Origin of the sequence: Chryseobacterium sp. SIMBA_038, from assembly GCF_046535115.1 — a bacterium.
In the GTDB taxonomy this organism is placed as follows: domain Bacteria; phylum Bacteroidota; class Bacteroidia; order Flavobacteriales; family Weeksellaceae; genus Chryseobacterium.
The window spans coordinates 922,743-1,153,428 of record NZ_JAWRXH010000001.1 but is presented as its reverse complement, the minus strand read 5'-3'; the positions used below and the strand labels follow the sequence as shown (position 1 = coordinate 1,153,428).

Annotated in this window: 213 protein-coding genes and 2 tRNA genes (2 of these 215 only partly in view); 123 read left to right on the top strand and 92 right to left on the bottom strand. The window is 33.8% G+C overall.

What is annotated here, in order from left to right:
- The 12 genes from SB689_RS05230 to SB689_RS05175 all read right to left on the bottom strand — a co-directional run.
- A protein-coding gene (locus SB689_RS05230) for a DarT ssDNA thymidine ADP-ribosyltransferase family protein (RefSeq protein WP_410691107.1) crosses the window boundary here: on the bottom strand, positions 1–753 show its 5' portion. It extends 4,389 nt beyond the left edge of the window; the window shows 753 of its 5,142 coding nt (coding positions 1–753); the start codon lies at positions 751–753; its stop codon lies off the left edge, out of view.
- An 854-nt stretch (positions 754–1,607) separates the two neighbouring features.
- Positions 1,608–2,708, bottom strand: a complete 1,101-nt coding sequence (locus tag SB689_RS05225) for a hypothetical protein (protein ID WP_410691106.1) — start codon at positions 2,706–2,708, stop codon at positions 1,608–1,610.
- An 8-nt stretch (positions 2,709–2,716) separates the two neighbouring features.
- Positions 2,717–3,997, bottom strand: coding sequence for a hypothetical protein (locus SB689_RS05220; RefSeq protein WP_410691105.1), 1,281 nt, complete (start codon positions 3,995–3,997; stop codon positions 2,717–2,719).
- Positions 3,994–4,995: a hypothetical protein gene (locus SB689_RS05215; RefSeq protein ID WP_410691104.1), complete on the bottom strand. Its 1,002-nt coding sequence runs from the start codon at positions 4,993–4,995 to the stop codon at positions 3,994–3,996. The genes SB689_RS05220 and SB689_RS05215 overlap by 4 nt, the downstream gene beginning before the upstream one ends.
- Positions 4,988–6,241: a methyltransferase gene (locus SB689_RS05210; protein ID WP_410691103.1), complete on the bottom strand. Its 1,254-nt coding sequence runs from the start codon at positions 6,239–6,241 to the stop codon at positions 4,988–4,990. Before SB689_RS05210 ends, SB689_RS05215 begins: the two co-directional genes overlap by 8 nt.
- A gap of 41 nt (positions 6,242–6,282) precedes the next feature.
- A complete protein-coding gene (locus SB689_RS05205; protein WP_410691102.1) occupies positions 6,283–7,161 on the bottom strand; it encodes a hypothetical protein in 879 nt (292 codons plus the stop codon).
- Positions 7,158–9,089 (bottom strand): AAA family ATPase, encoded by a 1,932-nt coding sequence (locus SB689_RS05200; RefSeq protein WP_410691101.1) that lies wholly within the window; start codon positions 9,087–9,089, stop codon positions 7,158–7,160. Before SB689_RS05200 ends, SB689_RS05205 begins: the two co-directional genes overlap by 4 nt.
- A gap of 394 nt (positions 9,090–9,483) precedes the next feature.
- Positions 9,484–9,615, bottom strand: a complete 132-nt coding sequence (locus SB689_RS05195; protein WP_410691100.1) for a hypothetical protein — start codon at positions 9,613–9,615, stop codon at positions 9,484–9,486.
- Between the two features lie 67 nt (positions 9,616–9,682).
- Positions 9,683–10,021, bottom strand: coding sequence for a hypothetical protein (locus SB689_RS05190; protein WP_410691099.1), 339 nt, complete (start codon positions 10,019–10,021; stop codon positions 9,683–9,685).
- Positions 10,022–10,118: 97 nt separating this feature from the next.
- Complete coding sequence (locus tag SB689_RS05185) at positions 10,119–10,484, bottom strand: HIT family protein (protein ID WP_410691098.1); 366 nt, start codon at positions 10,482–10,484, stop codon at positions 10,119–10,121.
- Entirely contained in the window at positions 10,484–11,512 is a 1,029-nt protein-coding gene (locus tag SB689_RS05180) for an HNH endonuclease (RefSeq protein ID WP_410691097.1), read from the bottom strand. Before SB689_RS05180 ends, SB689_RS05185 begins: the two co-directional genes overlap by 1 nt.
- A 40-nt stretch (positions 11,513–11,552) precedes the next feature.
- Entirely contained in the window at positions 11,553–11,861 is a 309-nt protein-coding gene (locus SB689_RS05175; RefSeq protein WP_410691096.1) for a helix-turn-helix domain-containing protein, read from the bottom strand.
- Between the two features lie 654 nt (positions 11,862–12,515).
- On the opposite strand from SB689_RS05175, the gene SB689_RS05170 reads away from it, so the two are divergent.
- The 3 genes from SB689_RS05170 to SB689_RS05160 are packed head-to-tail and all read left to right on the top strand — an operon-like array spanning position 12,516 to position 19,467.
- Positions 12,516–15,575, top strand: coding sequence for a SusC/RagA family TonB-linked outer membrane protein (locus SB689_RS05170; protein WP_410691094.1), 3,060 nt, complete (start codon positions 12,516–12,518; stop codon positions 15,573–15,575).
- Between the two features lie 3 nt (positions 15,576–15,578).
- Positions 15,579–16,946 (top strand): RagB/SusD family nutrient uptake outer membrane protein, encoded by a 1,368-nt coding sequence (locus tag SB689_RS05165; RefSeq protein WP_410691093.1) that lies wholly within the window; start codon positions 15,579–15,581, stop codon positions 16,944–16,946.
- A complete protein-coding gene (locus SB689_RS05160; protein WP_410691092.1) occupies positions 16,936–19,467 on the top strand; it encodes an alpha/beta hydrolase family protein in 2,532 nt (843 codons plus the stop codon). The genes SB689_RS05165 and SB689_RS05160 overlap by 11 nt, the downstream gene beginning before the upstream one ends.
- Positions 19,468–19,501: 34 nt before the next feature.
- On the opposite strand, the gene SB689_RS05155 is transcribed toward SB689_RS05160, so the two are convergent.
- From SB689_RS05155 to SB689_RS05140, 4 genes are all read right to left on the bottom strand, one after another.
- Positions 19,502–19,786, bottom strand: a complete 285-nt coding sequence (locus SB689_RS05155) for a hypothetical protein (protein WP_410691091.1) — start codon at positions 19,784–19,786, stop codon at positions 19,502–19,504.
- A gap of 63 nt (positions 19,787–19,849) precedes the next feature.
- The gene (locus tag SB689_RS05150) at positions 19,850–21,319 is read right to left on the bottom strand and encodes a DoxX family protein (protein WP_410691090.1); all 1,470 of its coding nucleotides are present in this window, start codon (positions 21,317–21,319) and stop codon (positions 19,850–19,852) included.
- Positions 21,320–21,324: 5 nt separating this feature from the next.
- Positions 21,325–21,492, bottom strand: coding sequence for a hypothetical protein (locus tag SB689_RS05145; RefSeq protein WP_410691089.1), 168 nt, complete (start codon positions 21,490–21,492; stop codon positions 21,325–21,327).
- Positions 21,493–21,498: 6 nt separating this feature from the next.
- Entirely contained in the window at positions 21,499–21,723 is a 225-nt protein-coding gene (locus SB689_RS05140) for a hypothetical protein (protein ID WP_410691088.1), read from the bottom strand.
- Positions 21,724–22,009: 286 nt separating this feature from the next.
- Between SB689_RS05140 and SB689_RS05135 the strand changes: the two genes are divergently transcribed.
- The 3 genes from SB689_RS05135 (at position 22,010) to SB689_RS05125 (ending at position 25,024) form a co-directional block, all read left to right on the top strand.
- Positions 22,010–23,680, top strand: coding sequence for a helix-turn-helix domain-containing protein (locus tag SB689_RS05135; RefSeq protein WP_410691087.1), 1,671 nt, complete (start codon positions 22,010–22,012; stop codon positions 23,678–23,680).
- A gap of 38 nt (positions 23,681–23,718) precedes the next feature.
- Positions 23,719–24,567: an RteC domain-containing protein gene (locus SB689_RS05130; protein ID WP_410691086.1), complete on the top strand. Its 849-nt coding sequence runs from the start codon at positions 23,719–23,721 to the stop codon at positions 24,565–24,567.
- 163 nt (positions 24,568–24,730) lie between these two features.
- Positions 24,731–25,024, top strand: coding sequence for a helix-turn-helix domain-containing protein (locus SB689_RS05125; protein WP_410691085.1), 294 nt, complete (start codon positions 24,731–24,733; stop codon positions 25,022–25,024).
- 25 nt (positions 25,025–25,049) lie between these two features.
- On the opposite strand, the gene SB689_RS05120 is transcribed toward SB689_RS05125, so the two are convergent.
- Complete coding sequence (locus SB689_RS05120) at positions 25,050–26,045, bottom strand: PDDEXK nuclease domain-containing protein (RefSeq protein ID WP_410691084.1); 996 nt, start codon at positions 26,043–26,045, stop codon at positions 25,050–25,052.
- A gap of 159 nt (positions 26,046–26,204) precedes the next feature.
- Between SB689_RS05120 and SB689_RS05115 the strand changes: the two genes are divergently transcribed.
- Together SB689_RS05115 and SB689_RS05110 are read left to right on the top strand one after the other, a co-directional pair.
- Positions 26,205–26,426 carry a hypothetical protein gene (locus tag SB689_RS05115; protein ID WP_410691083.1) on the top strand — a complete coding sequence of 74 codons (222 nt, stop codon included), beginning with the start codon at positions 26,205–26,207 and terminating at the stop codon, positions 26,424–26,426.
- Between the two features lie 121 nt (positions 26,427–26,547).
- Positions 26,548–28,110, top strand: coding sequence for a recombinase family protein (locus SB689_RS05110; RefSeq protein ID WP_410691082.1), 1,563 nt, complete (start codon positions 26,548–26,550; stop codon positions 28,108–28,110).
- Here SB689_RS05110 and SB689_RS05105 read toward each other — a convergent pair.
- A tRNA-Arg gene (locus SB689_RS05105) sits at positions 28,076–28,149 on the bottom strand. The two genes, SB689_RS05110 and SB689_RS05105, sit on opposite strands and share 35 nt — an antisense overlap.
- Before the next feature lie 59 nt (positions 28,150–28,208).
- On the opposite strand from SB689_RS05105, the gene SB689_RS05100 reads away from it, so the two are divergent.
- From SB689_RS05100 to SB689_RS05090, 3 genes are read left to right on the top strand one after another with little or no spacing between them, the layout of a single operon-like run.
- A complete protein-coding gene (locus SB689_RS05100) occupies positions 28,209–29,255 on the top strand; it encodes an ABC transporter substrate-binding protein (RefSeq protein ID WP_410691081.1) in 1,047 nt (348 codons plus the stop codon).
- A 43-nt stretch (positions 29,256–29,298) separates the two neighbouring features.
- Positions 29,299–29,943, top strand: a complete 645-nt coding sequence (mtgA, locus tag SB689_RS05095) for a monofunctional biosynthetic peptidoglycan transglycosylase (protein ID WP_410691080.1) — start codon at positions 29,299–29,301, stop codon at positions 29,941–29,943.
- A gap of 13 nt (positions 29,944–29,956) precedes the next feature.
- Positions 29,957–31,987 carry a recombinase gene (locus SB689_RS05090; RefSeq protein ID WP_410691079.1) on the top strand — a complete coding sequence of 677 codons (2,031 nt, stop codon included), beginning with the start codon at positions 29,957–29,959 and terminating at the stop codon, positions 31,985–31,987.
- Here the strand turns inward: SB689_RS05090 and SB689_RS05085 are convergent.
- The 3 genes from SB689_RS05085 to SB689_RS05075 all read right to left on the bottom strand — a co-directional run bounded on the left by SB689_RS05085 (position 31,965) and on the right by SB689_RS05075 (position 34,352).
- Positions 31,965–32,258 carry a hypothetical protein gene (locus SB689_RS05085; protein ID WP_410691077.1) on the bottom strand — a complete coding sequence of 98 codons (294 nt, stop codon included), beginning with the start codon at positions 32,256–32,258 and terminating at the stop codon, positions 31,965–31,967. The two genes, SB689_RS05090 and SB689_RS05085, sit on opposite strands and share 23 nt — an antisense overlap.
- 255 nt (positions 32,259–32,513) lie before the next feature.
- A complete protein-coding gene (gene recF, locus SB689_RS05080; RefSeq protein WP_410691076.1) occupies positions 32,514–33,593 on the bottom strand; it encodes a DNA replication/repair protein RecF in 1,080 nt (359 codons plus the stop codon).
- A 3-nt stretch (positions 33,594–33,596) separates the two neighbouring features.
- Positions 33,597–34,352, bottom strand: a complete 756-nt coding sequence (locus SB689_RS05075) for a hypothetical protein (RefSeq protein WP_410691075.1) — start codon at positions 34,350–34,352, stop codon at positions 33,597–33,599.
- Positions 34,353–34,371: 19 nt separating this feature from the next.
- Here SB689_RS05075 and SB689_RS05070 point away from each other — a divergent pair, with 19 nt between their 5' ends.
- The 18 genes from SB689_RS05070 (at position 34,372) to SB689_RS04985 (ending at position 53,402) form a co-directional block, all read left to right on the top strand.
- On the top strand, positions 34,372–40,269 hold the full coding sequence (locus SB689_RS05070; protein ID WP_410691074.1) for an alpha-2-macroglobulin family protein: 5,898 nt from the start codon (positions 34,372–34,374) through the stop codon (positions 40,267–40,269).
- Positions 40,270–40,313: 44 nt separating this feature from the next.
- Positions 40,314–40,802, top strand: a complete 489-nt coding sequence (gene eco / locus SB689_RS05065) for a serine protease inhibitor ecotin (protein WP_410691073.1) — start codon at positions 40,314–40,316, stop codon at positions 40,800–40,802.
- Between the two features lie 250 nt (positions 40,803–41,052).
- Complete coding sequence (locus SB689_RS05060; protein ID WP_410691072.1) at positions 41,053–41,508, top strand: DUF1569 domain-containing protein; 456 nt, start codon at positions 41,053–41,055, stop codon at positions 41,506–41,508.
- Positions 41,509–41,528: 20 nt separating this feature from the next.
- Entirely contained in the window at positions 41,529–41,999 is a 471-nt protein-coding gene (locus SB689_RS05055; RefSeq protein WP_410691071.1) for a hypothetical protein, read from the top strand.
- Positions 42,000–42,001: 2 nt separating this feature from the next.
- On the top strand, positions 42,002–42,403 hold the full coding sequence (locus SB689_RS05050; protein ID WP_410691070.1) for a hypothetical protein: 402 nt from the start codon (positions 42,002–42,004) through the stop codon (positions 42,401–42,403).
- Between the two features lies 1 nt (position 42,404).
- Complete coding sequence (locus SB689_RS05045) at positions 42,405–42,776, top strand: VOC family protein (protein ID WP_410691069.1); 372 nt, start codon at positions 42,405–42,407, stop codon at positions 42,774–42,776.
- An 18-nt stretch (positions 42,777–42,794) separates the two neighbouring features.
- Complete coding sequence (locus tag SB689_RS05040; protein ID WP_410691068.1) at positions 42,795–43,337, top strand: SRPBCC family protein; 543 nt, start codon at positions 42,795–42,797, stop codon at positions 43,335–43,337.
- Between the two features lie 189 nt (positions 43,338–43,526).
- Positions 43,527–43,976 carry a VOC family protein gene (locus SB689_RS05035; protein ID WP_410691067.1) on the top strand — a complete coding sequence of 150 codons (450 nt, stop codon included), beginning with the start codon at positions 43,527–43,529 and terminating at the stop codon, positions 43,974–43,976.
- 277 nt (positions 43,977–44,253) lie between these two features.
- The gene (locus SB689_RS05030) at positions 44,254–44,649 is read left to right on the top strand and encodes a DUF1398 domain-containing protein (protein ID WP_410691066.1); all 396 of its coding nucleotides are present in this window, start codon (positions 44,254–44,256) and stop codon (positions 44,647–44,649) included.
- Positions 44,650–45,003: 354 nt separating this feature from the next.
- Complete coding sequence (locus SB689_RS05025) at positions 45,004–45,678, top strand: DUF2490 domain-containing protein (protein ID WP_410691065.1); 675 nt, start codon at positions 45,004–45,006, stop codon at positions 45,676–45,678.
- A gap of 16 nt (positions 45,679–45,694) precedes the next feature.
- Entirely contained in the window at positions 45,695–46,699 is a 1,005-nt protein-coding gene (locus SB689_RS05020) for a bestrophin family protein (RefSeq protein WP_410691064.1), read from the top strand.
- 160 nt (positions 46,700–46,859) lie between these two features.
- Positions 46,860–48,470: a Na+/H+ antiporter gene (locus SB689_RS05015; protein WP_072410956.1), complete on the top strand. Its 1,611-nt coding sequence runs from the start codon at positions 46,860–46,862 to the stop codon at positions 48,468–48,470.
- Between the two features lie 18 nt (positions 48,471–48,488).
- Positions 48,489–48,914 (top strand): SRPBCC family protein, encoded by a 426-nt coding sequence (locus SB689_RS05010; RefSeq protein ID WP_410691063.1) that lies wholly within the window; start codon positions 48,489–48,491, stop codon positions 48,912–48,914.
- A 187-nt stretch (positions 48,915–49,101) separates the two neighbouring features.
- Positions 49,102–50,124 carry a glutaminyl-peptide cyclotransferase gene (locus SB689_RS05005; protein WP_410691062.1) on the top strand — a complete coding sequence of 341 codons (1,023 nt, stop codon included), beginning with the start codon at positions 49,102–49,104 and terminating at the stop codon, positions 50,122–50,124.
- A gap of 145 nt (positions 50,125–50,269) precedes the next feature.
- Positions 50,270–51,295 carry a glutaminyl-peptide cyclotransferase gene (locus tag SB689_RS05000; RefSeq protein WP_410691061.1) on the top strand — a complete coding sequence of 342 codons (1,026 nt, stop codon included), beginning with the start codon at positions 50,270–50,272 and terminating at the stop codon, positions 51,293–51,295.
- A 78-nt stretch (positions 51,296–51,373) separates the two neighbouring features.
- Positions 51,374–52,309, top strand: coding sequence for a hypothetical protein (locus SB689_RS04995; RefSeq protein WP_410691060.1), 936 nt, complete (start codon positions 51,374–51,376; stop codon positions 52,307–52,309).
- A 39-nt stretch (positions 52,310–52,348) separates the two neighbouring features.
- On the top strand, positions 52,349–52,963 hold the full coding sequence (locus tag SB689_RS04990; protein ID WP_410691059.1) for a deoxynucleoside kinase: 615 nt from the start codon (positions 52,349–52,351) through the stop codon (positions 52,961–52,963).
- Positions 52,964–53,051: 88 nt separating this feature from the next.
- Entirely contained in the window at positions 53,052–53,402 is a 351-nt protein-coding gene (locus SB689_RS04985; RefSeq protein ID WP_410691058.1) for an ArsC/Spx/MgsR family protein, read from the top strand.
- 58 nt (positions 53,403–53,460) lie between these two features.
- Here SB689_RS04985 and SB689_RS04980 read toward each other — a convergent pair whose 3' ends face one another.
- Together SB689_RS04980 and SB689_RS04975 are read right to left on the bottom strand one after the other, a co-directional pair.
- Positions 53,461–53,766: a DUF493 family protein gene (locus SB689_RS04980; RefSeq protein ID WP_410691057.1), complete on the bottom strand. Its 306-nt coding sequence runs from the start codon at positions 53,764–53,766 to the stop codon at positions 53,461–53,463.
- A 42-nt stretch (positions 53,767–53,808) separates the two neighbouring features.
- Positions 53,809–54,480, bottom strand: a complete 672-nt coding sequence (locus SB689_RS04975; protein WP_410691056.1) for a DUF4197 family protein — start codon at positions 54,478–54,480, stop codon at positions 53,809–53,811.
- 376 nt (positions 54,481–54,856) lie between these two features.
- Here SB689_RS04975 and SB689_RS04970 point away from each other — a divergent pair, with 376 nt between their 5' ends.
- From SB689_RS04970 to SB689_RS04945, 6 genes are all read left to right on the top strand, one after another.
- A complete protein-coding gene (locus SB689_RS04970) occupies positions 54,857–57,679 on the top strand; it encodes a SusC/RagA family TonB-linked outer membrane protein (protein ID WP_410691055.1) in 2,823 nt (940 codons plus the stop codon).
- Between the two features lie 10 nt (positions 57,680–57,689).
- Positions 57,690–59,111, top strand: coding sequence for a RagB/SusD family nutrient uptake outer membrane protein (locus SB689_RS04965; RefSeq protein ID WP_410691054.1), 1,422 nt, complete (start codon positions 57,690–57,692; stop codon positions 59,109–59,111).
- A 72-nt stretch (positions 59,112–59,183) separates the two neighbouring features.
- Positions 59,184–60,572: a glucoamylase family protein gene (locus tag SB689_RS04960; RefSeq protein ID WP_410691053.1), complete on the top strand. Its 1,389-nt coding sequence runs from the start codon at positions 59,184–59,186 to the stop codon at positions 60,570–60,572.
- 246 nt (positions 60,573–60,818) lie between these two features.
- A complete protein-coding gene (locus tag SB689_RS04955; protein ID WP_410691052.1) occupies positions 60,819–61,526 on the top strand; it encodes a prolyl oligopeptidase family serine peptidase in 708 nt (235 codons plus the stop codon).
- Between the two features lie 306 nt (positions 61,527–61,832).
- Positions 61,833–64,160 carry a beta-glucosidase BglX gene (bglX, locus tag SB689_RS04950; protein ID WP_410691051.1) on the top strand — a complete coding sequence of 776 codons (2,328 nt, stop codon included), beginning with the start codon at positions 61,833–61,835 and terminating at the stop codon, positions 64,158–64,160.
- A gap of 112 nt (positions 64,161–64,272) precedes the next feature.
- Positions 64,273–64,674 carry a hypothetical protein gene (locus SB689_RS04945; protein WP_410691050.1) on the top strand — a complete coding sequence of 134 codons (402 nt, stop codon included), beginning with the start codon at positions 64,273–64,275 and terminating at the stop codon, positions 64,672–64,674.
- Between the two features lie 65 nt (positions 64,675–64,739).
- On the opposite strand, the gene SB689_RS04940 is transcribed toward SB689_RS04945, so the two are convergent.
- Both SB689_RS04940 and SB689_RS04935 read right to left on the bottom strand, forming a co-directional pair.
- Entirely contained in the window at positions 64,740–65,909 is a 1,170-nt protein-coding gene (locus SB689_RS04940) for an iron-containing alcohol dehydrogenase (protein ID WP_410691049.1), read from the bottom strand.
- Between the two features lie 66 nt (positions 65,910–65,975).
- Positions 65,976–66,860, bottom strand: a complete 885-nt coding sequence (locus tag SB689_RS04935) for an AraC family transcriptional regulator (protein ID WP_410691048.1) — start codon at positions 66,858–66,860, stop codon at positions 65,976–65,978.
- Positions 66,861–67,128: 268 nt separating this feature from the next.
- Between SB689_RS04935 and purB the strand changes: the two genes are divergently transcribed.
- From purB to SB689_RS04905, 6 genes are all read left to right on the top strand, one after another.
- Positions 67,129–68,556, top strand: coding sequence for an adenylosuccinate lyase (gene purB, locus SB689_RS04930; protein WP_410691047.1), 1,428 nt, complete (start codon positions 67,129–67,131; stop codon positions 68,554–68,556).
- Positions 68,557–68,603: 47 nt separating this feature from the next.
- The gene (locus tag SB689_RS04925) at positions 68,604–69,563 is read left to right on the top strand and encodes a WG repeat-containing protein (protein ID WP_410691046.1); all 960 of its coding nucleotides are present in this window, start codon (positions 68,604–68,606) and stop codon (positions 69,561–69,563) included.
- Between the two features lie 88 nt (positions 69,564–69,651).
- On the top strand, positions 69,652–70,668 hold the full coding sequence (locus tag SB689_RS04920) for a PDDEXK nuclease domain-containing protein (RefSeq protein ID WP_410691045.1): 1,017 nt from the start codon (positions 69,652–69,654) through the stop codon (positions 70,666–70,668).
- 14 nt (positions 70,669–70,682) lie between these two features.
- Positions 70,683–74,378 carry a phosphoribosylformylglycinamidine synthase gene (locus SB689_RS04915; protein ID WP_410691044.1) on the top strand — a complete coding sequence of 1,232 codons (3,696 nt, stop codon included), beginning with the start codon at positions 70,683–70,685 and terminating at the stop codon, positions 74,376–74,378.
- Positions 74,356–74,772, top strand: coding sequence for a ribonuclease inhibitor (locus SB689_RS04910; RefSeq protein WP_410691043.1), 417 nt, complete (start codon positions 74,356–74,358; stop codon positions 74,770–74,772). The genes SB689_RS04915 and SB689_RS04910 overlap by 23 nt, the downstream gene beginning before the upstream one ends.
- 60 nt (positions 74,773–74,832) lie before the next feature.
- A complete protein-coding gene (locus SB689_RS04905) occupies positions 74,833–75,459 on the top strand; it encodes an SGNH/GDSL hydrolase family protein (protein WP_410691042.1) in 627 nt (208 codons plus the stop codon).
- Between the two features lie 117 nt (positions 75,460–75,576).
- Here the strand turns inward: SB689_RS04905 and SB689_RS04900 are convergent, their stop codons facing one another.
- Positions 75,577–75,933, bottom strand: a complete 357-nt coding sequence (locus tag SB689_RS04900; protein ID WP_410691041.1) for a diacylglycerol kinase family protein — start codon at positions 75,931–75,933, stop codon at positions 75,577–75,579.
- A gap of 195 nt (positions 75,934–76,128) precedes the next feature.
- Here SB689_RS04900 and dnaN point away from each other — a divergent pair, with 195 nt between their 5' ends.
- The 3 genes from dnaN (at position 76,129) to SB689_RS04885 (ending at position 80,898) form a co-directional block, all read left to right on the top strand.
- Positions 76,129–77,259 (top strand): DNA polymerase III subunit beta, encoded by a 1,131-nt coding sequence (dnaN, locus tag SB689_RS04895; protein ID WP_066757286.1) that lies wholly within the window; start codon positions 76,129–76,131, stop codon positions 77,257–77,259.
- Between the two features lie 515 nt (positions 77,260–77,774).
- Complete coding sequence (gene pheT / locus SB689_RS04890) at positions 77,775–80,177, top strand: phenylalanine--tRNA ligase subunit beta (RefSeq protein WP_410691040.1); 2,403 nt, start codon at positions 77,775–77,777, stop codon at positions 80,175–80,177.
- Positions 80,178–80,487: 310 nt separating this feature from the next.
- The gene (locus SB689_RS04885) at positions 80,488–80,898 is read left to right on the top strand and encodes an META domain-containing protein (RefSeq protein ID WP_123984867.1); all 411 of its coding nucleotides are present in this window, start codon (positions 80,488–80,490) and stop codon (positions 80,896–80,898) included.
- A gap of 49 nt (positions 80,899–80,947) precedes the next feature.
- Here SB689_RS04885 and SB689_RS04880 read toward each other — a convergent pair whose 3' ends face one another.
- The 8 genes from SB689_RS04880 to SB689_RS04845 form a co-directional block, all read right to left on the bottom strand.
- Positions 80,948–81,187, bottom strand: a complete 240-nt coding sequence (locus SB689_RS04880; RefSeq protein WP_007845674.1) for a hypothetical protein — start codon at positions 81,185–81,187, stop codon at positions 80,948–80,950.
- 37 nt (positions 81,188–81,224) lie between these two features.
- Entirely contained in the window at positions 81,225–82,541 is a 1,317-nt protein-coding gene (locus tag SB689_RS04875; RefSeq protein WP_410691039.1) for a hypothetical protein, read from the bottom strand.
- Between the two features lie 76 nt (positions 82,542–82,617).
- Positions 82,618–83,508: a 3-hydroxybutyryl-CoA dehydrogenase gene (locus SB689_RS04870; protein WP_410691289.1), complete on the bottom strand. Its 891-nt coding sequence runs from the start codon at positions 83,506–83,508 to the stop codon at positions 82,618–82,620.
- 13 nt (positions 83,509–83,521) lie between these two features.
- The gene (locus tag SB689_RS04865) at positions 83,522–83,932 is read right to left on the bottom strand and encodes a hypothetical protein (RefSeq protein ID WP_410691038.1); all 411 of its coding nucleotides are present in this window, start codon (positions 83,930–83,932) and stop codon (positions 83,522–83,524) included.
- 126 nt (positions 83,933–84,058) lie between these two features.
- On the bottom strand, positions 84,059–84,937 hold the full coding sequence (bla-A, locus tag SB689_RS04860) for a CGA/CIA family class A beta-lactamase (RefSeq protein WP_410691037.1): 879 nt from the start codon (positions 84,935–84,937) through the stop codon (positions 84,059–84,061).
- 62 nt (positions 84,938–84,999) lie between these two features.
- Positions 85,000–86,730: a cellulase family glycosylhydrolase gene (locus SB689_RS04855; RefSeq protein ID WP_410691036.1), complete on the bottom strand. Its 1,731-nt coding sequence runs from the start codon at positions 86,728–86,730 to the stop codon at positions 85,000–85,002.
- 204 nt (positions 86,731–86,934) lie between these two features.
- On the bottom strand, positions 86,935–87,462 hold the full coding sequence (locus SB689_RS04850) for a hypothetical protein (RefSeq protein WP_410691035.1): 528 nt from the start codon (positions 87,460–87,462) through the stop codon (positions 86,935–86,937).
- Positions 87,463–87,696: 234 nt separating this feature from the next.
- The gene (locus SB689_RS04845) at positions 87,697–88,659 is read right to left on the bottom strand and encodes a Gfo/Idh/MocA family protein (protein ID WP_410691034.1); all 963 of its coding nucleotides are present in this window, start codon (positions 88,657–88,659) and stop codon (positions 87,697–87,699) included.
- Between the two features lie 134 nt (positions 88,660–88,793).
- Between SB689_RS04845 and SB689_RS04840 the strand changes: the two genes are divergently transcribed.
- A complete protein-coding gene (locus SB689_RS04840; RefSeq protein ID WP_410691033.1) occupies positions 88,794–89,447 on the top strand; it encodes a protein-L-isoaspartate(D-aspartate) O-methyltransferase in 654 nt (217 codons plus the stop codon).
- Positions 89,448–89,639: 192 nt separating this feature from the next.
- Here SB689_RS04840 and SB689_RS04835 read toward each other — a convergent pair whose 3' ends face one another.
- Positions 89,640–90,464: an SDR family oxidoreductase gene (locus tag SB689_RS04835; RefSeq protein WP_410691032.1), complete on the bottom strand. Its 825-nt coding sequence runs from the start codon at positions 90,462–90,464 to the stop codon at positions 89,640–89,642.
- A 35-nt stretch (positions 90,465–90,499) separates the two neighbouring features.
- On the bottom strand, positions 90,500–91,480 hold the full coding sequence (locus tag SB689_RS04830) for a 3-oxoacyl-ACP synthase III family protein (protein WP_410691031.1): 981 nt from the start codon (positions 91,478–91,480) through the stop codon (positions 90,500–90,502).
- Between the two features lie 414 nt (positions 91,481–91,894).
- Between SB689_RS04830 and SB689_RS04825 the strand changes: the two genes are divergently transcribed.
- The 9 genes from SB689_RS04825 (at position 91,895) to SB689_RS04785 (ending at position 103,426) form a co-directional block, all read left to right on the top strand.
- Entirely contained in the window at positions 91,895–92,869 is a 975-nt protein-coding gene (locus SB689_RS04825; RefSeq protein WP_410691030.1) for a 2-hydroxyacid dehydrogenase, read from the top strand.
- A 96-nt stretch (positions 92,870–92,965) separates the two neighbouring features.
- The gene (locus tag SB689_RS04820) at positions 92,966–93,259 is read left to right on the top strand and encodes a hypothetical protein (protein ID WP_410691029.1); all 294 of its coding nucleotides are present in this window, start codon (positions 92,966–92,968) and stop codon (positions 93,257–93,259) included.
- 183 nt (positions 93,260–93,442) lie between these two features.
- Positions 93,443–97,642: a T9SS type B sorting domain-containing protein gene (locus SB689_RS04815; protein ID WP_410691028.1), complete on the top strand. Its 4,200-nt coding sequence runs from the start codon at positions 93,443–93,445 to the stop codon at positions 97,640–97,642.
- 232 nt (positions 97,643–97,874) lie between these two features.
- Positions 97,875–98,345 carry a hypothetical protein gene (locus tag SB689_RS04810; protein ID WP_410691027.1) on the top strand — a complete coding sequence of 157 codons (471 nt, stop codon included), beginning with the start codon at positions 97,875–97,877 and terminating at the stop codon, positions 98,343–98,345.
- A 113-nt stretch (positions 98,346–98,458) separates the two neighbouring features.
- Positions 98,459–100,444 carry a urocanate hydratase gene (locus tag SB689_RS04805; RefSeq protein WP_410691026.1) on the top strand — a complete coding sequence of 662 codons (1,986 nt, stop codon included), beginning with the start codon at positions 98,459–98,461 and terminating at the stop codon, positions 100,442–100,444.
- 134 nt (positions 100,445–100,578) lie between these two features.
- Positions 100,579–101,058, top strand: a complete 480-nt coding sequence (locus tag SB689_RS04800; RefSeq protein ID WP_410691025.1) for a DUF3997 domain-containing protein — start codon at positions 100,579–100,581, stop codon at positions 101,056–101,058.
- A gap of 120 nt (positions 101,059–101,178) precedes the next feature.
- On the top strand, positions 101,179–101,520 hold the full coding sequence (locus SB689_RS04795) for a hypothetical protein (protein WP_410691024.1): 342 nt from the start codon (positions 101,179–101,181) through the stop codon (positions 101,518–101,520).
- A gap of 14 nt (positions 101,521–101,534) precedes the next feature.
- Positions 101,535–102,563, top strand: a complete 1,029-nt coding sequence (locus SB689_RS04790; protein ID WP_410691023.1) for a cytochrome-c peroxidase — start codon at positions 101,535–101,537, stop codon at positions 102,561–102,563.
- Between the two features lie 104 nt (positions 102,564–102,667).
- Entirely contained in the window at positions 102,668–103,426 is a 759-nt protein-coding gene (locus SB689_RS04785; protein WP_410691022.1) for a hypothetical protein, read from the top strand.
- 35 nt (positions 103,427–103,461) lie between these two features.
- Here SB689_RS04785 and SB689_RS04780 read toward each other — a convergent pair whose 3' ends face one another.
- Complete coding sequence (locus SB689_RS04780) at positions 103,462–104,913, bottom strand: hypothetical protein (protein ID WP_410691021.1); 1,452 nt, start codon at positions 104,911–104,913, stop codon at positions 103,462–103,464.
- A 386-nt stretch (positions 104,914–105,299) separates the two neighbouring features.
- Here SB689_RS04780 and SB689_RS04775 point away from each other — a divergent pair, with 386 nt between their 5' ends.
- Positions 105,300–105,974 (top strand): DUF6261 family protein, encoded by a 675-nt coding sequence (locus tag SB689_RS04775; RefSeq protein ID WP_410691020.1) that lies wholly within the window; start codon positions 105,300–105,302, stop codon positions 105,972–105,974.
- Positions 105,975–106,100: 126 nt separating this feature from the next.
- On the top strand, positions 106,101–106,706 hold the full coding sequence (locus tag SB689_RS04770; RefSeq protein ID WP_410691019.1) for a TonB-dependent receptor plug domain-containing protein: 606 nt from the start codon (positions 106,101–106,103) through the stop codon (positions 106,704–106,706).
- A 67-nt stretch (positions 106,707–106,773) separates the two neighbouring features.
- Here SB689_RS04770 and tpx (SB689_RS04765) read toward each other — a convergent pair whose 3' ends face one another.
- Complete coding sequence (gene tpx / locus SB689_RS04765) at positions 106,774–107,343, bottom strand: thiol peroxidase (RefSeq protein ID WP_410691018.1); 570 nt, start codon at positions 107,341–107,343, stop codon at positions 106,774–106,776.
- 386 nt (positions 107,344–107,729) lie between these two features.
- Between tpx (SB689_RS04765) and SB689_RS04760 the strand changes: the two genes are divergently transcribed.
- From SB689_RS04760 to SB689_RS04750, 3 genes are all read left to right on the top strand, one after another.
- The gene (locus SB689_RS04760) at positions 107,730–109,358 is read left to right on the top strand and encodes an NADP-dependent glyceraldehyde-3-phosphate dehydrogenase (RefSeq protein WP_410691017.1); all 1,629 of its coding nucleotides are present in this window, start codon (positions 107,730–107,732) and stop codon (positions 109,356–109,358) included.
- A gap of 160 nt (positions 109,359–109,518) precedes the next feature.
- Positions 109,519–110,013, top strand: coding sequence for an RNA polymerase sigma factor (locus SB689_RS04755; protein ID WP_410691016.1), 495 nt, complete (start codon positions 109,519–109,521; stop codon positions 110,011–110,013).
- 85 nt (positions 110,014–110,098) lie between these two features.
- The gene (locus SB689_RS04750) at positions 110,099–110,701 is read left to right on the top strand and encodes a hypothetical protein (RefSeq protein WP_410691015.1); all 603 of its coding nucleotides are present in this window, start codon (positions 110,099–110,101) and stop codon (positions 110,699–110,701) included.
- 43 nt (positions 110,702–110,744) lie between these two features.
- Here SB689_RS04750 and SB689_RS04745 read toward each other — a convergent pair whose 3' ends face one another.
- Positions 110,745–112,241: a S41 family peptidase gene (locus SB689_RS04745; RefSeq protein WP_410691014.1), complete on the bottom strand. Its 1,497-nt coding sequence runs from the start codon at positions 112,239–112,241 to the stop codon at positions 110,745–110,747.
- 174 nt (positions 112,242–112,415) lie between these two features.
- Here SB689_RS04745 and SB689_RS04740 point away from each other — a divergent pair, with 174 nt between their 5' ends.
- Positions 112,416–113,513 carry an MBL fold metallo-hydrolase gene (locus SB689_RS04740; RefSeq protein ID WP_410691013.1) on the top strand — a complete coding sequence of 366 codons (1,098 nt, stop codon included), beginning with the start codon at positions 112,416–112,418 and terminating at the stop codon, positions 113,511–113,513.
- 1 nt (position 113,514) lies between these two features.
- Here the strand turns inward: SB689_RS04740 and SB689_RS04735 are convergent, their stop codons facing one another.
- Positions 113,515–113,802, bottom strand: a complete 288-nt coding sequence (locus SB689_RS04735; RefSeq protein ID WP_410691012.1) for a GNAT family N-acetyltransferase — start codon at positions 113,800–113,802, stop codon at positions 113,515–113,517.
- Positions 113,803–114,159: 357 nt separating this feature from the next.
- On the opposite strand from SB689_RS04735, the gene SB689_RS04730 reads away from it, so the two are divergent.
- The 4 genes from SB689_RS04730 to SB689_RS04715 all read left to right on the top strand — a co-directional run bounded on the left by SB689_RS04730 (position 114,160) and on the right by SB689_RS04715 (position 117,725).
- On the top strand, positions 114,160–114,585 hold the full coding sequence (locus SB689_RS04730; protein WP_066757367.1) for a hypothetical protein: 426 nt from the start codon (positions 114,160–114,162) through the stop codon (positions 114,583–114,585).
- A gap of 108 nt (positions 114,586–114,693) precedes the next feature.
- On the top strand, positions 114,694–115,599 hold the full coding sequence (locus SB689_RS04725; RefSeq protein WP_410691011.1) for a helix-turn-helix domain-containing protein: 906 nt from the start codon (positions 114,694–114,696) through the stop codon (positions 115,597–115,599).
- Between the two features lie 88 nt (positions 115,600–115,687).
- Complete coding sequence (locus SB689_RS04720; protein WP_410691010.1) at positions 115,688–116,689, top strand: aldo/keto reductase; 1,002 nt, start codon at positions 115,688–115,690, stop codon at positions 116,687–116,689.
- A gap of 43 nt (positions 116,690–116,732) precedes the next feature.
- Positions 116,733–117,725, top strand: coding sequence for an MBL fold metallo-hydrolase (locus tag SB689_RS04715; RefSeq protein WP_410691009.1), 993 nt, complete (start codon positions 116,733–116,735; stop codon positions 117,723–117,725).
- A 284-nt stretch (positions 117,726–118,009) separates the two neighbouring features.
- Here the strand turns inward: SB689_RS04715 and SB689_RS04710 are convergent, their stop codons facing one another.
- From SB689_RS04710 to SB689_RS04680, 7 genes are all read right to left on the bottom strand, one after another.
- On the bottom strand, positions 118,010–118,402 hold the full coding sequence (locus SB689_RS04710) for a DoxX family protein (RefSeq protein WP_410691008.1): 393 nt from the start codon (positions 118,400–118,402) through the stop codon (positions 118,010–118,012).
- Positions 118,403–118,630: 228 nt separating this feature from the next.
- Entirely contained in the window at positions 118,631–119,404 is a 774-nt protein-coding gene (locus SB689_RS04705) for a DUF1223 domain-containing protein (protein WP_410691007.1), read from the bottom strand.
- Positions 119,405–119,521: 117 nt separating this feature from the next.
- On the bottom strand, positions 119,522–120,289 hold the full coding sequence (locus SB689_RS04700) for a LytR/AlgR family response regulator transcription factor (RefSeq protein WP_410691006.1): 768 nt from the start codon (positions 120,287–120,289) through the stop codon (positions 119,522–119,524).
- Complete coding sequence (locus tag SB689_RS04695) at positions 120,270–121,286, bottom strand: sensor histidine kinase (protein ID WP_410691005.1); 1,017 nt, start codon at positions 121,284–121,286, stop codon at positions 120,270–120,272. The genes SB689_RS04700 and SB689_RS04695 overlap by 20 nt, the downstream gene beginning before the upstream one ends.
- Positions 121,287–121,439: 153 nt before the next feature.
- Entirely contained in the window at positions 121,440–121,880 is a 441-nt protein-coding gene (locus SB689_RS04690; protein ID WP_410691004.1) for a hypothetical protein, read from the bottom strand.
- Complete coding sequence (locus tag SB689_RS04685; RefSeq protein ID WP_410691003.1) at positions 121,880–122,863, bottom strand: heme-binding domain-containing protein; 984 nt, start codon at positions 122,861–122,863, stop codon at positions 121,880–121,882. The genes SB689_RS04690 and SB689_RS04685 overlap by 1 nt, the downstream gene beginning before the upstream one ends.
- 190 nt (positions 122,864–123,053) lie before the next feature.
- Positions 123,054–123,800 carry an SDR family oxidoreductase gene (locus SB689_RS04680; RefSeq protein WP_410691002.1) on the bottom strand — a complete coding sequence of 249 codons (747 nt, stop codon included), beginning with the start codon at positions 123,798–123,800 and terminating at the stop codon, positions 123,054–123,056.
- 105 nt (positions 123,801–123,905) lie between these two features.
- On the opposite strand from SB689_RS04680, the gene SB689_RS04675 reads away from it, so the two are divergent.
- Entirely contained in the window at positions 123,906–124,244 is a 339-nt protein-coding gene (locus tag SB689_RS04675) for a winged helix-turn-helix transcriptional regulator (RefSeq protein WP_410691001.1), read from the top strand.
- Positions 124,245–124,516: 272 nt separating this feature from the next.
- Here the strand turns inward: SB689_RS04675 and SB689_RS04670 are convergent, their stop codons facing one another.
- Complete coding sequence (locus SB689_RS04670; protein ID WP_410691000.1) at positions 124,517–126,736, bottom strand: NADP-dependent isocitrate dehydrogenase; 2,220 nt, start codon at positions 126,734–126,736, stop codon at positions 124,517–124,519.
- Positions 126,737–126,904: 168 nt separating this feature from the next.
- Between SB689_RS04670 and tpx (SB689_RS04665) the strand changes: the two genes are divergently transcribed.
- From tpx (SB689_RS04665) to SB689_RS04555, 23 genes are all read left to right on the top strand, one after another.
- Positions 126,905–127,402, top strand: coding sequence for a thiol peroxidase (tpx, locus tag SB689_RS04665; protein ID WP_410690999.1), 498 nt, complete (start codon positions 126,905–126,907; stop codon positions 127,400–127,402).
- Positions 127,403–127,574: 172 nt separating this feature from the next.
- On the top strand, positions 127,575–129,086 hold the full coding sequence (locus tag SB689_RS04660) for a T9SS type A sorting domain-containing protein (RefSeq protein ID WP_410690998.1): 1,512 nt from the start codon (positions 127,575–127,577) through the stop codon (positions 129,084–129,086).
- Between the two features lie 60 nt (positions 129,087–129,146).
- A complete protein-coding gene (locus SB689_RS04655; RefSeq protein WP_410690997.1) occupies positions 129,147–129,551 on the top strand; it encodes a glyoxalase superfamily protein in 405 nt (134 codons plus the stop codon).
- Between the two features lie 161 nt (positions 129,552–129,712).
- Entirely contained in the window at positions 129,713–130,924 is a 1,212-nt protein-coding gene (locus tag SB689_RS04650; RefSeq protein ID WP_410690996.1) for a DUF763 domain-containing protein, read from the top strand.
- Positions 130,925–131,225: 301 nt separating this feature from the next.
- Positions 131,226–131,816 (top strand): Crp/Fnr family transcriptional regulator, encoded by a 591-nt coding sequence (locus SB689_RS04645; RefSeq protein ID WP_066757414.1) that lies wholly within the window; start codon positions 131,226–131,228, stop codon positions 131,814–131,816.
- Positions 131,817–131,894: 78 nt separating this feature from the next.
- Positions 131,895–132,305, top strand: coding sequence for a VOC family protein (locus tag SB689_RS04640; protein WP_410690995.1), 411 nt, complete (start codon positions 131,895–131,897; stop codon positions 132,303–132,305).
- Positions 132,306–132,344: 39 nt separating this feature from the next.
- The gene (locus SB689_RS04635) at positions 132,345–132,752 is read left to right on the top strand and encodes a VOC family protein (protein ID WP_410690994.1); all 408 of its coding nucleotides are present in this window, start codon (positions 132,345–132,347) and stop codon (positions 132,750–132,752) included.
- 140 nt (positions 132,753–132,892) lie between these two features.
- A complete protein-coding gene (locus SB689_RS04630) occupies positions 132,893–133,417 on the top strand; it encodes a DinB family protein (RefSeq protein ID WP_410690993.1) in 525 nt (174 codons plus the stop codon).
- Positions 133,418–133,419: 2 nt separating this feature from the next.
- Positions 133,420–134,196, top strand: coding sequence for an alpha/beta fold hydrolase (locus SB689_RS04625; RefSeq protein ID WP_410690992.1), 777 nt, complete (start codon positions 133,420–133,422; stop codon positions 134,194–134,196).
- Positions 134,197–134,459: 263 nt separating this feature from the next.
- A complete protein-coding gene (locus tag SB689_RS04620; protein ID WP_410690991.1) occupies positions 134,460–134,891 on the top strand; it encodes a VOC family protein in 432 nt (143 codons plus the stop codon).
- 78 nt (positions 134,892–134,969) lie between these two features.
- Positions 134,970–135,383: an SRPBCC family protein gene (locus tag SB689_RS04615; RefSeq protein ID WP_410690990.1), complete on the top strand. Its 414-nt coding sequence runs from the start codon at positions 134,970–134,972 to the stop codon at positions 135,381–135,383.
- Positions 135,384–135,417: 34 nt separating this feature from the next.
- Positions 135,418–135,654, top strand: a complete 237-nt coding sequence (locus SB689_RS04610) for a hypothetical protein (RefSeq protein ID WP_410690988.1) — start codon at positions 135,418–135,420, stop codon at positions 135,652–135,654.
- A gap of 124 nt (positions 135,655–135,778) precedes the next feature.
- Positions 135,779–136,645: a VOC family protein gene (locus SB689_RS04605; RefSeq protein WP_410690986.1), complete on the top strand. Its 867-nt coding sequence runs from the start codon at positions 135,779–135,781 to the stop codon at positions 136,643–136,645.
- A 46-nt stretch (positions 136,646–136,691) separates the two neighbouring features.
- Entirely contained in the window at positions 136,692–137,546 is an 855-nt protein-coding gene (locus SB689_RS04600; RefSeq protein ID WP_410690984.1) for a VOC family protein, read from the top strand.
- Between the two features lie 49 nt (positions 137,547–137,595).
- On the top strand, positions 137,596–138,429 hold the full coding sequence (locus tag SB689_RS04595; RefSeq protein WP_410690982.1) for an SDR family oxidoreductase: 834 nt from the start codon (positions 137,596–137,598) through the stop codon (positions 138,427–138,429).
- 65 nt (positions 138,430–138,494) lie between these two features.
- Positions 138,495–138,923 carry an SRPBCC domain-containing protein gene (locus SB689_RS04590; protein ID WP_410690980.1) on the top strand — a complete coding sequence of 143 codons (429 nt, stop codon included), beginning with the start codon at positions 138,495–138,497 and terminating at the stop codon, positions 138,921–138,923.
- Between the two features lie 117 nt (positions 138,924–139,040).
- Positions 139,041–139,490 carry an SRPBCC family protein gene (locus tag SB689_RS04585; RefSeq protein WP_410690978.1) on the top strand — a complete coding sequence of 150 codons (450 nt, stop codon included), beginning with the start codon at positions 139,041–139,043 and terminating at the stop codon, positions 139,488–139,490.
- Between the two features lie 134 nt (positions 139,491–139,624).
- Positions 139,625–140,083 (top strand): hypothetical protein, encoded by a 459-nt coding sequence (locus SB689_RS04580; RefSeq protein WP_410690976.1) that lies wholly within the window; start codon positions 139,625–139,627, stop codon positions 140,081–140,083.
- 175 nt (positions 140,084–140,258) lie between these two features.
- A complete protein-coding gene (locus SB689_RS04575; RefSeq protein ID WP_410690974.1) occupies positions 140,259–142,262 on the top strand; it encodes a prolyl oligopeptidase family serine peptidase in 2,004 nt (667 codons plus the stop codon).
- Between the two features lie 296 nt (positions 142,263–142,558).
- A complete protein-coding gene (locus tag SB689_RS04570) occupies positions 142,559–143,113 on the top strand; it encodes an RNA polymerase sigma factor (RefSeq protein ID WP_228394307.1) in 555 nt (184 codons plus the stop codon).
- A gap of 13 nt (positions 143,114–143,126) precedes the next feature.
- Positions 143,127–143,474 (top strand): hypothetical protein, encoded by a 348-nt coding sequence (locus SB689_RS04565; protein WP_410690972.1) that lies wholly within the window; start codon positions 143,127–143,129, stop codon positions 143,472–143,474.
- A gap of 87 nt (positions 143,475–143,561) precedes the next feature.
- Positions 143,562–143,834: a hypothetical protein gene (locus SB689_RS04560; protein WP_410690971.1), complete on the top strand. Its 273-nt coding sequence runs from the start codon at positions 143,562–143,564 to the stop codon at positions 143,832–143,834.
- A 553-nt stretch (positions 143,835–144,387) separates the two neighbouring features.
- On the top strand, positions 144,388–145,035 hold the full coding sequence (locus tag SB689_RS04555; RefSeq protein WP_410690970.1) for a DnaJ domain-containing protein: 648 nt from the start codon (positions 144,388–144,390) through the stop codon (positions 145,033–145,035).
- A 258-nt stretch (positions 145,036–145,293) separates the two neighbouring features.
- Here SB689_RS04555 and SB689_RS04550 read toward each other — a convergent pair whose 3' ends face one another.
- A complete protein-coding gene (locus SB689_RS04550) occupies positions 145,294–146,475 on the bottom strand; it encodes a DcaP family trimeric outer membrane transporter (RefSeq protein ID WP_410690969.1) in 1,182 nt (393 codons plus the stop codon).
- A gap of 501 nt (positions 146,476–146,976) precedes the next feature.
- Between SB689_RS04550 and gcvP the strand changes: the two genes are divergently transcribed.
- A complete protein-coding gene (gene gcvP, locus SB689_RS04545) occupies positions 146,977–149,835 on the top strand; it encodes an aminomethyl-transferring glycine dehydrogenase (RefSeq protein WP_410690968.1) in 2,859 nt (952 codons plus the stop codon).
- A gap of 70 nt (positions 149,836–149,905) precedes the next feature.
- Here gcvP and SB689_RS04540 read toward each other — a convergent pair whose 3' ends face one another.
- The 5 genes from SB689_RS04540 to SB689_RS04520 all read right to left on the bottom strand — a co-directional run bounded on the left by SB689_RS04540 (position 149,906) and on the right by SB689_RS04520 (position 153,062).
- A complete protein-coding gene (locus tag SB689_RS04540) occupies positions 149,906–150,688 on the bottom strand; it encodes a hypothetical protein (RefSeq protein ID WP_410690967.1) in 783 nt (260 codons plus the stop codon).
- Positions 150,689–150,698: 10 nt separating this feature from the next.
- Complete coding sequence (locus SB689_RS04535) at positions 150,699–151,412, bottom strand: ankyrin repeat domain-containing protein (protein ID WP_410690966.1); 714 nt, start codon at positions 151,410–151,412, stop codon at positions 150,699–150,701.
- A gap of 61 nt (positions 151,413–151,473) precedes the next feature.
- Entirely contained in the window at positions 151,474–151,836 is a 363-nt protein-coding gene (locus SB689_RS04530; RefSeq protein ID WP_410690965.1) for a hypothetical protein, read from the bottom strand.
- 66 nt (positions 151,837–151,902) lie between these two features.
- Positions 151,903–152,328 (bottom strand): hypothetical protein, encoded by a 426-nt coding sequence (locus SB689_RS04525; protein ID WP_410690964.1) that lies wholly within the window; start codon positions 152,326–152,328, stop codon positions 151,903–151,905.
- A gap of 20 nt (positions 152,329–152,348) precedes the next feature.
- Positions 152,349–153,062 (bottom strand): AAA family ATPase, encoded by a 714-nt coding sequence (locus tag SB689_RS04520; protein WP_410690963.1) that lies wholly within the window; start codon positions 153,060–153,062, stop codon positions 152,349–152,351.
- An 835-nt stretch (positions 153,063–153,897) separates the two neighbouring features.
- Here SB689_RS04520 and SB689_RS04515 point away from each other — a divergent pair.
- Positions 153,898–154,233, top strand: coding sequence for a DMT family transporter (locus SB689_RS04515; RefSeq protein ID WP_410690962.1), 336 nt, complete (start codon positions 153,898–153,900; stop codon positions 154,231–154,233).
- A gap of 2 nt (positions 154,234–154,235) precedes the next feature.
- Here the strand turns inward: SB689_RS04515 and SB689_RS04510 are convergent, their stop codons facing one another.
- From SB689_RS04510 to SB689_RS04490, 5 genes are all read right to left on the bottom strand, one after another.
- The gene (locus SB689_RS04510; RefSeq protein WP_410690961.1) at positions 154,236–154,640 is read right to left on the bottom strand and encodes a hypothetical protein; all 405 of its coding nucleotides are present in this window, start codon (positions 154,638–154,640) and stop codon (positions 154,236–154,238) included.
- Positions 154,640–155,248 carry a DapH/DapD/GlmU-related protein gene (locus tag SB689_RS04505; RefSeq protein ID WP_410690960.1) on the bottom strand — a complete coding sequence of 203 codons (609 nt, stop codon included), beginning with the start codon at positions 155,246–155,248 and terminating at the stop codon, positions 154,640–154,642. The genes SB689_RS04510 and SB689_RS04505 overlap by 1 nt, the downstream gene beginning before the upstream one ends.
- A 36-nt stretch (positions 155,249–155,284) precedes the next feature.
- On the bottom strand, positions 155,285–155,941 hold the full coding sequence (locus SB689_RS04500; protein WP_410690959.1) for a glycosyltransferase family 32 protein: 657 nt from the start codon (positions 155,939–155,941) through the stop codon (positions 155,285–155,287).
- 194 nt (positions 155,942–156,135) lie between these two features.
- Positions 156,136–157,116 (bottom strand): DUF6268 family outer membrane beta-barrel protein, encoded by a 981-nt coding sequence (locus tag SB689_RS04495; protein ID WP_410690958.1) that lies wholly within the window; start codon positions 157,114–157,116, stop codon positions 156,136–156,138.
- A gap of 2 nt (positions 157,117–157,118) precedes the next feature.
- Positions 157,119–157,547, bottom strand: a complete 429-nt coding sequence (locus tag SB689_RS04490; protein ID WP_410690957.1) for a hypothetical protein — start codon at positions 157,545–157,547, stop codon at positions 157,119–157,121.
- Positions 157,548–157,746: 199 nt separating this feature from the next.
- Between SB689_RS04490 and SB689_RS04485 the strand changes: the two genes are divergently transcribed.
- Entirely contained in the window at positions 157,747–158,823 is a 1,077-nt protein-coding gene (locus tag SB689_RS04485) for a sensor histidine kinase (RefSeq protein WP_410690955.1), read from the top strand.
- Entirely contained in the window at positions 158,820–159,548 is a 729-nt protein-coding gene (locus tag SB689_RS04480) for a LytR/AlgR family response regulator transcription factor (RefSeq protein WP_066757467.1), read from the top strand. Before SB689_RS04485 ends, SB689_RS04480 begins: the two co-directional genes overlap by 4 nt.
- A gap of 105 nt (positions 159,549–159,653) precedes the next feature.
- On the opposite strand, the gene SB689_RS04475 is transcribed toward SB689_RS04480, so the two are convergent.
- The 3 genes from SB689_RS04475 to SB689_RS04465 all read right to left on the bottom strand — a co-directional run bounded on the left by SB689_RS04475 (position 159,654) and on the right by SB689_RS04465 (position 161,694).
- Positions 159,654–160,280 (bottom strand): class I SAM-dependent methyltransferase, encoded by a 627-nt coding sequence (locus SB689_RS04475; RefSeq protein ID WP_410691288.1) that lies wholly within the window; start codon positions 160,278–160,280, stop codon positions 159,654–159,656.
- A 59-nt stretch (positions 160,281–160,339) separates the two neighbouring features.
- Positions 160,340–161,074 carry a DNA-formamidopyrimidine glycosylase family protein gene (locus SB689_RS04470; RefSeq protein WP_410690953.1) on the bottom strand — a complete coding sequence of 245 codons (735 nt, stop codon included), beginning with the start codon at positions 161,072–161,074 and terminating at the stop codon, positions 160,340–160,342.
- A gap of 77 nt (positions 161,075–161,151) precedes the next feature.
- A complete protein-coding gene (locus SB689_RS04465; protein ID WP_410690952.1) occupies positions 161,152–161,694 on the bottom strand; it encodes a hypothetical protein in 543 nt (180 codons plus the stop codon).
- A gap of 167 nt (positions 161,695–161,861) precedes the next feature.
- On the opposite strand from SB689_RS04465, the gene SB689_RS04460 reads away from it, so the two are divergent.
- Complete coding sequence (locus SB689_RS04460) at positions 161,862–163,217, top strand: deoxyguanosinetriphosphate triphosphohydrolase (RefSeq protein ID WP_066757480.1); 1,356 nt, start codon at positions 161,862–161,864, stop codon at positions 163,215–163,217.
- A gap of 90 nt (positions 163,218–163,307) precedes the next feature.
- Here the strand turns inward: SB689_RS04460 and SB689_RS04455 are convergent, their stop codons facing one another.
- From SB689_RS04455 to SB689_RS04430, 6 genes are all read right to left on the bottom strand, one after another.
- Positions 163,308–164,381 carry an NAD(P)H-dependent flavin oxidoreductase gene (locus SB689_RS04455; protein WP_410690950.1) on the bottom strand — a complete coding sequence of 358 codons (1,074 nt, stop codon included), beginning with the start codon at positions 164,379–164,381 and terminating at the stop codon, positions 163,308–163,310.
- A 31-nt stretch (positions 164,382–164,412) separates the two neighbouring features.
- The gene (locus tag SB689_RS04450) at positions 164,413–164,793 is read right to left on the bottom strand and encodes a nuclear transport factor 2 family protein (RefSeq protein ID WP_410690949.1); all 381 of its coding nucleotides are present in this window, start codon (positions 164,791–164,793) and stop codon (positions 164,413–164,415) included.
- Between the two features lie 74 nt (positions 164,794–164,867).
- Positions 164,868–165,599: an SDR family NAD(P)-dependent oxidoreductase gene (locus SB689_RS04445; protein ID WP_410690947.1), complete on the bottom strand. Its 732-nt coding sequence runs from the start codon at positions 165,597–165,599 to the stop codon at positions 164,868–164,870.
- Positions 165,600–165,606: 7 nt separating this feature from the next.
- Positions 165,607–165,825: a tautomerase family protein gene (locus SB689_RS04440; RefSeq protein WP_066757493.1), complete on the bottom strand. Its 219-nt coding sequence runs from the start codon at positions 165,823–165,825 to the stop codon at positions 165,607–165,609.
- 244 nt (positions 165,826–166,069) lie between these two features.
- A complete protein-coding gene (locus SB689_RS04435; RefSeq protein ID WP_410690946.1) occupies positions 166,070–166,603 on the bottom strand; it encodes a YceI family protein in 534 nt (177 codons plus the stop codon).
- A gap of 224 nt (positions 166,604–166,827) precedes the next feature.
- Entirely contained in the window at positions 166,828–167,307 is a 480-nt protein-coding gene (locus tag SB689_RS04430; RefSeq protein ID WP_410690945.1) for a Crp/Fnr family transcriptional regulator, read from the bottom strand.
- A gap of 305 nt (positions 167,308–167,612) precedes the next feature.
- On the opposite strand from SB689_RS04430, the gene SB689_RS04425 reads away from it, so the two are divergent.
- On the top strand, positions 167,613–168,545 hold the full coding sequence (locus tag SB689_RS04425; RefSeq protein ID WP_066757502.1) for an SPFH domain-containing protein: 933 nt from the start codon (positions 167,613–167,615) through the stop codon (positions 168,543–168,545).
- Between the two features lie 55 nt (positions 168,546–168,600).
- Here SB689_RS04425 and SB689_RS04420 read toward each other — a convergent pair whose 3' ends face one another.
- From SB689_RS04420 to SB689_RS04410, 3 genes are all read right to left on the bottom strand, one after another.
- Positions 168,601–168,948, bottom strand: a complete 348-nt coding sequence (locus tag SB689_RS04420; RefSeq protein WP_410690944.1) for a DUF4377 domain-containing protein — start codon at positions 168,946–168,948, stop codon at positions 168,601–168,603.
- Positions 168,949–169,016: 68 nt separating this feature from the next.
- Positions 169,017–169,355, bottom strand: a complete 339-nt coding sequence (locus SB689_RS04415) for an Mpo1-like protein (protein ID WP_410690943.1) — start codon at positions 169,353–169,355, stop codon at positions 169,017–169,019.
- A gap of 139 nt (positions 169,356–169,494) precedes the next feature.
- Positions 169,495–171,165 carry an APC family permease gene (locus SB689_RS04410; protein WP_410690942.1) on the bottom strand — a complete coding sequence of 557 codons (1,671 nt, stop codon included), beginning with the start codon at positions 171,163–171,165 and terminating at the stop codon, positions 169,495–169,497.
- Between the two features lie 250 nt (positions 171,166–171,415).
- Between SB689_RS04410 and SB689_RS04405 the strand changes: the two genes are divergently transcribed.
- From SB689_RS04405 to SB689_RS04380, 6 genes are all read left to right on the top strand, one after another.
- Entirely contained in the window at positions 171,416–174,379 is a 2,964-nt protein-coding gene (locus SB689_RS04405; protein WP_066757517.1) for a tetratricopeptide repeat protein, read from the top strand.
- Positions 174,380–174,446: 67 nt separating this feature from the next.
- Positions 174,447–176,204: a TonB-dependent receptor gene (locus SB689_RS04400; protein ID WP_410690941.1), complete on the top strand. Its 1,758-nt coding sequence runs from the start codon at positions 174,447–174,449 to the stop codon at positions 176,202–176,204.
- A 67-nt stretch (positions 176,205–176,271) separates the two neighbouring features.
- Positions 176,272–176,345: transfer RNA gene (locus SB689_RS04395), tRNA-Arg, on the top strand.
- 852 nt (positions 176,346–177,197) lie between these two features.
- A complete protein-coding gene (locus SB689_RS04390; RefSeq protein WP_410690940.1) occupies positions 177,198–177,764 on the top strand; it encodes a helix-turn-helix domain-containing protein in 567 nt (188 codons plus the stop codon).
- Positions 177,765–177,875: 111 nt separating this feature from the next.
- Positions 177,876–178,991 (top strand): nuclear transport factor 2 family protein, encoded by a 1,116-nt coding sequence (locus SB689_RS04385; RefSeq protein WP_410690939.1) that lies wholly within the window; start codon positions 177,876–177,878, stop codon positions 178,989–178,991.
- A gap of 123 nt (positions 178,992–179,114) precedes the next feature.
- Entirely contained in the window at positions 179,115–180,548 is a 1,434-nt protein-coding gene (locus tag SB689_RS04380; protein ID WP_410690938.1) for a serine hydrolase domain-containing protein, read from the top strand.
- A 173-nt stretch (positions 180,549–180,721) separates the two neighbouring features.
- Here the strand turns inward: SB689_RS04380 and SB689_RS04375 are convergent, their stop codons facing one another.
- The 10 genes from SB689_RS04375 to SB689_RS04330 all read right to left on the bottom strand — a co-directional run bounded on the left by SB689_RS04375 (position 180,722) and on the right by SB689_RS04330 (position 194,147).
- The gene (locus SB689_RS04375; protein WP_410690937.1) at positions 180,722–181,630 is read right to left on the bottom strand and encodes a hypothetical protein; all 909 of its coding nucleotides are present in this window, start codon (positions 181,628–181,630) and stop codon (positions 180,722–180,724) included.
- An 11-nt stretch (positions 181,631–181,641) separates the two neighbouring features.
- Positions 181,642–182,592, bottom strand: coding sequence for a hypothetical protein (locus SB689_RS04370; protein WP_410690936.1), 951 nt, complete (start codon positions 182,590–182,592; stop codon positions 181,642–181,644).
- Between the two features lie 503 nt (positions 182,593–183,095).
- Positions 183,096–184,199 carry a metallophosphoesterase gene (locus tag SB689_RS04365; protein ID WP_410690934.1) on the bottom strand — a complete coding sequence of 368 codons (1,104 nt, stop codon included), beginning with the start codon at positions 184,197–184,199 and terminating at the stop codon, positions 183,096–183,098.
- Positions 184,200–184,215: 16 nt separating this feature from the next.
- The gene (locus SB689_RS04360) at positions 184,216–185,949 is read right to left on the bottom strand and encodes a RagB/SusD family nutrient uptake outer membrane protein (protein WP_410690933.1); all 1,734 of its coding nucleotides are present in this window, start codon (positions 185,947–185,949) and stop codon (positions 184,216–184,218) included.
- A gap of 10 nt (positions 185,950–185,959) precedes the next feature.
- Positions 185,960–189,082: a SusC/RagA family TonB-linked outer membrane protein gene (locus tag SB689_RS04355; protein WP_410690931.1), complete on the bottom strand. Its 3,123-nt coding sequence runs from the start codon at positions 189,080–189,082 to the stop codon at positions 185,960–185,962.
- Positions 189,083–189,169: 87 nt separating this feature from the next.
- Positions 189,170–190,000: a FecR family protein gene (locus SB689_RS04350; RefSeq protein ID WP_410690930.1), complete on the bottom strand. Its 831-nt coding sequence runs from the start codon at positions 189,998–190,000 to the stop codon at positions 189,170–189,172.
- Between the two features lie 83 nt (positions 190,001–190,083).
- The gene (locus tag SB689_RS04345; protein ID WP_410690929.1) at positions 190,084–190,572 is read right to left on the bottom strand and encodes an RNA polymerase sigma factor; all 489 of its coding nucleotides are present in this window, start codon (positions 190,570–190,572) and stop codon (positions 190,084–190,086) included.
- Positions 190,573–190,779: 207 nt separating this feature from the next.
- A complete protein-coding gene (locus tag SB689_RS04340; protein WP_410690928.1) occupies positions 190,780–191,265 on the bottom strand; it encodes a hypothetical protein in 486 nt (161 codons plus the stop codon).
- Between the two features lie 95 nt (positions 191,266–191,360).
- Positions 191,361–192,677, bottom strand: a complete 1,317-nt coding sequence (locus SB689_RS04335; RefSeq protein WP_410690927.1) for a sensor histidine kinase — start codon at positions 192,675–192,677, stop codon at positions 191,361–191,363.
- A 126-nt stretch (positions 192,678–192,803) separates the two neighbouring features.
- Positions 192,804–194,147 (bottom strand): sigma-54-dependent transcriptional regulator, encoded by a 1,344-nt coding sequence (locus SB689_RS04330; protein WP_410690926.1) that lies wholly within the window; start codon positions 194,145–194,147, stop codon positions 192,804–192,806.
- A 267-nt stretch (positions 194,148–194,414) separates the two neighbouring features.
- Between SB689_RS04330 and SB689_RS04325 the strand changes: the two genes are divergently transcribed.
- The 5 genes from SB689_RS04325 (at position 194,415) to SB689_RS04305 (ending at position 201,310) form a co-directional block, all read left to right on the top strand.
- A complete protein-coding gene (locus tag SB689_RS04325; RefSeq protein ID WP_410690925.1) occupies positions 194,415–195,656 on the top strand; it encodes an efflux RND transporter periplasmic adaptor subunit in 1,242 nt (413 codons plus the stop codon).
- Positions 195,657–195,702: 46 nt separating this feature from the next.
- Positions 195,703–196,425: an ABC transporter ATP-binding protein gene (locus tag SB689_RS04320; RefSeq protein ID WP_410690924.1), complete on the top strand. Its 723-nt coding sequence runs from the start codon at positions 195,703–195,705 to the stop codon at positions 196,423–196,425.
- A 105-nt stretch (positions 196,426–196,530) separates the two neighbouring features.
- Positions 196,531–198,945, top strand: coding sequence for an ABC transporter permease (locus tag SB689_RS04315; RefSeq protein WP_410690923.1), 2,415 nt, complete (start codon positions 196,531–196,533; stop codon positions 198,943–198,945).
- Between the two features lie 58 nt (positions 198,946–199,003).
- A complete protein-coding gene (locus SB689_RS04310; RefSeq protein WP_410690922.1) occupies positions 199,004–200,290 on the top strand; it encodes a TolC family protein in 1,287 nt (428 codons plus the stop codon).
- A gap of 264 nt (positions 200,291–200,554) precedes the next feature.
- Entirely contained in the window at positions 200,555–201,310 is a 756-nt protein-coding gene (locus SB689_RS04305) for an SDR family oxidoreductase (protein ID WP_410690921.1), read from the top strand.
- A gap of 48 nt (positions 201,311–201,358) precedes the next feature.
- Here SB689_RS04305 and SB689_RS04300 read toward each other — a convergent pair whose 3' ends face one another.
- The gene (locus tag SB689_RS04300; protein ID WP_410690920.1) at positions 201,359–202,993 is read right to left on the bottom strand and encodes a helix-turn-helix domain-containing protein; all 1,635 of its coding nucleotides are present in this window, start codon (positions 202,991–202,993) and stop codon (positions 201,359–201,361) included.
- Between the two features lie 506 nt (positions 202,994–203,499).
- On the opposite strand from SB689_RS04300, the gene SB689_RS04295 reads away from it, so the two are divergent.
- The 12 genes from SB689_RS04295 (at position 203,500) to SB689_RS04240 (ending at position 211,359) form a co-directional block, all read left to right on the top strand.
- Positions 203,500–204,315, top strand: a complete 816-nt coding sequence (locus SB689_RS04295; protein WP_410690919.1) for a hypothetical protein — start codon at positions 203,500–203,502, stop codon at positions 204,313–204,315.
- 18 nt (positions 204,316–204,333) lie between these two features.
- Positions 204,334–205,239, top strand: coding sequence for a hypothetical protein (locus SB689_RS04290; RefSeq protein ID WP_410690918.1), 906 nt, complete (start codon positions 204,334–204,336; stop codon positions 205,237–205,239).
- Positions 205,240–205,258: 19 nt separating this feature from the next.
- Complete coding sequence (locus SB689_RS04285; RefSeq protein ID WP_410690916.1) at positions 205,259–206,059, top strand: hypothetical protein; 801 nt, start codon at positions 205,259–205,261, stop codon at positions 206,057–206,059.
- A gap of 65 nt (positions 206,060–206,124) precedes the next feature.
- Positions 206,125–206,343 (top strand): hypothetical protein, encoded by a 219-nt coding sequence (locus SB689_RS04280; protein ID WP_410690915.1) that lies wholly within the window; start codon positions 206,125–206,127, stop codon positions 206,341–206,343.
- A gap of 28 nt (positions 206,344–206,371) precedes the next feature.
- Complete coding sequence (locus tag SB689_RS04275) at positions 206,372–206,818, top strand: transposase (RefSeq protein WP_410690914.1); 447 nt, start codon at positions 206,372–206,374, stop codon at positions 206,816–206,818.
- A gap of 2 nt (positions 206,819–206,820) precedes the next feature.
- Positions 206,821–207,150 carry a helix-turn-helix domain-containing protein gene (locus SB689_RS04270; protein ID WP_410690913.1) on the top strand — a complete coding sequence of 110 codons (330 nt, stop codon included), beginning with the start codon at positions 206,821–206,823 and terminating at the stop codon, positions 207,148–207,150.
- Between the two features lie 80 nt (positions 207,151–207,230).
- Positions 207,231–207,401, top strand: a complete 171-nt coding sequence (locus tag SB689_RS04265) for a hypothetical protein (protein ID WP_410690912.1) — start codon at positions 207,231–207,233, stop codon at positions 207,399–207,401.
- A gap of 7 nt (positions 207,402–207,408) precedes the next feature.
- Positions 207,409–208,314 carry a hypothetical protein gene (locus SB689_RS04260; protein WP_410690911.1) on the top strand — a complete coding sequence of 302 codons (906 nt, stop codon included), beginning with the start codon at positions 207,409–207,411 and terminating at the stop codon, positions 208,312–208,314.
- A gap of 42 nt (positions 208,315–208,356) precedes the next feature.
- Entirely contained in the window at positions 208,357–209,157 is an 801-nt protein-coding gene (locus tag SB689_RS04255) for a hypothetical protein (RefSeq protein WP_410690909.1), read from the top strand.
- 12 nt (positions 209,158–209,169) lie between these two features.
- Positions 209,170–210,081: a hypothetical protein gene (locus tag SB689_RS04250; protein ID WP_410690908.1), complete on the top strand. Its 912-nt coding sequence runs from the start codon at positions 209,170–209,172 to the stop codon at positions 210,079–210,081.
- Positions 210,082–210,228: 147 nt separating this feature from the next.
- Entirely contained in the window at positions 210,229–210,465 is a 237-nt protein-coding gene (locus SB689_RS04245; RefSeq protein ID WP_410690907.1) for a hypothetical protein, read from the top strand.
- A gap of 18 nt (positions 210,466–210,483) precedes the next feature.
- Positions 210,484–211,359 carry an alpha/beta hydrolase-fold protein gene (locus SB689_RS04240; protein ID WP_410690906.1) on the top strand — a complete coding sequence of 292 codons (876 nt, stop codon included), beginning with the start codon at positions 210,484–210,486 and terminating at the stop codon, positions 211,357–211,359.
- A gap of 204 nt (positions 211,360–211,563) precedes the next feature.
- On the opposite strand, the gene SB689_RS04235 is transcribed toward SB689_RS04240, so the two are convergent.
- The 9 genes from SB689_RS04235 to SB689_RS04195 all read right to left on the bottom strand — a co-directional run bounded on the left by SB689_RS04235 (position 211,564) and on the right by SB689_RS04195 (position 221,086).
- Positions 211,564–211,725 carry an SDR family NAD(P)-dependent oxidoreductase gene (locus tag SB689_RS04235; RefSeq protein ID WP_410690904.1) on the bottom strand — a complete coding sequence of 54 codons (162 nt, stop codon included), beginning with the start codon at positions 211,723–211,725 and terminating at the stop codon, positions 211,564–211,566.
- A 25-nt stretch (positions 211,726–211,750) separates the two neighbouring features.
- On the bottom strand, positions 211,751–212,539 hold the full coding sequence (locus SB689_RS04230) for an alpha/beta hydrolase (protein ID WP_410690902.1): 789 nt from the start codon (positions 212,537–212,539) through the stop codon (positions 211,751–211,753).
- Between the two features lie 59 nt (positions 212,540–212,598).
- Positions 212,599–213,555, bottom strand: a complete 957-nt coding sequence (locus SB689_RS04225) for a polysaccharide deacetylase family protein (protein WP_410690901.1) — start codon at positions 213,553–213,555, stop codon at positions 212,599–212,601.
- Between the two features lie 66 nt (positions 213,556–213,621).
- Positions 213,622–214,101, bottom strand: coding sequence for a nuclear transport factor 2 family protein (locus SB689_RS04220; RefSeq protein ID WP_410690900.1), 480 nt, complete (start codon positions 214,099–214,101; stop codon positions 213,622–213,624).
- A gap of 39 nt (positions 214,102–214,140) precedes the next feature.
- On the bottom strand, positions 214,141–215,514 hold the full coding sequence (locus SB689_RS04215) for an alginate export family protein (protein ID WP_410690899.1): 1,374 nt from the start codon (positions 215,512–215,514) through the stop codon (positions 214,141–214,143).
- 246 nt (positions 215,515–215,760) lie between these two features.
- The gene (locus SB689_RS04210; protein ID WP_410690898.1) at positions 215,761–216,768 is read right to left on the bottom strand and encodes an MBL fold metallo-hydrolase; all 1,008 of its coding nucleotides are present in this window, start codon (positions 216,766–216,768) and stop codon (positions 215,761–215,763) included.
- Positions 216,769–217,226: 458 nt separating this feature from the next.
- Positions 217,227–218,990 carry an amidohydrolase gene (locus tag SB689_RS04205; RefSeq protein WP_410690897.1) on the bottom strand — a complete coding sequence of 588 codons (1,764 nt, stop codon included), beginning with the start codon at positions 218,988–218,990 and terminating at the stop codon, positions 217,227–217,229.
- Between the two features lie 274 nt (positions 218,991–219,264).
- On the bottom strand, positions 219,265–220,263 hold the full coding sequence (locus SB689_RS04200) for an alpha/beta fold hydrolase (protein ID WP_410690895.1): 999 nt from the start codon (positions 220,261–220,263) through the stop codon (positions 219,265–219,267).
- A 34-nt stretch (positions 220,264–220,297) separates the two neighbouring features.
- A complete protein-coding gene (locus tag SB689_RS04195; protein ID WP_410690893.1) occupies positions 220,298–221,086 on the bottom strand; it encodes an alpha/beta hydrolase in 789 nt (262 codons plus the stop codon).
- 235 nt (positions 221,087–221,321) lie between these two features.
- On the opposite strand from SB689_RS04195, the gene SB689_RS04190 reads away from it, so the two are divergent.
- The 4 genes from SB689_RS04190 (at position 221,322) to SB689_RS04175 (ending at position 227,427) form a co-directional block, all read left to right on the top strand.
- Positions 221,322–223,574 carry a histidine kinase dimerization/phosphoacceptor domain -containing protein gene (locus SB689_RS04190; protein WP_410690890.1) on the top strand — a complete coding sequence of 751 codons (2,253 nt, stop codon included), beginning with the start codon at positions 221,322–221,324 and terminating at the stop codon, positions 223,572–223,574.
- A 4-nt stretch (positions 223,575–223,578) separates the two neighbouring features.
- Positions 223,579–225,510 (top strand): sigma-54 dependent transcriptional regulator, encoded by a 1,932-nt coding sequence (locus tag SB689_RS04185; RefSeq protein ID WP_410690888.1) that lies wholly within the window; start codon positions 223,579–223,581, stop codon positions 225,508–225,510.
- Positions 225,511–226,017: 507 nt separating this feature from the next.
- Positions 226,018–226,770, top strand: a complete 753-nt coding sequence (locus tag SB689_RS04180; RefSeq protein ID WP_410690886.1) for an SDR family oxidoreductase — start codon at positions 226,018–226,020, stop codon at positions 226,768–226,770.
- Between the two features lie 75 nt (positions 226,771–226,845).
- Complete coding sequence (locus SB689_RS04175) at positions 226,846–227,427, top strand: TetR/AcrR family transcriptional regulator (RefSeq protein ID WP_410690884.1); 582 nt, start codon at positions 226,846–226,848, stop codon at positions 227,425–227,427.
- Between the two features lie 145 nt (positions 227,428–227,572).
- Here SB689_RS04175 and SB689_RS04170 read toward each other — a convergent pair whose 3' ends face one another.
- Positions 227,573–228,517: an MBL fold metallo-hydrolase gene (locus SB689_RS04170; protein ID WP_410690883.1), complete on the bottom strand. Its 945-nt coding sequence runs from the start codon at positions 228,515–228,517 to the stop codon at positions 227,573–227,575.
- A 546-nt stretch (positions 228,518–229,063) separates the two neighbouring features.
- Between SB689_RS04170 and SB689_RS04165 the strand changes: the two genes are divergently transcribed.
- Positions 229,064–230,443 (top strand): glycoside hydrolase family 28 protein, encoded by a 1,380-nt coding sequence (locus SB689_RS04165; protein ID WP_410690882.1) that lies wholly within the window; start codon positions 229,064–229,066, stop codon positions 230,441–230,443.
- Positions 230,443–230,686, top strand: the start of a protein-coding gene (locus tag SB689_RS04160; RefSeq protein ID WP_410690881.1) for a glycoside hydrolase family 2 TIM barrel-domain containing protein. 2,612 nt of this gene lie beyond the right edge of the window; the window shows 244 of its 2,856 coding nt (coding positions 1–244); it begins with the start codon at positions 230,443–230,445; its stop codon lies beyond the right edge, outside the window. The genes SB689_RS04165 and SB689_RS04160 overlap by 1 nt, the downstream gene beginning before the upstream one ends.

The following is a 230,686-nucleotide window of genomic DNA, read 5'->3' as shown; positions in this document are numbered from 1 at the left end:
GTTGACCTTAATTACAGTATTTCCTTCTTCTTTATCAATAATTTCAATGCTTGTGGTTGCATCACTCTGAAATGATAGCGCAGCAATATTTTTTAGGAATAAATACATGTTGGCGTTTGATGCTAACTGTGCAATTCCTTTTTTTATTTCTGTTATGTTCTTAAGCTTTATGATAGTTGCTACCGTCCAATCACCCGCGCTTAGAAATTCATTAATAGTAGTGTCAACTTCGCTGACTTCTGTATAAATAGGAATAATTTGCCACGGCATTTCGAAACTCTGTCCTGTTTGGACCTCCCAACTTTGTTGACTTTCTCCCCATTTTTCATTCCAATTATGTATGTAATTTGCATCAAAACGGAAATATTCACCGTCGGAATATACAGTTACATACTCAGATTGCCCAAAGACCGATTTAAAGCCTATACCTTTAAAACCTGTCTTGTCTAGTGCATTTTTTTTTGTTCCGTCGTCGATGCCGGTAATTCCACGTACGTCACGCTCATCGAATTGTTTGCCAGTATGAGCAACGACAAGTGTGTCACCGAACATTTTTATCATTAGACTTACCTTATTTCCATCAATGGAGGAATCATCGGCATTTTGGATTAGCTCATAGATAAAACGTGTTGTTCCACTATAAAGATCTGAGGATAAATATTTGAGTGACCTTGCTTGATTTACGACCTGATGGGGTTTTTCATAATCTGTATTTCCTTCAAATGTATTGTGAATTACTGTTCGTAGCGACATATATTAATCGATTATTAGTTGATGGCTTTATTATCTAAATTACTTAAAATTAGTTTTAGACAATTACGTATTTCCGTAAAATGATTGTAAAAAACTTTTCAGCGAAATTTCGTGAAAATATATGTTTTAAATTACCGTATATATACGGTATCTCTTATTACGAGTTAGGCTTTAAGCAAATTTGATAGTTTTGATAAATTATTAATCTTTTCTGGGAATACATTCATATATTTTGAGAAACATAAACATACACGAACAAAATATCTTTCGACAAGTAAATGTAATTCTCTATTATTTGTATTATGGTAAGATGTGTACGTACCAATTTAGCGTCTAGTTAAAATTAAGTATAAAACTGCAAATGTATTTTGGAAGAAGCGATGAAATACTCTGGGAAAGAGGGAAAATAGAAGAAAAAAATACTTCTGCTCAGAAATAGAATTACTTTAAAGAAAAAGGACTACGCTGAGAAAAAGTTTTTTGGAGAATTTTTATGCGCTTAAAGCTCAGGAAAATTTTACGGAAACCAACTTTTATTATAACAATAAACTAACAAACACCCAATAAAAGAAAGTCCATTTTCTTTTAATGAAATACAATATACTGATAATATTTTAGTTTCCCATTTTAATCTAAAATGAGAATTTAAGGTTAAAAAAATCTACAAATCTCGAAAAGAAAATAGAAATTAGAAGAGAAAAATGATTTATTAGTAGAGAGGGTAAATTTGACGATTAAAGTAAATTTTCCTGTCTACATTTATTATTTCATCTATATATTCCTTAGTCAATATTTATAGATACGTCTGACAAGATATTCAAAATTCATTGCATCAGACGTAATTATTTTTACTATTATATTATAAAACTATCTGGATGAATGAAAACAAAACTTCCGACTTTTGAAATCTTATTATAATCTTCCGTATCTAAATCAACGTCTTCCTCTTCGTTTTTATAAACTTTAACTGAGATGTTTCTTGAGTTTTCCTTAGTCTCATCAGGTATATATGGATATTTATCAATTTGATTAACATTTACATTCCAGAAATTTTTCAATTTATTATTATAATTGTAAACACCATTCAAATCATCAGATAAAACTGTTATATAAATATTGTCAACTAATTTGTCTGTCTGCAATTCAAAACACATCAATTTTCCTCTTAAAGGTGTTGGACAGGAGACTATTTTACCTAAATAATAATTCTTGTTTTTTTCTTTGATATGCTCAAAAATAAATTTTTTCGTGAATGTTTCTAATCGTTCATCAGTAATATCATTTTCGGTTAAATTAATAGTTTCATCATTTCCTAATTTAATTTTTTTTAAATGATAAAGATGAGGTCTTTCTAAACTGTTTTCTGTAAAGATTTTATTACTTAGTTCTATTTCTTTTTCTCCTCCACATAATGACTGATGGAATTGATTATCATTTGTAAGTAAAACAATATGTTTTTCCCTTTGTAAAACATCTGGAAAAATGCAAGAAAGCATCAATAAACTATCTTCCTTGGAAATTTTTGTTGAAAGAACTAAATCTTGATGAGGTTTCCATAAATTATTATGAATATTAACTTTCTCGTATTCTACACCGAAATCATCATATATAGAAACTAACTCTTTTTCAACTTTTTCCTTGACCTTTTCATATGCTTCAAAATACTTAAGTTCATTCGCATCAAATTCACTTTTATATTTAATAGCAGAGCTGAGATTAAGATTACCATTATTCTTAGTTGTATGCTCAACTAAGCATCTTAAATAATGTTCCAGTTTCCTGATGCCTATGAATTCATAAATAGCAAATCGAGAACAAACTAAATCGACATAAGGACTTTCAGATAGTTTTTTGATGAATTTGGTAATGCTAGGATATGTGTTATCAACTAAATATGCTAATATTTGAGTATCTAAAGCAACTTTTATTCTTAAATAGTCGGCTGGTTTTTCCATATTTGAAATTAGTTATCAATATGTTGCTTCACGAAATCTAAAGAAATTGTTTCTCCATCTCCTAAATCTTCAACCGCCCTCTCTAATATGAAAAAAGAATATCTTAGAAATAACCTTGGTAACTCTCCTGAAATTAAGTTTAAATGATTAATTGCATCTTCATCAAAGGGTATAAAGCTATCATCATCTTCATTCTCTCTTGCTAAATTTAAATAATTTTTAATTAAAATCTGTGCTTTCTCATTAGAAAGCCTTTCAATTGTAATTACCCTGTCAGTCAATCTATCGTATAACGGTGGCGATAATGCCTCTATGTCTTTTAATGCAGTTCCTGTCATTGCAATCAATAAACACCATTTTCTTTGTTTGTCAATTAAAGTTCTAAGATTATAAGTATAATTATCCTGTTCTTTCTTTGAAAGTCTACCCGAAGTAATATCTTCAAATTCGTCAACTAACAAATAAAATCTTTCAAAACCTTGCTCCTCAACAATTGTAATAATTGCATTAAGTAACTTAACTACTTTGTTATCTAAAAAGTTACCATCTCCAGAAATTAGGGTTTCCCAAGTTTTGCTAACCCCGAAATCCTCTGAAATAAGATCATAGAAATAATTTGCAATAACTGTATCATCTTCATTCTTCCTACTTAGGATTTCAATTATTATTCCTTTTAAAACTTCATTAAATTCTTTTTCCTTTTGCTTATTAGTAATCTGTATTTTAAATGCTTCAAAAAATAATTTATGATTTGCTTGATTCTCTACTGCAAAAGGGTCAGAATTAGGAAATAACAGTGATACATTCTTAAACGCTGTTAATCTATTTTTATAGTTATGTTCTGAATTTATTGTTTCTATAATTTGATTCCATAGAAATTTTTTAAAATCCTCCTGTCCAATATTTTCAATAATAGAACCTATTAGTTTTGATAGTTTTGTTCCTGGATTATTTATATATAAAACATAAGCTTTTTTCGGTTCATTTAATAACAAGGACTTTGCAAATAATAACAGTTGAGTTTTACCAGTTCCATAGTCTCCCGTAATAGTTCCAATCAATTTATAATCGTCTGAATCATCGTTGGAATATAAAGAATCTCCAATATAATTAATAATTCTATTTAAGACATCTTCATCAATTGGTGCAAGAAATTCAGTCGTTTCCGAGGATTCGTTAATATTAGCAGTCCCTGATTTTGGAAAAGGATTAAATTTTAGTCCAAATTTTTTATATTTGGTTTCTGGGTTCTGTTCTCTTTTTTGTTTTAGTATTTCGTTATAATTCATCTTCGTAGTATTATATGAGATATATAGGCATTATTTACTTTAGGGAATAAGTAGGTTGCGGATTCAATATTTTTTTTGCTGGTTTTTCCCTTTATTAAGAAGATTTCAGAAGTTCTTTCATATGTTAATTTTGAATTATTTAATACCTCCGATACAATAAAATCCTTAACGTCACTGACAGCATACCTGTATTTTCTAACAATTTTATGTATTAATTCGGGAATCCAAATCTGTCTTGAATTAAAGTTTTGTTGTACGAATTCTATCAAATCAAATTTCTCAAAAGGTCTGACAAAATATGCTATTGAGACTTCCTTGTTTTCAAAAATGTTTTTTTCTCCAGTTTTAGATATATTGAATTTATCTAGTATATTTAATGTTGTTCCCCATTTTAAATAGACATCCCAAAACCTCATCAAAATATCACTTTCAATGATATACTTACTGCTGATATTATTAATATCTTCAAAAAAAGTATCAGTAAAGCGATTTCGTTCACTACAGAAGTACAAGGGCTTGGTAAGGTTTAGATAATCAGTTGAAGTAAATCTATCAAACAAACTATGAGTTTTCTGTGTTGGAGATATGAACCAAGAAGACAGCTCTTTAAATCTAAAATAATAAAAAAAAACATTCCTTAAAATAGCAATATCTTCAATTGTTAATTCTTGATTAATATCACTGCCAATAAAGAATTTCTTATGTGCAGCATATCCAGCATCCAAAAGTTCAAATTTCACTAATGCATTTAAATATTCTAAAACTTTTCTTTCTTCCCATTTCGTTTTCGAATAAATCAATTCATTTACTTTTTTGGTAATATGTTTTACGCTTTTCTCTTCAACCATATTGCTAATCAGGTATATGTCTTTTAAATCTTGAAGTGAATATATATTAACATAAGACCATTGAACAAAATTGTGTTCTGCTTCCTTATCTGTTAGAATAGGAAGAGGGATTGCTTGTAGCTCTTGTAATTTGTTTAATGTTTTATTCAAGAATTAAAATGTTTTCAGAAAGTTTTAAACTATGTCTATTTTTTAAGGTAGTCCATTTAGTACCACGTTCTCTGATTTTAATGATTTTAAAATTATTAAATCCAACATTTAATGCTATTTCACCTAATATCTTTGTGGTATCAATATAAACACCATAAGGTGCGGAATCCCCAAGTACTAGATAAGCCTTACTACCTTCTTTTAAAACTCGTCTCATTTCAACAAGTACTTTAAACATATCTTCAAAATAGTAAAGAGTTAAAATGTCAAAACTTTTTTTGCCTTTCCTACCTTTGCTAATTTCTTTAATTTTTAGAACATCTGGCAATAATTCGTTAACCACATTTTTATTATCTAAATAAAATTGTCTTTCTTTCCATTCATCAAGAAAAAAATCGGCTTCCTTATAATGAGTAGTTGCTCCAGTAACTAAATTTTTACGAACTTTTTGAGTTATGTCATTCCAATTATCTGTAATCCCATAAAAGTGAGAACATACTTTAGAAACTTCGCCATAATCCAAATTATTCAAATAGGGAGGCGAAGTTATACATACTGAGCAAGAATTATCTTGGATGTCTAAATTTAATTTGCGAGAATCGTGCAGAAATATTTTGCTTGTTTCATCCTTATTCTTATAATTATCTAAATCTTCAAGCATTTTCTTAACCGTTTTTGAAAACATTTCAAATCCTGTAAGGTCATTTTTTAAAAATTTACTTCTTGATATATAAGGTATTGCTATTGGATGAATACTTACTTTGTGTAAAGTCTGAGTTAATGCAAGTTTTAAAAATAATTTAACTTCAATATCTAAATCTTGAATATAGTCCCTAATTTGATATAAGTCAAATAAGTTTTTCTCAGAATAAAGAGTTTGTAAAAGAACGTGATATTCAAATTTATTTTTTGAATGATTTACGACCTTCTCAATATCTTTTAAAATTGATAATATTTCTTCTGAATTAATTTCCCAATTAAGTTTAGCTCGTATAATATCATACATCAATTCTTGACCCTCATTTCCAACCGCCTGAATACCATTCTTTTGGGCTGAAACCAGTGTCGTCCCGCAACCTGCAAAGCTTTCATAAATAGTATCGTTTGCAGTTAGTTTTTCCTCCGCAATTATTTTATCTACAAGTTTGTATGAAAATCCCGCTGTAAATCTATACCAATCGTGAATAGGGCTTGACCTGTTATCCTTGGCTGTTCCTATCTCTTTGTGTAAATCTACTGATTCCATTGGTTTTTGTTTTTATTGATAAAAGCAAAAATATAATAAAATTATTTAATTAAGTCCAAATCTTTTGCTATATCTGTCATCATTTTTGCCAAAGGTCTTTTATATACATCACTTTCAGAAGTATAATTACCAACAATAAATCTATTTATAGTATCCTCATCTATTCCATAAGTTTTCAAATTTTCTCTATATGTGTTATTATAAACCTTGGATTTATATACTAATTCCTCAATAATATCTATTTGAGTATTATAAATTTCTTTAAGCTGAAACCTGTTTATATAATCCTCATTATATGATATTTCAAATTCAAGTTTTGTGGCGCTAAAATTTAAAAAATCTTCAATAATTGATTTGTCTTTAATTTTAAATTTTATAATATCATTTGGTTGGTCATTGGAATATAAATTAAAATCTACTTTGTGACTACCTTTATTTCTATTACAATTTCCACAAACAGGAAATAAATTAAAAAGGGATACTGATAAATATGGATATTTGTTTTTTGAACGATAATGGTCTGCTTCTAGTAATGCCTTAAACTTATCTCCTTTTCCTTTAAAAGTCAAAGCTAATTGACTATGACAATAGATACATACTTTAAGTCCTAAATAATTAAAGAAATCTGGCAACAAATCATTTCTTCTTGATTCATATTCAAATTTTTCAAAAATTAAGTTTTTAATATTAGGAGTTGGTGCAGTCCCTAATGCTTTGATTACATTTTCAAGCTTTACAGAGAAAAAATTTTCGTGTTCAAAAAAAATAATAATATCTTGTAGAAAAGTTTCTTCTTTGTCTGACAATCCCACTTTTGGAATAGTTTTAAGTCTATTGAGGATATTTTTACTAAGAAGGTCTAATCTTTTTTTGTTTTTAGCTACAAATTGCTCAACCTTAATATCTCCTATCGGTATCATAGTTTTCTTTCTTTTAAAATATTTTCTAAAACTTTGATTTCTTTTTCAATTTCAAAATCTGCTTTAAACTTCTTATAATATAGATTTTTAAGTTTCTCCTTAATAATTGGTTCTGCTACTAATTCAATTGTTTCTAACGAATTTGTTACGTTCCAACATGCCGTTTTAGGACTTTTAGATTCAAGAAAATTAAACAAGTCTTTAATTTTTTTCAAAGAAAATTCGCCGATAAAACCTTCTAAGAAAAAACTATCTTTTAATAAATCGTATATATTTGCTCCAAAAGTTTTGTCTATTTTATGGTTAAAATTATATGGATAGCCCCCTTCTAGTCTTAAAACATTGGATGACGGTATATCTGACAGAATAAAAGGAGAATGAGTTGAAACTATTAAATTAATATTTTTAATTTGCTTTAAACCTAAAACTTCGATACCATCAATTAATCTTTTGATATATTTTCTTTGATACTCCGGATGAAAATAGAGTTCAATCTCATCTAAAATTATATTAATGTTTTCATATACAATTTTTTTCTTATCAATTTTATTACTTACAGAATCTAAATTATAAAGATGATAGAAAAGAGAATTTTGAGAAAAAATCATTTGTTTTTCTCCTGAACTTAAAGATAGAAAATCAACCTTATCATTTGAATCCGATTCTAAATCTATATTAATTTTATAGATAGGTGGAGGAAGATATTCAACTGTATATGAAATTCCATTTATTTGTCTAAATGGTTCTTTGAAATCAATAGAATTATCTTCTAATAAATTAATATGATTAAGTTTCAGATAATTAATAATCTGTTTTATCTTAAATGTAATATGGCTGGTATCAGCATCGATTTGGCTAAGAAATGGAACAATATTATGTAATGTAACATAAAATAGGTCTCTTTCATCAAAATAGTCTAGCTCACTAATAGCTCCACTTTTTAGTTTCTTTTTAGTTTTTTTATAAAATTGATTATATTCATAGTATTTAATAGCAATTGAGGCTAGTTTATAAACTAAATAATTTTTGACCTTTTCAATTATGTCAGAACTTATTTCTTTGTTTACTCGGAAATTAAAAAATTTCACAAAATCATCAAAGAGTTTAGTAGAATCAATTTTAGTAAAATCATATCTAATATCCTCAATTATAACACTTGTCAAATCCTTATCTGCTTTCAAGGAAAGAATCATTTTATTCACTGTCAGACCATCTGTAATTTGTTTATCTGAGTCTTTCCTAATTATATTTGCTAAAAACCTTTGATATATTAAGTCATTCTCAGAATTTATATCAATATTACCTTCGTCTCTGAAAGGATTTAACACTATTGGTGTTTGGTATCCATCATTCTTATGAAAAATATATTTTATCCAATTTCCCTCATTCCTTGAATTGAATGAGTAAAGAGAATAATCAATAACCTCAGTATAAAAAAATAGTTTTCCAAAATTTGAAATATCTAATTCAATTTCGGAATCTTTCAAAAAATAATTTTCGTTATCCGATAATTTATATGTAAAAATTTTACAATTACGATTCTCAATTATTATCTTATAAATGACATTATCGTCTTCATTTTTTATATGATAGTAAATCTCAGAAGCAATACCCTCTACAAAATCCGTAAAATGAAATTCTCTTCCTTTAATTTTATCTTTAAAGAGATAAAATATGTTATTGATTATTTTGATAATTAGGTTAGTCAACGAACTTTTTCCACTACCATTTTTTCCAACTATAGCACTAATTTCAATATTTACCTTATCACTGAAAAAATTCTCGGGATAATTCCTCTTAAAATCAATTCTTTGTGAGTTTATTATATAATCCTGACTAAAATAATAAATAGTCTCAGATTTTAAATTCTTTAGATGCTTCTTATCACAACCTGCAAGAGGTTTTATGGCTATTATTGTGAAACTCATAATATAAATTGTACGATATTCAAATTTAACGAATATTATTTCCAATCAATTCACTTTCTTGGTTTCGATATTCACCTATAAATTTATTTCAATAAAATTACACAAGTATTTATTTACAAGTTTAATTTATTTATTCAAAACTTCTTAATCTTATATTTTTTTTACAAAATTCGACACAAATCAAAACTCCTTCTGTGTAACTAGATCCAAATCCCAACCCATAGCTTCCGCCGTCACTCACTTTTTCTGTTTCAGAAAAAAACCTCCGCGAGCTCGATATACTTACGGTAAGTTGTTTTACAAATTATTTGAAGATTTCAACCTCTTTGAATTATGTTTTTCGTAAAAAAATCCCGACAATGTCAGGATTTTAAAATGATTTTAATTGAAAGTTTTATTTTCCTTTCGGTTTTTTCGGCGGTTTTAAAGAAGGGGTATTACCTGGCGTTTCTTTATTATCACGCTGACGTTGATCTGGTTTACCTGTTGAGGTTGCTGTTCTTTTGGGTCCTGGTTTTAGTGCCATAGTGTTAATGTTTTAAGTGTTATTAAAGTTAAAAAAGTAGATAGACTAGAACTTGTAGTCGTTTAAATTATTTAATTTCAATTTTTTCAACTATTTCATGTAGATTATTAACAAGATAATATGTTAGCATTCCAATAATCATTGATTTAGCATTTTCATCTTCATCATTTTCAAATTTGAGAACAATAGATTGGTTACGAAATCTAAAATAGAAAGGTTCAGTTTGATATTGTTTTTTTACGTGAGTAAACAATGGGAGTTTGACATTGTCACCAATATCTATATTTCTATCAAGTTGGAGCCAAGTAGAGGCATCCTTACTTAAGCTGTCAATAATAGTTTTTCTAAATGATTTAATTTGATCATCAGTAAGATTTTTAGTTTTAGAAAAAATGAACAATTCCATATTTTTATATATTTAAATTAATAATATAAAAATACAAAGTAAGTAGTAATGAAAATTACGGTTTTCCGTAATACAAAAAAATATAAGCGATTGAGATTTAATAATTTCCCTTATTCGGAATAACGTGGCGGACACCACCTCTTGGATTTTCCATATCACCTTTATATCTTGGAATTATATGACAATGGAAATGAAAAACCGTTTGCCCTGCAACAGCTCCGCAATTCATTCCTATATTGTACGCGTCTGGCTGATATTTAAGTAAGATAAGCTCTTTAGCTTTTTCGATCATTTCGGGAAGGTTATTTTTTTCTTCTTCGGTAAGTTCAAAAAAATCTTTTCTAACTTCGTTTGAAATTATTAATAAATGACCTGGGGAAACAGGGAAACCATCTTCTATTATGAAGAAGTAATTTCCCTTATATAAAATTCTATCGTTTGATATTGTAGTGAAATCTTTCATTAGAAAAGAGGTTCGAGCTCAATTATAGGTTTCCATTTTTGCAGGGATAAATTTACTGATAAATCGTATTGCTTCTGTAAAAAGCGTTTTCTGTCTGATGAAGTTCTCCCGGTCTGATTTACTATTGTTTCTCCCAAGGGATGTTTGCTTTCAATGTAGAATTCATTTCTTTTATAAAGTCTTTCGAGATATCTTAATTCAGGAATTTTTGCGCTCTTCGAAAGATTTACAAATTTGTCCGATAAAACCAAATTCCAGATTCCGTTTACATTCGCTCCCGATTCGTTTATCCTGATTTTATGAACGTGAGGAAAAAAATGATCAATCGCACACAAATTCTCATCTCCGGAGTTTATTGATATATCCTTAAAAGAATAGAAGCACTTACCTTTCTGATATCCATTTAACGAAGCTTTTGCAGAGCTGATGTCTTTCCTTTTCATAAAATCACTCTCGATAAAAAGAGTTTGTAAATCGTCATCAATTTTGACTTCAAGCAGATTTGGGTTTATTTTTAAGTTCCAAGCAGTTTCTACAAGATTCCAACGTGCTTCTACTTCTTCGTTGAAATTAGTGAATTGAAAACTCTCTTTGAGTTTCAACAATTCATCTCTTAATACAATCTTTTTGTTGGCTCCGTTGTAATCTTTTTCGTAAAATTTGTTTGCTATAATCCCTCCATTTACATTTTGAAAAGCATCAACAACGTTTACAAATCCATATTTTTCAGTTATGCTTAGAAGATTATCGTAGTCAATTTCTTCACTGTTATATTTTCGGCAAGCATTCAAAAATGTACTAGAATTAGAGTTACCTTGTTTATCGTTTTTTTTGAGATGTTCCAGAATACTATTTACGAAAAGAGGTGAGATTTCTTTAAGTGTGAACGTGTTTGTTTCTTTCGAAGCTAATTCTAAAAGGATTTTCCCAAAGGCAAATTTATAAGTCGCAGAATTTTTCCCAAATAATATAATTGCCCTCCATTGAGATTCTAAACTTGGGTCGTTTTCTTGAAAATTTAGGGACATTTGTGGAATGAATTTGCACTTTGAGTTGACTCAACTCTCATCAGGATTTTTTCCTTTTTTGATTTTTAGATTCTATTTCTAAAAGGTTAATTTCTTTTTCTATTTCCGCAGTTTCGTCTGCGCTAAGTTTTACTAGTACTTTGGAATGATTTATTTCTAAAAAATTACAAAGGTTAATAATATTAGTGATTGTAATATTTGCTTCGCCATTCTCAATTCGACTTATATGAGTTTTTGAAATATTAACTTCATCACCTAGTTCAGGTTGTGACATTTTTTTACGTAAGCGATGTAGCTTTACAAAGAGCCCAAATTGAATTTGCGTATCTGAAATAACCAATTTATACATATTATAAAAGTTCACAATTTTTCACAAATTCATCGACACATATATGTGTACTATAAAACTTTTTTATTATATTTGTAAAATAAGTTACAGAAATGTAATTTTGTGATACTTCAAAGAATTATAGAAGCTATTGCTTAAAATCTCGAACTGAAAACTGGTAATTTAAGTCACACGAGAGGATAAGTAAGAAGCTCACGACCTAGGGCGTGGGCTCTCTTATCTGTGTGCAAGGTATACCAGTACCCCAGTTCGGATATGTAGAGTTCCACGCCGTTTTATTTCCAATGTTGTCCGCTCACTCTACAATCTAAGCCGCTTCCTCAAGATATAGTATCAGACTGTACGATACAATGGGGTGTACAACTCATTGCGGCTTTTGAAGCTTACACGGGACACGAATTTCATTCATATTAATTTTTTAAGATGTGCTGGGGCAGGAGGTTTTGCTATGTCTTTAATGAGGCTTTCTCCCGAGCATCATCGTAGTAAACTATGTCTATGCTAAAAATAAGACTGATTTTTAAGAAACAGATAGTATAAAATACAAGAACTAGCCATAGAAACAAGAAAGCCCTCTTAGCACTATAAGTATTGTGGAATTTACGCAGTGCAGAAGAGAGCCTAAAATTTAACGAATTAAATCTATTCAAAAGTATGAAAAAAAACTTTTGCAGCCTGAGTCATATCCAATTGGCTTTTGGCTTCACCTTGCTCGCTTCAGGCATAGCAATAGGGCAGATGCGTGTGATCATAGGCTCTGTTACAGATAACATTAATAATAAACCGATTTCGGGGGTAACTATATTTCAGGAAGGTAGTGATGCGGTTGCTACTACCACTATTTCTGGTATTTATAGGGTTCAGGTATCGGGTGAGAATCCTGTCCTTGTATTTAAGCATCCTGATTATCCTGAACGAAAAGTTTCTTTAGGAGATAGGGTATTTGTTGATGTATCATTGGATAAAGAGAGTGATAATGAAAATGGGAATAAGAATAGTAATGGGGTTGGGAACGAGAAAGCAATAGAGGAGGTCGTTCTTAATGCAGGGTATTACAAGGTTCGGGATAAGGAGAGAACGGGTAGTATTGCTAAGGTCTCTGCTAAGGATATTGAGAACCAGCCTGTAACCAATGCTTTGGGCGCAATGCAGGGAAGGATGGCCGGGGTGACGATTGTCCAGAATTCAGGTGTTGCCGGTGGAGGTTATGATGTGCAGATTAGGGGTAGGAATTCGTTGCGTACCTATAGTACCGGAAGCTTCAATGCTAATGCGCCCTTGTATATCATTGATGGAATTCCGATGCCTTCAGGGAATGAGTTTAGGTCTGGTTTGGCATCCGCTGTCCTGCCATACTCGGATACCAATCCTTTAAATGCGATCAATCCTGATGATATTCAAAGCATTGAAGTATTGAAGGATGCCGATGCAACAGCAATTTACGGTTCCAGAGGCGCGAACGGAGTGGTCTTGGTTACCACGAAGCAGGGCGTCAAAGGGAAAACGCAGCTGACCTTCAATTCGTCCTATGGATTAGGGCGTATTGCTAGGCTTCCCGAAATGATGTCTACTAAAGACTATCTCAAGGTGAGGAAGGCTGCCTTTGCCAATGACGGGATTCAAAATATCCCGGTGACGGCGTATGACCTGAAGACATGGGATCAGAACAGGGAGGTCAACTGGCAGAAGTATTTTATTGGAAATATCTCTGAGCAAAGCTCGCATCACATTAATGTTTCGGGAGGAAGTGAAAATACAAAGTTTACCTTATCCGGGGCGCATGATGAGCAGACCACCCTATTTCCGGGTGATTACCGGTACAAAAGGAATAATGCAGGCCTGAGCCTGCAGCACCAAAGTACGGATCGGAAGTTCTCGGTGGGCTTTTCATCCTATTACACCACCCAAAGCAATGTACTGCCTCCGACTGACTTTTACAGGATCTACACGGGGATAGCACCCAATGCACCTGAGCTCTACAAAGCGGATGGAAGCATCAACTGGGAAAATAATACCTTCACGAATCCCATGGCTGCGGCTTCCCAAACCTATAAGACGGATTCAAGGCAGCTGATCTCCAATTTATCATTGGAATACAAGATTTTGGCAGGGCTTACGGCAAAATTGAACAGCGGCTATACTGAAAGCAGGGTGAACGAAAAAAGGATATACCCTAAAACATTCTACAATCCCAGTACGAATATCGGGAGTGAACGCTCTGCCATCAGAAAAGGGGAGACGGGCAGTACAAGCTGGATTGTTGAGCCGCAGCTGAGCTATCATCAACAGATCGGGAAACACAGTGTCAATGCACTGGTAGGAACAACTTTTCAACAGCAGCAAGCTACCAGTCAGGTACTGTATGCTTCCAATTTTCCGTCGGATGAGCTGATTGAGAATATAGGCTCTGCGCAAAGTATAGCAGTAAGCAGCGCGGGTTCGTTTGTTTATCATTATCAATCGGTATACGGGCGCTTTAATTATCAGTTCGATCAAAAATATATTCTGAACCTGACAGCGCGTCGTGACGGTTCCAGCAGATTTGGCCCTGCCAACAGGTATTCCAGTTTTGGAGCGGTTGGGGCTGCGTGGATCATTTCCAAAGAAAAGTTCTTTGAATCTTTACCATGGGTCAGTTTTGCTAAACTGCGGGGAAGCTATGGGACGGCAGGAAGCGATTTGATAGGGGACTACCAGTACATGGACACCTATCAGACAGGTTTGTATCCTTACGACGGGGTACAGAGTATCAATCCTGTACGGTTATTTAATCCGAGTTTTGGATGGGAGAAAACCAGAAAGCTGGAAGGGGCTCTTGAGCTGTCTTTTTTCAGGAACAGGATTAATGTGACAGGGGCGTACTACAGGAACAGAAGCTCCAGTCAGCTGGTCGGTATCCCGCTTCCCGGAACCACTGGATTTCCTAGCATTCAGGCCAACCTGGATGCCACTGTTCAGAATTCAGGATGGGAGTTTACCTTGGAATCAACAAATATCAAAAAGGACAAGGTAAGCTGGAATACCTCCTTCAACTTTTCGTCACCGAGGAATAAGCTGCTTGAGTTCCCCAATATTAAAGGCTCCTCTTATGCCAATACCTTGGCTATTGGGCATTCGACGGTCATCAGAAAATTATTTCATTATACAGGGGTTGATCCGGTGACCGGAACCTATCAGTTTGAAGATGTCAATAAGGACGGGAAATTGGACAGCAATGACCGTACCGTGATTAAAGACATCGGAATGCGCTGGGAGGCAGGGATCACCAACAGTATCCGGTATAAGTCATGGAAACTGCAATTTCTGATTCAGGTGGTTGACCAAATACAGAACAACAGCTATTCGTCCGCAGCCAATTTGGGACTGATGGGGAACCTTCCCATACAGTTTCTGGATTACTGGACTCCTGAAAACCCCAATGCGACGTTTCAAAAGCCCACTACGTATGCCAATGCGGCGTTAACGAGTGCTGCCCTGAATTTTACCAATAGTGACGCCACGGTGAGTAACGCTTTGTATGTGAGGTTACGGAATATCTCATTGCAGTATGATATTCCGGCGGAGGTATTTAAAACAATACAGATGTCGGTGTTCTTTCAGGGGCAGAACGTATGGACCTGGACAAAGTTCAGGGATCTTGACCCAGAATTTGTAATGGCAGGGTTCACCCCTCCTTTACAGGTGTTTTCTTTAGGCTTTACCATAAAATTTTAAAAAATGAAAAAAATAATATATACCGTCATTGCTTTTATTTTACTTAGCTGTAATGACTTTTTAGAGGTTGATCTTCCCAATGACCAGCTGACGGCTGACCTTGTTTTTAAAGACGATCAATTGGCCAGATCAGCCATGGCCGGCGTGTACAGGTCGTTGGAGGAAAAAGGGTTCCTTTCAGGTTCTTCCGCTGGAGGCGGAGGGTATATGGGATGTTATGCGGACGAACTGGTGTCCTACCAGGTAAGTACCTCCGATTTGGCTCAGCTCTACAGCACGACCGTGAATCCGCAGTCCAACGTGGTGAAAACCTTATGGAATGATACCTATGGTCAGCTCTATAGTATCAATAGGGTGATTACAGGGCTTACCATCTCGACAACGTTGTCAGCAGAGGTTAAAAACAAGCTGATGGGAGAGGCCTTGTTTCTTAGGGCGTTGCTGCATTTTTACCTTACGCAGACTTTCGGGGATGTGCCCTACGTAACCTCGGTAGATTATGTGGAAAACTCCAAAATTTCAAAAACAGATGCAGATGAGGTTTTAGGATTGGCTCTTGAAGATCTTGCAAAAGCAGAATCGCTGCTTCCTGAACAGTTGCCGCCTGGTATGAGGATCAGACCTACGAAAATGGCAGTGTATGCGGTGCAGGCGAGGATATTCCTGTTTCAAAAAGATTGGGACAAGGCGATTATCGCAAGTTCGAAGGTGATTTCCCAAGGGAGCTATGGGATTGAAACCGATATAAGCAAAACATTTCTGAAAGAAAGTAAAAGCTCCATATGGCAGCTTGAGCCGATACGAGCAGGGAATAATACCAAGGAAGGGACTTTTTATACTATTCTCTCTGCGCCGCCAACTCAGGTGTCATTATCCTATGACTTCGTCAATTCGTTTTTTCCACAAGATCTTAGGAAAGGAAAATGGATCGGATCTAAAAGTGATTCGCAGCAGAATATGTATTATTTCCCGTCAAAATACAAACAGTCTTCGGTGACTGCAACAACGATGGAGCATTCTATTGTTCTAAGGGTAGAAGAGCTGTTTTTGATCAGGTCGGAAGCCTATCTGCATCAACAAATGCTGCTGCCCTCTCTTGCAGACCTGAATATCGTAAGGGTAAGAGCCGGACTTCCAGCTTACGGTTCGAGTATTCCTAATGACATCATGAATGAGATAATCAAAGAAAGAAGACATGAGCTGTTTACGGAATTCGGTCACCGTTTTTACGACCTTAAACGGCTGGATCTCCTTGATGATGTTCTCCCTCTTGTAAAGCCCCAATGGAAACCATTTAATAGGAACTGGCCGCTGCCGGAAAGTGAACTTCTTTTAAACCCTAATCTTGGACCTCAGAACAATGGATATTAAGAAAATAGTATATGCAGTACTGTTAACTGCCTTGTGCTGTTGGTGCCATTCGCAGGTTACGGAGGATTCTGTAACGCGGGCTAACGAAAAATATTCAAAATTTTACTTTAGTCAGTTAGCCGCCATAAGCCCTGATAACAGATGGGGAGTAATCACCGATACGAATCTTTATGGAATGGAGCGCGCCAAAATTCTGGATATAAAAAACAGCAAAACAGAGGAGATACCCTTTAGCAGTCGTTACTTTTTCTTTGATAATAATATCGTCGTTGCTCAGGGAACGGGGCAGACTGTTATGAAAAATGTATTGAAAAAATCGGAGAAAGTCATTACAGGGAATTTCCAGTACCTGCCTTTTGCAAAACAAGGGAAAATGGTCTTTTATGAAAGAAAAACCAGGCAGCTGCTATTTTTTGACACGAACTTTAATGAAGTATTGCATGTTGGGGATGTTGGAATGATCAGCTTTCATGAAGGGCTGCCATTGCTTGATTTTGCTACGGGTAAAAAAGTCAATAGGATTGATGTACGATCAATGAAGAAGTATCACTGGGAAAGTTCGGCTACGGTCAGGTGGATCGGGGGTTCGGCTGCTGAAATAATAACTGTAGCAGCAATAAGCGGTGGGTACCAGGTGGGTCAGTATGATACAAATAATAGAGTGGATTTCAAAAAATTAGAGATTCCCTCAGGTTTTTATCTCGATAGCCTCTCTTGGTCTTTCGTCGAACTTAAAAACGATCGGTATCTGGTATTCCCTTTAAAAAAAGAGAGCGCTGAGAAGCATGAAAAAGGGGAGATTTTTTATACCAATCAAAATAATAATTACCGGGAGCCGTCTTCCCAAATGGCCCTATTTGACATGAAGAACAACATTTGGAAGAGGCTGCCTGATAGATTGGATGAATATGCGTCCCAGCAGTTCATCGATCAAAAAGGCACCATTTTATCCTATGATCCGTCGAAGGATACGGTTGAGAATTTAATTAATGCAAAGTATGAACAATGGGTAGAGGATGATTTTGGCGGAGTAAAAAGAAAAATTGATAATTCGTACGCTATGCGGGAAAATTTTTATTTTGACGCCGATTCAAAAAGAATGATGTACTATAAAGACCGAAGATGGAGGATTGAAAATATCTATACGCACAAGAGCTGCGAAATACCGTTTGAAAAACCGGAACACTTCATGAGTGAAGTATTTAGTGGTTTATCCGACCGTCCTTCTGGCAGGGTATATGCCACTAATATGCAGTCAAAATACATCATTACTGATGCCTATGACCTTTTTCTCGTTGATGTAGTCAATGTAACGGTTAAAAGATTAACATTTGGAAGAGAAAAAGAACTCATGTACAGTATTGCAGAACCCATGAGCAAGCCAAGACAAACAAATTCCTATTGGGATAAGGAAATTTTGATCTCCATAAACCTGAATAAGAAAATCCTGCTTAAGGCATTCAGTCAGAAAGACTTTGGTTCGAAACTGTGCGAGTACGACTATAAAAGATCAGAACTGAAAGTACGGGTACAAACGGATGATATGATTCAGGATATATATAAATCGGGTCATACTATTGTGTATACGATGGAGTCTTATCAAAAACCATTGTCCGTCCATATCTTACGAGAAGGGAACCGTAAATTAGTCTATCAAAGCAGGGGCGTTGATGAAAGGGAACTGGTAACGCTCAAAAAAGAGATTATCAGGTACGAAGTGAAGGGCAGAATGCATCATGCGTCTTTATTGTATCCTGCGAACTTCAGAGCTGATGCTAAGTACCCGTTGATTTTTAATATTTATGAAAGAAAGGCCAAAGACGTGTTGAATTACCTGATTCCTCATCTGTACGATATGCAGGGATTTAATATCATGCATTATGTCTATAGCGGGTACTTTGTACTTTTACCTGATTTTGACTATGAGGTGGAAAATGTGGGTTCATCAATCTCTAATTCTGTGGATGCCATTGTAAACGTCCTTAAAAATAATAAAAGCGTTGATTTGAATAGGATCGGAGTCTCAGGGCATTCGTTTGGGGGATATGAAACGGCATTTTTAATGACGCAGAATAAATGGTTTGCAACCGGTATTGCCGGGGCAGGATTTGTTGACATGGCGAGACAGGCGATGAGCTATCATAAATTTTCATATTTGAATTATGTGCCTGATTATGCGAGAATCGAATCTCAACAAAACAGAATGATAAAAAGCCTTTTTGAGAATTATCAGGGGTATTTGGATAATTCGCCCATTTACCATTTGAAAAAAATGTCAAAGCCTATACTGCTTTGGGCGGGAAAAGATGATGACAATATCAATACCGATCAGTCAAGGAGCTTTTTTATCGGGATGAAAAGATTGAGTAAAAAAGGGGTTTTATTGGAGTATCCAAAAGAAAAGCATAACCTGAGAATCAGGGACAATCAATTGGATTTGAATGTAAAAAGCTGGCAGTGGATGGACTTCTATCTAAAAGGCAGCAAACCTGCGGACTGGATAAAACCGATGTTGGAATAAAAAAGGCTGCTGTTTTTCACAGCAGCTTTTTTAATTATTGTCTTTGATAGAGTTCGACATTACAGGTACTCAGGTTTCCTGGTACATCTAGTCCAAATGCCTGCGGACTCGCTGGAGTCCCGTTCATGGTACAGATGACACCCGGAGTACTATCGCACTCAGCTACTTTTTCACAGCTTCCGATAGAGTGGTTAAAAATGTAGCCGTCCTGAGGTGCTAGTTTTTTTGCAGTTTTGTTCTCTGCATGACTTGCATACGCTGTTCCGATTCCCATCAGGATAACAGCGGCACTTAAAAAGTGTTTTCTGAAAGTTTTCATAATAATAAAAATTTGAAATTTGTTGCCTACAGTTAAAGGTCTTCGGCTTTACCTTCACGCCTTTCAGCGTTTTTTGTACATGCGCTTGTACTTAATGATATCATTGCCTATTAAAACATAGAAATAATTTTCAGTGACCAGGAAGTCCCTTGCTTTTTCTTCTCTGATATTGTAAACAGGGAAACTGTACAGGTAACTGTTATTTCTATAGTCATACACATCTATTATTTTGGATTTTTTCCAGATTCCATCCGATTCATGTCTGCCTTTCAAACCTGACATAGTAAAAAGCAGACCGTCATATGCGGATTGAGTAATATTGACCTTTAGAGGAGGTTTTGCCATTTTTCTAACCCCTTCTTTATTGCGGGTAATTTCAATATTGGCCTTCGAGGTGGAATCAATCGTTCTGCCGTTTCCCATAAATTGGAGGTTTTTATCCAGTCTGCGGTATTCGTTTCGGTAGAAATAGGTATAAATGTATTCTCCGCTTAGGGGATCGGATACCAATCTGCCGTCGGTATCAAAGATCCCGTCTATCTGTTTTTCAAGGAATGTATCATTGAATTTGATGGAATGTGTGGAAGTGTTAATGCTTCCCACGATATTTTCATTTTTAGCCCGATGATGGGTTCTGTAGATATAATTTAGTGGCTCTGTCATTAAAATTTGAGAAAAGTACAGCTTATCTTTCATCACAAGTTTTGCAGAGCGCTGCGGAAACCTTCCTTCAAATATGACCGGAACTTTCCCGTCAGTAATACTGAAATGAGGATACCTTACCTGTAACTGTACGGAATTAAAGGCTAAACTTTTGTCGCTGATTGTAAGGGTATCAATGGATAATGTGGTAAAGGCGGGCATTATTTTTCCCATGAGTAACGGTGCCGTAGTATTTCCTAAGAAAATAGAATCACCCTTAGAACCTGCAAAATAAAATGAATTGGTGTCGAGATTAATTTTCACTGGAAAATCTATGGCGTGGGATCTGAATCTTCGGGTGAAATTATTTTCTTTCTTTAAAATATATTCCGAAGAGCGGTATAAATAGATAACCAAACAACTGCTAAAAATGATGATCATGATGATTTTGCCTCCATATATCAAAACTCTTTGCCCCTTATCTTTTTCAACGATTGTAATACTGATAACTGCGATAATGACACATGCCGTATTAAATACCAAATGTTCAGTCCATCCCATTTTTTCCAATATGCCGCCACAGGAGCAAGGAATAAAATCACTGAAGTTGAGGATGAAGTAAATATATACCGTAAAAGAAACCATGAGCCCCAGTGAACCGTAAAAACCTGCCAAACGTAGTTTTGGAATAATGAGGCATACCGCAAAAATGAACTCGACGATAATAACAGCATAGGAGACAAAGCCCGCATAGGCACTTAATAATGGGGATTGCGCAATCTGTATCTGAAAATTTTCAAAATCCAGTAGCTTGCTTACCCCTGCGTATATAAACAATAAAATAAAAAAATACATCGTGAAATTAACGAGTAAATGGGATACGTTTTTCATATGATTTAACATTTATATAATAAAACCCAAAGTACTTTCATCCCTCCATAGGAGGGCATTTTTGAATTTTGTGATACCGCTGTTGTTGTAGTATAGGTACCCATTACTTTCCAAATTCCGCTCATAGGACAGATTTTGCCCGATTCAATGGTTGTTTCGCCTGTATTTTCCATAGATTTTTAATTAGCTATTTTCCAATTATCCCGATCTTTTGGAGGATCGGTTTCGATAACTTCAATTTCTTTTTGAACCGTGCTGTCAGATTTTGCTGATGCTGTAAGAGAATTTTTCTGGTTTACATGGTTTTGAGCGTCATTTATTTCAAGAAAATCTCCTGATCGACATGACTGATTCATCAAAAGGAATACAATTCCTGCTAGAATATAAATTGTTGTACTATTCATGATTTGGGATTTAAAAGTTGAGTAATCCCGGCCGGTATCTATTAGAATTCTAAAGCGAAATTAAAGAGCTGAGCACTCGAAAAAAAGAGTTTAAAGACCTGATTTATAAACTATAAATGTTTTATTTATAAATCAGGGCAGGATGTATTTGAATTGTAATAGCTTGATTTACAGGTTGTAATTGATGAAATGAAAGCTTTGTAATTCCCTGTTTTTGGAAATTAATGTCAGCTTTGTTCATTTTGCTTAATTTTATATCATAATCACCAGATAATAATAATTCACTATGAAAACTATTTTTGACTTGAATAAAATGTCATTTATTCTGCTGTTTTTTTGTGTATTTTTCAAGGCAACTGATTTCGAGAAATTAAGATCATCTTATGATAACTTTGCTGAAAATGATGAAAGGGGATTGGAGTTTGTGAGGGTATACATAAAAAGGGCAAAAGTTGAAAATAATTTCAAGGAATTATCTCAGGCATACAGAGACGCTACGAGTTTTTCAAAAGAAAGAAAATTAGTTTATGCTGACAGTACCATCTGGGCAGCGCAACAATCAAAAGACCGCGATGTGATTGGAAATGCCTATTTAACTAAAGGAAGCGTTTACTATTTTACCTATCGAAAATATCAAAAAGCTCTTGATGAATATCTTAATGCATGGAACTATTTGAAAAACTCCAATAATTCATATCTGCATTATAAAAATCTTTATCATATTGGTGTTGTGAAGAGTTATCTAGGATATTATGACGAGGCACTCCAGATTTTTTCAAAATGCCGTTCTTACTATCAGGTATATAAATTGAATGAAAATCTTCCCAATCTTAAGTATAATACGAAGAAGGGATATTTAAATAGTGTTAATCAAATGGCTATTTGTTTGCTCCATCAATCAAAAGTTGATGAAGCATCGAAATTTATTGATGAAGGGATGAGAGAATCTGCGAATGATTTGAACTTCGATATTGAAAGAAGTTATTTTTATAAATTGAGGGGAATTCTCAATTTTATTAAAAATAAAGATGAAACCGCTTTATCTGATTTTAATATTGCTTTGGTAGGTATAGAAAAAAAGCAGGATTTTACCAATGCTTCAGTCATCTACTTTTTAAAGGGAAAAATTTTCCTACGAAATAAACAGACAAACGAAGGATATGCTAATTTGAAGAAAGTAGATTCAATATTTGTGCAGCATCAATTTGTATTACCCGCAGTACGAGAAGCTTATGAATTACTGATCGACTGTTGTAGAAGTACAGGTAATGCAATTGATGAACTGTATTACACCAAGCAGCTGCTGAGTTTTGATAAAGTACTCTCTAGTGATTTTAAGTATTTATCAGGAAAAATGTATAAAGAGTACGATACAGAAGATCTTGTTCAATCAAAAAAGAAACTAGAATCTTCTTCTTTATTCGGTTATCTTATTGCCGGGGCTGCAATAACTTCTTGTGTTATTTATTCCGGCACAAGATATTACCAAATGAAACAAAAAAGAAAAAATAGTGCAAATAACAGAAACCGTTTGGTTAATAAAAATGTTCCTGATGATAAAGAGAAAGCCCCCCATAAAGTGTCTAAACTCACGGATAAAGTTATTAATGATATTCTTAGCAAGCTCGAGATCATGGAGGAGAATAGATTTTATTTGGAGAAAGGATTAACACAAAATCAGCTTGCGAAAAAACTAAAAACCAATACGACTTATTTATCCGGCATTATAAATGAATACAAGGGTTCCAATTTCAATACCTATATTAATCTTTTAAGAATAGAATATGCAAAACAGATGTTGACAACAAGTAGTGAATGGAGGAAATATTCGATTGAAACGTTGGCTAAAGAATGTGGATTTACCAATAGATCTAATTTTTCTAAAATCTTTGTTGAAGTTGCAGGTGTCAGTCCTGTGGAATTTGTGGAGAAACTCCAAATGAACAATGATGCTTAATTCTCTTGCTATTAAATTCGTATTTTTTACTAAAAAATATGGATAACAACTTATTAATTAAAGAATGTAAAACAAAACTGGGTGCTCTCGGGAAAAAATTAGATCTTATAGAATCTAGATTTCAATATGAGAAAGTTGATCTGTGCGAGAGAGCATTGATGGAAATCGATATTTCGGTTCGAGAGGTAAAAACTTCACTTGCGGAGTATAAGTTTGAAGATGTTGCTGAAGAAATTTATTTCTTTAAGGTCATTAAGCCTCAATTTATTTCTAAGTTTATTTATTATTCTAAACTTCTTTCTATCGAAGTGGCTATTCCAAATGCAGGAAAAACAGTGCTTAAAGACTATTTCGAGTATGAACTTCTGACTCTTAAAACCTTTTATGACAAATACACAGACTTTTACGAATATTATCGGCGTAAAGCCAACTTTCTAGACTATAAGTATTTCGTAAGAAATCAGTTTGATCTTAAATCAAAGCTTGAAACCGGTCTTTATGACTACGACGAAAAATTTGCGACCTCACACGATCATATCGTGTCGCAAATTATTGCCAATGATTTACTTGAGAAATACTTACTGACCGCAATTAATAATATTGACGGCTATGCTTTTAAAAAGGTTGATGATAAGACTGCTATATCCTGGTCTTCATCAAAATCCTCATTGGTTGAACTTCTTTATGCATTGTTCAGTTCGCATGTTTTTAATGGTGGAAATATTGAGTTTTCTGAAATTGTAAGATCTGCAGAGAAAGCATTAAATGTAGACTTGGGAAATTTCTATAAAACGTTGAACGAGATTAAGAATCGAAAAACAAATAAAACCAAATTTTTACAACTTTTAAATGAAAATCTAAATAATGTGCTGTCGGAAGAAGATTAAAAAAGTGAAAAATTATGATGTTTACTTTTATTAAGATAAAAACTCCTGTTAAGGGATTTCCGTATCCATTATGATTTAAAGAAAATCTTTCGGTAGTACGAAGAACTACCGAAAGATTCTCACTGTATTTTTTAAACTTTGTCATAACCATAAAACAAAAATCATGAATATTGATAAAGCCGAATTTCTTTCATGGATGGATAGAATTATGACCAGGTTTGATATCTTAAGCGAAAAGGTAAAAGAAAATCAAAACGCACTCAGCAGTATTGACGGGGAACAGTTACTGGACAATCAAGATGTTTTGCAGTTTCTGAAAATCAGTTCCCGTACACTTCAGCGATACCGATCTGAAGAAAAGCTGCCATATTACACCATTAGCGGTAAGATTTATTATAAGCTTTCCGATGTGCATCAATTGATACGAGATAGTTTTAAATCATCAAAAAGAAAATAATTTATAATTTTTATGAGCATGTTTGTTATTTCAAATGATCTAATTCAAGCTTTATTCTGTCCGCTTCTATTAGTTGTTTAAGTTCTCTTTCATCAGGTAAATACGTTCGGTACTTACTGGCAAACAGTTTTTCATTCTCCGACATTACCGAGTACTTTACAACAGTTTCATCTTTTTCAGTGCAAAGAATGATACCGATGGTTGGATTATCGTCATCACTTTTTTTAAGGTCATTATACATCCTTACATACATATCCATTTGTCCGATAGCTTCGTGAGTAAGTTTATGGGTCTTAAGATCAACAAGAACAAAACATTTAAGGTAGTAATTATAGAATACAAGATCAATAAAAAAATCTGATGTATCTGTAACAATATGTTGTTGCCTGGCTACAAAAGCAAAGCCTTTTCCCAGTTCCATTAAAAATTGCTGTAGATGGGAAATAAGAGCAGATTCTATTTGAGTTTCTGTTTGTGTTGTATCAGTTGGGAGTCCAAGAAACTCAAAAATGTATGGATCTTTTATGAAAGATGATGCTTCCTTACTATCATTATTCTCAGGAAGTTTTAGTAGTCGTCCTAAATACTGACTGTCAATATTTCGCTGAAGCGTTCTTGTATTCCAGTTTCCTTCAATTGAATATTCTATATACTGAATTCTGTGATTTGGATTGTCAATCCTGCTTATAATTCTATAATGAGTCCAGCTCAATTCGGTACGCACTGCGTTCCAAATTGGAAAAGAATTGAAAAAAGCTCTCATATTATTTAGATTTCTTTCATTAAAACCTTTTCCAAATTCAAGTGAAAGCTGATTTGCCAAATTTTTCAAAACAGATTTTCCATAATCAGCACGTTGTTCTCCATTTTGTTCATCTTCAATAATAATGCGGCCAATCTCCCAGTACATTTTTAGTAGTATGGTATTAGTAGTCTTGAAAACATTATTCTTTGATTCGGCTATAATTTTTGCAATCGAACTATATAACTCTTGCTTAAACTCTAAATCTTTTTCTTTCATAATTTCAAAGTTACAAATTTGAAAGGCTAATTTTCTAAAAAATCAATTGTTACTTAACTGTAAAAGAACGCCAAAAAATGCTTCGTAAGACCACTCACAAAGCTTGAAATATGGGCAATTCTAAATTACATAATTATAACAATACTTAAGTTGATCATTATGAAGAAAGCGAAACGAAGTATAGAGAAAAATTATGCGAAGAATTTAGGAATTCAAAAGTATGTACCGGCCATTGATCTAAAAAAGATCCCTCCCGAAAAAGCTTTTACTATATTGCGTAAAGCCGGCTATGATATAAATGAGGAGCAATCTGAAGAAATTATGGAATTTCTTTACATACTAGTCAAACTTACATTAAAAGAATTTTTCGCATATGATTGATTATTTGTAATTTAGTAGTACGGTTAAAAGCATAACCGTTTTGTGGCATCAATTACGTTATTGATTTTTTCTCCTTATGCCATTATTCCTATTAAACTTTAAAAAGTAAGTATAAAATAGTATGATTGTAGCAGATTTATATATTAGAGTTTCAACTGACGAACAAGCTGAAAGAGGGTATTCCCAAAGAGACCAGGAAGAAAGACTGCGTAGATACTGTATAAACAGTAATATTTCTGTTAATAAAGTTATCTATGAGGATCATTCTGCGAAAAGTTTCGAGCGTCCAGAATGGAAAAAGTATTTAGTAGAAATAAAAAAAAGAAGCCATCAAAGCAACGTTGTATTATTTACAAAATGGGATCGATTTAGCAGAAATACAAGTGATGCGTACCAGATGATCAGCTTATTACAAAAAAATCATATTATTCCACAAGCTATTGAGCAGCCTTTAGATATGTCTGTCCCTGAAAATAAATTAATGCTTGCCATTTACCTGTCAACACCCGAAGTGGAGAATGATAGAAGAGCGTTAAATACTTTTCATGGAATGAGGAGAGCAAAAAAGGAAGGAAGATTAATGGGAATAGCTCCCTATGGATATATTAATAGAAGCCATGAGGACGGAAAGAAATATATCGCTGTAAAACAGCCTGAAGCGTCAAATTTAATTTGGGCTTTTAACGAGGTTGCTAAAGGCCATATTCCAACAGATCATGTAAGAGTACAAATGAACAAGAGAGACGGTTCATCCATGTCACGAAGTGCATTTTCAAAGGCCATGAGAAATTCTGTATACTGTGGTAAAATTTATATTGAAAATTATAAACAGGAGGAGGCATACCATATCGACGGCAAGCATGAAGCGTTAATTAGTGAAAGGCTTTTTAATCAGGTGCAGATGGTAATGGATAAAAAAAGAAAAGTAGAAGGGCCGGGAGGTAGGGTCTTAGGAAATGAACGTTTCCCTCTAAGAGGTCTACTTACCTGTCCGAACTGTGGAAAAAATCTCACGGCAAGCGGAGCCAAAGGAAAATCTAAAACTTACTATTATTATCATTGCCACTACAAATGCGGATTTAGATTTGATTCGGATAAACTTAACGAACTATTCGAAACTGAAATTTGCAAATTGGAATTTAATCCAATTATTAAAGATCTCTTAAAAAGTATACTTCTTGATAATTACAAACAGTTTACCGGCGATATTGATGAAAAAAGAAAATCAATTATAAAGGAGATCAATCTACTTAACGAAAAAGTTTCAAATGCAAGGGATAAATACCTTTCTGATAAATTAGATGAAGAGGATTACAAAGAGATCAAACAAACCACCAGATCACAAATTGAACAACTCGAAACTGAGATACGTCATATGGTTTCAGAGAAGAAAGAAATTGATATCCAAACAAAAATAGATCAAGCGTTAGATGCAATGGAGAACCTTTCAAACCTTTATAAACAGGGAGATTTTCATACAAAAAGAACGATAGGGTGTTTGATATTTCCTCAAAAAGTTGAATTTGACGGGAAAAGTTTTCAAACACCTAAAATGAATATTGTTGCTCAGTGTATCTATCAGTATAACAGTGAATTAGGAAATAAAAAAAACCGACATCGAAGAGTGAAATCTTCAAATGTCGGTCTTGTGACCTCGACAGGATTCAAACCTGTAACCTTCTGAGCCGTAATCAGATGCGCTATTCAGTTGCGCCACGAGGCCATTGTTTTCTTATTGTTTTAAGGTTTGCAAATATAGCACTTTTTTCTTTTCTTTGAAAGATGAAAGCAAAAATTTTACTGTTAATCACGTTTTTCACGCTAATCGCCTGTAAAAGAGAGCAAAAAAATTCACCTTCAGAATCGGTTTCCATCTCGAATTTGGTTCAGTATGATGAGAAGAATGATGCTCTACACTTAAAATCGGGAAATTTCACTTATGATTTAAAGAAAAATCAGATTCCTTTCAAGAAAATTATCTTACTGAATGCAAGTATGGCGGGATATATTTCCGAGTTGGGAGCAGAAAATTTGATTATCGGAGTTTCAAGTCCGGAATATATTTATTCAGATAAAATTCAAAACTTACTTAAAGAGGGAAAAATTCAGAATGTAGGAAGCGAACAGAAATATGATGTTGAAAAAATCATTTCATTAAAACCTGATGCTATTTTCACCAATCATATCGCAAGTTTCGACAATACCTATCAATTATTAAAAAATAACGGAATCCAGGTTATTTTTCTTGATGAATATATGGAACAGAAACCATTGGAAAAGACGGCTTATCTAAAACTTTTCGGGAAACTTTTCGGAAAAGACAAAGAAGCAGAAACAAAATTCACTGAAATCGAGAAAAACTATAATGAATTAAAGCAACTGGCTTTAAAAGCTCAATCAAAACCTGTTGTTTTAGCGAATGAAATGTATGGCGATGTCTGGTATCTACCAGGCGGAAAAACTTCTGTCGCAAACTTTATTTCAGATGCCAATGCAGAATATATTTTAAAAAATAATACGGACGAAAAAGCTTTAACAATGAGCTTTGAAGAAGTTTTTGCAAAATCCAACACAGTTCAATATTGGGTAAATGCCGGAAATCATACTTCAAAAAAAGAAATGCTTAGCCTAAATCCTTTTTATGGAAAATTAAGTGTTTTCAACAAAGGGAAAATCTACGGAATTATGGGTAAAGAAAGACAAAAAGCCAATGATTTTTTTGAAAGCGGAATTGTAAGAGCCGATCTTGTTCTTAAAGATTATATTAAAATTTTTCATCCGGAGCTTCTTCCGGATTATCAGTTGACTTATATGAAAGAATTGCAATAACTCAGACTATTTGTTTATTTTTGCAGTTCCTTTTTTAATAGATATGTGGAAAAAAATTAAACAGTTTATTTTTATTGTTCTCATTCTCAACGTTGTATTCATTGTTTGGGGGCGATTCTTCAATCCACCGATCACCATTACACAGATCGGAGGGCTTTTTGAGTTCGGAAAACTGCACAGAGATTACATTTCCTACGACGAAATGGGGAATAATGTGAAAAAAGCGGTTATTGCTTCTGAGGATCAAAAGTTCTTTATGCATGACGGTTTCGACTACACGGCCATCGAAAAGGCAATGAAAAATAATGAAAAAGGAAAAAAAATAAGAGGTGGAAGCACTATTTCTCAGCAAACAGCAAAAAATGTTTTTCTTTGGCAGGGTAGAAGTTGGATGAGAAAAGGGTTGGAAGCTGTTTATACTTTCATTATTGAGAAAGTTTGGAGTAAGGATATTATTCTTGAAAGATACCTTAATTCGATTGAAATGGGGCAGGGCGTTTTCGGTGTAGAAGCTGCTGCACAGTATTATTTTGGCAAGCCGTCCAAAGATCTTTCAGCTTCAGATGCGGCATGGATAGCTGCTGTTTTGCCCAACCCGAAAAAGTATGATCCTAAAAATCCGTCACCTTATTTGAGAAAGAAACACAATTGGATCATGAGACAAATGAGGAATGTGAGTTTGAAATAGTATCTTTGTACTAATGAAGTTCTTCAATTCCAGTACAAATTTTGAATCTGTTCTTAAAAAATATTTTTCTTTTAAGAATGAAACCCTCTCTTTAGAACCTTTTGCAGAGTTTTTAGAGAGTATAAAAAAAACAGATTTTACGGATGTTCTTAATTTTTTTAGAAACAATCCGAATTTTGCTGAAAATTTTAAACATTACATTCATAATATTTTCGCTGGAAGACCATTCAATCTGTCTTTAACGGAAGCTAATATTTTGTCTGAAAATGCTTTCTTTCCTGAGCTTAAAAAAAGGATTCTTAATAAAATATTACCACCTGTAGAAAACGAAAAAACCGTTTGGTTTATGGTGGATAATATCAGTTTGAGACCTAAAGCTGATCTAAAATATCTCCATAATCTTCCCGAAAATGAGATCAACGAATTACTGAAAATTTTTGGCGCTGCAGATTTTATCACAAAATCAAAAGTGAAAAAAGAAATGATCTTCGCAATGAATATCCTTTCGTGGCGCGCTACAGGAATGGCGATGGAAGTGGAAGTGGTAAGAATGGCTCCGCAATACAGAAATTTTGACAATCCGTTTTTGGCTTTACAAAATGAATTGGAAGATCTTGCTGCAGAACTGGAGAAAAATCCTGACCTTCAATTACATTCAAAAGACAGCAGATATAAGCAGATTAAAATTTACACCGAACAATGTTTGGAATTTGTAAATATTGCCTTTAAAAATTCATCTAAATATGGAATTTCAGGAAAAATTAATCAGTCTCTTCTGAAAATCCGTCAGCAGATGCAAAGGGTTTATGATATTGTAAATTTGTTGGTGATTGATACTGAAGAAGATATTTTAATCAAATCTAAACAGTTAGTTTTTAACATATTAAGTTATAAATCTCATAAGAATAATATTTCTGAACTCATTAATGACAGTACGAGGTTAATTTCCCACCTTATTACAAATCATACCGCAGAAACAGGCGCACATTACATTACATCTACCCGAAAAGAGTATATGAAAATGTTCTACAAAGCCAGTGGTGGTGGAATAATCGTTGGAGCTTTATGTGTCTTGAAAATGCTTTACGGCTACATTCCGGGAAGTGATTTTTCCCATGCATTTTTATATTCGATGAATTATGCGATGGGATTTGTAATGATTTATCTGATGGGTTTTACGTTGGCAACGAAACAGCCGGCCATGACTGCAGCGACGATGACCAAAGTTCTTTCTGAGGAGGGAAATACTAAAAATGACAGAACAGAATTTGCTCATTTAGTTTCAAAACTATTTAGAAGTCAGTTTATTGCGTTTGTTGGAAACGTATTGTTATCTTTCCCTATTGCGTTGGCAATTATTTATGGGTTGGATGTATTTTTCTCACAAAATCTTGCGGTTGACCGATCTGATAAATTATTGAAAGACTTAGATCCATTTCACTCTAAAGCTATTTTACATGCGAGTATTGCAGGATTTTATCTTTTTATTTCGGGGATAATTTCGGGGAATATTGGGAACAACTCAGTGTTTTTCCAAATACCGGAAAGAATTGCAAAAAACCTTTCTATCAGAAGGCTTTTTGGAGCAAAATTCGCCAAAGGACTATCGAAATATTATGCTAAAAATTGGCCTGGAATTGTCTCTAATTTCTGGTTTGGAGTTTTCCTTGGAGCAACGGCTCCTGTGGGATTATTCTTCGGATTAGACTTAGATATTCGTCACATTACTTTCGCCGCAGGAAACTTTGCGATTGGACTTTACGGAAAAGATTTTTCGGTAGATTCTTATACTTTCTGGATCTCGTTTTTTACCGTTTTCCTGATTGGATTCTTTAACTTTTTAGTAAGTTTTAGTTTATCAATGTTTTTGGCATTCAGATCAAGAAAACTAAATTTTGGACAGGTAAGTGAAATTTATAAAGAAATATTTAGGTATTTTTTCAAAAATCCATTAAAGTTTTTCCTTCCGATAAGCTCGGGACTGGATAAAAGAGCTGATGATATGATGAGCAATTCAATGTCTACAAAATCTGAAGATCATTAAATTTCTCCTCTCCAAATTGAGCCTGAAACTTTTTCAAATAAAAACTTCTGCGCATTTTAAAATCGTTCTTCAATAAAGGAGAATTAATCTTTATAATAATGCATTTGTCTTCAATATTTACACTTTGGATTTCATTAAAAAGGCTTTCATCAAGATATTCTTCGAGGAAATCTTTAATTTCAAATGCTACAAGTTTATGTTCAAATCCATAGATTCTGGCAAATGATTTTACTAATTCTGAGGACTGGTATTCTCGTTTTTTCTTCTTCATAAAATTTAATAAAAAAAGCTACATTTCTGTAGCCTTTGATTTTTTTATTGACAAACCGGGAAGATGGGACACTTTGTAGGCCACTGCGTCCAATATAAACATTCTCCTGTATCACAGCTTGTAAGACAACAAATATCTCCTGGTCCTCCTGAACCTTGAATTTCCTTTAGATTTTGTCTAGATAATTTCTTTGATGAAAGTACTTTTTTCATGTTAAATTGATTTGATTTTGTTTAGTAAATCAAATATATAAAATTAAATCTCAAAAATTATGCTTTCCTCATTAATCTTTTTCACTACGCTTTCTGTACGTTCTCTGTGCGTATCTGTAATGAAAATCTGTCCGAAATTTTCCTGATTTACGAGTTCAATAAGCTGAGAAACTCTTTGGTCATCAAGCTTATCAAAAATATCATCTAATAATAGGATTGGGGTTTTTCCTGTCAGTTCCTTAACAAGACTCATTTGAGCTAATTTTAAAGCTATAAGAAAGGATTTCTGTTGACCTTGTGAACCTATTTTTTTAATTAAAACAGAATCCATATCAAAAAGAAGATCGTCTTTGTGAATACCTTTTGAAGTGTAGGTTAACATTCTGTCTCTCTCGATGTTATCTTTTAATAAATTTTGAAATGAATCATCAAATAAATGTGATTCGTAAATAACAGAAACAGTTTCTTTTCCGCCTGAAATGATGTTATAAAAGTTTTGAACAATAGGATTAAGCTGTGATACAAACGCTCTTCTTTTTTCAAAAATTTTAGTTCCGGATCTGGAAATCGGCTCGTCATAGATTTCTAAAGAATCTTTATCAAAAACTCGGTTTTTAGCGAAATATTTTAACAAAGCATTTCTCTGCTGAATCGTTTTTTGATATTGAATCAACTCAAAAAGATATTCAGAATTCGTCTGAGAAATCATAGAATCCAGAAATTTTCTTCTGCTTTCTCCGGAATCAGAGATCAAATTAGAATCATAAGGAGAAATCATCACACTGGGTAAATAACCGATGTGATCAGCCATTCTATCATAGCTTTTATCATTCTTTTTGATGATCTTTTTTGATTCTTTAGGTTGAGAAATTTTGATGATATCTTCACTGTCATCATTCTGAATTTCAGCATCTATCGTAAAAAAATCCTCGTCTTTTTTGATGTTATTAATGTCGGTATTTCCCAAAAAACTTTTCCCTACTGAAAGGTAATGAAGAGCATCCAGAATATTTGTTTTTCCAACCCCGTTATTTCCTACGAAACAATTGATCTGTGGAGAAAATTCAAATTTTTTCTCAGAATGGTTCTTGAAGTTATACAGGGAAAGCTTATTAATAATCATTCGTCAAAAATACTCCAATATTACTAGAAATAAAAAAGGAAGTGCAGAACATGTTTCAACACCGAACGAAAAATAGGCGTCATTTCTCTTATTTTCAGCGAAATAAATAAAAATATAAGTTACAATACTTGTCAGAAAAAAAGCAATTGAATAATTAAGATTTAAATAAAAACTTGCTAAAATACTGCTCAGAAAAACAAGTAAATAAGCAATATATTTTGTGTTTTGAACGCCGATTATCATTGGGAAAGTCTTGATAGTATCGCTTTTCATATCCCGAATGTCGAAAGGTAAAACTAAGGCAGTAATAAAGAAAAAACTTATCAGAAAAATAGGAAGATTAAATTCATGTAAAGTCAGCCAACAGTTGACAAGAGCCCAAACAAGTCCAACATAAAACACCTTCAAAAATGGGATTTTTCGAATATAAACATCAAGAAAAAAACTATTATAAAGAAGACCCAAAACAACAATAATGAACCATTTTATCAATCGGATTTCATTATGATTATGAATGATAAGAAATGCACAAATTACACCCGCGACTGCATTTAAGACTAATATTTTAAAGAAATGTTTGGTGCGCTGATATTTTGTATAAAGATATCCGCTGAAATAAGTAATGAATATCAGGATAACAGTAGGCAAACGGAACGTGTTTTGCTCTAGCATGAAAAATACTGCAAAAAGTGTTCCCATTAATGAGACATAAAGTTGACTGTCTATAACAGTTTTTTTGAGTATTTTTAAGAAATTCATTTATACAAAAATAACATATATGAAAAAATTCTCCAAGATTTTTGTGCTTTTACTTTTAATACTGAGCTCATCAGGAGCTTTCGGGCAAAAGTATTATGACGATCAGTGGAAAAAAATAGAGGAAAATAGTAAAAAAGGTGCTTATAAATCTAATCTTCCCGTTATTTTAGACATACAAAACCATGCTATGAAAGAAAATAATACACTTCAGCTTATTCGATCTTTAAAGGCAGAATTTACGATCGTTAATCAGACGAGTGATGATAATAAAAATGATGCGGCTTCTAAGTTTTTCGTTAAACTTCAAAATTCCGATAAAAATTTGAAAGGTGAAGGGAAATTGGTTTATGATGTTCTGCTGAATAGTTTTTTCATGGATTATTATAATCAGCATTCTTGGGAGATCAATGGAAGAACGAATCTAAATTCTCAAGATGTTTCTCAGATCGAAACGTGGAGCAAACTTGATTTTAAAAATTATTTAACTAAAAACTTTCAGGAGCTTGACAAAGAAAAGCCGGAAATGAAAAAAGTTTCATTAAATGGCTATAAAGATGCTTTTTCAAACACAAAAGATATTTCTTATTTTCCGACTTTGTTAGATTGGTATTCGTTGAGAAAAGTTAATTTCTTATCTGATAACGGACTTTTCACTAAAAATGAACTTACAGAAAACAGAACGAAGATCAATACTATTTTTGATGAATTAATTGCTCAGAATACAGGAAATTCTAAATTGTATTTCATGCATCAGAAATTATTGGAGAATTGTAATTTCAATCTATGTAAAGATAAATTAGAGCAGCTTCAAAATCTTGTAAAATCTAATGTAGAAGGCGATTATAAAGTTTTGGTCATGGAAGAGATCATGACTGAACTTAATGGCAAAAAGAAATCAAAAGAAGCTTTGGAAATCGCAGCTCAGGCAAAAAGTCAATATCCGAAATCTCCTTTCATAGAAAATATTAAAAACAAGGAAAATCAAATCACGAATCCTTCTTTAAATATTAAATATGAGCCACAAACGCAAGGTAATCTACCGATTCATATTGTTGCAGATTATAAAAACGTTTCAGAATTCTCAATCAATATCTACGAAGTAAAAGGAGAATACACATCATTAATGCAATATGTGCAAAATTCTTACGGAGATCTATATAGCAAGGTTAAAAAGAATTTGGTAAGAAAAGATGTGTTTCAATTGTCTGATCCTAAAGATTTCCAGACTCATAAAACATCTTTGGAGGTTAAACCTCTGCCTTCCGGAGTTTATGTGGCAGAATACTCTGTTGCCGGATCGGATGCAAAAGATAATGAATCCAGACAGAATTTTTACTTTTTAGTTTCTGATAACAGAATTATTTATCAATCTAAAACAGATAGAAATCAACTTTCAAACGAACTAAAATTAGTCAACAGCGAAAACGGAAAACCTATTATTAATGAAAATATTACGTTTTATGAATTTGTTTCTAATAAAACATTAACTAAAATCGAAGGAAAGACAAACGATATAGGAGTTTTCAAATTTCCAACAACGACGAGCAAGGATTATTACAGAACTTTCCTTATTCAGCAACCAAAATCCAATAGTTTCCAGATTATGCAGGTGTATGGAAATGATGGAAATCCAGCAGAATATAATCCGAACAAACAAACCCGTACGAAAGCTCAGATCTTTACAGACAGAGCGATTTACAGACCCGGGCAAACCGTTTATTTCAAAGTAATTAATACTAAAATTGATAAAGAAATTGAGTCTGTCGCTTCAGGTTTAAAACAGAAAATAACGTTGCAGGATGCCAATGGCGAGGATGTTACTTCTCAAAACTTTACAACCAATGATTTCGGTTCGTATCATGGAAGTTTTATTCTTCCAAAAGGAAAACTGAATGGTGTATTTTTCATAAGAACAGACGGCGGAACGAATGGTAATAAAGATATTCGCGTTGAAGAATACAAAAGACCAAAATTTGAAGTGACTTTTGATCCCGTAAAAGAAGAATATAAATATGGCCAAACCATTGAATTAAAAGGGAAAGCTATAATGTTCTCAGGTGTTGCTTTGAGCAATACAACAGTAAATTATGAGATCAAAAAGCACAACATCAGATGGAGATATTTTGGATGGTATCCACAAGGTGATGACAATGAAAATTCAATTCTTGGAGAAGCTAAAACGAATGAAAAAGGAGAATTTGTTATCCGTTTAGACCTTAAAAAAGATGAAAAATTAGAAGGTATTCAGATTGATAATTATGAAATTAATGCTTCGGTTACGGACATTAATGGTGAAACGCAGTCTGCAGACACGCAGTTGAAAGTAGCTTCGGTTTCTCATTACATTAAGGCAGAAGACATCAAAAATACTTTTGCGGATGAAAATGTAAAAGTGAAAGTTGAAACGAAGAATTATAACGAACAGGATTTAAAAAAATCATATCAGGTTAAATTATCTAAACTGAACGCTCCGAACAGGATTTTCAGAGATAATTTTAAATCAGAAATTCAGGATCTTCCGAAATATTCTAAAGAAGAGTTTATCAACAAATTCCCACATGATCTATTTGATAAAAATGATGAATTGAAAAACTGGAAAACCTCTTCTGTCATTCTAAATGGAACAAAGCGAAGTGAAGAATCTCTTGATTTAGGAAAGCTTGAAGCAGGAGATTATCAGTTAGAGTTATATAATATTGAAGGAAAAGACACCATAAAATCTTCTCAAAATTTCAGTGTTTGGGATAAGAAATCTTTAAAATCAACTCAGAAAACATTCTTAACCGTTTTAGAACCTAAAAATGAATTTTCAAGAGGAGAGAAGGCTAAGATCTATGTTTATTCTGCAATTCAGGATGCTTTAGTAAACATTTTTGTGCAGGACGGTTCAGGAAAAACAGATGCAGAAACTCAGAAATTCAAAAACGGAATTCTTGAATATACTGCTGATATTCCAAAAGATAAAAATGTAGCAACGTTGAATATTCAGTTTCAGGTTGTGGCATTTAATGATGTTCAAACGCAATCTGTTAATTTAAAAATAAAAGATACGGAACAGCCATTGAGAATTGAAACAGTGACTTTCAGAGATAAATTAGAACCAAATTCTAAAGAAAAATGGTCTGTGAAGGTTCTAGGAAATGATAAGGAAAAAATCAATGCCGAAGTGTTGGCAAATATGTACGATATGTCTCTTGATCAGTTTGCTGCAAATAGCTTCAATTGGGAGAAATTATATACTACTTTTTCAATCGTAACATCTTATGATATCAGACAATATTTGGAACAGAAATATTATCAGAAAAGATTACAGTATTTCAATGGTAATTATGTAGAAGTTCCTAAGTTTAATTGGTTTGATAATAATGTTGTAGGTTATTTGCAAGGAAGAGCGTCCGGAGTTATAGTCGAAGGATATGCTAGTGCTGTTCCGGCTCCAATGGCTGCTGGATCGAGAAAGATGAAATCTGCAAGAATTAGTGATGCTGCAATAGATATTATAGATTCAGGAAGATCATTAAGCGAACAAGAGAAAGCGGAATATACCGATGTTGATGCGGATGGAGTATTGGACAAAGATGATTCGGGTTCTTTAGATAAAATCCCAGTCCGCCAAAATCTAAACGAAACAGCTTTCTTCTATCCCGATTTAAAAACCGATGCAGAAGGAAATGTAAGCTTCGAATTCACTTCTCCGGAAGCATTGACAAAATGGAAACTGATGTTCTTGGCTCATACAAAAGACGCAAGAGCAGCAACTTTAAATAAAGAAGTGGTAACGCAGAAAGAATTTTCCGTGACACCAAACTATCCAAGATTTTTAAGAGAAGGGGATGAATTGAACCTTCAATCAAAACTTTCAAACTTAACGAGCAAAAAATTGAGTGGTTCGGCAAATCTTCAAATATTAGATGCATTCACTAACGAAGATATTTCGTCTAAATTTGGGTTAAATGCAAGCACTCAGAATTTTGATTTAAATGAAAACGGAAATTCAGCATTAACTTGGAAAGTAAAGGTTCCAAATAACGTTTCATCGATTATTTTAAAAGTGGTTGCAAAAGCTGGACAATATTCTGATGGTGAACAAAAAGCTGTTGCGATTCTTCCCAACAGAATGCTGGTGACGGATGCAGTTCCTGTTTTTGTAAAAGAAGGCGAAACGAAAACGTTTGTTTTGGATAATCTTAAAGACTCAAATTCAACAACGATTTCAAATGTTTCAAATACATTGGAATTGACAACAAACCCTATTTGGGAAATTATGTTTGCACTTCCAAGCCTGAAAAATGACCAGAATAATTCTGCGGATGTAATCTTCAATAAATGGTTTGCAGATGTGTTGGCTTCTGAGATTTTCAAGGCTAATCCAAAAATGAAAACTGTCTTTGAAGAGTACCAAAGCAAAGGATTATTAAATTCAAATCTTGAGAAAAATCAGGAATTGAAGCAATTACTATTGGAAGAAACTCCGTGGGTATTGGAAAGCAAAAACGAAGAAGAGCAAATGCAGAAATTAGCATTGTTATTTGATGCCAATACAATGAAAAACTCGATCAATCAGGATTGGGATGATTTCAAAAAACTGCAAAATCCAGACGGAGGTTTCTCTTGGTATTCTGGTTACCCTAGCTCGTACGGAACTTCTTTATATATTCTTAAAAACTTAGGAAAAATCAATTCTTGGTTAAAAGATAATGTGAATGATTATCAAAGTTCAGAGCAGAAAGAATTGGTTGCAAAACTGGTTCAGTATGTAGATAATGAGATTGCTAAATATTGGGATGTGGAAAAAGAAAATGTTTGGAATAACTGGACGTTAGATTATCTTGATACCAGAAACTATTGGGAAAAACAATATCCATTAAAAGGAAAAGGCGCAACTTTAAAAACTTTAGTAAAACAAAAAGCAAAAACGGTAAAAATCACAGATTTTACGTTCTTCGGATTGCACCGTTCAGCGTTATTGATGAGCAATTACGGATTAAAAGATACTTCGGATAAATTAATGAATTATCTAAAAGAAACTTCTGTTGATACAAAAACACAAGGCGTTTATTGGAAACAAAACCTTAACGATTGGGGTTGGTTCGGTTCAAAAGTGGTGAATCAGGCAGGAGCGTTGGAAGCTTTCAATATATTAAAACCAAACGATCAGAAGTTCATCGAAGACATGAAAATCTGGTTAATCACGCAAAAAGAAGTCAATTCTTGGGGAAGTTCAAGAGGAACTTCGGAAGTGATTTTTACGATATTAAATTCAGGAAAATCATGGACAACCGCAGAAAGCGACAAAGCAACAATCGTTTGGGGCGGAAAAGAATTACAGCCGCAAACTCAGGCAACTGGTTATGTGAAATCAACCGTAAAAATTGATGTTGTTGATAAAAACTTAGGAACAGTAACGGTAACAAAACCAGGCCCCGGAATTGTTCAGGGCGGATTATTCTGGCAATATTATGAAGATATAGATAAAATTAAATCATCAGAAAATTACATCTCGATCACAAAAGAATTGTACAAAAAAGTAAAAACGGTAAACGGAGAAGAATTACAGAAAATCTCACCGGAAACTCCATTAAAAGTAGGAGATAAAGTAACCGTAAGAATGATCCTGAACACAGACCGTCCAATGGAATTTATCCACATCAAAGACATGCGTGCAGCAGGATTTGAGCCTGTAGATGTGCTTTCGGGTTATCAATGGAAGAACAACTTAGGCTACTATCAATCCACAAAAGATGCTTCAACCAACTTCTATATTCAGTACATGCCGAAAGGAAAATTTGTATTCGAATACGATTACATAGCCAACGCATCAGGAAAGTTCTCCAATGGGATTACAACGATGCAAAACTATTATGCACCGCAGATGAATGCGCATACAAAAGGAACAAATGTTCAGATTTTGGAATGATTTTTGGCTATAGGGAAGTAGTAAAATATTAAAAATAAAACAAAATGAAATTTTCAAAAACAGTAATGACAGGGCTCGTAATGTTGATCGGAGTAAATGCTTTCGCGCAAAAGAAAGCAGATAAATTTGAAAAATTACAGATTGAAATGTTCCCGAAAGCAAAAGAGGGATATAAGCAAGTTTACATCCAGCTTCCAGTCGCTAAAAACGAAAACGATTTAAAAGTAGAGTTTTTCGTAGGCGCAGAAAAAATGCTGGACTGTAACAAACAATTCTTGATGGGAAATGTAAAATCTCAGGATCTGCAAGGGTGGGGCTACAACTATTATGACGTAGAATCCAACGGTGAAGTTGGAAGCACATTAATGGCTTGTCTGGACAAAAAAATGACCAAAAAATTCGTCTACATCCAGCCCGAGATCGTAAGATACAACAGCAAATTACCATTGGTGTTCTATGTCCCAAAAGACCTCGAAGTTCGTTACAGAATCTTGCGCCCGGACGCTGCAATGAAGAAAGCCGTTCAAAAATAATCTTGAACGATCAACATATCAACTCCTCACATTTTGTGGGGAGTTTTGTTTTTATACTTACTTGAAAATTTGCGTAATCAGCAAGATTTGCGAGAAAAATATGTTATTTTACCATTCATAATCAATGATTTAGAACTTAAGATTTTAAACTCCTAACTTTCTATTTGATAGTTGTTTACATCCTTTTTTTTAATAGGTGTAAAATGATGAAAAAAAACTGATATATTTGTTTTTTAACAATTAGAAAAAGATGGAAAACGTATTTGACGCAAAAGACGCTCAGAATTACATTGATAGAATAAATAAATTGATTGAAGATACTCACGGTTTGTGGGGGAAAATGACTGTTGATCAGATGTTGGCTCACTGTTGTATAACCTACGAAATGGTATACGAACCTGAAAAACACAAAAAACCGGGAGCAATTGCAAAATTTATTTTAAAAAGATTTGTAAAGCCTAAAGTGGTAGGTGAGAAAGCGTATCCGAGAGATTCTCCTACTTCTCCACAGTTTTTGGTTTCAGGAAGAAAGAATTTTGGTGAAGAAAAGAAAAGATTAATTGGATATATCCAAAAAACACAGCAATTGGGGGCTTCTGCTTTTGATGGTAAAGAATCTTTTTCTTTCGGAAAATTAAATTCTGACGAATGGAATAATATGTTTGCAAAACATTTGAATCACCATTTGTCGCAATTCGGAGTCTAACACAAATTAAATACACACACATGAAAAAACTTTTATTACTCCTCATTCTCGTTTCCAATTTTGCATTATCCCAAATGCCGAATATTTCCAATGTTTGGTTAAACGACAGTAAACCTTACACAGGAACAATTGGAAACGATAAACAGGAAATTAAACTGAAAATCAATACTTCTGAACAAAACAAGAAAAATGATCAGCAATATCTTGTTTCAGGATATTCTCTTGTTGATAAAAACTACACGAAGTTTGAAGGTAATTTAACGATCACCAAATACAAAGACGGCAAGAAAAAAAGCATGATCTATGGTGAATATGAACTTGTTGAAGAAAAGAAAGGAAAGCATTCCGGAGTTTTCAAAGGTAAGTTCATTTATACTTTCAATTGGAATAAAGCTACTGAAAAGATCGAAGCTCAATACATCGATTTCATCGGTGATTGGAAGAGCTATGACGGGACATTAGATTTTAAAACACGTTTAAAAAATCAATAATCATGTTCAGAAGAATTTTAGCCGTTCTTGGAGGGCTCTTCTTTGGTGTTGTAACCATCACTATTGTTGAAAAATTAGGACATTATTTATTTCCACGACCTGCGGGAATGAAGGAAAACGACATGGAAGCTTTGAAGCAATATTTGGAAACCGCACCTTTGATGGCATTGCTTTTTGTTATTCTTGGCTATGCTTTGGCATCTTTGATTGCAGGATTTTTCGCTACAAAAATTGCTGATGACGGCAGAAAAACATATGCTGTTATTTGTGGAGTTATTTTCTTACTTCAAGGAATTTATATGATGTATATTCTACCCACTCCGATTTGGTTTTGGGTTCTTGGGATTGTAGTTTGGGGACTGGTTTTAGTAGGATATAAATTGGCTTTAAATAAAAAAATATAATATGAAATTAGGAGCATTTTCGATAAGTTTAAGTGTAAAAGATCTTCAAAAGTCTAAAGATTTTTATGAAAAACTGGGCTTCAGCACTATGGCGGGAAGTACGGAGCAAAATTATCTCATTATGAAAAATGAGGAACATCTTATTGGCCTTTTTCAGGCGATGTTTGATGGAAATATGCTTACTTTCAATCCGGGTTGGGATCAGAATGCTCAGAATCTGGAAGCTTTTAATGATGTTCGTGAAATTCAGAAACATTTAAAGGAAAATGGTGTTCAGCTTGATAAAGAAGCAGATGAAACAACCTCCGGCCCTGAACATATTTTCCTGAAAGATCCTGACGGAAATATGATTTTAATCGATCAGCACAGATAAATATAAAAAACAAATGATATGAAAATTTTAAAAGGAATTGCAATAGTTTTAGCTTCAATCCTGATTTTTTGGCTGATTCTCGCAGCGTTTATTTCAGGTGACTGTAATTATGAAAAATCAATTTCCATCAACGCTCCCGTTGAAAAAGTATGGCAGAATACCAATACTTTAAAATCAATGGATCAATGGAGTCCGTGGAATCATCTTGACCCAAATATGAAAAAAGATTGGACAGGAGTTACAGGGCAACCAGGAGAAAAAGTATGTTGGGACAGCAAAAAAGATGAAGCTGGAAAAGGCTGTCAGGAAGTGAAAAAAGTAGATGCAGCCAAGAAAAGAATTGATACAGATATTAAATTCTTAACTCCTTACGAAAGTGAAGCTCACGCGTATGTAACCGTAGTTCCGGAAGGAAATGGAAGCAAAGCAACGTGGGGATTTACGTCAAAAATTCCGTATCCATTTACAGTAATGAAGATGTTTATGAATATGGAAGATGCAATTGGAAAAGATTATCAGAAAGGACTTTCTCGACTAAAAGAAATGTCTGAAAAACCATAGGTTTTAGCTTAAAGCAATAAGCAGAAGGAAACTAAACTTTTAAATCAAAATAAAATATTCAAACACGAATAGCACTAATATTTTAAGCACTAATATTCACAAATAAAATTAGTGTCATTTGTGAAAAGAATTTGTGTTATTCGTGTTTAAAAATAAAACTAAACTATAATTTAAAAAAAAGCACACATTATGGCATCAGTAAACGTTTATTTAACATTCAACGGAAATTGCAGAGAAGCATTTGATTTTTACAAATCTGTGTTTGGCGGGGAGTACATGTACATCGGAACTTTCGGGGAAATGCCTCCAATGGAAGGGCAGGAAGCGAAAGAAGAAGATAAAGACAAAGTTATGCACGTTTCTCTTCCGATTTCTAAGGAAACGACTTTAATGGGAAGCGACGCGGGTTGCGATTGGGTTTCTCAATTTAAAACGGGAAACAACTTCTCAATTTCTATTAATGCAGATTCAAAAGAGGAAGCAGATAAATTATTCGCGGGACTTTCTGCGGACGGATTGGTAACAATGGCGATGGCAGATACTTTCTGGGGAGCTTATTTCGGAATGTTTACCGATAAATTCGGCATCAACTGGATGGTAAACTATGACGATCCTGCTAAAATGCAACAACACCCTTAATATTCATATCCTGTATATGAAGCAGCGGTAAAAATAACCGGCAGATCGTTCTGTCGGTTTTTATTTTATGATACATTTGCATTCCAAAAAATTCTAAATTTGGATTTAGGGATTAGATGACAGGATTTAGGGCTTAGGTTTTTAGGATTAAAGTTATTTAATGCTTTAAATCTTTGCTAAGTGAAACGCCTTTGCGAACTTAAAATATTCTTAGTACTAATAAAAAACTTTGCGCCCTTTGCGTTAAAATAAAAAACAAAAATAAAAAAATAAAAAGATGAAATTCACAATCGAAGAAATCAAAGCAGAACACCAAAAAGTAAAAAGCGGAGCGGATTTTCCAACATATATTCAGGCTATTAAAAACAGAGGAGTTTCTCATTATACTGTTTACGTTTCGGATGGAAATACGGAATATTTTGATAACGAAAGTCAATCAGATACTACCGGAAGTAAATATGATACTTTAACTATTTCTGAAAATGTAAACCTTGAAAATTTTAAATTAAGATTAAAACTTCACCAACAGGGAGGAACAGATTATTTAACTTTCTGTAAAGACTGCGCAGAAAACGGAGTCGAAGGTTGGAAAATGGATCTCAACACAATGACCTGCACTTATTTTGATAAAGCTGAAAATAATATCCTTGTTGAACAGATTCCAACAGTATAATTTTGAACTTATTTAAACCACAAAAGCAACAAAAGATTAACACATTAGTATTTTAAGTTAACCAATAGACGGCAAATAAGATCACATTAGCTTTAAAAATCTTTGATTTTATTCTTTTGAGAGCTTTATGTTTTCAAAACAGCTAAATCTTAAATCATTCATGGCTTTTGTATCTTTTGTGGTTAAATTTTTAATTAGTTTAAAAAGTTTTTTTATTTAAAACTTAAACTAAAAAGATAAATTTTCATAAAATATTTTTTTTGCTTATTATTGATAATCGAAATCACTTTTTAAATTGTGATAGATTTTAGTAATAAACTATTTTTATTAAAATAAAATGTAAAAGAATAAATTATGAAGATTTTAAAGTCACTGGCTTTGATTATTTTCACTTTGGGAGCAGCAAAATCCTTTGCTCAGAAAAGTGATCTTGGAGCTTGGTATATGTATTTTGGAAACAATAAAATCAGTAAAAAATTAAACTTTCATAACGAGATCCAGTATCGTAATTTTGATGGGATCGGAGATTTGGAACAACTTTTAATTCGTACCGGAATTGGGTATGATTTAACGGAAAATAATAACAATGTTTTGTTGGGTTATGGTTTTATTTTAAGTCAACCCTATGTAAATGGTGAAAAAAAGGAAAATATTGAACATCGAATTTTCCAGCAATATATCACAAAACAGAAGTTCGGAAGATTCTATCTTCAGCACCGTTACCGTTTGGAAGAACGCTTTCTACAAGACGATTTTAGGATGAGATTCCGTTATCTGTTAGGATTAAATATCCCGATTAATAACAAAGAAATGCTTCCAAAAACTTTTTACGGATCGGTTTATAACGAGATTTTCTTAAATTTAAACAGCCCGACTTTCGACAGAAATAGAGTTTATGGAGCGTTAGGATATGTTATCAATAAAAATCTGAGAATTGAAGCAGGTTATATGAATCAGATTCAGGAAAACAAAAACCGCGGACAAGTTCAGATTGGTTTTTATAACAATATTCCATTCAACAAAAATTAAAAACTAAAACACACATATGCACTCAGGGAAAAAATTTGGAGCAGTTGAATTTATAATCTGGACAAGAAGAAGTATCTATTGTTTAGCCATTTTAGCGGCAATTCCGACGGTTTTATATTTCTTCGGATGGAAATTTCTGTATGTTCCGTGGCAGCCGATCGCGATCATGGGAACTGCGGTTGCTTTTATTGTTGGTTTTAAAAACAATGCGAGTTACAGTCGACTTTGGGAAGCCAGACAAATTTATGGCGCGATCATCAACGACAGCCGAAGTTTTGGGTATATTTTGAGAGATTCTCTTTCGGGAAAAGATCCGAAGAAAGTGAAAGAAATGTTCTTGCGTCATTACGCATGGCTCACTGCGCTTCGTTTTCAGCTTCGTGAATCGAGAGCTTGGGAAAATATGAGTACAGCACAATTTGACGAATATTCAAAAAAATATGACATTCCGGAAAGGCTTTCTAAGCTGGATGATGAGTTGAAAAAGTACCTTTCAGAATCAGAACTTCAATATATTTTAAGCAAGAAAAACAGAGCAACACAGTTGATGGCAAGTCAGAGCAAAGAGTTGTCGGAAATTTATTCAAAAGGAGAAATTAATGATTTTCAATGGACGCAGATTAATCAGCAATTAGTAAAATTTACAGATAATCAAGGAAAAGCGGAGAGAATTAAAAACTTTCCTTATCCAAGAAATTTTTCTTCGATTACGACTTATTTGTTGCTGTTATTCATTGTTTTTGTGCCTTTTGGATTATTAAAAGAGTTTGATAAACTAGGCGACGGAACTATAGTTGAAGGATTTACGGTTTGGTTTAATATTCCGTTTTCACTGTTGGTAACGTGGTGTTTTCATACATTGGATAGCGTAGGAGAGGCCTCTGTCAATCCATTTGAAGGCAGTCCGAACGATGTCCCGATCACACAGATCAGTCGTACAATTGAAATCGATATGAGAGATATGCTGGATGAATCTGATCTTCCGCCTGCAATTGTTCCGAAAAATAATATTGTACTTTAAAAAATAATTGAGTTAATAACAGCAGTGAAAAGTGGTTTTAATTTAAACAGGATTAAATTTTATCGAAGATAAAATCCTTGCGCCTTAAATATTACTTAAAATAAAACCCTTTGCGCCTTTGCGATTAACCAAAAAAGATAACACTAAAAAACAAAAATAAATGATTCACACTTACGTCATCATATCCATCGCAGTCCTATTATCTGTGATGATATTGGTAATGATTGGGCAAAAACTAAGAGTGGCTTATCCCATCTTTTTAGTGATTGCAGGTTTATTGATAAGCCTTATTCCGGGAATGCCACACATTGAAATAGAGCCCGATTTGGTTTTCCTAATCTTCTTACCTCCGATTTTATTTGAAGCGGCATGGTTTACCTCATGGCAGGATTTTCATAAATGGAGAAAGCAGATTTTTTCGATGGCTTTTGGATTGGTTTTTCTTACCTCAATTGTTGTAGCTTATCTTTCTTCATCGATAATTCCGGGACTTACGGTTGCGATGGGATTCTTATTGGGAGGTGTAAATTCTCCGCCAGATGCTGTAGCAGCAACTTCAGTTTTAAAACATGTGAAAATTCCTAAAAAGATCACAAGTATCTTGGAAGGAGAAAGTTTGATCAACGATGCATCGAGTTTAATTGTATTTAAATTTGCCTTGGCTGCCGTAATTTCAGGGCAGTTTGTATTTAGAGAAGCGGTTCAGGATTTCTTCACAATGGCGGTCGGAGGAATTGCGATAGGGGTGGCGGCTGGATTTTTATTTGGAGCATTTTTAAGACTTATTCCGTCAAATTCGAATATTGATACGGTGATTACGCTGATAGTTCCTTACATCATGTATGTTGGCGCGGAACATTTCCATTTTTCAGGAGTGTTGGCGGTGGTTGCCGGAGGTTTATTGATGTCTTATAATTCGCATTGCTATCTCAGTCATACTTCGAGAATCCAATCCGGAAATGTTTGGAGTGTCTTGATTTTCTTGATGAATACGATTATTTTCATTCTTATCGGCCTTGAATTACCAATTGTCGTGGCCGCAATGAAAGATTACACCATTTCAGAAGGAATTTTCTACAGTGTTGTGATTGGTGGAGCAATTGTTTTAACAAGAGTGATTTACAGTTATGCCCTAATGTATTTTCCAAGGCTTTGTTCGAAAGAGTTGAGGTTAAAAGTCCCCAAACCTGATTGGAAGGAGCCTTTCATCATAAGTTTTGCAGCAATGAGGGGGGTAGTTTCCTTAGCCGCAGCGCTTTCTATTCCTGCATTTTTACCAAATGGAGAAGCTTTTCCACATCGGAATATCATTTTGTTCGTAACTTTCGTTATAATATTAATTACGTTGGTCGGACAAGGTTTGTTATTGTCGCCGATTTTAAAATTATTAAAAGTAAGTGATGCCGGAAGTGAGCTGCCAGAAGAAAAGCAGGAAGTTATTTTAATGAAAAAGTTAAAAGAAACGGCTTTACATAAACTAGATAATGATTTTTCAGGATTGGCAGAAACAAACAGTTTGGTACGTCATCAAAAACATAGACTTGAAAATGAAATGATGATGATGACCGATAAGGCCAATTGCATGGCGTCCACCGGAGATTATGTTACTGCGATGAATGAAAATAAAGATGTTTTAAGACAGATCATTCAGGCGCAGAGAAATGAACTTCACCGTATGAAACGTGAAAAAATATTTGATGATCATGTGATGAGAACCATCGAAATGCAACTGGATTTTGATGAAGCAAAGATCACAGGATTTGCCCATTAAATGAAAAATTAAAAGAATATGAGTACACCAATCACCGTTCAGTTTAAAATAAATGCTCCGATCGAAAAGGTTTGGAAGGCATTAACGAATAAAGACGAAATGAAAAACTGGTATTTTGATATTCCGGATTTTGAATTGGAAGTTGGAAAACAGTTTAATTTCTACGAACCAGGAGATGAGAAAAAATATCATCATCAGGGAGATATTTTAGAAATTATTCCACATCAGAAAGTGAAACATTCCTGGACTTATCCTGAATTTTCAAATGGAAAAAGCGTTGTGACTTGGGAAATTCAACCTGATGATAAAGAAACAATCGTTACATTGATTCATGAAAATATTGAAGCTTTTAACGATTTAGGCGAAAATTTTTCAAGAGAAAGTTTTACAGAAGGTTGGAACGGAATTATTGGACAAAGCTTAAGACAATATTTAGAGAAGTAATTTTAAAATTTAATTAAAAATACTTTTTGTAATTCTGGAAGAATCTAAGCATATTTTAAAATAAGCTATCAAGTTTTTTCAGAGTGACAAATTACTTTTTAAGAACATTACAATTTAGTCACGCAGTCAATGAAATTAGCAAAGCGGAATAAAATTTGCTATTTTTGGGGAAATATTTAGAAATTCAATGAAAAAAAATATAATTGCAGGTTTTGCAGCAATTTTGTTCTTGACATCTTGTAACAAAGATGAAAAAATTCTGAACAGCTTAAACGATTATAATAACTCTATGGAAACTAAAGGTTATCATTTTGGTGATAAACTAGAGCTTCCAAAAGATGTTGCAGAAAATGCAGAAAACGTTACCATCAGTTTTGGAGATAAAGAAACTTCAAACTTAACAATTGATCCTAAATTCTTTACTTTAGGGGATAATGCAGTAACTTTTAATATCAAAACAAAAGGCGGTGAAACGCTGAATCAGGACGCAACCATTAATGTATTCGCGAAAAATCCTGAAAAAAAAATCTCATATCAAATCATCGCAGAATATCCTCACGATCCTAAAAATTTCGTACAAGGTTTTCAGGTGGAAGGCAATACAATTTATGAAAGTGACGGACAAAACGGTTCTTCACAGATTTTAAAATATACGCTGGGAACTACAACGCCTCTTGCTTCTACAAAACAGGCTCCGGAAGATTTTTCTGAAGGAAGTACAATTGTTGGTGATAAAATTTATCAATTAACGTGGCAGAGTAAAAAAGGTTATGTTTACGATAAAAATTCATTAAAATTATTATCAAGCTTTGCGTATCCTAACGTGTTGGGAGAAGGTTGGGGATTAACGTATGACGGTAAAAACCTTATCGCATCAGATGGAAGTAAATTATTGTATTTCCTTGACCCGAATAATCCTACAAAATTGGTGAAATATATTGCTGTTGCAGGAAGTTCTCAGGCTTACGATCAGCTGAATGAGCTTGAATTTCACAACGGATTTATTTATGCAAACGTTTGGCAGAAACCAATTATTCTGAAAATTAATCCTGAAAATGGGGAAGTAGTCGGCACATTTGATTTTACAGATATTGCAAAACAAAATACCAAAGGAAGCGATGATGTATTGAATGGAATTGCTTTCAAAGGCGAAAATATGCTGGTAACAGGGAAAAACTGGTCTAAAATTTATGAAGTTGCCGTAAAGTAACTTTTAGAAAATAAAATTTGATATTAACACATCAATAGAAACGGGCTTTAGCCCGTTTTTTTATATAACATCAGTCAAATCGGCTTTAGCCAAAACCTAATTTAAGCAATAAATTCCCTATTTTTGAAACATATTTAGATCATCAATGAAAAGAAATATAATAATTGGTTTTGCAGCGGTTTTGTCATTAATTTCTTGTAATAAAGACAAGGAAATATTGGGAAGTTTAAGTGATTACAACAACTCCATGGAAACTAAAGGATATCATTTTGGGGATAAACTACAACTTCCAAAAAATGTTACAGAAAACGCCGAAAGTATCAGCATCAGCTTCGGAGAAAAAGAGACCTCTGATTTAACAATCGATCCTAAATTTTTTGTATTCGGAGATAATGAAGTCACTTTTAACATCAAAACAAAAGGTGGCGAAACATTAAATCAGGATGCTACAATTAATGTATTTTCTAAAACTCCTGAGCAAAATATTTCTTACGAAATTGTAAAAGAATATCCTCACGATCCTAATAATTTTGTTGAAGGATTTCTTATCGAAGGCAATACCATTTATGAAAGTGACGGCTTAGCTAATGCTTCTCAGTTGATAAAATATGCGCTGGGAACTACAACTCCGATTATTACAGAGAAACAGCCTGCCGATATTTTTTCAGAAGGTTGTGCAATTGCTGGGGATAAAATTTATCAGTTGACCTATCAGAATAAAAAAGGTTTTGTTTACGATAAAAATACCTTAAAAAAAATATCGGAATTTCCTTTGCCTAATGAGTTTGGAGAAGGTTGGGGATTGACTTATGACGGAAAAAATCTTATTGCAGATGACGGTTCAAATAATCTGTATTTTTTGGATGTTAATGATCCTTCGAAAGTCGTGAAAACCGTTCCAGTTGGTGGATATAAAGATATTTACAACCAAATCAATGAATTGGAATATCACAATGGATTTATCTACGCAAATGTTTGGCATCAGCCGATTATTTTAAAAATAAATCCTGCAACCGGAGAAACAGTTGGTAAATTTGACTTTACGGAAATTACTCAAGAAAATGCACAAAACGATAGTGAACGTGTTTTAAACGGTATCGCTTTTAAAGGTGATAATATGCTGATTACAGGTAAAAAATGGTCTAAAATTTATGAAGTTGCGATTAAATAAGCAACAATTTCAATTTGAATAAAATAAAGTATGTAAATTGGTAGTGTCCACAAAATTTTATCTTAGAAAAAAGAACTTTTGAAATTATTAAACTTATTATTGATCTTTCTATTCTGTTCATTATCTGCACAGAAATCTATTCCTTTTGATACCTTAAAGTTGAAAGAAGCAAAAGATATGTTGGCAGACGATTATGGCAATCTTTACATCTACAAAAACAAGGATTTCAGTTTTACAAAGTATGATTCTTTAGGGAAACAGCTTGGAAAGCTTATGTTTACGGTTCCTTTTAAAGTTCAGAATGTTCAGAATCCGTTAAGTATTGCTTTCTTTTCAGAGAACGCTCAGGAAATGAAGTTTGTAGATCAAAATCTTAATGAAATCCAGAAAGTAGATTTTAAACAGAAATTCGGATTTATAAGAATGGCTTACGCAGAAGATCTTCAGCAATTATGGTTGTTGGATGATAGTATGAAGCGATTAATTCAATATAATTTCAGAAACGAAACAACGATAAATTCTTATCCTTTTGATGCAAGTTTTGATGACTTGATGGATTTGATGGTTTTTGAAAATAAGATTTACATTTTAACTAAAAAACAAATCAGAATCTACACTTTTAAATTTGAAAAACTCTTTGAAGCTCCGATTGAAAACGGAAAGCGTTTCAGAAGAGAAAACGAATTTATTTTAGTGATTACTAATAATTCGATTTTAAAATACATTCCGGAAAAAGAAATGGTGAAAATTTTTGAAGATCCCGATGCACAAATTGTGGATAAAAATACCCTTTCTTATTTTGAAATCAAAGCCAACAACCTTTATCTTTACAACCTCGAAAAAAGTAAAGAAACTAAGTTGCAAACAGAACCTGAACCGGAGAAAAAACCAACGGATCAGCCAGTAGGAAAAAGTGAAGAAAAATCTAAAGAAGGATCTTCGGAACAGCCTGCAGGAGAGAATTTAGAGAAACTGATCAATGAGATTTCCGAAGTACAGAAGTTTGGTATTTAGTGATAAAAGCGATTAAACAGTAAAACATTAAGGGAAATTATGCATATTGCAGTTACAGGGAATATTGGAGCAGGGAAAACTACATTAACAACCTTGCTTTCAAAGCATTACGGATGGGATGCGCAATTTGAAGATGTAGATCACAATCCTTATCTGGAGGATTTTTACGCAGATATGAGCAAATGGAGTTTTGCGTTACAAATTTATTTTTTGGGGAGCAGATTCCGCCAGGTGAAGGAGATCAGAGAAAGTGGGAAAAACATTATCCAGGATCGTACGATTTATGAAGATGCTCACATTTTTGCAGAAAACTTAAATGATATGAATCTTCTTTCGACCAGAGATTTTAATAATTATATTTCTGTTTTCGATTTGATGAAAAACTTTGTTTCAGCACCGGATTTATTGATTTATTTGAAATCTGATGTTCCTAATTTGGTTAAAAAGATTTACAAAAGAGGAAGAGAATATGAAGCTTCAATCAGCATCGAATATCTTTCAAAACTGAATCAGAAATACGAAAAATGGATCTCGAGTTATACAGAAGGTAAGCTTTTAATTATCGAAGTTGATAATCTTGATTTTGTTGAAAAACCGGAAGATTTCGGATTTATCCTTGAAAAGATAGAAGCAGAGTTGAACGGATTGTTTTAACATTTATTTATCATTAATTAAGAGTCCCGTAACTTGATTTGTTACTACATTTGATAGACTCAAGTTTAATTTTTTAAATACAAATAAAATGTTAGTTAAGGTTTTACATAATGGAAGTTGTTCAAAATCAAATGCTGTTTTAGAGTATTTGGATGAGAATGGAGTGCCGTTTGAGATCATCAATATGACTGAAGATCCACTAAGCATTTTGGAAATTAAAACGGTCTTGAAAAAGCTTAACCAAAGTGTTTTTCATATCATCCGTAAGACTGAAAAATTATATATGGATAATTTTGCCAATAAGAATTATTCTGAAGAAGAATGGATTAAAATCTTATCTGAAAATCCATCATTAATACAAAGACCGATCTTAATAAAAGGCTCTGTTGCGATGTTGGGAAGACCGATTGATAACGTAAAGTTTTTTATTGAAAAGTAGTTACATTAACATTAAAAATATAAACAAAAAGTCAGCATTATGCTGACTTTTTTACTTTTTAAAGAAGAATTACTCCTTCTACTTTTGCGACTTCTTTATAAATTTTAACCACCTGATCGGCATCTAAAACAAATGCGTTGATATTGCAGGCAGTGTATTTTCCATTTTTACTTTCGCGGTTTCCCAGTGTAAACTTGATCCCGTCAAAAACTCTGTAAATTTCAGTAAGTTTAGATTGATCAGTCGGGATTATGAATTTAAATAAATAATCTTCCGGAAAATCATGATGATCTTCCAGCTTTTCCTTTAGAGAATTATAAAACTCTTCAGGGTTTGCGTGTTGATTTCCTTGTAATATATCCATCTGCAAATTTTAATTTTATATATAAATATAGCGAAAATAATTCTATTTTCCAAGCGGTCCTAAAAGAGCCTTAGAGTTCTGGTGCTCGTAATCTTCAATGATATTGAATAATCCATTGACCATTTGTTCAGAAGCCAACTGACTCAAACCTCCCGAGCTTACCGTACTTTTATTTCCTCCAAGCAGACTTCCTAATAAATTATTTCCTGATAAAGCTGTATTTATTGTTTTAACGATACCATATTGATTCAATTGTTCGTCAACTTTAGGCATAATCGCTGCCACCAATTGTTGCTGAGTTTTTTCTTTCAATATCTGCGTTGCCGTAGTTCCCTGAATAATTCTTGTAACATCCTGCGCACTTAGGCTATTCACAGCTCCTTCTAAAATAGGTCTTGAAACATTTACTGTATATGAAGCCGCCTGAGCAATATAATCTTTTTCTTTGGCAACCAATGACGGAGCAATTTTTTCTAATGTTGAATTAATATCTCTCAACTCTTTTGGTAATGCTTTGTCTACCAGATTGTTCTGCAAAAAGGCATCTTTGTTACCATAAATTCCCATTCCTTTATTAATACCGTTTAATAAAAGCTTTTTAATGACAGAAAGCCCTAAATCGGTGGTTGCTAAAGTAGTGCAAGACTGCATGGTTGTATTGATAACTGCACCAGTACCAATGATTAAAGCAGCTGCAATGATATATTTTTTCATTTATTTTTTATTAATCTATAATATTCTCAAATTCTGAGCCAAATTTAGCTAGTATTCTCTGTTTAACAAAATTTTAAATTTAACTACACAAATTGGGGCGTTTTTTATGATAAGCTATTGGTAAATCGATTGCATTTTTTTTCTTAATATGAGATTATATTTAATGAAATAGTATTGAATCCTAATATTACTTATTCTTAATATTGATTTGTTGTTAATTTTCAGAATTTTTAAGAAATATTAACTATGTAACATATATTTTTATAATTTTGGCTAATGTCTTTTTTTGAGAAATACGAAACGGCTCAAACAAAGATGGTAAAAAGACCGTAAATCTTTTTATAAATTATTGATTGTACAAATAAATTGAAACTATATGAAACAAAGTGATTTAAAGTATTCATGTCTCATTGCTGTTCTATACTTTGGTATGAATGTCAATGCGCAGACTACTCCCAAAAAAGATACTCTGAAAGAGCAGAAGATCGAGGAGGTAGTGATGATTGGATATGGATCTCAGAAAAAAGAAAATGTTACCGGAAGTATTGGTCTTGTTTCTGCAAAAGATTTAGCAGATAAACCGAATGCAAACCCACTAAACTCTGTGCAGGGAAAATTGGCTGGAGTAAATGTTGTGACATCAGGTACACCAGGTGGATCTCCTAGGGTGGATATTAGAGGGGTTGGATCTTTGTCTGGTAATACAGTTTTCATTGTTGATGGAATGTTAACGGAAGATATTTCTTTCCTTAATCCTCAGGATATCGAATCGATGAGTGTTTTGAAAGATCCTTCAAGTTTGGCAATTTTTGGAGCTAAAGCTGCAAATGGAGCTGTAATTATCAAAACTAAGAGTGGAAAAGGAAAACCTGTTTTTAATGTTAATTCCTATTTAGGTATTAAAAAGGTTACCAATATTCCTAAAATGGTAAATGCAGATCAATACGTTGAATTGTACAATGAAAAATTAATGAATGACAATGGTTCTTCTGCAGGATCTATCAGTAGAGCAGATTTCCCAGCTGATACTGATTGGTTCAAAGAAATTTTCCGTACGAGCATTATCAATTCAAATGATTTCTCTGCTTCAGGAAGTCTTGGGAAATTAAATTATTATGGTAGCGTTGGGTATCTACAGGATGAAGGTAATTTGGCTGCAGGGCAAGGAATTAATTCTGGAAGTGGTTTTAATAGATTCAATACAAAATTGAATTTAAGTTATAAAATTACAGATAACATTACAATTGGAGATAATTTCTCTTACTCAAAAACAAGAACTGACGTAGCAAATAATCCTTTGTTGAATGCACGTAACTCTCCACCATTATTTGACCCTATGAATTCTGCAACAGGAAGTTATCAGTTTTTCAACGGCTATTCTATTGCAAATCCGAGAGCACAATTAGATCTTTACAGATCACAGATAAGACAGGACAGAATGCTTAATAACGTTTTTATTGATATTAAGTTTTTAAAAGATTTTACTTTTAGAAGTAGTTATACAACTGATAACTATAGTCCAAGCCAGTACGAATATACACCTGCAATTACATATACACCAAATGCAACTCTTTCGAAACTTATTACAAGAAATGTTCGTAATAGGAACTATGTTTGGGACAACACTATTAATTGGAAAAAAGATTTCGGAAATCATAATTTAGAATTACTAGCCGGTTTTTCAAGAATTAGAGATTCTAGATCTGAAGATGTTTTCATTGCTAAAAACGTAGCTTATGATGGAACTAATGCTTCTTTAAACATTTTCAACGGTACTGATATATTTAATTATCAAGATACTGCAGCGGAAGTTCCTGATGGTAGACCTGCTGCTACACAAGATCAACAAAGAATTGAATCTTTCTTTGGAAGAATCAATTATGGTTATGCGGGTAAATATCTTTTAAATGCCTCTGTACGTAGAGATGCAAGTTCACAAATATCAACAGACAGATATAAAACTTTTCCTGCTGTAAGTATTGGTTGGGTGGTTTCAAAAGAAGGTTTTATGAGTGAGCAGAATGTTTTTGATTTGTTGAAATTGAGAGCAAGCTGGGGTAAATTAGGTAACCCGAGAGTTAAAAGAGATTATTCTCAGATTGTAACTAATATTGGTGGAGGTGCATATTATGGTAATACTGGATATCCAGCAGGAACAGTTGACAGAGTGATTGATCCGTCAATTGGTTGGGAAACAACAACGGGCTCTGATTTTGGTGTTGAGATGGCATTTTTAAATAATAAATTAAAAGTTGAGGGAGCTTATTATAACAAAGAATCAAAAGATGTAGTTTACGGAGTTAATCAAGCCACAATTTCCGGAGCTAGTAATCCGTATGATTATATCACTAATGCTTACTCTTTTAAAAATAAAGGTTTTGAAGTATCTGTAAATTATAATGCAAATCTTAGTGAAAGTGTTAAACTTGGAGTTTATGGAAACTTCACATCTCTGAAAAATGAGATCACAAACGTTTATCAAGATTCATTCTTAGAAACAGGAGCTAGTTTATTTGGTAATTCAATTGTAAGATTACAAGCCGGGCAAGCCGTTGGTTCTTACTATGGATACGAAGTTGCAGGCGTGTTCCAAACTGATGCTGAAGCGGCTGCATCCGGGCAGAACGGAGCAAAGGCAGGATGGTTCAAGTTTGCAGATCTTGATGGAAATGGAGTAATTGATACCAGAGATAAAACTTTCTTAGGTAGCCCTATCCCCAAAGGAACTTATGGATTTGGAATAAACTTGACCGTTCATTCAATTGATTTTGGAATAGATTTCCAAGGAGTTTTTGGTAATAAAATTTATAATTATAACCGTGAGCAACGTTATGGTAATGAAAGTTGGGATCTTGATATGTATAATAACAGATGGACGGGTGCGGGTACTTCCAACACCAATTCTATGATTACTTCTAACCAATCTATTATTTTACCAAGCAGCTTTTATGTAGAAGATGGCAGCTATTTTAGAATCAGAAATATTCAGGTAGGATATAATTTACCTTCATCATTAGCTCAATCTTTATCAGTTAAAAAACTGAGAATATATCTAAGTGCACAAAACCCATTAACAATTTTCAAATATAACGGATTCTCTCCTGAAATTATGAATTCTGATAGAGTACAAATGGGTATTGATAATAATATTTATCCAATTTCTGCTATTTATACAATGGGTATGAATTTAACATTTTAATTAAAAAGTCATGAAAAAAATATTTTTAACAATCTCAATACTTTCATTATTTGCTAGCTGTAATAATGATTTTGTTGATATTAAACCCGAAGGGATAGTAGTGGCAGAGGACTTCTATAAAACAGAAGCTGATGCTATGAAAGCTACGAATGCTATATACAGCTTCTTAAGAAGTTGGGAAAACTCTGGTTTCCCTGCACAATTTGTATTTGGAGTAACTGGAGATGACGTTGAAAAAGGATCAAATCCTGGTGATGCATCTTTTATCAATGCGTATAATAATTTTTCTTTTACAACAAGTGATGACGGAGTTAATGGATACTGGACTGGTCAATGGCAAGCCGTTCAAAGAACAAACCAGGTTATTACCAATGTTCCGAACATTGATATGGATACAGCTCTTAAAACAAGATTGGTTGCAGAAGCTAAAATGTTGAGAGCATATTTCTATTTTAATTTGGTAAGAATATATGGTGGCGTTCCTATTTTTGATGGGATACAAGCTGATTACATTAATAAACCAAGAAATACTGCTGCAGAGGTATATGCATTTATTGTAAAGGATTTAACTGAAGCATCTGCAATTTTACCGCAAACATATCCAGCAGGTCAGGAAGGAAGAGTTACAAAAGGTGGTGCTTTGGGATTACTCTCAAAAGTTTATCTTTATATGAAAGACTACCAAAAAGCTTATGACGTTTCAACTCAAGTAAAAGGGATGGGATATTCTTTAGATCCTAGTTTTAATCACTTATTTAGACCGGCAGGTGAATTTGGAACTGAGTCAGTTTTCGAAGTTAATTGTGGTTGTTCTCCAGAATTTGGTGGGAGTCAGTATGCAGAAGTTCAGGGTGTGAGAAATCAGTACGGATGGGGTTTCTTTACGCCAACTCTAGCATTAGAGAATGCATTTGAACCGGGTGATATCAGAAAACAATTTACCATTCTTAGAGAAGGTCAAACTACACCGGAAGGTGATCTTATCAAAAAAGGAGATCCGCAAGCAGGCAATACTTGGAATTATAAAACTTACGTTCCTTCATCACTTAACAATAATGCGTGCGGATATGGATCAATCCAAAACATAAGAATCTTGAGATTTGCAGACATTCTTTTAATCAATGCCGAGGCAGCAAACGAATTAGGAAATACTGCGGTTGCGATTACAGATATCAACTTAGTAAGAAACAGAGCTCAGCTTGCGAATACAACTGCAACTGGTCAGTCCACTCTTAGAACTGCAATTTGGCAAGAGAGAAGGGTTGAATTGGCAATGGAAAATGATAGATTTCCAGATTTAGTAAGAACAGGTCAAGCTGCTACTTTCCTTGGTCCATTAGGATTTCAAACTGGTAAAAATGAGTTATTTCCAATACCTTTAAGAGCAATTACAGATAGTAAAGGTATTTTAACGCAAAACCCTGGTTACTAAAAATAAATAAAACTTAGAGGAGAATGAAAGTTCTCCTCTTCTTTTAGGGATGATTTTAAAAATATATGAATTATGAAAAGGATAGTACTATCAATTGCTGTAGCATCATTATTTGCAGTTTCATGCAAGAACTCCCAAAATGTAAAACAAGGATCTACTCAAAAATCAGTAGTTAAAAATAATATCACAGACGAGCAGCTTATGGACAAGGTTCAGAAAGATGCTTTAAAATATTTCTGGGATTACGCAGAGCCGAACTCTATGTTGGGAAGAGAGCGCTATCATGAAGACAATATCTATCCGGATAATGATAAACATGTAGTCACTACAGGAGGATCAGGATTTGGATTAGCAACAATATTAGTCGGAGTTGAAAGAGGTTTTGTTCCAAGAAAAGAAGCGGTAAAAAGACTGACAACAATGATGGATTTCTTAGCAAAAGCAGACCGTCATAAAGGTGCCTGGTCGCACTGGATTAATGGAGAAACAGGAAAAACTGTGCCGTTTGGGAAGAAAGATAATGGCGGAGATCTGGTAGAAACAGCGTTTTTAACTTCAGGAATTTTAATGGTTCGTGAGTATTTCAAAAATGGAAATGCAGAAGAAAAAGCCTTAGCTCAAAAATGTGACGAACTTTGGAAAGGAATTCAATGGAACTGGTACACAAAAGGAGGCGAAAAAGTCCTTTATTGGCACTGGTCACCGGAATATCAATGGGAAATGAATTTCCCTCTTGAAGGCTATAACGAATGCTTGATCACATATATTTTAGCAGCATCATCACCCACTTATTCAATCGATGCTGAAACGTATTACAAAGGTTGGACAAGAAACGGAACCTACCTTTCAGACAAAGAAAAATACGGACTTCCAATGTACGTCAAACACAATGGAGCAGAGGAATACGGCGGGCCATTATTCTGGACGCAATATTCATACATCGGATTAGATCCAACCAATTTATCAGATAAATTAATTAAAAATTACTTTGATTTAAATAAAAATCAAGTCCTTATCGACTACAAATATTGTGTTGAAAACCCAAAAGGCTGGAAAGGCTACGGCGCTAATTATTGGGGATTAACGGCAGGTTATTCAAGAAATAAAGATGGAAGTGTTGGTTACGATGCACATTTCCCACAAAATGATCACGGCGTAATCACTCCAACCGCGGCGTTGAGCAGTTTTCCGTATTCACCAAAAGAATCAATGAACTTTTTGAGATTTATTTATACTCAAAAACCTGAATTTATCGGTTCTGCAGGGCCTTACGATGCAACTTCTATCAATTATGATAATTGGACGACACCAAGATATTTAGCGATCGATCAGGGAACAATTGCTCCGATGATTGAAAACTACAGAACAGGATTTTTATGGAAATTATTCATGAATGCTCCTGAAATCCAACAAGGATTGAAGAAATTAAGCTTCAAGTCTGAAAAATATAACATTAAATAATTATTTTTAGGAGCTTAATCCCGCTTTCCACTATATCTTTTTTATTACGGCCTCCGCTTCGCTCCGGCCGTAACAAAAAAGGATGCCGTTTCAATCGGGGCTAAATAATGCTTAACAAACCAAATCCTTGTCAAGGTTTTAAACCTTGACAAGGATTAAAAACAATCAATAGGAACGGGTTTTAACCCGTTTAAATAATAAAGAATTAATTAAATTGGCTTTAGCCAAAACTTAAAAATTCTCATAATGAAATTAAAGCTAAAACACCTCCCAATTTTACTTCTTCCATTTTCTCTAAGCCTAAACGCTCAGGAAATCAAAGGAGAATTAAACAAAGAAGTCAAAAGACAGGAAAAAATATCCTACATCCTCGATTTTCCACAAAAGGCAAAAGGAAATGTTCCTTTGATCGTATTTCTTCACGGTTCGGGAGAAAGAGGAACAAATCTGGAGATCGTAAAAGCGCACAGCCCGTTCACGTATAAAAACCTGATCAAGGAACCTGTTGCGATTTTAGCACCTCAATGTCCTGAAAATATGTGGTGGGATACGGAGACGATTTATAATTTAATTAAAGATATTCAGGCAAAATATAAGATTGATGCTTCTCGAATTTACCTTACCGGACTTTCAATGGGAGGTTGGGGAACGTTAAAACTGGCAATGGAGCATCCTGAAATGTTTGCTGCCGTAGTTTCAGTTTGCGCTCCAACGGATAGAATAATGGAAGCGAATATCGATCAATTCAAAGATTTAAACATGAAGATTTTTCATGGCGGAATGGACGACGTAGTTTTACCCGAAAACGCATTGAATTTTTACCAAAAACTACATCCCGTAAATCCAACCGCAGAATTAACAATTTTCCCTAATGACAATCATAATTCATGGGATTCAACCTATTCAAATCCCGCATTGTACGAATGGATGTTGTCAAAAAGAAAAGGAAAGTAATTTATTTCAATTTAATAATATTAGTAAATTTTAAAAGTCGCTATCAATTGCTGAGTGAAATCGCAGATTAGACGTAGTCAAACGCCCTTGCGAACAAAAATATCCACAACAATTGAAAAAAAACTTAGCGAACTTTGTGTTTAAAACAAAATTATTATTAAAAAAAGTAAAGCTTAAAATCTTTACTTAGTCAAACGTCCTTGCGCCTTAAAAACATAAAGTTTATAAAAAAATTGCGCCTTTGCGTTTGACCAACCAAAAATTAAAACAAAAAATAGAACTATAATTTATAACGAAGATAGATTTATGAAAAAGTTAATTGTAATCGCCACTTTAGCACTGGCACCTGTGTTTTCGGCGCAGGAAATGGTAAATAAGCCCGTTCAGTCTTATCAGACGGCTCAATATCAGGCTAAAAAGAAAGCTTTTGTAGATAATCTTTTGTCTAAAATGACATTAGACGAGAAAATAGGACAGCTGAATTTACCAAGTTCAGGTGACTTTACTACAGGTCTGGCTCAAAGTTCCGATATTGGGAAAAAAGTAGAGCAAGGTTTAGTTGGTGGACTATTCAACATAAAAGGAGCTGATAAAATTAAAGCAGTTCAAAAAGTAGCAGTGGAAAAAAGCCGTCTGAAAATTCCTTTGATTTTCGGAATGGACGTTATTCACGGTTACGAAACAACATTCCCAATTCCATTAGGTTTAGCGGCTTCTTGGGATATGAATTTGGTTCAGCAATCAGCAAGAATAGCAGCAAAAGAAGCAGCTTCCGACGGAATCAACTGGACGTTCTCGCCAATGGTTGACATTTCACGTGAGCCAAGATGGGGTAGAGTTTCCGAAGGTTCTGGTGAAGATCCGTATTTAGGAAGTGAGATCGCTAAAAATATGGTTTACGGTTATCAAGGAAAAGACTTGGCAAATGGAACGAATATTTTGGCTTGTGTAAAACATTTTGCGCTTTACGGAGCTGGTGAAGCGGGTAGAGATTACAATACGGTTGATATGAGCCATGTGAGAATGTTTAACGAATATTTCCCACCTTACAAAGCGGCTGTTGATGCGGGAGTAGCTTCTGTGATGGCTTCTTTCAATGAAGTTGACGGAGTTCCTGCAACAGGAAACAGATGGCTTCAGACTGAAGTGTTGAGAAATAAATGGAACTTCAAAGGTTTCGTAGTAACAGATTACACGGGAATCAACGAAATGGTTGACCACGGAATGGGAGATCTTCAACAGGTCTCTGCATTGGCTTTAAAAGCTGGGGTTGACATGGATATGGTTGGTGAAGGATTTTTAACAACGCTTAAAAAATCTTTAGCTGAAGGAAAAGTAACTCAGGCTGAAATCGATTTGGCAACAAAAAGAATTCTTGAATCAAAATACGACCTAGGCTTGTTTGATAATCCTTACAAACACGGAGACGCAAAATTAGCAGCGAAAGAGGTTTACAGCATGGAAAACCGTAACATTGCGAGAAATGCTGCAGCTCAGTCAATGGTTTTAATGAAAAACGACAATCAGGTTCTTCCTTTGAAAAAATCAGGAACTGTTGCGGTGATCGGCCCATTGGTTAATAATTCTTTAAACATGGCCGGAACTTGGAGTGTTGCTGCTCAACATGACAAAGCGGTTAATTTAATGCAAGGTCTTCAGGCGAACTTTGGAAAAGAAGTGAAATTCGTTTCTGCAAAAGGAGCCAATATCGATTATGATGCGAAATTAGAAGATATCTACGCAGCTCACGGTAAAAAAACCGACAGAGACAGCCGTTCAAAAGAAGTTTTATTAAAAGAAGCGGTTGACGTTGCAAGTAAAGCAGATGTTATTGTTTTGGCAATCGGAGAATCTGCTGAAATGAGTGGAGAATCTTCTTCAAGAACTGAAATTACGATTCCTCAGTCTCAGGTTGATTTATTAAATGAATTAAAAAAGACAGGAAAACCAATCGCAATGGTACTTTTCACAGGTCGTCCGTTAGCTTTGACGAATGTAAAAGATACTCCTGATGCAATTCTTAATGTTTGGTTCGCAGGTTCAGAAGCTGGAAATGCAATTTCTGACGTCCTTTTCGGAAAAGTAAATCCTTCCGGAAAATTGCCGATGACTTTCCCAAGAAGTTTAGGACAGGTTCCAATTTATTACAATGCTAAAAATACGGGTCGCCCATTAGACCAAAAATTAGTTGATAAATGTGAATACCAGAGATTCCGTTCAAACTATATGGATGAGTGTAATACACCGTTATATCCGTTTGGTTACGGGTTGAGTTATACGAAATTCAATTATTCTGATGTTACGGTTTCTAATGCCAATCCAAAAGGAAATCAGACGGTTCAGGCTTCTGTAACTGTTACGAATTCTGGAAATTATGATGGAGCTGAGGTTGTTCAGTTATACATCAGAGATATGGTTGGAAGCATTACAAGACCTGTAAAAGAGTTAAAAGGTTTCCAAAAAGTGATGCTGAAAAAAGGAGAATCTAAGAAAATTACTTTCGATATCACTCCTGAAAGCTTGAAATTCTACAATGGAGATTTAAAATTCGATTGGGAATCCGGAGATTTCGACATTATGATCGGAACTAATTCTGAGGATGTAAAACATTCAAAAATTAATTGGACAAAATAATATTTCTAAGCCACTCAAAATGAGTGGCTTTTTTTGTATCTTAGAATTTAAATTAACTAATACCATATTTTGGCACACTTTTTACCAAATTGAAAACAATTAAAATTAAAATATGAAAAAAACAGTTTTATTAGGTGCGATGTTCCTTGGTTCATTAGTTTTCGCACAGAAAGTTGGCGGAGACAGAGATGTTCACGGATGTATCGGTTCTGCAGGATATACTTATTCGCAAATTAAGAATGATTGTGTAAGAGTTTTCGAACAGAAAATTAAACTGAACGAAGTAAGCACAGATAAAAGTTATTCTACAAGAACGGCGGTTATTTTCAGTAAAAACATGCAAAAAGCTGAGATTTTTATTCCGGATGGAAGTGCAAAAAGCATAATTCTTGACAGACAAGGAAAAGGCAAACTTTGGAAAAGTGGAAAACAGATTAAAGAGAGCTACGTTTTAGTCCCTTACAAAAAGACGGGTTATCAAATTAAAAAAGATGATATAGTAATCTATCAATAAAAAACAAAAACAGGAAATCAATTTTGACTTCCTGTTTTTTTTATTCTAAAATTTAAATATAAAATTTATCCTGCAACAGCAACTTCCTCAGCATAAACAACACCTTCATAGCAAGCATTGTAAATTGCTTTCAATTCATCCAATGAAGGAACTCTTGGATTAAATCCTGTACAAGGATCAACCAAAGCATTGTTGGCGATATAATCTAGGTTTTTATCCCAATCTTCTCTCGAAATTCCAAATTCTTTGATGGCTGATTGATTATTAATCTCAGAACGAAGACTTTCAATAGCCTGTGCCAATTCTTCAGTTGTTTCTTTACCAATAACTTTTGCCAAATCAGGATAACGTTCAGTCGCCTGAGCATTAAAACGAATCACATTAGGTAAGAAAATCGCGTTCGAAGCACCGTGAGGAATTCCATACAAAGCACCAACTTGGTGAGACAGAGAGTGAACAATTCCTAACCAGGCATTGTTAAACGCCAAACCTCCCATAAAAGAAGCATCATGCATATTTTGACGAGCTTTGATGTTGTTTGGATTTTCTACAACTTCCTTCAAATTATCAAAAACCAGTTCCAATCCTCCTTTAGAAAGAGCATCAGCGATATTATTTTCTATATTTGAAACGTAAGCTTCTACACAATGCGTTAAAACATCAAGACCAGTATTAGCCGTAACGTGAGCCGGCATTGAAGCACAGATTTCACCGTCAATAATAGCAATATCCGGCGTTAGTTCGTAAGAAACAATTGGGTATTTTACGCCTTTTTCACGGTCTGTAATTACCGCCAAACCTGTAGTTTCAGTTCCTGTTCCACTTGTTGAAGGGATTGCAATAAATTTAGCTTTATTTCTTAAAACCGGTACTGTGAAAGGTTTGATCATCGCCTCGAAATCAGCATCAGGATATTCATAAAATACCCACATGATTTTTGCTGCATCAATCGCAGAACAACCTCCTAAACCAATAATCCAGTCTGGTTGAAAATTCTGAATTACTTCAGCGCCTTTCATACAAGTTGCAGATGATGGATCTTCTTCCACACCTTCGAAAATTTGGGTTTCGATTCCTGCTTCGGTAAGATAAGCAATTGCTTTATCCAACGTTCCGCTTTTTCTCATCGAGCTTCCACCCGTTACAATTACCGCTTTTTTACCGTTGATATTTTTTAATTCGTCAAGACTTCCCGCACCGTGGAAAACTTCTCCTGCAATAAATAATTTACTCATTTTTTCTTCTTTAATTAATGAAGCAAAATTAAAAACGGCAGAAGCAACAATGTTATACAAATAAGACTATCCGATATACATTTGCGCCAACTCTTGTTGAAGTTCTGTTGGAGTTTCCTTTAATTTAGCTTTGACGAATTTATTAAGAGCCGATGGTGAATTAAATCCCAAATCAAAAGCAATTTCTTTATGGCTAAGGTCTGAAAATAGAAGTTGACGTTTAATTTCTATAAGAATCCGATTGTGAATCGCCTGAATCGCCGTTTCTCCACAATGTTTTTTAGTAATTGAGTTTAATTTTTTCGGAGTAATGGCCAATTCTTCTGCGTAATATTGAACGGTACGCTGCTCTTTATAATGTTCATTCAATAATTTTTTGAATCGAACATAAATAGGTTTGTCAGCAGTTTCTTTATGCAAAATAGGATGAAGCCCGTGAATAGATTCTATTAATCCCAACAGAAAAATTTTAATGTGAAAACGTGCCTGTTCCTTTTTTATAAGACTCGGTTTTTGGTAAATTCCCTTGATGATTTCAATGGCATGTAAGCTTTGTTCAAAATCTTCGGGAGAAAGAATAGTGCAGTTCAGTTGCGTAGAAAGATTGACATTATAAGTACTCAATTCATTCTTTAGAATATCGGAACAAAATAATATCTCTTCAAACAGAATAATTTTCCCTTTAAGATCATCACTCGGTTCAGAAACAAAATGAACCTGTTCAGGAAAAACCACGGAAATTTTCCCTGACTTCAGAGAATGTATTTTATCCTCAATTTGAATCTGCAGACTACCATTTTCGATAACAATAATGAAAAAATGATCTTTTTTGTGAGGTTTTAAATAGTTTCTCAGATTTTCTGTCGTTAAATCAAAAGCCCGAAAAGACAGATTTTTATCCTCTTCTTTTTGTATGTTTTTTTTAATCTCCAGTTTCATTAAGCCTCCCATACTATTGTTATTTTTAAACGAAAAGGCAAATGTAGAGTAAAATAGTATTTATTTCCAAGATTTTGCTACCTCTAAAATTTTAAAATTTTATTAAAAAATCTGTGCAAATCCGTGTAAACCTGCGGTCAAAAAATAGGAAATACACACTTCACCCTATTGAAATAAAAGTAAAAGATCAATTAATCTTAATCAAAACCTAAAACCACCTCCACAATTTTTCTCTCTCAACGAAAATCCGTATTTTTGTGCATCTAAAAGTAAAAGAAGAATGAATTCCTACAAAAATCCATTGGAAGAGCGCTACTCCAGTGAAGAAATGTTATTTAATTTCTCACATAACAACAAATTCCGTACTTGGAGACAGCTTTGGATCGCTCTTGCAGAGATCGAAAAAGACCTGGGTCTTGAAATTTCTGACGAGCAGATCGCTGAGTTGAAAGCCAATGCTGAAAACATCGATTACGATAAAGCAGCAGAGTATGAGAAAAAATTCCGCCATGATGTTATGGCTCACGTTCACGCATATGGTGATGTGGCGCCTTCAGCAAAAGGAATTATACATTTGGGAGCTACTTCGGCTTTTGTAGGAGATAATACGGACTTAATTCAAATCCGTGACGGACTATTAATTTTAAAGAAAAAATTAGTAAACGTTATGAAAAACCTTGCGGATTTTTCTATTCAATATAAAGATCTTCCAACGTTAGGATTCACGCATTTTCAACCGGCTCAGTTAACGACTGTTGGAAAAAGAGCGACACTTTGGTTACAGAGTTTGGTTCTTGACATTGAAGAACTTGATTTCTTCTTAGAAACATTACGTTTCAGAGGAGTTAAAGGAACTACAGGAACGGCTGCAAGTTTCTTAGAGCTTTTCAACGGTGATTATTCTAAAGTTAAACATTTAGATAAAGAACTTTCAAAAAGATTCGGTTTCGATAAAGTATTTGGTGTTTCTGGTCAGACTTATGACAGAAAGATTGATGCTAAAGTAGTGGCGTTATTAGGAAACATCGCTCAGTCGGCTCACAAATTCTCAAACGATTTACGTCTTCTTCAAAATCTTAAAGAAATTGAAGAACCATTCGAGAAAAACCAAATCGGTTCATCAGCAATGGCTTACAAACGTAATCCAATGAGAAGCGAAAGAATCGGAGCGCTAGCAAAATATGTAATGTCTTTAACGACAAGTTCTGCAATGGTAGCTTCAACACAGTGGTTTGAAAGAACTTTGGATGATTCTGCTAACAAGAGATTAACTATTCCTCAGGCATTTTTAGCTGTTGATGCGATTCTATTAATTTGGAATAATATTATGAACGGAATCGTTGTTTATCCAAACAGAATCAACAAACATATTGAGGAGGAACTTCCTTTCATGGCGACAGAATACATCATCATGGAAGAGGTGAAAGCTGGTGGTGACCGTCAGGAAATCCACGAAGTGATCAGAGTTCACTCAATGGAAGCTTCTAAAAAGGTGAAAGAAGAAGGTAAAGAAAATGATCTGATCGAGAGAATCTTAAATGATGATTCATTAAAATTAGATAAAACAAAATTAAAAGAAGTTTTAGATCCTAAAAACTTTATCGGCTTTGCTCCGATTCAGACGGAAGAATTCATCAACAATGAAGTTCAACCGATTCTGGACGCAAACAAAGATCTGATAGGTTTGGAGGCTGACCTTAAAGTATAAAACCATATGCAGTCTTTTCGGCTGCATATTTTATTTTTAACCAAAATATGAAGAAGTTACTTTTAATCATTTCATTGATCCCAATGATTTCCTTTTCTCAGAAAAAGGATGTTTTAAAGTATTTTATATCTAAAGATTCTTTGGTTGGAGTAAAAAATCAAAACGGTAAAATTATAGTTCCTGCGCAGTTCAGAATTTTTTCAAATATTGAAAATGGTGAATTAGTTGAAGGAGAAACCATCCATTTTGACGGTTCTAAAAAAGGAGAGGAAAGGGAGAAAAATGCTTGGGGATATGTCTATGACCGAAAAGGAAATTTCCTGTACCAACCTTTTCTATATGATAACGGAGCAGATTATTTCGAAGAAGGAGTAAGAAGGTTCGTTAAAAATGGAAAAGTTGGTTTTGCAGATAGAAATGGTAAAATAGTAATTGACCCAATTCATGATTTTGTATCACAGTTTAATTTTGGTTATGCTTCGTTTTGTGACGGATGCGACTGGGAAAAAACAGACGACGAACACAAAGCTATTGTTGGCGGAACTTGGGGAATGATGAATTTTAAAGGTGAAATCATTCAACCCATTTCAAAATCCGATAATGCTGTAGAAATTAACGAAAAATATTATCCATACCCATTCAAATACAATGAAAAAGAGAAGAACATTCTTCAGTTTTTCGAAAAATATAGTAAACAGCTTTCCAATATTTATTATGTGAATTACTATAATAAGTTATCTGAAAATGAAAAGAAATTATTCTTTGAGATCGTTGAAAGACCAAAAAAGAATTTCCCATACTTTCAGATTAATACTTATGATAACGGAAAGATGAATTCAGGATCATCACGGTTTAATTTCAGAGTTTCAGAAGACGGTAAAAATTTTTACGCTTCAGATTATGACGTTGAAAAAATTCCTTTTGAAAAATGGTTGAAAAAAGAAATGAAAGAAGCCGAAGAATTTCAAAAAGAACATCCCGATAATCCGAACAAATTAAGTAAATAGACCCAATAACAAGAAAATTTCAGAATTATTAATTTTTTAAATTGATTATTTAAAGATAATGCTACAGAATCAAAATCATCAACAATTAATGACCGATTTAAAAGAACTGGTTGCCCAGACGAGAAGTCAGGTAGCTGTTCAGGTAAATTCGGCAATGGTGGTTTTATATTGGAAAGTAGGACAAAGAATAAATGAAGATATCTTAGGAAATAAAAGAGCAGAATATGGTAAAGAGGTAATTTCACAAATCTCTCACCAGCTTACTTTTGAATTTGGAAGTTCTTTTTCAGAAAAAAATATCCGAAAAATGATGCAGTTTGCTTCTGTTTTTGGAAATTTTGAAATTGTCGCATCAGCGATGCGACAATTATCGTGGACCCATTTCTTGTTACTTATTCCTATTTCTGAAGATACTAAAAGAGATTTTTATATTGAAGTTTGTAAGATTGAAAACTGGAGTGTAAGAACTTTGAGAGAAAAGATTAACTCTTTACTTTTTGAGCGAACTGCGATAAGTAAAAAGCCGGAAGAAGTAATTAATAAGGAACTGAAAAATTGGTCTGAGAATAATATTTTAAATCCAGATCTGATTTTTAAAGATCCTTATTTCCTGGATTTTTTGGAATTGAAAGATACATTTTCTGAAAAGGATTTGGAGGAAGCAATAATTGTTGAGCTTCAAAAATTTATTTCTGAATTAGGAAATGATTTTGCATTTCTCTCAAGACAAAAAAGGATTACAATAGATAATAGAGATTACTATTTAGATTTACTTTTCTATCATAGAAAATTAAAATCTTTAGTAGTTATCGAGTTGAAATTGGGAGAATTTGAAGCTGCACATAAAGGTCAAATGGAGCTTTATCTTTCATATCTTAATGCATATGAAAAAGTAGAAGGCGAAAACCCGCCGATTGGTTTAATTCTTTGTTCCGGAAAAAATTCCGAACATATCGAGCTAATGAATCTGGAAGCAGATAACATAAAAGTTGCAGAATATTTTCTTGTATTACCTTCAAAAAAGATTTTACTTGAAAAGTTCCACCGTTCGATAGAGATCGCAAGGAATAAATTTGAAAATAAAAATAAGTCTAATAATATTTAAATATCTGGCATCTAATGTCTAATAACAAAAGAATTTTCGTAGAAAAAAGAGGAATTTTCGATGTAGAAAGTCCAAAAATTTTTGATGAAGTAAAAGCGGTTGTTCCGTCGATCAAAAATGTGAAAGTGTACAATGTGTACGATATTTTCAATTTGAACGATGGTGAATTCGAAAAGGTTGTCAACAGCACTTTCGTAGACCCTGTTACTGATATTTTGCATGAAGAAAATCCTGCAGAAGGAATCCATTTTGCGATGGAATTTTTGCCAGGACAGTATGATCAGCGTGCGGATTCTGCTCAACAATGTATTGCTTTACTGACTGAAAATGAGAAGTCTAAAGTGAGAAGCGGAAAATTAATCGAGTTTGAAGGTGCTTCTGAAGCTGATTTAGCTAAAATCAAAGATCTTTTGATCAATAAAGTAGAATCTCAGCAAAAAGATTTATCAGTTTTTGATTTTCCTGCGGATGAAATTCCGTCAAAGGTTTTAATTCACGAAGGTTTCATTAATTTTGATGATGCTCAACTTGAAAACTTCTTTAATAATCACGGTTTTGCATTAGGATTAGATGATTTAAAATTCATTCAGGATTATTTTAGAACTGAACAGAGAAATCCTACGGAAACTGAACTTAAAGTTTTAGATACATACTGGAGTGATCACTGTCGTCACACAACGTTTGAAACAGAATTGTCAAATATTGAGTTTGAAGGACAGTTTAAGCATACATTGGAAACTATTTTCAATGATTATATCGAAAAAAGAAAATTCTTAGGTCGTGAATTGAAACCAATCTCTTTAATGGATCTGGCAACAGTTTGCGGAAGATATTTCCATAAAACAGGTGATTTGGAGAACTTGGTGGTTTCTGACGAGATCAACGCTTGTACAATCCAAATCGAAGCTGAATACGATGGTAAAAAAGAACCTTGGTATTTATTATTCAAAAATGAAACCCACAATCACCCAACAGAAATTGAACCTTTCGGAGGTGCTTCAACGTGTTTAGGGGGTGCGATCAGAGATCCTTTGTCCGGACGTTCTTACGTTTTCCAGGCGATGAGATTGACGGGTGCTGCTGATGTTTTGGAACCTGTTGACAAAACTTTACTGGGTAAATTACCTCAAAAAACAATCACAAAACAGGCTGCGAACGGATATTCTTCTTATGGTAACCAAATTGGTTTGGCGACTACAATGGTTTCCGAAATCTACGATGAAGGCTACAAAGCAAAAAGAATGGAAGTTGGTTTCGTTGCCGGCGCCGTTCCTGTGGATTGGGTAAGACGTGAAAAGCCTGAAGCTGGCGACTCTATCATTATTTTGGGTGGTGCAACTGGTCGTGACGGTGTTGGTGGAGCAAGCGGAAGTTCGAAAGAACAGGACGAAACTTCTATTCACACGATGAGTTCTGAAGTCCAGAAAGGAAATGCTGTTGAAGAGCGTAAAATCCAGAGGTTATTCAGAAATCCTGAAGTGACGAGACTGATTAAAAAATCGAATGACTTCGGAGCGGGAGGTGTTTCTGTTGCTATCGGTGAAATCGCTGATTCTTTGGAAGTTAATCTTGATGTTTTGCCTTTAAAATATGAGGGTTTGAACGGAACTGAGCTTGCTATTTCTGAATCTCAGGAAAGAATGGCGGTTGTGGTTGAACCGAAAGATAAAGAACAGTTTATTAAATTCTGTGAAGCTGAAAATATTGTGGCTGTAGAAGTTGCGAAAGTGACAGATTCAGGAAGAATGCAGATGTTCTGGAAAGGTGATAAGATTGTTGACCTATCAAGAGAATTCCTTGATACAAACGGTTGTTCTAAAAGCCAAGAAGTTAAGATTATGCATCTTAACGAAGTAAAAGAAGAAGCACAGACTTTTAACGAAGAGAATTTCTTGAAAATATTAAGCGATAAAAATGTTGCTTCTCAAAAAGGTTTACTTGAAATGTTTGATTCTTCTATTGGTGCAACTACGGTTGCGATGCCTTTAGGTGGAAAATATCAGCAGACTTTGATGGAAGGAAGCGTTCAGACGTTACCGGTCATCGGAGCAAAAAATATTGAAACGGTTTCTTTGGCAAGTTGGGGATTTGATGCAGAGATTTCTAAACAGAATTCTTTGTTAGGATCTTCTTACGCAGTTGTAGAAAGTGTGGCAAAAATCGTTGCAATGGGCGGCGATTATAAAAATATCAGATTCAGTTTTCAGGAATATTTTGAAAAATTAGGTCAGAACCCTGAAAAATGGGGTAAACCTTTGGCTTCACTTTTGGGAGCTTATGATGCTCAAATCAATTTCGGCCTGGCTGCAATCGGAGGTAAAGATTCAATGAGTGGAACGTATCAGGATCTGAATGTTCCGCCAACGTTGATTTCTTTCGCTTGTGCGAACGGAGAAAAGAAAAATATTATCTCTCCTGAATTTAAAGGTGAAGGAAATAAAGTTTATTTCTTCAATCATATCGCTCAGGAAAACGGACTTCCGAATTATGATGCTTTAAAAGCTGTTTTTGAATTTATTTTCGAAAATATCAAGGCTGGAAAAATCGTTTCTGTAAAAACGATTAAAGAAGGTGGAGTTGCGGTTGCTTTAGCAAAAATGAGCTTCGGAAACAGATTAGGTGCTGAAATTACAGTTGATGAAAATGCTTTATTAGCGAAAAATATTGGTAGCTTAATCATCGAATCTAAAGAAGAATTAAGTTCTGTAAATCTTCAATTAATCGGAAAAGTTGTTGCAGACGAAGTATTAACAATCAACAATCAACCAATTGCAATCAACAAACTTTTGGCTGCAAATACAAACACGTTTGAAAATCTTTTCCCAACGGTTGAAAAAGAAAAATTGACGGTTGAAATTGATGAGAAACTAAACTCAATCAACCCAAGAAATATCATTATTAAAAAACACGGAATCGCTCAGCCTAAAGTATTCGCACCAGTTTTCCCGGGAACAAACTGTGAGTACGATACGTTGAACGCTTTCGCAAAAGAAGGTGCTGTCATCAGCAGTTTACCTTTAATTAATATCAATCACCAGTTATTGGATGAAAGTATTGATGCTTGGGTAGAAGAAATCAAAACTTCTCAGATTTTAGCGTTCTCAGGAGGTTTCTCTGCGGGTGACGAGCCGGATGGTTCTGCAAAATTCATTGTAAACGTTTTGAAAAACGAAAAGATGAGAAATGCAGTTCATGAATTGTTAGACAGAGACGGAATGATTATCGGAATCTGCAATGGTTTCCAGGCGTTGGTTAAATCTGGATTGTTACCTTACGGAAGAATCAAAGATTTAGACGAAAATTCTCCGACGTTGGCTCACAATGCGATCAGAAGACACATTTCTCAGATGGTTAATGTGAAGGTTTTAAACGATGAATCGCCTTGGTTGAAAGGAATGAAAGGACAAGTGTTCACGATTCCGATTTCTCATGGTGAAGGTCGTTTTATGGCTTCGGAAGAAGAAATTCAGAAGTTGTACGAAAACGGACAAATTGCAACGCAATACCTAGATTTAGATGGAAACATTGCGCACGGAATGCCGTTCAATCCAAATAATTCATTGTTCGGAATTGAAGGGATTACCAGTCCATGCGGTAAGATTTACGGTAGAATGGGACACCCTGAACGTTTTGCAGAAGGGTTGATGAAAAACATTCCAACCGCGAATTATCACAATATATTTAAAAATGGAGTTGAGTACTTCAAATAACAATAAAAAGAAAATGACTGTCATCAATGGCAGTCATTTTTCAAATTTGGAAGGCTTTTACGAGGAAGTCTCAAAAGTCTTGACGAAAGATATAAATTGGAAAGTCGGTACGTTGGACGGTTTCAATGATATTCTGTACGGAGGTTTTGGAGTTTTTGAAAATTATGATGAAGTCGAAATCATTTGGGAAGAGTCTCAGAAATCAAAAGAAGATTTAGGATTTGAACTGACGAAAGAATTTTACGAAAATAAAATCAAACAGGGAAAACCTTTTAATGTAGAATTAATTCAAGATAAATTAAATGAATTGATTGATGGAAAAGGGCAAACTTTATTTGAGATTTTAATTGAAATTATAGAAGAGCATAAAAATATTACGTTAATTTTGGATTGATGATTAATTATAAATGATCAGTGATAAATTATAAATGATACTAAAAGTAAAATGAAGAAAATGATATACGGACTATTCTTCGGCGACAGCATCACCTACGGAGAATATGATGGAGTTTTTGGAGGTTGGGTAGATATTCTGAAAAGATATGCTTTACAAAGATACAATGAAGGCAGAACCAACGAACTTATCCTTTTTAATCTCGGAATAGGTGGCGAAACAACGGAAGGTCTTGTCAAAAGAATTCCACATGAAATGGCGGCGAGAAATTCAGCTGAAGGAAATATTATTTTCATCGGTTATGGAGCAAACGATTTAGCTATGAAAAATGGAACTCAGATGGTAAATCCTGAGCATTTCAAAACTAATATTTTAACAGCAATTCACGAAGCAAAAAAATATTCACAAGATATTTATTTAGTAAGTATTCTTCCGTTTTCTAAAAAAGTGGACGGAGTAGTGGTCACTTCTGGAAAGCTAAGAACGAATGACGAAGTTATTATTTACAATCAGATTCTTAAAGATATTGCCATTGAAAACTCATTAAATTATATTGATTTTTATTCAGCTTTTTTACAGGATAAAGAAGTTTTACTTTCCACAGACGGCGTTCATCCAAACGAAAAAGGGTACGGAATGATGGCTGAAATTGCTATTCCAATTATTGAAAAGTATTTAGAATTTTAAACATAAATAATCACTAATTTTTTCACAAATAGCACAATCATCTGTGTAAATCTGTGCAATCTGTGGGAAATTATTTGTCGAGATTGCTTCGTCACTTCGTTTCTCGCAATGACAGAATTAATTAAAAATATACTTCCAATACACCAAAACTCCCACAACAACCGACAAAATTGCCATCAAAATTACCGCTCCTGCAGAAATATCTTTAATAAAACCAATTCTTTTATCGAATTCCAGTTGCATAAAATCACATATTTTTTCAATCGCAGTATTAAAAATTTCAGCACTTAAAACTCCGAAAGAAACAATGAGAATTAAGATCGTATCAATATTGGAAAGTTGGAAATAGAAAATTAATATAATGTTAATAAAGAAAGCTAAAACCTCCAATTGAAAGTTTCTTTCCGATTTCAGCATTAAAAAAACACCTCGAAAAGCATTCAATAAACTCTTATAGACAGGTGGTTTTCGCATAATGAAAATATTATTCACAAATATAATTAATTGCTTCAAGAAAATGCTTATCTTTAGTCCTTTATGATATTTTATCACAAAAAATTAAAGTAGAGGAGACTCAATAATCTTTTGATGGTTGTTAATAACTCTCAGGATTATATTTTTCAATCTATTTTCTATTTATTATATTTGTAAAAATTTATTTTTAAATCTATGAAATTTATTATTTCAAGTGGAGAACTGCAGAAGGCTTTGCAAACTGTAAGTGGCGTAATATCAAGCTCTCAATCGAGACCTATTTTAGAAAACTATCTTTTTGAGTTAAACGAAAATAATGTTACCATTACAGCATCTGATGGCGAAACAACTCTTGTCACTTCTTTGGAAGTGAAGTCTGATGATTCGGGGAAGTTTGCTGTTCCTGCTAAAATTTTTCAGGATTTTATCAAGACCTATGGCGAACAGCCTTTAACATTTTCTGTAAAAGATAATGATGAGGGAACGGGAAGTCAGCTTGAGATTTTAGATGAAAAAGATAATTTCGCGGTAGCTTTGGACAATGCGGATGACTATCCGGAATTGCCGGAATTTGATGCTGCTCAAAGCGTAACAATGTCTGCTGGAGTTTTATCTGAAGCTCTTACAAACACACTTTTTGCTACAAGTAACGACTCTCTTCGTCCTGTAATGACGGGAGTTCTTTTCCAGTTTGGAGAAAATGAAACAAACTTTGTTTCTACAGATTCTCACAGATTGGTTGTGTACAAAAGAATGGACTTAATGAATGCCGAGCCAATGGAATTCATTATGCCTAAAAAACCTTTGAATATTTTCAAAAATATCTTGGCAAGTTCAAATGAAGACGTAACGATCGAATTCAACGAGAACATGGCTAAGTTTACTTTTGGTAAACATATCTGGATCTGTAGACTGATCGATGGAAAATATCCTAATTATACAGCGGTAATTCCTAAAGAAAACCCGAACGTATTGACGATCAACAGAAACCTTTTATTAGGAGCAATCAAGAGAGCATCTATCATGTCAAATAAATCTACCAATCAGGTTAGATTTAAATTGTCGGCAAACATTCTTCACCTTCATGCAGAAGATACGGAATACGCAAACAAGGCAGATATGCAGATTCCTTGCGACTATAATGGGGAAGATATCAACATCGGGTTTAGCTCTAAGTTTTTAACTGAAATGTTGACAATTCTTGGTTCAGACGATATCACAATGAAAATGTCTCAGCCAAACAGACCGGGAATTATCGAACCTCTTGATGGTCTAGAAGAAAACGAAAATATCTTAATGTTATCAATGCCTGTAATCGGTTTGTAATATTAATTTAGATAAATATGTAAAGAGGTTTTGATTTTTCAGAACCTCTTTTCTTTTTTGGGAGCTTAATCCCGCTTTTCACTATATCTTTTTGGTTACGGGCTCCGCTTCGCTCCGCCCGCAACCAAAAAGGATGCCGTTGCAATCGGGGCTAGGGATGCGGTCTGTTACTTAAATATTGGCAAATATTCACGAAGTTTGTCATGCTGGAAGCATCTAAATGTAGTATTAGAAAAGATTCTGGAAATATTCATGTCTGGATGCTTTCAGCTTGACAAACTTAACGGAACAATTCAGCAGATGTTTCTTGACGTAGATCTGTGTAAATTTGTGAAAATCTGTGGTCAATCAATAGTAATTAAGATTAAAAATAAAATCTGCAAAATCTACGATTGTAAGGAAAATCATAGAGAGAAAATTAACCTCTTAAAGTATCTTATAAATTTCGGTATTTCTTAAAAAAACACGACATTTGTAACTCGAAAAATTCAAATAAAATTTTCAAAATTTAATAAATGAAGATATCAAATAACTGGCTGAAAGATTATATAAAAACGGAATTAAAACCTGAAAGAATTGGTGAATTCCTTACTGATATCGGTCTTGAGGTTGAAGGGATAGATAAATTTGAAAGTATCAAAGGAAGCTTGGAAGGGACCATCGTGGGTAAAGTTTTAACTTGCGAGAAACACCCTAATGCAGATAAATTGAATAAAACAACAGTAGATGTAGGAAACGGAAAGGTGTTAAACATCGTTTGCGGTGCTCCGAATGTTGCGGCTGGACAAACTGTTCCTGTTGCTGTTGTCGGAACCAAAATCTATGATAAAGAAGGCGGATTTTTTGAGATCAAAGAAGCGAAAATCAGAGGAGAGGTTTCTCAGGGGATGATTTGTGCTGAGGACGAATTAGGTCTTAGCAACGATCACGGGGGAATCATGGTGTTGGATGAAGAAAAATATGAAGTAGGAAAGAATTTCGCTGATTATTTTGAATTGACAAACGACGAAGTTTTCGAAATCGGATTAACGCCAAACAGAACCGATGCAATGTCTCATTACGGAGTTGCAAGAGATCTATTTGCTTTTCTTTCAACAAATAAGCAGAAGTCAGAATTTGAAAAAGTAAGTTCTGAATCTTTAAATAACGAAGGTTCTCACAGCTTTACGTTGGAAGTTGAGGACGCAGAATTATGTCCAAGATATATCGGAGCGGTGATCGAAGATGTAAACGTTGCAGAATCTCCGGCTTGGCTGAAAAACAGATTAAAAGCAATCGGATTAAGTCCGATCAATAATATTGTAGACATTACGAATTATATTCTTCACGGTTTCGGGCAACCACTTCACGCTTTTGATGCAGATAAAATTGCAGATAAAAAAGTGAAAGTTGGAACCGTAAAAGAAGGAACAAAATTCACGACTTTAGATGGTGTTGAAAGAACTTTAAACGGTTCTGAGATCATGATCAAAGACGGAAAAGATAACCCTATGTGTATTGCCGGAGTTTTCGGTGGTGCTAATTCAGGTGTTTCTAACGAGACGAAAACCATTTTCTTGGAAAGTGCTTATTTCAATCCGGTAGCGGTGAGAAAAGGAGCGAAATTCCACGGTTTGAATACAGATGCATCTTTCAGATTTGAAAGAGGTGTAGATCCAAATATCACTAGAACTGCCATTACTCACGCAATCAAAATGATTCAGGAGTTAGCTGGCGGGAAATTGACGGGTGATTTGTTGGAAGAATATCCAAAGAAAATCGAAGACAATTATGTGATCATCAGATTTTCTAAAATCGAGCAGATTTTAGGAACAAAAATTCACAGAGAAAAGGTAAAAGAAATTTTAAAAGCTCTTGAAATTCAGGTTTTAAATGAAATTCAGAATGGTTTTGAAATCTCAGTTCCTGCTTACAGAGCGGATGTTACGAGAGAAATCGACGTTATTGAGGAGATTTTAAGAATCTACGGATATAATAAGATCGAAGCTCCACAAAAGATATCTTTCACACCTGTGAAGCTTAGTGCAAAAGATCAGGATGAATTGGAAAATAATTGGGCAAGAACTTTACAGAGCCTTGGTTTCAATGAAGTAATGAACAACTCATTAACTTCTGTAAAAGATGAAACTGATGCTGTAAGATTGTTGAATCCGTTAAGTAATGATTTGGCATTCATGAGAAAGTCTTTATTAGAAGGACTTTTGGAAAATGCTATTTACAATATCAATAGAAAAAATCAGGATATCAAATTCTTTGAATTCGGAAAAATTTATCACAAAAAAGATAAATATGAAGAAAGAAAGCAAATGGCAATTTTGATTTCAGGAAGAAATGTTGCTGAAAACTGGTTACAGCCAAAATCTGCGACAGATTTCTATAATTTAAAAGCTTACGTAAAGGTTTTATTAGAAAGATTAGCAATTGATTATAAAGAAGTTGCTTTATCTGACGATAGATTCTCAGATGCTTTAGCATATGAAGTTGACGGAAAAGTTTTAGTAAGAATCGGAAAAGTTGCTCCTCAGATGTTGAAAGATTTCGATATCGAGCAAGAATGTTTCTATGCTGAAATTGAATTGGAATTTGCTCAGGAATTGCGTTCTACAAACGAATTGAAATTCAAAGATATTCCAAAATTCAACAAAATAAGAAGAGATTTAGCTTTATTGATTGATAAAAATATTACGTATCAGGAATTGTTTGAGACGGCTAAGAAGAATAAATCTCCATTCATTAAAAACATCAATTTATTCGATGTTTACGAAGGGAAAAATCTTCCGGAAGGTAAGAAATCGTATGCAATGAGCTTTGAATTACTGAACGAAGAGAAAACATTGGAAGAAAAAGAAATTTCTCACGTAATGGATTCTCTGATTAAGTCTTTCCAAAAAGAATTTAATGCAGAATTGAGATCATAATATTGATACAACATTAAAAATTATATATTTCAGAACGGACTTTTTTAGTCCGTTTTTTTGTTTTAAAAATAAATAAAACCTAAACTTTGTCATTCCGTAGGAATCTAGACAACGTTACATTAATTCAACAGTTTAGATTCCTACGGAATGACAAAATGCGAATAATAATGTACATAATTAAGCTTAAATAATTTGTAATATTCATGAAAAAACTTTGGTGAAATTTATGTTTAACGAAACAATAAAAACCTCTGAAACCCGTTTAAATAATATAATTTCCGTAAATTTGATTAAATCAAAAAAGAAAAAAATGAAAAATCTTTTTTTAAGTATATGTGCAGCAGCGGTTTTGGCATCGTGTGGAACAATGTCTAGTCCATCTGCTTCTAAAGTAGGAAAATCTCAACCTTCATTGGCAAATACAAAATGGACGTTGGCGGATAATGTAAAAGGAAAAGTTCCGACTTTGAACATTGAAGGTGAAAAGATCAATGGAAATGCAGGATGTAATAATTACTTCGGAACTGCCAAAGTAGATATAGCGACAGGGAGTTTTTCTGCGGGGCAAATGGGTTCTACAAGAATGGCTTGCGATAATATGAGCGTAGAGCAGAATTTTATGGATATGGTAGGAAAGGCCAATAAATATGTGGTTTCCGGAAATACCTTAGAATTATATAAAGACAATCTTTTACTATTGAAATTCAATAAAGCAGAATAAATAAAAAAGGAACTCAATTTGAGTTCCTTTTTTTATGTTTAGATATTTCTTATTCTTCCTCTTCTTCGTCGTACTTAGCCAACTCCTCATCACACCATTTGAATGCCGCTTCTACCACTTTAGTAGCCTCATCTGCCATAGTTTCTTCATCATCACCTTCCAAATCATCTAACCACTCAACTTCTTCTTCCTCAACGTTTAAGATAAATCTTGGATATTCTGTATGAACTACGAATAAATCTTCAGGAAATTCCGAATTATCTGCTAATAAAAACTTTGGTAACTTCATTTTTTTAATGTTTTAACTTTAACCAAAGATAATAAAATTATTGATACTTGTTCTTGTCGATACTAATTTTTTGCAAAACTTTATAGCGTGTAAGCGTTGTTCTTTTTAAAGTGTCTTCGGGCTTAAAAGTAATGCTTACCTGAGGGTTTACGGTACTTATTAATTCTGCAACCTGTATTTTTTCTAAATCTTTTTCTTCGATGATAAAAAATTGTAAAGGGACTTTGTCTAATTTTTCAGACTGTAAAAATTTAGTAATTTCTTTTCTGTTTTCAAGGTAATTTCCTTTTGAAAGCCATGTAAATGCAGCTCCGGAAAGTAAACTTAAAGCTCCAATAACATACACTTTAAGATCAAATATCTGGAATAGTTTCCTGAAATAAACGATCCAGATCGGTAAGCTGAAAGGCGCCATTAATCTATAATCTATGGGATTCACAGAATAAAAATATTGGATAAAATAAGAACATATAATTCCAATAATACTCACAGAAACATAGAAAAATTCAGGATCTGAAAGCTTCTTTTTTACAAATAAATAAATGATCAGAAGAATATTGACAAACCCAATTCCGTAAATAATATAATTGATTTTTCCTCCTGCCGGATTCGCAATGTGAATAAACGGATTGAAAGTTGTACATAATCCCTGGAATAACTCAATCAAAAGCTGAGGAGTAGTATGAAGCCCCATTTCCAGGAACATTTTCACGTAATTTGCATTAAAATAATCAATAAAGAGAAATTTATACAAAACAATGAAAACACAGCCAATCGCAGCAGAAATTATAAACGATAAAGAGTATTTTCTTTTCCAGAAAATAAGTCCGTAAAGTCCGGTTCCTGCAATGGTAAACAACGCGCTATATCGTACATTATAAAGAGCAATTAAAGCTAATGAAAGATAAAAAACAGCTTTCCATTTTTCTAATTTCCCTGTAATGATCAGCATTGCGGTATATAAAAAAAGAAATACAAAAGGGAGAATCAATGCTTCGCTCATCGTATACGAATAGATGGAAAGAAAGCTGAATAAGGCACTTAAAATAATTGTTTCTCTAAAATAAAATTTCTTTTTCCAAGCAAAAATTATGATAAAAAGAAATGCTAAAATACCGACAACTTTACTGCTCCAAAATTCATCAAACCCAAAATAGGTGAAAAACTTGATACTTAAAGGATATCCTAATGGTGTTGTGGTATTATCAATTATTGGAAAAGCACGAGCCGTTCTCATGTATCGGATAGAGTCCGGATTTACACGGCCTTTTTCATTCAGTAAAAAACGCAAAATGGTCATCACTAAAGTAATGATGACCATTGATATCTGAATATATTTTTCTTTAAATTTCATCGAAGAAAAGTAGTGAATTTTGTAATACAAGTCAATTTTTAAAATTAACTATTGACAATTCACTCATTCACCTCTCTTATTTTGCAAACATTTTAGCCACTTTTTCAGCCTTTTTGCTTTCAGAATAATCGTAGAAACCTTCACCAGATTTTACGCCTAATTTTCCGGCCATTACCATGTTTACCAACAATGGATTTGGAGCGTATTTAGGATTTTTGAAACCGTCATACATTACATTTAAAATAGCTAAACAAACATCCAGACCGATAAAATCGGCCAATTGAAGAGGTCCCATCGGGTGAGCCATCCCTAATTTCATTACTGTATCGATCTCTTCAACACCAGCAACACCATTGTAAAGCGTTTCGATAGATTCGTTGATCATCGGCATCAAAATTCTGTTTGCCACAAAACCTGGGTAATCGTTAACCTCTACAGGCACTTTTCCTAACGTTTTGCTCATATCGTAAATGATATCAAAAGTTTCTTTAGAAGTAGAATATCCCTTGATAATTTCAACCAATTTCATGATTGGAACAGGGTTCATAAAGTGCATTCCGATCACTTTGTCGGCTCTTTTTGTAGCAGCAGCGATTTTAGTGATAGAAATTGAAGAAGTATTTGTTGCCAGAATACAGTTTGCAGGAGCCAATTCGTCCATTTGAGCGAATATTTTTAACTTTAATTCCTGATTTTCTGTTGCAGCTTCTACAATTAGATCTGCTTCAGTTGCAGCATTTTTAAGTTCCGTGAAAGTAGTTATGTTACCTAAAGTTTCTGCTTTTTGCTCTTCAGTAAGGTTTCCTTTTGCGATGATTCTGTCCAGATTGGTTGTAATTGTTTTTAAACCTCTGTCCAAAGCATCCTGAGATACGTCTACTAAATTTACTTTAAAACCGCTTTGAGCGAAAGTATGTGCAATACCATTTCCCATGGTTCCAGCTCCGATAACTACGATGTTTTTGATCATTTTCCTTAAATTATTTTTTATAGATAGTTAAATTTCTTGCGTTGGATAAGTCGGCTTTTTTTACCGTTTCTGTTTCATCAAAACCCACCGTTCCGTCATGATTTTTCTTTCTTGCGTTATTTTGAGTTTCAATAGCAGATTGCAGACCTTTTGTAAAAGCAAGAGCCTGTTTTTTCGAAAAGTTGTCGGTTCCGATGTATAAATGGAATTCACCTTCTCTTCCCAATCCGCTTTGTTTGTAGATTTCCAGATTTTTAATTTTATTTTTTTTCTGAAATTTGCTTACATAATTCATTACCGGATCTGTTGATGGAGTACCACAACAAATGCTTCCGTATCTTATTTGTAAATAGTTTTCACTTTTCTGTGCCCAAAAGAATGAAAAACTGAAAATTCCTGCGATTAATAATATTTTTTTCATGTTGATATTTTTTATTTGATAAGTAAGACTCAATTAGTGTGCCTTTGTTATTTCGTAGAAACTTCCAATGACAATTTTGAATATTTAAACTCACTTAAAAAACGGTTTAAAAATAAGCTTTAAAATTTACTTATTAAAATGATCCCAAACAGTTTTAGAAATATCAGAAATAATCTTGCAGTTTACGGCATCGGTTTCCGTAGAATTGCTTACAAATAAGGCAATTGCGTAATGTTTTCCGTTGGGTAAAGTTACAATTCCTATTTCATTTTCGGCACCGGTCAATCCATCTTTATTCTTTCCGGAAGCTCCCGTTTTGCGGGCTACAGGAGTGTTTTCCGGCAATTGTTCTATCATTTTGTTTAATCCTGTTTTTGTTCCCAGCATTACTTCCATCAGGTAGTTTGTAGAATTTTTAGAGAGTAATTTTCTGTCGTAGAATTTTTTCAGAACCTGAACTGCAGAATTAGTCGTGCTGTAATTTTCATACTGTGCGTTCCAATCTTTGTGCATCACTTCTTCATTATATTTTATCTGAAAACCTTTTACACCTTTAGAATCCATAAATTTCTGAACAGTTTGCGTACCTCCAATTAAATTCAAAAGAATATCACAACCATTATTGTCGCTCATGGCAACGGTTTGATCGATGATTTCACTTAAAGGAACTTCCTCATTTTTATCTTTATATTTATCACGAAGAGGCGACCACGTATTTTCTAATAAATTTGATTTATCCAGTAAAATTTTCTGATCTAAAGACAGTTTTTGTTTATCAACAAGATCCAAAACAGCCGCCGCAATATGAAATTTGAAGACACTTTGCATCGGAAGTTTTTTCTCGCCGTTTTTATTAAAATTAAAATCATCTTCAAATCCTAAGACAGAAACGGCAACCGTCGCTTTTTTATCTTTAATAATTGAATTGATTTTTTTGTCTAAAACATTGTCTTGAGCAAAGGCAAATGCAGAGATCAAAAGAAAAAGAAATTTTATTTTTTTCATAATATTTTGGTTAAAAAAATCCCTCTTAGAAACTAAAAGGGATTTGCAATTTAAGATAATTATTATTTCACTTCAAAATAATTAAGATTAACTCCATCATTTTCGAACATTATTCTGATTTTATTTTCTCCTTTTTTAAGATTAACTCCTGTAGCAGAAACGGTTTTCCATATGTCATTTCCACCTGTTGAGTTTAAAGAAAAGGTTGCCAATTGTTTTCCTGAAGCATCCTCAATTCTAATTTTCCCGTTATTATTGCTGGAATATCTGATGTCAAAACTATAGCTTTTATCGGCTTTTGCATTAAATGTATATTGAATCCATTCTCCGGTTTCTGTTTTACCAACATAATATTGATTGGTGATTTTGTCGTTACATTTATAAATATCAACGCCGTCATTTCTCATTTGATTTCCTGAATTCCATTCAGATCTTTTGGCAGGATCGCTCACCCAAAGATTGATGAAATCTTTATCTAAATACGCCGAACCCATTCTTCCCAAATCATAATCCGAAGCGAAAATTTTCCCAGGAACCTGATTATTTTTAAACGGTTTTGTAGATCCATCCGTTGTCTGTCTGAACATCGCATCAATCACATCATTTTTAATTTCAGTGTTACTGAATTTATAATTGTCAGCGATTTTTGCTAAAGCTTTTGTTGAAAATTCTTTCGTTGGTTTTTCTCCTTCTTTCATCCAATAATCCAGTAATTTTTGATATTCGGGAGTGATTTTTACGTTGTTAATTCCTGCAATATTGTCGATCTTTTTCATCGGCCAGAAAGCATATCCGATATTATGTTTATCTAAAAGCTGGATCAATTCTGTAAACCAAACATTAGAATTTTCTCCTGTTTCTCCCAACCAGATTGGCATATTGTGCTTTTCTCTTAGATCTAATGCATTTTTTATTGTTGCATCATCATTATAATTCCAATATTTATGGAAACTGAAAACCATGTTATCATCCCAAATCGGTGTCAATCCGTTGTAATTATTTCCCCATCCGTTTCCTTCAAGAATGACGATGTGTTTTTTGTCAACCTGACGAATCGCTTCTGTAATGTCTTTTTGCAATTTCCAAAGAGGAGCGTTTGACATTTCATCAGTTCCGTTCGGATTTTTTCCAGTGAAATTGATGTTGGGTTCGTTGATTAAATCGTAACCACCAATCCACGGCTCATCTTTATATCTTTCTGCTAATTTCTTCCAAAGAGTGATTGTCTTTTTCTGATTTTCCTCGCTTTCCCAAAGTGATGGTTTTGATTTATCATTATCGGAAATATTCACATCATTTCCCTGTCCACCAGGCGCAGCGTGAAGGTCTAAAATTAAATACATTTTATTATCTGCACACCATTTTAAAAGATCATCCGTCATTTTAAAACCATCTTCCAACCATGTGTTTTGACCTTTTACAGATTCTTTTTCAATCGGTAAAGTATATAAATTGTAATGCATCGGAAGCCTGATCGAGTTAAATCCTGCCTTTTTCAGAAAATCAATATCCTGTTTTGTAATTCCGTTTTTTAAATAGACTTTATAGAAATCATTCATTCCCTTTTCACCGACTAATTCTACAATTTTTTCTTTGATCTTATATTGTGGACCTGCAAAATTGGCAGTCTTCAACATATAGCCTTCCTGCAGCATCCATCCTCCCAAACCAAGGCCTCTCAATTGAATATTTTCTCCTTTATCATTAACGATTTTCTGACCATTTGTTTTTAAAAGCTGTGATGTCCCAAATTGAGACAATAAAAAAGCGGATAATAGGAATGCTCTTTTCATAGTTTTGATTTTTAAAATATTAGGGGTTGTTTTTAGAATTAATTTTGATAATCACAAATATATTTAAAAATATTTGAATAAAGACTAAAATACCTCTTTGAAAATTATTCAAAGAGGTAATTTGATTATTAGTGATTGCTATTTGTTGAAGAATTTAATTTCTTATTCTTTTGCTGATAGCATATTGATTATTACATTTTAATATTAATAAGAAAATTGTATTACTGCCTGAGAATTTTCAAAGCGTGTTAAATAATCATTTGAGTTATATTCTAGAAGATTATTAAAAGTATCGAATTGATTTGTAGAATAGTTAAAGTAATTTGCCGACTTGACGTTGTTCTTGCCAATTAGATTAAAGCGATTCAAATAAATATTTAAAACCAATGGAAATATATAATAAGGATTTTTTTTATCATCATACGAATAATAATTATTTTCAGAATTATTATTCGTGTAACTATGAATCAGGTTCGTATTGTTGTCATACTCAAAGTAGGTTTCTATAATATAACTGCCAACATTATGTTTACTCTTAACGAGGAGTCCTGAATTATTAAGAAATAAAGTCATCTCTTCATTATAGATGCCAGAATATAAATTCGAAATTATAATTTTGTCCGCAACATATTCATATTTCTTTGAACTAATAAGAACTGATGGATTATCTATATAATAGGTATTAATCTGCGTTATTCTATTTTGTGAATCATAGATTATATCAGTTTTCATTGAACTGCTAATCATTTGGGTGATCTTGTCATTGTTATCGTACTTTATTTCAGCAGATGATCCAACATTGTAGTTTTTTATTGAACTACTAATTCTTTTTAGACGTAATACTGGCTCTGTTTGAGAATTATTAAATGCTGTATCTGAATTGTCATTTCTACAACTTGTAAGTAGAATGAGAAAGGATACTAAAATAAGTTTGCTAAATTTCATCATATGTGTGTTTTTTAAGTTTTAACTGATCAATTTCATAATCTCCAAAGCCACTTTCAAAGCTTCAGTTCCATCTTCCAACGAAACTTCTACATTTTTACCTTCGATAATAGCATCTGCGAAAGAATTTAATTCATCTAAAATTGCATTATTAGGTTGAATGTTCGGATATTCAAATAAAATCTGATTCTTTTCTCCGTCAGCATTTTCAATGATCATATCAAATGGAGTAGGGTTTTCAGGAGCATCTTTCATACGGATAACTTCTGCTTTTTTCTCTAAGAAATCAACGGAAATATAAGCATCTTTCTGGAAAAAACGGCTTTTTCTCATCGCTTTCATAGAAATTCTTGAAGTCGTAAGATTAGCAACGCATCCGTTTTCAAACTCAATTCTTGCGTTAGAAATATCCGGAGTTTTGCTTACTACACAAACACCGCTTGCATGAATATTTTTAACTTTAGATTTTACAACACTTAATAAAATATCAAGATCGTGAATCATTAAGTCTAAGACCACAGAAACATCCGTTCCACGAGGATTAAATTCCGCCAATCGGTGGATCTCGATAAACATAGGATTTTGAATGTAATCTTTTGCCCCAATAAAAGCAGGATTATATCTTTCAACGTGCCCAACCTGAGCTTTTATACCATTTTCACGACACTTTTGAAGAATCTCTTCTGCCTGTTCAAGCGTGTGAGTTACAGGTTTTTCGATAAAAAAATGAAGTCCTTTATTGATAGCTTTTAAAGCATAATCATAATGATAAATTGTTGGTGTTACAATATCCAACATCTCGATCTGATCCAAAAGATCTTCAAAGTTTTCAAAATATTTATAACCTAATTCGGCTTCTAATTTTTTTCCGTTTTCTACATCTTTATCATGGAAACCTACAAACTCATACTTATCTGATTGATTAAGAAGTCTTAAATGTATTTTTCCTAAATGTCCGGCACCTACCAAACCTGCTTTTAACATAGTTGTATTAAATTTTTGTAAATATACTGATTTTAGGTATTCGGTAATAGATGATAGGTTTTAGGTTGATAAATAGTATTTGTTTTATTATTTTTGTGCAAACTACCACCAGAAACCCCAATAACTACCATCTAATGACGCAAGATTCGTTTGTACATAAAGGAAAAAGAAAGATTTTGGTTGAATATCTTCGACACAAGATCGGAATTTCAGATGAAAATGTACTTTCGGCCATGAATGATGTTCCGAGACACCTTTTTATTGAAAGTATTTTTGAAGATTTCGCGTATGAAGATCGTGCTTTTCCTATTTTGGCGCATCAGACGATTTCGCATCCTTCAACCGTTGCAGAGCAATCTGAATTGCTACAGTTAAAATCAGGTGAAAAAGTGCTGGAAATTGGAACAGGATGTGGTTATCAGACCGCTGTACTTATAGCAATGAAAGGTTTGGTTTACACGGTTGAAAGGCAAAAAGATCTGTTCGATTTTTCTAAGAAAAAGTTAAGAGAAATGCATTTGTATCCCAAATTTCAAAGCTTTGGTGATGGTTTTGCCGGACTTCCGACTTTTGCGCCTTTCGATAAAATTATTGTGACTTGTGGCGCTTCAGTGTTGCCAACGGAACTTTTAAAACAATTAAAAGTTGGCGGAAAAATGGTCATTCCATTAGGTCCAACCGATGAGCAGGTTTTATACAGATTCACAAAACTTTCTCCGACTGAGATTGAAAAAGAAGAATTTGGAGCTTATAAATTTGTTCCGATGTTAGGTAAAACTAATCAATAACTGTAATTGTTGGCAAAACGCTAAGACGCAAAGATTAATAAAAAATATTTTTTTTAAGGCGCTAGAAAATCAAAGATTTTCAATGATGTTAAAGTCTTCAATTTTATCGAAGATAAAATCCTTGCGCCTTATTATATATAATTAAATTGAAAAATAGCGTCTTTGCGATGACCAACATTAAAAACCTACAAATTATCCCATAATATGGAAACCTCCATCAACATGGCGAATTTCTCCCGTAATTCTTGTTTCTTTTCTGAAAAGATGCACAATTTCGTGCGCCAGATCTTCAGGTAAAGCATTTCCTAACGGACTTGTTTGATTCGCTTTTTCAACATCTTCAGCATTCAAAGTTGCATTTCCGGCTTTGCTTCCCATGTATGGTGAAAAACGGATTGCATTAGCTCGAATTCCGTATTTTCTACCTAATTCATGCGCAATTTCCATGGTTAATCGTTCAAGCGCAGCTTTAGCAATACTGATATTAATGTAAGGAAAAGATGAAACTTTTTCTGCCGCAATATAACTTAGAGAAACAATAGAAGCTCCGTTTTGAAGCACATTATTGGAAAGTAAAGCCTGTGATAACGAAATCAAAGAAAACGCTGAAACATTCATGGTTTCATTAAATTCTTCTACAGTAACCTCCAGCATTGGCTTTACGGATTTTTGTCTGATTGTTTTATCCATTGCAATGGCGTGAAGAAATCCATTAAGTTTAATGTCTTTTTGATAGAGATCTTTCGCCAGAAAATCCAGACTTTCCGGTAATGTAACATCTAAAGGAGCGGTGTAAACCTGATCTCCCAAAACTTTATGACATGCCGTTTGAAAGTCATTATAGTTTTTATCAAGAAAGGCTTGCGCTTTTTCTGAAATATTTTTGTGAAAAGGAGTCACGCCTAATCCGGCGCACACAACTTTTCCATTATTTTCAAGGATTTTTTCGGCGGTTTTCATGGCAAGGGAATTTTCATCCGCGATGCCTGTTATAAGAAATGTCTGATCTTTCAGCATAATTTTTCTGTATTATTTAAAATAAAATATTGATTTTAAGCTTTATAAAGAGCGGTTCCCCAAGTCCATCCAGAGCCTACGGCTGCGAATAAAAGGATATTTCCGGGTTGTATTTTTCCACTTTTGTAAGTTTCATCAAGGACAATAGGAATTGTTCCGCCCGAAGTATTGGCGTATTTATCCATATTGGTCATTACTTTTTCAAAAGGGATATTCACTTTTCTGGCAGTTTCCTGAAGAATTCTAATACTCGGCTGGTGTGGAATTACCCAATCTACATCATCTGCTGAAAGTTTATTAGCTTCAAGAATTTCAGTAATAGTTTCAGGCAAAACTTTGGTTGCAGTATTGAAAACTTCCTTACCATTCATCTGAAAATAATGAAGTTTTTGCTTTAAAGTTTCTTCTGATGCAGGCATTTCAGAACCTCCGGCCGGAATGTTGAAATGATATTTTCCACGACCGTCTGCGTGAAGTTTAAAATCAAAGAAACCCTTATCTTCAGTTGTTCCTGAAAGTAAAATTGCTCCCGCACCATCTCCGAAAAACACAGAATCTTTTCGCTCCCAATCGGTAATGGTGGAAAAAGTATCAGCTCCGATAATTAAAACATTTTGGTACATTCCCGTTTCTATGAACTGGCAACCGATTGCAATGCCATATAAACCTCCTGAACAAACTGCCGAAATATCAAACGCTACTGCCTGATATGCGCCCATTTTTTCTTGAACGAAACACGCTGTAGATGGAGCCTGTCTGTCCGGAGTTGAAGTTGCTACAATAATCAAATCGATATCTTCCGGTTTTAAATTTGCTTCTTTTAATGCTTCCAAACCTGCTTTATAAGCCAAATCACTCGTTACTTCACCCACTGCAATTCTACGTTCCTTAATTCCTAAATTTTTATAGATCCACTCATCAGAAGAACCGATGGCTTCAAAAAAGTCGTTTTTCAATATTTTTGGAGGTACATAAGAACCTGTACCTTTTATAAAGGCATTTTTTTTAATCAGCATATTTTGCGGTATGTTTATAGATTTTGATTAATTTTTGATTTTAATGTAAAAACAAGGTAAATCTAGTGATAATTATATTAAATTAAAGTTTTGCCATTGTGTTTTTTTAATTTATTTTATGGGTGAATTTTCAAGGAATATTGGAAAATTTATCGGTATTATTAACCAAATTTAATACTGTTTCGGAATGAAAATTGTATCATTTTTATTAGCAAATCATTGAAATCATCACTCGATTTTAATACTATTCAAAAAAACGCAAAACAATTCAGGCTGTTGATGAAAATTTATTCTTAATGAATCGAGAGAGATATATGAAGATATAATTTTAAATAATAAATTTAAAAACCTCATTTTCAGTAGGAGTGAGGTTTTTTATTTTGAAAGTTTTAACTATTAATTACAAAATAAATAATGAAAGTATTCATCAACAAAAGAATTCCTGAAATAGGAATTAAAATACTGGAAGAAGCAGGATTGGAAGTAACATTCCCAACACATGACAATTTACCTCATGAAGAATGGTTAAAGTATTGTGAAAATGCCGATGTGGTTTTAAATGTAGGACACAATAAATTTGACAGAGAATTTTTCGAACAATGCCCAAATGTAAAGGCAATTGCTTTGTATTCTGTTGGTTTTGATCATGTTGATATTAAAGAAGCTACTCTCAAAAATATTCCTATCGGAAATACACCGGATGTTTTAAGCAGAGCTACTTCTGACATTGCGTTTTTATTAATGCAATCGGTTGCAAGAAGAGCTAGTTTTAATTTCCAAAAAGTAAAAGAGGGAAATTGGGGAGATTTTGATCCGTTACATGCTTTGGGACAGGAATTATATGGAAAAACTTTAGGCGTTTTCGGATTGGGAAGAATAGGTTTTGAAATGGCTGAAAAGTGTAAAAAAGCCTTTGATATGAAGATTATTTATCACAATCGCCATCACAATGAAGAGGCAGAAAAAGAACTCAATGCAACCTATGTTTCTTTCGAAGAATTAATTGAGCAATCTGATGTTTTGAGTATTCACGCTAATTTTGTTCCGGATCAGAAAGACCTTTTCAATGCTTTGGTTTTTGAAAAAATGAAACCTGATTCTATTTTTATTAATACAGCTAGAGGTGGTTTTCACAACCAAAAAGATTTGTATGAAGCATTGGTTTCAAAACAGATTTGGGGAGCCGGTTTAGACGTCACAAATCCGGAACCTATTTTTAAGGATGATCCAATTTTAGAGCTTTCAAGTGTTTGTGTGTTGCCGCATATCGGTTCAGCAACAATTGAAGCAAGAGACGGAATGGCAAAAGTAGCCGCAGAAAACATCATCGCTTTTTCTAAAGGTGAGAAAATGCCGAACTGCGCTAATCCTGAAGTTTATAATATTTAATGAAAATTAAAGATTAGGTTTAAATATTTCTAAAAAGATAGAAGTTGGAATCATTTTTGTCTTTTATTAAATCAACACTAAATACAATATAACATTATGATACCTGAAGATAATACCAACGAACAGAACAGAAAGCTCGAACAAATGGATTATAGTCCAATTGAAGATATCTTTAACAGAGAAAAACATATTCCTTTAGATGGAGATGGAAATCCTATCTTAAATGAAGATATTGATGATGATAAAATAGATAAAGGATTGGATATCCCCGGCGTTGAAGATGACGATGAAATGGAAGAAATCGGCTCCGAAGATGAAGAAAATAATTATTGGAGCACAAGTGATAATGATGATGATCATGAAGAAACAAACGATGATGTGCTTACCTAAAATAATAGGCCTTACTAAAATTTAGTAAGGCTTTTTTTGTTAACTATTTGTATGTAAGTGTTTGTTTATTAGTGTAATACCGTTTGCTGTTGTTAATTTAACATAAATAAATGGTTATGTTTGAATATTCTATTGTTAAAAGTGCTAAATTTATCATTACCTAGTGATTAATATTTTTAACCTATGAAGAAACTTTTACAAATTTTACTCATATTCGTTGGAGTTTTTACATTTTCTCAAGCGCCTGTAAACATCAAAGTGAAAGATGCTCTAGGTAATGAAAATTTCAACGTTACGTGTGCTAATGACCTCGATGCCAACGGTTGTATAGCACTGCATGTGGAATATCCTGAGTTGAAGGAAACGACAAATTATCAGGTAAGTCCGGCATCATACAGTCCGCCGATTGCGATGAATCAGGGAACTGCGCTTAATGCCAATTATGATGATTTGTTTGCTGTAAAATTGGATCTTCCGTTCAAATTTTGCTTTTACAATCAATATTTTGAAGCGGTAGTTGTAGGTTCCAACGGAATGCTCACTTTTGATGAAAGTCAGCTCGGTAACATCAATTATCCGAATGTTCAATGGCAAAATCCAAATGTGGGTCTTCCAAAAAATTCTATTTTCGGAGTGTATCATGATATGGTTTTTTCATCAAATGATCAGTCTGAAATCTATTATTCCGTGATCGGAACGGCGCCTTACAGAAAATTTATCGTTAATTTTTATGAAGGAAGAGTAGCAGGATGTACCGATCGTTCTTCTTCACAAATTGTTCTTCATGAAACAACGAATCAAATTGAAGTTTTTGTTGATAAAAAATTAACACCCTGCCCAACCCGAAAATTTGAAAATGCACTCATTGGCGTTATCAACAGCGACGGAACGGTTGGCGTTTCTCCCGCATCAAGAAATACGGGAGTTTGGCAGGCTTTGCAGGAAGGCTGGAAGTTTAATCCGGTCGGAAATGTTATTCCACCACAGGTAACATGGATCAATGCTGCAGGACAAACCGTTGCTACAGGCGTGCAAGCTACTATTTGTCCGACACAGAATGAAGTTTACACGGCGAATGTTTTATTTAATATTTGTGGAAATAGTACACTTACTTTGACGGATGATTTTGCGATCACTTTCGATCCAACTTATCCGGTTGCTAAGAATTATACGCAAAATTTTTGTGGAAATGCTTCGGTTAATTTAAATCTAAATAGTTTCCAATCAAACCTTACTTCGCAGAATCCTGCTAACTTTAATTTTAGCTATCATTCGACATTGCTGGACGCGCAAAATAATCAGAATGCTTTGCCCAACGCCTATGTTTTGAATGGAAATACTGTTTTATTTGTAAGAATTCAGAATCCGAGTAATCCGACATGTTTCAGGGTTGCAGTTTTAACACTTAATTTTGCATCGAAAAACCTGCTGAAATCTACAGTTGAACTTTGTGATACCAATAATAATGGAGTAGAGCAAAACTATGATCTTTCTTTGCTTAATATTGAGCTTTTCCCTCCCGGAACTACGGGGATTTCATATTTTGCAACACAATCTGATGCTCAAAATAATAATAACAGCATAACTACGGCAAATATTACGACGAATACGAATATTTGGGTGAGACTTCAGGATGCGACCTGTACTTATATTTTAGGTCCGGTTCATTTTCAGTTTAAGCCTGGGGCTAATGTCAATTCTCCGCTTACATTTCCTTATACGATGTGTGATATTAATGCTGATAATCAGGAGCCTTTTGATTTTGGATTAAATATTGGGCCATTAATTACAACCCAAACTGGAGTTATTTTTACAGCATATTCTACCTATAATGAAGCTTATACAAATATTGGAACTGTATTAACAACCATTAAACCTGGACAATATAAAGTTTTTATAAGAGTTGATATTCCAAATGGCTGCTTTGCTGTAGTTGAGGTTAATATGGATATAACTTTTACTAAAATTGAAGTCAACGAAAAGCATGAATATATCTGTTTTAATGGAACTGATAATATCACGGTCAATCTCAATACGTTGTCTGCCGGAATGCTGATTTCCCCAACAACGGTTCCTGTAACAGAATTTTATCCTGATGCTGCGAGTGCAGAATTGGGAACGGGAGCGATTAGTCCAAATCAGACTATTACAACTGATGGTAATTTTGTTACCCAAACCTATTTTGTACGTTTTGAACAATCTGATATCTGTTACACGGTAAGACCTCTGAATGTACATTTGGTTCACCCTGTGGTTGTTCAGTCAAGTTTTTCGGTGTGTGATTTTAATAATGATAATTCTGAAAATGTACCGTTATCTCAGTTCAGTGCTTCGATTATTGGAAATCAAAATGCAACGACTTTATTTTATCTTAGTCAGGCTGATGCACAAAATGGTAATAATCCTGTAACCAACGTTACGCTTACAGGAAGCCAGCAGATTTTTGTGAAAATAACGTCTTACAATTGTGTACAGATTTATCCTATCAATTTAAGTTTAAATTCAACGCCGGTGGTTAATTCTCCGGTTACAATTTCGCTAAACAATATTTGTGATAATAATAATGACGGTGCGGAAATTTATAACTTAATTCAGACACAATCACAGATTTATAGTGGAACGGATGCTACTTTTACATATTATACTTCTTATGATCCTGCAACCCATATTTTTACAGGTGAAATTGCCAATCCGAGTCAATATAATGTTCCGGGAAATGCAACGGTATATGTGAAGGTTAAATTTAATAACAGTGAATGTTTTTCTGCTGCTCAGTTAACGATACAAATGACATTTTTACCGCCTGTTGTTCTTCAGAATGCTCTTTTAGAAAAATGTGATGAAGATTTTAATTTAAGTGAAACTTTTCAGTTGAATGATGCGATTCCGCAATTGTTTATTGCTTCCCAAAATACACAGCCACTTTCTAATATGACGATCACGTATTACAATACGGCTGCAGAAGCAAATGCAGGAGCGGCGGGAACGCAGATAGGAAATACAATTACAACAAATATTTCATCCGTGCAGGTTTGGGCGAGATTTCAGTCTAAAACTTCGGGTTGTTATTCTGTGGCTCCGATTCAGTTGAATACTTATTTCCCTCCGAAAGCAATTAATTCAACCTTAACAGTTTGTGATGAAAATTTAGACGGATCTTATGAAGTCAACTTGCTGAATTTTACGAATTTAATGGTTGATATTCAAAATCCGGCTAATGTATTTAGTTTTTATTTAACGGAACAAAATGCACAAAATGGAACGAATCCTATTCCTAATCCACAGAATTTTACGGCAAATCCGTTCCCGACTCAGATTTGGGTGAAAGTTCAGAATATGGCGGCTTGTGATGATGTAGCAAGTATTAGTTTTCTATTTGGATCTAAGGTTGTTCTTCAAAACGGAGGTCCTTTTAACCTAAATAATGTTTGTGATATTGGAAATGACGGAATAGAAAATGTTAATTTAACTCAGTATGAACAGCAGATTTATACAGGAGGTAACGCAACGTTTACTTATTACCCTTCTTTGGCGGATATTAATGCCAATACAAATGTTATTGCAACGCCTTCGAATTATTCATTTAATCAAAATACAGGATCAAATACAATCTATGTAAAAGTAAGCATTCCCGGATCTTGTCCTGAAAGAGTAGAGATACATTTATCTTTAAAACCAACTCCGATTTTCAATATTCCGACGCAGTATATTTGTCAGGATGGTTCATTAACGTATACTGTTCATGTTGAAGGATTTAATATTGTAAGTTATGTCTGGACAGATCCAAACGGACAGGTAGTTTCAAACACAGATACCATTACAGGAGTTACTGTAATCGGAACTTATACGCTCACCGTTACGGCAGATAACGGATGTTCTTACACGGGTACTTTTGAATTGAAATATTACGATGTTCCCGTTATCCAAAAGCTTGATATTAATGGAAATAATTGTACGGTTTACGCTACAGGTTCAAAAACAATATTGTATTCCATAGACGGAATTACATGGCAGTCGAGCAATACGTTCTATAATTTACCGACAGGAATCATTACTTTTTATGTGAAATATGTTGACGGAGAATGTATCGTAAAACAGGACGGAGTAATTTTAGATATTAAAAATGCCATCACACCAAACGGAGACGGTCTTAACGACAAATGGATCATAAAAAATCTCCATGTTTTTGGAAATAGAATGACCAACGTAAAAGTATTTGACCGTTATCAGGCTTTGATTTTCGAACAGAATACCAATACTCAAATCATTTGGGACGGTACAATTTTAGGAAGAGCTATTCCAACGTCGAGTTACTGGTATGTCATCACACTTCCGGATGGAAGATCATTTACCGGTTGGATTCTCGTCAAGAATAATAATTAAAAAAATCATTTCTCATGAATATAACCTTACTGAATTTCGGTAAGGTTTTTTATTTTTGAAAGCTAAATACAAACAAATAATGAAAGAAACCCTAGCCCAAATCAACGGAATTCTTATCCGCAGGAACTTTGTAGAACATCTATCTTACAATTTAAATGTAAAAAAGTTAATTTTTAACAGGATCTTTCAAAAGAAAATACTGAATATTACGTTTAATTCTTAAATTTGGCTCATGCGAAAGAATCTTTATCTTATCATTATATCATTTTCTCTTATTAGTTGCTATACTTATCAGATTAAAAAAACTGTGGATGCAGCGATAGACAATAAGCAGGATCCTAAAAGGAATGCCACTATTGCTAATAATACTTCTCCGCAAATGACAAGTACAACAGCTGGATCCCAAAACCCAAACGGACAACAAACGCCTATTCCGATTAATGTTCAGGAAAAACTTACACCTAACAAAAATGTTAAAATTGAGGTTGATGGCAAGTCTTATAAAGTAATAGTTGACAAGTGGGAAAGCGATAGTCTGGTTGTACATCCGGTTCATAATGCTAAAAAAACTCTGAAATTCCATAAAAACCAGATTAATGCCGAGAAAATTAAGGAAAAACGCTTTTCACAACCCATAGCTGATATTATTACTGTTGTTGCTTATGCCGGAATTGGTGCTTTAATTTATACTCTTATACGCTAATTTTTTTCTTTGAATTTTCGCTAATCGGAATTTTTACCGTTTAGTTGCATTGTATTTTCTAATTTGAATATCTTTAAGACTTTCAAATTAAACTCAGAACTTTATATAACAATATGACTTTCCAAGAACAAATACAGCAGGGGATTCCAAATCAATTACCTCAACCAAAACCATACGAAACCAATATAAACCATGCGCCAAAGCGTAAAGAAATTTTAGGTGAAGAAGAGAAAAAATTAGCCTTAAAAAATGCTTTGCGTTATTTCGAACCTCAGTTTCATGCAGAATTACTGCCCGAATTTAAAGAAGAATTAGAAAAATACGGTAGAATTTACATGTATCGTTTCCGTCCAGATTATGAAATGAAGGCTAGACCAATTTCAGAATATCCGGGAAGATCTGAGCAGGCAAAATCAATTATGCTAATGATTCAGAATAATCTGGATTATGCCGTGGCTCAACATCCTCATGAATTAATTACTTACGGTGGAAATGGTGCCGTTTTCTCAAACTGGGCTCAATATCTTTTAACAATGAAATATCTGTCTGAAATGACGGATGAACAGACGTTGACAATGTATTCAGGGCATCCGATGGGGTTATTTCCTTCTCACAAAGACGCGCCAAGAGTGGTTGTGACGAACGGAATGATGATTCCAAACTATTCTAAGCCGGATGATTGGGAGAAATTCAATGCACTGGGTGTTTCACAGTACGGACAAATGACAGCCGGAAGTTACATGTACATCGGGCCACAAGGAATTGTTCACGGAACTACGATTACGGTGTTAAATGCTTTCAGAAAAATCAATAAAGAACCAAAAGGCGGACTTTTTATTACTTCAGGTTTAGGTGGAATGAGTGGTGCTCAGCCAAAAGCAGGAAATATTGCGGGTTGCGTTACCGTTTGTGCTGAGGTAAATCCAAGGATTACAAAAATTCGTCACGATCAAAAATGGATCAATGAAGTTCATGAAAATCTGGATGAATTAGTAGAAAGAGTGAAAAAAGCTCAGGAAACTCAGGAAACTGTTTCTTTGGCTTATCTTGGAAATATCGTTGAGGTTTGGGAAAAATTTGATCAGGAAAATTTAAGAATTGATATTGGTTCAGACCAGACTTCGCTTCATAATCCTTGGGCGGGAGGGTATTATCCTGCAGGACAAAGTTTTGAAGAATCAAACAAAATGATGGCCGAAGATCCTGAATTATTCAAAGAAAAAGTTCAGGAAACCTTAAGAAGACACGCTGCAGCAATCAATAAACATACAGAAAAAGGAACCTATTTCTTCGATTACGGAAACGCCTTTTTATTGGAAGCATCAAGAGCCGGAGCTGATGTAATGTCAGAGAATCCAACAATTGGAAAAGAATTTAAATATCCAAGCTACGTTCAGGACATTATGGGGCCGATGTGTTTCGATTATGGTTTTGGGCCGTTCCGTTGGGTTTGCACAAGCGGAAATCCGGAAGATTTACAGAAAACAGATGACATTGCCTGTCAGGTTTTAGAAGAAATGATTAAAACATCTCCTGAAGAAATTCAACAGCAGATGAAGGATAATATTCAGTGGATCAAAGGTGCGCAGGAAAATAAATTGGTCGTTGGTTCTCAAGCGAGAATTTTATACGCCGATGCAGAAGGGAGAATGAAAATCGCTGAAGCTTTTAATAAAGCCATCAAAAATGGAGAAATTGGTGCGGTAGTTTTAGGAAGAGATCATCACGATGTTTCGGGAACAGATTCGCCTTACAGAGAGACTTCCAATATTTATGACGGATCAAGGTTTACGGCAGATATGGCGATTCAAAACGTGATTGGTGACAGTTTCCGTGGGGCAACCTGGGTTTCTATTCACAATGGAGGCGGAGTTGGCTGGGGAGAAGTAATCAACGGTGGTTTCGGAATGTTGCTTGATGGAAGCGATGATGCCGACAGAAGATTAAAATCAATGCTTTTCTGGGATGTTAACAACGGAATTTCAAGAAGAAGCTGGGCAAGAAATGAAGGTGCTGTTTTCGCCATAAAAAGAGCGATGGAAATGGAACCGAATTTGAAAGTGACGTTGCCGAATTTTGTGGATGAGAATTTGTTTTAACTAAATTAAATATTATATTTAAAAGGACTTTGTTATACATTTTATAGCAAAGTTTTTTTTAATTCTTTCATGATTAATAATTTTCATTTTTAGAAAGAAAATTATCCTAATGTTTAAATGATTACACTTGTCTAATGAATAAGTTTTTTAAAATATTCCTGTTCTTTTCAGGTTTTATAATCGCATTAATTAGCATTACTTTTTTGCTAAATCCAAGATTTTTTACATCTTTTGGATTAATGTATGGACCGGGAATCCAAGATTTTAGTAAGAGTCTAACAGGAGGATACAATTTATACAGAAATTCTGCACACGAAGTTTTTATTGCCCCTGACAATGGTTGGAGCGATGAAGACGCTATAATTCCTGCAAAAGTTATTAAAGTAAATGCGTATGAAGAATTTATTATTGCAGAAAGACAAGGATTGAAGAGAAGAAGACCAAATGATAGTTTAGATACATATGAAATTCCTGATAAAAATATCAAAGATTATTGGATTTTAAACACAGAGAAAAACTATGTTTTGAAGAATTTGAAATCTAATGATTTTAAAAGAAAATTAGATTCTTTAAAAATTCCAGAAACTGAATTAATTGGCATCTATGAGTATTAGAATTGAAAATGATTCACGATAAAAGATACAAACATCTACTCAAAAACAGATTTTATTTTTGAGAAATAATTTAAATGTTATTATATTTGTATCATAAATCGATACAAAAAACATAAAATAATGATAGCAGAAATAGAAAAATTCATCGAGATCCAAAACAGCATCGATGAAATATTAAAAAATTCTCCTTTCAAAATGTCTTATATCATTGAGAAATCCGGAATTAAAAAACCTACTTTTTTCAAAAAACTGAAAGAAAAAAGATTTACACCAGAAGAGCTTTTAGTGATTTCAAAAACAATAGAAGTGAAGCAATGGAGAAATGAAACTAAAGAAGAAATTCTGGAATCTTTGAAAAAATCGGAAGAAGATATTAGAAACGGGCGTGTTTACAGCTATGAAGAAGTAAAAGAAAGATCTAAAAAAAGATTAGAAAATTACGGAAATGAAAATCCAATTTAGTAAGCAATCTTTTGATGATATCAAATAACGTGCACTCAAAACTAAAACCTCTCGGAATTCTTTCATTATTACTATTGATGGCATTTTACAGCCTTCAGGAATTTCCGTTGGTGTATCCGTCCTATTTTCCGAAGCCGTTGTATGATTTTAAGGCGAATCCGTTGAAACGTGCTAAAATAGAATTGGGCAGAAAACTATTTTATGACCCAATTTTATCGAGAAATAATATGGTTTCGTGTTCTTCCTGTCATAATTCAAACCAAGCCTTTTCCCATGCAGGAAATGGTTTAAGCAAAGGAATCGAGGATGGAATAGGAGACCGAAATTCACCTGCGATATTCAATCTTGCTTGGCAGAAGAAATTTATGTGGGATGGATCGGTTGTGAATATTGATGTTCAGGCTTTGGCGCCAATCAATCATCCTAAAGAAATGGGGGAGGATATTAATGTTCTTGTCCGAAAACTTAATAAATCAAAAGAATATAAAACGCTTTTCTACAGAAGTTTTGGTGACAGTTTAGCAACAACGGAGCGGATTATGAGATCACTTTCGCAGTTTCAATTGACGATTGTTTCTGCTAATTCTAAATATGATAAAGTAAAGCAGGGCAAAGCAAAATTCACTGAGTCGGAAGCGAATGGATATCAATTATTCAAAAACAATTGTAGTTCGTGTCATACCGAGCCTTTGTTTTCCAGTTATGAGTTTGCAAACAATGGACTTCCCATCAACCCCGAACTCAAAGACTACGGAAAATGGAATAAAACAATGGAATCGGAAGATAAACTGATGTTCAAAATTCCAAGCCTCAGAAATCTTTCTTATACTTATCCTTATATGCATGACGGCAGATTTCAAACGCTGAATGAAGTGTTGGAACATTATGAAAAAGGCATAGAAAAAAGCCCAACATTAGCAAAAGAACTTCAAAATCCGATTGTTTTTAATCCAAAACAGAAAGAAAATTTGTTGGCTTTTTTGAGAACGCTTAATGATTCTGTGATGGTTTCAAATAGAGAATATCAAAAAATTAATAAGTAAGAACACTAATATCACAAATGAGTTCACAAATTTTCACAAATCTTTAATTAGTGTTATTAGTGAAAACATTAGAGTCATTTGTGTTTAAACAAATAAATTAAACAATGAAAAAAATAGGAATTATAGGTTGTGGCTGGCTAGGCGGTCATATTGCGGAGAGATTATCCGGTCAGTATGAAATTTTCGTAACTACCACTTCTCCATCTAAAATAGAAGATCTAACTTCAAAAGGATGTCACACCACATTGGTTGATTTTCCGAATGATCTATCCGAAACCATGACAGAATGGGAAGTTGCACCACAATTGGATGCCGTGATTATTACAGTCCCTTTTGCCGGAGTAAGAGGTGCGGAAATTCCGTTGCAGGAAAAAGCTCAGAACTTGTTGACATTCCTTGGAGATTACAAAGGTCAGCTCTTTTTGATGAGTTCTACCGGAGTTTATCCCGAGACTGAAAAAGAATTTACAGAAGACGATCGATCTGCGGATGAGGTTCCGAGTGAGAGTGTCATAAAAAATATATTCCCTCATGTCAATATCTTGAGATTGGCTGGATTAATGGGAGATCAGCGATTGTTGAAGAATTATAATATTTCCAATTTGGATCTGTTGGTGAACCATATTCATTACGCAGATATTTGTTCGGTCGTTGAAAAAATGCTGAACAACCAATCTCAATCCAAAGTGTATAATGTGGTGGCGCCTGTTCATCCTAATAAAGAAGAAATCATCAATGCGCAGAAAGATCTGCCATATTCGGGAGAACGTACTACAAAAGGCAGAACGATATCGCCCGCAAAATTAATTGCAGAGTTGGATTTTGAATTTAAATATCCGGATCCGAGGTATTTTCATTTGTAAATAATAAAACCTGCTGTGAGGCAGGTTTTTTGGAATTATATAATTTTATATAATTTATCTGACATAGATATATTCTTTTTATATTCTATAACTGATGGATAGTGTATTATGTGCCCTGTATATCCAATATGCTTTAACAATAAACTATTTACCATAAAAAGAAGATGACCTATAATAATTAATAGTTCAGTTTCCTTTTCTTTTAATTGAATTTCTTCAAAAGGAGAAGTTCCATGAAGAAATTTATTTCTATGATTTAAAATTTCTTTTTCAACTTCGTTTAGTGTAATACCATAGTGTTCAAATGGGAATGCTAATTTTTTTGAATTTGTTGGGCTGTTAATTTCATTAATTTTTGAAGTAAGGATTTTCATTGCTTCCTCAGAAATTTCTTCATTATATTTGGAGAGCTCTTTCAATAAATCAAGTCTAATGTTTTTTGCAGTTTGTTTATTTGAAATAGGTTTTATTTTTTCATTTTCTCTGTTTTCTTCATAAACTAATGTAGTTATAGTTTCTAATGCAATAGATAAAATGCCAGCTTTTAATAAATACTGTTTTGCATTATTAGCTTCTATTACTAATTGACAACTTCTAGAATAAGCACTATTATTTTTAATTATGTTACATAAGTTTGAAAGAGTGTCAAATGAAAAAGGATTAGAAAACTTGTTATATTCATCATTATTTTCTTCTAATTTCTTTAAATATTTTTTGAATTCCGAAGGGTTTATGAGAGGCCTTTTAGAGAAAATGTTTGATAATTTTTTTTCAAAAAAAACATTTTCAATAGTTTTGAAATCAAAATCATTAGAAGCCTGATAAAAGTTCTGATGTTGAATAAATGGACCAGATAGAAAAGCAAATGCAATAATTATTGATTCACAAGAGTTTCTAAAATTAGAAAAAGATTGTTTTTCTTGTCCTTCAATTATAAAAAATGATTCTTTTGTTTCATCATTTGTGTGTTTAAAAATATGATAATTAAAGTCATCTAATTTTGTTTCAAATAGATTTAAAGAAATAGTGGATTCAACTTTTGAATGACGTTGTGAAAAAATATCAAAGTCAAGATCTTTTTCAATTGGTATTATTAATCTATGAAATTTATTGTCAAAATCTTGAATTGAGCCGGAATGAAATTTTTTTAAATGTAAAGTGAAAATTTGTGGAACATTAAAAGAAAATTTTGCAGTTGTTATTGAATCATAATCTATTGTAAATATTTGACCTAGTTTCAATAATATTAAAGAACTTTTTTGATCGAATAAATTATTCTTTAATTCATCTAGTCCAAACACAGGGCTATCTAAAAATATTTTACATTTAAAAAAATCATCTTTTTCATTTTTGTCAACTGTACAAAATACTTCAACTTTTTTATCTTTATTAATAATCTTAAATACTTTCTCGGATTGAAAACTCCTTATTTCGTTAATAGATGTATAAATATATTTTTCATAATCAAATTTAATATCATTGCTCATAGTAGGATTTTATTTATTATAACTGAAAAAAATAGTTAAAACTTTTATTTCTATTAATTTCAGGCTTTTAACAAATATAAATAATATAAAGCTTATAATCAATACAGTTTCCCGTAATCCAAAAACTTACAAAACTACGTTTACCACCTAAAAACTTTTTATAAAGCTTTAAAACAACCCTATTCATAACCAAACACAAATTACATTAAAGCCAAACAATAGCATTTGTAATCAAATACAAAATACATTTAGGAAAAACAATACTGTTTGCGACCAAATACAAATTGTTTTTGTTTCCAACATTATTGTTTGTCATTAAATACGAAATTTTTATATTTGAAACATGGAAATTGTTCCATAATTAATAATAAAAACACAATCTACGTATGAAAATTACATTAGCAAGGCTAAGTACTAAAGATCTTGCGACTTTAGCTCTAAGAATTATTTCAAATTCTCAATCAGGAAAATATCCTGTGATCACTAATCATCCTTTACTTTCGGTTTTACAGAACTCATACACCGAGTATGATAGTGTATATACCAAACAGGTCTATAGCGGAAAAGGAAAAGATGTCGCTACTTTAGATCATGAAAGAGATGTCACTTACAGCAATATGAAGGCATTTCTGAACGGTTACCGAAAACTTTCTTCAATGGCTAATTATCAGATGGCGGAAGATCTGTATGGAGTATTCAAAACTTTCGGGTTGGATCTTGACCGTTTAAGTTATTCCTCCCAAACAGCTCAGATGAAAAAGCTGATTGAAACCTTAGAACGTCCTGAAAATATGCAGAAAATAGCCAATCTTTCCCTGAATACTGCTTATGAAGATATGAAGTCTAAGCATAAAGCTTTTGAAATTCTCTTTGCAGAACAGGCAGAAGCCAACGGTGAACTCCGCCAGATGAAAAGTGCTTCAGCTATCCGCAAGGATCTCGAAAAGATACTAAAAGCTTATATCAATCTGGTGACTGTAATGAAAGATGTTCCGGATTGGGAGCTTCTACGCCGACACCAACGAGCTTGTGAAGGCTGCGAAAAATTCGTCTATAACTAAAACTAAAGAGGAAAATTCATTAGATAAGAAAATGTAAATCATTAAACTCAGCGTAATGCTGAGTTTTTTTAATATATAGTTTCCAACCTTTTCCCTCAATCTTGCATCTTTATATAAAAAGCTCTTATGAAAATCACCATACCAAAACCATGTCATGAAAACTGGGAAATGATGACCCCCGCAGAAAAAGGAAGATTTTGTTCTGTCTGTTCTAAAACGGTTCGGGACTTTACCATTGCTTCGGATGATGAAATTATTGAGGTTATTTCTAATGCTACAGATAAAGATATTTGCGGTAATTTTTATGATTCTCAACTTAATAGAAATCTGCAATATTCTTATATCAATTCAATTTTTGTGAAGTTTGCAGTGGGTTTTATCCTGACAACGGGCGGATTTGTTTCTTTACAGGCACAGGAGAATAAGCCTAATGTAATGATAAATAAAGTGCCGGGATTAGTTATTAATCAGCCAAAAGATACTTTAAGCAGACGACAGATGACGGTTGGTGGCATAAGTTCGGGCGTAAGAAACGATCAGAAAGCTTTGGTGGTAATGGATGGTAAAGTAATTAGTTTAAAGGATTTTGAAGCACTCGATTCTAATTCAATAAAAACAGTAAATGTTCTGAAAGGTGCTTCCGCAACAGCAATATACGGTGCTCCAGCTCAGAATGGAGTCATCATTATTACAACTAAAAAGAAATTTAAAGACAGAAAAAATAAAATTTAACAGATTTAAATAAAACAAGACTCAGCACACGGCTGAGTCTTATTATTTCTATAAAATTTAAAACGTACTATTTCACAGCCTTAATCGCTGCTTCATAGTTCGGTTCATGCGAAATATCAGCAACCTGCTCTTCATAAACAATCTTTCCTGAAGGATCGATCACGACAACGGCTCTGCTTAAAAGACCTTTCATCACAGAATCCGTAATTTCTACACCGTAAGTTTTCCCGAAATCAGAACGGAAATCAGAAAGCATTACTACATTTTTGATTCCTTCTGCGCCACAAAATCTTTTTTGAGCGAAAGGCAGATCTTTAGAAATACAAAGAACAACCGTGTTCGGAATATTCGCAGCATCTTCATTAAAATGACGCACAGAAGCCGAACAAACGCCCGTATCTACACTCGGAAAAATATTTAAGATCATATATTTTCCTTTGTAAGAATCAAGAGTTTGATCTTTCATCGTAACATCGGTAAGCGTAAATTTCGGCGCTGCTTTATTTACTGATGGTAATTTAGCATAAGTATGAACAGGTTTCCCTCCCATTAAAACGGAGTTTGCCGTTTTAGCATTTTGAGCAAAGCTCAACACAGAGAAAAATAATACCGTACTGAAAATTAATTTTGAAAACATAATTTATTTTTTTTTTAGATGTTTAATTTTTAACCATAAAAGGCGCAAAAGCCCTTAAACATTTAGATAAGTTGAATATTTTAAAGTTAAACACATTGAAAATAAAAGTTTACAAAATGAAAATCTTAGATTTTCAAAACTTATGTGCTCTTCTATCCGTACTTAAATTAGCTTAAATGAACTTTTGTCTCTTTTGTGGTTAAAAATAATTCTGACAAGTTATAAGCAAATTTATTCTTTTTTAAAACGTTAAACATTAATTTTAATTCAAACACCCTATAAATAGAGCAAATCTATTAATCTCCTCTTTTTAAAATCAAATTTTACGTCTACCTTTATTCTATTCAAATTTTTACACTCAAATTATTAAACAAATAAAAAGATTTATGGATTCAGCAAATAACGCATCATTTCACGAAATTTTTAAAAGCGAAAACGAAATTCCCGAAGAATATAAAGTTCCCGAAATTCACCAACGAACCTATCTTCTCAATGGCGAACTGGTAGAGTGGAACGGAGAAGTCACCAATATTTATTCACCCATCTGTATTCCCACAGAAAACGGTTTGGAAAGGAAGCTCTTGGGAAGTATTCCGAATATCGGTCCAAAAGAAGCGATGGAAGTTCTTGAAGCTTCTGTAAAAGCCTACGACAATGGTCTTGGAGAATGGCCTACAATGTCGGTTGAAGGTCGCATAAAATGTATGCAGAAGTTTGTGTACTTAATGATTGAACAACGAGATTTAATCATTAAATTATTAATGTGGGAAATCGGAAAAACGTTACCAGATTCAACCAAAGAATTCGACAGAACGGTAGATTATATCAACCAAACCATTGATGCTTTAAAAGATTTGGATCGTGAATCTTCACGTTTTCAGCAGGCAGAAGGAACAATTGCTCAAATAAGAAGAGCTCCACTTGGAGTTGTGTTGAGTATGGGGCCATTTAATTATCCTTTAAATGAAATTTTCACAACATTGATTCCTGCTTTAATTATGGGAAATACAATCTTGTTTAAACTTCCTAAACATGGCGTTTTGGCGCATTATCCATTGTTAAATGCTTTCAAGGAAGCTTTCCCAAAAGGAACGGTGAATACTTTGTACGGAAAAGGATCAGAGATCATCACCCCAATCATGGAAAGCGGAAAAATTAATGTTCTGGCTTTCATCGGTTCAAGTAAGGTAGCCAACGGATTGAAAAAATTGCATCCAAAGGTGAATCGTTTAAGGGCTATTTTAAGTTTAGATGCTAAAAATGCAGCGATTGTTACTAAAAATGCAGATTTGAATGTTGCAGTGAGCGAATGTATTTTAGGGGCGCTTTCTTTTAACGGTCAACGTTGTACAGCGCTCAAATTGATATTCGTTCAAAAAGATGTTGCAGAAGAATTTACTCAAAAATTAACGGCCGCAGTTTCAGCTTTAAAAGCCGGACTTCCGTGGGAAAAAGATGTGAAAATTACACCACTTCCGGAAGTAAATAAACCTCCTTATCTGAAAGAATGTATTGACGATGCTTTGGCGAAAGGAGCAAAAGTTTTAAATGAAAACGGTGGTTACAACGAAGAATCTTTCGTGTTTCCAGCTGTTGTTTATCCCGTGAACAGTGATATGAAACTATATCATGAAGAACAATTTGGTCCGGTAATTCCTGTCGTTCCTTTTGAAAGTATTGACGAACCGATCGAGTATCAGGTAAATGCCGATCATGGAATGCAGGTGAGTATTTTCAGCGAAGATCCGTTGGAAGTTTCAAAATTAATTGATCCTTTTGTGAACTTGGTAAGCCGTGTTAATATCAATTGTCAGGCTCAGCGTGGCCCCGATGTTTTCCCATTTACAGGAAGAAAAGACAGTGCAGAAGGTACGCTTTCGGTTTTTGATGCGCTTCGTTCGTTCTCGATCAGATCTTTGGTGGCTGCAAAATTAACGGATTCCAATAAAAAATTACTGAACACGATTGTAAGAGAACATGATTCTAATTTTTTAAGCACAGATTATATTTTTTAAATTAAAACTGACTAATTCTTAGATCATATAAGAGTAAAATCTTTTGTGGTGATAAATAAAAAGTCCGATAGAATACTTTCTGTCGGGCTTTTTTTATTAATTTTCAAAAAAAGTGTAACATTATTTTCAAAACTGAACTAACTCTATAGAGTAAAAAGCCATGACCTCATTAGAAAAGGAATTTTTAGATAAAATCGAAAAACATAAAGGAATCATTTTCAAGATTTCTAAAATGTATATGGATGAAAAAGACGATCGCGACGATCTTTTTCAGGAGATTACCTATCAGGTCTGGAAAGCTTATTCAAACTTTAGAGGCGAAAGTGAATTTTCAACCTGGCTGTACAGAATTGCCCTCAACACCGCAATTGTTTTCTTAAAATCAGAGAAAAAAAGAAGTTTTATCGCCAATGAAGATTTTTCCAATTACAAGATCATTCAGGATGAATATGATCATGATAAGGAAGAAAAATTGGCTGAAATGTATAAAGCAATCAATCAGTTAAATCCAATTGATAAAGCTTTTATTTTCTATTATCTGGAAGATTTTTCAGGAAGAGAAATTGCCGAACAAATGGGTATTTCCGAGGTAAATGTAAGAGTGAAAATGAACCGCGCCAAAAATAAACTGAAAGATATCTTAAATTCAAAATAGACGAGTTGCGATATTCGGAATTCGAGTTTGACTTGAATTTGTAACCCTCGCATCTCGTAACTCATTAACCAAAAAATAACTCATTATGAATATAGACGAACTAAAAAACGCTTGGAACGAAGATGATATTTTTGAAGAAACTCCAGAAATAAGCATTGAACAGAAGAATAAAATCAATCTTCCGCTGGAAAAAATGCGCAAAAATATGAGAATGGAATTTTTATCCACCATCGGGATATTTATCTTCGGATTTATGGTTGTTTGGATCCCAATTCCTGAAGCGCCGTTTAAATTTAAATTTTATATCACCATATTATTGGCTTCAATGGCTATAGTGACGTTTTTTTTCTTTAGTAAATTTTTCAAATTATATAAGGAAATGGGAAGTCCAATGTTGAAAACCTATGATTCTTTGAAGGATCTTCTGTATCAGTTAAATCTAAATAAGCAGTATTATGTTTCATTTTATCTGAGTTTTGTACCGTTTTTGGTTTGTGAACTCATTATCGTTATTGAATGTATTCCTTATCCACAGCCTTTATCGGATATGCAGATTGCCACAACGCTTATCGGATCTGTTTCAGTTGGATTGTTCATGTTATATCTCGTAGGAAATTGGTGGTTCAAATATTTTTACGGTAAGCATATCACAAAAATTGAGAATCTTTTGAAAGAATTGAATCAATAAATAGTTTCGGCGGGCTGAAAGCCCGCCGAAACCCGTTAAATTATTATTTTAAACTTTCTTTTTCATTTTTGATTTCATTTTTTATCCAGTCTAGCTGAACATCTTTTTTCTCAATAATATCCTGCAAAGTTTGTGGAATAACAACATTCGGAATAACTCCTTTTTGAGTATTAGAAAGGATAATATTTGGATTTACGAGAAGCAGGCCAATCGGTAATGTCAATCTCGAGTTGGGAAGAACCTGATAAGAATAAAACCCCGCCACGCTTCCATCATTGGCACCTCCGGTTTCTTCTCCCACCAAAGTGGCGCGTCTGTCGTATTTTAATTTAGAGCTGAAAATGGAAGATGAAGAAAAACTTCCGCCATTCACCAAAACGAAAACCTTTCCTTGAAAAGCATCTTTATTGGGTTGGGTTACATGATCAGCTTTTATTTTATAGTAAGATTTTCCGTCTTTTCCTTTGTAGGTATTGAGGGCTTTAAGAAAAACATAGGTTGGATAGGTTACCCCTTTTACGGCATATTCCAAAGCTGAACTTTTCTTAAAATAATTGGTTTGTAATGGAGTAAGACTTGAATTAAGCTGTGAAGGCTTTATCAACACAAAAGGCTGAGTAGCAATATATGAATACAATTCATTAATCTCCTCCAAAGAACCTCCGTAATTGTTACGGATATCGATGATGAGGTTTGATGTTTTTGCATCTTTTATTTCAGCGAACGTATTTTTATAAAATTTATCAGAAGCCGAATGGGAGAATTTTTTGATTTTTAAATACGCCGTAGAATTATTTTCATCTAAAAACCTGAAACTCCTATTGAATGAATTATTGTTTGTTGAAGAAGCAATTTCTTTCTTTTCGCCACACAAAATTGGTTCTTCTTGTCGATGAAGAATGAAGGTCTGTTTTTGATCGTTATATGAAGTTTCAATTTTTGCACTGTCCAGAATTCCATTTTCTAAAGTATAAAAATGGAAAAACATATCTTTCAGATAATAAGGCTGAAAAGTGGTGTTGAAGCCGTCACTGCTTATTAATTTTTTATATTTTTCAATATAAAGAGAAACAGGAATATCATTAATGCTGATAAGTTCTGTTCCGGGCTTTATATTGTGTAAAGAATCCTTATTTTCAACAATATATAGATGATTATCCTGAATTCTATATCTGAAACGCGTAAACAAACGCTTTTTGATCTTTAAAATATCTTCCTTAGAAAGTTCATTAGGAGATTGCAGAGAAAGATGTCCCTGCCTGATACTCGTAATAATAGGTTGTAACCTGAAATAAAATTGTGTTGGTGTAAGAGGTTTATCAAGAGTTTGTTTTAAACTGTCGATTTTATGATCCAGATCTTTTTGTGAAATATATTGATAAAGCTGAGGATGCATCTGCTTAAGTTTATAATAAGCAAAATCTACATCTTGTTTAAGTTTTTCGGACGGAATATAATTATCCTGCTGATCACGCTGCTTTCTTACGGAAGAACAGGAAGCCAGAACGATGATAATTAATATTACCGAATAGTTTTTCAATGTGTTTGAGTTTTTTTCAATCGGCTAAATTAAAAGGTTTAAAATTACCATTCAATAAATGAGTAATAAATTATTCAAAATAGATTATAATTTTAGTTAAAAATAAAGGATTTGCGTTCCCAGATCGTCATGTAATATTAAAGTTATACATTTGAACCCTATTTTTTCAAGAAAATGATCTATATAATTATCACAGTTGTCGTTTTATTGGTAGCGGCATATTTCATAGTAACCGGTCAGGAAGTTTTTGGTGAAGCTCCTAAAGGAAAGAGATTAGAACGTGTGAAACAATCTAAATTATACAAAAACAAGCAGTTTCAAAATCTTAGTTATACCCCGTCCATCACAGAAGGATACGGAATGACAACTGTATTGTATGATTTCTTTTTTGCTAAAAAAGATCCTTTATTGAAGCCGTTAAAGCCTGTTCCATCCGTTCATACAGACCTTAAAAGTATTCCGAAAAACGAAGATGTTTACATTTGGTTGGGGCATTCGTCGTATTATATTCAGACAGATGGCGTTTCTTTTTTGATTGATCCTGTACTTAGTAAATATGGTTCGCCTTTCAAATTTTTCAATAAAGCTTTTGCGGGATCAGATATTTTTAAACCTGAAGATATTCCGAATATTGATTATTTGGTGATTACACACGATCATTTTGATCATCTTGATTATCCGACGGTAAAATCTATAAAAGATAGAGTAGGAAAGGTGATTCTGCCTTTGGGCGTAGGTGCGCATCTTGAAAGATGGGGCTATAAAGAAAACCAAATCATTGAAGATGAATGGGGAGCTTCTTTTGATTTGAAAAATGATCTTAAAATAACTTTTACCCCAGCAAGACACTTCTCAGGCAGAAATGTGAAGAGAAATGGAACGCTTTGGACTTCGTATGTTTTGGAAACTCCAACGAAGAAAATATTTTTAGGTGGTGACAGTGGTTACGACACACATTTTAAAATGATTGGTGAAAAATATGGCCCATTTGATTACATCGTTATCGAAAACGGACAATACAACGAAGCCTGGAAATACATTCACGGACTGCCGGAAGATGTTGTACAAGCTTGTTTAGACTTAAAAGCTAAAAATGTAATTCCTGTACATTCATCAAAATTTGCGTTGGCACTTCATGCTTGGAATGAGCCTTTACAAAAAATTACAACCCTCGGAAAAGACAAAAACTTACATATTCTTACACCAATAATCGGTGAAACTGTTGATTTAAATAAAACCGACAATCAATTTAAAGTTTGGTGGGAAGATTAATTTAGGCGTGCCAAATATCTTTATATCTGGCAGGATGATTTTCAAACTGCTGTCTTACAAAATCACATTCAGGGTCTACCAATAAGTCTTTTTCTTCTGCGAAATTCACTAATTTATCCAAAAGTAATTTGGCATATCCGTGACCTTCGTGCTCTTCATTAAGTTTAGTATAATAAACAATGAGAAGCCTGCCGTCGATCTTTATAGACATATAGCCTGCCTTTTTTCCATCAATTAATATCTGCAATTCATCTTGATATGGAGATATTTCGAATTTTATATTTTCCATAATGATTAAGATTTGGGTTGAATGAATATTGAATTCGAAATTTATTTTCAAACTTCTTTCCTTTAAAATTACAAATTTAAAATGAAACTGAAATACAAAAAGCGCAACCATTCGCGTAATTTGTGAAAAATTTATTAGTAATATTAGTGTTTTAAATAAAAGCAATATTTAATTTTAAAACACTAAAACACTAAAACACTAAAACACTAAAACACTAAAACACTAAAACACTAAAACACTAAAACACTAAAACACTGACCCATCCGCTATTTGTGAAATGTTTAACAAAGATTATGAAGACATTGTATTGATTTGGCATTTTAATTGAGAATACTATTATAGTAAAATTTAAATAAAATGAAAAAGATATTATTAGCAGCGTTTTTTGTAGGGACTTTTAGTCTAAGTTATGCACAGTCAGAATACTACAACGATTATAGAAGAAGTGTAACAGATGTAAATTGGCAGACCGTGGCTGTAGATTTATTATTGTCAAAAACACAGACAAATGAGTTAAATTCACTCAACGACAGGTACCATGATTATAACTCTTTTAATAGGGTATACGTAAACAATCCGGACAGATGGAAAGAAGACAGATATTCTGAAATTGAAAGGATTTTAGGTAGGGAAAAATACCAAAAATTCAAAACTAAATATTACAAAGGACAAAATCCTACGGCAGTTTACAACCGAAATAAAAACAACGACAAACGTTATAAACACATGACCAAAAAATCCAAAAATTATAAACAAGATAACGGAAAAGGTCACAAACACTAACCTATTATCAACTATATATTCAATTTTTAACTTGACTGGTCGAAAGATCGGTCATTTTTTTGATATTAAACATAATTATATCTTGTTTGAATTTTATAACTTTGAATCATGGAAACATCAGAAACAATAAGCGAATTTTACGAACGTAATGTAAATAATATAACTTTCAAAGACGCTACAACTCCGGGAATTGGGCATTTTAATGTCTTTAGCCGAGACGATTGTTCATTGATAACGCCTTACAGCAGGAGAGATTATTATAAAATTTCATTAATTATCGGAAAAGGAAAACTCCATTATGCGGATAAGTGGATCCATGTTGACAGACCTGCATTATTGTTTTCAAATCCTGTGGTTCCTTACTCTTGGGAGGCTGATGATGAGGATCAAACGGGTTGGTTTTGCCTTTTCTCAGATCAGTTTTTACAAAATGGAAACCGTTTGGGAAATCTGCAGGATTCCCAGCTTTTCAAAATTGGCGGGACACCGATTTTCTTTGTTGATGATGAACAAAAGAAGTCAGTTTCTGAAATTTTCCAAAAAATGATGGTTGAAATTCAGTCTGATTATATTCACAAATACGACATGCTTCGCGCTTATCTTCATCTTTTGGTACATGAAACCATGAAAATAAATCCTGCCGAAAATTTTGAACATTATCAAAATGCTTCTCAAAGAGTAGCTTCATTATTTATGGAATTGCTTGAAAGACAGTTTCCAATTGATAGTCCTGAAGCTTACCTTAAACTGAAAACTCCAACCGATTATGCGGAAAGTCTTTCCATTCATGTCAATTCATTGAATCGTTCTGTAAAAGAAATTACGGGTAAAACTACGAGCCAGCAAATCACTTCAAGGATCATTCAGGAAGCCAACGCATTATTACAGCACACAGATTGGAATATCTCTGAGATCGCTTATGGATTGGGATTTGAAGAACCTGCTTATTTTACCAATTATTTTAAAAAGCAAACCGGGCTTACTCCAAATTCATTAAGAAATTCTCTTGTTTGAATTTTATAATTCTTAGTTTGAATTCTATATCAAATAGTAAAAGTTCTTGTTCTAATTTTGTTCTTATAATTTAAAATCACAATCAATTATGAAATTCAGAAAATTAGGAAACACAGGAGAGCAGTTATCTGCAATAGGTTTAGGTTGTATGGGGATGAGCTTTGCGTATGGACCTGCGGACGAACAGGAAAGTATCAACACTTTACATAAAGCGTTGGATCTTGGAGTCAATTTTTGGGATACTGCCGATATGTACGCAAACGGAGAAAATGAAAAACTAATCTCAAAAGTTTTGGTTCCGAATCGTGATAAGATCTTTATTGCTACAAAATTCGGATTCAGGTTTAAGGATGGAAAAGCAAGTCACAGTGGGGCTCCCGGAACTTATTTCGACGGTTCTCCGGAATGGATCAAAAAGGCTGTAGATTTAAGTCTTCAAAGATTAAAGATTGATGAAATAGATCTTTACTACGCTCACAGAGTTGACCCAAATATTCCTGTTGAAGAAACGGTTGGAGCAATGGCAGATCTTGTAAAAGCAGGTAAAGTAAAATATCTAGGTTTATCCGAAGCATCACCTGAATCTATTAGAAAAGCTAATAAAATTCATCCGATTACGGCTTTACAGTCAGAATATTCTATTCTTACAAGAGATGTGGAGAAAGAAATTTTATCTACCATCAGAGAACTTGGAATTACGTTGGTTCCTTATTCACCTTTGGCAAGAGGTCTTTTTGCTAATATTAATGAAGCTCAAAACTTCGGTGATGATGATTTCAGAAAATCTCTTCCTCGTTATCAAAATGAAAGTTTGAAAAATAATAAAAATTTAGCCAAAGAATTCAATGATTTAGCAGAATCTAAAGGAATAAAAGGAACACAGCTGGCCTTAGCTTGGGTTCTGAATCAAGGCGAAGACATCATCCCGATTCCAGGAACAAAACGTATCAAATATTTAGAAGAAAACATTGCTGCAACGAATATTGAGCTTTCTCAATCTGATCTTGATACCATTGATTTTATCTTGAAAAAATATCCAAACATTGGAGAAAGATACAGCGAAGGTTCTATGAAATTAGTGAATAATTAAATGAAAATTTTAATTTGATAATTAAAACAAAAACGCTTAAACCATGAACAGAAGAGAACTTTTAAAAACAGGAATATTGGCGGGAACGTTGAGTGTTATTCCTTTTTCCAATACTTTCGCAGCCATCAATGAGCCACAATTGAATCGGGAAGATGATCTTTCAGGTTTTAAAAAGATAAAATTAGGTGAACTTGATCTATTCATTTTAACCGATGGATTTATTCATGAGAAAAATCTGGAATCTTTTGCTCCGAGAGGAAATGTTTCAGAATTAAAATCAATTCTTAAAGATAATTTCCGATCCGATGAATATGTAGATATGGCGATGAACGTTCTGTTGGTAAAAACAAAAAATAAACTGATTTTACTGGATGCCGGAATGGGAATTTTCGCTGATGAAAGAACCGGATTTTTAGTGAAAAGCCTTCAAAAAGCAGGATTTTCACCCATAGATATTACAGATGTTTTTCTTTCCCATGCACATCCTGACCATATTGGTGGAGTGGTGGATAAGCAAAACAAACTGGTTTTTCCGAATGCCAATATTTTCATTTCAAAAGTTGAACATGACTTTTGGATGCAGGCGACGATTAAAGATTTTAGTAACAGTATATTAAAAACAATACCTGATGTTCTTAATCAAATTATTCCAGGCATTCAAAATGTATTGAAAACCATTCAGCCAAAGTTAAAATTTTATGATTTAAATAAATCTTTGTATGATAATTTTAACTTTCAATTGGCGCCCGGACATACGCCTGGCTTAACGGTTATGACAATTTCTTCGGGCAACGAGAAACTGCTCTATATCGCAGATCTCATTCATTCAGACGTTATTCTTTTTCCGCATCCGGATTGGGGATATTTCGGAGATACAGATCTTGATATTGCAATCGCATCGCGTAAAAAGTTGCTTCAGCAATTGGCTGAAACCAAAACCAGAGCTTTTGCCTATCACTTGCCTTGGCCGGGATTAGGTTTTACAAAGAAAAAAGGTAATGCTTTTGAATGGTTTCCGGAAGTATTTATGAATTAAAAAGTGAAAAATTTCTTTAACCATTAAGTTTTTATTTAAGTAGTTAAGAATATTAAGCTTTTAGGTTATATTTTTTTTTAGCTTAAAAATCAAAATGATTTATCTTAATTAAACTTAACTTCTTAAGTTTTCTTAATGGTTCAAATAAAAGTACTTAAATTTTCCACTAAATAATTAAACAATAAATCCTCTCATTGCTGGGAGGATTTATTTTAACATAAGAAAAGTTGATATTGTTACATATCGTTGTGCAATAGTAAAGACGGATGAAATTTATTTTTACTTTAAATTTTTTCAAAAATTAATTCCTGAGGATAAATTTTTCTAAATAATAGGTAAGTGATTGAAAGAACAGTAAATGCTAAAATCGCGTCAATGGTTGAAGCAAATCCGAGAACTGCAATTTTAGAAAAGAATGCAAAAATAATATCGAAAAACATTCCTGCAAAGACCCATTCTTTCAATCTCAATAATCTGTTTGGAAGTAAAAGAACAATTACTCCCGCTAGTTTAAATATTCCAAGAATGTAAATGAAATGCGATGGATAGCCTAACTGAAGCGTAATGTCCCAAACCACAGGATTTTTTGTCAGTTCAAAAAAGCCACTCGCTCCAAACCAAAGAGACATAAAGATTGCGCTTGACCAATAGATGATTTTTGTTGTTTTTGTTGTCATTTTTATTTGTTTTTAAATTGTTGATTTTTTAATTTGGTTAATCGCAAAGGCGCAAAGAATAATTAATAATAGAATGTTTTAAGGCGCAAGAAAATCATTGATTTTCAATTTTTAATTAAATTGCTATTGTCTACAATCAATTTTATCGCAGATAAAATCCTTGCGCCTTAAAAGCATAAACTGTTTAAAGAAACTTTGCGTCTTTGCGTTTAACTTGAAAAATTTAGTTTAAAATAAAACTTTAGCAGAACCTAAAATTTCCCCAGACTTTGTATTTTGTATCAAACCAATTACTTCCCAATCATTAGGATTAAAATTTTCAGGTAACGGGAAACTTGTTGTTCCTTCCGAAGTGCTTTTTAGTGAAATTTGATTTTGCTGATGAACGATCTGCCAATGCTGTAAATGATGTCCTTCATTTTCGCCTTTTGCCACATTGGAGGACGATTTTTTCTCAATCAAAGTAATGAGTAATTTATTTTGAGAATTGGTTTCTGCAGTTTTATAATTAACAGTAATTTCTTTTGAAAGAATTTTTGCTTCTAAATCTATTTTGATGTTATTTGAACTAAAAAGCGCATTTTGAATAGCACTTTCCACTGCATTTTGGTCTGAACCCACAAACTCTTTTTTTCCATTAGCAACCAATTGCGGAGTATAAACTTGTGAATTTAAAGTACTACTATACTGCTGTTGGCGCTGTGAATTTTCTGCACTGCTGAATTTATCTTTCCAACCAAGATGATTCCAGTAATCAACGTGGTAAGCAAGAATATAGACCGGTTTATCTTTGTATTCTTCTGCAATTTTCCCCATCAAAGCATCTGCGGGCGGACAACTTGAACAACCCTCTGAAGTGAATAATTCCAGAACGGCAAAACCGTTGTTTTTGGAAGACAAATTTTGATGAGATTCTTCAGCTTTGTTCTTATAAACAAAAGCGGAGACGATGAACATTAATGCTACAAAAGCTGCTGTTCCTATTAAGTTTTTTAGTATCATTTCTTTTAATTTGATTCAAAAGTAGACACCTTTTCGACGCAAAAGAATACAAAAAAGGTTCAACCGGACAAATTGCGAGGTGAACCTTGAAAATATAAAACTGAAGTTTTTTAACTATTAGCGATCTTCCAGCCAAGTAAAAAAATTATGTGATTTCTCTTTATTGATTAATAATTTTTCGGGAGTCTCAATCGTTAATTTCACATAGATTTTTCGCTGAAAATAATGCTCCATTTCTTTGATTGCACTGAAATTTATAATGTATTGTCGATTAACCCTGAAAAATTGTTTTTGAGAAACCTGTTCTGCAACCTGCCCCAGAGTTTGAGTAAGCTGAAAATGCTGTTTATCGAAAGTCATTAGATGTGTGATCTCATTATGAATGAAAAAATATGCAATATTCTCCGTCGGAATTGTTGTATATTTTTGATTTTTAAAAACCAGAAAACTACTTTTCGCAGCCGTTTGGGGCTGTGTTATTTTCTGTAAAAGAGCTTCCAAGTCGGGAATTTCTGATTTCTGAAAAAATTTCTTTAATTCATCAACTTTCCGGAAAGCTTCGGCAATGTCGTCACGTGAAAATGGTTTTAAAACATAATCGACACCTTTACTTTTAAAAGCATCCAACATATATTGATCGAAAGCGGTACAAAAAACCACCGGACAAGTGATTTCCACCTGCTTGAAAATTTCAAAAGAAAGTCCGTCTGAAAGGTGAATATCCATGAAAATTAAATCAGGCTTGATACCTTTTGACAAAGCTTCAACACTGCTTTCGATACTATCGTAAACATCGATGATTTTGGCTTCGGGTCTTAATTCTAAAATCAAATTCTGCAGGGATTTTGCTGCTCGAAATTCGTCTTCAATAATGATTATATTCATGGATCAGGGGGAGTTTTATTTGAAATATTTTTTCGTCGTCAAGAATGTTGATTTCTTTTTCCATAAGATGTTTGTAGCGCATATTTACGTTATTTAAACCCACTCCCAAAGAATCTTCGGGAATCATTTTTCGCTGAATCGGGTTTTCAATAATGATTTTATCTTCTGCATTATAAATCTTAATGTTAAGAGGCTTGCTTTTCGAAACAATATTATGCTTAATACAATTTTCAACTAATAATTGCAATGTAAAAGGGGGAATTAATGTTTTTAAAACTTCATCATTCAATTCATTCGTAAATGTAATTCCTTCACCAAAACGCGCTTTTTGGAGAAAAAGATACGAATCCAGAATTTTCATTTCTTCCTTAACGGTGATAAGATCTAACTTTCTGCTTTCCAACGTAAAACGGTAAAAATCAGATAGTTTCATAATAAAATCAACAGTTTCAGAATCGTTGGTTTCTGCCATTGATTTTAGAGTATTCAAACTGTTAAAAAGAAAATGCGGATTGATCTGCTGTTTTAATAATTCAAATTGAGCGCCTAAATTATCGCTTTTTACTTTCTCCAATTCAAGCTGAACTTGCTGACCTGCGTAATTATTTTGAAGCAAAGTCAAAAACATATAGCAAACAAGGTTGATCAAAATCCCTCTAACCTCGACCATCAGCATGGTTGGACCAAAATTGATATGGGACAAAATAAGTTGTTGGATCCACGCCAGACCGAACATCACGACCATCCCAAAAGCCAAAACGACCAACAGTCTTGAATAAGAAATATTTTGTCTTCTTTTCCCCGAATTGCGGTTCAGCATATAGATATTGAGATACCACATAATGATTGAAAATGCAGCTGTTATCGCTGAATTCACGATCGCCTCCTCCCAATTGAAAGCATGGGAAGCGAGTTGTGGAACCGAAGATAATATTCCCAAAAACAGGGAACTTACCCAAATAACGGCTTGTGAAATTTTTATTTTTTGTTGCTGCATGACAACTGTGAATTTTAAAAATGTTAAGTTAATATTTTTAATTATTATTTTTGTCAATTGTGAATAGTCAATTCGCTTCACTTGTAAATTGTTGGAGTCTTATAGATTGACCATTCACTTGCGAAGCAAAATTCACCATTCACTAAAAAATTATTAAGGTCTCACGACGGGTTTATAACTCATGATATATTTTATTCTTTCTTCTTTATTAGGTTGAAAATTTTCGGTTTTAGAAGAATTTTGTATTTGATAAGAAATATTTCCGATTTTATCTGTCTTAATGGTTTCTACGCTTAAAAGTTCACCAGTTATTGTTCCTCCGATATATTGTGGGTTTTCGTGATACTTCCATGTTACTAATTTTATCTCTGAACCCATTTTAAGTTGATTATTTTCATTTGATAATGATTCTAAAGCTTTTTGGTTTCCGTATAGAGCGGATGATGTTTCTTTTTTTGTATTTAATGATGTTGAAATGAATTTCAAATTTCCAGGATCAAAAACAACGCGTTTTAAATCTTTATCCGGTTCGTCAATTTTACAGGCAGTGAATAAAGCGCAAACTGACATGATGATGAATAGTATTTTTTTCATTATTTCTGAAGGTTTTTAATTAATCTTTCTGTATTTACTTTCATTGGAACGTCAAATAAGTATCCTGTTTTTTCAGCTAACTGACGGTGGCAAGCGATACATGATTCTTTGGCAAATGAAGCCGTTTTTCCTGTCGGATGAAGATCTTTTCCTGAAAATTTTGCAAATCCCCAACCTTCCGTATCGGTATATTTTTTTGAATCTTTAACCATAAATTGAGCATTCACAAACTCTCCTGCTCTCACTTCTCCATCAGCTAATTTCTCCTGTTTCCAAACAGATTTTACAACAATGCTTCCGTTTGGCCAAGGGTGAAAATCTTCCGTTTCGATAGCTTTTACAGCAATATCATTTCCGTAAATTACACGGATTGAATTATCGAAAAGCGTACTCATACTGATGACTTTCCAGCTTTTATAATCGTCTGTGTATTTTACGCCGTTTGGAGAAACCGGAAATTCTGAAGGTGTGTTATTTTCTGAAATTTCGATATTTTGATGAATATTTTTCAATTCGTTTTTTACAGGAGCAATGCTGGATAATGAAAGTGTATATTTTTTAATCGTTTCAATATCTTTTGTAGTAATTTTTGCAGAAGGATGAAGTAATGTATAATTGTGAAGCGGCATTTTTCCGCTTTGCATCATGTTTAAAATGGCATACATTTTTCCCTGATGCTCACCTGCTGAGTAATTCCATTCTGAAAAATTGAGAACTTCTCTCGCTCTTTTTACATCTTTATTCACCCCCCAAGAAATCGGGGCAATTTTATCATACCAACTTAAATTTTGTTGATTTGAATGACAATTAAAACATGAATTTTCCAGGATTGCGAGAACTTCGTGAGGTGCTTCGATCTTTTTTGCAACAGGTTTTCCCTCTAATGGCTTATTGAAAAGCTGTAAAACGACAAAGATTCCTAAAACCGCCAAAAATACAATGGCTATTGGTTTTGCGGTTCTTTTTTTCTTTATTGAGTCCATAATGATTTTATTTTTATGTCTCAAAAGTAGTTTGTTGAAGGATGTTTTGGAATCTGAAATTAGGTGAACCGGACAAATGAATAGGTGAAAATGGAATTTTGGGAATTAAAAAGATAGGAAGTTTGAAGCTGGATGCTGGAAGTTTAACGATGTATAAAATCTTCCCTCTTCCAGCTTCCTCTCTTCCTACCTACAGAACCATTCCGCCGTCAATCAGAATTTCGGTTCCTGTCATAAAACTTGCAATAGTATTGTCTGATAAATAGATGACTGCCTTGGCAACGTCTTCTGCGGTTCCCATTTTTCTCAAAGGAATTGCATTAATTAGCCAATCATTAAGACCATCCAAAGTAGCTTCATCTAAGCCGGCTTTGGTCATGATTTCTGTTTTAGTAGGTCCCGGACTTACCATATTTACACGGATTTTTCTTAGCGCAAGCTCTGCAGCAGCTGTCTTTGCAATTGAGTTCAAAGCTGCTTTACTTGCCTGATAAACCGAGCTGTTTGGTTTGTGAGTTGTTGCAACATTCGAAGATAAAAAGACAACGGATGCGCCATCATTTAATAGAGGAATAAATTTACTTAATGTGAAATATGCTCCTCTAAAATTAATATTCATTACTTGATCAAAATTTTCTGAACTCATGTTTTCAATTGATCCTAAAGTTCCGGTAATTCCGGCATTGATAAATAGGATGTCAACTTTTCCGTATTGATTTTCAACTTCTGTCTTCAAAGATTCAATATCTTCTAATTTTCCCTGATCGGCTACAAATGGAATTGCTCCCAATTCCTCTGCCGCTTTTTCAATCGCTTCTTTTCGTCTTCCTGTGATGATTACTTTTGCACCTTCTGCAATTAATTCTTTTGCGGTTGCATATCCGATTCCGCTGTTTCCACCAGTTACGATGGCTAGTTTGTTACTAAACTTTTTCATTTCTTTTAAACTTTTTTGACAAAGTTATTTCAAATTGATATACTTTTGTAACCAGTATCACAGAGTATATCAGTATCATCAATTATATCACGTAAATTTACAGACATGGAAAGAGATCAAACCGAAGAGCTTAGAGCATTGCAGGACACCCTTTATTTTATTGGCGGAAAGTGGAGAATTCCTGTTATTAATGCCATTTGTAACGGCAACAAACGTTTCCGTGAAATTGAAAGAAGCATCCCCGGAATCACCACAAGAATGCTCTCAAAAGAGTTAAAAGATATGGAAATGAACAAATTGGTAAAACGAAATGTTTACCCCGATACTCCTGTTTTAATTGAATATGTTCCAACAGAATACTGCCGGACTTTTGGGAAGATTATTGGAGAAATGATTAATTGGGGTAGGGAGCATAGGAGAGTGATTGTGGAGGATAAGATTTAGAATTAAACACAAATATTCACGAATTTTAAGCACAAATAATACAACTTTATTATATCAATAGGAACGGGCTTTAGCCCGTTTTCAATATAATATATAACCAATTGGCTTTAGCCAAAACATAAAATAATATTTAGCCTAGATTCTTCTAGAATGACAAACGAGATGTATATTTTTCTTTGTGGTTATTTGTGAAAAGTATTAGTGATTATTTGTGTTAAAAAAAAAAAAAAGCCCCTTAAAAAAGGAGCTTTCATTTATAGTATATTCGAAAATTAAATTCCGTCAATAATTTCATTTAAAACTGTGCTTGGTCTCATTGCTTCATACGTTTTGTATGTATCAGTTTTGAAGTAACCATCAATATTTTGAGGTTTACCTTGAGCACCAATTAATTCAGCATTAATTACTTCTTCGTTTTCCTGCATTGCTTCAGCAACCGGAGCGAATTGTGCGGCTAATTCAGCATCAGCAGTTTGGTTAGCTAATGCTTCAGCCCAATACATTGCTAAATAGAAGTGAGAACCTCTGTTATCGATTTGTCCAACTTTTCTTGCAGGAGATTTATCTGTTGCTAAGAATTTAGCATTTGCTTCATCCAATGCATCAGCTAAAACCTGAGATTTTGTGTTCCCTTGAGTTTGTGCTAAATGTTCTAAAGAAGCCTGTAAAGCCAAGAATTCACCTAGAGAATCCCATCTTAAATAACCTTCTTCTAAGAATTGTTCAACGTGTTTTGGAGCAGAACCTCCGGCACCTGTTTCGAACAAACCACCACCATTCATTAACGGAACGATAGAAAGCATTTTTGCAGAAGTTCCAAGCTCAAGGATTGGGAAAAGATCTGTTAAATAATCTCTCAATACGTTTCCTGAAACAGATATTGTATCTTTTCCTTCTCTTGCTCTTTTCAACGTTTCCGTCATTGCGTCTTTAACATCAAGAATTTTAATGTCAAGTCCGTTTGTATCGTGATCAGCTAAATATTTTTCAACTTTTTTGATCATTTCTCTGTCATGAGCTCTTCCTTTATCTAACCAGAAAATAGCTGGAGTTTCAGAAAGTCTTGCTCTGTTTACTGCTAATTTTACCCAATCCTGAATTGGAGCATCTTTAGTCTGACACATTCTGAAAATATCTCCGCTTTCTACTTTTTGAGAAAGAAGAATATTTCCAGTTTCATCCTGAACCTCAATTGTTCCTTCGGCTGTAGCTTGGAAAGTTTTGTCGTGAGATCCGTATTCTTCAGCTTTTTGAGCCATTAAACCAACGTTCGGAACAGAACCCATTGTGGTAGGATCTAGTTTTCCGTGAGCTTTCATATCATCAATTACTGACTGATAGAAACCTGCATAAGAACGGTCTGGAATGATACAAACTGTATCTTCTTCTTTCCCTTCTTTGTTCCACATTTTACCTCCGCCTCTTACCAAAGCCGCCATAGATGCATCAACGATGATATCAGAAGGAACGTGGAAATTCGTAATTCCTTTGTCAGAATTTACCATTGCCACTCTTGGTCCGTTTGCCAAAGCAGTTTCGATGTCAGCTTTAATATCAGCTTCCTGAGCATTTCCTTTGATTTTGTCAAAAAGATCAGCAAGACCATTGTTTGGATTAACATCTAAAGACTTGAACGTTTCAGCATATTTAGTGAAAACATCTTTGAAGAAAGTTTCTACAATCGCCCCGAAAATAATTGGATCAGAGATCTTCATCATCGTAGCTTTAAGGTGAGCAGAAAGTAGTACGTTTCTGTTTTTAGCCTCATCGATAGCTTGTTGAACGAAAGCTCTCAAAGCGTTTAAGTTCATTACAGAAGAATCAATAACCTCTCCAGCCTGAAGACCTGCGAAATCTTTTAATAAAGTTTCAGCACCGTCATTTCCTTTGAAAACGATTTTATATTTTGTAGCATTCTCAAGAGTGGTAGAAGTTTCAGTTCCGTAGAAATCTCCGTTGTCCATGTGAGCAACGTCAGTTTTGCTATCAGAAGCCCAATCTCCCATTCTGTGAGGGTTTGCTTTTGCGTAGTTTTTAACAGCTTTTGGAGCACGTCTGTCAGAGTTTCCTTCTCTTAACACAGGGTTTACAGCACTTCCTAATACTTTAGCATATTTAGCTTTAATAGCTTTTTCATCGTCATTTTTAGGCTCTGCAGGATAATTTGGTACTGCGAAACCTTTAGACTGTAATTCAGCGATAGCCGCATCCAATTGAGGTGCAGAAGCTGAAATATTGGGTAATTTGATAATGTTTGCATCCGGTTGAGTAGCCAATTGACCTAATTCTGCCAATGCATCACCGATCTTCTGATCATCTTTCAAAAATTCTGGGAAGTTTGCTAAGATTCTTCCTGCCAAAGAAATATCCGGAACCGCGATCTCAATATTTGCTGATTTTGTAAAAGCTTTTACAATCGGTAAAAACGAGTGTGTAGCCAACATTGGAGCCTCATCCGTAAGGGTGTAATAGATTTTTGATTTGTCTGACATTATACTGTTATTTATTATTTGAAATTTTAAGTTCCACAAATTTAGTTAAAATTTAATTTTTTTAGATTAATCCTAAATAAGAATTTCCACTTTAAGATTAATTTAACCTTTGTTTCATTAAAAAAGTTTTGATTTTCATTAAATTTGAAAAACCTTAAAAAATAAATTATGTCAAATATTACCTTAAAAGGAAACGCAGTAAACACAATAGGAACTTTACCGTCAGTGGGAACTACCATCAGAGATTTTGCTTTGGTAGATTCAGGTTTGAATGTAAAAACATTGGAAAGTTTTGAAGGAAAGAAAAAAGTTTTCAATATTTTCCCAAGTATTGATACTCCGACTTGTGCATCTTCTGCAAGAAAATTCAACGAAGAAGCTTCAAGTTTAGAAAATACTGTTGTAATCAATGTTTCTAAAGATTTACCGTTCGCATTAGGAAGATTTTGTGCTGCAGAAGGCTTGAACAATGTTGAAACACTTTCAGATTTCAGAAGCAGTTTCGGTGATGATAATGAATTAACGATCACAGATTCTCCATTGAAAGGACTTTTAAGCCGTGCTGTAATCGTAACTGATGCTGATAATAAAGTTGTTTACACAGAGCAGGTTTCAGAAATTGCTGATGAGCCAAATTATGATGCAGCTCTTTCAGCTTTAAAATAATTTAGAAATAATAATTTTTCTATGGAAAGCCTTGTGAAATATTTCGCAGGGCTTTTTTCTGTGAAAATGATTCATGTATTAATTGTTTGTTAATGAATATTTTGAATTGTTTTATTGTGATTGTTGTATTTTATTTGTAAAAAAGATAGTTTTGCAAAAAACTAAATAATTAATGAAACAAATTTTCACATTTTTATCAACCCTAACGTTTGCATTAGGGTTCTCACAGGACGGGTTTTTAGATACAACTTACGGCAATTCAGGATTTTATGTCCATAATAGTGGAGCTTACGGAAAATCTATTGAGATTGATGCCAATCAAAAAATGGTGATTGGAAGCTATGGTACAGATCGTACTTTTAAATTCTTTAGATTTAGTTCATCAAATCAATTAGATACTACTTTTGGAACAGGAGGTTCAACATCAATATCTTTAGGCGGAGAAAATGCTGTACTAAATGATATGAAAATACAGCCTGATGGAAAAATTGTAGCGGTAGGATATTGGGAAGATGCAGGAAGCGCAAACAGAAAAGATTTTATTGTTGTCAGATTAAATGCAGACGGAACACTGGATACTACTTTCAATGCAACAGGAAAGCTTACCATTGCGTTTGGTACAAATGAGGATGTAGCAAATGCTGTTGCCATACAGAATGATGGTAAAATTCTGGTAGCCGGGCATTCTTTCACAGGATCTTTCAGAGATATTGCGATTGCAAGAATAAACGTAGACGGAACATTCGATAACACATTTGGAACCAACGGGAAGATTACAACAGATATTGCAGGAAATCATGATGCAGCGACTTGTATTGCCATAAATAGCGACGGTAAATTTGCAGTAGGCAGCTATACTTACGGAGCGGGATCATCAAATAATTTTGCTGATTTTGGTGTTGCGAAATACAATACAAATGGTTCTTTAGATACATCATTCAGTACAGACGGAAAGCATGTTGTGGTAATTGCTCCATCATTTAATGATAAACCTGTTGCAATAGCATTTCAAAGTAATGGAAAAATCTTAATGGGTGGATCTGCATTGCTTTCAACTAGCACCAGAGATGACTTTGCCGTAGTAAGATTGAATGCTAACGGTACATTAGATACTTCTTTTAATACAGCAGGTATTTTTACAACTGCCCTAGGATCATCTGATGATACGGCTTATGCTATGAAATTGCTTTCAGACGGTAAAATTTTATTGGCAGGAACTATTAGTTCAGGATCTTATAATGATATAGGTTTAATAAGAGTTACAAGCAGCGGTTATTTAGATACAACTTTCGGAACCAACGGGAAAACTCAGCAGGGATATGGTAATTTGTCTGTTATTCAGGATATGGATGTCATGAGTGACGGAAAGATAATGGTTTGCGGATCTGCGGGGACAACTAATATTTTTCTGGCAAGATTCAATGGATCAACACCTTTGTCTTTAGGGACTAATGATTTGGTAGCAGACAAAAAAGAATTTTCTTTATATCCGAATCCTGTAAAAGATGTATTGTATTCTGATCAGAAACTGGAAAACTTTGAGCTGTATTCTGCAAGTGGAAGTTTGATAAAATCCGGCAAAAATGAAAAGAGTATCAGCGTTCATGATCTTCCTAAAGGAGTGTATATGCTGAAAATTAAAAATAAAGATAAAAGCATAACAAAGAAAATAATTAAAAATTAATGATAAAAAAGCATCCTGAAAAGGGTGCTTTTTCTTATTATTGGAAATAAAACCTAAATTATGAATGCAGAAAAAGTTATCCCAATTTTAAGAATTTTTGATTATCAAAAAACAATAGAATTTTATATCAATTGGCTTGGATTTGAAATCGTTTGGGAACATCATTTCGAAGACAATACTCCCGTTTATATGGAAGTTAAAAAAGACAATATTATTCTTCATTTAAGCGAACATCACGGTGATGGAACTCCCGGAAGCCGCGTTTTCATCTGGGGTGAAGGTATCCCGGATTATCACAAAGAATTGATCGACAAAAAATACAAATACAACCGTCCCGGGTTGGAGAAAACCTTTTATGACGCTATTTCTTTCACCGTCGATGATCCTTTCGGAAATAAAATTATTTTTAATGAAAAGTTTGATGAAGAAAAGCATAAAAATTTAAATCTTTATTCAAACCATTAATTTGATTTAAACACAAACGCACACAAATATTTTCACAAATAACCACAAACATCTGTGCAGATCTGTGAAATCTGTGGGAGAAAAAAAATCAACACAAATTTAAATTAATGATTCAACTCATCAAAATATCTTCATATTAAAACTAACTTTACACACAATAAATGAAACGTTCCGGAACAGCAGATTTACCTCTTCACTATGGCAAAGTACCGCCATGGTTGTACGAGCGTATGTCGATTCTCGGACTTTCAATTATTGAAGTTATCTTAGCAGATTACGGGAAAGATGAAGTTCTTCGTCGACTTTCTGATCCGTTTTGGTTTCAAAGTTTTGGTGCTGTGATGGGAATGGATTGGCATTCTTCAGGTATTACAACTTCCGTGATGGGCGCTTTGAAACGATCTATCAATCCCAATTCGCAATCGCTCGGATTATATATTTGTGGAGGAAAGGGTAAATTTTCCAGAGAAACGCCATCAGAATTACTTCAAATTGCTGATAAAACAGGCTTGAACGGAACAGAATTGGTTAGAGCCAGCAAACTTTCCGCAAAGGTTGATAATACGGCAATTCAGGATGGTTATCAATTATATTTACACAACTTTATTTTATCAGACAACGGAAATTGGAGTGTTGTTCAACAAGGAATGCATGAATCCGACGGAACTGCAAGACGCTACCATTGGCATTCGGAAAACATAAAATCCTTTATTGAAGAACCTCATACAGGAATCAATGGAATTTCGAGAGGAACAATTTTAAACTTAACGGACTCAGAAGCATCAGAAAACCGAAAAGGTATTCTAGATATTTCTCACACAGATTCCGCAGAAATTATGAGTGATTTTTCACGATTAATTCTTCCTAATCATCATGATGTTCAGGCTTCTGACGTTGATTTAAAACGTCTCGGAGCGCTTTTGTATGTAACCCGCGAAAATCAACCGCAGAATTTCGAAGATTTATTATTATTAGAAGGTGTCGGACCGCGAACAATGCAGTCTTTGGCTTTGGTAAGCGAAGTGATTCACGGTGCGCCTTCAAGATTCAAAGATCCTGCAAGATTTTCCTTTGCTCATGGCGGAAAAGACGGTCATCCGTTTCCTGTTCCGACGAATGTTTATGATGAAAGTATTCAAATTCTTAAATCAGGAATTGAAAAATCTAAGCTTGGAAATTCAGATAAATTAAAAACCTTAAATAAACTTCATCAGATTGTTGAAGCCACAGAAAAGGATTTTATCCCAAATTTTGATATACTGGAAGTAATTGAAGACGAAAGACAAAATTCTTGGCGTTTTGGTGGAAAAACGGTTTTCGGAGATGCTAAAAAACCTTCCAGTCCAAAATCGATTCAGCTTTCTTTATTCTAACACTTTTTTCGACTTAGGAAGCGGAGACGTTAAGAAAATTACAATTTAAACCGTTAAAAAATTCCCACTGTTTGAGCGCGAGATAAATTCAGAATCGAAGAACAAATACTAAATTCGCGCGAGTTTTGGGGATTTTAGGATTAAATTTTAATTTTTAGTCGGAGTTTCCAGTCTTGAACTTTTGGTTCTTTTGCTTCAAGGTAAAAGAACAGATAAATTATTATTTAAATTAATGTTTAATAATTCCTTCATCAATTCCAATAAAAATTCTATTTTTAAAACCTTAAAAAACATTGACTTGATGACAAACAAAGCCTTAGAAATCTGCTATGATTTCCCATTTTTCTTATCCGAGGAGCTTGAAGAAATATTTCTGGCTCATGAAAAAGTAGTTTTCCAGAAAGGAGATATTATTCTTGAAGAAGGAAAAACCGCCAACGAATATTATATTTTGGAGAAAGGTTTGGCTCGTTCGTTTGTCAATGATTTTAATGGAAATGATGTAACGACGCATTTTTTTGCAGAAAATGAGATCATTATTGAAGTTTCTTCACTTTTTCAAAGAATTCCGACACAGGAGAATATTGTCTGCATTACAGATTGCGAATGTTGGAAATTCGATTTTAATACTTTTCAGGAATTATTCCATAAAATTCCCAACCTCAGAGAATGGGGAAGAGCCTGGATGTCACAACAACTTTTCATTTATAAGCAACGCTCTGTCGAGATGTTTACGCTTTCCGCAACAAAGCGTTACCTTAATCTTTTAGAGCAGAAACCTCAGGTTGTACAATTTGCCCCTTTGAAGCAAATTGCTTCCTATCTGGGAGTTACAGATACTTCGTTAAGCAGAATTCGCAAAGAAATTGTTTCACATCCAAAGAAAATTTAAATCTTGTCTTATGGCAAGTTGATTTTCGTAACGAGTTGGTAATTTTGGTTAAAAGTTTAACACTAAAAAAATTACAAAATGGAAATCAATCAAATTTATGTCAATCTTCCGGTTAAAGATATTCAGAAAACGAGAGAATTTTGGACGAAATTAGGTTTTTCGATCAACGAACAATTTTCAGATGAAAAGGCAATTTGCGTAATAATGAAAACCGATCATATTTACACCATGTTTTTAAAGGAAGAATTTTTTCAAACATTTACAGACAGATCTATTGCAAACGAAGAAACAACTCAAACGCTCCTTGCAATCGGGGTAAATAGCCGTGAAGAAGTTGATAATATGGTAAAAACAGCTGTTGAAAACGGAGGGTCTATATACAGCGAACCGAGAGATCACGGTTGGATGTATCAAAGTGCTTTTTCAGATTTAAACGGACATCAATGGGAAATAATGTTTGCTGATATGTCTAAGCTTCCGACAGAATAAAATTTCTAAAATTAAAACAAAACCTTAAAAAATTACAAAATGAAAATTAATCAAATTTACGTTAACCTTCCAGTTAAGGATATTCAAAAAACGAAAGAATTCTGGACAAAGCTTGGATTCTCAATCAACGAACAAATTACAGATGAGAGAGCAGTTTGCGTGATAATGAATGACAATACTTATGTCATGTTTTTAACGGAAGAACATTTCCAGACTTTTTCAGAAAGACCGGTTCCAAAAGGTGATACAACTCAGGTTTTGATTGCTATTGGGCTAGACAGCCGTGAAGAAGTTGACCAATTAGTAAATACGGCTGTCGAAAACGGAGCGTATCAACACGAAGAACCACAGGATTACGGCTGGATGTATCACAATTCTTTCTGGGATATCAATGGACATGGCTGGAATGTCATGTTTTCAGATCCTTCTCAAATGCCAAAGGAGTAATCTTATAATTCAAATATTTCTCGCAGATCCGCAAAATCTGCGAGAGAAAAACCTAAACCCAAACCACAATTTTTTTCACAAATAAACACAATCATCCGTATAAATCTGTGAAATCCGTGGGAGAAAAAAAATCAAACACAATGGACACACCAAAATCAAAAAAATTAGACATCATCATCCCCGCATTTCGAGGCCACAGCCAAAGTTTTCTAATGGTTCTTGACGGAATTTCAGAAGAAGATGCATTAAAAAGAATTGAAGGAAGGACAAACCATATTATTTGGATGGTCGGGAACTTTCTTGATATGCGTTACGCTTTGGGATCTGTACTTGGACTTCAGGAAGAATTCGAATTCAAAGACTTTTTCTTTCAGGGGAAAGCGTTGGATGAAAGTTTAAATTATCCGTCTTTACAGCAATTGAAAGATGCTTTTCATAAAATTTCTCCACTTGTTTATCAAAAATTATTGGAAGCAACAGATGAAGAACTCGACAAAGCATTTCCAATGGGAATGAGCATCGATTTTTTCCCTGAAACCGTTCTGAATTTCGTTGGAATGTGCATCGGTCGTGAAGATTATCTTTCCGGACAAATCGGATTAATGCGAAGAATCCTTGGTTATGAAGGAATGAAATATGATTTTGATAAAGATTTAAAATATTAACAATGAATCCGGTTGAAAAAGGTCACAAGCAAGTTAACGGAATCAAGATGTATTACGAAATCTACGGTTCCGGAAAACCTTTGGTACTGATTCATGGCGGAGGTGGTTCGATTTTATTTGATTATAAAGAAGTTATCACAAGATTAGAAAACAAGTTTCAATTAATTGGAATTGATCTTCAAAACCACGGAATGTCCGAACATCGCGATATTCCCGAAACTTTCGAACAGGATGCTCATGATGTTGCTGCTCTTTTGAAAGAATTAAATATAGAAAAAGCATCATTTTGGGGTTTCAGCAATGGCGGAAATACCGTTATGCAGATTGCTCATCTTTATCCTGAACTCGTTGATAAATTGACCGTTGCTTCTGCATTTTACAAGAGAAGTGGAATGATGAACGGTTTTTTTGAAGGAATGATGGAAGCAACTTTGGAATCAATGCCTGAACCTTTGAAAATTAATTTTCTAAACTTAAATCCAGACTTTTCAGCGCTCGAAAATATGTTCGATAAAGACAGCAAAAGAATGCATACTTTCGAAGACTGGAGCGAAGATATTTTAAAAGGTATAAAATCTCTGACCTTATTTATTTCTGGTGATAAAGATGTAATGAAACCAGAACATATCGTTGAAATGTGGCGTTTGGTAAAAGGTTCTCAATTAATGATTCTTCCCGCAACCCACGGTTCTTATATGATGGCTGATTTTGGAGGAAATATTGACAAGAATTTAATTGATTTTACAGCTTATGAAGTTGAGAGATTTTTAAATCAATAATTCATTTAAGGTTAAAATAGATTCTTCCTTCGTCAGAATGACAAACTATACGTTCAGTCTTCGCTGAGTGAAACGCCCTTGCGAACGAAAAATATTCTCAATCATTAAAAAAATCGTTGCGCTCTTTGCGTTAAAATAAAACACTAAAAACACAAATTCTTTGCACAATTTTCACAAATCCTTATTAGTGTTATTCGTGAAAAATATTAGTGATGATTTGTGTTTAAATAAAAACAAAAAACAACTTTAAAAAATAAAATATCATGGCTAAATTAAATCCGTATTTAAATTTTGATGGGAAAGCAGAAGAAGCTTTCACTTTTTACAAATCTGTTTTCGGTGGAGAATTTCTAGGTGAAATTCATAAAATGGGAAACGCTCCCGGAACTGAAAATTTATCAGACGAAGAAAAGAACAGAGTAATGCACATCGCGCTTCCGGTTGGTGGAGATTTGTTGATGGCATCGGACATTGTTCCAAGTTTTGGACAAAAACTGAATGTTGGAAACAATAATTATGTGTCAATTTTCCCTGAATCTAAAGAGGAAGCTGACAGACTTTTCAAAGGACTTTCAGAAGGCGGAAATGTAGAAATGCCAATTGAAGATCAGTTTTGGGGAGACTATTTTGGCAGCTTTCAGGATAAATTCGGTGTTCATTGGATGGTGAACTATAATGCAGAATACACAAAATAATCTTATATTTAAACTAAATTACAAAAGGGCTGCTAAACTTTAGCCGCCCTTTCAATACATCATTAAAAAATACAATTTATGGAACCTATTAAGATTGATATTACGATTTTAGAACCTGTTCAGAAGGTTTGGGATTATTATAACGGTCCAAAACATATCACCAAATGGAATTTTGCTCACGAATCTTGGCAATGCCCAAGTGCTGAAAATGATTTAAGAGTTGGTGGAAAATTCAAAAGCAGAATGGAAGCAAAAGACGGAAGTTTTGGGTTTGATTTTGAAGGAATTTATGATGAAGTAATTCCAAATGAGAGAATAAAATACCATTTGGAAGATGGACGAAATGTAGACATCGTTTTTGATAAAATTGATGAAAATACAACGAAAGTTAAGATAAACTTCGAACCTGAAAAGCAAAACTCTGTGGAAATGCAAAGAGACGGCTGGTATGCTATCCTGAATAATTTTCACAAATATGTTGAAAACAATTAAATAACTTTTGAGCATCATGATAAACTTGATAATAATGGCGAAATGTTTAAGCTCTATTTGTATGGTTAATCATGTTGTGGAAGGAGATTTTTTACGAGGTATTATTGCAATGCCCGCAAGAAGAGCTTTGGAAAAAGAGAAAATAAATTCTTTAGAAAAACTATCAGATTATTCTGAAAAAGAAATTATGCAATTGCATGGTTTCGGAAAAAATGCGATGGAAAAACTTAAAATTTATATGAAAGAAAATCATGTTTCTTTTAAAAACTGAATATTTTAAACACTAATAACGCTAATTTTTTCACAAATAATTCAATATAATGAATAGTAAAAATTGGTGTAAATGATTTGTGTTATTTGTGTTTTCTTAAAATCAACCCTAAATTTAAAACTATATGAACAACGATATTTTCCCATGCCTTTGGTATGACGGAGACGCAAAAGAATCAGCAGAATTTTACTGTAATATATTTGGAGGAAAGATTACAGCAGACACTCCTGTTGTGATGAATATTGATCTTTTTGGTCAAAAAATAATGCTTTTGAACGGTGGTCCTCAGTTTAAGAAAAATGCTTCAGTCTCGTTCATGGTGATCTGTGAAACGGAAGATGAAGTTCAAAAATACTGGGATCAGTTAATGGATGGTGGAATAGCTTTGATGGCTTTAGATTCCTATTCATGGAGCAAAAAATATGGTTGGCTTAAAGATAAATATGATGTTACCTGGCAGATATTTTTAGGTGAAAAACAAGCTGAAGAGAAAATTATTCCGACTTTAATGTTTATTCATGAAAATAATGGAAAAGCGGAGGAAGCCATGGAACTATATACAAATACTTTCCCAAACTCTAAAATTGGAAATATTCTAAGATATGGAGATGGGAGCGAAGGTCACCCGAGTCCGGAACCTGCGAAAAATATTCAACACGCTCATTTTGAAATTGATGGTTATAGTTTCTTCTGTATGGATAATTCTTACGATCATCAATTCGATTTCAATGAAGGAATTTCAATGGTTGTAATGACCGATGATCAGGAACAAACAGATAAATACTGGAATACGTTGACGTCTGATGGAGGTAGAGAAAGTATGTGCGGTTGGTTGAAAGATAAGTATGGTTTTAGCTGGCAGATTGTTCCAAAAAAGTTGATCCAATTGATGAGCGATCCTGATCAGGCTAAAGCTCAAAAAGTAGTTCAAGCTATGATGAGAATGCAGAAAATTATCATTAAAGATTTGGAAGAAGCTTATAATTCTTAAAGATATTTTGATTTATTATTTAACGTGAAACATAAAATTTAAGATCATGAATAATAATATTTTTCCATGTTTTCTCTACGAGAAAGACGCAAAAAAAGCAGCCGATTTTTATTGTAAAGTATTTGATGCAAAAATTCTTGTGGAAACAGAATTTGTTGTTGATCTTGATATTTTCGGACAAAAATTAATGCTTCTAAATGGTCCTAAAGTTGAAAAAAACGCATCAGTTTCTTTCCTGGTTAATTGTGAATCTGAAGATGAGGTTCAGAAGTATTGGGATCAGTTAATGGATGGCGGAACGGTTCTGATGGATTTAAATTCTTATCCATGGAGCGAAAAATATGGCTGGATTAGTGATAAATATGGCGTTTCGTGGCAAATGATATTACGTGAAAAAGCTATTGAGCAAAAAATAATTCCAACGTTGATGTTCGTAAATAAAAACAATGGAAAAGCAATGGAGGCCATGGAATTTTACGCCAAAGTTTTCCCAAACTCCAAGATTGAAGGTATTTTAAAGTATAAAGATGGAGGTTCAGCGAATGAAAATCCTGAAAATATTCAGCACGCTCATTTTGTCATTAATGACTACACTTTAGCCTGTATGGATTCTTCTTATGACCATAAATTTGATTTCAACGAAGGATATTCTTTGGTTGTGATGACCGATGATCAGGAAGAAACAGATTATTTTTGGAATGATCTTACAGCAGATGGAGGTGAAGAAAGCGTATGCGGATGGTTGAAAGATAAATACGGTTTCAGTTGGCAGATTACTCCGAAAAGACTGATTCAACTAATCAACGATCCAGATAAAGAAAAAGCTCAGAAAGTTATGCAGGAGATGATGAAGATGAAGAAAATTATTCTAAAAGATATAGAAGAAGCTTATAATTCTTAAACTTTTTTTCGGCTTGTTGTTTGATATTGTTTAGGGAAAAGATTTGCTTATGAAGACACAGAACAAGTCAAGATCTAAATCAAAAGTCCCTAAAGATGGGCTATTTCCTGAAATTATTCGTGAGAACTATTTAGGAAGTAAAAAACTTCTTAACAAAAAAGCGATAATTTCTGGAGGTGACAGTGGAATCGGGCAGGCAGTTGCAGTTCATTTTGCACGAGAAGGAGCAGATGTTGCGATTATTTATAAAGAAAGCGACAAAGATGCCAAGGAAACTCAAAAACTGGTAGAAAAAGAAGGAGGAAAGTGTATCTTACTTAAAGGTGATATTGCTAAAAAAGCATTCAAGACCAAATGTTTAGAGAAGATTAAAAAAGATTGGAAAACTCTCGATATTCTGGTTAATAATGCCGGAATTCAATTTCCCGAAAATAGTATTGAAAAGATTTCTGACGAACAGATTCAGGAAACTTTTAATGTGAATATTATTTCGATGATTGCCTTAACCAGAGATTTTTTATCATTAATGAAAAGTGGGGGAAGAATCATCTGTACAACCTCTGTTACAGCATATCGTGGAAGTGATCATTTGATTGATTATTCGGCTACGAAAGGCGCTATTGCTACTTTCATACGATCATTGGCAACGAATCTTGCAGAGAAAAAAATTCTGGTTAATGGAGTTGCTCCAGGCCCGATTTGGACGCCTTTGGTAAAAGAAACTTTCGATGATTTATCAACTTTTGGAAAAGATAATCCATTGAAAAGAGCAGGTCAGCCCTCAGAAGTGGCTCCAGCTTATGTTTTTTTGGCCTCGGAAGATTCAAGTTTTATTACTGGAGAGATTATTCATATTAATGGTGGAGATTTTGTGGGAGGATAAAATTAATTCAGAAAGTAAGACGGTATTTTGTATAATTAAAAAAATAAATGAAATAGCTTAAAATAATGGAAAAATTATCATTTGAAATTGAAATAAATGCATCACCCGAAAAAGTATGGGACGTACTTTGGAGCGAAATCACCTACAGACAATGGACGACAGCTTTTACCGAAGGCTCATTTTATCAGGGAACTTTAGAAGAGGGAAGTATCGTGAAATTTTTTGATCCGAATAACAACGGAATGTACAGTCAGGTTGAAAAAAATATCCCTCATCAAGAAATGAAATTCTTACATCTTGGAGAAATTTATGATGGAATTGAAGTCCCAAAAGATTGGGGAGAAGCAACAGAAGCTTATATTTTAGAAGAAAATGAAGATGGGACAAAATTGAAAAGTGAAATTCAGACACCTACAGAATTTAAAGGATTTTTTGAAGATAAATTTCCAAAAGCTTTGGGAATTGTGAAAAATCTTTCGGAGAATCAACTTTAGTTTTAAACATAAATTTCACAAATAGCACAAATAATTGAATGCTATATTTGTGTTATTCGTGTTTAAAAATCCGTGTCATTAGTGTTTAATCAAAATCAAATCACAAAAATCAAAAATATGGAAACATTATCATACGAAACAGTAATCAATGCCCCGAAACAAAAAGTTTGGGACGTTCTTTGGAACCCGGAAACTTATGGTCAGTGGACACAATTTTTCAATCCTAATTCTCAATCTCAAATGAAATCTGATTGGAAAGTAGGAGGGAAAACCTATTTTCTGGACATGAATAATGAAGGTATGGTTTCTACAATCGACAGTTTAGAAGAACCTAATCAGATTGTTTTTAAGCATTTAGGAATGGTTGACAAAAACGGAGTAGAAGACACCGAAAGTATGGAAGTCAAGCAATGGAGCGGCTGTTTTGAAAAATATATTCTCATTGATTTTGATGGTAAAACAAAACTTCATGCAGAAGTTCAAATTGAAAAAGAGTGGCAGGATCACATCAACAACGGTTTTATAAAAGGTTTGGAAATTGTGAAGAATCTTGCTGAAGGCAATTAATTATGAATTAAATAGTTTCTTACACAGATTACACGAATTTGCACAGATGTTTGCGTTACATTTATACAATTAAAGAAATATGCGCAACCATCTGTGCAAATCTGTGTAATCTGTGGGAATCAAAATAAAAAAACATGAAACTATTAACAATCCTTTTCGCGACGTTCATTCTAGCTTTGATAGGAACAAAACTCTATCAGGGAGATTGGAATTTCTTATTTTCAGGAAACTTGGGAATGGCAGTTTTCATTATTTTCACGGGATTTGCTCATTTTAAATTTCAAAAAGGAATGGCGATGATGATCCCAGATTTTATTCCTGCAAAAATGTTTTTGGTTTATTTTACCGGAATTATTGAAATCGCGGCCGGAATTGGATTAATGATTCCGTCGATTCGAGAAATAACCGCAATTTTATTAATAATTTTCTTGGTTTTAGTTTTCTTGGCGAATATTAATTCATCACAGAAAAAAGTGAACCTTTTCAAAGGAGATTATTCAGGTCCCGGAATGAATTATCTTTATAAAGAAAGACTTCCGATGCAGATTATTTTAATCGCCTGGACTTGGTATTTCGGGATTTATTTACATTAAAATTTAAAAATCAGTATAAATGGACGGATTGCAGTTTGCTTTCCGTTTTTTTATTTATTTTCACAAAATAGCGAATTGTTTGTAACATTTTACCCTATTTAAATGTCTTATAAAGAAGCATCAATTTTTTAATTGAAGTGAATTAAAATTCCAAAACCAAATCAAAATATGAGTTATGAATCTGAATTCTAAAATTTTAACCACCGCTCACATTGTAATATCTGCGATTATGATCAATGCACAAAGTACATCGGCAAAGCTGCCGGGCGATCCTACATTAGTCTCTTCCAAGGGTACTTTAGACAAACTTATCTCTTATGATAAAGGGAATTTTAAATATAAAGTTGAAGATTATTTTGCAAGGCCAAAAGCTTCTCAATTTAAACTTTCGCCGGACGGACAATACCTTTCTTATAAGGAAAAAGATAAAGACATGAAAAATCATGTTTATGTAAAAGATTTAAAAACAGGAAAAGTTACCAAAGCTCTTGAAGAAAAAGATGACTTGATTAAAAGTTATGGCTGGCTAAACAAAAAACGACTGTTTTATACTCAGGATAAAGGCGGAAATGAAAACCTTCATTTATACGCTGCCGATGTAGACGGTAAAAACCTTAAAGATCTTACCCCTTTTGATGGGGTGAAAATTGGTTCTGCAAACATTATAAAGGACACTGATTTCGCTGTTGTTACGATGAATAAAAACAATAAGCAGATTTTTGAACCATTTAAAATCAATTTCGTTACAGGAGAAATGACTCAATTATTTGAGAATAAAGATCCTAAAAACCCGATTGACGATTATCTTTTTGATAAAGAAGGAAATTTAAGAGGGTATACTGTTCTTGAAAACGGTTTGACAACAAAAACCTATTATAAAGATCTGCAGACAGGTAAATTTAATCTTCTTAAATCAATAGATTGGAAAGATACATTCAGTATCATGAGATTTAATGATAATTCGAAAAACAAAGACGAGGCGTATGTTGTAACGAATTTGGATAGTGATAAATCGAGAATTGTTCTGTATGATTTAAAGAAAAATACAGTAATTAAAGAAGTTTATTCTAATCCTACATTTGATGTAAGTTCAGTTAGTGTTGCAGGAAAAAACAGAAATTACGAGCTTGATTATATCAGTTATAACGGAATTAAAAATGAAACGATTCCTGTAAGCAATTTTTATAAAGAAGTTGATGCTAAATTAAAATCTGAATTTGGAGACAAGCAATTTTATGTAGTTTCTTCTGATGATAATGATTCTAAGCTGTTAGTGGTTGTTGACAGCGATAAATTATACGGAAAATATTACGAATACGATACTAAAACAAAAAATGTAAAACTCCTTCTCGACCTGATGCCTCAATTAAAAGAAGAGGATATGGCTGAAATGAGACCAATTGAATTCAAAAGCAGAGACGGCTTGACAATCCATGGCTACATCACATTGCCAAAAGCTGCGGTGGAGGGCAAAAAAGTTCCTTTGATTGTAAATCCTCACGGTGGTCCGCAAGGAATCAGAGATAGTTGGGGGTTCAATCCTGAGACGCAATTGTTTGCGAGTAGAGGTTATGCGACTTTGCAGGTTAATTTCAGAATTTCAGGAGGTTATGGAAAAGAATTTCAAAATTCCGGATACAAACAAATCGGTAGAAAAGCAATGGATGACGTGGAAGACGGAGTAAAATATGCGATTGAACAAGGTTGGGTTGATAAAGATAAGGTTGCCATTTACGGTGGAAGCCACGGAGGTTATGCTACTTTGATGGGATTAATTAAAACTCCGGATTTATATTCTTGTGGAGTTGATTATGTTGGCGTTTCAAATATTTTTACATTCTTCGATTCATTTCCTGAATACTGGAAGCCTTACAAAGAAATGGTAAAACAAATCTGGTACGATCTTGATAACCCTGAAGAAGCGAAAATAGCTAAAGAAGTTTCACCTGTTTTTCAGATTGATAAGATCAAAAAACCACTATTTGTTGTTCAGGGAGCGAATGATCCAAGAGTGAACATCAATGAATCAGATCAAATTGTAAAAGCATTAAGAAACAAAGGTTTTGAAGTTCCCTACATGGTAAAATACGATGAAGGTCACGGATTCGGAAAAGAAAAAAACAGGATTGAATTATATCAATCGATGTTAGGTTTCTTTGCTGAAAACTTTAATAAATAAGACATTCAAATTTTTATAATTAAAAGAAACGGAGGGTAATTTTACTTTCCGTTTTTTGTTTTAAACACGAATATCACTAATGATTTTCACAAATGACACGATGAATTATTTGTGACATTAGTGTAAAGATTTGTGTTATTAGTGTTTATTTAAACTCAGTGACTACAAAATAAAAATAATTAAAACCCCGATAAACAAAAGAAAACCCAAATTTCAGAAAAAATATTTTAAATTTATTAAAGTAAAACAAAAAGATCGATCGTCATAGCAATATGGAGATTGTCGAAAAAATAACAATGCCGCAAAAAGAGAAAGAAAGTATCATCTCACAAACCGTTTCAAAGTACGGAGGAAAGCTGATGTCTTACATTCGTCCCAAAGTGAAAAATACGGAAGATGCGGAAGATATTTTGCAAGAGGTTTGGTATCAGTTCAGTAGCATTACGAATCTTTCCGAGATTGTAAATGTTGGTGGATGGTTGTACAGAGTAACAGCCAATAAGATCACGGACAAATACCGTAAAAAGAAGACCGAGAATCTTGAAGATTTTGTATATGAAGATGAAGACGGAAGTTTTTCAATAAAAGATATTCTTTTGCTGGATGAAAGTGCGGGACCGGAAGTGAAAATGTTTCAGGATGAAATTTGGAAAAAACTTTTTGAAGCGTTGGATGAACTTCCCGAAAAACAAAGATTGGTTTATGTTGAAAATGAGTTAAACGACAAAACCCTTCAGGAAATAGCTGATGAACAAGGCGAAAATATTAAAACAATTATCAGTCGAAAAAACTATGCTGTGAAGCATCTGAGAAACAGATTGAGAAAATTATACGAAGATTTAAATAGTTAGTAAAAAGAAAGTTATGAATCATAATAAACACAAAAAAGGCTGGATTTTTTTATTCTTATGTCCGCCATTAATCTTACTGGGAGTTACATGGATCGTCATGTCTCTTTGGAATTGTCTGCTTCCTGATATTTTAGGAGTGAAATCGATTACTTATTGGCAGGCAATGGGAATTTTGATCTTAAGTAAAATACTTTTCGGAGGTTTCCATTTTGGAAAAGGAATGAGAGATTTTAAAGAGAAAAAAATGATGCGAGACAGAATGATGAGTTTATCTCCCGAAGAAAGAGAAAAATTCAAAGAAGTTTGGAAAGACAGATGCTCAGGCGGATTCTTTAACCGAAATAACAGAACAAACGAATAATAAAAATTTTAGAAGTAGTAAAGTAAAATTGAAACTTATTCGTCTATATAAAAAACAAGAAGTAGTAAAATTTAAAATTTTGAAAAAATGAAAAATTCAGTGTTAAAAGGAGCTCTAGGAGCATTAGCCGTTGTAGGTGTAGCATTAATTGCTAAAAAAATGGCAGACAGAAAAAGATTTGTAAAAGGTATTTTTAACGAATACGGAATCAAGGAAAGATCTCCATTCGGTCTTGCAGATAAGATCAGAGAAATGGATGAAGAACAATATCAGGAACTGAAAGGGAAATTCAAAAAAGAATTCGCTTCAAGATGCCACCACAGAAGATTTGAAAGAAAAGAAGACATTGCGGAAGCATAATAATAGAAAGTAACTAAATTGAAATTGTTTAATTTCGGCGCGGGAAGCAGAGCTTCCCGCGCCGAAATATTTTCATATAATCACGAGGAGCGAAGCGAATTGGCAATCTCAAAAAATATTCTCAATCATGTAAAACTTCCAGCCTCCCTCTTCCTTCTTCTCTCTTTTTTAGAAGCTATTTCCCGCTCTCCGCACTCGCTATTTCCTGGGTTTCGGCGGCGGCAAAGCCGCCGCCGAAACCCAGGAAATGAGCTCAAACAAATGCTACGATCGGGGCTAGGGTATTTGCCGTTCTTTTCAACCTTCACTATCACCACAAAGTTTGTTATTCCGCAGGAATCTCACCAAAGATTTTACAAAATAATTCCGAAAAAAATAAGACTAGATTCCACTAAATGGATATTGTAACCTTCCAACCTTCGCTGAGTGAAACGCCTTTGCGAACGAAAAATATCCTCAATCATTTCAAAAAAATCTTTGCGACCTTCGCGTTAAAAAGAGATTGCTTCGCTTTGCTCGCAATGACAAATTCCTTATTTTTGCATAGCTGTACATGAAAGATTACTACTATTTTCTCGGTATTTCACAGGATGCTTCAGAAGAAGACATCAAAAAAGTGTATAGAAAACTCTCCATAAAATACCACCCGGATAAAAATGATAACGACGATTTCTTTTCGGATCGTTTTCGTGAAATTCAGGAAGCTTATGAAACGTTGAGTGATAAAAGCAGGAGATATGCGTATGACCAGAATTTAGAAAGTCATCAGAAAAGTTTCAGATATAATATTCCGCCTGCAATTAAGACTTTTACAGCGAATAAAATTCATGCGAAAAAAGGAGAGGAGATTATTATCAATTGGCAGACAAGCAATGCTGATGTCGTTAAAATTCTACCTTTTGGATTAGAAAAACCTTACGGAGAAAGAATTTTTAAAATAACTGAATTCAAAGATGGTAAATTTCAGCTTTTGCTTCATGTAACGAATTCACTTTTACATAAAACTGTAGTTCAGGCCATCACGATCACAGAAGTTTTTGAAAATGATGCGGAAAAATTCAGAGACAAAGCGGAAGACTTATTCAAGTCGCAACCGAGAACAGTTACGAATCGTCATGGTCAGCCCAAAATTATAAGAATAATTGGGGCGATAATAGTATTAGCAGTTGCTATCTATTTTTTAATAAAAAGTTTTAGCTAAACTAAGCCATTTTTTTTCTTCCAGGGCACTTTTTACATCTTTTTCCTTTCTTAAATTTTTTGCAACAAGATTTCTTTTCGCAAAACATATCTTCATTATTGAAAGCAAATGCTGGAGTTAAAGCCGGAACTTTAAACGGGACAATCATATTCATGTTGCAAATATATTAATTTAGAATAAATATAGATAATAAATTTTCATAAATTATATAAGTGCTGATTAATAACAGTTTATCCCGCTTAAAATGTCCTGTTTATTTTAAAAGTTTAACGCAATTGATGACTGAATTCGCCATGCTTCAGCTTTTTGATCTTGAAAATTCCTTACTCTTCCATAATTTCCTTCCACACCCATTCTCAGTTTTTTTAGAGGTTGAAAAACCAGATTAAGTCCGATATTCTGAAAGTTCTTCGCCAGATCTTTTGGAACAAAATCTTTATTACCAACTTTTGAATAACTTACATAAGCAACCGAAGACCATTCCGGATTCCACCAATGTTCGTACATTCCGACAACATTGAAAAGTGGGAGAGTTTCTAATAAATTTCTGTTGGCGGGATTAGGCACGGCATCATATTTTTCACCATTCAGATCACTGTTATTGGTTGCGTATCCGCTTCCATAAGAAGTTTGAAATCTGAAACTGTTCAGGTCGTTAATATAACGTCTTGCCGATATAATGGCACCCCAGCCAATCATGGTTTTGGTTTGATAGGCATCATCTAAGGAATATCTTATATCATAACTTATAGGAGAAATAAGTGCTCCCATTTTTACATAATCTTTCTCATCTCCATAACGGTACATTGCCGTAAAAGTGGGAATAACTGCTCTTTTTTTCCAGTTTAAAGAATCTATTGGTAATGAAATACTTGGCGTATTTGGATCTTCCAATGAGAAGGACAGATTTTCTTTTGGCGAAATTTTGGTAGAATAACGAACCTGCATTCTTCGGTTGAATAGTAATCCATCAGGGCCGATAAAATCAAAAATATTAGGAAAAATGTCAGGATCGGAAAAGTTACTCCATGTTTGTCCGGCAATCCATTTTTTCCATTTGATGTAGCCTTGTCGGAATCTTGGAGCGGTTGTTCCGTTGGGGCCATACAGATCAACTTCTACATATGCAGAAAAATTATCGTCGCCTTTGGGATTTCTTTGTTTAATTCCCAATCCGATTTGCGACTGTTTTACACTGAAATTACTGCTTGCAATATTACGTTGAGGAACTGTGATAGACTGCGCTGCAAAACCCTCTATCGATTTCATATCCTGAAAATCTACAGTGTAATCTGTCTGAACAAAGCCTTTAAGATACAATTCCCATTCGTTTTGATCTTCGGCTTTACTTTTTGTAAGTGTGATTTGCGCACGAGTTTTGATGTTGAATATTAGGATAATACTCAATGAGGCCGTAAGCCTTTTTGTTGTTTTTTTCATTTGTTTGTGTTTAAAAGCTGTCTTATTTACTTATGTTTTCATCTTTATTTAATTTTAATTGGTTACTATTTTTTAGAATAAATTTTTCACATCTTTTTGGTTTGTTTAAAATAATTTCAACTGAATTAACTGTTGCTTTTTTATTTTGTATTTATTTGATTAGTAATATTTTAAATGATAAAAAACGAAACTACGAAATTAATTTTTAAAGAGTTTTGTTTAAAATATCTACCAATTGATGAAATATTGAGTAAATATTTTTTAGATATTAATAATTGTTTTTAAAAATTAATATTGAATTATTAATAATTTAAAATAAAATCCATAAGAATGATAGATGAAAACTAAATTGAATTTTAATCAAAAAAATATCCGAAAGTCATTAGTTTTAAAAACGATAGAGATCAATCTTTGCTATTTCAATAATTTTAGAGTGTTGTGCAATCCTGTAAAAAATTGTAATTTTACCCATCTTTTTACAAACAAAATCTAATATAAAAAATGAATACAGAACAGTTTGTCAGCCGTCACATTTCCTTAAATGAAGCCGATAAAGAGGCGATGTTGGAAAGAGTTGGCGTTTCAAGTATCGAAGAGTTAATTTCTCAAACCATCCCTTCTTCTATCCGTTTAGAAAAAGATCTTGAAATCTCAGAACCGCTTTCAGAATACGAAATGCTTATCCATTCTAAGGAATTGGCATCGAAGAATACTGATTATACAAGCTATATTGGTTTTGGATATCACAATACATTGTTGCCATCGGCTATTCAAAGGAATATTTTTGAAAACCCGAGCTGGTACACAGCTTACACACCTTATCAGGCGGAGATCGCTCAGGGTAGATTGGAGGCTTTGCTGAACTATCAGACTGTTGTATGCGATCTTACAGGTTTTGCATTGGCAAATGCTTCATTATTAGATGAATCTACAGCTGCTGCAGAAGCAATGCACATGTTCTTTAATAACAGAACGAAAGATCAGAAAAAAGGAGGAGCCAACAAATTCTTCGTTTCCGACCTTGTTTTACCTCAAACAGTTTCAGTTTTAAAAACTAAAGCTGAAGGTTTAGCAATCGAGATCGTTGAAGGTGACCACAAAACGCACCAATTTGACGAATCTTATTACGGAGTTTTATTACAATATCCAGGTAAAAATGGTGTTGTTCTAGATTACACAGAAAACATTGTTGAATACAAAAAATTAGACTTACAGGTTGTTGTAGCTTGTGATCCTATGGCTTTGGTTAAACTAAAATCACCTGCTTCTATGGGAGCTGACTGTGCGGTTGGTACTTCACAGAGATTTGGTATTCCATTAGGTTATGGAGGTCCTCACGCAGCATTTTTCTCTTGTAAGGAAGATTATAAAAGAGATATTCCGGGAAGAATTATCGGGGTTTCTCAGGATATGTACGGAAAACGTGCATTGAGAATGGCTTTACAGACTAGAGAACAGCATATTAAGAGAGAAAGAGCGACTTCAAATATTTGTACTGCTCAGGTTCTTTTAGCTGTAATGGCTGGAATGTACGCTGTTTATCACGGTCCGAAAGGATTAAACTATATCGCTGACCAGATCCACTTTAAAGCAAACGCTTTGAAAAACGGTCTTAAAGCATTAGGATATGAAGCTGTTGAAGAGCCAATCTTTGATACGGTAAAAATCTTATTAAATGAAGATGAGAAAGGAAGGTTAATGAGAATGATGCTTGATCACAGACTTAACTTAAACTATTTCACAGAAGGTGTTGTAAGTGTTGCTATCAACGAAAGTACTACATTGGACAAATTAAATGTTCTAATGGCTTCTTTCGCTCAGTTTAAAGATAAGCAGACTTTCAAATTAGAAATAAAAGAAGGATACAGCATTCCTGAGGAGAATTTAAGAAAAGACGAAATTCTTACAGAAAGCGTATTCAACAAATACCATACTGAAACGGAATTGATGCGTTACATCAAACGTTTGGAAAGAAAAGATTTATCATTAACACATTCAATGATTTCTCTAGGTTCTTGTACAATGAAACTGAACGCTGCTACTCAAATGTTACCACTTTCTTGGGATAACTGGGGAGCTGTTCACCCATTTGTACCGGTAGATCAAGCTGGAGGTTATCAGGAAATGATCAGAGAATTGGAGAAAGATTTAGCTGAAATCACTGGTTTCGCAGGAACTTCTCTTCAGCCAAACTCTGGAGCTCAGGGTGAGTATGCAGGATTAATGGTAATCAGAGAATATCACATTTCAAGAGGCGAAGGTCACAGAAATGTAGTATTAATTCCTCAGTCTGCACACGGAACAAACCCGGCTTCTGCAGCAATGGCAGGAATGAAAATCGTTGTTGTTAAAAATCTTGAAAGCGGAGAAATTGATTTCGAAGACTTAAAAGCTAAAACAGAACAACATTCTGAAAACCTATCTTGTGTAATGATCACGTATCCGTCAACTTACGGATTCTTTGACGCAAACATTAAAGAAATTACAAGCTTGATTCACCAACATGGCGGACAAGTATATATGGACGGTGCTAACATGAACGCTCAGGTTGGATTCACAAGTCCAGGAAACATCGGAGCAGACGTTTGTCACTTAAATCTTCACAAAACTTTCGCAATTCCTCACGGAGGTGGAGGTCCTGGAGTTGGTCCGATCTGTGTTGCTAAACATTTGGTTCCTTTCTTACCTACCAACGCAAACATCAGAATCGGAGCTAAAGATGCTATTGAAGGGATTTCTGCAGCGCCTTACGGTTCTGGATTGATCTTAAATATTTCTTACGCTTACATCAAGATGTTAGGAACTTCAGGATTGAAAAAAGCAACTGAACACGCAATCTTAAATGCTAATTATTTAAAAGAAATTTTAGCTGAACATTTCCCTATTTTATATTCAAATACAGAAGGTAGAGTAGCGCACGAGTGTATCGTAGATTTCAGACAGTTCAAAACGTTAGGAATTGAAGTTGCTGATGTTGCGAAAAGATTGATGGATTATGGTTTCCATGCTCCAACAGTTTCTTTCCCGGTTGCAGGAACATTGATGATTGAGCCGACTGAATCTGAAAGTAAGTCTGAAATTGACCGTTTTGCAGAGGCTTTAATCGCTATCAAACATGAAATTGATGAGATAGCTAACGGTGAAGCTGATCAGGCGAACAACGTATTGAAAAACGCTCCTCACACTGAACAACTGGTTATCTCTGATTCTTGGGATAAACCATACAGCAGAGAAAAGGCAGCATATCCGCTAGAGTGGGTGAGAGATCACAAATTCTTTGCTTCTGTTTCAAGAGTTGATGAAGCTTACGGAGACAGAAACTTAGTTTGTACTTGTGAGCCGATTGAAGCTTATATGTAATTAAAAGTTTTAGATATAAATAAAACCCTTTTCAGAATTGAGAAGGGTTTTATTATTTTTTGCCTAATGATTAATTAGCAATATAATAAAAATAATTATCTATGATTTTATCTGATTTCATTATTTCAAATAATAAATGATCTTCTTCCATTTGATTTTTTGGATTAAAATAAAAGCCGTAAGAATTATCCGTAAAACCATCTACTAAGTAAAAGATTCCTTTTGAAGTTTTAACTGCAGAGTATATATTCAACTCATTTAATATAGCTAAAATTTGATTTTGTTGTTTTGAAAATTTCAAATTATTCTCAATCTTAATTTCAGGCGAAATAGGATAAGGGGAACCTTTGGGGATGATATAACTCCAATAGAGATTATTTTCTTTAAATATATTATCAACTCTTTGAATTGTTTTTTGATTAAGAAAAATCTTGTCAGAAGATTTTAGAATCAGATTAGATAAATCATTAAAATTTTTATTATTAAGCTTAAAATAATCACTTAATTTGTTCTGATTTTGAATGCCTTCCTCCAAAAATTTATTTGCCTTATCCATACCTTCTTCTTGAGATAATCCATATTTGTTTGAAAAAGAGCCCCAGATAAAATTAGGAATCTGACTTGAAGAATAAACGGAATCTAGTGCCTTTACTTCTTTTACTACTAAAGGTCGCATATCCCATTTTGAAAAAGGTTTGGAATTAATAAGATAAACTTCTAGTGATGTAGCTTGCTGATCGGTGATTTTGTTTAAATATTCAAATATTTCTAGATCAAATTTTCTTTCAGTGTTTTTTTGTCCTAAAGTTATTATTGAGATGAAGATTAAGAATAAAGCGATATAATTTCTCATAGATCGGGAGTTATTGTAGAAGTTTAACTATTTCCATATGATTTTTCTCCTTCGCCATGTCCAAAGCGGTCTTACCTTCTTTATTTTTAATTGTTAAATCAGGCTTAAATTTGAGCAAGAATTTTACGGTTTCCAAATTTCCTCCTTGGGCACAATACATTATTGGAGTTTCATTATCTTTATCAATATTGTTAATATTTGCACCTTTTTGGATAAGATATTCTGCAATATTTATATAACCTTTTCCAATAGCACTTGCAAATGGTGTTGCAAGATCGGTTGCTTTTGTATCGACTATCGCCTTATTTTCTGCCAAAAGTTTCACAACTTCCATCTTATTATTTCTTGTAGCAAATCGTAGAGCCGACCATCCGTTTACATCCTGAAAATTTGGATTTGCATTATTTTTTAAAAGTAACTCAACAATTTTTGTATATCCTTCCTGAGCTGCAAGATTCAGCGGTGTTGCTGTTGACTCCAAAGGTAAATTCACATCAGCACCTTTATTGATAAGAAGTTCAACTATTTTTAAGTTGCCTGTACCCACTGCAGAGTATAAAGGTGTAATACCTTCTTTTGATTTTTGATTAATATCTTCTCCTTTATCTAATAGTTTATTTATTTTTTCAACATCTTGATCCTTAATGACATTAAAAATTTTTTGTGAATAGACGGAACTAAATGTAAATAATGATAAAGCAATGAAGAAACTTTTAGTTTTCATAGGTTTAGTTTTGTTAGAGTTAAAATTTTAAACAGCCAAATATAAAAACAAAATCTTTTAATCAATAAAATTTAGGATTAAAAACTTCCTTTCTGTTTACTAAAATAGAGTCAAAATTTACTTTTTTGAATGAATCATCTCTATTATAAAACTCGAATTTATATTTATAGATTTCAATGATTTTTTCTTTAGTTTCTTCATCTTTTTTTTGAAGATATTTATCACATAAACAAAGGGCTAATTTTCGCAATGCAGACTCATACTCCCATTGATTTGGAATAGCTTCATAATTAATTTTCCTTTCTTTTTCTTCATCATGAAGAGGATAATTGATCTTGCAATTTTTAAAACTTACCTCACCTGTGTATTTTTGAGAACAGGAAATTAAAACGATTAATAAAGCTAAAGTAAAGGAAACTTTCATAGATAATATGGATGTGAGATATATTTAATTGATTAAATTTTGGCTCTCAAAATGGAAGTCTAATTTTTATTCTTCATTTATTTTTTTAGCAATGCTATCAATAAAGTTTTGATTTTGAATATAATAAACAAGATTTCCAAAACAAAAAGCAATAATAGGCATCCATTTTGCGATATGATTAATATTGCTGAATAAATAAAAAAGTATAGGTGAGGAAATAATGAATATAAGATTATAAGTTAGCATTTTAGCACTGTAACCTAAGTTTTTAGTTTCTTCATTATAGATAAATTCTCCTTTATCGATATAAGCCAAAAAATCAAAATTACCTCTTGCTCTAAAAAGTCCTTCATTAAAAACTATACTGTTTTCGTTAATGATGATATCTTTAACATTTTTTTGATTTAAAGAGTTAACAATCTCATCGAAAACTTGTTTCTTAGTTTTTTCTACTCTAATAGTTCGGTTGAACTGATAATTAAAAGGGAACATATTTGTGTTGTGTTTTTATTTTAAACTACTTTTTCTTCTTCCAACTTCTCAATCAACCTCCCTTTCACCACCGTAAAAGCATAATCCTTCGCCTCCGCAAAAGAAACCTCATATTTCCTATCAATATATCTCAAATTCTCAGGAAACTTCGACAATAAATTATCATAAAAACTGTCCAAAAATTCCTTAGAAGGCATTTCATAATTAATTTTCAATTGAAAACGTCGTAAAATTGCAGTATCAATAATTTCAGGATGATTCGTGGCGCACAGTAAAAGCGCATTTTCAGGATAATAATCAATCAACTGAATCAAAGTATTCACAAGTCTTCTCATTTCGCCCACATCTTTATCGTCACTGCCTCGTGCTTTCCCGATCTGATCCAATTCATCAAGAAAAAGAACGGATCTTTCGCGACCCGCTTTGTCGAATATCATTTTAATATTCTGAGAAGTTTCTCCGATTCGGGACGAAACAATATTGCTGAGATTTAAGATCATGATATTTTTACCCAGCGCATTGGCGATCGCTTTTGCGGTCATTGTCTTTCCACAGCCCGAACTTCCCTGAAGCAGAACTTTATTATTAACAGGAAGCCCGTATTCCTGAAGTTCTTTGATGTAGGTATGCTCCTTGATGAGCTGTGCAAACTGTTCCTTATTAGATTGATCAAGGAATACGTCATTAAGCGTTATTTCTTCTTTGTCCTGAATAATAAGGTCGTACAGATTCATGATAGCAGATGATTTTTTATAAATTCTCTGCAAAGATAAAACTTTCAGTTGTGGGAAAAAGAAAAGCCGAACATTACGCTCGGCTTGACTAAAAAAATATAATTAAAAATTTTGTTGCGTTGAAATAGGTTTTCGCTTTATGTTTTGTCTGCCCTTTTACTCGGGTTGAGTAAAAGAGCGCGCGATCCGAAATACAGATCAAAAACATAAATAACCAATGTGTAAAAGTTTTCTAGAGGCTATATCTCTTTAGAAAGCTTTAATTAGTTTTTCTCTTCTCTTCTTGCTGTTACGAAATAAGAAGCGAATACTATTAAACATGTTGCGATTCCGATGTAAGTTACCATTTTTTGTTTTATTTATAATTAATTAGAGTTTTATTGCTTATTTTTCAATTGCAATATTACTACTTTCAAACTGTATGCCAAAACAAATAATACTGATGTTTATCAGTGAGTTATGGTGTTGTATTCTTAATTTTTGCTACATATTTGTTTACATTAATTTAATATATTATAAAAGATTTTTGCCTATATTTATTGTCTTATTCGTAAAATTTTATCAATCTGATAATCGTTTTACGTCTTGTATTTAAGAGTTGATAATACAAAACAAAAGAAATGGTGTGCATAATATTGTCTTAATTAATGTTTAAAAGCATGAATTTTTTTCCTAAAAAGAGTTTTCATGTTAAGGAGATTTATTATTTATTCTAAAAAGTGTGAATTTTGTACGTGAATTTTTGTCAGTTTCTGTGCATAAAATGACAGTGACAATTCTGCCGAAAAAAAATAACTGTCAATTTTTGCTACTTTTGTAGATTAAGTTTAAAATTATGGGACGCAGTTATATCTATCTTATTTTAGCAATTGTTTTTGAAATTATTGCAACAACTTTTCTGAAAAAATCCGAGGAATTTTCAAAATTGCTCCCTTCAATAGTTACGGTAATAGGATATTCGGCGGCGTTTTATTTTTTAAGTGTGACGCTTCGTCAAATACCGGTTGGGATCACGTATGCGATCTGGTCGGGTGTTGGGATCATATTTATTACGATCATCGGTATTGTGGCTTTTAAACAAATTCCGGATCTTCCTGCCATCATCGGAATTGCTCTGATTGTGATTGGAGTGATAGTTATTAATATTTTCTCAAAAATGGGAGCGCATTAAATTTATTTTAATGTGTTTTTGGGATGTTCTGCTATGTGTCGAGCTATTTTAAAAGATCTAGAATGATAAATATCAGATAATAAAGCTCCTTCAGAAGCATACATGATTTCTTTTCTATTTAATCGTTTTATTTTTGAATTATTTTCTATAAAAAATTTAAGTATAAAAGGTGTGCTTTTAAATTCTATGGCTCGATCAGAAACTTGAAATTGAATATAAAAATTTACAAAATACTGGTTTTTGTAAAGAGATTTTTTAAGAATTAAAATAGAGTTATCTTGGAAATGATATTCCTTTTGAGTTTCAATTACATTATTAAAATCTACTACATTTTTAAAGTAATCAATAATGATATCTTTATCAATCGGAATTATTGTTCCTATTTTATATTTCGGAATTTCACGCATTATATCTCTTTCACCTGTTCAATCAATTCCAGTCTTTTCACAATACTTTCTTTTGGTAAAATAGTTCCCGGCGATAAAACAGCATTAGCTCCAATCCTCGAATCATCCCCAACCAACGCTCCGAATTTTTGACTATTGGTTTTAATAATTTCAGAATTAAAAAGTACCGAGATCGTTTTATCTTTTCTTTCATTATAATGATTGGCGCAGATAGATCCCGCTTCAAAATTGATGCGGTTTCCGATGATGCTGTTCCCAATATAATTAAAGTGGGCAACGGCTGTATCATTAAAAATAATGCTTTGCTTGATCTCACTTCCCGGCCCAATTTTCACATTTTCTGCAATATAAATCGGACCTCTTAAATAAGCATTGGCACCTATGAAAGAATTTCTACCAATAATGATTTTTCCTTTAAAAATTACATTCTGCTCAACAACAGCAGTTTTATGAATGGCAGTTTCTCCTGAAATTATAAAATCATCACCCAAATGTTTAAATTTTTCATCCAAAATTGTCTCCAGATCATCAATAATTTTCCATGGTTGAAGGCTTTCGTTTGAATCAAAATCCGAGAAATTTTCAATAAAATTGGTAATGCTGATCATTTGTATGTTATTTAAAATTGAATAGGAAAAACAAATTTAAATAATAATATCCTGAGTTTTTTGTTTCTGTTTCCAATGTTCGGTTCTTTTTTCATAGAGAAAAAATTTCCCGAGCTTATATTTGAATTTTAAGTAGCCCCGAAACTCGATGCCGTCAAATAATCTGTATGAAATTTTGGGATTTTCCTGTAAAGATTCTCTTATCGCTTTGCTGAAAACGGTTGGGCCGGTCGTCGCATGAATATTGTGGGGATAACGGTGTGTTTCAATATTGTCAAGCATTAATTCTAATGTTTTTTTCAGAAAAGGATGTTTTTTATTAAAAATAAGTCCCCATTGCACGTATAGATTTTTATGCCTTTCTGCGCTGATAACGGCATCATCTTCATCCCGTATCAATTCTTTTAAAGGTCTTGTGATAGCGCTGTCTATGTCTAAATAAATACCTCCTTTTTTATACAAAATAGCATATCTGAAAAAATCCGCTTTTGCTGCGCCGATTGTCAGTTTATTGTAGCTTCTAATATATTCGGGAGGAAATTCATCAGTTATAAATTTCTGAATATCATTGTCATCGTAAAAGAAATAGCGGTATTCCGGGTTTTTCCTTTTCATATTCCAAATATGTAATCTCGTGAGTAAAGGAAGGTTTTTAGATTTAAAAGTTTGAAATATTTGTTTAGGTACAGCCATATTTTACAGATTTAATAATGCGTTATGAGCAAGCTTTAATGTTTCGTTCCGACAGTTGCAAATTTTAACTTTAAAGTTATTTTATCTTAAAAAAATATTACAACTAGATAGTTATTCTGAGATTCCCTGTCTTTACATTAAATATTTGATGAAAAGTTTTGCATTAAGTTAAATGCTTGTTTAAAAAAATGAAATTATTTTTTTCTTGGCTTTCCAAAAGGATTATAAGAAACTCCGATATTGAAATAAAAGGATGGTTTTGGCTTGGCTTCAAAAATATAATCTTTGAAAGATTCTTCTTTATCAAATATTCTGGCATTGGGAACTGCTCTTATGCCTGTTTTTAGGGTTCCTATAAAATTTGATCCTAAATTATGCTCATAAATTACTCCGGAATTAATCGCCAATTGCCTGAATTCATACGTTTTATTGGCTTGATAAAGATAAAAAGAGGTATTACTCATTTCCGAACCTAAAGAAATACGTCCGTTTGAGAACACCTCTTTTCTTAGCAAAAGTTTTTGAGGTAAGATAATATCAGCAACCCAGCCATTGTCGAATTTATGTTCGTAAGTAAAAATTGGGATTACAGGAACCCGCGTGCTCGGATCGATCATAACAGCTAAACCTACAGTCATTTTTGTTTTGGCGTTGGCTTTTAAGACGATATTTCCGGTCACCATTCCTCGAATTCTTTCAAAATGTTGATCGCTTCCATCTAGCGAAGCTGTCGCTGAATAAATGGCAATTTTATTGAATAACTTTGAAAAATAAGTAAAATTTAAAGCTTCCGAATGATAATGAAAATCTCCTTTATTACTATTTTCATTGGAAAATAATGAGTTTGAATTTTCAGTTTCGACAGAAGTGTAACGATAATTTAAAGTTGTGCTTAACATCCATTTTCTGTTTTTAATGAAATAAATATTAGCATTTGCGTTGATTTGACTAAAATTTTTAACCTTATTATCAGGTAAGTCAGCTCCCTGAAATGCTGAAGAATAATTATAAGGCGTAACTTGAGTATATTCCACATTCAGATCACGTGCCTGCGGGAATTTATCTGTGACAAAAGCAACCACTTTTTGCGGAATGCTGTCTCTTTTTTGTGCAGAAACAATATTTTTAAAGGGAAAAAAGGCGAGTGGAACCAATGCTTTTCTAAAGTTGTTCATTGTTATTTTATTTTTTTAATTGTTGATTGAAAGAAGTTGAATAAGAATATTTTGTCATAAAATATTTCAATGCTGTTTTCGATGATGAAATCTGTGTAAAGACGGGTGTTGGTATTCATTTCTTCTTCCACAAAAACAAACCATATTTCCTGCAATTGCTGTTGTCTTTTAAAAGATTCGTAGGCATTGAGATCGAATAGTGAAGAATGCTTCAGATCATAAAATAAAATTCCTTTTTTAATGCCATTTTCCTCTATAATATTAATAGGATGGTGGATGTAATTAATAATTTTTATATCTGAATGGTAACATTCTATAAAATGGTGAAGGTCAATGAGCTGAATTACTTTTTCTTCTTTTTGAGAATCTGTCATAAAAAAACATTCTAATGTAATTTGTTCTGTGAGTTCCTGAAAAACGGTTAATTCCATAAGCAAATAAATTATATAGGAGCAAAGGAATAGAGAAAACAGGTTGTAGTTCGGGATTTTATACCAAAGCCTTTACATTTTATACCAAATCCGGCGCGTTGAAATTTTGTATAATAAAATAGCGTGTTCGTATAATATTATACTGTTTACTTTCGTTATTAGTTATTTTTGTTGTTCTTTAAAAACTGAATAAAATAAAATGAAATACAGTTCGCACGCGTTGAAAGATAAACTGTTTATAGATTTTCTTATGGAAGACCGATACAAGTTTCTGCGTCATTTGGTATTTCTCATTTGTTTCTTTTTATTCTTATATTTTACCCATTTTTGGCACTGGTATGTTCCGGAGTATAAATATTATATTCTGCTGTTTGTATATTTTTCATTGATTTTAATGGCTTATATAAATATTTACATATTGGTTCCGATGTTCTTTTTTAAAACACATTATGCTTCCTATTTTATATTGTTAATCATTTTAGGTGTTGGTGGACTGAATCTTATAGGATATTGTTTCAGTCATTATTTTTCAGAATATAAAATTCCTACCCTTCAGGATGATGAGCGCAGGGGAGGGCTGTACGAAGGAGTGATGATGTGTATTCCGATCATAATGATCAGCACGACAGTGAAATTATTGCAAAAATGGACGAAAGACAACAACAGAATTATCGAGTTGAGCAACCTTACTTTAAATATGGAATTGAATGAGTTGCGAAATCAAATCAATCCTCATTTTCTATTTAATATGCTTAACAATGTGAAAGCGTTAATCAGGACCGATCCTGAAAAAGCATCAACCGTTATCATCAAACTATCAGAATTTTTAAGATATCAATTGTACGAAAACAGCGAGGAAAAGACATTATTAACCTCCGAAATCGACTTTCTATCTAATTTTCTTAACCTTGAAAAAATAAGAAGAGAAAATTTTTCTGTTGAGATTGATAGTAAAACGGATAAAAGAATGTTGAACAGCACATTTATTCCACCCAATTTATTCACCACTTTTGTTGAAAATGCAGTAAAACACAGCGTTGAAATTGATGATAAAGATTCTTATGTAAAGATCAAAATTGAAGTAGAAAATAAGAAATTATATTTTATCTGTACAAATTCTCAAAACCCAAATTATTCAATTTCGGATAAGAATTATGGAGGTTTGGGGTTGGCAAACATCAAAAGACGTCTGGAACTTTTGTATCAGGATCAATACAGTTTAAAAATCGTTTCTACAGAAAAAGAATATACCGTAAACTTAATAATTCCCGTATGAATTGCATTATAATTGATGATGAACCATTGGCAAGAGCAGAAATGCAGTCGCTGATTAATGAAGTTTCCCAACTCGAAATTCTCGGAAAATTCTCAAACGCACCCGCAGCGATCGAGTTTTTAAAAACGAATGAAGTAGACCTTATTTTTCTCGATATAGAAATGCCTTTGGTGACGGGATTGGAGTTCGCAGAAATGCTTCCAAAACAAACCTTAATTATTTTCACAACAGCTTATTCTCAATATGCCTTGAAAAGTTATGAGTTGGAAGCGGTAGATTATTTGCTTAAACCCATCGACAAACAAAGGTTAGAAAAAGCCATTGAAAAAGCTGTTCTATATAAGGAACTTTTATCCAGAGATACGGTAAAAAATACAGTGGAATCTAATACAACAGATTTTTTGTTCATTAAAGCGGACAGAAGATATTATAAAATTAATTTTTCAGAGATTAAATTTATTGAAGGATTAAAAGATTATGTGGTCATTCATACTCAATCCCAAAAGCTGATCACAGCAATGAATTTGAAAACAATTCACCAGAAAATCTCAGAGGATATTTTTTTGAGAGTGAGTAAATCGTATGTTGTCAATATTAATTTTATCGACTCATTTGATAATCACAATATCTATATTAATGATGCTGAAATTCCTTTGGGAGAAGTATACAGATCAGCTTTTTTCACAAGATATTCTGGTGGATCTTTAAATTTGGATGGTAATTAAGTAATCATTTTTAGCTACAGCTTCCAGTCTTGAATTTTGGTTCGTTTGCTTCAAGGCAAAAGGACATATTGAAAAAAGAATTAGATACTGTTGAAGTTTTTAAAATTATCTTTTTTGTCCCACAAACCTTATCACAGAACCTGTTCCATTATGAAAAACGCCTTCATTAAGCTCAATTTCAGTTTCTAATAATTCAATAATATCATAATTTGGGAAATCAGATGTAATTTCATCGATAGAAAATAGTGAACCTATATCTTTAGGACCACCAATTTTTTCATTTTTCAAGACCAATTCAAGATGATTTTTACTGAAAGCTTCAAAAATAATAAAACCTCCTTTACGAAGATATTTGTCTAACATTTTGTGAATTGATGATTTAATATCAGCCGGAAAATGGGCATAAATAAGAGCAATCGCATCAAACTGTTCTTCCTGAAAATCCAATGTCTGCAATTCACCAACCTGATAATCGATCTTTACGTTGTTGATTTTTGTAAGCTGTAATGCTTTATTTTTTCCTTCAGAACTGATGTCAAAAGCCGAAACATTCCATCCAAGTTGAGCCGCAAAAACAGCATTTCTTCCTTCACCTTCAGCGGGGAAAAGAATTGAGCCCGGATTTAGTTTCTGTAGTTGATCTTTTAAATAATTATTGGGCTCTGTTCCGTACGCAAATTCATCATTGCTGTACCTTTCGTCCCATCTGTCGAGCCATGTGTTGTCGGTCATTGTATCGTTTTTAAGTTGTATAAAAGTAAGCCATTTTCTTCTTCTTAAAAACATGATTTTTAATACAGTTTCTGATCTTTTTCGCAATAAAAACTGCTTCTTTTCCCGAGTCCTGTATTTTTTTTGATGAGTTTTTGTCCGCAAATTGGGCATGTATTTTTGCTGTACACCTGCCAATGTTTTTTCAGGACAGACTGGCTTTTCCATTTTAAGAAATCAAAACTGTAATTTCTGGCTTCGGCAATGAGTTCTTTTACCTTTTTCGGAGGTAAATTTCCCAGTAAACTTTCGGGCTGAACACCAATTCTGAACAAAACTTCATTCTTAATAATATTCCCGACACCTGAGAAAATATCCTGATCCATCAAAGCATCGCAAACCATCATTTTAGGATTTGAATCTAATTTTTCTTCAGCTTTTTTAGTGTTCCAGTCATCGTTCATGACGTCGGCTTCCCAATCTATTTTCGATAAAAATTCAAGATCGACTAATTTTACGTTACAAGTATAAAAGTACATTCCGCCAGTTTTGAATTGTAATCCTAAACGTAAATTTTTCTCAGATTGCAAATGTTCATCAACAATATAAGAACCGAACATCAATAAATGAATTCTAATGGCAAATTCATCAAAAACAAGATACGTTTGTTTTCCAAAAGTTTTGATTTCTCTTAAAATTTCACCCTTCAAAGGTTCTTTTTCGAAGTTGGCATCTCCGAATACATCAATAACTTTTTTACCTGCAAATTTTTGCAGATCTTCTTTCATTAATAGGATTGTTGGACCTTCTGGCATACGCTGATTTATGCTTTCATAAATTGCAATTAGTTTGCCATGATTTTAATTTTAAATTGAATTTTGGTTTAAAATTTTCACTTATGCAAATCGTTAAACATTTCAACATATTTTTCTTTAAATAGCTTTTCAGCATTTTCAGGAAAACGAAAACCGTCTGGTCCTACATAAATTTGCGTTGTTTTTGTGTCTTTATCAATTGATCTTATTTGATTATATTTTGTAAGCCAAACATCAAAATGTTCAATCAATTTTGAAGCTTCACCTAATAATTCCGGAGGCAAAAAATGTCCGTTGTTAATTAATAAATCTCTGATGTGCTGATTAGATTTAAAAATAATCTCATCTTCATAATAAGGATCATATTTAGGAATTTTGGAGTATTTATTTTGAAAGCCAAGTCCCAATCGATTCAAGTGAATATAAACTTGTCCCAACAATTCTACGGTATTTTTTCTCCATTCAAAATGGGAATTATCTTTACTTGACAATTGTTCAAATTCTCTTTTGAGAATGGAGTTTTGCCTTTCTGTTCTTTTGTGAAAAAAATAGGCAATGGCTGATGTAAATAAAGCAATCACGATCGAATTGCTTATTATTTGTTTTAATAATTCTGACATGACGAGTTTTTTTGAGTTGGTTATTAGCAATCACTAAGTTAGATTGAAAAAGAGAAATATTTTCAGGTATTTTTACGGAAAATCATTGATCTTGAAAATGAGGTTTTTTAGAAAAAATCATCTTATTAGTTCATTAAAATTAAAATTTGAAGTAATTTTGAAAAATGATGAACTTGAATCAGATTTTTACGAATCAGCGCACAGGAAATAATCCACATACCAAAGCTTCACGAACAGATTTTCAGAGAGATTTCGACAGAATTATCTTTTCTTCGGCATTCAGAAGATTGCAGAATAAAACGCAGGTTTTTCCGCTTCCGGGAAGTGTTTTTGTGCACAACCGTCTGACGCATTCTTTGGAAGTTTCGTCTGTAGGAAGAAGTTTGGGGAGTGTTATCGGAGAATTTATTCACGATAATTATCAAAGTGATCTGACGGAGGATTCTAAAAGTTTTTATCTTCACAATTTAGGAAATGTAATTGCGGCAGCTTGCCTTTGCCATGACGTTGGAAACCCTGCTTTCGGGCATTCGGGAGAAGATGCCATTGCAAGCTATTTTGATCGAAATGAAAATGATCTTAAACCTAAATTCAATGAAAAAGAATGGGCTGATCTTGTTAATTTTGAAGGAAATGCCAATGCAATCAGGGTTTTGGCTCAACAGCAACAAGGAAAAGATGCGGGAGGAACTCAGTTAACGTTTGCAACGTTGGCGAGTATTGCAAAATATCCGTGTGAAGCGATTGCGAGAGATAAGAAAATTATTCACAGAAAGAAATTCGGGTTTTTTCAAAATGAAAAGGATATTTTTCTTGAGATAGCAAAAGGAACAAATTTAATATCAGAAAGCGAAGAACCTCATATTTTCAAGCGACACCCATTTGTTTGGCTGGTGGAAGCTGCGGATGATATCTGTTACAATATTATCGATATGGAAGATGCTCACAGATTGGGTATTGTTTCAACTGCGGACTGCCAAAACCTGTTTTTTGAACTGGTAAAATCCGAAACTGATGATGTAGACAGAGTCAAAAGAAAGCTTGATTCTATTGGAAATGACAACGAAAAAATTTCATATTTACGAGCGAAAGTTATTAATGCTTTAATTAATAAGTCGATTTCAATGTACAAACAGAACTTTGATAAAATTCTTGAAGGAAATCTTGACAAAGCTCTGCTCGATATGTATAAAGGTGAAAATAAAGCATTGCAGGATATTGCAAGCTTTTCTGTTGAGAAAATTTACAACCATAAAGCGGTTGTTGAAATTGAAAATGCCGGCTACAATGTAATGTATGAATTGTTGGATCATTTTATTCCGTCAATTTTAAAATCTGAAGAAAAAATTAAATCTTACGATATAAAAGCGTTGAAATTAATCCCCAAACAATTCATCTACGAAAACGGAACTGATTATCAAAAAGTTCTTGGCGTGATCGATTTTGTTTCAGGGATGACAGACAATTACGCAACCGATCTTTACAGAAAAATCAAAGGAATTGACATTGGAATGACCATGTAAATTTTTTGTAGGGAAGATGGGAGCTGGAGGCTGGGAGTTTGTTCTAGTCAAATAAGAACTTCCAGCCTCCAAATTCAAACTTTTAGCAAATCAACCCAACAATTTATTTGCATCTGCTATTAATGACTTCATTAATGTTGATGCTTTTTTATGTTTTAAAATTGGAGCAATTTGTCCTGACCAGAAGAAAACCAATTCGTGTTTTTTTTGTTCCAGCGCTGCTTTTCTCATGGATGAAATGAAAGTGGTCTGCAAAGGAAACGGCAAGGTTTGATCTGTTGCTGTCAAGAGTTTTCTTGTGATTTCTGTGGTAATTCCGCGTCCTAATCTTCCGGTGTACGCTCTGGAAAGGGTAGTGGATTTTGCTGCTTCTGAAAAGAGAAATTCTTTGTGAATAGGCAATGCTCCGGATTCGTCGGTTGCTAAAAATGCAGTTCCGATTTGTGCTGCTTCTGCTCCTAAGGTCATTGCTGCAGCGATTCCGCGACCGTTGGCAATTCCGCCGGCGGCAACAAGTGGAGTTTTTACTTTATCTTTGACCAATTGAATTAATGCAAAAGTTCCTGTCGTTGAAAGCTCGGCTTTATCCAAAAATGAAGGCCTGTGACCGCCACTTTCAAAACCTGATGCGACAATGACGTCTACACCGATGTTTTCCAAAGCGATGGCTTCGTCTAACGTTGTGGCATTTCCGGCAATGATCGTTCCCTGATTTTTCAATCTTTCAATGATATCCTGATCCAAAAGCCCGAACATGAAGCTGAAAACTTTAGGTTTAATATCAAAAACAACCTGCAGCTGATTCTGAAATCTCGACTCAAAAGAGGGTGGAAGCGGAGGAACTTCAATATTTAAGCTGTCATAATAAGGTTTGAAAATTTCAACCGTCTTTTTATACTGATTCTCAGTGTATTCCTGATCAATAATATCATGATCGTTTACCCAAAGATTGAGGTTGTAAGGCTTGTCCGTCTTTAATTTTATCTGTTTATCAATTTCGTAAATTTCATCGGGAGACGATGTATAAGCTCCGAAACCGCCCAATCCACCGAGATTGCTAACTGTAGAGGTCAATTCGACCGTTGATAATCCGCCACCAAAAGGTCCCTGAAAAATTGGATATTCTATGCCCAATAAATCTGTTATTCTGTTTTTATTCCACATGATTTTGATGATTTTGGTTTAAAATTTAAAATTAAAGTTCTACATCAGTTAATGTTTTATTGACGATGAGCCATTTACCATCAATTTTATGGAAAGTTATAAAATTATAGTAATTAAAATCATACATTTTTACATTTAATTTTGCTGTGGCAATTGTGTTTATCACGTCGATAGAGATGATTGTCGGCTTAAAATCTTTACCTGATTTTTGAGGACTTATTCTGCTTCCGACACCTTCAATATATTGTGTGGCGGTTTTGTAGTAAGGAACTCCTTTTATATCTCCGAAAAGTAGAGCATCTTTATGGAAAACCTGTTTCAAAAGCTCGGTATTTCCTTCATAGATCCCTTTAAAATAATATTGCTCTATGGCATTTTTTATTTCTGTTTCTTGTACTGTGTCTGTTTTCATGACTTTGATTTTTTGAGCAAAGCTGCTTACCGGAAAGATAAACAGCCATGCAAATAATAGTAAAACTTTCATTTTTACAAATTATGACCTGCGCCCATTCCTCCATCTACATTAATAATGGCGCCTGAGATAAATGTGTTTTTAGCAATAGCATGAACCATTTGAGCTACCTCTTCCGATTCTCCAATACGGTTAATCAGGTGAATTCCCGCATTGTTGTCGATAGTTTCATCGTGCATCGGCGTTCTGATAAGCCCTGGTGCAACGACATTTACCCTGATATTATCTTTTCCGAATTCTGCTGCCAGTTGCAATGTCAAAGCGTGAATTGCTCCTTTGCTTGAAATCGGTGCAGTTGACGGAGATTGTGCGATCGCGTGATATACAAGCGGAGTTCCGATATTGATAATAACTCCATCTTTTTGTTTCTGCATTTGAGGAATTACGGATTGTGTGGTGAAGAATGTTCCTTTTAAATTGGTATTTAAAAATCTGTCTAAATAGTTTTCCGTAACTTCTAAAAACGGTTTGTTTTCGTAAATTCCTGCATTGTTGACCAATACATCAATCGAACCGAATTTTTCAATCGCCGTTTTTGCCAGTTTTTCTCCAACGGTTTTATCGGCAACGCTTCCTGCAACCATTGCAAGGTTTTCTCCTGCTCCCAATTCGTTGTAAACCTGTTGTAATTTTGATTCTGTTTGTGAATTAATTACCACATTATCACCTCTGTCAAGAAAGTAACGGGCAATTTCTAAGCCGATTCCTGATGACGCGCCTGTAACGATTACTGTTTGTTTTTTCATGTCTGATTTATTGTTTTTCAGTTGAAAATCCTTGTTCTTTCAGGACGGTAACCTGTTCTCCGGCGTATCCCCAGTTATCGTCTTCGATTTCATTGATCACGATGTGTGTCAAATGTGGATCTTTATTCAAAACTGTTGTTACAGCTTTACTTATTTCTCTGATTAATTGTTGTTTTTTTTCGCGATTAAGATCTTCGCGCAAAACATCTACTTTTATGAATGGCATGATGTTAAATTTTAATTGTTAATTTTATTTGAACTGCTATTTTAACCGCAAAAGAGACAAAAGCTATTTGGATAATTAATCTTGTTTAATTATTAGAAAACAAAGTTTTGCAAAAGAAAAAATCAAAGATTTTTTTTAAACTTATGTGTTCTTTTTTTTTGCTGTTATTAATGAACTTAAGATAACTTATGTGTTAATCTTTTGTGGTTGAAATAAGAATTGAAAAAAGTTTGTTGTTAATAAATTATTGTGCGTCTGCAACTAAGTGAACATTCAAATCGAAATTATTGTAGATCAAAGTATCTCCAAGATTGCTGAAGAAATTGGATGATCTGAATTTGATATTGAATTTTGTTCTGTCGATGACAATTTTACTGTCTAAAACTGCAACGTTGTCTGTCTTCACGATCTGTAAAGTTGTTTCCAGTGAATGTGTAATTCCTTTGATGGTAAGGTCTCCGGTTACGTGGTAAAAATTGTTTTCACCCGGTTCTGCGTGTTTGATCTCGAAAACTGCATCAGGAAACTGATCTGAGTTAAAGAAATCATCAGAAGCCAAATGACTTGCAAATTGTGCGTTTGTTTCAGAATCATCGATGTCAAGAATTTTGATTGATCTTGTGTTGATGACAAATTTTCCTGAAGAAAGAATGTTGTTTTCAAAAGTGAAATTTCCTTCTTTTACTTCGATTGTTCCGTTGTGGGCTCCGGTTACTTTTCTTCCGATCCATTCAACTAAACTGTTTTCGCTGTTTACTTTAAAATTTTTTGTATCCATTTTGATTTGTTTTAAATGATGATACAAATGTCAGCCGATTGAAGGAAAAAGTTACGTGATGTAGATCACGAAATACGGGAAGTTTTTAAGGGATGGAAGATGGAAGATTGGAGCTGGAAGATAGTGCGGTCGTGAATTTTTTAAGAGATTTGTTTTTAACAATCAGAAATTACCACTCCAATGGTAGCTTCTAACACCCATCTTCCAACTTCCAACCTTTCTTACTACTGATGAAGTCTGCTTAAAGTCTCTCTCGTGACTCCCAAATATGCTGCGATAAGATGCTTTGGAACTAAGTTGTACAATTGAGGATACAATGCCAAAAGCTCTTCATACCTGAATTTCGCATCATTATTCATGAAGGAAAGTAGACGTTTTTGTGCCGCAACATATCCTTTATTCGTTCGCCACCTGAAAAAATGCTCAACCTCATGAATTTCTTTGCAGATTTTCTCTCGGTCTTCATTGGATATTGATAAAATACTTGCATTGGTAATACAGTCAACATTGATGGTCGCTCTGTTTTTGCTATAAAGTGCGTCAAAATCTGTTACCCACCAATTCGGCATAGCAAATTGTAGGATAAACATTTTCATACTGTCATTAAGGTAGAATGCTTTCAGGCAACCGTCGACAACGAAATATTCATGATCTACGAAATCTCCTTCCGTGATCAGCATTTGTCCTTTTTTTAATTTGATCATATTAAAATGTGAAAAGACATATTCAAACTGTTCGAAAGTAAGAGTTGTAAATTTTGAAATGTGTTCCTTTAATATTTCTCGAGCATCAACCATAATGGGTAATTAATATTCAAAAATAGGTTTTTTATTAAAATATTTTCTCAAGAGTCTGAAAAATAATTTAAGTTTTAAATCAAGTAAAAAGTGTTTTGGTTTTCAATGTATTAAATATGATTATTTTGCCTATTTTTGAAAATATGGACTTTGAAAAATAAGCTTCATTTAACAAATCGTAAATAATTACGACACATTTAAAAAATAAAACTATGATATATTTAGGTATTTTGGTCTTTTTCGGACTGATCACATTATTTGCTTCTTTTTTCACGGTAAAGCAGGAATCTGCGGCAGTTGTAGAAAGATTAGGTAAATTCTTAAAAGTAAGTCATGCTGGTTTGCATTTGAAAATTCCGTTTTTGGATCAGATTTCTAAGCGTCTGAATTTGAGAATTCAACAATTGGATGTTATTATTGATACCAAAACTTTGGATAATGTTTTCATTAAAATGAAGGTTTCTGTACAATATCAGGTGATCAGAGAAAATGTAAAAGATGCATATTATCGTTTAGAAAATCCTGAAAATCAAATTACATCTTACGTTTTTGATGTTGTACGCGCAGAAGTTCCAAAAACGAAATTAGATGATGTTTTCGTAAGAAAAGATGATATTGCTGTTGCTGTAAAAAGTGAATTGCAGGAAGCAATGCAAAGTTATGGTTATGATATTATTAAAGCTTTGGTAACCGATATTGATCCGGATGAGCAGGTAAAACATGCTATGAACAGAATCAACGCTGCAGAACGTGAAAAAACTGCCGCAGAATACGAATCTGAAGCGCAAAGAATACGAATTGTTGCTGTTGCAAAAGCTGAGGCAGAATCTAAAAAACTTCAAGGACAAGGGATTGCAGATCAAAGAAGAGAGATTGCAAAAGGTCTTGAAGAGTCTGTAAAAATGCTGAATGCTGCAGGAATCAATGCACAAGAAGCTTCGGCATTAATTGTGGTGACACAGCATTATGATACTTTACATTCTATCGGAGCAAATAACAGAAGTAATTTGGTGTTATTGCCCAATTCGCCACAAGCAGCAAGCTCTATGCTGAATGAATTGGTTGTTTCTATGGCTGCAACGCAGAAAATGGATGAAGTTAATAAAGCGCAATTACCCGAACCTCCGAGAAATCATGAGCATTAAGATAGTTTGATGAAAAATGTAAATCCCTTTCAATGTGCATTGAAAGGGATTTTTTTTATTTCTTAGTTTTAGAAACTTCTTTCACTAAGGTATACTTGATTGAAGAACCATCCATTGGCGGATTTTCAATTTTTTCTGTTTTTACTTTTAAGACATATTCATAACCCGGTTCGTAAGTGAACCCGTCAATATTACTGTAAAAATTAGTCCAGGCTCCTGATTGAGTTTCTTTCACCTGAAGACATTTCATTGGAGCAACTCCTGTACAATCTACAGTTTGTGGCCCGACGATAAATGTTTTTTCGTCTCCACCGGAAGCGTTCGCTGCTGTTGTACATTGCGTAATTGCAAATAAAGCTGCCGTTGCAATTGTTCCTTTTAAAATTGTTGTAATACTTTTCATAAGTCTGATTTTAACTCGTAGGCGACAATTTCTGTGCCGAACTTTTTAGATTAAAAATTTAATAAAAACTATTCCCAAGGCTGTTTTGGCTTACTGACTCCAATAAAGCTTTGTCTACCGATCAATAATTCAAAAAACAATTTGAAATCAGAAATCAGTGACCACAATGGATATTTAAAAGTAGCAGGTTTGTTTTTTTCGATCAAAGCGTGGCTTAACCAAGCGAAACCATAACCAAAAATAGGAACGTACCATAAGAATCGTTCTTTTCCTGAGCTGATTACATATGCTATGACGAGAAACACGAGTAATGTTCCGATAAAATGAAAAACTCTGGTTCCTGTTCTACTATGTTCGGTAAGGTAGAATTGGTAGAATTCTTTGAATGTTTTTATTCTTTCAGACATGGCGTTATAGTTTAAGTTCTTGATTAACGTAAAGCAATAAGTTCGCCAACTTTTAAGCAAGATCATTAAAAGTAAAAAGGCAAAACTGCGAGATTGCAATTTTGCCTTTTAATATGTTTTATTTCTAATTTTTTAAAAACTAAGCGTTTCTAAGTTTACTGTTTTTATAACCGTAGCAGAAATAGATAACTAAACCTAGTGCGAACCATAATCCGAACCAGAACCAGTTTTCGTGGCTCATACCGGTTAAAAGATATAAGCAAGAACTTAATCCAATTAAAGGAATTAAAGAGAAATTTTTAATAAAAGTGAAAACACATAGAATTAAATTAATCACAATAAATACCAAAATAGAAGCCCTGAACTCACTGTCTTTTGGAGTACTAAAATCGGTCAATGAATTGAAAAATTCCGGTTGCCAGAAGTAAAATCCAATTAATCCTCCAATAAAAATAACAGGAAAAATAATCTTACCATTAATATAAGGAAGGTGAAATCTACCTTTGATTTTTTCTTTAGCAGGAAGCATTAAAACTCCTGCACAAACCAAAACAAACGCGAAAATAGTCCCGATACTCGTAAAATCAAGGATGAAAGTTTTATCTGTAAATAGGATAGGAACACCCACTGCAATACCTGTAACAACAGTAGCAAATGATGGTGTCTTATATTTTGGATGCACTGTTTTGAATTTTTCAGGCATCAATCCGTCACGGCTCATAGCGTACCAAATTCTCGGCTGTCCCATTTGGAAAACCAATAGTACAGTAGTGATTGCAACAATGGCTACAAAAGAAACAGTAAGTTCCATCCAGGCAACATTGGCATTTGATTTTTCAAATATAAATGAAAGAGGATCTCCAATACCGTCGAATTTTCTGTAATCAACCATTCCGGTTAACACTAAGGTTAACGCAATATAAATTACTGTACACAGTACAAGCGAAATAATCATTCCTTTTGGTAAGGTTTTCTGAGGATCTTTTGTTTCCTCGGAAAGTACGCTTAACGCATCAAATCCAATATAAGCAAAGAAAACTCCGGAAACAGCACTCATAACTCCTGCAAAACCATTCGGCATAAAGGAAGCAACATGAGTTTCTGGGTTAACGGGCGTCCAGTTTTCAGTATTAATATAAGCAAATCCAACTAAAATAACTAAAACGATTACGGCTAGTTTTAGGATAACCAAAGAGTTATTAAAGTTCTTACTTTCTTTAACCCCAACATAACATAACCAAGTGATTAACCCGTTGATAACCAAAGCCGGAACATCCACGATGAATTTTAAACTTCCCAATAAAGGAGCTGATTTCCATGCATTTAATAGATCTTTATTTTCAGAGCCATTCATGAAAGCTTTTTTGGCTTCTGTATAGCTGCAGGTTAAATAATCAGGAATATGCATTCCGAGTCGCTCGAGAAAGCTGGTAAAGTAATCTGACCATGAAAAGGCGACATAGATATTTCCGAAAGAATATTCCATAATCAACGCCCAGCCGATGATCCAGGCGATTAATTCACCAAAACTTGCATAAGCATAAGTGTAAGCTGATCCCGCAGTTGGAATTCTACTCGCAAATTCCGCGTAGCAAAGTGCTGTAAATCCACAGGCAAAACCGCAAATCAAATATAACAAAATAACGCCGGGACCTCCTCTGAATACGGCTTCTCCCAAACTGCTGAAGCTTCCCGCTCCGATAATTGCCGCAATACCAAAAAAAACGATATCCCAAACACCCAAAACTCTCAAAAGGTTCGTGGAAGTATCTGTCTCTGAATAGTTTTTCCTTCTAAAAAGTTGATTCATCAATGTCTATATTTGATTTGAAAAAAACAAATGTAATTATTTCTGTGAAATAATTAAGATTTTCTTAATATTTCTTATGAGAAAGTTAATAAGTATTAAAAAATAATCCACTTACTAACAATATGTTAAAAGGCTTGTTTATACAATATCTTTTCAATATTTTCGTTGATAAATTGTGGATAAAATCTCTCTATAAATTTAAAATATTTGGCATTTACTTTAGCCTTATCCATTTTAAAATTTGATATTAATGAAATCAAAAAAAATACTTTTAGCGGCTGCCGTATTTTATTTCGGAATTTCCGAAGGACAGCAGTCTCAATACTTTACCCAGCAAGATAATTACAGGTTCAGTTTAGCCGAAAATCTTTATCAGACCAAAATATACAATGCTTCTCAGTACGAATATGCGAGACAATATTTTTATAATCAAAATTTGTCGAGGTCGAAAAAAGAAGCTGCACAGTTCTTTGATAACGTAATTGGCGTTATTCTTCAGAAAAATCATGCTGAAGAAGGATTAACCGCCTTTATGAAAGAATATCCGAACTCTGCCTATTTTGCTCAGGCAAATCTTCCTTTAGCGGATTACTATCTGGCTAAAAAAGATTTTCCGAAAGCATTGGAAACGTTGAAAAAGGTTAACCAATATCAACTTTCAAAAGAGGAAAACACGCAGTATATTTTGAAATTAGGTTATGCTAAATTCATGATGGGTGATTCTAAAGGGGCAACGGATGCATTGGAAGAAGCCTACAAAACTGCTGATGATTCTCAAAAAGGCGATATTGCTTATATGTTGGGGCATTTGTATTACTCAAACAGACAGAATGATAAGGCTTTCCAATACTTTGATTCTGTGAAAGATCAGCCGAAATATTCGAAACTGGTTCGTCCTTATTATGTACAAATGTATTATAATGACAAGGATTATGATAAAGCAATTTCAGAAGGGAATCTTTTATTAAATGAAGATATTTCTGCTGCTTATAAAGCTGAAGTTCACAAGATCATTGGTGAAAGTTATTTCATGAAAAATGATTATACTTCTGCTTATCCTCACTTAAAAGATTACTTGAGCGTTCAGCAAAATCCGTCTGAAAATGACCTTTATGAAATGGGATTTGTTGCGGCTCAGCTTAAAAAATATGATGAAGCGGTTTCTTATTATAACCAATTGTTAAACAGCAATTCTGCTTTAGCTCAAAATGCTTACTATCAGCTTGGAAATGCCTATTTGGCGGTTGATAAAAAGCAGGAGGCACTTTCGGCTTTCCGTTCATCTTATCAGATGAATTATGATCCTAAGGTTAAAAAACTGGCTCACGAACAATATGCAAAGTTAAGCTACGATATTGGAAACCCGTTTGAAAGTCCGTCTGCGGTTATTCAAAGTTATATCAATGAAAATCAAAACGCTGCGAATGCTTCTGAAATGAGATCACTTTTGGTGAAATCATATTTATATTCAGGGAATTTCAAAGAAACGCTGAACGCAATTGATAAGCTTCAAAGTTCGTCTCCTGATATTGATAAAGTAGATCAGGAAGTTTCTTATTTATTGGGAACGGAAGAATTCAACAAAGGAAATTATGATGAAGCTGAGAAATATTTCTTAAGAAGTTTAGGTTTTAATATTAATAAAGAATTCAATAACAGAGCTTTATATTGGTTGGGGCAAGTTTATTATCAAAAAGGAAATTATCCGTCTGCAATTGTTCGTTACGAAAAATTGCTTACCGAAACTTTCCCTGAAAAACAGCAATTGCCTTACGATTTGGGATATGCTTATTTTAAATCTAAGAAATTTGATCAGGCAGCAACTTATTTTAAGCAGTATTTAACCAATCCGAAACCTGAGTTTAAAAATGATGCAGAACTTCGTTTAGCAGATATTTATTACGCAAATAATGATCTGAATGAAGCTATCGCGATCTATGATAAAAATGAAGATGCAACGGATTATACTTTATTCCAAAAAGCGATGGCTTTAGGATTTAAAGGAGATACTCAAGCGAAAATCACCAACTTAAAAAATCTTTTATCTAAATATCCGGGCTCTGAATATTACGATGATGCTCAATATGAAATGGGAACAGCTTACGCGGCTCAGGATGATTTTGCCAACTCAAATGACTTCTTTGGAAAAGTGATTAAAACTTCTTCTGATAAAGATTTGATTGCCAACGCTTCAATTTACAGAGCGCAGAATTATATCGATCAAAATCAAAATGATAAAGCTTTATCTGAGTTAAAATCTCTTGGCGATCAATATAAAAATACAGCTTATGCAGAGAAAATCGTTCAGGCTGCAAAACCTATTTTCACGAAAAACGGTGATGTTGCAGGGTATGAAAGTTTCGCTAAGAATATTGGAGTAAATGTTGATGCTTCGGAAATTGATGAGATTAACCTATCAACAGGAAAACAATATTTCACCAAGAAAGATTATAAAAATGCAATTTCTTATTACGAGAAATATTTAACGCAAAATCCAACAGGAGAGGGGCTTTATCAGGCTAAATATGAGCTTGGAGAAAGTTATTATCAAACTAATAATACAACAAAAGCACTTCTGGTTTTACAGGAAGTTGCGGATGTTCAGAATGATTATCAGGATGATGCGCAGACTCGTTTGGCTCAAATTTATGTTGCGCAAGGAAATAGTGCAGATGCTAAAAAATATTTGGAGAACCTTAAAAATTCATCAGATGTCAACATTAAAAACTACGCGAATGTAGAATTAATGAAGATGTATGCAGACGAAAAGAATTTCTCACAAGCTGAAAAATTAGCGGATGCAGTGATTTCAAACAATAAAAACTCTGCTGCAGTTATTGAAACTGCGAAAGTTATCAAGGCTAGAAGTTTGATGAATTCAGGGAAAGATAAAGATGCTCAAACGGCATATACTTCTCTTGAAAAGTCTTCAAATACAGAAGTTGCGGCGGAAGCTCTTTATGCAAAAGCATTCTATCAAAACAAAGGAAAAGCTTTCAAATCTTCAAACGAAACGATCTTTAAATTGGCCAACAATTACTCTTCAGAAGAATATTGGGGTGCAAAAGCGCTGGTATTGATGGCGAAGAATTATGTAGGCTTAAAAGATAATTATCAGGCGAGTTATACTTGTGATCAGATCATTTCTAATTACAAAGATTTCCCTGAGATCGTAGCTGAAGCAAAAGAGGTTAAAAAACAGATTAAAAAGTAAAAGTAGTAAAAAGGTAGCATGATTTAGGGCTTAGGATTTAGGGAGGCTACTTAAATATTGATAAATTATGATGAAATATATTCTTCCAATCATATTTCTAGGGATGTCGTCGGTTGCGTTTTCCCAGATCAAAGAAGAAAAACTGATTCTTAATAAAAAAAGAGAACCGGAAGTAAAAAAGATCGAAAAAAAGAAAACTTCTGTGGAAACAATTAAAAATTATCCACCGGAAGAGAAATCTCAGAATCCTGTAAAATATACGATTACAGACGTTCCTGCGGTTTCTGATTTTAAAACATCAACGATTCAGGGACAGGACGTTACTCCAAAGTTTGAGGGTACGGCTCAAAATAATTACCTCCAATTCGGAATGGGTAATTATGGGAAGATTTTGGGTGATCTGAATATCTCAAAAACACTTGAGAATAAGCTGGAAGTTGGCTTGGATGCTCATTTTCTTTCTACTTTAGGTTTGAAAAAAGAATATGCGTGGGATTCTAAACAAAGCGCAGCAACAGTTGGAGCTTTCCTGAATTCTTACGGAGAAAAAGGGAAGTTCAATTTAAATGCTGAATATGGCTTAAATAATAACAATTACTACGGAATTTATGCATTAGATCCGGGTGATGTAGATTTGGATCAAAGAGTTAATCAGTTTAAAGTAAACGGTTATTATGACTTTTATTCAAATGAAATTTTGAATGATGTAAGAGTAAAATCTTCGTTCTTAAAAGATCATTTTGATGCAAAGGAAAATCAGGTTTCTATCTTGGCGAATTTGTCTAAACATGGCGTTGAGGTCGGAGGTTCCGGAATTACATTGAATGCAGATTTAGGAGTTGGTTTGGAAGCTGTAAAGTCGGAATTTGCGATTAGAGATAAAAATTCTTCTAACTTTTTTAATACAAGCTTAACTCCGAAAGTAACTTTCAGAAAAGGAGATTCTTATTTGATGTTAGGTTCATCTTTTTCATTTTTAAATGCTAAAAACAATAACGATTTATTGGCAGAGCAAATGAAAAACAGTAAAACATATTGGTTCCCACAGGCTGAATTCCAGTTTGCGGCAGTGAAAGAATTTAAGTTTTATGGTGGAGTAGACGGAGGTTTGAAATTAAACACTTACTCAGATCTTTTACAACAGAATCCTTTCATTGTTTCTGATCAGTATTTAAAACCAACTGAAACCAAATATCATTTTTATGTTGGTTTAAGAGGTGATATTGATGAAACTCTTAAATATGATGTTTCTGCAGGTTATGGAAAAATGAGAGATATTATGTTCTTTAAAGCGAATAGTATTTTTGATAATACTTATACGCTTAACCGTTCTGCTTATAACTATGCAAACACGTTTTCTGCAGTTTATGATGATGGAAATGTAAGCGATATTAAAGGAAGTCTACAATATTTCCCATTGGAGAATTTAATTGTAGATGCAGAAGTAAAGTTTACAAAATTTGATTTAAAGAATTATGACAATATTTACAATGTTCCATTGTTGAATGCAAGTATTGGTGCTAAATATACGATGCTTGATAAAAAATTATTGCTAGGATTCAAAGGGATTTTTGCAAGCGACAGAACAACGAATTCTTTTGCTATTGAGGGAGTTGGAAGTCCGATGATGTATCAGTCAATAGAGAATACCGACGATAAAGTTGGTGGTTATGCAGATTTAAATCTTTCCGCAGAGTACAAAATTCATAAAAATTTCAGTATTTTCGCGATTGGAAACAATCTTTTCAACTCAAATTATCAGACGTACAAAGGATATAAAGTTCTTGGTGCGCAGATTTTGGGAGGAGTGAAGATTACGTTCTAAACATAAGTAATGAGCAATTGGTAATGAGTAATATTTACAATTACTTATTACCAATTATTCATGAACAGGCTTCGTAGTTCAACTGGATAGAATATCAGATTTCGGCTCTGAGGGTTGGGGGTTCGAATCCCTCCGAGGTCACAGATTATTTTTTAACACAAAACAACGCAATGATTTTCATTGGCGTTGTTTTTATAAAAATTCAGCAAATAATAAAATCAATTCAAATTTCTGTACTCATTTTGAATGTAATCAACTCTTTTCCTAAATCTTAAGATGCTGACAAACTCGTTTTTGACAGTTTAAAACAAACAAATTTATTGGACTAATTTGAAAAATTGATAAAGAAAAAACTTAATTAAAAAACTATCATTAACAAGTTCTTTTGTCAAGTTTAAAGTTCTTCATAAGAAAGTTTTCGCTAAATTTGGCGCATCGGCTTCGTAAAGAAATTTTGTAGTAAAAGATAACCATAATGAAGCACGAAACGATAACCGCAAACAATTCCAAAAAGAAACATATTTTAAAATAATGAATATTGATAATCAAATATTATTTTTTTTAAGTGCTTTAGGTGTTTTTAATAGTGTTGTTTTGAGTTTTTATTTCTTATTTTTCAAGAGAAATAAAGCTATATCCGATTTATTTCTAGGGCTTTTATTATTATCTTTAAGTACAAGGATCGGAAAATCTGTATTGTATAATTTTAATCCACAGTTGTCAAAAACATATTTACAAATAGGTTTGTCGGCTTGTTTTTTAATTGGTCCTCTATTGTATTTTTTTGTTAAATCAATACTGCAAAAGCTTAATTATTCTTTTGCAAAATATGGCCTCATTTTTACAATTATAGCCATAAGTATTTTAGGTTTTCTTTTTCCATACAAGGAAAATCCTGAGATATGGAGGGGAATAATTTATTATTTTATCAATTTTCAATGGTTTATTTTTATTGTATTATCCATTTATGAGGCTAGGGAAATTTTCAGTAAGTTGATCACCAATCGCCACCAAATTAGCTATCAGGAAACTTGGATATTGTCAGTTATCTGTGGTGTTTTTGCAATTTGGCTTTCTTATGCTTTGTCCAGATATACTTCATATATTTCCGGGGCTTTGACTTTTTCCTTCAGCTTTTATATCTCTTTCCTTCTGATTTATTATGCAAAAAACAAAACGTTAATTTCTGTCATTAATAAAGAAAAATACATCAACAAAATAGATGAAAAGCTAGTAAAGGAAATTCAGGAAAAAATTAATATACTTTTTGAAACAAGAAAAATCTATACTAATCCTGACCTCACTTTATCAATTTTAGCAAAAGAATTAAATATCCGCCCTCAATTACTATCACAATTTATTAATGATAATTTGAACAAAAGTTTTACTCAATTCATCAATGAATATCGAATTGATGAAGCAAAACGATTATTAAAAGAAAGTACTCAGCTAAAAATAGATGCTGTGGGTTTTGAATCTGGTTTTAATTCGAGCAGTACATTTTATAGCTCATTTAAAAAAATCACAGGAACTACGCCTTCAAATTATCAAAAAACATAATTTTTACTCCTAAAATATACATTCGTACTTCATTATCATAAACTTGGAGTGATTTAAAACCTAAGCAATATATTTTTGCGAAACATTTTTAAATCATTAAAATCAAAGTTTATGAGAAAAATATTTTTCGCCATTTTATTTGTACTTCTATCAAACTGGTCATTTGCACAATCGGAACAATCTCTTATTGAGAATTGTATTCAAAACTATATTAATGGTACATCTTACAATAGACCCGAAAGTATTAGTAAGGCTTTTTATGCTAAAGCCAATCTTTTTCTAAGCCGCAAAGAAAAGCCTTTATGGATTGTTCCGATTTCAGAATATGTCAGTTGGTTTCAAAAAGGAAATAAAGGAGAATTTAACGGTCGTATAGGGAAAATCGTCTCTATAGAATATTTTAATGATATTGCTATTGCAAAAGCCGAAATTATTATTCCTGAAAGAAAACAAGAATTTATGGATATGTTCTTGCTAAAAAAGATTGAGGGCGAATGGAAAATAATCAGCAAATCTGCAAGCAGTAAAGCAAGTAATAAATCTGGTAAACGAATATTATTCATTGTTTCTAATGCACATTATTACGGAAATTCTACAATTTCAACAGGAAATAGCTTTGCCGAAATCGTAAACGCTTATGACACTTTTGTAAATTCTGGGTATACCGTTGATTTTGTAAGTCCAAAAGGTGGCGATATTCCTTTAGCCTACATCAATACCTCGGATAGTTTGCAAAAACATTATGTATATGATCAAAACTTTATGTATGCCATCAAACATACTTTAAGTCCTAAAGAAATTGATTATAAAAATTACAAAGCGGTTCATTACATTGGAGGTGGAAGTGCAATGTATGACGTTCCTGAAAACTCAGACATTCAACATATTACTATGCAGATATACGAAGATAACAACGGAATTATTTCTTCGGTATGTCACGGAACGGCAGGTATTGTTAATTTAAAAACTAAAAATGGTAAATTCTTGGTTCAAGGGAAAAAAATAAGTGGCTATCCTGATTCTTTTGAAAAACAAGATGGTGAATATTTTAAACACTTTCCATTCTTAATTCAGAAGACTGTAGAAGAAAGAGGCGGGACTTTTAAATTTTCTAAGGGGGATATCTCTCACGTGGAACAAGACGGGCGAATTATTACAGGACAAAATTTTCAATCATCAAATGGTGTTGCCTTAAAAATTATTGAATTGATTAAGAAAAATAATTAGAGCAAAATTTAAAGTTTGTTTTGTAACTTTAAAATCAATGCTTAATTCGCAAAAATATTAAAATCAAATTGTTATCGTAAATTATAAAGAAATTTAGTGAAAAACAAGACCATAATTAATCAAATGAAATATTTAGTAAAATTTATTCTAATTCATATTTTTATTGCAAACAATTTTTCGGCACAAACAAATTCAAATGCAGAAAGGAAGATTGATTCGTTATTTTCTCAATACAATTCAAAAACTGCCGGTGTTGCTGTTGGTATTGTTAAAGATGGAAAACTGATTTTTAAAAAAGGATATGGAACTGCAAATCTTGAATACGATATACCAATTACTCCAAAAACGATTTTTAATGTAGGTTCTGTTTCAAAACAATTCACGACTTTTTCAATTTATTTATTGGAGAAACAGGGTAAGATTTCATTGGATGATGATGTCAGAAAATACATTCCGGAATTGCCTATTTATGAAAAAACAATCACGATCAGACATTTGTGTTCCCATACAAGCGGGCTGAAGGATCAATGGGCACTGCTTACATTAGCTGGATGGAGAATGGATGATATAATTACTTCCGAACAGGTCATGAAAATAATATCTAAACACAAAGCGTTGAATTTTGCACCCGGAAGCCAGTTTAAATATAGCAATTCAGGATTTACATTATTAGCCGAAATTGTGAAAAGAGTTTCCGGAAAAAGTTTTGCTGAGTTTGCTAAAGAAAACATCTTCGATCCACTGGGTATGGAAAATACCTTAATATATGATGACAACGAAAAAACAGTCAAAAACAGAGCCTATTCTTACGGCAGTGAAAACGGATTGTACAGCAAAAGAAACCTTAACAGTTCTTCTGTAGGACCTACAAATGTTTATACAACCGTTGAAGATTTAAGTAAATGGACCACTAATTTTGAAAATCCCAAAGTAGGTGATGTTGATTTTATTAATCGTTTCAATGAACGAACATCATTAGATAATGGCGAGCCTGCAATTTTAGCAGTAAGAGATGGAGAAACTATTTACCACGCCAAAGGTCAATTTATCAGAAACTACAAAGGTCTTACTGTCTACAACCACACAGGAAGTGACGCTGGTTTCAAATCTTTTTTAGGCCGTTTTCAGGGTAATAAATTATCCGTGATACTTTTGAGTAATGATGAAAATTTCGTCTCATACAAAGCAGGATTGGACATTGCAGAACTTTATTTGTCTGATAAGTTTAAAAAGAGAGCGCCGATAACCGAACCTGAAAAGAAAGCGGAAGAAAACCCCAAATATCTTTCTACTACTAATCTAAAAGACTTTGAAGGTCAATTTCAGAACTCCGATTTGTCATCACTTTTTACATTAAAAGTCATCAAGGGAAAATTAACAATGACTCATAACAGACTAAGTGATGTTGTGCTGACGGAAACAGCGAAAGATAAATTTACAGGAGTCATTACATTTGCTGTGGAAGTCAATTTTCAACGAAACAAAAAAAATAAAATTATAGGATTGAGTATTACCAATTTTGGAGCGACAAATGTTAACTTTATTCTGCTAAAATAAGTTTCAAAAAAACATTACAATTTATAAAATAGTAAGATCCGCAAGTTTACTCAAATCTTCTACAAAAGTGTTCGAAAACCGTACCTCCGAGGTCACAAATACCTTTAAAAATCAAACAACACCAATAGATTTCTGTTAGTGTTGTTTTTTATATAGCATCTAAATTTTTAAAATTACGGGCACGGTATTATATTACTAACGTCTAAAGCACCCAAATCAGTAACCGTTATTCTTCGACAATTACTTCCTGAATCTGTCATAATAATACCATTATTTGGGTCATTAATATAGATGTCTCCACCTCCAATATCAAGTTTGGCTTTAGGATTATGAGCATTAATTCCTACATTTCGAGTATTAGAAATCATCATTGATTCCTTGCTTCTATCATCGATGCCGGAAGGATGACCTCCTGTATAAAAAGACAATCCACTTACATCAGGATCCTGTATATAACTGATTCCTGCAGAGGAAATTCCAGCTTCTGCTTCTCCAACAGTATTGGCGAAAGCATAAGTACCCCGCACACTACCATTTAATGTATTGGATACTATTGTTGTAACAGCAATTGAAGTTCCTCCCGTTCCATTAGAATTGGAAGCATTTATTGAAGGAAAAGAAGTTCCGGGTGAAGAAGGGTAAACATTTAGCCTAGGTTTAGATAGTGAACTTATCCCTTCAAATCTTACTTGTCTGCTTGGTAAGATAGAAAGAGCGACGTTACCATTTGTTCTAAAATTAAGACTTACGTTACTTGTAGTGCCTATAAAATTAGTACTAATATTTCCTGTATTTCCTTTAGTACCCCATTGATTGTCGGGAGAAAAGAGATTGGGACTCCATTGTGTACCATCAAAACCTAAATAACTTTTATTCTCTGTATTGTAAACTAAGAGACTTGTAGCAGGATTTGCAATATTGCTCATGTCTATATTATTCATTCTTGAAACTAGCAATCCTTTTTCGGTAGTAACCATTTCAAGTGCAGCACTTGCGTCAGGAGTTGTTGTTCCTATACCAATTTGAGCCTGAAGAAAGACTCCATTACAAAAAACGGTTAAAAACAAAGTACGTATTTTCATAATATCCATTATTATGGGCAAGTTATAGATGTGGTTTGTAAAACGCCAGTATTGTCGATTCCTACTTTGAAACAAGAACCATTAGGCGAAGTCATGATAACACCACTACCAATACTATTTAAGTAGATGTCTCCTCCTGTAACATTAAGTTTAGCATTAGGAAGCGTAAGTGTTGCTGTATTAAAACTGCTATATCCGATATATACATTTCTATTTGTACCTCCAATTATCATTGCTTCCTGAGCTGTACTATTCATATTAGTTGGGTGTCCTCCTGTGTAAAAAACAAGAGAAGGACCAATTATTGGAGAATTAGAGTTACTTAGTATGATACCTGCACTTGATGTTCCACTGGCTGCAGTGGTTGTGCTACTCGCAAAAGCATAATTACCTCTGACTCTTCCTCCTGCAACATTAGCAGTTATCATATTAACAGGATAAGAATCCCCGGTATCATTTTCTACAACAGACATAATTGAAGGAACGGATGTGGCGGGGTTTGATCTTCCAACAAGTAATCTTGGATTATTTATATTACCTCCTGCTAAGGATGCTCGTCCATCACTTGAAATAGTCATTGCTTCAACATTATTAGCTCTGAAAGAAAGTCCTACATTATCAGTAGTTCCAATAAAATCTGTAGTAGGATTAGTACCTGCATTTCCTGTAATACCCCATTTTGACCCGCTGAAAACATCTAATGTCCATTGGGTTCCATCATATCCTAGAAACTTGTTGAGCTGATTATCATAAACAAGTAATCCTGTAGCTGGATTTAAGATTGAATTACGTTCTGAAGTAGTCATTCTTGGAATTAAAACTCCCTTAGAAGTGGAGTTTATATCTAAAATAGAGGAAGGGTCTGGTGTTGTGGTATTAATTCCGACTTGCCCTTTTGTAATAATAAAGCAAAAAATGTACATAAGAAATTGTACTTTGCCTGTAAAGTATCTTTTCTTCATCTAAATTTAATTATTTATGGTTAATATTTTATATAACGTTAAAAATTTTGTTTAATATTTAAATATAATTTAGAAACAATGATTAAAATTATTCGTTTAGAAAATAGGAGTTACATAGTATAGTAAAACTTCTATCAAGCACTCTGAAAGAGAAATAAGACAAATTATTTTGCATTAAAAATTATTCGGCAAAATTATTAAGAAGGTTTATAATTACGATTACTGCAATTATACTTAACATGTCATTTTTGATTGTAAAATGAAGTTTTTTACGGCAAATGGATAGTAAGTTTCCAAACATTCTCAATACTTTTTTTGCTTTAATAGAGTTTAGAACAGCTGATAATCGGTTAGGATTATAAAATGGCCTAAAATGTTTAATTTGTTATAAAGTTTGACTTATTTCAATCTAGATATTACCTTTAAAAGCTAAAAAATGCCAGAAAATTTTAATTTTCTGGCATTTTATTAAATAACCAATGGCTTATTTTTTAAATCTAATATTATTCCGAGAGTTTAAAAGTAAACTCGTTTCTCGGATCCGTCTTATAGGCGTTTTTCTGAGTAACCGGCGAAATACCGAAAAGAGGGGAGTACGTTTTCACTTTTACGGTTTTATTATCCGGATAGAACTCAATAATTCTTAGCCAGCCGTCACCTCCGTTGCCATCACGATGACCTCCGCCTTCACTCTGCATATCAAAAAGCATCTGATTTACGTTTTTCCCATAATTATTAGAATCTACGCGGAAACCTTCACCAGAAATATGACCACTTAACACAAGCTCAAGGTTTTGAGACGGCTGTATTAGCTTTTGCCATATCTGTTCTCCGTTATTAGACTCCGGAAGCACGATGGTTTTGGATTTTTGAGGCACATTGTTTACCAAAAAAGGTTCATACATAAACCATGAATTCTCTTTATCCGTTCTCTTGTCTTTCTCATTCAGAAAAGCATGAGTGATTAAAATCGATTTATGGTTTTTGTATTGAGGCATATCCAGCACTTTTTTAGCCCATTCCAGCGTTTTATCTCTCGGCGCAAATTCAAGGCTGAGAAATAAATAATCCTGACCATTTAATCCTTTAAGTTCCAAAACAGAATTTTCCATGCTTGGAGCACCGGCATCATTGAAAAAGTTCTGTGCCAAATATTTCTGATTTAAACTGTTAAAATTAGAAGGAAAAAATTCATTATAGCGGGAAAATCTTCTGCCTTCATTATTAATACTAAAGTCATGATTTCCTGTTGCAGCTATATAAGGTACTTTTCCGTTTAACCTTCCTAAGATTGATTGTATGGATTTCCATTGGTCGTCTGCACTTTGATCTCCGTCATATCCCTGATTAAGAATGTTATTATGTTCCACCAAATCTCCAACCTGACAAACCATTTTAATATTAAGTGGAGAGATATTATCCTCAATCCATCTTACCATCAAATCTAAAATCGGCTGATTTCTGTTCCATTTCACATAGTTTTGTGTGTCCGGGATCAGAACGATGCTCCATGATTTTTGATTGTCTAATTTGGGTTCCTGAAATTTTTCCTGCCCAAAAATCACTGCAGACAGCAGTAGCAATAATAGCGATATATTCTTCTTCATAAATTCTTTTTTATAATTAATATCCGGGGTTTTGTTTTAAATTAGGATTCGCGTCCATTTCCGATTGCGGGATCGGCCAATATTCATCTTTGTTTAGTCTGTAAACCACTTCCTGCGTAGAAAAATAGCCTGAAGCCTGTGAGTGATTATAGATAGGGTTTGCACTTTCATCAAAGCCGGTTATTGCTGATTTTGACCAGTTGTTGGCGTTGCGGTTTAAGTATAAATATCCGTTCATCACATTATTTGCGATGCCCCAACGTCTTATGTCGTACCATCTTAATCCGTCATTCGCCAATTCTACTTTTCTTTCATATCGAAGGGCTTTTCTCAATTGAGCTTGTGACATTCCTGTACTTAAAACCGGCATTTTTGCACGTGTTCTGATCTGGTTGATCGCATCATAAACAGAATTATCCAACTGGTTCAACTCAATTTTTGCTTCTGCATAAATCAATAGTAATTCCGGCAATCTGAAAATTCCGACATCTAAATCTGAATTTCCACTTACTGAAGTAGAATTAAAGTCAGCAATATCAACTACTTTTCTCCAAAGATAACCACTGAAAGAGCGGTACGCATTGGTAGCGTCGGCATTGGCAACCTGTGTTGGCGCTCCGGCTGACCAGTAGTTGTTTACTTTTACAAAAGATGTATTCGGCTCAAATTGGTATCCAAGATATCTTGAATGTGGACGTACAGCATACATATCAAGACGCGGATCTCTGTTTTTAAACGGATTTGTTTCATCGTACAACGGAGATTCCAATATTGATAAACCATCTGTCATTTCATAAGAATCGATAAGGTTTTGAGTAGGTCCCCAATAGCAAACTCCTTTACCTAAACGGGATGCTGCATAATATTGCTGATTATGAAGATATCCAGGTACATTAATGTTGTATTCGGCAACCCAGATCCATTCTTTACTGCTGGAAAAACCACTGTGTCCGAATATATTACTAGGATCCGGCTCTCCGAAGGTATGATCTTTACCCGCGAAATTCACAGAAGCATTAAATGGTGTCAAACTATAAACCCCTGCCGCTGCGTCTAAAGCCTGTTTTGAAGTAACTGCTGCTGCTGCATATTGTTTAGAATAAAGTTCAACTCTGGCTTTTAACATTAACGCTGCTATACGGGATGCACGCACATTTCCGAACTGCGATTGTGAGATCGGAAGCTGAGGGGCAACAGCTCCTAGTTCGTCAATAATAAATTGCTGAATTTCGGCAACGGATGTTCTTGCAACATTAGCATTTTCAAGCGTAACTGATGATTTTATTAACGGAACATCTCCGTAAAGCTCGATAAGCTGAGAATAGCAGTAAGCACGGATAAATCTTAATTCCGAACCAAGCTCTGCCTTTTGTGCTTCAGTAAGTCCTGAAATTCCATCTAATTTATCAAGTACAGCGTGACATCTTGCAATGGTCTGATAATGAACTTCCCAAGGTTTTATTGCCAATGCATTGGTCGTAGTAAGAGAACTCGTGATAGGGGATGTGTAATTGGTTCCCGGTCTTGCATATCCGATATCCGTAATATTATCCATCACGTGCCACATCGGAGTACTTGCGGCATCCAAAGTGCTGAGGTTTCTATAAGCGGCAAAAAGTCCCATTTTCCCTTCCTCATAAGATGCGGGGAAAGTCCCGGAAGTTGGTCCGTTAAGTGGTTCTAAATCCATATCGGAGCTTGAGCACGAAGTGATTATGGCTAATAAAAATATTTTTAAAAAGTTTTTCATTTTTTTATAATTAAAATTTAACATCAATACCGAATGAGTATGTTTTTACTTGTGGATAATAGTTTCCACCTCCCAGAGCAACACCGTCAGAACTTCCTGCATTGTAATTGATTTCCGGGTCGTATCCTTCATAGAATTTTGTAGAAGTGAAGAGGTTTTGTCCATTTAAGTAGATGTAAATGCTTTGCAGGAATGTATTATCTGTAAAAGATTTAGGCAATTCATATCCGATCTGTACATTTTTAAGACGCATATACGCTGCACTTCTCATCCACATGGTAGAGTTTTGTGTATTGTTTGTAGAAGTCAGAGAAACACGCGGAAACTGAGCATTTGGGTTATCCGGTGTCCAGTAATCGAGTTGCCAAGGTTTCACAGCACTTGAATTTACGGCAGGAATTACGTAATGTGAATCCAGATAACCGTCAACTTTTCCAACACCCTGTATCAAAGCTGATAATCTGAAGCCTTTATAAGAAAAATCCATATTAAAACCATAAGTATATCTCGGAATTGTACTTCCGATAATGGTTCTGTCGGCATCTGTGATTTTTCCGTCCCCAATTGGATTACCATTAGCATCAAAAGCTCCTGCAATATCCTTGTATCTGATATCTCCCGGCTTCAAAGTTCCGAATTGTGTCGGTCCGGCATCGATTTCTGCCTGATTTTGGTATAAACCGTCAGCGATAAATCCATAAATAGAATTCACTGAAGAGCCAACCTGCTGACGAAGAATTGTTCCGGAAGACTGACCTTTCATATCAAGAATTTTATTGTTGACGTCAGAAAGATTGAAACCTAGACTCATTTTAAAATCTCCCCATCTTTCATTATACTGCGCACCGATTTCCCAACCTTTGTTGCTTACGGTGGCAGCATTTTGAACGGGTGCCTGTAAACCTGTAAGCTGAGAGGTATTTAATCTTAAAAGAATCCCGTCGGTTTTTTTATCGTAAATATCAAAAGTCAGGTCTAATTTTTTCCATAAAGATACATCAACCCCAACGCCAGACATGGTGGTTTCTTCCCATTTCAAATCAGGATTAGACATGATTAACTGCTGGATTGTCTGATACACAACTCCGTTCATAGAAGTACTTCCCAATGATAATGGCTCTGAAAACGGATAGTAAGACGAGCTGATATTCTGATTTCCTAATTTACCCCAAGAACCTCTCAGTTTTAACTGGCTGATCGTTCCTCTTAAGCCTTCGAAAAAGCTCTCTTTTGAAACCACCCAGCCCGCAGAAAATGATGGAAAAACTGCCCAACGGTTTTTACCGATAAATCTTGATGTGCCGTCGTACCTTACGTTAGCTTCAAATAAATATTTCTGATCGTAATTATAATTGAATCTGCCAAAAGCAGAAACTAACAGCCATTCGTATTCTGAGCCTGCATTATCTTTAGTTTCATTATCCGCACCGGCATCCAGCTGTTCGTAATTGTCGTATAGAAAATCTCTTCTGTACCCGGATAAGATTTTTTCGTTATAAGTTTCTCTTGAAGCTCCGGCAAGAAGCTCAAAACTGTGCTTACCAAATTCTTTTTTTGCATTCGCCTGAAACTGATAAGTTCCGTAAAATTGACGTCTTGCAGATTCTGTAAGTTCTGTAAAAGTGTTGGCAGAACCGGCTTCAGTTCCGTCTTCGTAATAGGTAGGTACGCTTTTTCTGAAAAGATGGATGTTGGTCGTATGATAACGTGGAGCGACAAGACCTTTTAATGTTAACCAGTCTGTAGGATTGTAAGAAATGTTCATATTTCCTATAAATTCTAAGTCGTTTTGGGTACGGTTTCCGCCATTTTCGATAAAACCAACCGGATTGATTTTTACCCACCCGTCAGAATAGTTATTACCATAATAGATTGGAATATTGGTAGGCATTCTGCCAAGATAATTCCAGATGGTAGGTTCATCGGCGATCTGTTTTCTGTCTTTGTTTACGAATGACATATCCAGTCTGATATTCCATTGGTCATTTGGTGTAATATCCATATTATTACGGAAAGTAAATCTCGTAAAGTCGGTATTTTTAATAATACCTTCCTGTTTTGAATATCCGAATGACGGCGACACGCTTATAATTCCGGATTTTGCGGATAACGAAAAATAATGATCCTGCAAGAATCCGCTCCCCTGAAGGATAGCTTTTTGCCAGTCATAGTTACTGGGATTTTTGTTGTATGCTTCCGAAAAAGCATTAATAGCTTCATCGCTGTAGATTTTTGTCCCGTTGTCATTCATGCTGGCATCATTAAATACCTTCATGTAGGTAAGACCGTCGGTAACTTTTGGTATTGCTGTAGCTCTCTGCCATCCTGTATACACTCGGTATTGAGCGGTCAGTTTATTTCCTTTGGCACGTTTTGTTGTTACAAGAATAACTCCACCGGCTGCTCTGGAACCATAAATTGCAGCAGAAGCAGCATCTTTAAGCACAGAAATAGACTCAATCATATTGACATCAATGTCATTGATATTTCCTGCAACACCGTCAATAATAAAAAGAGGATTACTGTCGGAACCACCAAAACTGTTGATCCCTCTGATTCTGATATTCCCGGCATCACCGCCTGGCGCACCGGTCTGTGTGGTCACCGTAACACCGGGTGCGAGCCCCTGTAAAGCATTTCCGGCTGAAAGTATTGGCTGTCCGTTTGCGGATGAGCCTTTCACCACAGATACAGATCCTGTGATAATCGATTTCTTTTGTGTACCGTATCCAACAACCACGACTTCTTCTATTTTTTTCTCCTGTTGGTTTATGGTATCGTTTTGAGGTTTTATCTCATTTTCGGTAAAAGAATTATTAGAAATTAATTTCCTAAGAGTTACTGTGTTGTTCTGAATCTGATAATCTAAAGGAACACTCTTTTTCAGATAATCTAAGCTTTGCTTTAATGATGAATAGTTGATTTTGCTTTCGTTTACCCAGATATTTTTAAAATCTGAAGCAGAATAAAAGAATTTAGTATTGGTAGATTTTCCTAATTTTTTAAGTATTTTGACTAATGATACCTGCCCCTGATTGTTTGTGACAGGCGTGCTGGCCTGGGTTTGCGCATAATTTAGCACAGGAAGTCCCATAGCTGCGAGTAAAGCAATAGAAATTGCAGTTTTTTTCATAAATTTGAAGAGTTAATTTATTATTCTTTAGCGAGTTTTGAATTAATTACAAGCACTGATAACGCCACATTATTGGTGCTGTTTTATTTAATAGAGTGTTATTTCATTTTCATTTTTAAAAACAGTTTTTAGGTTAAAGGGATAATTTATAATAGAAAGAATTTCTTTTAAGTTTCCTGAGAATGAGCCTGATACTTCGTTTTTAGCAATGTTTTTAGGATAGGTGATTTTGGCTCCGTATGTATTTTCTATTTCAGCTATAGCATCTTCGAAAGTTGTGTTTTCAAAAGTGAAAGTTTTTACAGCAGTGACCGCATAATAATGATAATCACTTTTTGTCGGAGACGTGCTCCAGTTTTCATTCGGTAGTAGATAGGTCAGCTTGCCGTTGTGATCTATTTTTACTTTTCCTTCAAACAGTTTTACCTTTTTTTCTTCTGATTTCTGATCAACTGAGAATTTTGTTCCCAAAACTTCAACACTGAAACCGCCTGCATCTACTATAAAAGGTCTGGATTTATCTTTTGCAATCGAGAAAAAACCTTTCCCCTGAAATTTTACATTTCTGTATTTCTTTCCAAAATCTTTATTGATGGATAATTTACTGTAAGGTTCCAAGGTGATAATGCTGTTATCGGATAATCTGAAAGTTTTAGAAAACTCATTGGTTTGCAGTATGATCGCTGACAGACTATTTTTTGTTTCTTTTGGCGTAAAATCTTTATAAAAAAACAGTATTCCGAATAAAGGCACCAAAACAGCAGCCGTAGCCATCCAATAATATTTTCGTTTATTATTTTGCTTAATTCTCCCGTCAATTCCTCTCCAGATTCTGGAATCGGTTGCAGAATCCATTTCCTGTTTTTCTTCGGAGACGGTTTTCCAAATTTTTTCAAAATGTTTTTGAGAATCTTTCATACAATTATAATTACGCGGTTACATAAAAATATCCACCCCGAAGAGATGGATTTAATGATTTGTTTATATTGATTAATATTTCGTTAAAATAGATTTAAATTTGCCCTGATGTACCGGACGACTTTATTCACTTGCTTTTCCACGGCTGTTTTAGAGATATTATTTTCTTTCGCGATCTGAGAATAGCTTATTTTCTCTAATTTATTTTTATAAAAAAAAGTCGTGCTTCTTTCGGGAAGGTTTTCCAGCAGGTTTTGTATTTTTCGTAGCTGTTCTTCTTTAAATTCAGTATCATTTCTTTCTGAATCGGCTTCATCTTTGATAAAACTTTCATCCGAAAAAGAGAAGATCATTTTGTTTTTTCTGTAAAAATTAGCAACTTCCTGTTGAGCTGTTTTGAAGATGATCGCTTCTAAAGTCTGGGGATTTTTAAGAGACGAAGAATATTTCCAAAGATGTACAAAAATCTCCTGTACAACGTCTTCCACATCTTCCATATTGGAAATAAACTTTTTGACAAAAAAGTATACTTGATGTTTGTAATCTAAATATATTTTTTTAAAATATTCCATTATAAGGCACGACACGGTTTCAATGCTTGGCAAAAGTAATGAATTCGTGTTGTGCCAATATAAAGTATATATTAAATTTAACATCATTTATCTCCAAAGTCGGTAGATTTCAGAGAGTAGGAGATGTTGAAATGTTTTTTAATTAAATTAAGTTATTGATTATTAATATTTTAGTATATATTCTCTAATGTATTAATCCTAAACTGTTTATTTTTTAGGCTTTAAAGAGAAATTATCCACATAAACTGCCTGATGCACTCCATTCAGCAAAACTTTCAGACCTAAATTTGAATCCTTTTTTAAAGAAATGTCAAATGTTTTTTTACCTCCCTCTATTTTAGAAGATTTAGCTATTGAAACATATGATTTAGCATCGGATACGTTGTTTATAGAGAAAAGTTCAAGTGTCGTTTCTCCGCCGTTGTCTGAAATATCAAGAGTTAGTGTATATTTTCCGGCTTTAATTTTTGGAGTCACCAGATACATATTTTCTCCGGGGCTGCTCATCGAATAAAATATAATTTTTTTATCGCTTGCATAAAGCATTGCTTTTCCTTGTTGAGCCGTCCAGCATTTGTTGATCTCTTTCCAGGTATCAAAGTTTTCTGTAAGTGTGGATACAGTTTTACACTGTGCATTTGCTGTTAGAAATCCTCCTAAAGCTATTATTCCCGCAAATACGATTTTTTTCATAGTCAATTATATATTGTGAGGTAAAAATAGTTAAAAAAGGTTGTATTGAAAAGGCTTTGCATAATAATATAATTAGCTTTTAGTAGCAATTATGATTATTCCAGAAACCATATTTCAAATAAACTTCCTTTTTCCAGAGGTCTATAATTTAAATACCCTTTATGGGCTTCAATAATGCTTTTGCTGAGTGTCAAGCCTATTCCGGAACCACTAATTCTGGTCGTGAAAAATGGAAGAAAGATTTTGTCTTTAATCTCGTTTGAAACTCCGATTCCATTGTCTTCAACGCTTAGAACAGTTCTATTATTAAGTATTTTGATTTCTGTTTTAATGATTTTCTCAGCATTGTCTTCAACAGCGTAAATTGCATTCAAATAAAGGTTTATTAAGCATCTTTCAATCATTTTTTGATCTGCTGAAATAGTTTGATTTTCCAATGAATTGATGATTGTAATATTGTTTTTTTCAAACTCAGGTTTTAGAAAATTAAGCGCAGATTTTACGATTTGAGTTAAAGAAATAGTTTTGAAAACAGGTTTTGGTAATTCGGCAACTTGTCGATAATCGTCCACGAAATTCAGTAATTGTTTTGATTTTGAACTAATTATCGTTAAACTTTCCTTCATTTCCTGTTGATCTTCTTTTTCAACAACATCTTGATTGGCAATATATTCCAGATTCTGAATTAAGCTATTGACTGGCGTCAGCGTATTCAAAAGTTCATGAGAAATTACTTTCATCAGATTGTTCCAGGCATGTTTTTCCTTTTGCTCAATAATTTTTTGAACAGATTCCAGACTGATAATGCAGAAACGATTTTTCACATTCTGTACTTTTTTTGTTCGCAGAGAAAACGATTGTTTTACATTTTCATTGATCGAAATATCAAAGAATTCCTGAGAGTTTTCGTAATTCGCCTGTTCTATGATCTTATAAAAATTGGGAGTCTTGGATTCATATAATTCCCATGAATTGTATTTCGGAATTTGTAAAATTTCTAAAAAAACAGGGTTTACATAAAACACTTCCCATTCATTATTTTTCTCGGAAAGAATCATCAGCCCAATTTCCAATTGACTCAAAATTTCTTCATACAAAAGTTTATAGGAAGAGTGCGAAAGGTGTTCTTCTTTGCTTTGATAATAAAGTTTTACGGCATTATCAAACAAACTACTTTCCTCTGTTTTTGGGAAAAGAGAGAAATCTTTTTTCTGAATCGCCAACAATATTTTTTCAGTTTTCTGAATAAATGATAACGCTGAAAGTTGGGCTAAAATAATACAAGAAATAGCAATAATCGTAAATAAACCGAAATTGATCCACTTATTCTGTGAATAAAAATCAAAAGCAAAAATCCCGCTAACTACCGCCAGCAAAATAAAAACTAACCAAATAAGTTGTTGTTTTTTCATTTACAATTCAAATTTTGAATGAATAGGATTTTATCCTATCCTTTATTAAATCGTTCCTTCGGAACTGTTCTAAACTTTCCATAAAGATTTTAACTTCCAGCTTCAATCTTCTAGCTTCCGAACTCATCACAACTCAAATTTTTCCATTCTTCTGTAAAGTGCGGCTCTCGACAATCCTAGATCTTCGGCAGCGAGAGAAATATTTCCTCGATGCTTTTTTAGAGCTTTTTTGATGAGAATTTCTTCCATTTCCTCAATATTAAGGTTGATTATTGGATTGTCAGCTTCTTCATCTTGTGGCATTAGTAATTTTAGGTTTTTATCGTTAGAGAGAATTAAGCTTCTTTCAATACAATGATCCAATTCACGGATATTTCCCGGCCAGGAATAATTTATCAATTCTTCAATTAAAGTTTCGTTAAGAGAAAGCTCCGTTTTATGATATTTCTGCTTGTATTTTTCCAAGAAATAATTTCCCAACGTTGGAATATCTTCCACTCGGTCTCTCAGATTTGGGATCTGCAGTTCTACAGTGTTGATTCTGTAATAAAGATCTTTCCTAAAACGGTTTTCAGATACCGCTTTTTTCAGATTTTCGTTGGTTGCGAAAATAAATCTTATGTCTAATAATCGCTCCTTACTTTCACCCAATCGGGATAATTTTCGATTTTGAATAAGACTTAACAATTTGGTTTGAAGGTGAGATGGAAGATTTCCTATTTCATCCAAAAAAACAGTTCCGTTTTGGGCATTTTCAATTTTTCCTGAATAATCTTGATTGGCATCTGTAAAAGCTCCTTTTTTGTAACCGAATAATTCCGCTTCGAAAAGATTCTCAGAAAGACTTCCCAAGTCGATGTGTACAAAAGGCTGATTTTTTCTTTCCGATAATTCGTGAATATGTTCTGCCAAAACATATTTTCCGGTTCCATTTTCGCCTAAAAGCAAGACATTAGCATCAGTTGCAGCAACTTTTGAGATTTGATCCATCACCGCCTGCATGGAAGAAGATTTTGTATCTAACTGATATTGATTGGTTTTAATGCTTACATTTTCCCACTGATTCAGTTTTTTATTCTTTCGTGAAATATCCACAGCCAGATTGACGGAAGCAAATAATTTTTCATTATTCCAGGGTTTCAAAATAAAATCTGATGCCCCGTTTTTAAGAGCTTCAACAGCCAATTCAACTTCACCATAAGCTGTCATCAAAATGATTGGAAGTTGAGGTTCTAAAGTTCTAATTTCCTGCATCCAATACAATCCGTCTCGTCCGTTTTCAAATCCTTTTCGGAAATTCATGTCCAAAAGAACGGCATCGATTTGTTGCTCGGCCAAAAATTTCAAAATATTCTTTGGCTGACTAAGACAACTTACTTCCGTGAAAAATTTCTTAAGCCAGACTCTTGCCGAAAATAAAATATCTTCGTCATCATCAACAATTAAAATATGAGCTTCTTTTTTTCGCATTGATCTTATTTGGTGTTTAGTTTTTGGTTGTTAGTGTTTAGATTTTAGTTATCCGAATGTAATTTTTATCACAACCAAACACCAACAACCAACAACTAAACACTAACAACCAATAAAATGTTCGTTTTCGCACAAAAAGTGTCCGATAATGAACAGTCCTGAAATGAATAAAATTATTTTCGTTCACGTTTTCAGGCTCTTACAAGATTATAAATCTCTGGTATTTGATTTGTCTAATATATTGTAAGTAAATTAGTTATCTCAAATATGGATACGAAAATAGTAAAAAAGAAGTCTAAATTAAAATTAATATTAATCATCGTTGCTTCTGCGTTGGCAGTTTCGGTTTTTGGTTGGTATTTTCTGAATCAGAAAAAAACGTATAACGTGAAGTTAGAAGACATTCAGGTGGATGAAGTTACGGTGGGAAGATTTGAAGATATGTTGATGGTAACCGCACAGACCCAATCTTTAAATTCATCATTGGTCAACGTTTTGGAAGGCGGTGCTGTAAAAGAAATTTTTGCAGAAGACGGACAGATGGTAACCAAAGGTCAACCAATCGCACGAGTTTACAACCCGAATACGGAATTCAATTATCTGAATCAGGAAACGGGAATTATGCAGCAAATCAGCCAGATGAGAAGCACACTTTTGGAACTTAAAAACCAGGAATTCAATCAGGATAAAGAGTTGCTTCAATCTCAGAATGATTATAATACGGCATTGCAGTCTTTCAATCTTCAGAAAAGATTATATGACGCAGAAATCGGAAAGAAAACGGATTATGATATTAGCCTTCAAAATTTAAATTATCAGAAACAGAGAAAAGTAATTGTAGAAAAAGGGGCTTCGAGTGAAAAAGCTTCCAGAAATTCTCAATTCTCAGCGATTAATAATTCTATTAATCAAATGGAAAAAAGTTTAAATATTCTTCGTTCCAACAAAAACAATTTCCTTATTATGTCGCCTGTTTCAGGAAGATTGTCATCGTTCAATATTACGCTCGGACAAAATCTTACAAGTGGAGAAAGTATCGGAAAAGTAGATCTAATGGGCGGTTACAAATTGATTGCAAAAGTTGATGAATATTACATCAATAAACTTCAAAACGGAATTAAAGGAAGTCTGGAAAGCAACGCCAAACAGTTCGAAGTGATTATTACAAAAATTCTTCCTGAAGTGAAGGAGGGACAGTTTTCTGTAGAATTAACCTTCATCGATGCAAAACCTGAAAACCTGAAAATAGGGATGACCTTCGGAGTAAAATTAAAATTATCTGCCGACACCCAAAGCATGATGATCCCCAAAGGAAATTTCTACAAAGACACCAACGGAAAATGGATTTTTGTTCTGAAAGGCAACAAAGCTGAAAAGCGCAATATCAGTCTGGGAAGAGAAAATCCACTGTATTATGAAGTTGTTTCCGGATTGAAGCAGGGCGAAAAAGTGATAAGTTCTGATTATTCTGAGATTAAAAAATATGAAATGCTTGATATTCAGAAATAAAGCAAATCCTCAAGCAAAATAAATAACACTTTAAAAAATTAATAAAATGATAAATATTCAAAACATTTCAAAAGTCTATAAAACCGAAGACGTTCAAACCAATGCGCTTAACAATGTAAGTCTAAGCATAAAAGAAGGCGAATTTGTAGCAATAATGGGACCTTCAGGCTGTGGAAAATCAACTTTTCTTAATATTTTGGGATTGCTGGACAGCGCTTCATCAGGTTCTTATAAGTTTGGAGAAACTGAGACTATTAATTTAAATGAAAGAAAAAAATCAGACATCAGAAAGAAAAATATAGGGTTCATTTTTCAGAATTTTAATTTGATCGATGAACTGACAGTTTATGAAAATATCGAACTTCCATTGATCTACAACGGCGTTTCACCTTCCGAAAGAAAAAGACAGGTGGAAGAGATCATGGATAAAATTAATATCGCTCACAGAGCAAAGCATTATCCACAACAGCTTTCCGGAGGTCAGCAACAAAGAGCAGCCGTTGCAAGAGCGTTGGTAACGAAACCAAAACTGATTCTTGCCGATGAACCTACAGGAAATCTGGACAGCTCCAACGGAAACGAAGTTATGAATCTCTTGGCAGAGCTACATAGAGAAGGATCTACCATCGCAATGGTAACGCACTCTTCTTACGATGCCGGTTACGCTTCGAAAATTGTGAATATGAAAGATGGCGAGATCTTCTCAGAAGAGCATTCTTCCCAGAGAAAAGATGTTTTCGAAAAAGCAGATGCTAAGAATTTTGGATAATAAAATTCTGCAAAAAATACATTCATTCATCCTTATTTTTCAAAAATTACAGAGAGCGGTTTAGCGCTGTTTCTCTGTAATTTATCACCACTTATTACATCAATTATGATAAACAATTGGCTAAGAATTGCCTTCATCAACTATAAAAAGAATTGGCTCTCAACCATCATCAATTTGTTTGGATTGACGATTGGGTTAACCGGATTCATGCTCATCCTCATGCATTGGAATGACGAAGAATCCTTCGAAAAATGGAATCCTAAAAAAGATCAGATTTACTATTTTCAAACGTACCATAAACCGGAAAATTCTTACGGGAACAATATTTCTATTCCAATGGCGAGACGTGCGAAAGAAGTAATTCCTGGCGTTGAAGATTACGTTTTGTTTAATGGTTCTGGAATTGGTTTGAAGATGACCACAAAGGTTAAAACCGTTTTCCAGAAAGACGGAATGACGGGTACAGAAAGTTTTTTCAAATTTTTCCCTTTCAAATTGGTTGCCGGAAGTTATAAAGATGCCTTGAAAGGTGGAAATGTAATTGCACTTTCCACAGATGCTGCCAAAAATCTCTTTGGAAAAATAAATGTTGCCGGAGAAAGTGTAAAATTTGAGAACAAAGATTACATCGTAACGGCGGTTTATGAGCTACCGAAAGAAAATAGCCAGATTAAGCCAGAATTCATCATTAATCCTGTAGAACAGATCAAAAGTGATGAAAAAAATTGGGGAAACTTCAATTACGGAGCATTTTTTATGCTGAAAAAAGGAACAGATCCTAAGTTTGTACAGAAAAAATTTATAAAGGATATTTTTGAATATCGTGCAAGTCTGGATAAAGATTCTTCGGGAATGACTATTCAGCAATATCTTGATTTGTACGGACCTACTGACAGTGAATTAACACCACTTGATCAGATAAAACTCCACGCAAAAGCATCTTGGTTTGGAAATCCTGATTTTAAAACTTTAATGATTCTGTTTACACTTTCAGTTTTAATCGTTGTGTTATCAGCTATCAATTTTATCAATCTAAAAACGGCGCAGGCTTCTCAAAGAGCGAAAGAAATCGGTGTTAGAAAAGCAATTGGAAGTACAAGATCCAACCTTGTTCTACAGTTTTTGATGGAGACATTTGTAATCTGTATTGCGTCATATTTACTTTCATTGGCTTTAACAGAGCTTCTTTTACCAAGCTTCAATAAGTTTTATGACAAAGAAATGAAGATGAATGATTGGCATATTTACTTTTACTCATTTGTGATGGTAATTATGGTAACGCTGATCTCAGGATTGATTCCGGCAACTTACTTGGCCAACTTCAAGGCGATAGAAACCTTGAAAGGAAATTTCGCAAGAAGCAAGCACGGAGTTTGGTTGAGAAACGGGATTTTAACTTTACAATTAATTATCTCTTCATTTTTCATTATTGGCGGATTGATCGTTAATCAACAGGTGAAATATATGATGAATAAAGACCTCGGCTACAACGGAAAGCAAATCATCATGATCAACTTTAATGAAAGTGATCCAAAACCGTGGCTGAAATATGAAAGGCTTAAAACTGAAATGAGAAAAATTAAGGGTGTGACCGATGTCTCTTACGGGGAAGCGGTTCCCGGAAGTAACAGATCAAGCAGTTCGAATATGGATTTTATGGATAAAAGTATTCAGGGACAGCATGGATCTATGGATTATGATTATCTGAAATTTCTTAATGTTAAACTGAAAAAAGGCCGTTGGCTAGACCCTAATCTTTCGTCTGATACCGTAAATAATGTGTTGGTGAATGAAGCTTTTGTAAGAAAATTCGGCTGGAAAGATGAAGACGCTTTAAAAAATGAAATTAAGCCTGGATTTGATAATAAAAAGTATAAAATTGTAGGTGTTGTAAAGGATTTCAACATTAGAAGTTTGAGAACGGAAGTAGAACCAATCATATTTTTCCATTATAAAGAAACTGAATGGAAGAGGTTAAATGTCTACAATATTCAATTAAAAATAGATCCGAATGATATCGACGGAACTGTAAAAAGGCTGAAAACCTATTGGCAGGGTAGTATAGAGCCGGGTTATCCTTTTGATTATTATTTTCTTGATAAGAAATTTGCAGAAACATTCGCAAAATATCAGAAACAGCAGACCCTTTTCACTATTCTGAATGCAATGGTTCTGATCGTAGCATTGTTAGGATTATTCGCTTTGTCATCATTAATGATCGAACAGAAATTGAAAGACGTTGCCATCAGAAAAACACTTGGAGCATCAGACAGAACCTTGATTCTTGGGTTAACGAAACAGTTCCTTTGGATTACATTCACTGCCGTTGTTATCAGCATTCCGATCAGTTATTATTTGATTAATGAATGGCTGAAAGACTTTGCTTACAGAATAGATATGCCGGTTTGGCCGTTTGTTTTCAGTCTTATTGTGTTGCTTTTACTTACGTTTTCTGTGGTAAGCATTAAAGCGTATCAGGCCACAAAAGTGAATCTTGTAAAATACCTGAAATACGAGTAAACTGTAAATCACACGCTTTTCTATCAACTATTAATTATCAACTGTCAGTCAATTTATTATGAAAAAATTATTCTTCATATTTATCATCAATCTTTTTCCGGCTCAGCAGGTTTGGACGCTCGACCAATGTCTGGATTATGCAGCTACAAATCATCCGTTGATAAAGCAGGCTACCGTTACTATTCAGAAAAATGAGCGTCAGATTTCTGCTGCAAAAGGAATGTTGCTGCCGTCAGTTGAAGCCGGAGTTAATCATAATTACAATTTCGGATTGGGGATCAATCAGAATAATAACCAAAGAGAAGCGATCAATACACAATACGATAATGTGTACGCACAAGCCAATTGGGAACTGATGAACTGGCGAAATTATCTCAATATTTCTTTATCAAAAATTAATAAAGAGAGTTCAACTTATAAAATGAAACAGGCTCAAAATGAGGTAAAACTGAATGTTATCCAAATGTTTTTCAAATATCAGAACAGCAAAAGCTGGCTGGATGTTTTGGAAACTCAGATCTCAGGAATTGAAGATCAAATCAAACGCACCGAAAAAGAAGTTGAAATCGGAAACCGACCAAAAAGCGATGTGTACGACATTAAAGCAAACCTTGGAACTTTGCAGGAACAGTGGGTTTCTGCAAAGAATGCCAGGGATCTTTCTAAAATAAATTTATTGAATGCGCTGGCCATCACAAACGATTCTTTAGATTTTAAAATGGCTGAAGAAAATCTATCAGATTTTGGCTTTAATGATCCTGAGTTTATTAAAAACTTGTTGGAGAAAAATCCTGCTTACAAAACCGTAATTACAGAAATAAATGCTGCCGAAAAGAATATAAGTATTGCAAGATCTGCCTATTTGCCGACGCTTAATGGTTCTTACAACTGGTCGAGTTTTTACAGCAAGGTTTTGGGGGAATCTGCCGATCCGTTTTCGGATCAGTTTAAAAGAAATAAAAGTCAGCAGGTTTCTTTCGGACTTTCGGTTCCGATATTTAATAAACTGCAAGTAAAAAATAATGTTGAAATTGCAAAATTGAATGTTATTAATTACAATTACGAAAAAGAAATTGTCGTTAATAATCTTACGCAAAGTATCAATTCCATCAAAACACAATTCCAGAATTCTGAGGAAAAATATACTTTATTGAAATCAAATTTTGAAAATCAGAAATTATCTTTCCAAAAATCAGAAGAAAAGTACAAAGAAGGATTGATGGATGCGTATACTTTTTTTGTTGTGAGAAATAACTGGCTTCAGGCAAATTATAATTTGATCAACAGTAAAAATGAAGTGATGCAACAGACTGAATTGTTAAAAGTGCTTCAAACAAACTATTAATCAACTAAAATTTAATTAAAATTGAGAGCATTTATCACCTCAATAACACTCAGATCATGAAAATCGTATGCTATTCACAATAATTTTATGATCAATTGAAATAATTTAAAATTTGAATTTAATTGATTGTAAATAAGATGATTGTAATTTTGTATTTATAAAAAGAAATTCCGAATTGATAACAAGATTAGGTAAAATCAATGCCTGTTTTTAATTGATAATATTCACATTTGTAAGAATTAACAATTAAAAAAAACATTTTGTATGTCAAGAAATGATTTAAAAGATAAGGTTGTTCTTATTGCGGGAGGAGGAAAAAATCTGGGTGGATTATTAAGTAAAGATTTTGCATCAAAAGGAGCGAAATTAGCCATCCATTACAACAGTGAAGGATCCAGAGCCGAAAGCGAAAAAACATTGGCGGAAGTACAGACGTTGGGTGCGGAAGCGTTTTTATTTCAAGGTGATTTAACTAAAATAGAAAACGTTACCAAATTATTTGACGAAACGATTTCTAAATTCGGAGGTATCGATATCGCAATAAATACGGTAGGAATGGTATTAAAGAAGCCATTTACCGAAACCACAGAAGCTGAATATGATACGATGTTTGGCATTAATTCAAAATCAGCATATTTCTTTTTGCAGGAAGCTGGTAAAAAACTGAATGATCACGGGAAGATTTGTACTGTTGTTACTTCATTATTAGCTGCTTACACAGATTTGTATTCCACATATGCAGGGGCAAAAGCTCCGGTAGAACATTTTACAAGAGCGGCTTCTAAAGAATTTGGAGGGAGAGGAATTTCTGTAAACGCTGTTGCTCCGGGCCCAATGGATACGCCTTTTTTCTATGGACAGGAAAGTGCGGATGCTGTAGCTTATCATAAATCTGCATCAGCTTTGGGAGGATTGACTGATATTAAAGATATCGCACCTTTAATTGAGTTTCTTGTAACAGACGGATGGTGGATTACCGGACAAACCATCTTTGCAAACGGAGGTTATACGACACGATAAATCATAAAAAAAACAGTTGCTAAGTGATTGAGCAACTGTTTTTTTACTTTATATAGCTTCTTGTTTTACATCATCTTTTTTGAGCTGGTTTATAAAATAGGAAGGCGTAACACCGGTTTCTTTTTTGAATATAACTGCGAAAACTTCTCTGGAAGAAAATCCGCAATATTCTGCCAGATAGCTGATTTTATATTCTCTGAAAACAGGAGTTTCATATAATTTGTTGGTGATATAATGAATTCGTAGTCCGTGAAGATAATTATTGAAGTTTTTACCTCTGTGCTGTTTTATAATTTCTGAAAGATACCTTGGATTCGTGTTTAATGAGCTTGATAAAGAAGAAAGACTGATGTCGTTTTTCAGGAATTTTTCAGATTTTTCAAATTTAGAAAGTTTATTTAATAGGGAAGTGGTTGTATCGTCAGAGATGTTGATGGCATTTTCGGGACTTTTATTTTCAATTTCCACTAAAATTGGCTCAATTGGACTCGTTTTTTCTTCATTTTTAAGATTTTCAATGATTGTTTTATATCTTTTATGAAGTTTGTTTTGATTTTGTTTCCAGAAAAACCAGCCTGCTATAACCAATACTAAGAGAATAATACAGGAAATAATGATAATTTGTGATTCATTATCCTTATGTACTTTATCTTGTTTAGAGCTTATTTTTTTAATTGTTTTATCGGAGGATAATTTATTAATATAAGCTAAACTGTCACTAAGATTGGTATAAAGCGACATGTATTTAATCGTAGAGTCTTTATTTTTAGCAGCCTCATAAGAGTTGGCCAATGTTACGTATGCTTTAACTCTTTCAGAAGGAGATTTTTTTGCTTTTTCCAGTTTTATAACTTGTTCTGCATATTTTATAGCTTCTGCATTTTTATATTGTTCAGAATAAAAATAACCCAGACAGTTTAAGATAGGAATTTTATCGACTTTAATTTCAGTGAATTTCCTGTTATTAATTGTACTTAGCGAATTTTGTAAATATTCTTCGGCAAGATCCACCCTTTTTGGAGTATATATTGTGGCATAATACATTCCGATATTCATATAAAGATAAGAAATCATATCATATTTCTCATCAGTTTGCTTTAAATCTCTTTTGTCATCAGAGATTTGTTTAGCCTCTTGCAGACTTCTCTTGAAGTATGATAAAATAGTATCCTGAGATGCTTTCTTGTAAGTATGATAGGTAGCTAAACCTTGGTATATAAGTGATGTATGATAATGCCTTTTATTAGGTTCTAGTTTGTTGGCATAATTTTTTGCATTTTGAAGCTCCTTATAGTTTTCGTCCAAAATACCAAGTGCAGAAAGATCGGTAGCTCTCTGGATAATTGCCATAGAAATAGACTCATTATCATTGATTTCTTTTGCAAGCTTTTCTATTTCGTGCGAATATTCTATTGATTTTTCTTCTTCCCCGATACTGTGGTAGAGAGTCATTAATTTTTTTCCGCTACCTATGATACCTTCTTTATAATTAATGCTTTTTGCATCTTTATTTATCTTTAAGAAAAGAGCTAATGCTTTATTGGGATTATCAGAATTTTTCTTTCCTAATGCAATTTGTTGGTCAATGCTTTCTTTGGTTATTGTGCGATTCTCAACTTGAGCGTAATAAAAACCGAAAATCAAACCAAATAATAAAGGAATAATTTTTTTTGTTATCATCATTTCATAAAGTTTTTAGGGTTGCAATTTTAGTGCTATTTTTAATATTTACTTATGATTGACATGTGATAAATTCCGAAATTATAACGCGTTAAATTTGACTTAAATTATTGATAATTAAATATTTGTGTAATTTAAGCGTCAATGCTTTTAATTAAATTATCTCTTCCATTATTCGGTCAGAATATCACTTCTTTTTCTCTTCCATTTTCCTTACGTTAAAATACGACTTATTTTGATAACTATTGATGTAAATTATTAATAACAAGTTGATTGTTGATTTATTTTTTAAGTTAAAATTTCGGAATTTACAACTCATACCATTTTGAAACAACCTCTAAAAGTTTCTAACATTGCACTGTAATCCAATGCACAATTGAATTATTTCTGAGTCTTCGTTATATAGATTCTAAAAACACACACACTGAACAATGATTAAAAAATTTATTGCTTTTGAAAAATTGCGTTTGATCCAATTTACATTTAGTATCACTTAAAAAAAGTTGATGATGAAAAAACACTATTTTATTTCGCTCTTTGTTTTGGGAACTTTATGCCATGCTCAAATAGCTATTGCTCCCAATTCCGCCGATCATGAACCGCATCAGAATTCTATTTTGGATGTGAAATCTACGACACCATCAAAAGCGGTGTTGATTCCTGTGGTTTCACAAATTACCAATGCGGAAGACCCCGATAATGACAACAATTTCAGAGGGGCAATAGCTTACAGTAAAGACTATGGTACGATCTACGAACACGACGGAACCAATTGGTCGAGTATCTACAATTATGTCGTAGACGTTAGGCCACAGTATTTTGCCCACTTTTCGCGTTCGGCCAATCTTAATCTTTCCTGTAATGGAGGTTTTCTTCCACCGTATGGTTGTACGGCTTCAGGAACTGTACAGCTTGCCAACAACGGAAGTGTAGATTTTCAGGGAAGTTCTATTAGCCTTTCCTTGGCTTCAAATGTTGTCACTGTAAATGAAACAGCTTTGTACAGAATTACTTACAGAGGTTACGCAACTTTTAACGGTCTGAATACGGACGAGATTCAATTAAGACTCCAAAAAGCAGCAGTTGCAACGCCTACAACGTTCTCGACAATTGATTACAAATCTTTTACAAGTGATAATGACAATCTTGGCTATTCACCTGTCTTCAACGGATCGATCGTTTTACAGGTAAATGCCGGAGAAAAATTTCGCTTGCAGGGCTTTATGCAATCCGGATTTTCGCCTTTGGTGAACTCATCGACCAGCTTTCAGAACAACAATACGTATGGAACAGGTGAGCTGATTTTCGAAAAAATTGTTTTATAAATCATTAATTCTAAAATTATGTATCCTAAAATATACTTATCGGCTGCAGCTTTACTTGCTGCAACGTTTTTCAATGCGCAGGTGATGATTTCCAAAACGGCTGGTTCTGCTCATCAAAATGCTTTACTGGACATAAAAAATGCCACAAAAGGGGTGATTTTTACCCGTGCTGAAAATATTACAACTTTTCCATTATTTAATAATACTCAGGAAGATTATTTTAATGATGAAGCTCCTCTGGAAGGTGCAATTTTGTACAATAAAGAAGACAAACAGTACTATAAATATGACGGAACAACCTGGATTCCAGCGCTTCAACTTGGAGGATGGTACAATCCTTTTTTAACGAGAAGAAAGGCAGACAATTCAAAAACATGGAATTGTGTAGGTGCACAGGTTCCCAATCCTTTTCCGCCGTTTACTCCGATAACGGTAAGTACGTGTAGTGTTTTAGCACTTTTCGGAAGCAACAGTAAACAGACTATTTCACTTTCTCCGGTCACAAACAGGTCTCAATTATTGGTTAATAATCTGAATACCACAACACCGACAAGCGGAAGCGATAATGTGATCCAAATACCACAAGCCGGACTGTATCATATTTCCGGAGTTACAGGATTTGGAGGTTTTTCTCTAGGTTCTTTGGGTAAAGATGCTACATTTTGGGTAAGCATTGATGTAAGTTATGACGGAGGAACGACCTGGTCTACACTGGCATTTGAAGAAACCAAACTCTATGGTGGAATCTTCATTGATCTTGGACAGGGCGGAAATAAAAGTGCAAGTGTTTCTGCTTCTGTTACACTACCTGCAAACTCTAGAATCAGGCTTCAGGCGGCTGTAAATACGGATTCTGTGATTTCTACATTTTCAAATTCAACAGATCATAGAGAAACCTTTGTTAATATTCAAAAATTAAGATAATCCCTTAAAAATAAAACACATGAAAAAATATTTAGTATTTATAGGTATGCTGGGATTTATGTTGGCAAATTCCCAGGTTGTGATTGGAGGTTCAACGCTTTCAAGTACGAATACTCAGCTGGAACTTCAAAATTCAGGACAAAAAGTATTGATTCTTCCCGTTGCAGAAAACGAAACCGTTTTACCAAAGTATAACATTGCTCAACCCGATAAATACGATGACGATGCCACAATGGAAGCGATGTTGATGTACAATAAAGCGGAAAGTCTTACCAAAGTCTATGACGGAACAAAGTGGAAGCAGGCTTTTAACGCTAAAAATAAATCAACAACGTGGACGAGGGCGAGTATCAACAGTACGAATATGACCTGCCTTTCTACGTCTGATCTTTTCGGACAGCTTTTACAGCTTTGCAGCTCGGACAATCTGAAATTTTCTGTTCCGACAAATAGTTCACAGTTTTCTGATTATCTGTCTGTTGTAAGAAATTCCGAAACCTTTAGAATAAGACAGAAAGGATTATACAGGGTAAATTTTAATGTACTATTCAGTGGTTTTACGGCCGGATTTGATTTTAACGGAGCCAGAATTACCATTGTCGTTGTGGTGAATGGTGTAGAAAAGGCTTACATGTCCGGAATTGCATCTCCTTTTATCAATGTCGGAAATTACCTTGTTTCTACGGACGGTGTTTTATTTCTTGATGTTAATAATGATGTTACATTCCGTCTTGTTCTGGATGGTTCTTCTTGGTCTATAAGCAGTTATAATTTCGGAGGTTCAGCAGACAGCAGTGTAAGTATTGAAAGAATATTATAAATCAGGCTTAATTATTCTGAAAACACAAATGAAAATTTTCTGTAATAAATATTATTTAAGAAATAATGCAACAAGATAATTATGAGATACTTGTAGGAAAAACAATCTTAGAAGCTCAGATTTTGTTAAAGCTGAAAGGTTATAAAATCGAAAAAGTACAAGCTGTAGGATATGAATGTACGCTGAAAAGATATTTTTTCGGGTTAATCAAAAAAAGGCTGTTTTTATATTGTACAGAGAATTCGGATAACAAAATAAGAGATATTTATGTTACCACCTATTAAAAAACACAAACTTTAAATATTTTCATTCATGATACTTGATCTGAAAAATATCCACATCGGAAACTTAATTCGTGAGCGCGTTGCAGAAAAGGGAATGGACTCATTTCGTATCTGTAAATTTTTAAAATGCACAGATTCAGAGTGGGAAAAAATACAGTCTCAAAAATCTTTGGATATTGAAATTGTTTTGAGAATGAGCACGTTGCTGGAATATGACTTTTTCAGGCTCTATTCCCAACACCTGATCTTGTACGCTCCTCCGGCCAATGCTCATTATAATAATCCAGCCAATAAAACATCTTCACTTCCACATTATAGAAAAAATATTTATACAAAGGAAATGGTAGATTTTGTGTTGGAGCAGGTAGAAAGTGGCAATAAAACGAAATCACAGATCATAGCAGAATATAGAATTCCGAAAACAACTTTGTATAAATGGATAAGTAAGTATAATCATTTAAAAAAAGATAAATAAAGATGAACATACAAAACACACCTGATTATAAAAGAATTTACAGCGATATGATTACCATAAAGTATCCTGAAAAAAGAGAAATATGCGATCAATTATTATCTAAAGCCAATTTATCAACTCTGGATATTATAGAGATCAGCCAAATTATTTTCAATAAAAGTTCTAAAGAAAATGCTGAATTTAACCAAAAGCATCGGTCTTACAGTAAATCAACCATTGTTAAAATATTAGAATATCAGAAAAAGAATAAACTCAATAACTCCCAGCTTGCCAGGCATTTTAAGCTAAGCAGAAACACCGTGACAAAATGGAAAAATAAGTTTTTACTGTAAGAAATTTCAATTTTTTTGATACTCAATACACAATCTAAACATAATTAAATACATACAAAATGAGAAAAAAAATACCGTCATTGGCTTCTTTAGTCTCTCCATTAGTTTCCGCTCAAGCAGGAATTAGTAGAGTAGACGCTAAAGTAAACGATGATGTAATGAAAAAAGATTATTCCTTAATCTCTGAAGAGTTCTTATCCCAAACACTGAGCGATGCTCATCTTCTAAACTACCAATATTACAATATTTAAGATGAAAATGATGAATAAAGGAATGCATAGAATATTACTATTGTCAATGTTCTATGGATATGGAGGGTTGGTTTCTGCTCAAACAGGTATAGGGACTTCAAATCCGCAGGGAGCTTTTCACGTAGATGGTTCTAAGGATAATGCAGCTGTTGGGACACCAACAGCAACACAAATAGCTAATGATTTTATTATTAACAAAACGACAGGTTTTATTGGAGTGGGAGTTCTTAATCCGCTGGTAAAATTAGATATGAGATCAGTTGCAACCGAAAATGCTTTAGGTCTAGGTGTTACCACGATGACTGCTGCGGGTGCTGGTGCAGGTGCTGTACGATATGACGTGATTCATGCACCGGTAGGCGCAAAAATAGAAGTTTCAAACGGTTCAGTATGGAATAAGGCTTATGTTGCTCCTCAAAAAGCAGTGGTGGTTGTGCGTAAAGTTTCAAGTCAATTAATTACTCAAAATTTGGCTACTACAATTATTAATTGGAATGTAATTCGTGATATGAGTAGCAGCTTTAATATCTCCAATGGTGAGTTTACAGCTCCTCGTGATGGTACTTACACATTTTTACTAACCTTTAATTTCAACAGTACCGTTATTAATGATGGTTCCAGAGTCGAATCACAATTTTATAACCCTGCAACAAATACTGTTTTGGCGAGTGTTTATAAAACATTTGGACAATCAATGACAGGGACTGCGGACGATGCCAATTCTACCCGCTTCACACAAGCCGGAGAATCGAGTACGGTTACACTTACCCTGACCGCAGGTACAAGAGTTGTAGCAAGATTGCTTCATAACCTTATCACATCTGGTTCTGTGCCACTTAGAGTAACAACAGATTCTTCAGATCCGGCAAATCCAGATGATGGGTTTAATAATTTAACCATTATAGAACATTAAAGATAGATCATGAAAAAGAAAATTGATTTCATATATAAATTATTGACTTGTATTTTAATTGTTTCCGCAAGTAAAATGACTGCGCAAATAGGATTTTTTACTCCAAATCCGTCGCATCCTCTTCAAATAGATGCCGCAAAGGATAACGGCGCCACGCCAGATGCCACAAAGCTATCCAACGATGTGGTCGTAACTTCGGATGGTAAATTGGGAGTAGGATTTTTAAATCCTGTGACTAAAGTAGATGTTCGTTCACCAGATAATGAAGGGATTATAGGTGTTGGTACCAATACACAAACTCCTGCAGCAGCCGGTGCTGGGGCGATACGTTATAATTCGGGTGGATTTTTAGATTATTCTGATGGCGAACAATGGATTTCTCTGCCACTTGCACCCCCAACTAAAGCACTTGTAAATGCTAGTAAAAGCTCTATTCAAAGTGTACCGGATAATACAGTTACCTATATTAAAGGTTGGAATGAAACCGTTGATTTGGGCGGTGATTTTAACAATGATGATACTTTTACCGCTCCACGTGACGGGTTCTACTTGGTTTCTTTCAGTATTACTTTAGCGAATGGTAATATTCCTAAAAATACCTTTATAGAAACGGCGATTGAAAGTAGTAGACTAACGAATAATATTCCAATATTTAAAACGGTGAATTCGTATCCTGCATTTCAGTCTGGAACGGTAAGTAACTATATAAGTGGTAATTGCAATGCTATTTTTAATCTTAAAAAAGATGATACTATCAAATTCAGTGTTAAACATAATATTGGAAGTGCAAGAGATACTTTTAATGATAGTAAATTAAATAATTTAAGCATTAGCGAATTATAAAAGGTATAAAAAATGATACAAAAAAATAAAATAAAAAGTTTAGCAAGTGCTTTTATACCTATGTTATTTTTAACAACAAAGGTGAATGCCCAAATAGGATTGGGAGTACCAAACCCTACAAATCCTGTCGAAATTAAAACTGATGCAGGTAATATCGTTGTAGACAATTCAGGGAAAATGGGTGTTTTAGTTCCTGCTCCAAAGGTTGCAATAGATTTGCGTAGTGGAACCAATGGTTCGGTTGCCATAGGAAATACTGACAAAACAGCCGCGCAGGCCGGATCAGGTGCTTTACGCTATGTTGCAAGTCCCGCAATTGGGGTTAAAGGATATCTGGAATTTTCCGATGGTACAAATTGGGTTAGTTTTTATCCTAAAGGAAAACCCAGAATCGTAGTAATGGCCAGTAAAACAACACAGGATACCTATGTATTTGAAAGTGGAACTCCTTCAGAAATAGGAACTAAATCCGGTATTGTTCAGCGAAGATCTTCTTATCTGACGAATTGGACGGAAATATTAGACTCAGATTCAGGAGTACCGAATACTAATTTCAATCCTGCAACGGGTGAATTTGTAGCGCCACGAGCTGGGGTATATTTTGCCACTTTTACTTTCGCATTGCAAGCCAGTCAGGTAAATACGGGGTCAAATAACCAGACAGAGGCTATTTGGGAGGTCAGAAATCCTGCGGGAACGATCACTCAAAGGGTAAAAACCAATAATGGATATTCTTCGGATACTGGATCATCTCCTAATAAAATACCTGTAGGTTCTGCCTGTACGGTGAGTGTTTATCTGAACAAAGGTGATAAATTAAGGCCTTTTACATGGATTACAGTAGCATTTTCAGACAGTACGGTCAGTCAGTTTGATACTTCGTCATCAGGAGTTTATAATGCACTTACGATTGTAGAACAATAGAATTATAGATAGTATTTCACTAAATACTTTGTTCCTAATTAAATTTTAGATACATTATAGAAAAGCTGAACTTCATATCGAAGTTCAGCTTTTTTTAAGTTTAAATCCATAAATTACACAACTTTTTACTATTCTAAAACGAAATAAATGCAAAATTTAAAGATAATAACTTCTATTCTAGGCTTATGGTCAGCAATGGTATTTTCTCAGAATTATAAAACTTCTGTAACCGCATTGGAAGGAAAAGAATTTCCGAAAATTAATGCTGAAAATCAGGCTCAGTTTAAAGTTTATTTTCCGGACGCAAAATCTGTTGTTTTAGAGGGTGGAGACGGGATGCAGAATTTAAAATCTGTTACAACGAAAGACAAAGATGGCTTTTGAAATATCTCCACTCCGCCCATGGAAATTGGGTTCCATTATTATTGGTTCAATGTTGATGGCAAGCGCACAAATGATCCCAATACAAATCTATATTTTGGCTACGGTCAGCCAACAAGCGGAATTGAAATTCCCTCCGGTGAAGATTTCTTCTTTGAGAAAAATGTAAAGCATGGAAAAATTGTTAATGACAGTTTAAGTTCGAAAATTACCTTGGAAAAACGAAATTTCAAAGTGTATCTTCCGCCCAATTACGGAACTAAAAAATTTCCTGTTTTATACCTTTATCACGGAACTGGCGAAGATATTACGGGTTGGGAAAAGCAAGGTTATATCAGAAATATTCTGGATAATCTTTTTGCTGAAAAAAACGCAAAAGAAATGATTGTCGTAATGGATTATGGCGTTGCGCTTACTTCTGAACAGGAAAAAATGCCGGACAATTATCCAAGAACTGTTATTTCAACTAAAAATTTAGATAAGATTGTTGTTCAGGAATTGATTCCCTACATCGAAAAAAAGTATAAAACCGATGGTAAAAGAGCTATCGCAGGACTTTCTCGCGGAAGTTACCAAGCGATGTTGATCGGAGCAAATCATCCGGAATTATTTTCTGCAATTGGCTCTTTCAGCCCTGTTATTTATGAAGGAACAGAGGATCAGCCTTTTAAAGAACTTCCTATCAGTAATTTATTAAAATCAAAACAGAAACCGCTCTTCTTTATCGGAATTGGAGAAAAAGAAGATGCAAGATTTTTGGAATACAATCGAATGATAATTAATTATTTAAATCAAAATAAATATCCTTATTTTCAATACAAATCTCCTCAAACATATCACGAATGGCTGACCTGGAGAAGATGTCTTTATCAGTTTGCACAGAAAATTTTCAGTTAGTTTGAAAACTTAAATTATACTTTTCCTAAATTAATTCAAATTAGAAGCATATAAATCTTCAATAAAATTGTTCGAAAACTAGGCTTATTTAGCATAAAACAACGCCAATAGAATTTATTGGCGTTGTTTTATATGGTAAAAGCGTAAATTATTTCTTAAAATCTGTTGAAAAAGTAAGTTCTTTATTGGCTTCGATTTCATTTTTCAGCGAATCAATTTTATAATTAGCAAATCCATATTTAGCGTTTCAATATTTCGGGCTGTTGCTGCTACATTATATCCATTTTCGAGTAACTGTTTTACCAAAATAAGTCCGATACCTTGAGAAGTTCCCGTGATAAACCATGTTTTTTCTTGATTTTTCATTAGATATTTATGTATAATTAATACCTTATTTTAAAGCTCCATTTGCGGCTTCCTCAATTACAGCAGCTACTGCCGCCGGTTGTGAAATAAACACTACATGACTTCCTTTAATTTCGGTAACTTTTGCATTGGCGCGTTTAGCCATAAATCTTTGACCGTCTGGTGGAATGGTTTGATCTTGTGAAGCAACAATATACCAGCTTGGTTTTGTTTTCCATGCGGCTTTAGTAATTGTTGCCTGAAAAGCTGAAACAGATACAGGAACTTGCGAGTCAAACATAAAGGCGGCTTTTTCAGCACTAAGATCAGCACAAAAACCTGAATGAAATTTTGCTTTATCATACCATAAAAATCCACTTTGAGGGGGCAAAATACCTGAGTTTGGAGATGGCGGCCCAGATTGTGCTAGCTGCATCAATGATTCTCCTGTATCAGGAACGAAGGCTGCGACAAAAACAAGTCCAGCTACATTTTTTTCTAATCCGGCTTCAGTAATAATAGCTCCGCCATAAGAATGTCCTACCAAAATTGTAGGGCCGTTCTGACGTTCTAAAACTCTTCTGGTTGCTTCAGCATCGTCTGCAAGTCCGGTATTAGGATTTCCGACAACACTTACATTGTATCCGTGTTTGACCAATATTTTATATACACCTTCCCAGCCGGATCCATCTGCAAAAGCTCCATGTACCAATACAATATTTTTTACTTTTTGCTGTGCGTTTAATGTATTAAATGAAGCAAAAAATACGATCATAATCAGCCAGGTAAACCAATGTGAATCTGGTGATTTTCTTATTTTTAAAATATTTTTCATAATAATAGTATTTAAATATTAATTTTTGAGTTTTTGTTTGAGTTACAATTCAACGATAGCTATTCCCTAATGATGGTTTTATCGTGTAATGCCATTTCTGCAATTTCATCTTTGCGTTTAAAAGAAACTCCTTTATGCTCCTGAATATATTTTATTAAATCTGCCGTAACTTTTACCATTTGAGGTGTACCGCCAATACGATCATGAAAGCTGATTGATAGTTGTCTTCTTTTATTTGCACTTTCTTTGTATAATTGATCAAATTCTGCTTTCACTTGGTTGATAAACTGATCTACAGAAAAATTTTTACCTTCTATTAAAACAATATCATTGCATCGAATGGTATAAGGTACAACCACAAAATCTTTATTGTTTACCTTGATAATGAACGGCTCATCACGACTGAGATCATCAATATGATATTTAAAACCGAGCTCTTGCAAAATTTTTAAAGTATTTTCTCCTCTTCGAAGCCAGTTTGCATTGTATCCGACAGGAGTAAAACCTGTTGTCTTTTTGATAGCATCGACACCAGCTTTTATAAATTTTTTTTCGTCTTCGTATGATAAATTGTATTGCGAATTCCAGCTCATTCCGTGAGCAGCGGCTTCATGACCTCTGTCAACAATTTCCTTTGCCAGAGCCGGATTTTTCAAAACGGCAGTTCCTACCATGTGCGATGTTATTTTAATTCCAAGTTGATCCCAATTATCAAGCATCCGCGGAATTCCTTCTTTATATCCGTATTCATACCAAGTGGAGGAGGGTAAATCTATATATCCTTTTTCCATATTTCTCGGAAACGGACTTTCGGCATTGTCAGGCTGACCACCGGCTTCAAACTGCATGGAAACAGAAACAATCAAACGGGAACCATCTGCCCATTTGGAGTTTTCTACTTTTGTTTCAGGATTCTGATTTATTTGTGCAGGTGCAGCAAATGTTGTGACCGGATCTACAAGTCCTGCAACCCCGATCAAACTGCTTTTCTTGATGAAATCTCTTCGATTGCTCATATTGTTTAATTTTTTTGAGTTAAGGTTATTGATTTAATGGATTGAAACAAAGCGGGAGCAAATGATTTATTGAAATGCTTTTTCGATAATTAAAGTTTCCTCATACATCGCAAACTGACTGATAAGTTGATCTTTAATCGTCATATGCATCGCAAATGGCATTTTAAAATGCTTGCCGGTTTTCTTTACCGTTCTTTCAACAAACCCGAAAACGGCCACTTCATTTCCTCTCAATAAGAAAGATTGGGCTTCAAACTTATCAGATCCTTCAACAAAATAAGTGAAGAGGGTTTTGAAAAGTTCTGCAACTTCTGCTCTCTTGGTACGATGGCCTGTCCACGGCATATATTTAGACTCGAAAATATACCAGTCTACTTTTTCAGAGATAATTGAAGATATCTTTTCGGGATCTTTTGATCCTACATATTCAAAAAACTTTTCTGCGGTTTGTTTGGTTTTAATTTCCTCATCGGAATAATTTTGCGCCTTTATTTGTGCAGAAAAACCAAGAAATAGGATAATTATAATTAATTGTATCGTTTTCATGACTGTTGGGTTTTTAGTTTTGATTATTTTATTGAATCTTTAAAAACGAATCTGCGTCGTAATTCCCGTAAAGAATATATTTTTTCCCATTCCAGAAGCTTCGATATAATCTTTCGCCTGAAACCAGGTTGCTTCCAATCTGAAATAAAGAAATGGATTCGGTTCCCAGACAATTTCCGTCTCCAGCTGATTCCCGATTTTCTTTTTGGTGGTGGTATTTCCGGGATAAATTAGAGACGTGTTCGGTGCATAAATTCCGTCATTTCCGCTGTATCTCCAAAACATGTCGTAATCGATGATCCAGTCGATGTTTTTAGTGATTTCAAAGCTGATAGAAGGATGAATATCAATAAGATTGGAAGGTCCGATTACAGAAGCCAGTCCAAAATAAGCACCTCTCGGAAACAACGGATTGAAGGTCTGTAATTTCGAATCACCCTTGGTTTTGTCTCCGCTTATTAATTCAGTTTTAAAACCTATTTCAGGATGAAATTTTACAGTATTAAAACGATATCCGCCATTAATGGAAGCTGTCCATGCGCTGATGTTTTTGTCTGCAACATCACCGAACTGATAAACCGCTTCTCCGTCGTAGCGCCAATTTCCGGATTTTCCCCAAATTCTCGTTCCTAATGAATGGCGGATTTCCTTTCCCGTTGCATCATCGAAATTGGCTTTTGCTCTTTTGTATCCTAAATAATAAACATCAATATTTTTAAGTAAAGGAACTTTGTTGAACACTAAATAACTTCCCCAAAATTGTCGATCCTCATTAGATTTATCGTCAAAAATACCGTCCCGCGCAACTACATAATGCGTGAAAAAGAAATCTGCCGACATATTTTCTTTTCCGGTCATCAATTTTAAACCATCAAAAGATTGTCTGTTATTGGGACCATCTCTTAGAGCGACCAAACGCTGAGATCCGTACGAAAGCTCCTGTCTTCCGGCTCTCAGAATTAATTTTTTACTTTTTTCATTGATGAAATTAAAATCTGCAAAAGCCTGATGAACTTCAAGCGGATTTGCATCTACAGGACTCGGGTCGATTCTTCCGCCAACCACACTGCTTTGCAACTGAACAAACGCTCTGAAATATTTTCCAACATGCAGATCGGAATGAAATAAATATCTCGATAAAACATAACCGTCTTTATCCTGATCCCCGTCGCCCCAATTTTCATTTTTAGCATAGAAATATTGAAATCTTATATCGCCACCGAAACTTAAATACGTGTTTTTTGAAGCATTTAATGGCAAAAATTTCATCGTTTTATACCAATTATCTTTGATGGTATCATTTTTCAGAAAACTGTAATCTTCATCCTGTCGGGTCGATTTTAAGTTCGGAAATTCCTGCGCAAAACCTGAAAAAGGAATCAATAAAGCTAATGTTAGAATTATATTTTTCATGATTGAATTTTTAAAGATTAGCCATTTTTTATTTTAAACTTAATTTGAATGTAACCGCAAAAGAGACAAAAGATATTCGGGATAAACAGCTTAGGTAATCAAAGCTTCCAAAAGAATAAAAATCTTTGATTTTTAAAAGCTTATGTGTTCTTATTAAAGAGATTCTATAATAAACTTTAATAAAAAATCCAAATCTTTGTAACTTTTGTGGTTAAATAAGAAGTTTAAACATTTATGATTAAAATATTATTTAACACCATTTTCCTTAATGTCTTTGTACGCATTCGGAATGTTGAAATTAAAATGTAGCCAGTTGAACAATTCGTACCCTTTATCAAACTCTTTCATCGTAACAGATGCTTTTGTTTGCTCTAAAGTCAGCCCTTTTTTTACGGCATTTTCTACATTGGTCTGTAAAGCTGCTACGTAATCAATCGTATATTTAATTCCTGCTTTGTTGGTAATTCTGCCGTGTCCGGGAACTACAATGTCTTTATCAGAAATCATATTATAGATTTTGTTGAGGTTTTTAACAGGTTCTAAAAAATAACCGTCAAACAACCATGGAATAGCCGGACTCTCTGCAATAAAAGGATTTCCTGCCCACAAGACATTTCCCGACGAAGATTTTAGATAGACAAAAAGATCGGCTGGAGACTGTGCGGTTCCAACATTAATGATTTCAACAATATTTCCTTTTCCCATATCGATTTTCATCGTTTGATTTACTGCAATCGTAACATCTGCAGGACGATACACACTTTCTTCAATACCGCGACCGCTACCGAAAAGCCCAATCATGAATTTTTTAATATTGTCATAATTTTTAGCCAAATTTTCTTTACAGAATTCGTTTTGAATGATAATCGTTTCCTTGGGAAGCAGATAATTTCCGAAACAATGATCTCCGTGATCACTTGTATTGATCGCATAAACAATCGGTTTTGATGTTACAGATCTTATCAGTTTATAAAGCTGATCATACAATCCTTTGCTCAACATCGTTTCGATAAGCAAAACGCCTTTGTCACCGACAATAAATCCCGCAGAAGTCGCTTGTGGAATACCTTTCGTGGTTTCCGTTTCGGTTGTGCTTGGTGAAACGGCATAAACGTTTTCTGAGATTTTGTGCAGTTTTAAAGTGACTTTGTTAGCATCCCAAATCGGGACGTGATCGGGCATTGCAAACTGTGCATTCGTTATATTGCCGAAAAAGAGCAATATCAATATTGAAATTATATTTTGAGTTTTCATAAGGGATTTTTTAGAGTTTTTTTAGATTTTATATTCTTTATTGAAGATCATTAAAACTATCATATCTTGACGTTCCGAACCCCAAAATATACGTTCTGAAATCATCCGGATACGTTAATTATAGGTTCCGATACGTTATATATCCTGTCCGATGAGGTTTATTAAAGATCGGACGAGGTTTTGTACCTGTTCTGTGAGGTTATTTATATGTTCTAACAAGTGTGAAACCTATCCGTATACGTATAAAGCTCCTAGCAATGGTTAAAAGACCTCGTTAAACCATTTAGAAACCTATAAAGATGAGTTTTTAACCTTCTCGGATGATTAAAAGACGCCAAATTACTATTCCGAAACCGATATGGACGAATATCATAACCTCTCCGGATCATTAAAAGGTCTCGTTAAAGGACTTCAAAACGTCTTTATTGGGATACAATATTGGCATTTTGGCTTAATAATTACTTAGAATATCCACCAAAATATTTCACAGGCGACCATTCCGGAATTACAGGATCAATAGCAGGATCTAGTGATTTAAATTCTCTTGCTCCGTAAACAATTTTGCCATTAACGATCGTTAAATCAGATTCAATTTCTCGTACTTTATCATTTGAAATATTGAAATAATCCTCAGATAAAACAGAAAAATCGGCATACATTCCTTTGATTAATTTTCCTTTGTCTTTTTCTTCACCAGAAAACCAAGCGCTTCCAGAAGTGTATAATTGAAGGGCTGTAAACTTATCCAAAACCTGATCTTTCGGCCAGAACTGCATTCCACCCAACGTTTTTCCTGTAATCAGCCAGTGCATTGCCATCCACGGATTATAGGTGGAAATTCTGGTGGCATCTGTTCCCATCCCAACTGGGATTCCCATTTTCATCATTTTTTTGATAGGAGGGAGTTGAGTTTTTGGAGCCCCGTACATTTTCTCATACAATTCTCCCTGAAAATACATTCTGAATTGCACCGCGATTCCGCCATTAAGTTTTTTAACTCTTTCTAATTCTTGAGGGGTAATAGTTTCAGCATGATCAAAAAACCATCTTAGACCATTAAATGGAATGTCTTTATTCACTTTTTCAAAAACATTCAGCATTCTGTCAATTGATTCTCCATACGTCGCATGTAATCGGAACGGCCATCTGTTTTTAACCAAAAGCCTAATGATTGGCTCTAAATCTTGCTCCATTTCATCTGAAAGAACAATCCTAGGCTCTAAAAAGTTTTCAAAATCTGCCGCTGAAGCCACAATATTTTCTCCCGCACCTTCTTCGGTATAACCATTGGCAACCAAAAGATTATCATTTTTATTGATTACCGTTTCGGCAACCCATTTTTCATAATCCTGAAGCTCTTTTCCTTTTTGTTGTGCGAACAAATAATAGGAAATCCTAAGATTGAGTTTGCCTTGTTTCGCCAATTCCATAGAAGTTGCATAATCCGCAGGAAAATTTTGAGAACCTCCTGCGGCATCAATAACGGAGGTCAAACCAAATCGGTTCAGTTCTCTGTTAAATTGAAGAGAGCTGTTAATTCTTTCCTCGGGGGTTAATTTTGTAGTTAATCCTAAAGTAGTATAAATGGCTTTCGGAGTTTCTTTAGCGAACATTAGTCCGGTTAAGTTTCCGTTTTTATCTTGTTCCAGAACGCTTCCTTCGTAATGAGTATCTTTCGTATAACCCAAAACTTCGATTCCTTTTTTGTTTAAAAATGCTTTACCATATAAATAGGTGATGAAAACTGGTTTGTCGGGAACAGCGGCATTTATTTCGTCAATTGTGGGTTGTCTTTTTTCCTCAAATCCAAACTCATTCCAACCACCAATTACTTTGATCCAAACTCCTTTCGGAGTTCTCGCTGCCTGTTCTTTCAGCATTTCCATGGCTCTTTTTAAAGTTTTTACACCGTCCCAACGCAATTCAGAATTATAATTCAGTCCTTCACGAATCACATGAATATGACTGTCATTTAAGCCCGGAACAACCGTTTTTCCTTTAGCATCAATAACTTTAGTTGATGTTGTTTTATAGGTATCTAAAATGCTTTTTGAAGTTCCTGTTGCGAGAATAATTCCGTCTTTTGTTGCAATGGCCTGAACAAATTCACCTGACTTCTGCATGGTTGCAATTTTTCCGTTGTAAACAATCAGGTCGGCTTTTTCCTGAGACTGTATCAACAGACCAAAGAAAAATAATGGGAGTAAAAATATTCGTTTCATTTTTTTTAGATTTAATTGGTCTTTTAAACTTTTATTGAAGAGAAATTTGTTGAAAATTGAATAATTTTTTACCACAAAAGAATCAAAAGATATTATTGATTTATAGAGTTCAATTATTGAGTAAGCAAAAGTTTTACAAAGAATAAAAATCAGAGATTTTAAAACTTATGTGTTCTTTTGAGCAGTTTTATAATCAACTTAAAATAACTTAAGTGTTAATCTTTCGTTTCTTTTGTGATAAAAATAAAAGTTTAAAAAAGTTTTTATGTGATATTTATTTCGCAAGAAAAAATGCCAATAAATCTTTCTGAACCTGAGCTGTATTTTCCTGAACCAGCCAATGTCCCGCACCTGCAATTTTAGATTCTGTAACATTTTCAGCTACTAATAGGGAATGGTCTTTTAGGAAAGCTGCCGCAAAGTATTCTCCGCCCATTGCTAACAAAGGCATTTTCAGTTTTGTTTTTGCAAATTCCAAATTGTCTTTTCCGTCCTGAGGGAAATTTCCAAACCATTTAAAAGTTGATTTTGCACCATCTTTAACGGCGTAAGCTCTTACGAATTCGGCTGTTTCTTCAGCTGTAAAAGGATCTTTCACGTGTCCAACCATTGGCCAGAAATTAGTCAAAAACTCTTTTTCTCTTCCCTTAACAATATCTCCTGAAGCTGGCCAAGCAAAAAATCCGAACCACCAAGCTGAAGCCGAAACTTGTGACCAAACTGGTTCTATTCCGGGAAGAAGTGCATCCATTAAAGCGACTTTTTTCACTTCATTTCCGTATTGTGCAGCGTAAGCATAGGCCACCATCAATCCTATATCGTGTCCGGCAAGATTAATATTATTATAACCCAGTTTTTTAACCAATTCATGAATGTCTTTTGCCATTGTTTTTTTATCATAACCACCTTCTGGTTTGTCAGATTCTCCGACGCCTCTTAAATCGGGTGCGATAACGGTGAAATGTTTTGAAAGTTCAGGTAGAAGACGGTTCCACATGTACCAGTTTTGTCCAAAACCGTGAATCAAAACAAGAGGTTCTCCTTTTCCTCCAATTACATAATGAATTTTTACACCATTTACTAAAGCGGTTTGATGTTTAAAATTAGCAGGCGGATTTGCCGGTTTTGGGTCATCGATACCAACTGTTTGAGATGTTTCAGATTTTGAAGGCGCTTCTTTTTTATTAAATGAGGTCAGCAATAAAAAGATAACGGGTAATAGGCTTAAAAAAAACATTCTGTTTTTTTGTCCAATTTTGTAGATTGTTTTCATAGTATTTGATTTTAAAAATTGTTAATAATTTTATTTAATTTTTCTGTTTTTGTATCCATTCTAAAATATAAACTGCGATTTCCTGCCAGCCGGGTTGTCCTAAAACAAAATGATTTCTGCCGGGAAAAACTTTATAATCGGTAACCGAATCTTTGTCGGTATATTTTTTATAGTTATCATGATTCAATTGGTGCGGAATGGTATGATCATTATCACCAGCAATGAATAATATCGGATGATGTGGCGCAATAAAATCCACTTTTGCAGCTGAGGTTATTGTATCTCGAACAACAAGCTTAGATTCCGGAATTGCCAATTGTTGATAACCTTTTTCCTGCCATTCAAGAGGAAGGCCGTTTGCAAATGCATATTGCCATTGTGAAAAACTCATGAAAAAAGTTTTTTTGGTAGAGGTGAAAAACCCGAGCGGTCCCCAACCAGCTTTTAAAAAAGAAAACTTAAAGGTCATAATACCCTGCGGTGGAACTGAATGAATCGCAACAATAGAAGAAGCCAATCCCTTTTGATTTAAAATCTGGGCAATTAAACCGCCGATTGAATGACCAATAATAATAGGTTTTTCATTAAGTGATTTTGCAATTTTTTCATAATGTTCAATGAGTTGAGTTAATCGGATAGAAGCTACTTCCGGATCCGGATGACGTTTTCTGAGCACTTCGGGTGAAGCGTCTTTAAAAGGCCAGGCTGGAGCGATGGTTTTATATCCTTTACTTTCATAAAAATCTTTCCATTCGTTCCAGGATTCATTACTGACGAATGCTCCTGTTATAAAAAGGATCGTTTTTCGATTATCTGTTTGCATATTTGAGTGATTTGGTTGTTATGCTTTAAAAACAGACAAAAATCGAGCGTGTTTTATAATATTTTGATAATCAAATGTTTAATATGAAAACGAAAATTTTCATCCAACTATATTTCGTCGTAAAACGAAAAAAAGTAGTCATTTTTCGTTTTATAAAAAATGTGATTTTTTTCTGATTAACAGATGCATTGCAGATGATTAAGTCGTAAATTAGTCTAATATTTCTACCTTAAATATGGTACCTCAAAAACTAATACTGCGATACTTATTTTTACACAGGTTTATCCTTACGTGTATTTTCGTTTTGGCTCCGTTATTTATGGGTGCGCAAAGTAGTTTTAATAATAATGAAGAGGTTCTTCGAGCAGAACAACGCTTGAAATTAAAGGACGATGATAAAGAAAAAGTCGATTTACTTTTGGCTTTAAGCAATTATTATTACGAAAGAGATAAATACAATATCGAGCCCGTTGCAAAATCTATAATTTATACAAAACAAGCTTTTACGATCAGTAAAATGCTCAAGTATAGAAAGGGTTTAGGTGCTTCTTACCTCATGCTTTCTATGTTGGAACAGCATGATAATCATTTCGATAAAAGTTATTCACATGCATCTGCGGCAATAAATATTCTGAGTAACAGTAATGAATATAATTTACTCGGAGAATCCTGGGTGATGATTTGGTCCAGCAAAACGCTGATGGGAATGAGTTATGAAGATCGTATTTTTTACCTTCAAAAAGCGGGTACGTATTTCGCAAAAGCCAATAACAAAAAACGTTTGGGAGACTGTTATAAAGAAACGGGCGATATTTATCTTTTGATAGGAAACGGAAAGGAAGCACTGAACTGTCTAAAGAAAGCGCTAACCTTATATCAGCAAAGTCATTATAAAAAGCTAGACAATATTTATGATCTCATGGGCGCGGCCTACATATTTTTAGGAGATTATAAAGAAGGATTAAAATATGGTTTTCTGGCTCTGAATACCGCCGAAAAATTGGGTGAGAAAAAATCGTTTCTCTATGTAATTTATAATAGAATTGGTTTGGCTTACGAAGAGATGAATGATTATAGTAATGCGTTACAGTATTACGAGAAATCATTAAAAGTCGCTCAGGATTTTAATAGTATTGAAGATATCAGAGCGATTGTCGGCAATATTTCCCGCACTTTGTTGAAAACCGGACAGTATAATAAAGCGTTAACATTAATTACAGATATAAAGAAGCAATATCCAAAAATCGGAACAACAAATTCCTTTAAGCTCGACTGTATATTAATCAGAATATATGTTCACAAAAAGCAGTATGAAAAAGCGTTGCCGTATCAGACAAAAATAATTTCCAATATTGAAGAAGTTCATGATTATGACGTCTTAGTGTTGGTTTACACTACTTTAATTGACTTAAATTTAGCTTTAAAAGACTACGAAAAGGCAATTTATTACAATAAATTACACCTTAAAGTCTGTAAAAAACTCAATAAAGACAGTTATTATGCTGATTATAATCTTTGGGAGTATAAAATTGATTCAGCGAAAGGAAGATTAGAGCCTGCATTGATGCATTACAAAGAATATGTGAGGTTTAGAAAGAGATATTTTGATGAAAAAAAGTCAAATGAAATCAATAAACTGAATATATTGTACGAAACTGAAAAAAAAGACAAGTACATCACCAATCTAAAAAGTGAATCTATTCTGCAAAACAGCAACCTCGAGAAAGCATCGTTGATCCGGAATATCATGTTTGGAGGTTTTGTTATTCTTTTGGCTTTTATTTATTTTCTGTACAGGGCTTATCAATCAAAACAAAAAAATAATCTTATTCTTAAAGAGCAACAAGATCAGATCAGGCAGAGTAATATTTCGTTAAAAAATGCAATTACTGAAAAAGAGTGGTTGCTTCGGGAAATCCATCACAGGGTAAAAAATAATCTGCACATGGTGGTCGGATTATTGGCAAGCCAAAACGAATATTTGCAGGGCAATGAAGCGATTGATGCTAATTTAGAAAGTCAGAGAAGGGTAGAATCGATGTCGATGATTCATGATAAATTGTATCAGTCCGAAAATCTTTCTATGATTGATATGCCATCGTATATTTTAGATCTTACTTATTATTTGTCTGATTCATTTGATGTTAGGAAGCAAATCCGATTTTCACTTGATATTGAAAAGGTAGATTTTCCGTTGTCACATTCTGTTCCGATAGGTTTAATTTTAAATGAAGCGGTAACCAATTCCATAAAATATGCTTTTCCTGAAAACAGGCAGGGTGTTGTAACCATCATTTTGAAACAGGAAAATGAGAAATTTCACCTGACTATCTGGGATGACGGAATAGGAATTCCCGAAACGATTAGTCCTGAAAATAGCAAATCTTTAGGATTAAAACTTATGAAAGGACTGAGCGAAGATATTTTGGCTGATTTTAAAATCTGCAATGAATCAGGAACAAAAATAGAACTAATTTTTACAATTTAAAGAAATGGACACAAGCACAAAAATCCTAATTGTTGAAGATAATTTTGTAGAAGCCAATCATTTAAGATTGATGCTTAAAAACGCTGGTTATCCGATTTTGGGAATTGCACGAAGTGTAAACGACGCAAAAGAAAACATTCTAAAAGAAAGACCGGGTCTTGTGCTCTTGGATATTTTCCTGATGGGAAAAGAAACGGGTCTTGATTTGGCTAAATTTTTAAAGGAAGAAAATATTGGCTTTATTTATTTGTCGGCCAATTCGAGTGAAGATATTTTAAGTGAGGCAAAAGCTTCCCATCCTTATGGTTTTTTGGTGAAGCCATTTCGTGAAAAAGACCTTTTGATCATGATGCAGATTGCAGGATATCATCAAAAGTATAACATCGAATCTTCTGTAAGAAAAGAACAACTTTTTCAGAGACAGCTTAAAAATCTCGTTTCGAATTTTGGAACTTGGGATGAATATTTATATCAAATGTGTACGGCATTACAGCCGATTATCCCGTTTGATCTGATGATTTCAACCTATATTACGGATGAAGGGATTGACAATATAATTTTCGGATTTTTGAGAACAGGTTTTAATGAATATCAAAAAATTACTTTGAATGGATTCCAAGAATTAACTGAATTAAAACTTCATGAATTAGAAACGATTTTAAAAAACACAATCACCGAAGATAACATCTGCATGTACAATGGTAAAGATTTTCAAAAGAAAATAACGGAAGCTACATTACATAAAATCACGGTAAATTATCTTGGAATGAAATCTAATCTTAGCTTGCCAATTCCTTTATCAATCAGTAAAAAAGGGAAATTTATTTTTTCGTTTTACAGTAAAAATCCATCAGTATTTGATGAAAAGCATCTGGAAATCTGTAAAAGATTACAGGATAATTTTATATATAATGTAGAAAATATAATTGCCAGACAAAATGATAGTGTAAAGGATATTGTAACCTTAAATTCATTAGGAAACGGTTTTGAAGGGATCATTGGTAAAAGTCCGTTACTTCTTAGCGTTTTTGATTTTATAAGTCAGGTTGCGCCTACTGACACTACTGTATTAATAACCGGGGAGAGCGGTACAGGTAAGGAAAAAATAGCCAATGCAATTCATAATTTATCATCAAGAAAAGATCAGCCTTTAATTAAAATAAATTGCGCGTCATTACCTGCAAGTTTAATTGAAACAGAACTTTTTGGGCACGAAAAAGGTTCTTTCACGGGAGCGATTAACCAACATATCGGGAAGTTTGAACAAGCACACAACGGAACTTTATTTCTGGATGAAATAGGAGAGATTCCTTTGGAAGTTCAGGTTAAATTATTACGCGTTCTGCAGGAAAAAGAAATCGAACGCATCGGAAGCCACAAATCTATAAAAGTTGATATCCGAATTATCGCAGCAACCAACCGTAATCTGGAAAAAGAAGTTGCCGAAGGAAAATTTCGCCTTGATTTATACTACAGATTATGTGTTTTTCCACTGGAATTGCCTGCATTAAGGGATCGTAAGGAAGATATTGGCATTTTGGCTCAGCATTTCATCAAAAAATATTGTGAAAAATTAAAAAAGAATGAACTGAATTTATCCGCGGATTCAATAAAAAGTCTGCTAACTTACAACTGGCCGGGAAATATCCGTGAACTGGAAAATCTTATTGAACGAAGTGTCATTTTAACGAAAGGAGATAGTATCAATATAATTCCGTTACCTGTAGCCGTTAATATAAAAAATAATGATAAAGATGAAGATCTTTTGCAAGACAAAACGATTGAAGAGAACGAAAGAATTCATATTCTCAATATTCTAAATAAATGCGGTGGCAGAATAAGAGGTGAGGATGGTGCTGCTAAAATTCTTGGAGTTCCCCCTACAACGCTTGCTTCTAAAATGCTGAAACTAGGTATTAAGAGAAATCATTATTAAAAGTATATGCACTTTTATTTTTCTTATTTGAAGGTATTTTACTGCTTCGAATGGCACCTGATTATTTTTTAGGAGCTATTTCCTGCTCTCCGCACTCGCTATTTCTGTCTTAGTTTTCGGCGCGGCGGCTTTGCCGCCGCGCCGAAAACTAAGACAGAAAATGAGCTCAAACAAATGCTTCGATTAGGGCTAGGAATTTGCGATTGTTATAGAAAATAAACCTCACAGGTTTTTAAAACCTATGAGGTTTAAATCCGCAATATTTGTCATTCTGAAAGAATCCAAGCACGAGCTTTTCCAAACAGCCTTCTAATATTATATCTAGATCCTTTCAGGATGACAAACATACCCGAAAAAATATTCTTTTAAAAACAGGTTTTTGATTCAAATAAAACAAAAAATAAAATTTAACAAAAATTTAACATTTTAAATAATGGAACGATCGTTCCATTATTATATCTTTGTCCTATCAAAATTTAATAATTAATAATTCAAACAATTTAAGAAATGAAAAATTTAGAAAACAAAGTAGCTATCGTAACAGGAGGAAATAGCGGAATCGGATTGGCAACAGCAGCAGAATTATCAGCTAAGGGGGCAAAAGTAATTATAACAGGAAGAAACCAAGAATCTTTAATGCAAGCTGAAACAGAATTAAATGTAACCGGAATCAGAGCCGATCAAACAGATTTAAAATCAATAGACAGTTTAGTTGAACAAGTTTCTTCTCAATTTGGAAAAGTGGATATTGTATTTTTAAACGCCGGAATGGCTGCTTTTGCACCCGTAGATTCAGCGTCAGAAGAACATTACGACAGCATCATGAATGCAAACGTGAAAGGAGTTTACTTTACTGTTCAAAAATTATTGCCTATCCTGAATGATGGAGCTTCAATTATCTTTAATACTTCAATCAATGCACATGTTGGTATGCCTAACTCAAGTGTTTACGCCGCAAGCAAAGCAGCAGTACTATCTTTAAACCGTGTTTTCGCTACAGAATTAGCGCCAAGAAAAATCAGAGTAAATGCAGTATCTCCTGGTCCTGTTGAAACTCCGCTTTATGGTAAATTAGGATTAGCAAAAGAAGAAGTTGAAGGTTTTGGAGCAGTTTTAGGAGAGAAAATTTTATTGAAACGTTTCGGACAGGCTAGTGAAATTGCAAAAACAGTGAGTTTCCTTGCTTCAGATGATGCATCATTTATTACAGGAACAGAAATCGTTGTTGATGGTGGTTTGACTGTCAATCCAGTAGTCTAAAAATTTTTTCTAAAATTTCGGAATGAATGTTCCGTTATTTTATTATCTTTGCAAAGGAATATAATTTTGAAGATCATGGCCAGAACAAAAGAATTTAATGAAGATAAAGCTTTAGACAAAGCAATTGAAATTTTCTGGCATAAAGGTTATAACGGAACTTCTGCGCAGGATTTGGTAACGCATCTTGGTTTAAGTCGCTCGAGTTTGTACGATACTTTTGGTGATAAGCAGAAATTATTTGTACAATCTTTAAAGAAGTACCAAAAACAATCACAAGATCAGATTATAGATCTTTTTGAAACGTCTGAAAATATAAAAGAAACCCTGCATGATATTTTCAAACAGGCAGTTATCGAGAGCTTAGAAGATAGAATCACAAAAGGATGTTTTATGGTCAATTCTTCGGTTGAACTTGCTATGCACGATCAAGAGATCGCTAAAATTGTACAAAACAACGCCAAAACCATGGAAGAAATTTTTACAAATGCAGTTCAAAAAGGTCAGGATTTAGGACATATTTCTAAAAAAATGGACGCCAAAGTTTTAGCAAGATTTATCTTTAATAATTATTCCGGCATCAGAGTTTTGGCTCGCACCGGAGAAAAAGATAAACAGGTTTATGATGATATTGTGAAAGCTATATTATCGATACTTTAAAATAATGATAGTTAATAAAAAGCCTCAATTAGATGTTAATTGAGGCTTTTTTATTGTAGTTATTCAGTAAAACTGAAAAATATAAAAGTGTACAATTATTAATATAAAATTCAATTCTTCCTTATAATTCTAAAGCTTATATAATCTAGGGCAGACTAATTTTTTTGCCCTGTTCAGGGAAAATATAATTGACTTTCAACGGATTATTTTTCAATAATTCCTCTTTTATAATCTCCGGATTATCTCCTGTTGGTTTCCTGTGAGTAACTACCACATTAAAGTTTCCAAGATTTTTCTGTCCGGTTTTTTCTTTCAACTTTTCTAATTCTTCTACTAATAAATTAGGAGTTAAATGTCCAAAAAGTGACTTTTCAGGTTGACTGTTTGGGAAAGAAACTTCAATTAATATGGTGTTTAATTGTCTTTTTTTTATCAATGGAGCAATGTCGTTCCAAATAGTATTCAATTTATCAGATTTCTCAACTCTGTCGGCTCCTGTATCACCGAAATACAGCAAATAATGTTCGTCTTTTCTTACCAAAACAGCAGTACTTTTATAAGGATTTACATGACTCAGTTCGTAAGATTTCAGGAAAAAAAAAGTATTTGATACTGGAATTTCTACTCCTTCCTTCAGTTCATTATAATGATACTTTCCGAGTATTGGTTTTTGCCCCTGATCAGCAAAATTAATCCATGTATCATTTATAAAATAATGATTTTGAAGAATTTGAATTACCGGAGCAATAGCATAAATATCCTTTTTAGAATCAGCTGGAGAATTGATAATCAGCCCGGATAAATGATCCAAATGACCATGAGAAATAAAATATCCTTTGATCTGATCTTTTAAAACAGTTTCTGTTATTCCAGTCAGACTTTTCAATTCAATGGCTTTTCGGATTCCTGCATTTACTGTTCCTGCATCAAGACAAAGAAACGACTTGTCATTGGGCGCTCCGACCAGATAAGCCGATAAATTATCTTCCTGTTCTCCACCATAAATACCTAATGGAATAAGGTCAAAATTTTGTGCCTGAGAAGCAACGGATAACAAAATAGCAAATAAAGAAAATCTTATTTTTTTCATTATAATTAAAACTTAAAAAAATGAACTTTCATGGTAATTCAGGGCAAATTTACACTATTTATTTGAAGCTTTTTGACTCTGTTTAATTGTAATTAATTTTTTTAAGGAGCAATTTCCCGCTTTCTGCTGTATCTTTTTGGTTACGGCCTCCGCTTCGCTTCGGCCGCAACCAAAAAGGATGTCGCGCCAATCGGGGCTAGGGCTGTAGTCTTTTATTTCAACATTGAAAGCCTCTACAAAGTTTCATGCTGAAAGCATCTAGACGCGAATATTTCCATTCTTTTTTCTAATACTAAGCTTAGATGCTTCCAGCATGACAAATTCTTGTAACTAAATTTTATCGCAGATAAAATCCTTGCGCCTTAAAAAGAATAATTTATATGAAAACTTTGCGCCTTTGCGATTAACTAATAACCAACAACGAGCAACCAACAACCAAAAACTTTTCCACATGAAAGAGCAGGATGCTGTAAGTTACTAAAATGTATATTTTTATTTTTGTTAATTAGTTTAATTAAAATAATTCAGGATTTACTGAAAATAATTATGAAATTTCAAAATATATCAACATTCCTATTATCTCTGTTTATACTTTTTTTCTTTTCATCAGCGGTGAAGAGTCAGGATAAATTTCCGGATGGAACGGTCATTCCGCAATGGTTTAGAGATAACAAACCGACAGACATCAACAAATTAGGAAAAAAATATATTCTTACGGATTTTGGAGTTAAAAATGACAGCACGATTCTTCAGACAAAACAAGTTCAGGCGATCATTGATAACGCTGCTAAAAATGGAGGCGGAGTTATTATTGTTCCAAAAGGTACATTTTTGATAAGCTCGATCTTCTTTAAACAAGGAACACATTTGCATTTAGAAAAAGGAGCAGTTTTAAAAGGAAGCGATGACATCAACGACTATCCGGTCGTAACAACAAGAATGGAAGGACAAACCGTAAAATATTTTCCGGCATTAGTAAATGCAGACGGATTGGACGGTTTTACGATTTCAGGAAAAGGAACACTGAACGGAAATGGTTTACGCTTCTGGAAATCATTCTGGAAAAGACGCGAATGGAATCCTAAATGCACCAATATGGATGAAATGCGACCTCGTATCATCTACATTTCAAATTCTAAAAACGTTCAGATTGAAGATATTACCGTAAAAAATTCACCTTTCTGGAGTACACATTATTATAAAAGTCAATTCGTAAAGTTATTAAATTTAACAATTTTAGCTCCAAAAGAGCCTGTAAAAGCACCAAGTACAGACGCAATTGATATTGATGCTTGTTCTAATTTCTTAGTTAAAAATTGTTATTTATCAGTAAACGACGACGCCATTGCATTGAAAGGCGGAAAAGGTCCAAAAGCGGATAAAGATCCAAATAATGGTGAAAACAGAAATATTATCATAGAAAACAATACTTTCGGATTCTGCCATTCTGCATTGACTTGCGGAAGCGAATCGATTCACAATTACAATATCATTTTCAGAAATTCGACAGTGAATGATGCTTCGAGATTGCTGCATTTGAAAATGCGTCCGGACACGCCGCAACATTACGAATACATTACGCTTGATAATATTAAAGGAAACGTAAAAACTTTCTTATTTGTAAAAGGCTGGAGCCAGTTTTTTGATTTGAAAGGAGAAGAAGCACCGAAAAGGAGGTTAGCAAATAATATTGTGTTAAAAAATATAGACATCAGTTGTGAAACAGCTTTCGATATTGAAAAATCGGACCTGTACGAGTTGAAAGATTTTACTTTTGAAAATATAAAGATAAAAGCGTTAAAACCTGAAGAACAGAATTTAAATGCTATTGAAAATGTAAAGAAAACGAATGTAAACGTTACCAAAGTAGCTTCTTTAGGTCAATCATACGATAAAAAAGACGATTCCGACGAAGGCAAAAAATAATGAATTATTCTTCCAAAATATTCTTTCTGTTATGTTTGTGCTTCCAATTGCTGCATGCTCAAAGTAAGGAAATTCAATTCCTGAGCGGGACAGATTCTGAGCATACAAAAGAGTGGGTTTTTTGGATAAGTGGAGGTCGGAAATCCGGAAGTTGGAGCAAAATTCAGGTTCCTTCTCAATGGGAACAGCAGGGATTTGGCTCGTACAATTATGGAAGAGATTATGTGACTTATGGCAAAAATT

Excerpts from the sequence above, each read along its gene's own strand:
- SB689_RS04210 (WP_410690898.1), bottom strand. The coding sequence starts at position 216,768 with ATGAAAACTCAAAATATAATTTCAATATTGATATTGCTCTTTTTCGGC.
- SB689_RS04770 (WP_410691019.1), top strand. The coding sequence starts at position 106,101 with ATGAAAATCACCATACCAAAACCATGTCATGAAAACTGGGAAATGATG.
- SB689_RS04480 (WP_066757467.1), top strand. The coding sequence starts at position 158,820 with ATGAATTGCATTATAATTGATGATGAACCATTGGCAAGAGCAGAAATG.
- SB689_RS04170 (WP_410690883.1), bottom strand. The coding sequence starts at position 228,517 with ATGAAAAAAATAAGATTTTCTTTATTTGCTATTTTGTTATCCGTTGCT.
- SB689_RS05140 (WP_410691088.1), bottom strand. The coding sequence starts at position 21,723 with ATGAATAGTACAACAATTTATATTCTAGCAGGAATTGTATTCCTTTTG.
- SB689_RS05040 (WP_410691068.1), top strand. The coding sequence starts at position 42,795 with ATGAAAATTTTAAAAGGAATTGCAATAGTTTTAGCTTCAATCCTGATT.
- SB689_RS05150 (WP_410691090.1), bottom strand. The coding sequence starts at position 21,319 with ATGAAAAACGTATCCCATTTACTCGTTAATTTCACGATGTATTTTTTT.
- SB689_RS04470 (WP_410690953.1), bottom strand. The coding sequence starts at position 161,074 with ATGCCAGAAGGTCCAACAATCCTATTAATGAAAGAAGATCTGCAAAAA.
- SB689_RS04945 (WP_410691050.1), top strand. The coding sequence starts at position 64,273 with ATGAAAAAAACAGTTTTATTAGGTGCGATGTTCCTTGGTTCATTAGTT.
- SB689_RS04740 (WP_410691013.1), top strand. The coding sequence starts at position 112,416 with ATGATCTATATAATTATCACAGTTGTCGTTTTATTGGTAGCGGCATAT.
- SB689_RS05020 (WP_410691064.1), top strand. The coding sequence starts at position 45,695 with ATGCACTCAGGGAAAAAATTTGGAGCAGTTGAATTTATAATCTGGACA.
- SB689_RS04700 (WP_410691006.1), bottom strand. The coding sequence starts at position 120,289 with ATGAATATAATCATTATTGAAGACGAATTTCGAGCAGCAAAATCCCTG.
- SB689_RS04250 (WP_410690908.1), top strand. The coding sequence starts at position 209,170 with ATGATACAAAAAAATAAAATAAAAAGTTTAGCAAGTGCTTTTATACCT.
- SB689_RS04555 (WP_410690970.1), top strand. The coding sequence starts at position 144,388 with ATGAAAGATTACTACTATTTTCTCGGTATTTCACAGGATGCTTCAGAA.
- SB689_RS05055 (WP_410691071.1), top strand. The coding sequence starts at position 41,529 with ATGAAAAAACTTTTATTACTCCTCATTCTCGTTTCCAATTTTGCATTA.
- SB689_RS04490 (WP_410690957.1), bottom strand. The coding sequence starts at position 157,547 with ATGGAATTAACCGTTTTTCAGGAACTCACAGAACAAATTACATTAGAA.
- SB689_RS04290 (WP_410690918.1), top strand. The coding sequence starts at position 204,334 with ATGTATCCTAAAATATACTTATCGGCTGCAGCTTTACTTGCTGCAACG.
- SB689_RS04330 (WP_410690926.1), bottom strand. The coding sequence starts at position 194,147 with ATGCGAAAAAAAGAAGCTCATATTTTAATTGTTGATGATGACGAAGAT.
- dnaN (WP_066757286.1), top strand. The coding sequence starts at position 76,129 with ATGAAATTTATTATTTCAAGTGGAGAACTGCAGAAGGCTTTGCAAACT.
- SB689_RS04805 (WP_410691026.1), top strand. The coding sequence starts at position 98,459 with ATGACTTTCCAAGAACAAATACAGCAGGGGATTCCAAATCAATTACCT.
- SB689_RS04695 (WP_410691005.1), bottom strand. The coding sequence starts at position 121,286 with ATGCAGCAACAAAAAATAAAAATTTCACAAGCCGTTATTTGGGTAAGT.
- SB689_RS04850 (WP_410691035.1), bottom strand. The coding sequence starts at position 87,462 with ATGAAAACTGATATAATCTATGATTCACAAAATAGAATAACGCAGATT.
- SB689_RS04970 (WP_410691055.1), top strand. The coding sequence starts at position 54,857 with ATGAAACAAAGTGATTTAAAGTATTCATGTCTCATTGCTGTTCTATAC.
- bla-A (WP_410691037.1), bottom strand. The coding sequence starts at position 84,937 with ATGAAAAAAATAAAATTTCTTTTTCTTTTGATCTCTGCATTTGCCTTT.
- SB689_RS04900 (WP_410691041.1), bottom strand. The coding sequence starts at position 75,933 with ATGCGAAAACCACCTGTCTATAAGAGTTTATTGAATGCTTTTCGAGGT.
- SB689_RS04200 (WP_410690895.1), bottom strand. The coding sequence starts at position 220,263 with ATGAAAACAATCTACAAAATTGGACAAAAAAACAGAATGTTTTTTTTA.
- recF (WP_410691076.1), bottom strand. The coding sequence starts at position 33,593 with ATGATTATTAATAAGCTTTCCCTGTATAACTTCAAGAACCATTCTGAG.
- SB689_RS04990 (WP_410691059.1), top strand. The coding sequence starts at position 52,349 with ATGCATATTGCAGTTACAGGGAATATTGGAGCAGGGAAAACTACATTA.
- SB689_RS05135 (WP_410691087.1), top strand. The coding sequence starts at position 22,010 with ATGAAAACTATTTTTGACTTGAATAAAATGTCATTTATTCTGCTGTTT.
- SB689_RS05050 (WP_410691070.1), top strand. The coding sequence starts at position 42,002 with ATGTTCAGAAGAATTTTAGCCGTTCTTGGAGGGCTCTTCTTTGGTGTT.
- SB689_RS04320 (WP_410690924.1), top strand. The coding sequence starts at position 195,703 with ATGATAAATATTCAAAACATTTCAAAAGTCTATAAAACCGAAGACGTT.
- SB689_RS04825 (WP_410691030.1), top strand. The coding sequence starts at position 91,895 with ATGAAAGTATTCATCAACAAAAGAATTCCTGAAATAGGAATTAAAATA.
- SB689_RS05145 (WP_410691089.1), bottom strand. The coding sequence starts at position 21,492 with ATGGAAAATACAGGCGAAACAACCATTGAATCGGGCAAAATCTGTCCT.
- SB689_RS05170 (WP_410691094.1), top strand. The coding sequence starts at position 12,516 with ATGAAAAAAAACTTTTGCAGCCTGAGTCATATCCAATTGGCTTTTGGC.
- SB689_RS05025 (WP_410691065.1), top strand. The coding sequence starts at position 45,004 with ATGAAGATTTTAAAGTCACTGGCTTTGATTATTTTCACTTTGGGAGCA.
- SB689_RS04575 (WP_410690974.1), top strand. The coding sequence starts at position 140,259 with ATGAATCTGAATTCTAAAATTTTAACCACCGCTCACATTGTAATATCT.
- SB689_RS05035 (WP_410691067.1), top strand. The coding sequence starts at position 43,527 with ATGGCATCAGTAAACGTTTATTTAACATTCAACGGAAATTGCAGAGAA.
- SB689_RS04215 (WP_410690899.1), bottom strand. The coding sequence starts at position 215,514 with ATGAAAAATATAATTCTAACATTAGCTTTATTGATTCCTTTTTCAGGT.
- SB689_RS05210 (WP_410691103.1), bottom strand. The coding sequence starts at position 6,241 with ATGGAATCAGTAGATTTACACAAAGAGATAGGAACAGCCAAGGATAAC.
- SB689_RS04880 (WP_007845674.1), bottom strand. The coding sequence starts at position 81,187 with ATGAAGTTACCAAAGTTTTTATTAGCAGATAATTCGGAATTTCCTGAA.
- SB689_RS04520 (WP_410690963.1), bottom strand. The coding sequence starts at position 153,062 with ATGAATCTGTACGACCTTATTATTCAGGACAAAGAAGAAATAACGCTT.
- SB689_RS04540 (WP_410690967.1), bottom strand. The coding sequence starts at position 150,688 with ATGAGAAATTATATCGCTTTATTCTTAATCTTCATCTCAATAATAACT.
- SB689_RS04615 (WP_410690990.1), top strand. The coding sequence starts at position 134,970 with ATGGAACCTATTAAGATTGATATTACGATTTTAGAACCTGTTCAGAAG.
- SB689_RS04840 (WP_410691033.1), top strand. The coding sequence starts at position 88,794 with ATGACGCAAGATTCGTTTGTACATAAAGGAAAAAGAAAGATTTTGGTT.
- SB689_RS04725 (WP_410691011.1), top strand. The coding sequence starts at position 114,694 with ATGGAAACATCAGAAACAATAAGCGAATTTTACGAACGTAATGTAAAT.
- SB689_RS05155 (WP_410691091.1), bottom strand. The coding sequence starts at position 19,786 with ATGAAAACTTTCAGAAAACACTTTTTAAGTGCCGCTGTTATCCTGATG.
- SB689_RS04755 (WP_410691016.1), top strand. The coding sequence starts at position 109,519 with ATGACCTCATTAGAAAAGGAATTTTTAGATAAAATCGAAAAACATAAA.
- SB689_RS04910 (WP_410691043.1), top strand. The coding sequence starts at position 74,356 with ATGGAGTTGAGTACTTCAAATAACAATAAAAAGAAAATGACTGTCATC.
- SB689_RS04220 (WP_410690900.1), bottom strand. The coding sequence starts at position 214,101 with ATGAAAACGATACAATTAATTATAATTATCCTATTTCTTGGTTTTTCT.
- SB689_RS04710 (WP_410691008.1), bottom strand. The coding sequence starts at position 118,402 with ATGACAACAAAAACAACAAAAATCATCTATTGGTCAAGCGCAATCTTT.
- SB689_RS04925 (WP_410691046.1), top strand. The coding sequence starts at position 68,604 with ATGAAGAAGTTACTTTTAATCATTTCATTGATCCCAATGATTTCCTTT.
- SB689_RS04690 (WP_410691004.1), bottom strand. The coding sequence starts at position 121,880 with ATGAAAAAAATACTATTCATCATCATGTCAGTTTGCGCTTTATTCACT.
- SB689_RS04680 (WP_410691002.1), bottom strand. The coding sequence starts at position 123,800 with ATGAAAAAGTTTAGTAACAAACTAGCCATCGTAACTGGTGGAAACAGC.
- SB689_RS04230 (WP_410690902.1), bottom strand. The coding sequence starts at position 212,539 with ATGAAAAATATTTTAAAAATAAGAAAATCACCAGATTCACATTGGTTT.
- SB689_RS04675 (WP_410691001.1), top strand. The coding sequence starts at position 123,906 with ATGGAAAGAGATCAAACCGAAGAGCTTAGAGCATTGCAGGACACCCTT.
- SB689_RS04655 (WP_410690997.1), top strand. The coding sequence starts at position 129,147 with ATGAATGCAGAAAAAGTTATCCCAATTTTAAGAATTTTTGATTATCAA.
- SB689_RS04625 (WP_410690992.1), top strand. The coding sequence starts at position 133,420 with ATGAATCCGGTTGAAAAAGGTCACAAGCAAGTTAACGGAATCAAGATG.
- SB689_RS04640 (WP_410690995.1), top strand. The coding sequence starts at position 131,895 with ATGGAAATCAATCAAATTTATGTCAATCTTCCGGTTAAAGATATTCAG.
- SB689_RS05125 (WP_410691085.1), top strand. The coding sequence starts at position 24,731 with ATGAATATTGATAAAGCCGAATTTCTTTCATGGATGGATAGAATTATG.
- SB689_RS04610 (WP_410690988.1), top strand. The coding sequence starts at position 135,418 with ATGGCGAAATGTTTAAGCTCTATTTGTATGGTTAATCATGTTGTGGAA.
- SB689_RS04705 (WP_410691007.1), bottom strand. The coding sequence starts at position 119,404 with ATGATACTAAAAAACTTAATAGGAACAGCAGCTTTTGTAGCATTAATG.
- SB689_RS04550 (WP_410690969.1), bottom strand. The coding sequence starts at position 146,475 with ATGAAAAAAACAACAAAAAGGCTTACGGCCTCATTGAGTATTATCCTA.
- SB689_RS05185 (WP_410691098.1), bottom strand. The coding sequence starts at position 10,484 with ATGAAAGATTTCACTACAATATCAAACGATAGAATTTTATATAAGGGA.
- SB689_RS04190 (WP_410690890.1), top strand. The coding sequence starts at position 221,322 with ATGGTACCTCAAAAACTAATACTGCGATACTTATTTTTACACAGGTTT.
- SB689_RS04905 (WP_410691042.1), top strand. The coding sequence starts at position 74,833 with ATGATATACGGACTATTCTTCGGCGACAGCATCACCTACGGAGAATAT.
- SB689_RS04965 (WP_410691054.1), top strand. The coding sequence starts at position 57,690 with ATGAAAAAAATATTTTTAACAATCTCAATACTTTCATTATTTGCTAGC.
- SB689_RS04885 (WP_123984867.1), top strand. The coding sequence starts at position 80,488 with ATGAAAAATCTTTTTTTAAGTATATGTGCAGCAGCGGTTTTGGCATCG.
- SB689_RS04590 (WP_410690980.1), top strand. The coding sequence starts at position 138,495 with ATGGAAAAATTATCATTTGAAATTGAAATAAATGCATCACCCGAAAAA.
- SB689_RS04650 (WP_410690996.1), top strand. The coding sequence starts at position 129,713 with ATGAAACGTTCCGGAACAGCAGATTTACCTCTTCACTATGGCAAAGTA.
- tpx (WP_410691018.1), bottom strand. The coding sequence starts at position 107,343 with ATGTTTTCAAAATTAATTTTCAGTACGGTATTATTTTTCTCTGTGTTG.
- SB689_RS04835 (WP_410691032.1), bottom strand. The coding sequence starts at position 90,464 with ATGCTGAAAGATCAGACATTTCTTATAACAGGCATCGCGGATGAAAAT.
- SB689_RS04485 (WP_410690955.1), top strand. The coding sequence starts at position 157,747 with ATGAAATACAGTTCGCACGCGTTGAAAGATAAACTGTTTATAGATTTT.
- SB689_RS04505 (WP_410690960.1), bottom strand. The coding sequence starts at position 155,248 with ATGATCAGCATTACCAATTTTATTGAAAATTTCTCGGATTTTGATTCA.
- SB689_RS04360 (WP_410690933.1), bottom strand. The coding sequence starts at position 185,949 with ATGAAAAACTTTTTAAAAATATTTTTATTAGCCATAATCACTTCGTGC.
- SB689_RS04410 (WP_410690942.1), bottom strand. The coding sequence starts at position 171,165 with ATGAATCAACTTTTTAGAAGGAAAAACTATTCAGAGACAGATACTTCC.
- SB689_RS04270 (WP_410690913.1), top strand. The coding sequence starts at position 206,821 with ATGAACATACAAAACACACCTGATTATAAAAGAATTTACAGCGATATG.
- SB689_RS04295 (WP_410690919.1), top strand. The coding sequence starts at position 203,500 with ATGAAAAAACACTATTTTATTTCGCTCTTTGTTTTGGGAACTTTATGC.
- SB689_RS04305 (WP_410690921.1), top strand. The coding sequence starts at position 200,555 with ATGTCAAGAAATGATTTAAAAGATAAGGTTGTTCTTATTGCGGGAGGA.
- SB689_RS04915 (WP_410691044.1), top strand. The coding sequence starts at position 70,683 with ATGTCTAATAACAAAAGAATTTTCGTAGAAAAAAGAGGAATTTTCGAT.
- SB689_RS04780 (WP_410691021.1), bottom strand. The coding sequence starts at position 104,913 with ATGAGCAATGATATTAAATTTGATTATGAAAAATATATTTATACATCT.
- SB689_RS04435 (WP_410690946.1), bottom strand. The coding sequence starts at position 166,603 with ATGGATACAAAAAATTTTAAAGTAAACAGCGAAAACAGTTTAGTTGAA.
- SB689_RS04325 (WP_410690925.1), top strand. The coding sequence starts at position 194,415 with ATGGATACGAAAATAGTAAAAAAGAAGTCTAAATTAAAATTAATATTA.
- SB689_RS05045 (WP_410691069.1), top strand. The coding sequence starts at position 42,405 with ATGAAATTAGGAGCATTTTCGATAAGTTTAAGTGTAAAAGATCTTCAA.
- SB689_RS04340 (WP_410690928.1), bottom strand. The coding sequence starts at position 191,265 with ATGAAAAAAATCGTATTTGCGGGAATAATAGCTTTAGGAGGATTTCTA.
- SB689_RS04975 (WP_410691056.1), bottom strand. The coding sequence starts at position 54,480 with ATGAAAAAATATATCATTGCAGCTGCTTTAATCATTGGTACTGGTGCA.
- SB689_RS04235 (WP_410690904.1), bottom strand. The coding sequence starts at position 211,725 with ATGAAAAATCAAGAAAAAACATGGTTTATCACGGGAACTTCTCAAGGT.
- SB689_RS04810 (WP_410691027.1), top strand. The coding sequence starts at position 97,875 with ATGCGAAAGAATCTTTATCTTATCATTATATCATTTTCTCTTATTAGT.
- SB689_RS04180 (WP_410690886.1), top strand. The coding sequence starts at position 226,018 with ATGAAAAATTTAGAAAACAAAGTAGCTATCGTAACAGGAGGAAATAGC.
- SB689_RS04565 (WP_410690972.1), top strand. The coding sequence starts at position 143,127 with ATGAATCATAATAAACACAAAAAAGGCTGGATTTTTTTATTCTTATGT.
- SB689_RS04720 (WP_410691010.1), top strand. The coding sequence starts at position 115,688 with ATGAAATTCAGAAAATTAGGAAACACAGGAGAGCAGTTATCTGCAATA.
- SB689_RS04240 (WP_410690906.1), top strand. The coding sequence starts at position 210,484 with ATGGAAATTGGGTTCCATTATTATTGGTTCAATGTTGATGGCAAGCGC.
- SB689_RS04415 (WP_410690943.1), bottom strand. The coding sequence starts at position 169,355 with ATGTCTGAAAGAATAAAAACATTCAAAGAATTCTACCAATTCTACCTT.
- SB689_RS04205 (WP_410690897.1), bottom strand. The coding sequence starts at position 218,990 with ATGAAACGAATATTTTTACTCCCATTATTTTTCTTTGGTCTGTTGATA.
- SB689_RS04735 (WP_410691012.1), bottom strand. The coding sequence starts at position 113,802 with ATGGAAAATATAAAATTCGAAATATCTCCATATCAAGATGAATTGCAG.
- tpx (WP_410690999.1), top strand. The coding sequence starts at position 126,905 with ATGTCAAATATTACCTTAAAAGGAAACGCAGTAAACACAATAGGAACT.
- SB689_RS05175 (WP_410691096.1), bottom strand. The coding sequence starts at position 11,861 with ATGTATAAATTGGTTATTTCAGATACGCAAATTCAATTTGGGCTCTTT.
- SB689_RS04445 (WP_410690947.1), bottom strand. The coding sequence starts at position 165,599 with ATGAAAAAACAAACAGTAATCGTTACAGGCGCGTCATCAGGAATCGGC.
- SB689_RS04365 (WP_410690934.1), bottom strand. The coding sequence starts at position 184,199 with ATGAAGAAGAATATATCGCTATTATTGCTACTGCTGTCTGCAGTGATT.
- SB689_RS04275 (WP_410690914.1), top strand. The coding sequence starts at position 206,372 with ATGATACTTGATCTGAAAAATATCCACATCGGAAACTTAATTCGTGAG.
- SB689_RS04595 (WP_410690982.1), top strand. The coding sequence starts at position 137,596 with ATGAAGACACAGAACAAGTCAAGATCTAAATCAAAAGTCCCTAAAGAT.
- SB689_RS04285 (WP_410690916.1), top strand. The coding sequence starts at position 205,259 with ATGAAAAAATATTTAGTATTTATAGGTATGCTGGGATTTATGTTGGCA.
- SB689_RS04500 (WP_410690959.1), bottom strand. The coding sequence starts at position 155,941 with ATGGCTGTACCTAAACAAATATTTCAAACTTTTAAATCTAAAAACCTT.
- SB689_RS04645 (WP_066757414.1), top strand. The coding sequence starts at position 131,226 with ATGACAAACAAAGCCTTAGAAATCTGCTATGATTTCCCATTTTTCTTA.
- SB689_RS04375 (WP_410690937.1), bottom strand. The coding sequence starts at position 181,630 with ATGAAAATACGTACTTTGTTTTTAACCGTTTTTTGTAATGGAGTCTTT.
- SB689_RS04455 (WP_410690950.1), bottom strand. The coding sequence starts at position 164,381 with ATGTGGAATAAAAACAGAATAACAGATTTATTGGGCATAGAATATCCA.
- bglX (WP_410691051.1), top strand. The coding sequence starts at position 61,833 with ATGAAAAAGTTAATTGTAATCGCCACTTTAGCACTGGCACCTGTGTTT.
- SB689_RS04195 (WP_410690893.1), bottom strand. The coding sequence starts at position 221,086 with ATGCAAACAGATAATCGAAAAACGATCCTTTTTATAACAGGAGCATTC.
- SB689_RS05130 (WP_410691086.1), top strand. The coding sequence starts at position 23,719 with ATGGATAACAACTTATTAATTAAAGAATGTAAAACAAAACTGGGTGCT.
- SB689_RS04760 (WP_410691017.1), top strand. The coding sequence starts at position 107,730 with ATGGATTCAGCAAATAACGCATCATTTCACGAAATTTTTAAAAGCGAA.
- SB689_RS04425 (WP_066757502.1), top strand. The coding sequence starts at position 167,613 with ATGATATATTTAGGTATTTTGGTCTTTTTCGGACTGATCACATTATTT.
- SB689_RS04730 (WP_066757367.1), top strand. The coding sequence starts at position 114,160 with ATGAAAAAGATATTATTAGCAGCGTTTTTTGTAGGGACTTTTAGTCTA.
- SB689_RS05220 (WP_410691105.1), bottom strand. The coding sequence starts at position 3,997 with ATGAATTATAACGAAATACTAAAACAAAAAAGAGAACAGAACCCAGAA.
- SB689_RS05200 (WP_410691101.1), bottom strand. The coding sequence starts at position 9,089 with ATGAGTTTCACAATAATAGCCATAAAACCTCTTGCAGGTTGTGATAAG.
- SB689_RS05110 (WP_410691082.1), top strand. The coding sequence starts at position 26,548 with ATGATTGTAGCAGATTTATATATTAGAGTTTCAACTGACGAACAAGCT.
- SB689_RS04800 (WP_410691025.1), top strand. The coding sequence starts at position 100,579 with ATGAATAAGTTTTTTAAAATATTCCTGTTCTTTTCAGGTTTTATAATC.
- SB689_RS05120 (WP_410691084.1), bottom strand. The coding sequence starts at position 26,045 with ATGAAAGAAAAAGATTTAGAGTTTAAGCAAGAGTTATATAGTTCGATT.
- SB689_RS04560 (WP_410690971.1), top strand. The coding sequence starts at position 143,562 with ATGAAAAATTCAGTGTTAAAAGGAGCTCTAGGAGCATTAGCCGTTGTA.
- SB689_RS04795 (WP_410691024.1), top strand. The coding sequence starts at position 101,179 with ATGATAGCAGAAATAGAAAAATTCATCGAGATCCAAAACAGCATCGAT.
- SB689_RS05115 (WP_410691083.1), top strand. The coding sequence starts at position 26,205 with ATGAAGAAAGCGAAACGAAGTATAGAGAAAAATTATGCGAAGAATTTA.
- SB689_RS04400 (WP_410690941.1), top strand. The coding sequence starts at position 174,447 with ATGATGAAATATATTCTTCCAATCATATTTCTAGGGATGTCGTCGGTT.
- SB689_RS04715 (WP_410691009.1), top strand. The coding sequence starts at position 116,733 with ATGAACAGAAGAGAACTTTTAAAAACAGGAATATTGGCGGGAACGTTG.
- SB689_RS04960 (WP_410691053.1), top strand. The coding sequence starts at position 59,184 with ATGAAAAGGATAGTACTATCAATTGCTGTAGCATCATTATTTGCAGTT.
- SB689_RS04380 (WP_410690938.1), top strand. The coding sequence starts at position 179,115 with ATGAAATATTTAGTAAAATTTATTCTAATTCATATTTTTATTGCAAAC.
- SB689_RS04845 (WP_410691034.1), bottom strand. The coding sequence starts at position 88,659 with ATGTTAAAAGCAGGTTTGGTAGGTGCCGGACATTTAGGAAAAATACAT.
- SB689_RS04355 (WP_410690931.1), bottom strand. The coding sequence starts at position 189,082 with ATGAAAAAAACTGCAATTTCTATTGCTTTACTCGCAGCTATGGGACTT.
- SB689_RS05180 (WP_410691097.1), bottom strand. The coding sequence starts at position 11,512 with ATGTCCCTAAATTTTCAAGAAAACGACCCAAGTTTAGAATCTCAATGG.
- SB689_RS04530 (WP_410690965.1), bottom strand. The coding sequence starts at position 151,836 with ATGAAAGTTTCCTTTACTTTAGCTTTATTAATCGTTTTAATTTCCTGT.
- SB689_RS04165 (WP_410690882.1), top strand. The coding sequence starts at position 229,064 with ATGAAATTTCAAAATATATCAACATTCCTATTATCTCTGTTTATACTT.
- SB689_RS04875 (WP_410691039.1), bottom strand. The coding sequence starts at position 82,541 with ATGAAATTTAAAGAAAAATATATTCAGATATCAATGGTCATCATTACT.
- SB689_RS04865 (WP_410691038.1), bottom strand. The coding sequence starts at position 83,932 with ATGAAAAAAATATTATTAATCGCAGGAATTTTCAGTTTTTCATTCTTT.
- SB689_RS04955 (WP_410691052.1), top strand. The coding sequence starts at position 60,819 with ATGAAATTAAAGCTAAAACACCTCCCAATTTTACTTCTTCCATTTTCT.
- SB689_RS04605 (WP_410690986.1), top strand. The coding sequence starts at position 135,779 with ATGAACAACGATATTTTCCCATGCCTTTGGTATGACGGAGACGCAAAA.
- SB689_RS04785 (WP_410691022.1), top strand. The coding sequence starts at position 102,668 with ATGAAAAAAATAGGAATTATAGGTTGTGGCTGGCTAGGCGGTCATATT.
- SB689_RS04460 (WP_066757480.1), top strand. The coding sequence starts at position 161,862 with ATGAACTTGAATCAGATTTTTACGAATCAGCGCACAGGAAATAATCCA.
- eco (WP_410691073.1), top strand. The coding sequence starts at position 40,314 with ATGAAATTTTCAAAAACAGTAATGACAGGGCTCGTAATGTTGATCGGA.
- SB689_RS05000 (WP_410691061.1), top strand. The coding sequence starts at position 50,270 with ATGAAAAGAAATATAATAATTGGTTTTGCAGCGGTTTTGTCATTAATT.
- SB689_RS04315 (WP_410690923.1), top strand. The coding sequence starts at position 196,531 with ATGATAAACAATTGGCTAAGAATTGCCTTCATCAACTATAAAAAGAAT.
- SB689_RS04260 (WP_410690911.1), top strand. The coding sequence starts at position 207,409 with ATGATGAATAAAGGAATGCATAGAATATTACTATTGTCAATGTTCTAT.
- SB689_RS05010 (WP_410691063.1), top strand. The coding sequence starts at position 48,489 with ATGAGTACACCAATCACCGTTCAGTTTAAAATAAATGCTCCGATCGAA.
- SB689_RS04385 (WP_410690939.1), top strand. The coding sequence starts at position 177,876 with ATGAGAAAAATATTTTTCGCCATTTTATTTGTACTTCTATCAAACTGG.
- SB689_RS04830 (WP_410691031.1), bottom strand. The coding sequence starts at position 91,480 with ATGCTGATTAAAAAAAATGCCTTTATAAAAGGTACAGGTTCTTATGTA.
- SB689_RS04475 (WP_410691288.1), bottom strand. The coding sequence starts at position 160,280 with ATGACCGACAACACATGGCTCGACAGATGGGACGAAAGGTACAGCAAT.
- SB689_RS04440 (WP_066757493.1), bottom strand. The coding sequence starts at position 165,825 with ATGCCATTCATAAAAGTAGATGTTTTGCGCGAAGATCTTAATCGCGAA.
- SB689_RS04855 (WP_410691036.1), bottom strand. The coding sequence starts at position 86,730 with ATGAAAAGAGCATTCCTATTATCCGCTTTTTTATTGTCTCAATTTGGG.
- SB689_RS05060 (WP_410691072.1), top strand. The coding sequence starts at position 41,053 with ATGGAAAACGTATTTGACGCAAAAGACGCTCAGAATTACATTGATAGA.
- SB689_RS04535 (WP_410690966.1), bottom strand. The coding sequence starts at position 151,412 with ATGAAAACTAAAAGTTTCTTCATTGCTTTATCATTATTTACATTTAGT.
- SB689_RS04300 (WP_410690920.1), bottom strand. The coding sequence starts at position 202,993 with ATGATGATAACAAAAAAAATTATTCCTTTATTATTTGGTTTGATTTTC.
- gcvP (WP_410690968.1), top strand. The coding sequence starts at position 146,977 with ATGAATACAGAACAGTTTGTCAGCCGTCACATTTCCTTAAATGAAGCC.
- purB (WP_410691047.1), top strand. The coding sequence starts at position 67,129 with ATGAATTCCTACAAAAATCCATTGGAAGAGCGCTACTCCAGTGAAGAA.
- SB689_RS04345 (WP_410690929.1), bottom strand. The coding sequence starts at position 190,572 with ATGGAATATTTTAAAAAAATATATTTAGATTACAAACATCAAGTATAC.
- SB689_RS05090 (WP_410691079.1), top strand. The coding sequence starts at position 29,957 with ATGAAGTTCTTCAATTCCAGTACAAATTTTGAATCTGTTCTTAAAAAA.
- mtgA (WP_410691080.1), top strand. The coding sequence starts at position 29,299 with ATGTGGAAAAAAATTAAACAGTTTATTTTTATTGTTCTCATTCTCAAC.
- SB689_RS04525 (WP_410690964.1), bottom strand. The coding sequence starts at position 152,328 with ATGTTCCCTTTTAATTATCAGTTCAACCGAACTATTAGAGTAGAAAAA.
- SB689_RS05190 (WP_410691099.1), bottom strand. The coding sequence starts at position 10,021 with ATGGAATTGTTCATTTTTTCTAAAACTAAAAATCTTACTGATGATCAA.
- SB689_RS04670 (WP_410691000.1), bottom strand. The coding sequence starts at position 126,736 with ATGTCAGACAAATCAAAAATCTATTACACCCTTACGGATGAGGCTCCA.
- SB689_RS04280 (WP_410690915.1), top strand. The coding sequence starts at position 206,125 with ATGCAACAAGATAATTATGAGATACTTGTAGGAAAAACAATCTTAGAA.
- SB689_RS05075 (WP_410691075.1), bottom strand. The coding sequence starts at position 34,352 with ATGAATTTCTTAAAAATACTCAAAAAAACTGTTATAGACAGTCAACTT.
- SB689_RS04935 (WP_410691048.1), bottom strand. The coding sequence starts at position 66,860 with ATGGGAGGCTTAATGAAACTGGAGATTAAAAAAAACATACAAAAAGAA.
- SB689_RS05160 (WP_410691092.1), top strand. The coding sequence starts at position 16,936 with ATGGATATTAAGAAAATAGTATATGCAGTACTGTTAACTGCCTTGTGC.
- SB689_RS04815 (WP_410691028.1), top strand. The coding sequence starts at position 93,443 with ATGAAGAAACTTTTACAAATTTTACTCATATTCGTTGGAGTTTTTACA.
- SB689_RS04790 (WP_410691023.1), top strand. The coding sequence starts at position 101,535 with ATGATATCAAATAACGTGCACTCAAAACTAAAACCTCTCGGAATTCTT.
- SB689_RS04495 (WP_410690958.1), bottom strand. The coding sequence starts at position 157,116 with ATGAACAACTTTAGAAAAGCATTGGTTCCACTCGCCTTTTTTCCCTTT.
- SB689_RS04225 (WP_410690901.1), bottom strand. The coding sequence starts at position 213,555 with ATGAGCAATCGAAGAGATTTCATCAAGAAAAGCAGTTTGATCGGGGTT.
- SB689_RS04620 (WP_410690991.1), top strand. The coding sequence starts at position 134,460 with ATGGCTAAATTAAATCCGTATTTAAATTTTGATGGGAAAGCAGAAGAA.
- SB689_RS04660 (WP_410690998.1), top strand. The coding sequence starts at position 127,575 with ATGAAACAAATTTTCACATTTTTATCAACCCTAACGTTTGCATTAGGG.
- SB689_RS04185 (WP_410690888.1), top strand. The coding sequence starts at position 223,579 with ATGGACACAAGCACAAAAATCCTAATTGTTGAAGATAATTTTGTAGAA.
- SB689_RS04630 (WP_410690993.1), top strand. The coding sequence starts at position 132,893 with ATGGACACACCAAAATCAAAAAAATTAGACATCATCATCCCCGCATTT.
- SB689_RS05070 (WP_410691074.1), top strand. The coding sequence starts at position 34,372 with ATGAAAAAATTCTCCAAGATTTTTGTGCTTTTACTTTTAATACTGAGC.
- SB689_RS05030 (WP_410691066.1), top strand. The coding sequence starts at position 44,254 with ATGAAATTCACAATCGAAGAAATCAAAGCAGAACACCAAAAAGTAAAA.
- SB689_RS04580 (WP_410690976.1), top strand. The coding sequence starts at position 139,625 with ATGAAACTATTAACAATCCTTTTCGCGACGTTCATTCTAGCTTTGATA.
- SB689_RS05195 (WP_410691100.1), bottom strand. The coding sequence starts at position 9,615 with ATGGCACTAAAACCAGGACCCAAAAGAACAGCAACCTCAACAGGTAAA.
- SB689_RS04985 (WP_410691058.1), top strand. The coding sequence starts at position 53,052 with ATGTTAGTTAAGGTTTTACATAATGGAAGTTGTTCAAAATCAAATGCT.
- SB689_RS04750 (WP_410691015.1), top strand. The coding sequence starts at position 110,099 with ATGAATATAGACGAACTAAAAAACGCTTGGAACGAAGATGATATTTTT.
- SB689_RS05100 (WP_410691081.1), top strand. The coding sequence starts at position 28,209 with ATGAAAGCAAAAATTTTACTGTTAATCACGTTTTTCACGCTAATCGCC.
- SB689_RS04350 (WP_410690930.1), bottom strand. The coding sequence starts at position 190,000 with ATGAAAGATTCTCAAAAACATTTTGAAAAAATTTGGAAAACCGTCTCC.
- SB689_RS04510 (WP_410690961.1), bottom strand. The coding sequence starts at position 154,640 with ATGCGTGAAATTCCGAAATATAAAATAGGAACAATAATTCCGATTGAT.
- SB689_RS04980 (WP_410691057.1), bottom strand. The coding sequence starts at position 53,766 with ATGGATATATTACAAGGAAATCAACACGCAAACCCTGAAGAGTTTTAT.
- SB689_RS05165 (WP_410691093.1), top strand. The coding sequence starts at position 15,579 with ATGAAAAAAATAATATATACCGTCATTGCTTTTATTTTACTTAGCTGT.
- SB689_RS05085 (WP_410691077.1), bottom strand. The coding sequence starts at position 32,258 with ATGAAGAAGAAAAAACGAGAATACCAGTCCTCAGAATTAGTAAAATCA.
- pheT (WP_410691040.1), top strand. The coding sequence starts at position 77,775 with ATGAAGATATCAAATAACTGGCTGAAAGATTATATAAAAACGGAATTA.
- SB689_RS04335 (WP_410690927.1), bottom strand. The coding sequence starts at position 192,677 with ATGAAAAAACAACAACTTATTTGGTTAGTTTTTATTTTGCTGGCGGTA.
- SB689_RS04570 (WP_228394307.1), top strand. The coding sequence starts at position 142,559 with ATGCCGCAAAAAGAGAAAGAAAGTATCATCTCACAAACCGTTTCAAAG.
- SB689_RS05015 (WP_072410956.1), top strand. The coding sequence starts at position 46,860 with ATGATTCACACTTACGTCATCATATCCATCGCAGTCCTATTATCTGTG.
- SB689_RS05205 (WP_410691102.1), bottom strand. The coding sequence starts at position 7,161 with ATGATACCGATAGGAGATATTAAGGTTGAGCAATTTGTAGCTAAAAAC.
- SB689_RS04405 (WP_066757517.1), top strand. The coding sequence starts at position 171,416 with ATGAAATCAAAAAAAATACTTTTAGCGGCTGCCGTATTTTATTTCGGA.
- SB689_RS04310 (WP_410690922.1), top strand. The coding sequence starts at position 199,004 with ATGAAAAAATTATTCTTCATATTTATCATCAATCTTTTTCCGGCTCAG.
- SB689_RS04635 (WP_410690994.1), top strand. The coding sequence starts at position 132,345 with ATGAAAATTAATCAAATTTACGTTAACCTTCCAGTTAAGGATATTCAA.
- SB689_RS04465 (WP_410690952.1), bottom strand. The coding sequence starts at position 161,694 with ATGTCAGAATTATTAAAACAAATAATAAGCAATTCGATCGTGATTGCT.
- SB689_RS04940 (WP_410691049.1), bottom strand. The coding sequence starts at position 65,909 with ATGAGTAAATTATTTATTGCAGGAGAAGTTTTCCACGGTGCGGGAAGT.
- SB689_RS04175 (WP_410690884.1), top strand. The coding sequence starts at position 226,846 with ATGGCCAGAACAAAAGAATTTAATGAAGATAAAGCTTTAGACAAAGCA.
- SB689_RS04370 (WP_410690936.1), bottom strand. The coding sequence starts at position 182,592 with ATGAAGAAAAGATACTTTACAGGCAAAGTACAATTTCTTATGTACATT.
- SB689_RS04600 (WP_410690984.1), top strand. The coding sequence starts at position 136,692 with ATGAATAATAATATTTTTCCATGTTTTCTCTACGAGAAAGACGCAAAA.
- SB689_RS04920 (WP_410691045.1), top strand. The coding sequence starts at position 69,652 with ATGACCGATTTAAAAGAACTGGTTGCCCAGACGAGAAGTCAGGTAGCT.
- SB689_RS04245 (WP_410690907.1), top strand. The coding sequence starts at position 210,229 with ATGCAAAATTTAAAGATAATAACTTCTATTCTAGGCTTATGGTCAGCA.
- SB689_RS04420 (WP_410690944.1), bottom strand. The coding sequence starts at position 168,948 with ATGAAAAGTATTACAACAATTTTAAAAGGAACAATTGCAACGGCAGCT.
- SB689_RS04775 (WP_410691020.1), top strand. The coding sequence starts at position 105,300 with ATGAAAATTACATTAGCAAGGCTAAGTACTAAAGATCTTGCGACTTTA.
- SB689_RS04515 (WP_410690962.1), top strand. The coding sequence starts at position 153,898 with ATGGGACGCAGTTATATCTATCTTATTTTAGCAATTGTTTTTGAAATT.
- SB689_RS04585 (WP_410690978.1), top strand. The coding sequence starts at position 139,041 with ATGGAAACATTATCATACGAAACAGTAATCAATGCCCCGAAACAAAAA.
- SB689_RS05225 (WP_410691106.1), bottom strand. The coding sequence starts at position 2,708 with ATGGAAAAACCAGCCGACTATTTAAGAATAAAAGTTGCTTTAGATACT.
- SB689_RS04820 (WP_410691029.1), top strand. The coding sequence starts at position 92,966 with ATGATACCTGAAGATAATACCAACGAACAGAACAGAAAGCTCGAACAA.
- SB689_RS04450 (WP_410690949.1), bottom strand. The coding sequence starts at position 164,793 with ATGAAAACAGACACAGTACAAGAAACAGAAATAAAAAATGCCATAGAG.
- SB689_RS04685 (WP_410691003.1), bottom strand. The coding sequence starts at position 122,863 with ATGGACTCAATAAAGAAAAAAAGAACCGCAAAACCAATAGCCATTGTA.
- SB689_RS04430 (WP_410690945.1), bottom strand. The coding sequence starts at position 167,307 with ATGATCAAATTAAAAAAAGGACAAATGCTGATCACGGAAGGAGATTTC.
- SB689_RS05005 (WP_410691062.1), top strand. The coding sequence starts at position 49,102 with ATGAAAAAAAATATAATTGCAGGTTTTGCAGCAATTTTGTTCTTGACA.